We start from the raw sequence: 230686 nt of genomic DNA, 5'->3' as shown, positions 1-230686 counted from the left end.
CGGGCAATTAAGGCAATCACTTCGTCAAGACCGTTACCAAACACCAGCTGCTCACTCGCAACATGAAGTTGGTTAGCCACCGCCATGCGCAACTGGCTCGCGTTACCATCCGGATAATCACGACTTTGGGAAAAGTTCCAGTTAGCCACCGCCTGTTTCACTTCAGGACTGGTACCAAAAGGATTTTCGTTTGCCGACATTCGGACCAGGTTGGTTAAACCCAACTCTTTTTTCAAATCATCCAGCGGTTTTTCTGGGGTATAAGGTTTTAAATGCTTAACGGTATGTTTAAGCATGGTTCTTCCTCCTTGTAAAAAAACGAGCGTGAGCTAGTGTCGTTAGATGTATGACGCCCATTGGCTATTCAGCCGTCAATATTTATTGATGCTGCTGCGTTCCTTCAGACGACTCATTTTCCCTTCCCGACTTGCCAATTCCGCTTCGATCTGATCAAGCGTAATACCCCGTTCAACCATCAACACCAGAACGTGATAAGTCAAATCAGCGACTTCGAGGATGAAGGCGGCGTCATCAGGATTTTTGGCAGCGACAATGACCTCGGTGCTTTCTTCGCCGACTTTTTTTAGAATCTTGTCGAGTCCTTTGGTGAAGAGATAATCCGTATAGGAACCGGGAATTGGCTGGGTTTGGCGGTCTTTGATGAGTTCATATAGTTCGGTGATACTTTGTTTGGAAGCTGTCATGGCAGGTCATTCCTTTCTTGCATAAGTACGATAAAAACAACTTGTGTGCCCAGTGTGGCAGGCAGGGCCGGCGGGTAGAACCGATATCAGTAAAGTGTCCGCATCGCAGTCAACGGCAATCGATTGAACTTTTTGAATGTTGCCGCTAGTTTCACCTTTGTGCCACAACTTCTGGCGACTGCGCGACCAAAACCAGGTTTCACCTGTTGCCAGGGTTTTCTCAAAGCTTTCAGCATTCATGTACGCCACCATCAAAACCTGTTTGGTCTGAGCATCCTGAATAACCGTTGTGATCAAACCCGATGCCTTATTAAAATCGAGCGCTATCATCGAACCGCCACCTTTGCTTGTTTCAAAACCGTTTTGACTTCGGGGATGGTTAATTGACCAAAATGGAAAATCGATGCAGCGAGGCCGGCCGAAACGGCGGTCTCTTTGAACAAGTCAACGAAATCTTCGGCGGAACCTGCACCGCCGCTTGCGACAATGGGAACTGTTACCGCGGCACTTAATTGGCGATATAGGGCTAAGTCGAAGCCTTCCTGAGTGCCATCAGCATCCATTGATGTGACCAATAGCTCTCCTGCTCCGGCAGCGACTGCCTGTTTGGCCCACTGAATCGCATCGAGATCCATCGGCGTGCGGCCACCATTAATTGTGACCTGATAGCGTTGGCGCTCAGGTTGCCACCGGGTGTCAATGGCGACTACGACCGCCTGACTCCCGAATGTCTCGGCACCTGCCGTGATAAGTTTCGGCTGCTTCACCGCGGCCGAGTTTAAAGCAATCTTGTCCGCTCCGGCCCGTAACAAGTCATGCATATCGGCGACTGAGCGAATCCCACCACCAACCGTGAGCGGCATGAAAACCTGCGCTGCCACTGCTGCCACTGTCTGCGTCATTGTTTGACGGGCGTCAGTCGTGGCGGTGATGTCCAAGAAGACAAGTTCATCAGCTCCTTGAGCTTCATAAGCTTTGGCGATGGCAACCGGGTCGCCGACATCTTTGAGTTGAATGAAATGAACGCCTTTTTTAACCCGTCCCTGATCGACATCAAGGCATGGAATAATTCGTTTGGTCAGCATCGTCATCCTCCAATTCTTTGAGCTTGTTCAGTTCGATGGCGCCGGTTTGCCACGCTTTGCCGATAATGGCCGCGTGAATGCCGGCTGTGCGCAACGCGGTTAAGTCAGTCAGCGTCCGAACACCACCACTGGCCACAATGTTGATCTCAGGGATGGCGTGTTGAAGCGTCCTGAGTAAATTAACATTTGGCCCTTGCATCGTGCCATCCCGGCCAATATCGGTCACGATCACTGTCTGTACCCCGGCTGCCTGCATCGTTTTCATCACGTCCACGGCGTTTTGCCGAGTCGTGGTCAGCCAGCCGTTTGTGGCGACTTTGCCAGAGCGAACGTCAATGCCGACAACAATTCGCCGTGAACCAAATTGCGCAATCGCCTGCTCAACCATTTCAGGATCCGTAATGGCAACGGAACCGAGGACAAGGCGATCAATACCGGCTGTCAGATATTCATTCATCGTTGCCAGATTGCGAATACCGCCGCCAAGTTCGATAAACGCCGAGGTGTGTTGGCGAATGGTCTTGATGGCAGCTTGATTAATCGGTTGTTGGGCGCGGGCGCCGTCTAAATCAACCAAGTGTAGACGGGTTAAACCCGCAGCATTTAACCGTGCCACCTGGTCCAGCGGGTCCGCGCTTAAACTGACGCGTTGGTAATCGCCTTGCGTTAAGCGGACGCTTTTGCCGGCTAATAAATCAATGGCTGGATAAAGTTGCATGGTCGGTCATCTCCTTAAAACGCTGCAAACCGGCAAGGCCAATCGCACCGCTTTTTTCTGGGTGAAATTGCGTGCCGAGAATATTTTGGCGCCGAACGATACTGGTCAGCGGTTGGCCGTAATCGGTCGTGGCGAGTGTATACGCACTTTTTGTTTGGACGTAATAAGAATGGACGAAATAGGTCGCTTGATTGGCAAATCCTGCTGCAAACGGATCGTTTTGGGTCAGTGTGTTAGTGTTCCAGCCCATGTGCGGGATCGTGATACCCTCTTTTGTCGGAATCGCGACGACCTGTCCGGGGATAAGTCCCAAGCCTTGCGTTTTACCAAACTCCTCGCTGCGATCGAACAACAGCTGCATGCCTAAGCAGATGCCAAGTAATGGTTTACCGGTGGCGGCGAAGGCCTGAATCACCGAGATGAGATGTCTTTGCTGTAAGGCGTTCATGGCTGTTTTGAAGGCGCCCACGCCTGGCAAAATCAGACCGCTTGCTGCCATGATGACGGCGGGATCGGCGGAAAGCTGATTATCGATTGCCAAATAATCAAGCGCTTTTTTGACGTTAAGCGTGTTGCCGGTGTCATAGTCCACGATGACGATCATCAAATCACTCCCTTAGTTGAAGGAATCCCCTTGACAGCCGGATTCTCGGAAACGGCCGCCTGCATACTGCGACCGAGCGCTTTGAACAAGGCCTCAATTTTATGATGGGTATTGCGTCCGTATAAAACAGCAGCATGCAGGTTAAACTCGCCGGCAAAGGCAATTGCCTGGAAAAAGTCTTCGGTGACTTCCGTGTCAAAGCCCCCCAATCGTTGGTTGGTTAACTCGGCGTCAAACACTAGATAAGCGCGACCGGAAAGATCAACGACCACGCGCGCCAGTGTTTCATCCATGGGGACAAAGGCGCTGCCAAAACGTTCAATACCCGCTTTGTCGCCGAGCGCTTGCTTAAAACAGCTGCCTAAGACAATGCCGGTATCTTCAATCGTGTGATGCGGGTCAACATCTAGGTCGCCTTGGGCTTTGATTGTCAGGCCAAAGCGGCCATGCTTGGCAAACGCCTCTAGCATATGGTCAAAAAAGCCTATGCCCGTATCGATGGCAATACCGCTTTGCTGATCAAGGTTGAGACTAATCATAATTTGGGTTTCTTTGGTTGTTCGGGTAATCGTGGCTGTTCGCATGGGAATACCTCCTTGTCGCTCAATGATACGTTGGCAAACATTTATCGGGCCGTTCGTTTCAAAATCGCTTCGGCATGACCGTCTAGTCCCTCGGTTCGCGCCAACGTGACAATCGCATTGGCTTGCTGCGCTAGCGCTTCGGAACTGTATTGAATAAATTGGGTTCGTTTCACAAAATCATAAACGCCTAAGGGTGAGAAAAATCGCGCCGATCCGGCAGTCGGCAAGACATGGTTTGGGCCAGCTACGTAATCGCCTACCGGTTCTGCAGCATTTTCGCCAAGGAATACCGAGCCGGCGTGGTGGATTTGATTTAAGTAGGTTATCGGATCCGGCAATTGGATCTCCAAGTGTTCCGGCGCAATCGTGTTCATGAGGGTAAATGCGGCATCCGTGTCGTTAACAACAGCAATAAAGCCCTGATTCCTGATTGCAGTGCGTGCAATGGCCGCTCGCGGCAACGTTGCTAATTGAACATCGATTTGATCACTGACGGCCTGAGCCAACTTTTCACTAGTTGTAACGAGCATTGCCCGGGCGTTGGGGTCATGTTCTGCTTGCGATAATAGGTCGGCAGCTACTCGGACAGGATCGGCCGAATCGTCGGCGATAATTCCGATTTCCGATGGACCGGCAATCATATCAATGGCAACGGCTCCGAAGACCTGTTTCTTGGCCTCTGCAACGTATTGATTCCCCGGGCCCATGATTTTGTCAACGCGCGGGATGGTCTCGGTACCAAAAGCCAAGGCCCCGATCGCCTGGGCGCCGCCGACCTGGTATATTTCGTCAATGCCAGCTAATTTGGCAGCGGCCAAAACCACCGGATTAAGTCCCACTTTTTGCGGCGGTGTCACCATGACGATTTTTTTGACACCCGCAAGTTTGGCCGGGATCGCCGTCATAAGAATCGTTGACGGATAAGCAGCGGTACCTCCGGGAACATACAAACCAACCGCATCAAGCGGCGTCACTTTTTGGCCGCGAATGATGCCCGGGGATGGACTATCGATGAAACCGTGGCTGGTTTCTAACTGGTGGTAACTTGTGATGTTGGTCTTGGCCAAGTTAAGTGCTGCTAATAATTCAGGTGATAAGTTTGCTAAGGCAGCATCAATTGTGGCTTGTGGAACGCGCAGGTCGTCGATTGAGACGTGATCAAGCTGCTCGCTGTAGTTGCGTAAAGCAGTGTCTCCTTGTGCTTTCACCGTTGCCAGAATTTCCTGTACGGTTGTTTGAACCACCGTGTTTTGCGTTAGGTTTTGTTCACGGGCGGCGACTTGTTGTTGAAGCTGGGTTAAAGTGCCGGTAAGAATTTTCATGTTAAACCTCCTGGGGACGAACCCGTTTCAGTGCCTGGATAAGTTGATAAATGGCAGTTTTCTTTTGCTTGAGCGCCAGCCGATTCACCACAAGATGGGTGGATACTGGCGTCAGTGTGGCAAAGACTTTTAAATGATTTTCCCGTAAAGTCGTCCCGGTTTCCGTGATGTCGACAATTGCATCAGCCATGCCGGTCAGCGGTGCTAGTTCAACTGAGCCTTCGATTTTAATCATCTCAACATCTTCGCCTTGGTCCTGAAAATAGCGCTGCGCAATGTGCGGATATTTGGTGGCTATTCGTTTGCGACTTGTCTGATGTGGGTCAAAATCAGGGGTCGATGCGAGGATGAAGCGGCAACGGCCGGTTCTAAGATCCAACAGGTCAAATTGCTGGTGGCCTTGTTCCTCGAGAATATCTGAACCGACGATGCCAATATCAACGGTGCCGCGGTTTAGGTAAGTCAAGACATCAGGCGCTTTGACAAGGACAAAGTGAAAATCGGGGTCATCGGTAAAGAGTAAGCGCCGGCTTTTTTCCTGAAGTGCCGTACAGTCAATACCGGCAGCGCTGAGTAGCGGCAGCACCTGTGCAGTTGTCCTGCCTTTTGCCAATGCAATGGTTAGGGTCATAACGTGGCCTCCTTAGGGGAAAGATCAATTAAGCGGGCATGGCGGCTTTGTGCCAATGCTCGGGCTTCAGCAAGCGAATCAACGAGGCAAAGCCGGGCATTGGTCGTTGTGGCGACAACCGCTGCTGCTTCCTGCCACTGGGAAGGTAAGCTATAAACAAAGGTTTGCGATGATGCAGTCGGTTCCTGAACAGTGTCCGTTAAGGCATCAATATCAAATGCCAATCCGACTGCCGGCAGCAGATCGCGTTGAAAGCTGGCCATGAGCCGGTCGTAGCGCCCGCCGCTAAACAGATATTCGCGTCGGTTAGGGACGTAAGCGTGGAAGAAGATGCCGGTATAATACGATTGCGGTGGCTGACTGGTTAAATCCAGTGTGACGTTAAGGTTCGGAAACTGCTCCTTTAAGAAATCGACGGTCGCTTGAAGACGTGCTACCTGATCGCTTACAAATGCCGGTGGCAATAATTGCCTTAATTGTTCGAAAACATTGGCAGCCGGGCCGAATAACCAAGGCCACTGTTTTAAGAATGGGTATAGCGCATTGTCGGCAAGTGGTTCGATCAGTCGTTCGTAGGCACTAAGATTCTTCGTAAAAAAGGCTTTCTGCAGTGCCTGCTTGGTCTCGGGATCCAGCGCTAAAGCCTGCAGAATTTGCGGAACAAAGCGCGCATCGGAAAGCTCCAGCGTTAAATCGGCAACCTGCAAGTCATCACAAATGCGGATGGCTTCGCTTAAACACGCCCATTCGGCTTTCAAAGACGCGTAACCGATCAACTCAATGCCTGCTTGGGTAATTTGATTGTAAGTACCGCTCAGACTTTTTCTAACGCGGAAAATATCACCGACATACCACCAGTGAACCGGCGGCTGAATATTGGTAGTGCTCAATAAGCGCGCCAACGGCAATGTCAAATCCGGTCGCATCACAACTGTCTCCCCTGCGTCATCGAGCATCTGATAAGGTTGTTCACCCGTGACGGTCAGCGGCTGGAAAACATCGCGATATTCCAACAAGGGCGTTTTGACCCGATCGAATCCGGCATCGATAAAATGGCGGCTCATGATTTGAATTAAGTTTTCTTTACGGATAGCGCGCGGCCCGAATTCGTCGCGGGTACCAACAGGTAAATGGCGATTTGACATAACGGTGCTCCTTTCGGTGATGCGGGTTTTTTCTGGTGTGAAGTTGTTGGTGGTGGTCTGTTGGCTGGTGATTAGTCTGGCTGAATTTTTGCTTTCTATAGCGCGCCGGCTCACGCTCACACCATAACGCGTTCACCAGCCCAGAAACCTGCGTGTAAGGACCTTGGTCGCAATGGCCTAAACCCGGGCCATCACGCCCAAGGCCGCTTACACTCCGGTTTCTAACCGGGCTGGCTCACGCTCAGCTTTCTATAACGCGCTCCCCGGCGCAGGGGTCTGCGTGTAAGGACCTCAGTCGCAATGGCCTAAGTTCGGGCCATCACGCCTGAGGCCGCTTACACTCCGACCCCTAAGCGCGCCGGCTCGCGCTCAAAAAAAAGCCCCCGAAAACGTTTTTACGTTTTCGAGGGCGATTAGTGATCGCGGTACCACCTCAATTTTGTTTGGACCTCACGACCCAAACCTCACCTACCAGCCACAAGTCGGCTTGCGCGAACTGTGACTGGCAGCGGTGATAACGCAACGGGTGCGTGACAGCCTACTTGGTTCAGCCATCAAGTTCTTAGATGTGTGTTCGGCTGGTCGATCGCGCCTTCTCAGCAATGGGCGCTCTCTTGGGATCGGTGGTAGCTTACTTGGTCTAATCACAACTTCATGTTTGTTAATGTGACTCTAATCATAACGACCTTTAGAAAAATGTCAACCACTTTTTTAAAATAACTGCATTAGGTTCCGCCGATTGCCAACCGTTTGTTTTTTAATTTAGATGCAAGAACGAGATTGCGATATTCAAAATGATCATTTTGCCAGCGGAGATGTCGTCTTCAGAAAATCGAGCAACAACCCCTGCACTTCTGCATCCTGTTCTGGGGTTCCAAAGCTTTGACGAATCCATCCGGGAACCATACTATCGCGCACCAGATAGCCATGTTGCTTTAAGAAAGCGCCTAATGCTTGTGGTTGCGCCACTTGGTACAGCATAAAGTTGGTCTGGGTGGCGTAATGCCGGATGTGATGGTGATCGAAGAATGCTGTCCATTGCTGGCGCGCCGCAAAAAGTTGGCGTTTAACTTTTTGCGTGAAGGCAACATCTTTCCATGCTGCCAAAGCGGCCGTTTGGCTGAGACCGCTAATGTTATAAGGCAAGCGCACGTTTTGCATTTTTGGGATGAGCGTCTTAGGGACGATGCTAAAGCCGACGCGGAAATTGGCGAGGCCGTAAAGCTTGGAAAAGGTGCGCATTACCAATAAATTGGCGAACTTTGTGATCAGCGACAAGACTGAAGGATTGGGGACCTGATCAACAAAGTCAATATAGGCTTCATCCACCACAACCAGGATTTCCGCCGGTACTTGCGCCATGAATTCAGCAATTTCACTGACCTGCAAGTAGGTTCCGGTGGGATTGTTTGGATTGCATAACCAAATGACTTTGGTTTTTGCCGTGATGCCGGTTAGCAAGGCTTGAAGATCAATGCGTCCTGTGGCATCGTCGACCGGCGCATTGACCGTCACGGCACCGGCAATTGCTGCTTGCAACTGATATTCCGGATAAGTTGGCCATGGCTGAAGGCTCTCGTCGCCAACGTCAAGGAAGGTCCGGCAAATCAAGGCAATCATTTCGTCCAAGCCACTTGAAAAAAGCAGTTGATCTGCGGGCACTTGCAGCCGCCCAGCAACGGCAGTTCGCAACGGCATGGCATCCGGATCAGGGTAACTGCGGGCTTGCGAAAAAGTCCAGTTGGCAATGGCCTCCTGCACTTTAGGAGAAGTGCCGACTGGATTTTCATTAAAAGATAAACGCGTCAGTTTTGCCAAACCTGCCGCCTTGGCGATTCTTTCCGGGGTGCTGTCCGATACGTAATCCGGCAACCCGGCGATACTTTTGCGCAACATCACGCCACCTGCTTTCTTAATTGCTTTAGAGTTTACCCGCATTTGGGTGCGATGTAAATATAAAATGCATAAATATTCATAAATGTAACAGAGCCTAACCTGGCTTTTCTCGCTTGAAAGTTTCAAACGTTATTCAATTGTGTTAAATATAAAAGATGTTGGAGCCTTTTACATCATTTATGCCAGACGAAGTTCGTTGCCAACAGTCTTACGCCATCGACTTTTGCCCACACAAACAGGCACTAAAAGACGGAATTCAGTCCTTTAGTGCCTGTTTGATGTCATGGATCAGCGAACTTCAGCTGTTAGCAACAAAGGCTAAATAGTAAGTCACTGCCGCAACGGTTTGAGCCGAGTTGATTTTACCTGATTTGACGCCTTCAACCAGCTCAGGAAACGGCACTAAACGGCTGGTAACGAATTCATCCTTATCGAAATCCCGCGACGTTTTGGCAGCTAGGTCAATTTTGGCCAGCACAAGATTGACTGTTTCATCAGTCATCCCTTCGCTGGAACGGACCGCGGTCAGCCACTGCAAATCATGGGTCAGATAACCGGTTTCCTCGTGCAGTTCCCTGCTTGCTGCCGTTTGCCAATCCTCACCGGGATCGATTAATCCGGCAGGCAATCCGAAAACTTCGCTGTTCGTTGCTACCCGATATTCCCGATTGACCAACACTCGCCCATCGTTTGTCAGCGCCAACATAGCGACGGCATTGGCATGGCGAATCAAATCGCGTTCAACGGTCAGGCCATCAGGCGTTTTGATTTTTTGCGTGACGACATCGAAAATCGGACCGTGATAATGCGGCGTTTCACTTAAAATTTTCCCCTTCGCTAAGGGTTGGTCAAAAAACATACTGAATTCTCCTTTAATAACGCGCTCTTGCTTATGCTCAAATCAAAAAAAGCCGCGCTTGGACGCGACTTTACTTATGCTTTGGTGAAATCTTTCATCCATGCTAGGGCAATAGCCTTTTCGCCTAAGTGTGTTCCGACAACCGGGCCGAAATAGGAAAGCTCAAATGGTACAGTCGGGAACTTTTGCTGGAGATCCGTCAACCAACGCTGTGCCTCTTCAGGATCGTTCGCGTGAATCACCACAGCACGAATCGGATAATCGACTTGTTCAAGTTCTTGCTGGAACAACGTCTCAACTCGCGCGTAAGCTTTTTTGCTGGAGCGGATTTTTTCGATAGCGACAATTTTATGGGACTGATCGTCGAAAGTTAATAATGGCTTAATTTTCAGCATACCGCCGATGAAGGCCGAAGCGTTGCTTAGCCGACCGCCCCGGACGAGGTTCTGCAAGTCGTTGACAATGAAGTATTCGCCCATGGTGCTACGCAGATCATCCAGCCGGGCCAAAATGGCTTCCGGATCCTTACCGGCCTCAGCCATTTGCGCTGCGGCCAGAACCAACCAGCCCATTAGGATAACGGTAATTTGGGAATCGTAAACATAAACTTTAGCGCCATGAACTTCATCAACGGCACCTTTTAAGGTATTGACAAAGCCGGAAATCGTGCTGGCAAGATGAATACTAATAATGGTGTCGTAGCCTTCATTGGCAAGATTTTCGTAAAGCTTCAGCATCTCACCTAATGGCGGTTGCGTGGTGCTAGGAAACGTTTTTGCAGTTTTTAGTTTGGCGTAGAATTCTTCTGTGGTAATATCCTTACCTTCGTCATAGACTGCGCCGTCAAGAATGACCGGAATCGGCACCACGGTAATGTGATGTTTGTCGATTTCGGTTTGCGGCAGATAACAGGTACTATCCGTCACGATAGCAGTTTTCATAGAGGCACCTACTTTTTCAAAAATGATTGTCTACATCATACCATAAAATGCCAGGATCAAGCAGAAACACCCGAGAAGCGTGTTATCTAAATTTGACGGACCGTTCTCCAGATACTACCTTTCAACACTAACTATGCTATATTTTGAGCATAGACAATTCTAAGGAGGACCATGCAATGGTGACTTCAAAGCATACCACATTGGCTGTGGCCAAAATGACCAGTAAGCACCAGATCACCATTCCCAGGGCCGTTCGTGAAAAACTGGGATTGAGCAATCATGATAAGCTTGTTTTTCAGCTGACTGATCATGGACAAGTTATGATCGATAAAGAACAAAAGTCGGATCTATGGTCGATTATTCGCGAACAGGATGCGGCCCACGGTAGTATCGACACACCTGAGCCTGATTGGGGGAAAGATGTTGGGGCAGAGTTGATCGATGACTGAAAATAGAAGGTTTCACTAGAACGACGTCATTTTCCTCAATCTTGATCTTACTGAAGGACGCAAATCTCTCGCTCTTCCATAAACGCCTTAAAACCGGTAAAATGATTGGGACAATTGGAAAGCGAGCGGATTAACATGTCTTTTGATGGAATCTTTACTCATGCCATGGCTCAAGAGCTTAACGGAATCTTAAGCGGAGGCCGTGTTGCAAAAATTCAACAGCCTTATGAAAACGAAGTCGTGATTACCATTCGCGCTGGACGTAAAAATCATCCCCTGCTGCTGTCGGCCAATCCGCAGTACGCGCGGGTACAAATTACCCATATTCCTTTTACGAATCCCGATGTTCCCGCTACCTTTACCATGACACTGCGAAAGTATTTTAACGCCGCAACATTAACGGCAGTTCATCAGGTGCAAAACGATCGGGTGCTGCATTTTGAATTCTCGACGCGCGATGAACTTGGTGATGAACTGGGATTGCGGCTAATTATCGAGATGATGGGTCGACACAGTAATATTTTTTTGGTTAGCAAGCGAACCGGGAAAATCATTGATTTGATTCGTCATGTCTCGGCCGACCAGAATCGGTACCGCCCGTTGATGCCGGGTGCGCCGTATGTGGAGCCGCCAAAACAGGATAAGGTCAACCCGTTTGATGATCCTGATCGGCTTTATCACGAATTAGAGCGTCGAGTGACGCCAACGCAAAGTCGCGCTTCCTTACTTCAGCAACATTATCAAGGATTAGCCAAGGATTCTGCTGTGGAACTGGCTTTGCGTCTTAATCAAGGCGATAATGGATGGGATGGCTTTTTCAAGGAACTGGCGACGCCGGCGCCAACCATCACAACACAAGGCAAAAAAGCGGTTTTTACTGCCATCCCCTATCAGTCGCTGTCAGGTGATCAGCAGCACTACCCTACCTTGAGCACGATGCTTGATGCTTATTATGAACAAAAAGCCGAGCACGATCGCGTCTTGCAACAAGGCGGCAACTTGATTCATGTGATTAAAAATGTCATCGACAAAGACCGTAAAAAACAGCGTAAATTGAAACGAACGCTGGAGGAAACGGAGAAGGCCGATGATTACCGCATTCGTGGCGAAATTCTGACGACGTATCTGAGTCAGGTGCAACGGGGCATGACCAGCATTGAACTACCGAATTTTTATGCGGATAATCAACCGATTAAGATTACACTCTCGAATCAGCTCACGCCATCCCGTAATGCCCAGAAATATTTTGCCAAATACACGAAGTTACGCAATGCGGTCGCGCATGTGAATCAACAGATGCAGGAAAATCAGGAAGAACTCGATTATCTGGAAGGCATTATGGCCCAAATTAATGTGGCCAGCCCCAAAGATTTAGCCGATATTCGCCTTGAGCTGCAGCAGCAAGGTTATTTACGGAAACAGAAGCAGAAGAAAGGTAACAAACGCCAGAAAGTTTCCAAGCCGGATCAATTTTATGCCAGTGATGGGACTAAAATCTGGGTGGGCAAGAACAATTTACAGAATGATCAACTGACCTTGCATACCGCCAAGAAAACCGATATTTGGCTGCATGTCAAAGATATTCCCGGCTCGCACGTCATTATCGACAGTAGTAAGCCCAGTGAGAAAACACTGCTAGAAGCGGCTAAATTAGCGGCATATTTTTCTAAAGCTCGGGAAAGTGCCAATGTTCCCGTTGATTGGATTGAAGTGAAGAAAATTCGTAAACCCAATGGCGCCAAACCCGGCTTTGTTGTTTACGAAGGGCAAAGAACGGTGAGTGTTACGCCAGATGCTGAATTAGTCGACAAACTGCGCACCCCGCCGACGAAATAGAAAGGGATTTTAAATGACCAACACATCTGCGCAAATTAGTCGTCCGATTCAAAAGCACATTATTGCTAACAAAGTTAAACATGGCTGGAACACGACCGACACCAATTTTGAAATGTTGCTTGCCTACCATGAAATGGCTGAACTAACCACAGCACTGCTTAAGCGCGACCAAGACAACATCGCCGAAGAACTGGCTGACGTCACCATTTATCTGCTAGGCATTGCCGAAATTAAAGGGATTGATCTGGCTGAAGCGGTAAACGCCAAAGTTGCCATCAACGACCATCGCGTTTACGACGCTCAAGGCCATAAGCATCTTGAATGAAGCAGTGTCTAGGTAAGATTGAGACTGCGCGATCATGTTCCACGGCCAATAAAAAATGACCGAACATACCCGTTTTTCGATTGGGGATGTTTGGTCATTTTTTGGTTACTATTTTTGGATATTTTTTAGGGTGCGTTTTTACTAACCCAAAAATTTGAAAACGATTCGGCTGTCGAACAATTTTAGCATCTTTTCAAATAACACTTTGCTGAGCAATGCTGCCGCTACTGGAATGGCGATCCAGCAGAGTAAGACCAGCGGAATCGCCAACCCCGCATCCATAGCGGCAAGCGGGCCGACCATGCCAACAATCCCGAAGCCGGCCGACTGTGGCGTCCCGCTGATTGACAATAACGCGACCGGAATTGCGGAGATGATCGCCGTGAACAAACATGGTAATAGGATAATCGGATGCTTAAACAGATTGGGCATCATGATTTTCATCCCGCCTAGTGCGATGGCAATCGTGACGCCAGATTTGTTGACCTTCCAGGAATAAACCACCAGTGCCAAGGTTGTAGCGGCAACACCCATCGCCGACGCGCCTGCCGAAACGCCGTGAAGTTGAATCGCCAGCCCGATAGCAACGGTTGAAATTGGACTGACAATTAGAATCGCAAAAGAGCAACAGATCAGAACAGCCATCAGAATCGGTTGCAAAGTGGTGAAGCTATTGATGACATCGCCGATCGCGGTTGTGAAAGCAGCGATGAATGGCAGCAGCAGTACCCCAATATAAGCGACGCCACACCCGACTAGAATTGGCATAGCGATGACGGCCGTTGAACCAAACCGATCTTTAACCCACAGTAAGACCAAAACAGCGATCGATGCCGTAATCATGGTATTGATTAGATCGCCAGTCCCGGCACCAACATAGGCTTTCGTGGCCGGGTTGAATTTCACGACGCCTGAGCCAACAAACGCTGCCCCTGCCGTTACCATCATCTGCAAAGGCTTCAGTTCAAATTGCAGCGCGATTAAGCCGCCAATAATTAAGGGGGTGGCAATTTGAAAAATGGCTGCGACTTGCGTCAAGGTTACTGCGAATGTGTTCGTTCCAAAATACTTGAGAATACCGGACAAAACCGCATTTGGAATCAATCCAATAATGACCCCCAACGCTGTTCCTGATAAGACCTTATTGATAAAAGCCGCCACCGTCATACTGGCTGCCTGGGCAGTCGTCGCTTGAGGTGTAGATCTCTTCTCTCCTTGCATCGGTGCTTCAGCAAGGGTTTCGGCTGCAGCTGGCATTCCTTTTGTTGTTGAATCTCCGGCCATTGAATTTTCCCCCTTAATAAGAATGTAATGAGAATATTAACAGAAGATGTCCAGATAAGTCTAGCATTAGATTAAAATTAATTAATGGAATTTTTCTGTTATACATCAGCAGACATTGCAATGTTCATAATGGTAAATGCAATCGCGAAATCACCTTCTTTTGCCGTCAATATGTGAACTTTAAAACAAGAAAGTTCCACTTGTTGATGCAATTTTTGAGGGTGTATTCAACCTCTACTAAGTATCTTCAGCTTCAATTGTGATTCAATGATCGTTGTTGACGCTCATCACTCTTAACATGATACAGTCTTTATGCTCAATCATTTACAATCACGCTAAATAAAGACCCTGTCAGCAGTGTCAATTTTCAACATTGCTGACAGGGTCTTTCCGATTAATTTGATGATATGCTCAACGGCCTAGCCATTATTGGAACCGATCGCCCCACTTGGCTGGATTCTCGCGCCATTGATGTAAGGAACTTAGCTGCTGAGTCGTAATGGCGCCTTGGGCTTCAGCAGTTTGAATGAGCGCCGTATAATTCGTCAGCGTGAAGAATGGCAAATCCGCCTTGGCGAAGTTAGCGGTCACTGCTGCCAGCTGGTAACTGAAGATTGCTGCGACACCTAAAACGTTGACGCCGTCTTTTTGTGCTGCGGCCACGGCACTGAGCACTGAACCACCTGTTGATAGCAGGTCATCAATGACGACCAGTTTGGCGTCTTCAGGCAGGTGCCCTTCGATTTGTCTCCCCTGCCCGTGGTCTTTAGGCTTACTCCGAATGTAAACCAGTGGCAAGTTGAGCAGATTGGCGACTAAGGCTGCATGCGGAATGCCGGCGGTGGCCACCCCACCGATGGCCGTCACGTCCGGGTAATGAGCCACGATTTCCTGCGCCAGGCCAGCCGCAATTTTGTTGCGGACGTCAGGGTAGCCGATAGTGAGACGATTATCGGTATAAATCGGACTTTTTAACCCGCTTGCCCAGGTAAACGGTGCTTCGGGACGTAATGTAACGGCTTTGATGCGGAGTAAATCGCTGGCAATTTGATTTTCTAGTTTAGTCATGTGCTGTTTCCCACGCTTTCTTAATCGATTGATAGGCTTCAACTGGATCAGGCGCCTGTGTGATCGGGCGGCCGACAACAATGGCTGAACTGCCTAACCGTTTGGCCCGCCCTGGTGTGACCACCCTTTTTTGGTCGCCGATTGCCGCACCGTGTGGCCGGATGCCTGGTGTGACGACAAGAAACTCGGGTTTAGTCACACTGCGGATCAATGGCGTTTCCAAGGCACTGGCAACAACGCCGTCTGCATCACTGGCCTGCGCGATGGCTGCCAAATGTTGAACTGCCTGATTAAGTGGCACATCGATGGACAATTGGTTTTCCAACATGGTTTGATCGGTTGAAGTCAGGTGGGTAATGGCAAGCATTTTAGGCGCCGGATGATTTGCGGCTTTGGCACCTGCCAGCAAGCCGCGTTTGGCTGCCAGCATCATTTCCTTACCGCCGGCTGCGTGGACAGTTGTCAGCGCCACACCTAATTTGCCTAATTGCCAAGCGGCTTTTTCAACCGTGTTCGGAATATCATGCAATTTAAGGTCGAGGAAAATATCAACCGGGTGCGCTGCCTGAATGGCGGTGATAATCGCCGGTCCTTCGGCATAGAAAAGCTCCATCCCGATTTTGACGAAAAGTCGTTCATCTTTGGGAAAACGCGCTAAAAAATCAAGCGTGGTCGCCTGATCTTTAAAATCGAGTGCAATGATAGGTGTCATACCGCCTGTCCTTCCTGAATGCGTGCAAATGCTGCGGCAATTTTAGGAATTGCCTTTTCTTCGTAGTAATTGGCCGATCCGATTGCGACTGCCTGGGCACCCGCGGCTAACATCTCGGCAGCATCATGGCCTGAGCTGACCCCGCCCATGCCGATAATCGGAACATGAACAGTGTGGGCAACCTGATAAACCAGATGCAGTGCTATCGGCAGAATAGCCGGGCCAGACACGCCGCCGGTTACATTGTCCAAAACCGGTTGGCCAGTGTAAATGTCCAAGCGCATCCCCACCAGCGTGTTAATCAAGGAGATGCCATCTGCGCCAGCGGCTTCGACTGCTTTGGCAATCACGGTGATGTCGGTAACATTGGGCGTGAGTTTAACGAAAATCGGGACCGAACTGGCTTCTTTTACAGCGCGTGTGACCGCAGCAGCTACCGCCGGATCCGTACCAAACGCCATGCCGCCTTGTTTCACATTTGGGCAGGAAATGTTAACTTCCAGAGCTTTGACATTTGGGGCCGCGCTCAACTTTTTGGCAACCGCTGCATATTCGGCAACATCAGCACCGGCAATACTTGCGATGATTGGCAAATCAGGATAGTTCTTTGCCAACCAAGGTAACTTTTCGTGTGAAACTACCTCGGATCCCGGATTCTTTAACCCCACGGCATTGAGCGTACTGCTCGGACCATCCGCAAAAATCTTGCCTTGATTGCCAACCCGCGGCAATAAGGTGGTTGATTTGGTCACCAATGACCCTAGCTGATTTAAGTCATACTGTTTGGCGTATTGTTCGCCAAAACCAAATGTCCCGCTGGCGGGCATGAACGGATTCTTCATCGTAAAGCCGGGTAATTCAATCATGTGACGCTGCCTCCTTTGTTGTAACGGCTGCTGCTGCCGGCAGTTGTCGGCTTTAACTTCTAATCGGTGTCATTGAGAATGCCCGTGATTCCAAGACCTTCAAAATGGCATCTGCGGTATCAAGGCTGGTCATCAACGGTACGCCATGTTCGATAGCAGTTTCCCGAATGCGGAAGCCATCACTTGAGGTCTTCTTGTCGGCGGTCATGGTGTTGATCACCAGCTGAATCTTGCGGTCGGCAATGTCTTCCAAAATAGTTTCTTTGCCGCTATCGAGTTTCTCGATGGTTTCAACCGTAATCCCGGCGTTTTCAAATGCTTTGGCTGTGCCGCTGGTGGCGACCAGTTGGTAACCGACTTCGCGGAATCGTTTAGCCAATTCGGTTGCCTCGGTTTTATCAGCGTCTTTAACCGTGATTAAAGCGCGACCGAATTGCGGCAAATGCATGCCGGCTGCTTCGAATGCTTTATACAAAGCTTTGGCTAGGGTTGTATCACTACCCATGACTTCACCGGTTGACTTCATTTCCGGTCCTAACAAGCTATCAACGTGATTCAACTTGGAGAAGCTGAACACCGGTGCTTTGACATGGATCCCTGCCTGGTTTGGCAATAGGCCCGTTTCAAAGCCCTGCTCTTTCAGGCTCAATCCAAGAATCGCCAAGGTCGCAACTTGTGCCAGTTTGACATTGGTTACTTTACTCAAGAAAGGAACGGTGCGGCTGGCTCGCGGATTGACTTCGATGACATACGCTTTGCCTTGATGAATGATGAATTGGACGTTCATCAAGCCGATGCAGTTCAAAGCCCGTGAAAGTTTGATCGTTGCATCGGTGATCTGGTCAATAATGTCCTGACTGAAGGTTTGCGGCGGATAAACGGCCATCGAGTCGCCACTGTGAATGCCGGCGCGTTCGATATGTTCCATGATCCCCGGCAAAACAACCGTTTCACCATCGGAGATGCAATCAACTTCACATTCTTTGCCGACCAGATAGTGATCAATCAAAACCGGATGATCGTGGGAAACCGAGACTGCCCGATCAATGTAACTGGCTAATTCATCGGCATCATGCACGATTTCCATCGCCCGACCGCCTAACACGTAACTTGGCCGAACCAAAACCGGATAGCCGATCTTGTCTGCAACTGCCAGTGCGCCGGCTTTATCGGTTGCGGTACCGCCTTCTGGTTGCGGTAACTTCAATTGTTTGATGACTTGATCAAACAGATCCCGATCTTCCGCCCGGTTAAGATCGTCAACGGAGGTGCCCAGAATTTTAATCCCGCGTTTGGCCAGTGGTTCCGCCAGATTAATCGCTGTTTGGCCGCCAAACTGCACGATCACGCCTTCTGGTTGTTCCAGATCGATGACATTCAGAACGTCTTCAAGGGTTAACGGTTCAAAATACAGCTTATCCGCAATGGAAAAGTCGGTGGAAACCGTCTCTGGGTTGCTGTTCATGATGATCGCTTCATAGCCGGCTTTTTGAATGGCCTTAACACTGTGAACCGTGGCATAGTCGAATTCGACCCCCTGGCCAATCCGAATCGGGCCGGAACCGATGACTAAGACGCTTGGCTTATCACTTTTGAAGCTTTCCGTGCTGCTTTCATAGGTGCTGTAGTAATACGGGGTATCACTGGCAAATTCACCGGCACAGGTATCGACCATTTTGTAAACCGGTAAAATGTGCTGTTCTTTGCGCATCTGCCGAATCTGATCCGCATGTAAGCCCCAAAGCTGGGCAATTTCTTCATCGGCAAAACCATAACGCTTTGCTTCGGCGAGTAACGGTAAATCGGCTTTGTGCGCAGCTAATGCTCGTTCCAATTCGACGATGTGTTTAATTTTGTCGAGGAAAAACGGGTTCATTTTGGACAATTCAGCAACTTCATCGATGGTATAATCCCGCCGAAATGCTTCAGCCAGATAAAAGAGGCGTTCATCGTTGGCTTGGATGATATGCTTGCTTAATTCATCGTCACTAAGCTTGGCAAAAGCCGGGCGACGGGGATGAATGAGGCCGACTTCAAGTGAGCGTACCGCCTTTAGCAGACTTTCTTCAAGCGTTCGGCCGATTGCCATGACTTCACCAGTAGCCTTCATCTGCGTGCCGAGGGTGCGGTCGCCATTTTCAAATTTATCGAATGGGAAACGCGGTAATTTGGTAACCACATAATCCAAGGCCGGTTCGAATTCAGCCCAGGTTTTCTTGGTGACCGGATTCTTGATTTCGTCTAGATGTAAGCCGACTGCAATTTTAGCGGCCATCTTAGCGATCGGATAACCGGTGGCCTTGGAAGCTAACGCGCTGGAACGGGAAACCCGGGGATTGACTTCGATGACATAGTACTTGAAGCTGTTGCGGTCAAGAGCAAACTGAACGTTGCAGCCGCCTTCGATCTTCAATGCGCGAATGATCTTCAAAGCTGAGTCACGCAACATCTGGACTTCTTTATCTGTGAGCGTTTGCGTCGGTGCGAAGACCATTGAATCGCCGGTATGCACACCGACTGGATCGAAGTTTTCCATGTTGCAGACCACAATGGCGGAATCGGAAGCATCGCGCATGACTTCAAATTCGATTTCCTTATAGCCGGCAATGGAACGCTCAATCAACACTTGGGTGACCGGGCTCAGATTCAACCCGTTTTCGGCAATTTCGGCCAGTTCTTTTTCATTATCGGCAATACCGCCGCCTGTGCCGCCCATGGTGAAGGCCGGACGAATGATGACAGGAAAGCCGATTTTGTCGGCAAACTCCTGCGCTTCATCCACATTGTTGGCGATGGCGGACTCCGGAACCGGCTCGTGGAGTTTTTGCATCAGATTTTTGAACAATTCGCGGTCTTCGGCTTGATCGATCGCGCTGAGCTTGGTTCCCAGCAACTCGATGCCGAGCTCGTCCAGGATGCCCGTGTTGCTTAACTTCATGGCAAGGTTCAGACCGATTTGTCCGCCGATTGTCGGCAAAATGGCGTCTGGCAACTCTTTACGCAGAATCTGGCTGACGAATTCGACGGTCAATGGCTCGATATAAACCCGATCCGCGATTTCCGTGTCGGTCATGATGGTGGCCGGATTGGAGTTTACCAAAACAACTTCATAGCCTTCTTCACGTAAGGCAAGGCAAGCCTGAGTCCCTGAGTAATCAAATTCTGCGGCCTGACCGATGATAATCGGACCTGAGCCGATCACTAAGATTTTATGAATATCTTGACGTTTTGGCATGATTATCCTTTCTGCGTACGATCTGAAAATGCATCCATCATTTCCATAAATTCATCAAAAAGATGGTCGGCGTCATGTGGACCCGGAGCAGCATCCGGATGGAACTGAACTGTAAAGGCCGGGTACAACCGGTGGCGCAAGCCTTCTACCGTACCATCATTGATTTCAACGTGGGTCACTAACAAGGTGTCCGGATCAATGCTGTCCGGATCAACGGCATAACCGTGGTTTTGGCTGGTAAAATCGATGCGCCCAGTCGCAATCTCGCGGACCGGATGGTTAAAGCCGCGATGACCGTATTTCATCTTAAAAGTGTCGGCGCCATTGGCTAGGGCAAACAACTGGTGACCAAGGCAAATGCCGAATAACGGAATTTTACCTTCGATGCCGCGAATCATATCCAGCGCTTCCGGAACATCTTTTGGATCACCGGGGCCATTGGTCAGCATCACGCCATCCGGTGCCAATTCAAGAATGGTGGCAGCTGTTGTCGTCGCTGGCAACACGGTTACGTTGCATTGACGCTTGGCTAATTCCCGTAAAATGCTGTGTTTGAGGCCAAAATCAATGACCACGACGTTGCGGCCGGTGCCAGGTGCCGGATAGGCTTGCTGCGTTGAAACCTGTTGCACCTGATTCTTCGGAAGCACCAAGGCTTTGAGTTGATCGAAAGCATGTTCATCGGCTGCATCCACAATGCTGGCCTTCATGGCGCCAACTTCCCGGATTTTCTTGGTCAAAGCACGGGTGTCAACACCGCTGATGCCCGGAATATGTTTGCGTTTAAGAAATTCATCGAGTGTCATCTGACTGCGCCAGTTACCGGTGACCCGCGCTACCTCCCGCACCACTATGCCTTTGGCGGTGGGATCAATGCTTTCATAATCGTCGCGGTTGATCCCGACATTGCCGATTAACGGCTGCGTGAAGGTAATAATCTGACCGTTGTAACTTTGGTCGGTAATCGTTTCCTGATAACCGCTCATACCGGTATTAAACACAATTTCGCCGGTTGTAACGGTTTCCGCACCAAAGCCGACGCCAGGAAAAACGCTGCCGTCTTCAAGAATTAAATAGCGCTTCATGCTTGTCCTCCCTTTTGATAGGCAATCCGCCCGCGACTGATCGTATACAATGCCTGGCCCTGAACCTTTTCGCCGATAAACGGTGAGTTCTTGCCTTTGGAGAACCAGTCGGCAGGATCAATGGTGTAAGTGGTGTCCAGATCGAGAATCGTCAGATCGGCCGGACCACCTACCGAGATATGGCCGCCTGGCAGGCCAAACTTCTTTGCCGGGACCGTGCTCATTTTGGCAATCAGTTGCTTAAGCGTGAACATTTTTGATTTGACCAGTTTGGTGTAAAGCAGTGGAAAGGCGGTTTCGGAACCGACGATGCCGAATGCTGCGGTTTTAAAGGAACCGGATTTTTCTTCGGCTGTGTGCGGCGCGTGATCCGTGGCGATCATGTCCAGTGTGCCGTCTTGCAAGCCTTCAAGTAAGGCCAGATGATCGGCGCGGGAACGCAATGGTGGATTCATTTTGAACATCGGGTTATCGCCCGGAATGTTATTTTCGTCTAGTAGCAGATGGTGCGGTGAAACTTCGGCAGTGACGTGAACGCCGCGTTTTTTGGCTTCGCGAATCAAGGCCACACTTTGACGGGTTGAAACATGGCAGGCGTGGTAATGAACACCGGTGGCTTCTGCCAAGTCCAGATCGCGTGCCAGCTGACTGCTTTCAGTCTGATTGATGATACCAGGTAAGTTCAACTTCTCGGCAACTGGGCCGGCATTGATAACGCCGCCATGCATGAGACTGGCATCTTCGATATGGGCGACAATTGGTGCTTTCAGTTTAGCAGCCTGCTTCATAGCTTGATACATGGTATCGGCATCCTGAACGCCAACGCCGTCGTTGGAGAAGCCCAATGCCCCTGCTGCTAATAAAGCTGGCATGTCAACAATCTGATCGGAATGCAAATCATGTGTAATCGGAGCAAACTGCCGGACGGTAATTTTGGCATCGCTATGGTTTTTCGCCAATACCGGTGTCAAGGTGGCGACTGTGTCAGGAACAGGTTTTAGATTGCTCATCGCAACAACCGTCGTAAACCCGCCATGTGCGGCTGCTTGAGCCCCGGTTTTAATTGTTTCTTTAGCAGTAAAGCCGGGTTCGCGAAAATGAACATGGACGTCAATCAGTCCCGGAACGACTGTTGCACCGGTGGCATCAATGACGGTTTCTTCACTGCGGGCAGCAAGTTGCTGGCCGATCGCCGTAATTTTGTCGTCGGTGATCTGAATATCTGCCGTGTATTCGGTATCGCTGATGATATGGGCATTTTTGATGAGCATAAGTAAAGTTACTCCTCTCCGAAGTGACGGGCGTTGATGACCGCTTCAAGCATCGCCATCCGCATGAAGACGCCATTTTGCATTTGGGTGAAGATCCGTGAGCGCGGACCGTCAACTAAGTCGCTAGCTAACTCAACGTCGCGGTTGACTGGTGCCGGGTGCATGAAAATGGCATTGGGTTTCATCGTTTTGGCTAGAGCATCCGTGATGCCGTATTTCGCATGGTAGCTTTCTTTGGAAAATGCTTCGCGGTTGTCAGCATTAAACCGCTCAAGCTGAACCCGTAGCAACATCAGAACGTCGACTTGTTTGACCAGATCTGGCACGCTGATGAAGTCGCCGTATCGATCAAAGCTAGGATCATACCACTGTTGTGGGCCGGCAAAATGTAACGTCGCTCCAAGTTTGTGAAGCATCTGCATGTCACTGCGCGCAACCCGACTGTGGCTAAGATCACCGACAATCCCGATATTCAGTCCATCAAAATGCCCGAATTCCTCGTGAATGGTCATTAAATCCAGCATCATTTGGGATGGGTGCTGACCGGCACCATCGCCAGCATTAACAATAGCGGTTGTCGGCCAAGCGCCCGTGAGTTCTTTGTAATAGCCGTCTTTAGAATGACGCATGACAGCGATGTTGACGCCGATGGCTCCGATCGTTTTGATTGTATCTTCCAGAGTTTCACCTTTAGAAACCGAGCTATGGGCCGGATCAAAAGGAATAACGGTCAATCCCAGTTTGCGTTCGGCCATTTCAAAGCTGGTGTGCGTGCGGGTGCTATTTTCAAAAAATAAATTGGCGGCATAGATCGGTTCCGGAAAATGAACCGTTTGGCCGGCTTTGAAATCTTCTGCGCGGTTAATCAGTGCCAAAGCGCTTTTTTCGTCAACTTGTTCAGCGGAAACAAAATCTTTAAATGGTGTATCAGTGAGATTAGATAAGGTCATTTTTTTCTGCCCCTTCTTCGTTAGCGGCATGTTCTGGTAAAACAAAGTTCAGGAAGATTCCGATCACGGTTGCCAGTGCAAGGCCAGAGAATTGATACCCGGCGAATTGCAGGCTGGCATTGCCGATACCGATCACGAGAATGGTCGAGGCAATCATCAGGTTGCGTTTTTTGTCGAAGTCGACTTTGTTGTCAATTAAAACCCGTAAGCCATTGGAAGCGATGACGCCGAACAGCAGGAAGCTGATGCCGCCAATGACTGGACTTGGAATACTGCGAATCAAAGCACTTAACTTACCAATGAAGGCGAACAGGATGGCAAACATGCCAGCGCCGCCTAACACATAGACACTGTGAACTTTGGTCATAGCGAGCACCCCAATGTTTTCACCGTAACTGGTCACCGGTGGGCCGCCGACGAAACCGGCGATAATGGAAGCCGTGCCATCCCCTGCCAAAGTATGATTCAGGCCCGGATCCTTAAAGAAGTCGCGTTTTGTCAATTTGTTGAGAACCATGATGTGGCCCATGTGTTCGGTCATGGTGACAAAAGCGATGGGCGCCATTGAGAGAATTGCACCCCAGTAAAGTTGCGGCTTATAGCTGATAAACGGCAACTCGAACTTTGGCAGGTCAAACCAGGCTGCTTGCTGAACGGAAGTCAGGTCCACGATGCCAAACAACAGTGCTACCACATAGCCAGTGACAATCCCCAGAAGAATCGGTAACAAGCTAATGAATTTTTTGAGATACATGTTGTAAATGATGACCGAAGCCAAGGTGATCATGGCAACGGCGAAGTAGCGCAGGTCGTACACGCTTTTGGTAGCGGAAATCGTTCGCATCGTAGCGTCAGTCGCGGCAGTACCAGCCAATGACAACCCGATAACCATGACAATCGGCCCAACGACAATCGGCGGTAAGGCACGATCAATCCAAGCCGACCCGCTGCGGGCAACGATCAAGGCTACGATCAGGTAAACAACCCCGACAGCAACGGTACCTTGGGCGATCGCGGGATAACCGGCGCCTTTCATTAACGCTTGCATGATGGTAATAAAGGAAAAACTTGAGCCCATGTACGCCGGAATTTTGCCGCGGGTGATCAAAATGTAAACTAAAGTGCCGACGCCGCTTGAGAATAAGGCAATACTCGGATCCAAACCGACCAAAATCGGTACCAGCACGGTTGACCCAAACATGGCGAAAAGATGCTGGATGGATAAGCCCACCCATTGACCGAACTTCGGCTTGTCGCCGATGTCCAGCACCGCTTCATCGTTGTGAAAAGCCATTGACTAGTCCCCCATCTTCTCGATGCTGATACCGTCTTTGCCGTCAAGTTCCGCAACCTGTACCTGAATCTGTTCATCAAGGGAGGTTGGAATATTCTTGCCGACGAAATCAGGACGAATCGGTAACTCACGGTGGCCGCGATCAACCAAAACTGCCAGACTGATCTTCCGCGGTCGTCCTTCGTCCATCAAGGCATCCAGCGCCGCGCGGATGGTGCGGCCAGTGAAAATAACATCATCTACCAGGATAACGTGCTTGCCAGTGATATTAACCGGCAGCTGCGCACCTTCGACATCGGGTTGATGTTCGTGATCGATTTTATGAACATCATCGCGATAAAAGCGAATGTCCAGTTCGCCGACTGGTACCTGCAGGCCTTCGAGCTGTTCAAGTCGCTTGGCAATGCGGTGGGCTAGATAAATCCCCCGTGTTTTAATGCCGACAAGAACGAGATCGTTCAAGCCTTTGTTTTGTTCGATGATTTCATAACTGATTCGAGTCAATGCGCGTTTCATCGTTACCTCGTCGACTACCTGTTTGGACTGTGTCATGATGTGCCATCCTTTCTTGTATGTATGCTGGTTGGTGTGGGGTGAAGCTGCTTGCCTTGGGTTGTTCTATTGGAGGCAATTAGGTGCTTGGGCTTTCACGTTCTATAACGCGCTCACCGGCGCAGAAGCTTGCGCGTAAGGACCTTGAAACCTAAATGGCCAAAACCCAGCCATTTAGGTTTCAAGGCCACTTCCACTCCAGCTTCTAACCGCGTCGGTTCGCGCTCAAACAAAAAGCGCCTCCCATCCAATTTGGATAGAAGGCGACCGTAGCCTGAATAATCCGCCGCAACGGAAAGGGACCTTCTAAGCCTCACTGGACTTAGTTAAAGGTGCTTGTTTGATTGAGTTAAGATTACCGGACGTTGCGGGTCTTGTCAATGCCTGCGCGCAGATCGGCTAAGGTTTTTTCAAAAACTTCGGGGACCGGTGCCGTGAAAGTTAAGAGTTTGCCGGTGGTTGGATGGACAAAACCGAGCTTGGCAGCGTGAAGAAATTGGCCGTTGCCTGGAAGTGTGCGTTTAGGCCCATACAAAGGATCACCTGCTACCGGATGGTGAATGTAAGCCATGTGCACGCGGATCTGGTGGGTCCGGCCGGTTTCCAAAACACATTTGATCAAGGTATAGTGGGCAAATCGTTCCAGTACCTGAAAATGGGTAACCGCATGCCGACCGTCAGCAACCACTGCCTGTCGTTTGCGGTCACGCGGATCACGGCCAAGCGGCGCATCGATTGTGCCCTCATCTTCTTTAAACGTCCCATGAACTAACGCAAGGTATTCACGAATGGACGTTTTGGCTTTAAGTTGCGCCGACAAACTCAATTGGGCCTTTTCGGTTTTGGCGACCATCAACAAACCGCTAGTATCTTTATCGATGCGGTGCACAATCCCTGGCCGAATGACGCCATTGATGCCAGGCAAGTCAGTATGATAAAGCAACCCATTAACCAATGTGCCGTCAGGATGGCCTGGCGCGGGATGGACAACCATGCCTTGAGGTTTATTAACCACGATCACCTGGTCATCTTCATAGACAATATCAAGCGGAATCGGCTCTGCGACGGCTTCTAAGGGTCGGGCTTCCGGAATCGAAACGGCAATGACATCTCCTGACGAGACCTTGTAATTGGCTTTCACCGGCTGCCCATTAACGGTGACCAAGCCGTCCTGAAGCCATTTTTGTACCTGACTGCGAGTGTGGGTCGGTTCGTGGGCCGTGATCACCTTATCGATGCGCCCTTGTTCAGTCGTGATGGTAAAGGTCTCGGTCATGCGGACACCGCCTTGTCGCGATCAAACAAAATAAACACCAAAACCAGAATCACCCCGAACGTGATGCACATATCGGCAAAATTAAAAATAGCGTTGAACCGCCACTGATCCAAAAATTCAAGGTGAAACATATCCGTGACGTATTGGAACCGCAGCCGATCAATGAAGTTACCAATTGCCCCTGCCGTGATCAGCGTCAGTCCCAAGCGATAAACCGGTTTGTGCAGGCTGTCACGCCAAAGCAACGCTACGACCACAAACGCCAACACCGTCGTGACGTAGAAGAACCACTGCTTCCCTTCAAACATGGAAAAAGCCGCTCCGGTATTGCGGATGTGCGTGAGATCAATCACGCCCGGAATCAGTTGCTGGCTTTCGCCAAGTGGAATATGCGCGCTCACCCAGGTCTTAATGACAAAATCAATCAAAACCAAGACAGCTGCAACGATCACATAGATAAACACAGAAGTTCCCCCTGAATAAATGACATTTGCCTTTAAGTGTACCGCGCCAAAAGAAAAACCGCCATTCGAAAAATGACGGTTACATCTTGTGCCGAAAACATGAATGATTTAAAAGAGTCCGGAAATTTTACCATCGTCGGTGACGTCCATGTTTAAGGCAGCTGGTGCTTTTGGTAGTCCCGGCATGGTCAAAACGGTTCCGGTCATGACGACTAAGAACCCTGCCCCAAGCTTAGGGATAATGTCGCGTACGTGAATCGTAAATCCTTCAGGTGCTCCTAAAGTTTTGGGGTTATCGGTCAATGAATACTGGGTTTTGGCCATGCAAACCGGTAAATCCTGCCACCCATTTTTAGCGATCGTTCGCAGTGCAGCGTTGGCTTTTCCTTCATAAACAACGTCACCACCACCGTAGATCTTTTGCACAATGGTTTTGATCTTGGTTTTGACATCCTGATGCACATCATATAGTGGCGTGAAACTTGCCGGCTGCTTCAAGGCGTCCAAGACCGCGTCGGCTACTGCTAAGCCACCGCGGCCGCCGTCAGCCCAAACCGTTGCGATAACGGCTTTGACGTTTAATTTTGCGCAAGCATCGATAAGCCACTGAACCTCGGCATCTGTATCGCTGGTGAAGCGGTTAACGGCTACCACAACCCGCACGCCATAGCCCTGCATGCTGTGAATATGCCGTTTAAGGTTCGCAAAACCTTGAGCCAAGGCATCCAGGTTTTCCTGTTGCAAGTCGGCTAGCGCAACACCACCGTTGTATTTCAGGGCGCGAACCGTTGCGACGATAACCACGGCATCTGGGGTTTTGCCCAAAACCGGGGTCTTAATATCCATGAACTTTTCGCCGCCAAGGTCAGCGCCGAAACCGGCCTCCGTGATAGCAATGTTGCCCAGTTGCAGTGCGGTCCGGGTAGCTAAAACGGAATTGCAGCCGTGGGCAATGTTGGCAAACGGGCCGCCATGAATGAACGCCGGCGTATGTTCCAGTGTCTGGACCAGATTTGGCTTCAACGCATCCCGCAATAACATCGCAATGGCGCCAGTTACTTTCAAATCGGCCACAGTTACAGGCTTGCGATCATAAGTATAGCCAATCACGATGCGACTGATGCGAGCTTTGAGATCCGCGATGTTTTCCGCAAGACACAGGACTGCCATTAATTCGCTTGCGACGGTAATGTCAAAACCGTCCTCCCGCGGAACACCGCTGGTTGGGCCGCCCAAGCCGATCGTGACGTGGCGCAATGCCCGATCGTTAATATCCAAAGCGCGCTTCCAAAGAATTCGCCGTGGATCGATATTAAGTGTGTTGCCTTGTTGCAGATGGTTATCGATTAAAGCTGCCAGGGTGTCGACTGCGGTTGTCAGAGCGTGCATGTCACCAGTGAAATGCAGGTTGATGTCTTCCATCGGCACAACCTGCGCATAACCGCCGCCGGTAGCGCCGCCTTTCATCCCCATCACCGGGCCTAATGATGGCTCCCGCAATGCGATGACGGGATGCTGGCCGCGCTGCTGAAGCGCATCGCCTAAGCCAACCGTAATGGTCGATTTGCCTTCACCAGCTGGGGTCGGGTTAATCGAGGTCACCAAAACAAGCTTGCCAAAAGGCTTGTCTTTTAACGCATTGAGAGCCGCGAAGCTAAGTTTGGCTTTGGACTTGCCATACAGTTCCAGATCATCGTCGGTCAAGCCTAGATTTGCTGCAACTTTCGTAATTGGCCACATTGAGGTCGCTTCGTTGGCCTGGGCAATTTCAATATCAGACATACAACACACTCCTTATTTAGTTGATGTTTCCAATCCTTTTTCGATCAACGCCACGATCTTTTGCTTTCGTTTTTTACCGAACATCAGGAACGAAACCCGACCGTATTGTTTGGTTTTAAGCATAACTGTCAAATGGCCGGACGTAAACCCCTCAATTTCGCTCCATGACAGATTAATCGTATTACTTTTAAAAAGACTGGTTAACCGGATGCCTTTTTCAGTCGCAATCAGGCGAAGCAGCAAAATCTGGCCGATAGCCGTCAAAATCGTAATCGCCGCAATCGCAATCGCCAGCCATGAAGGTTTCGTACTTTCCAGCTGAACGATGATCGCCAAGCTGAGACCGATCACGATCGCGCTCCAAAACATGCTAAAATCGATCCATGCAGGTTGATAATGTGTTCGATAGTCAGCCAATTCGTCACTTCCTTAGGAGAAATCATGCTTAAACTATACACAGATGGCGCTACAAAAGGCAACCCGGGCCCGACTGGCATTGGCATCCTGGTCAGCGGTTTGCCTCAGCAGATTCAACGACATGCCGCTTTACCGCCGATGACCAATCATGAGGCGGAATTTGCTGCAGCGATTGCCGGTTTTAATTTATTAATCGAAGCTGAACTCACAACTGTACCCGTGGCGTTTTATAGTGACTCCAAGCTGGTCGTTCAGGCAATCGAAAAGCGCTATACCAAACATTATCCTGCTTTAACCGCAGAATTGCTGGCCTTGATTGACCGGTTTCCGCTTGTGCTGCCTAACTGGTTGCCCGATCGTCAAAACCGTGGTGCTCACACGTTGGCTCAGCAAGGGTTACGTGAAGCGGAGGCTAAAAATTAATTTTTCGCAAAGAGGCTAAATTATAACTTCACAGAAGCGTTTATAGTTTAGCGAGTTCCGAACGATCGAAAATGCTTAGGCAATAAGTTCTGAGCCGTGCCAAACTCCGCAATCTCCGGCCAGCTGGGGATGGAACGCTGTGGGCACGGCTGATCCCCATCTGGCCTACGATTGCTTCGCCTTGGCACTAATATCCTAACAACTCGAACGAATTATCCTTTTGGAAGCAAAAAAATGAACGCACCTGTATTATTTGGAGTGCGTTCATTTTTGTTTTGGGTCATAAACCATGACCCATCTTCTGTTTTGTCATGAACATAGATTCTAAAATAAAACGAGGCTTTAGCCGAAAGACTTCAGCACCCGTGATTACATGAATACCTTAAACTGGCTGGTACGATCCATATAATCCTTATCCTGTGCCGGTGCCTCGATGGAACCAAACGGCATCTGGGCACGCAATTGCCAATTTTGCGGGATATCAAAGGCGTCGCTGACAAGCTCATCAATGATGGGATTGTAGTGTTGCAGATTTGCACCAATGCCATTGTTAGCCAGGGCCACCCAGGTGTTGAGTTGAGCCGATCCCTGAGCCTGCTCTGCCCAGGTCGCAAAGTTATCAGCATACAGCGGGAACTCATGCTCCAGCTGCTTGACGATGTCGGTATCGGTAAAGTACATAATCGTTGCATAGGCAGCTTTGAAACCAGCAACTTTCTTTTTGGTTGCCTCATAGGCTTCCTCAGTCGGGACCTCACTCTTCAAGCGCTTAACCACGATATCCCAAAGCTTGTCGTGTTGTCCGCCAAATAGGAAAACTGCTCGGGTTGTTTGCGAATTGAAGGCCGTTGGTGTTGCCTGAATGACAGATTCAACTTGTTCGATGATGTCATCGTCTTTTTGCTTAACATCTTTGCCGAGTGCGTAGATGGAACGGCGTTGCTTGAGAAGGTTCAGAAGATCTTGATTCACAGGAAAACCACCTTTTTCTATTAATGGCCACGTTGTCACGCATGTACCCGATAACTTAGCTATTCACTAGCCATCAGGAAAGGCAATGCGCAAAAATGTAGCAGAACAAAAGTAAGTTTACCAACTCACTATTAGTAAGTAAACCCCTTGAGCGATATTTTTTCAGAAAGTGCGACATATGGCTCGATCATCAGGTCACTATCACACTTAAGCGTATTTACCAGAAGGGATTGGTCCCGTTAACGTGACAGAGATGGGGGGCTTGGGTACAATGAAACTATTCTTCTTGGAGGTGTGGTATGTCGCTGATCACCTGGCTAATTATTATTATTTTGGTTTTGAACACGACGGGTGCGATTTTTACGGTTCTTCGTGAAGTTCGCGACATTTCGACAACCTGGGCCTGGTTGCTGGTGCTGATTTTCCTGCCAATCATCGGGTTCGGTTTTTATCTGTTCGCGGGTCGCGGACTCTCGACCAAAAAACTGCGCCGGATTCAGCGTGAGTATGAGTCTGGGGTCAAAGCGTTTGTGTCGCTTCAAAAACACGAAAATGCCCGAAATAAACTTTTGCCTCCTACTGATTACACTCCGGCGGCAAAAGCTCTGACCGCCTTTTTCCTGAATACGGCCCAGGCACCGGTGCTGGCCCATAACCAGGTTCAGCTTTATACCGATGGCGAAAAGAAGTTTGCTGCGTTGTTTCGCGACATTGAAAGCGCCAAGCACTACATTTATGTCGAGTATTACACCATTTATAATGATGAATTAGGCAATCAGTTTCAGCAATTATTGATTAAAAAGGCCAAACAAGGCGTGACGGTTAAGGTTTTATATGACGCTTGGGGGTCGATGGGTGCCTCGGCAAAATGGTGGCGCCGACTAACCGATGTCGGTGGCCAGGTTGAAAGCTATTTTAGCTCCAAACATCCGATTACCGACTTTCGTTTGAATTACCGCGATCATCGCAAAATCGTTGTGATTGACGATCACGTCGGCTATATTGGCGGATTCAACGTCGGCGATCAATATGTCTCCCGTAAGCCAAAATTTGGCTATTGGCGTGATACTCACCTGCGTATCATAGGTAACACCATTTATGCGTTGAAAATTCGCTTCACAATGGATTGGAATGCGACGGTCGGTGAAAAGGACGAGATTGCTTACAACGTGGAGCAGGACAGTCCTGAAGGTCAATCAGGTGAAGGCATGACGGCCGGCAGTACACCGATTCAGATTGTCGCATCAGGTCCTGATCGCCCTACCCAGCAGATCAAGTTAGGGTATACCAAGCTGATTACCAGCGCTACCAAGTCGGTTTGGATTCAAAGCCCTTATCTGGTTCCGGATGACACGGTGATTGATGCGCTCGTTTCCGCCGCCATGTCGGGCATTGATGTCCGAATCATGATTCCGGATATGCCGGATCATCCGTTTATTTTCCGTGCGACCCAGTACTATGCCACCTATCTGGCTCGTGCCGGCGTTAAAATTTACCATTATCAACATGGCTTCATGCATGCAAAAACGGTGGTTGTCGATGATGCCATTGCCAGTGTCGGGTCAGCTAATTTCGATATTCGTAGTTTTAAACTGAATTTTGAGGTCAACGCCTTTATTTACGATCGTAAGGTTGCCGGAACGCTTGCCGAAATCTTTGAAGCCGATATGAAGCAAAGTTACCTACTGACCCCAGCGATCATTGCTAGTCAAAGCCGCTGGTTACGCTTCAAACAGGACTTTTCTCGGCTCCTGTCGCCGATTTTGTAAGCCAGCCTGTAAGTCATTAAAAATTGAACGATGTTGTCACAAAAACGCCGCGTCAGCATGGTGCACTGAGGCGGCGTTTTTGTGACCGAAATATAGCATTTTCAAAATAATCATATGTGTTTAGCTGATCGCCATAATGGCAGTGAAGAAGGCTTGATGAGTTGCTGATTACCGTTGCCAATCGTCTAGTGCTTTGGTGTGGCCGAGAAGATAGTGGATGGCAGCTTGGACAAGTGTGTCACGGGCAGTCGTTAACTCGTCGCCTTCCAGGTTATATTTGTCGCGCAGGTAACCTTCCGCAATTGCCTGATATTCTTTGCGGGCCTCGCCCCCATCTTTTAGGTAGACATCAATGGCATTCAGATCATCTTTAGCGCGGTTAGCTAATTCTTCAGCCAGATCTTCGACATGTGGCTGGCGTTTATGGGCATAGTCCATCAGCGTGTCATTCATATCAACGACAGCGGCCTCGTCTGCTTTCTTGTCTCGTTTCATGCTAGCAGTCATCTCCTCATATATTAGTATGCACCTACGCCGGCCTTTCATCAACGGCAGCGGGGAAAGTCGCTTTTGCAGTCAACAGAGTGACACTCAGCGGTTTTTCCTTATTGATGAAGTTGCTGACGGGAGCGGAGAAAGAGTTCCTGATAAAGCGCGGACCAACTTTCAAATCGTTCACTAGCCAGATAAAAGACCGGAATGCCAGGCACGATCGATTCCTCACCCGGGGCCAAGGCTTGGGCCGAAATCACAAAGTCAGGATGTTGGTGGATGGTTACCAACCGAATAAATGCCGGGTGAATGAGGTTGAGCCGCACAGTTTCGTATAACGGCTGCGGCATCAACGGGTCCAATGCAACTTTCAGTTTATCAGCAACAGCACTTTCTGTCATGAATGGCCAAAGCAGCTGATAAAAGCCGTCGATAATTTCCTCAAGGGCATGATTTGTTGGTGCCTCACGCGCAAAAAATGCTTTAATCGCCTTGTCCAGCCGCGGATAAAACGCCCGCATCGGATGCGCGGTTTTAGCCAAATCAATATAGGCGCCGTCAGGAAAGATCTGTTCGCTGATTAAAATTTTTAATAAATTGCCGGCTAATGCCAGATCTGTGGTGATTGCCGAGGAAATACCGATCAAGTGGCGGCTAAGATCGGCGCGGATTTTTGCGACGGTTTGCCAAGCCAGCGTGTTGTGTGCGGCGTGGTAACCGACAATCCCCGCAGCCTCAAATTGCTGCTCCGTGTGCAATCGCGGAATACGCCACTGGCCGAGATACAGATAGAGCATTTCGGCTTTGGCAACTTCTGGCGGCAAATGGGCAAAGACATCTGGCAACTTTTCCGGCAACGCGGGCAGCGGCTTCAATTCAGAAAAGTTTAAAGTATTGACAATGGCGTGATCGGCCTGTAACCGATAGAGATTGATGTTAGCTGAAAATCTTAGTTGCTTGACTGAAAAATCCCGCTCGACTAATCCGGCGTCCTGTAAGGCTTGAACCAGCTGACGCGACTGAGGCAATATGTCTGCAAACAAAGGATTGTCAGCGTCAACCAATTGCCACAATAACTGGCGATAAACTTGACGAATTCGCGGCTCTGCGCCGACAAGTGCCAACGGCGTGAGATTAATGGTGACCCCTTTTTGGCGCAAGTACCCACGTAATACGGAAATTCGCCGAAAAAAAGCTGCTCGGGAGAAACCGGTTTCTTCTAATAATATGGGCAACGTTAGATCAGGTTGCATCAGCGTTTTGACCAGAAGTTTTCCGGGAAGCGATCGCCGAAACAAAAAGATTCGGTAACGAACGCGGCTAATCGAAGGCGGTGCCGTCATGTTGCCATCCCCTCTACGTAATAAAGGCGGTGCACCAGGATCAATGGCATGTAAATCCTCGGCGACTTTCGCCATTTGCCGTCGCAGTTGCCGGTAGCTTTCACCGCGGGCCATCGCTGCCGTTGCAATATTCATTTGCCGATTAGGCGCGTCTCGCAAATCGCCATAAAGCGCCAACCGCTCGCGTTCTTCGCGGTCTAGGAACAATTCTTCAAACGCCATGGTGACGACTTCCTTTCCAAATTTTTGCTATAGTATAGCAAAGAAGATCGGCAACCGGATAAATGATGCTTGTGCACTTGTCTCAGACGCGTGTTTCCTTAGCGGGCAGGCTTTTGCCGCATTAAGTCAGCCTATGATTGATTAACACTGGCGTCTGGCATGCATTCTTGCTATACTAAAAGTAAGCAAAAATCAAGTCGACACCATATGCTTTGGGGTATCAAAAAAATTAACCCCAAGATATGGTGTTTTTCATTGACATGTACCCCAATATTGAGTATTCTAAACTACATAAGATAACAAGAAAGGATGATACCTATGCGTAACATCACACTGTTCACGCGCAATGGCTGTCCACAATGCCGGATGACAAAGCGCTACCTCGATACCCACAAGATTCCATTTACGGAACACAACATCAACGAGGAACCTGAATACATCGATTACTTAAAGAAAAAGGGATTCCAGCAGGTTCCTGTTCTTGAAGCAGATGGGCTTGATTCATTCTCCGGGTTTCGACCGGATGCCTTGAAGCAACTGGCTGTCTGAACAGCCAGTTTTTTTATCGCATCGAACTTAACCGAATGAAGATAAATTGCAGTGAAAGCAGGGATTAGCATGTCATTAAAAACAATCAGTCCGGAAGAGGTTACTTATTACGCCCTTAACAACGAGATCAATATTCCCGTTAACGACCAGATTCCGCTCAATAAAGATAAGGAAGCATTACAGGCCTTTTTGACCGAAAATGTGGCGCCAAATACGATGAAGTTTTCGTCGCTACAAGAGCGCTTGAAGTATTTGGTTGACCATCATTATTATGAATCGGGATTTTTAGAAAAGTATCAGCCGGCCTTCCTGGAAAAGCTGGACCAGTTCTTGACGGCTCAGCATTTTCAGTTTAAGTCCTTCATGGCGGCTTATAAGTATTACGCTCAGTATGCGTTAAAGACCGACGATGGCACTCAGTATCTTGAAGATTACAAAGATCGGGTATTTGCCAACGCCCTCTTCTTTGCGGATGGTAATGAGCAGCTGGCGGTGGATCTGGCTGACGAGATGATCCATCAGCGGTATCAGCCGGCTACCCCTTCGTTCCTAAACGCTGGTCGGCAACGCCGTGGCGAATTGGTCTCCTGTTTTCTACTGCAAATTACCGACGACATGAATTCGATTGGCCGCGCGATTAACTCTGCCCTTGAGTTGTCACGAATTGGTGGCGGGGTCGGCCTGACACTATCGAACCTTCGTGAAGCCGGTGCGCCAATCAAAGGCATTGACGGTGCTGCAAGTGGCGTACTTCCGGTTATGAAGTTGTTGGAAGATTCTTTCTCCTACAGCAATCAGTTGGGCCAACGTCAAGGTGCCGGCGTGGTTTATTTGAATGTCTTCCATCCTGATATCATCAGTTTCCTGGGCGCTAAAAAGGAAAACGCAGATGAAAAGTATCGGGTAAAGACCCTTAGCCTCGGCGTCATTGTGCCTGATAAGTATTACGAGCTTATTAAGGACAATGCCGATATGTACCTCTTCTCCCCTTATTCGGTTGAACGAGCTTACGGCAAGCCATTTTCGTATGTGGATATCACCAAGGAATACGACAACATGGTGGCCAATCCGGACATTAAGAAATACAAGATTAAGGCCCGCGATCTGGAAAATGAAATTTCCAAATTACAGCAGGAATCTGGCTATCCTTACATCATCAACATTGACACTGCCAACAATGCGAGCCCGATCGATGGCAAAATCATCATGAGCAACCTGTGCTCGGAAATCATGCAGGTACAGGTACCATCCAAGCTCAACAACAAGCAGGAATATGAAGTCTTAGGGACAGATGTTTCCTGCAACCTGGGTAGCACGAATATTCCTAATTTGATGCACAGTCGCGACTTTGGTCACAGCGTTGAAGCCATGGTTCGGGCATTGACCTATGTCACTGATCATAGCAATATTGACGTTGTGCCGTCTGTTCAGCATGGGAATCACCTGGCACACAGCATTGGCCTTGGCGCGATGGGCTTGCACACGTACTTTGCTAAGAATCATATGTATTATGGTTCACCGGAAAGCCTTGATTTCACCAACATCTATTTCTTGTTGCTGAATTATTACACGTTAAAGGCATCCAACAAGATTGCCAAAGAACGTGGCGAAACATTCCATAATTTTGAAAACAGCAAGTACGCTGATGGCAGTTATTTTGACAAGTATATCCAACAATCATGGGCACCTAAGTACGACAAGGTGCGTGATTTGTTCAAGGATGTTCACATTCCGACCCAGGCGGACTGGGAAGCGCTCAAAGAGAGTGTGATGAAGGACGGCTTGTATCATCAAAACCGGATGGCTGTGGCTCCTAATGGCTCGATCAGCTATATTAATGATACCAGTGCCTCCTTGCAGCCAATTGTTAACCGGATTGAGGATCGCCAGGAAAAGAAGATCGGCACCATTTACTACCCGGCGCCTGGTTTGTCGAATGACACCATGCCTTACTATCAAAGTGCCTACGACATCGACATGCGTAAAGTCATTGATGTTTATGCCGCTGCCCAACAGCACGTTGATCAAGGAATGGCCATGACCCTGTTCATGCGCAGTACCATTCCTGCTGGCCTTTATCCGTGGAAAGACGGCCGAACCGACAAGATGACGACGCGTGATTTGAACATTTTGCGGAACTACGCCCATCACAAAGGCCTCAAGTCGATTTACTACATCCGGACTTACACCGATGACCAAGAAGAAATCGGCAGCAACGCTTGTGAAAGTTGCTCAATTTGATTATCTTTTAACAGGGGGATCTCCCCTGTTTTTACATACAAGGAGCGGAGAATATGGCAAAACAATATATTGCGATTAACTGGAATGCGATTGAAGATGAAGTCGATAAGGCAACTTGGGAAAAGTTGACGGAACAATTTTGGCTGGATACCCGGATCCCTTTATCCAACGATTTAGACGATTGGCGTTCATTGAGTCCTGATGAACAGTGGGTTGTCGGGCATGTCTTTGGCGGGCTGACGTTGCTAGATACCCTGCAAAGTCAAGACGGCATGGCAAGTTTGCGGCAGAATATCCGTACGCAGCAGGAAACAGCGGTCCTGAACAACATCCAGTTCATGGAAAGTGTTCATGCCAAGAGTTATTCATCGATTTTCTCAACGTTGAACACTCCTGCCGAAATTGATGAAATCTTTGACTGGACGAATCATAATGAACATCTACAATACAAAGCTAACAAGATCAACGATATCTACCACAACGGTTCAGCGTTGCAAAAGAAAATTGCCAGTGTCTTTTTGGAAACCTTCCTGTTTTATTCAGGCTTCTTTACCCCACTCTATTATTTAGGCAACAACAAGCTGACCAATGTGGCGGAAATCATTAAGCTGATCATTCGGGATGAAAGTGTCCATGGCACGTATATCGGTTACAAGTTCCAGTTAGGTTTCAATGAACTGCCGGAAGATGAACAGCAAAAGTTGCAGGATTGGATGTACGACTTACTCTACGACTTGTACGAAAACGAAGAAAAGTACACGAATGATTTGTATGCTAAAACCAAGTGGACTGACGAGGTTTTGACTTTCCTGCGTTACAACGCCAACAAAGCGCTCATGAATCTGGGCCAGGAAACCGCCTTTCCAGATACGGCTGATGATGTGAACCCGATTGTTATGAACGGCATTTCGACGTCAACAGCCAACCACGACTTCTTCTCCCAAGTCGGTAATGGTTATCGACTGGGACAGGTTGAAGCCATGCAGGATGATGATTATTCATTTTCAACTGAAGACGAAGGCCACGATAAGTAAGGCTTTCGGAAATGAATGTGTCGAGGAATAAAAAAACCGGCTCCAGATGCGTCGCAAGTTATGCGATACGCATTTGGAGCCGGCTTTTTTTTATATTCACTTTTTAAATCAGAATGTCAGAAATGGCTCATTTTGGATGATCGCGCGATAATCTCTTTTCCTTTCGGTCTAACTTTCTGCTTTTTGCTGGCTGATCGTTTCATGAACGAGGCTTAAGAAGCGTTGGGCGATGCGGGAAAGTTCGCGGTCTCGTTTCCACACTAACGCGATCGAATCGGCTAATGCCGGAGCTAAAGGACGGAAGGTTAAGGAAGTGTTCGATGTTTGCGTTGCCAGATATTCGAGACATAGCGCGCGCCCTAGTCCGACTGCGGTCATGCCTAAAGCATCAGCGGTCAAATCGTAGGTGCCAACGATGTAAGCCGGGTCGAGTCCCTGTCCTAGCCAGTGTTCAAAGGCACTGCGAGTATGCGTAGCCCGCGGCAGAATCAGTTCGCTATCGTTAAGATCATTTGGCGTGATCAGAAGGTTATCGGTTAATGGATCATCGGTGGTCATCAAAACGCCCCAAGCATCGCGAATCGGGAGCGGCAGGCTTTCGTACTGAGTCTGTTCCTTACCTGGGCGCAAAATAAAATCGTACATACCGGCTTCAAGATTAGCAATCAGACTTTCATCAGAACCATAAGTCACATGGACATGCAGACTGGGATACTGCTGGCGGAGGGATTGGGCAACCTGCAACATCAGGCGCTTACCACTGGTTTCGCTGGCACCAATGTAAAGATCACCACCCAGAGTATGTTTGCCTTGCAAATTATTTTTGGTGCGTTCGGCGATGGCGGTTAACTCGCGGGCTCGGTTCAATAAGTAGGTGCCATCTTCCGTCAAGGTAACCCGTCGATTTCCCCGGATCAGCAGTTTAACGCCCAGTTCTTTTTCCAGATCTTTTAATTGGCGCGATAACCCCGGCTGGGAAATGCCCAATGTTCTGGCAGCAGCCGTAATACTGCCATGGTCGGCAATTTCAATAAAGTTACGCAACGTCTGCAGTTCCATAAACTCCCCTACTTCCTATCAGTTCTGATTATCGCAAATGCTTTCCTATAACTATTATAACCTATCAAGACCACTTTGTATTCCCTTTCACACGCCTTTGCTCAACTGTGGCTTAAATCCGCTGCTCGGAAGATGATGCTTCAATGCATTCACTTCTGGTTATCAGCATCGCGCAATCGCTTTGTTTAGCGCCATTCTTCTAAAAAAGCATCGACTCAATGAGTCGATGCTAATAGGATTACCAAATTTGAACGCGTTTTTCCGGCGGTAGATACATGCCGTCGCCTGGTTGAACATCAAACGTCGTGTACCAGTCATCCAGATTACGCGGCTGGATATTGGCACGCAGTTCATGCGGGGCATGGACATCGACGGCCAACAACATCTTTGCCCGTTCAAGCCGGGACTTGGAACGCCAGATGCGGGCCCAGTTAATGAAAAATGCTCGCAGATCGGCATCCGGCTCGCGTTTGGCAGTATCCAAAGCTGCCGGCAGTCCACCGGCGTCGGCGATATTTTCCGACACAACGAGTTTACCGTTAACTTTGCCTGCTTCGGTTTCGAGACCGTCAAATTCGTCAATCATGGCTTTGGTTAGCTCATTAAAGTGCGCATAGTCTGCTTTTTGCCACCAGTTGACCATATTACCAAATTCGTCAAACTGTGCCCCGTTATTATCGAACCCATGCGAAATTTCGTGAGCGATAACGGCACCGATGCCACCAAGGTTTTCTGAGGCGGTCTGCTTCAATGAATAAAATGGCGCCTGCAGGATCGCTGCTGGGAATGTGATGTCATTTTTTGACGGGTCGTAACTGGCATTGACCAAGTGACCTGGCATGTTCCAGACACTGCGATCAACCGGCTTGCTTAGTTTATCGTAGTTGTATTGTTGTTGAACGATTTGCATGGCTTTCAAATTCTCAAGTAATGACTTTTCTGGATCAACGTGCAGCAAATCGTAAATGGCTTCGGGTTTGTCCGGATAACCCATTTTAAGTACCATCTTATCCAGCTTAAGAATGGCTTTATCTTTGGTTGGTTGTGAGAGCCAATCAGAATTGGCCAGGCGCTGTTTGTAAGTGGCAATCATTTTTTCGACCAATTGGGTTACATCGGCCTTGGCCTTCTCGCCAAAATAAGTGCGGCCATAATAAATACCGATTGGCTCACTGAAGTAGGCATTGGTTACCCGATAGGCATGCTTAACCTGATCCGGTGATTTCGGCGCCCCGGATAATGCGCGATTATAGGTACCGCCTAATTGCCGCAGCGGTTCGCTCAAGAAGCCTGCAACACTATCGAGACTTAATACATAAAGCCAGTCGCGGTAGTTCGCAAAATTGGCTTCATTGAATAACTGACCGAATTCATCCAAAAAGCGCGGATCGGCGACGACGATGGTATCCGGAACCGTTTTGAAAATTGCCTTCAGGAAGTTTTCAAAATCGAATGGTTTGAGCTTTTCAACGACAGTGGTTGTCGGCATTGGATTGTAAGCTTTTGGATAATCCGCCCACTCTTCGGAACTTTTGACGTGTTTAGCAATTTCGGCATCAAAAGCAAGCGCGCCGGCCAAGGTTGTCTTTTGCGCTGCGTCATCAAGATCAGTGTATGCCAGCAGCTTGCTCATCATGTCCTTGAAGATCGCAAGTAGTTGGGCTCCGTTTTGATTGTCTTTGGCGTAATAGGAAGTATCCGGCAAAATTGTCTTGGGTCCCATGAGATTAATGACATTTTTGCTGGTGTCTTTCATGTCGGCATCGACGAAGACGTTGAATGGCGGATCAATGAGTTGCTGCTGCAGTAACTCGGCAGCACGGTGATTGTAGTCAGCCAAATCTTTGATGGCAGCAACTTGGTGCAACGTTGGTAAAGCCGGTGCAAAGCCGGCAGCGTCGCGCGTCTTAAAATCCTTGGCTTGCTGATAAAGCGTGACTGCCTGGGCAAAATATTTGTCCGGTGCTTCTTTTGAACCATCGGCAACAGCCGCAAAGTCGGCCATCATTTTTTCTTCTACTTCATCGGCTAAATCCTGGAAGCCGCCGGTACTGCTTTTGTCATCAGGAATGACTGCTTGATCCATCCAGGCCCCATTTACTGCTCGGTATAGATCGTCTTGGTAGCGCACTTTATTCGTCATTCAAAAGCTCCTTTCATAATAAAACGATATAGGACAATCTTAACGCATTTCTCATTTAGTTGCACGAGGAATCAGCTGAGCGGTGCCGGCTGTCATTGTCACTGTAAAGCCAAATAGAACGATTGCTAAAAGGTGTTCACTCTGAGCCATATAAAAATATGTTATGGAATCGATACCATTTGAACTAATGAATTGTTTGCAATCGAAATCGCTTTCTTTTTAATGATTAACTCGTTAAAATAGACCATGTACCAAATGGCGCTTAACAATCTTCGTTGAGTGCCACAAGATCGGATGGTGAACCGGCCGTTCGGTTTCTAACCACGCCGGTTCACGCTTTACCATAACGCGTTCACCGGCGCAGGAGTCTGCGTGTAAGGGTCTTGGTCGCAATGGCCAAAGAGCGGGCCATCACGCCCAAGTCCACTTACACTCCGACTCCTAACCGCGCCGGTTCACGCTAACAAGGAGGAAACCTATAAATGTACTATGTCATTATGAAGTCCCACGATATTCGCGAGAATTTGGCAACTGAGCAGTATTTGATGAATGCCAAACAGTTTGATGAGCCACTGTTGCTTTTTTATTATGAAAAGCCGAGTGTCATTGTCGGGCGCAACCAGAATACACTGGAAGAATTGAATCAGAAGTATGTTGAGGAGCACAATATTGTCGTAACGCGTCGGCTGTCAGGTGGCGGTGCGGTTTATCACGATTTGGGTAACCTATGCTTCTCGTTTGTGGTTGATAGTGATTCTGAAGAATTCGGCGACTTCAAGTCCTTCACTCAGCCGATTGTGGATGCGATTCATACGATGGGTGCCACGAGTGCTGAGGTTTCCGGCCGCAATGATATGCTGGTTGACGGCAAGAAGTTCTCAGGCAGCGCGATGTATACCCGCAACGGCAAGACGTTCTCTCATGGTACTTTAATGCTAGATGTGGACATGAGTGTCATTCCTAAAGTCCTCAACGTACCGGAAGACAAGATTAAGAGTAAAGGTATTAAGTCCGTTAAGAGCCGGGTCACCAACCTGCGCCCTTATCTGGACAAAAAGTACCAAGATATGACGCTTCCGGAATTTCGGGATATTTTGTTGACACGGTTGTTTGGCGTTGATGATGTTGCCGAAATTAAAGACAAGGAATATCATGTTACCGACGCTGACCAAGTCGAAATCAAGAAGATTTATGACGACGTTTACAACAACTGGGACTGGGTTTATGGCCACAGTCCGGAATTTACCACCAAGAAGCGTAAGCATTTTGATTATGGTACAATCGATGCCCGTTTTGATATTAAGGACGGCAAGATCGCAAACGTTAAATTCTACGGTGACTTCTTTGGACCCAAAGATGTTGCTGACGTCGCTGCTGCGTTGAAAGACAAGCCGTATACGTCTCAGGCAGTTAAGGAGACACTGGATGGCATTAACACCAATGATTACTTCACCAATATTCCTAAAGATGACGTGATCAACTTGCTGGTACCTTAAGCATTAATCAGTTCAATATTTCCAAAAAGGGGGGCAGCCATTTTACCGGCTGCCCCTTTATCTACGCCTCGTTGGAAGCGTTAATTATATTTAATTTGGCTAATGGCGTACGCCTGAATTCGTTTAGCTCCTCGCCCAGTTGCTACCGTAATGACGCCGCGTTCGTTGTACGGCTTAACTTTTGCCGCCTTAATATCGACGACGCGGCCTTTTAGGCAACGGCGATCGATCGTATCGATCGCAACCTCGTGCTGTGAGTGTAAAGCATCTTGAAGCAAGTTGGTAATTTCTTCCGGGCGTTGTGCCATAAGAATTCCTCCTTCATCTTCATGCCGTCTAAAATGCTGGCGGCAACTGTTTCAACGCGTATTGCCGGTTTACCGGGCAATGCAGTAACTGAAAACGTTTACGAGTTCAGTATAACGGTTGCCGGACTAAATTTCAGTAACCTTGGCTCAGATCGACTTGGTGACTTGCTAATTGACCGCTTGATACCAAGGCCTGAAGGTTTTCATTAAAAATTTTAAAAACTTGGTCGCGCAAATGAGGAACCGTGCCGGAAATGTGCGGCGTCAACAAAACCTGATCCATGTCCCAAAGCGGTGAGGTTTGTGGCAATGGCTCAGGATCGACCACGTCAAGGACAGCGGCACGCAACTGCTGGGATTGCAGCGCTTGAACGAGTGCCGCTGTTTCGACTGAAGCACCACGACCGATGTTAACGAAAATTGGTTGTCGATCGAGAGCAGCAAAGAACTCGGCATCATAAAAATGTCTGGTAGCAGGCGTCAACGGGAGTGCATTAATCACAATATCGGCGGCAGAAATCACGCGTTTCGTCTCCGCATCGGTTACCACATCGTCGAAGCCGGCTGCAGGTCGACCATGGGCACTGACGCCAATCGTATGCAATCCTAGCGCATGCAACTTGGAGGCAATTGTCGAGCCAATATGGCCGGTTCCAAAAATAACCACCGTCAATCCATTCAATAGCGTCATCGGCGGCCGCTCCTGACGCAATGACCACATCTGGTGCCCTGCGCGAATCGCCGGTAGGATGCCACGACTGATGGTGAACAAAGCGCCAAGCACATATTCGGCGATCGGTTCCGCGTGAATGCCGCTGGTATTGGCCAGCAAGACGTGATGCTTGGCAAAATCAGCGAGCGGTAAATAGTCAACCCCAGCGGACATTGCCTGGACAAACTGCAGATGGTCATAATTAACCGTTGCCGAGGCCGCATGCCAGCCGTAAATGACATCGATTTGCTGAGCAGTCGTTGCGTCCAGTTGATCTTCTTCGATCACGGTATGTCCAGCTTTTTCCAATACCTGCCGTTGCGCTGGTTCAAGACTGAAGCTATTTAGAATCTTCACGATTCATCCCTCTTTTCTGTCATGATGGTGCCAATTAGGTTTACCCCAATACTGGAAAAGATCGGTTCGGATTGTGCCATTGTATAGTTTGCGGCGTTTGGTCGCTTTACTGCCATAGGCTTTCTCAAAGCCCATGTCGCTCGTTAAAATGTATTTGCTCCAGGTGGTCAAAGGCGCAAAGGCCCGACCCATTTCCGCATACAGCTGGCGGACGGCCGCTTGATCACTTAGACGTTGGCCATAAGGCGGATTAGCCACTATGACGCCGTTTTCTTTAGTGGTCGTGAAATCTTTAACCGCCAACTGTTTAAATTGAATACTATGAAGTAAACCTGCTTGCTGGGCGTTTAATTTGGCCATGTCAATCATGTCACCGTTAATGTCACTTGCCTGAATATCAAGTTCTCGGTCAAAATCCGCCTGATCCATAGCCTGATCTTTGGTGGTCTGCAATACGTCTTGATCAAAAAAGCCGAAGTTTTCAAAGGCAAAATGCCGCTGCAGGCCCGGCGCCAAATGATGGCCAATCAAAGCCGCTTCAATCGCGATGGTTCCGGAACCGGTTGTAGGGTCGACAAACGGCATGTCCGGATGCCAGTTGGTGAGCAAAACCAGTGCTGCCGCAAAGTTCTCTTTAAGCGGTGCCTCCCCTTTGGCAATCCGGTAACCGCGTTTAAATAAGCTGGGACCGGTTGTATCCAGCGTCAGCGTTGCCACATCTTTTAAAATCGAAACTTCAAGCGGATACTTAGCTCCGGTTTCGGGTAAACGGGTGGTGCGGTGGTAAACGGCCGACATTTTCTCGACAATCGCTTTTTTGGTAATGGCTTGTGCATCAGGCTCAGAATGTAACTGTGAGCGAACCGCGCGGCCTTCAACCGGGAACGCCGCATCCAGTGGCAAATACTGATCCCACGGCAACGCTTTGACGCCTTCAAACAATTCATCAAAAGTGCGTGCCTTGAACTGACCGACCACGATTTTGATTCGATCGGCACTGCGCAACCAGACATTGGTTAAAGCAATGGTTTGGTCATCGCCTTGAAAATACACTTTGCCATTTTCGGTTCGGGTCTCGATACCCAGTGCTTTTAGTTCCTTGGTCGTAACAGCTTCAAGTCCTGCTGCCATCGTTGCGACGAGTTGATATGTCATGACATGATTTCCTTTCAAAATGCCGGTTTAAAGAATGGTGTTCAGATTTAGTTTAACTTTTTTTGATGGGGTTGGCGATGTTGGATTTTAAGGTGGGCGGAATTGTTGGTGGGGATAGGCGATTGAGTTTTTGCGTTCTGTAACGCGTTTACCGGTGCAGGAGCCTTCGTGTAAGGAGCTTGGGCGTGATGGTAAAGCTCGCGTTAACTGGGAGATTTCTATTGTGGGCAAGTATGTAGTCTGACTTTTGCGTTCTATAACGCGCTCGCCAGCGCAGAAGCTTGCGTGTAAGGGCCTCAGCCCCAAATGGCCAAAGCCCAGCCATTTGGGGCTGAGGCCACTTACACTCCAGCTTCTAACCGCGCCGGCTCGCGCTCACAAAAAAACAGCCCGAGTCTCCCCGAGCTGTGCCTGCATGTAGATCCCTATAAGCCATGTTTTGTTCCAGAGCCTGTTCAGGCGCAGGTTCCTTCAGTCATCATCTATCTCAGCGTTGCCGCTGTATTGCCGTCGCTTCAGTTTGCTTGGCAAAACGCCCCTACCAAAAGTTTGGGTTACTCGCTCGCGGGGTTTACCCGTTCCACCGTTTAGGTTTCCCTGAACGTTTCGTCACTGTGGCACTTTTCAGACCTACTGGCGCATAGCCGAAACCTTAGCGCGGTTGGTCGCCGTAACCGTTGACACGGTCCCTAAGCTTATTGGGCTTAGCACGAACACTACAAGCATCGCAGCTTGTGCGGGCATGGACTTTCCTCAGCCTGCAGATGCAGACCGCGATCACTCAGGATCTACATGTGATCATCAATATTGGTCAACGTCGGAATGGCTGTTGTCATCGTGGGTATCAGCGCTACCACTATCCGACAGCTTTGAACCGAAAACATGACGTTCCAGATTACTCAGACGTTTAAGAATGTCATAATTTGTCGCAGCAGCGTTGGTTTGCGGTGTCTGCGCACTGACATTCTTGGAAACACTCAGCTGTTTGGTTAGCTCATCGACCCGACTAAACAGCTTTGCATTTTCTTCTTTCAGTCGATCAATCTCGTTAGTAAAAGCTTCATAATCACGAATGATGCCGTCTAAAAATTCATCGACTTCATCCGGATCATAACCGCGAACCTTATTCTTGAACTTCTTGTCCAAAATATCTTTAGGTCCGTACTGGATACTAAATTTTGTTTCTTTGTTACTATCCATTCCGACACACCTCATTGTTTTCATGGAACCAGACTAACAATAAGCTTACCATATCTCAATCGTTTTGAAAATGCTCATTTTCCGCTTCTGCCATTTCTTGGGCAGTGTCTTCCAAATCGTCCATGGTAATCAACGTGACCGGATAATCACGCCGATTAGCCATATCCTCAGCAGCGCGGTAATCCCATTGCGGCTTACCGGGAAACTCCGGATCGTAAACAATCACCGCAGCATCCGTGTGTGCGGTCATGAACCGCGTATAACCCTGCAACTGTGCCGGTCGTTGATATGGCGCTTGCGAAACCGCATCGGAAAAATCGACTTGCTGGCGTAGTGCGGCCAATTGTCCCTGATTGGCTTCATTCCACTTTGAGCCAAAATCCGTAAACGGCAGCATCATCGCAATTTTAAAGTCGGGATACAATGGCTTCAGCGTTAAAGCGACCTCGATTGCCCACTGCTCAACGCCTAATTGACCGCCGGTAATCAGCCAGTTTAGACCTTCATCCAGATACTGAAGTAAGGTATTTTTTAATGAAGTTTTAAGGACTTTTAGCTTCGGGTCCTGATTGCCAAAGACGTTGAGTTCATAGGCACGGTATCCGGTTATCCATAATCGTTTTCCAGCCATGATTTTCCTCCAAATATTAGGCCAACGCGGTTGATATTGGTATAATAGCGCCAGGAGTGTGATCGCATGACCATTCGTTATCCCAATGGTAATCCATACAAAGACGGGACGCAATTGTCACCCAGTTCCGTTTCGCGCCCAACGATTTATGGCGGGCGTGGGATGACATTAGAAGAAGAACTTAATCTCAGTAATCAGTATTATCGCAGTGTTGACAAGGCGGTCGTGTATAAAAAGCCGACGCCTGTGCAAATTGTAAAAGTCGACTACCCCAAACGTAGCCAGGCGGTGATTCGCGAAGCGTACTTTAAGACACCTTCTACCACAGATTATAATGGGGTTTATCGTGGTTATTACCTTGACTTTGAGGCCAAGGAAACCAAGAATAAGGCAAGCTTCCCGCTAAAAAACTTCCATCAGCACCAGATTGATCATTTTCGGCGCTGTTTGAAGCAAAACGGGATCTGTTTTGTTGTGATTCGATTTGCGACCATTAAGCGACTTTTTGTTTTTCCGGCAAGCCGACTAATCGCATGCTGGGATCACCAGAGCACCGGTGGCCGTAAGTCGATTCCTTTAACAAAAATCATTCAACACGGATTTGAACTCCATCCGCAGTTGCAACCGGTCGTGCCGTTTCTTGACGGCGTTGACTGGTTGATCGAAACGAAAGTAGGTAATTTGCGTGGCTGATAATCAGAACATGTCGCGAATGGCGCGACGCCGCGAAGATAAACTCACTAATGGACCCAAGCCGCCCAAGAAATTGTGGCGGCGTATTCTCAAATGGACATTGCTTGGATTGCTTGTCCTCTTCATTGCAGGCGTGGGCCTGTTCTCTTGGTATGCCAAAGATGCCCCTGAAGTCACCCAGGCGAAGTTGGAATCAGGCGGTTCCAGCACCATTTATGATCGCAGCGGAAACGAGATCACGACGCTTGGACTCGAAAACCGTGATTATGTGAAAGCTTCCGAAATTCCGCAGCAGTTGAAAGATGCCGTTGTTTCAATTGAAGATCGCCGATTCTACGATGAAAAGTTAGGCGTTGATCCAGTCCGAATCATCGGCGCCGCCTTCAACAACCTGACCGGAACCAGCGATGGCCTTCAAGGTGGTTCGACTTTGACGCAGCAGCTCATTAAGCTGTCTGTATTTAGTACCAAGTCATCTGACCAAACGCTGCGCCGTAAAGCTCAGGAAGCTTGGTTGGCGATGCAGGTTCAACAAAAATATAGTAAAGATCAGATTCTGGAGTACTACATCAACAAAGTCTTCATGAATTATGGTCAGTACGGGATGAGCACCGGCGCCAAGTTTTATTTTAATAAATCGCTTAAAGATCTGACGTTAGCGCAGACGGCGTTCATTGCCGGCCTTCCACAAAGTCCTGCCGGTTACGATCCGTACAAATATCCGCAAAAGGCAACCCAGCGCCGCAATGCGGTTATTGATGCGATGCTGCGGGACAAGAAGATCACAGCCGCAGACGCTAAAAAGGCCAAGGCTACGCCGATTACGGATGGCCTGCAGCCGAAACAGCAGCAAACCAATACCACGACCAATGACAAGATTATCGATTCTTACCTCACCCAGGTGATAGCCGAAGTGAAGAAGAAAACCGGGTTAAATCCGTATACTGATAATCTGGATATCTATACCAATATTGACATGAGTGCCCAGCGTCGATTGTATGACATCGTTAATACTGACGACTATGTTAGTTTCCCTGACGATTCTTTCCAAACCGGGGTGACCATGACCGATCCGGATAATGGTGAAGTGCTGGCGCAGATCGGTGGCCGTAAAACCGGCGATGTCCGCCTTGCCTATAACCGCGCGGCGCAAAATACCCGAAGCAATGGGTCGACCATGAAACCGCTCATGGATTATGGGCCGGCAATTGAATATCTGAACTATTCCACTTATGAACAAATGCTGGATGAACCTTATCAATATCCGGGCACCAGTATTTCCCTGTATGACTGGGATAAAAAGTACCAAGGTCGTATTTCCATGCGGACGGCACTGGAACAATCGCGGAATATTCCGGCGGTCAAAACTTTGAGTGCCGTTGGTATGACCAACGCCGTGAAATTCTTGAAAGGCTTGGGCATTGATTTGCCAAGCTCGGAGCAGTATCTCTCAAGTGCGATTGGTGCTTCGGTTAACACCGTTCAAGAAGCGGGCGCTTATGGCGCATTTGCAAATGGTGGTACCTATTACAAACCGTATTACGTCAATAAGATTGTAACTGCTGACGGTAACACGCAGACCTTTAACAGTCAAGGAACGCGGGCGATGAAGTCAAGTACCGCGTATATGATTACCGACATGCTTAAAGGTGTGCTGACTAAGGGTACCGGGACAGCAGCCGCTATTTCCGGACTCCATCAAGCCGGCAAGACCGGAACCACCGATTACAGTGATGCCGAACTCAAACAAAATCCGGCGTTAAACGCAACGGGAATTGCTAAGGACGCTTGGTTTACGGGTTATACGCGTAATCGGGTCATTTCGGTCTGGACAGGTTATGACAAGCCGACATCGCATGGTATCACTTATGCTGAACAGGAAATTTCGCAGAAAATATACAAAGCGCTGATGAGCTATACCTCACAGAATTTGGACAATCGCGACTGGACTAAACCGGATACAGTTGAATCCTACAATATTTTAAAAGGCAGCAATCCGGGAACGGCGATTACTGGCGGCTCAGGTAATACCACGAAAGAACTGTACGTCCGTGGTCACGGGCCAAGCAGTCGCAAAGCGGTCGCCGAGTCTTCATCCTCAAGTGTCAGTTCCGAATCATCGTCTTCACGGGCTAGTGACGAAAGCTCCAGCAGTGAAGTTTCCGAAAGCGTTGAATCAAGCGTTTCAACCCCGAGTGTCACAACACCAAGTGCCTCGCAGGCTTCACAAGAAGAACCATCTTCAAATAGTACGCCTTCATCGGCAAGCGGTGGTGGCTCTAGCGGCAGTCAGTAAGACACTTAACGACTGAATACTAAAAAGCTCGATGCAACCGCCAGATGTTTTGGCGCTAACATCGAGTTTTTTTACGGTCAATTTTTTGATCGAAGGTTGAGACGACTGGTTCACCATTCATGTAAAGAGTCCCAAAGTTTGATGCAGGCACATCAAACTTTGGGACTCTTTTTGCGATATTATTCTTGTGGAGTCAAGTGCAAGACGTCTAAATGATGCTGTTTTAACAACGCCTCGCCATAAGGGTCATTGCGATAGTCGTGCGCGTAAACAATGCGCTTAATCCCTGCTTGAATCAAAGCCTTGGTGCAATTCAGACACGGGAAGAAGTTCACGTAAACGGTCGCGCCGTGGGTACTGACACCATTGGCTGCGCATTGGATAATCGCGTTCATCTCTGCATGAATCGTGCGAATGCAGTGGCCGTCACGCATTAAGTGCCCTGCCTCATCACAATGCGGATCGCCACTGATGGCGCCATTATAGCCCGTGGCAATGATGCGGTGCTCCTGCACTAAAACAGCGCCAACAGTGGCCCGCTCACAAGTTGACCGCTCCGAAACTTGTTGCGCGAGTTCGAGAAAATAATGATCCCAACTTTCACGGTGAACCTTTCGTTTAGATGGCACAATTTTATCTGTCAATGCTTAGCTGCCTCCTTCAGCGGCGCGTAATGCTCTGCTAAAAATGACCATTCGGAACCGGCCGGTGTTTTTGGATCGCGGGCGCGTAAATGCTCGCGACCAAAACGAATCAAACTGCGGTGCAACTTGATCCAGGTAGACTTCGGCATTAATGCCTCCAGTCGCTTTTGAATCTGAACCGGCGTAGCCTTAGGTGAAACCAGTCCCAACCCTTTCACAATCCGACTGACATGTGTATCGACAGCCACACCGGGAATGCCGAATGCATCGCTAAGCACCACGGTGGCCGTTTTCTTGCCGACCCCTGGCAACTTAACCAAATCAGCTGCGTCAGCTGGGACCTTGCCGCCATATGACTGAACCAAAATGGCACTTAATGCCTTTAAGTGAGCTGCTTTCGTACGGTACAACCCAAGTCGGCTGATTTTTTCGGCAATATCCGTCACCGGCGCAGCGGCCATTGCTTCCGGAGTTGGATAAGCCGCAAACAATGCCGGGGTGACAGCATTGACAGCAACATCGGTCGTTTGCGCCGACAGCATCACCGCAACCAGAATTTCAAAGGGATTTGTCGCGTGTAACGTCGGTTCGGGATCAGGATATAGTGCCATGATTTGGTTAAACAATTGCCTAGCCTCTGCGTCAGTCATGAATGCGCCTCCTAGTTGACTCTCACCGCTTTTACCCGATAAAAGTATGATCTTGATTTGATGGTGAATTTAAAGTTCCTGATGCCGCTTGATGTCAGCTTGGACTTGTTGCGCAGTTTTGAGATGGCGGCGTTCCCAGTTTAGCAAAATGCGATCCATATACTTTAATGAGTACGCCGAATTCAAAACTGCCTCACGTAATGCCAATAAAATGACCTCGGGTAGATAATGATCAGTATTCAACCAATCACGAATCATTTCCTGCTCAATCGGCGAAAGCGGCCGGCCAAATTCAATTTCAATTTGATTGAAAACATTTGTCTGAGCATCGGCATTGGGCGGGGTCATTGTGGCGCTATTGGTTTGGCCGTTATTCGGAATCTTGGCAAGTAGCGGACTGAGATCATAGTAATCACGCATCCGCCCTTGATTGTCAGGAACGCTTTCCAGTACGATCGCCTTTTTTTGAATCAAGGTTTCAATGGCTGTGTAAATCGCGTTAGGGGCGACATTCATCTGGTTGGCTAATGCTTTGAGATCCGGTGCCTGATGATGCTTGGATTGCCATTGGTCCAAAAAAAGATACGTCAGAAATTCGGTTTGTGTCAGGCCCAATGCTGGATAATGGTCAAACAGCAGGTTCGAGACACTGAACTGCCCTGCTTCAGTGTAAGTCCTTAAATCAGTCATTCTTGTGACCCTCCAAAAAAAGCCGGCGCGTTGGCGTCCGACTTTTGCGTGCCATTACGGCTTTAAACGATTGATCATGCGTGGGAACGGGATGGCTTCGCGTAAGTGATCCAGCTTGCAGATCCAGGTAATTGCCCGCTCCAGACCCAAACCAAAGCCGGAATGCGGCACGGATCCATACTTGCGCAAGTCTAGGTACCATTCGTATTCATCCAAATCAAGCCCGGCTTTTTCGATGGAAGCCTTTAATGTATCATAATCGGTTTCACGTTCGGAACCGCCAATGATTTCGCCATAGCCTTCAGGTGCCAGCATATCAGCACAGACATATTGCTGCGGGTCATCCGGATCCGTCAGCATATAAAACGGTTTGATGTTTTTCGGATAATTCAAAACAAACACCGGCTGATCGAATTGGTCAGACAGGTAGGTTTCTTCAGGCGAGCCAAAGTCATCTCCATACTTCACATCCATTCCGGCATCCTGCAGCATTTCGATCGCTTTTTTATAGCTGATGCGAGGGTATGGGAGTTTGGTGTATTGTTTGAGGACTTCAGGATCGCGACCGAGCAAATGCAACGGGTAACTGCAGTTGTCCAACACCGCCTGAACTAAGTAAGCAACGTAACGTTCCTGAACCTTGAGGCTTTCTTCCTGATGACAAAAGGCCATTTCCGGTTCGATCATCCAAAATTCGGTCAAATGACGGCGAGTCTTACTTTTTTCCGCCCGGAACACCGGACCGCAAGTGAAGACTTTACCGTAAGCCATGGCCCCCGCTTCAGCATACAGCTGGCCCGACTGACTGAGATAAGCTTTCTTATCAAAATAATCGGTCTCGAATAATTCGGTTGTTCCTTCGGGTGCCGAATCAGTCAGAATTGGCGGATCCATTTTGATAAAGCCTTCGTTGTTGAAGAATTCAAAGGTTGCCCGGATCATTTCGTTACGAATTTGTTGAATGGCAAATTGCCGTTTGGACCGTAACCAAAGATGGCGGTGATCCAGTAAAAACTCAATCCCGTGTTCCTTAGGAGTGATCGGATAATCTTCAGAGTCGCCGACAAGTTCAATATCGCGAACTTCAATTTCGTAGCCAAAATGACTGCGGCTGTCTTGATGAATAACACCCGTGATCCACATACTGGATTCTTGGCGCAGCTCCTTGGCGAGTTTAAACACTTCATCTGACACGTCAGCTTTAGAAACAACCCCTTGAAAATACGCCGAGCCATCGCGTAACTGAAGAAAGGCAATCTTGCCAGAGCTTCGTTTGTCAGTCAACCACGCGCCAATTTTTACTTCTTCGTTTACATGTTCCTTTGCATCAATGATGCGAATCTTTTCGGTCATGCCTTAACTCCCCACTTTAAAAATATAAAATTATTTCCGGACAAATTCCTGAATGCGCCGCGCTGCTTCGCGCAGGCTGTTAAGATCTTTACAATAACTGATGCGCGCATGATCCGGCATCCCAAAGGCGCGCCCCGGAACGATCGCAACCCCGGTTTCATTCAACAGTGCGCTGATAAAATCATCAACGGTGCCATAATGGCTCAACTGTGCTGCCCGCTTAATATTCGGGAAAAGGTAAAAGGCCCCTTGTGGCTTTTCGCCCATATCAAATCCCGGAATCTCGGCCAACAAATCATAGAAAAGGTTGAGTCGTTCTTCAAACGCCTGGCGCATCTTTTCGACAACGCTCTGATCACCGGTAAGCGCCGCTACTGCAGCATATTCGGAAACGGCTGCCGGATTAGAGGTGGTATGGCTGATGAAGGTCGCCATGGCTTGCATGAGCTTTTCCGGCCCAGCCGCATAGCCGATTCGCCAACCGGTCATGGCATAAGATTTGGAAACGCCTGAAATTAAAACCGTATTATCTGCAATGTCAGGGTCAATACTGATCATGGATGTATAGGATGTGCCATTGTAAATCAGATCCCGATAAATATCATCAGTGACCACCAGAATGTGATGTTTTAAGGCCCAGTTGCCGATTAAGGTCAGTTCGGTGCGGTTATAGACGACACCGCTTGGGTTTTGCGGCGAATTGATGATCAACGCGCGCGTTTTATCCGTTCGTGCTGCTTCAAGATCATCAACGCTGACTTTGTGGCCAACTGCTGGCATGACCAGGTGTGGTATGCCGCTGGCTAATTTAATCTGTTCCTCATAGGAAACCCAATACGGTACCGGAATCAACACCTCATCGCCTGGATTTAGATAAATCTGGAATAAGGCGTACAAAGCAAACTTTGCCCCAGTGGTCGCAACAATCTGACGCGCCGGATAGCGAACCCCATCCTGGGCAAAAATCCGATCGCTGATGGCTTGTTTTAATTCTGGAATACCGGTTGCTGCCGTGTAAAAACTGGCGTTGCCGGCTTGAATGGCAGCAATTGCCGCGTCATCGATGGCTTTGGGGGTCGGAAAATCCGGCTGACCGATCGATAAGTCAATCACATCGGCGCCTTTGGCCTTCAGTTCCTTAGTCTGATTACTTAATGCTAATGTCGCGGACGGTGCAACGTTGAGGATTCTTTTTGCTAAATGCACGAGGGCGCCTCCTACAGTGTCGACACCACTCAGGATGTCGAATCATGCTAATTTATAGATTTTTGATCGCGTTCAGCTGTTCGCCGCTGCGAAAACTGTACGTCACGTAATTCAGTTTACCAGACTTTGACAGATAGCCAATATCCCAAACGAATTCCGAGCCACGTTTACCTAAGGAAGCGTTTAAAATCTTCTTCGGGTTGTTATCACTTGTCGCTTGTTGGATCGCCTGTTGCCGTGTGATACCGGATTTTTGGTTTAAAATGTCGACTTTGCCGGTTTTTTTCTGAATAACAACGTAGACGGACTTATTTTTTTGCGTTCGTCCGGCAACGCTTAGGTAGCTTTTATCGCGGTTATACCACCAAAAGCCGTTAATCGTTTTCAGGTCGGCCCGATTGGTGGCAATTCGTTCGGCTTGGCTGCGTAATTGCTGATAAGGCGAGATACTTTTGGCATAAATACCGATAACCGCGATGATGAGAATGATGAGGCCGCTGATTAAGGAAAATTTGAGCCAATCAAAACGTCGGTGACGCCGCATGGGTTGTTCCCTCCTTTGTTGTATGTGGGTGAGTTGTAAGTATAAAGTTGACCGATGCTGCTGAAACGCGATCGTCGACTCCTAAGCGCGCCGGCTCACGCTCTCAGCCACATGCCAATATACGCTGGCATATCGTTTAGAGGCATGGTCATGGGTTTAATATTCGGTAAGGATTTTTGCATCTTTTTACCGTATTGCGTAGTGATGAAGCGCGGATCCAAGATGACGAAAGCACCGCGGTCGGTTTCGGTACGGATGAGGCGGCCGAAGCTTTGACGTAAGCGAAGCGTTGCCCGTGGCAGTGCATCGTCGGTGAATGGATCGCCGCCGCTAGCTTTGATTTGGGCATAACGGGCTTTGGTGATGGGTGCTTCCGGTGCGTCGAATGTCAACCGGGTTAAGATGACCATTTCGAGTAGCCGATCAGGATAGTCGATGCCTTCAAAAAAGCTGGCTGCACCTAGCAATAAACTCTGCTCGCCGACTGCAAAGCGCTTGGCAATCTTTTCCGCCGAGCCGGTCACGCCTTGTGCCAACAGTTCTTTGTGATCAGCAATGGGGCGATGAACCAGTCGCTGATAAACCTCTTCAATCACATTCAGAGAGTTGAACAGGACAATGGTTTGATGCTGATTGTCGGCTAACAGTTCAATTGCCTGAGCAAGATAGTCCGCATAGGCTGATGCGGATACCTCGCTGGCGTTTGGCGCATCTGTCGCAACCAACACCTTGGCTTGGTCACGATAATGAAACGGACTGCGGAGTTTTAGGAAGCTTGTTTCCGGGAGTTCGCCGTAGCCCAGTTGCCGGGTCAAAAAATCAAAGGATCGGGCAGCCGTCAACGTTGCGCCGACGAAAACCGGTGCCGTAAATTGCCGAAGTAACTGTTGCACCGCCGCGCCAACTTGAAAAACATCCCAACTTAAGCCTAAGCTTGCCACATCCTTCACCTGACTCAAAGTAATTGACGCAACAGCAGCCCGACCGTTGATTAGCTCCGGCAATCGCCGAAGCATTTCCCGCAATCGATTGCGCTGATCAGCCAAACTCATGCGCAACGCTGCCAGTGCCTGAAAACGTTGACCGTCACTTTTTAAAAAGAACCGTGGCCGTTGATTAAAATCCGCTGTTAGTTTATCTGCCGTCACTGTCAGCCGACCAATGACTTTGATTAATAGTTTAACCTTATCTGACTGGGTTTCACGTAGCCAGTCGACTGCGGCCGGATCCAGACTTAAACTGACAAAACCGGACGTCGCCGTCGTTTTGCCGTGGAAAAAGTGCCGGTAGATGTCTTGCTGCAAAGTGGTGACGGTTGTTTGCGCCGTTTCCGTTAACTGATGTAGTTGTCGCAGAATCATTTGCATCGCCGGCTCGCTTTGATAGACCGCAACTAAGGAGTGAGATTCGTCGGGATCGCTTAACTGCCATAGATGGCGCAACTGACGCCGCAAATGGCCTAACGCCATATGTTGGGCGAACGCTGCTGCGGTGTTATCCGCGAAATGCTGTGCTTCATCCACCACCAAAAATGGCTGTCCACCTGCAAGTTGCTCGACATGGCGCGCAAGAAAGGCATGATTCGTGACCACAATCACCGCTGCGTCCATGGCCGTTTGCAGACGCCGATAAAAATCCAACGCATAAAACGGATTGGTAAACGGCGTTCCGACATCGCCGGTATGCCGAATCTGCAAAAACAAGGGCGCACGATATGTCGTGAGATGTAACTCGTCCAAATCGCCTGTCGTCGTCTGGGTCAGCCAAACCAGCAATTTCATTTGCAGCAACTGGGTTTGTCGTGTCGGTGCTTCCTGATGCAGGCTGGCAGCAAATTTATTTAGATCAAGGTAATGCTGCGGGCTTTTGACTTCCACACTGGGCACCGTGCGTCCTAGCAAGTCGTTGAGGGCCGGAATGGCTTTCTGCATCAGCTGGGTTTGCAAAACCAATGTTGACGTTGCAATCACCAGTTTGTGCTCGGGGGTTGCGGCGTAAGCATAAGGTAATAAATAGCCTAATGTCTTCCCTAACCCCGTCCCGGCTTCTACAAATAACGGTTGCTCAGGTTGATGCGTATGGGCAAAGATGGCATCCATCATTTTGGCCTGTGCCTTGCGAAACCGATAACGCGGTTGCAACAGATGCTTTTTGGCTAAGTCGGTTGCCGGATAGGCGCCTGCAAGTGCAAAGTCAGTTGCCGGTGTCACGGGCCGCCGCAGCACCAACGAACCGACCTGAACGTAGGCTTTTTTAAGCGGTTTCGGCGGTGTCGCAATCAAGTTGAGGTAATCGCCGGTTTCGCGAATAAAACCGTCGCGATGCTGAACCAGTGCCTGCTGGGTCGGACTTGGCAGTTCCTGAAATCGTTTGGTTAATTGTAATAGCAACTTGCCGGTACTGATCGCATCACTGTCGGCTTGATGCGGATTATCGTGTTGAATGGACAGATACGCGGTTAAATCGCTCAGGCGAAAACTGCTGATTTCCGGTAGCAAAACCTGCGCCAGTTCAACAGTATCAATGGCTTCTAACTGCAATTTTGGCAGGCCCACCCGTTCAAATTCCGCATTCAAAAATGGATAATCGAAATTAACGTTGTGCGCAACAAAAACCGTGTTTGTCAGCAAGCGGTGTAAGACCGGTGCCACTTCGTCAAAATACGGTGCTGCGACTAACCGATCGAGATTAATCCCTGTCAGCCGTTGAATGGTCTGCGGCACCGAACGATCAGGATTAACCATTTGTGAAATTGTTTGAATGATTTTGCCATGGCGCAGTAAGGCACATCCGAACTGAATCATCCGGTCGCCATCTTTGACGCTGGTGCCGGTTGTTTCCAGATCGACCACGGCAAACGTGGTGTCAGCATTCATAAATTCTTATCCATTCCTGTCTAAACATACTGCGTCTATCATACTATTTCCCGATTGGGTTCGCCACCAAATCAACAATCGTACCGGTCCGCAACAAAACCAGATAACGATGATTAACCGGGTTGGGTTGCAGCCGGGTCAATGCCTGTGCATAAAGATTCAGCTGACCGCGATAACGTGCCACTAATACTTCAGGATTAGGTTCGTGATCCGTTTTATAATCAAAAAGTGTCACCCCATCGGTATCACTGACATAACCGTCAATGATCCCGTGAATCAGAACATCTTCGCCGGGGTCATCCTTCATGCCTTCGAATAACCGATCTGCCGGCAACAACATGGAAAATGGCACTTCTCGATGAACCTGCTGCGGTTTGGCTTGCAGCAGGCGACCCAAGTCAGTCGCAAAAAAGCGCACCAGTGCGGATAAATCAATGCGGGCGGCTACTTCCTTAGGGATAGCGCCCGTGGTTATCAGATGGCGCCGTAGTTCATCAAGACTTGTATGCGTCACCGGTTGTGTCAGGTCTATCAGTTGCAACAACAAATGGGTGGCCGTGCCGACAGCAGTTGCACTGACGCCACCTGCCGATTGGGTCAGAAATGCCGGTGCGGTTAGATCTCCAAGCGGTGCTTGTGGTCCCAAAAACCGATCGGCACTCACCAATTCCATCGTATCCGGGTCATCAAAGGCCCGTTTGATTTCAGAAACACTTTGGAAGCCGGCAGTGGTGGTCGCGGCCTGAAATGGATACTGCTGCTTGAACCAGTTGCTTAAGTCGAGTGACGGCGCTTCAGCCGGAGCCGATTTTGTAGTGGTGACCGCCGGTTTAACTTGCGGATTAACCTCGATTTCAATGGCAAATTCGGTTGAATCACCGATGAGCGCTGGCTTTACGGTAGTTTCGGCTAAACCTTTGACTTGGGGATGGCGAATCAATGCTGGGCCGATCCAATCCAGGTAATTCGTTGCCGCGCTGCGAACTTGGGGAGCCAGCACCAGTTCTTCGCCTTCTGCTTCTTTAGCCCACCTTGCGACTGTCTTGTCGGCAGATGTCAGTTGCTGGCCGCTCATCGTTGCGCCAACAACGTATAGACGTTGCTGCGCTCGGGTTAAGGCAACATACAGCAGGCGCATTTCTTCAGCAAGCGTCTGATTCTGGCGGGCGGCTTTTGCGGCCTGATACTGCGGTAATTCGTATTCAACCCGGGTTTCCGGATCCAGCCATTTAACGCCGATGCCATTTTTAGTCAAAATGGCCGCGCCACGTTGATCGCGCCGATTAAAATGTTTATTGGTTTGCATCACAAAAACGACCGGGAATTCGAGGCCCTTACTTTTATGAATCGTCATTAACCTAACCGTATCTTGATCCGGATCGACTTGGGCAGGTGTGGCGAGGTCCTGATCCTGTTTCTGCATGAGGGTGATGAAATGAATAAAGGCAAACAGGCCCTTAAATCCACCTGACTCATACGTCTGGGCCCGATCAATCAAGGCTTGCAGATTGGCCTGACGCTGACTGCCACCGGGGGTTCCACCGACATAATCGAGAAAACCGGTTTCTTGATAAATCGCCCATAGCAAGGTCACAAGATCATTTTCCCGCGCAAGGTCGCGAAAATGCTTTAATTGCTGGAAAAATTGTGTGAGTGTTGCGTGCGTTTGCTTGGCTAGCGGCGTGGACGGTGTCGCAGCCAAAAAGGCAGTGACCGCATCATAGTAAGGAACCTGTTTGGCTGCTAAGCGAATGAGCGCTAGTTGATCCGCTGACAGTCCGACAATCGGCGAACGCAACACGGCAACTAATGGAATATCCTGTTTAGGGTTGTCAATAATCTTAAGCAACGCAAGCATGACCATCAATTCAGTGGTTTTAAAGAAATTCTTCGTATCCGCCACGAATAAGGGCACACCGGCTGCAGCAAACTGTGTCTGGATCAGACTGTTTTGCGTGGTTTGGCGGGTTAACAAGGTGATGTCACGATAATGGATACGGCGGTAAGTTTGACTTGCCCGGTCCCATAACTTTGCCTCCGGATCCTCAACCAACCGCTGAATTTCGGCAATGACCATTTGGGTTTGACCGGTCGCGACATCTAAAGGCTCATCATCGTCTTCACTTTCAGGCAAATCAGGTGCATCAGTACTCTCGTCATCCTCATCTGAGGTGGCCTTGCTGTATAACAGCATTTTGACCGCCGGATGGCATTCGTCGTAATCCACGGCCCCATACTTCAAGGCGGCGCGATCATCATAGCTTAAGTCCCCTACCTCGGGATCCATGATCTGGCTGAAAATAAGATTGGTGAATGCTAACACATTCTTGGTTGAGCGGAAGTTCTCCGCCAGAATAATCCGTTCAGGAGCGGTAGGATCACTGGGCTGATCGGCGAAAGACTGATATTTGTGAATGAAGAGTTGCGGATCGGCTAATCGAAAGCCATAGATGCTTTGCTTGACGTCTCCCACCATAAATCTGTCGCCTGGGTTAGTCGTGCTGACAGCTGCTAGTAATGCCTCCTGCAGCGGGCTGATATCCTGATATTCGTCCACCATCACTTCATCGAAGCTAGCACGATAATTCTCGGCAATCGGCGCGCCGGTTTGGGGGTCTTGCTGCTGCAGAATTCGTAATGCGTTGTGAGCGATGTCGCTATAATCCTGGACATGACGATCTGCTTTTTCAGCGGTTAAGGCCGCCAAAAACTGTAGTGCCACTTTTGTCAGCATTTGCATCATTGGCTGAACCGTCTGCAGCAGATCCTTGATTTGTTCACCTGTCAGCGCAAATTCCGGGGCGACTTGTTTTTGCCACGTGGTTTTGGCCGCGTCACGTAATTGTTTCGCCGCTTTTTTGGTCGCCTGATCGTTGTCATCCAGCCCCTTCCTAACGCCCGACCATTTTGCAAATTGATGATCAACCAAAACATCGCGGACTGTGTCATAAGTCGGGGCGGCATTTTCCAATAAATGTTGCAGTGGCGCCAGATCAGCTTCGATTTGGCGATGCCAGATCGGATTGGGTAATTGATCGGCCAGCGCTGCTGCTTGGGTGAGATCCGTGGTCATTTGCAGTAATTTCTGTTTCATCCGCGGCCAGATTTGGGTGTTGAAGGTTTGCTCCCATGCCTCGGGTGCATAAGGTTCGGCTAACTGACGCAAATAGGCTTGAGGATCAGTCGTCGCCGCTGCTTGACGCATTAGCTCAAACATCAAATCCTGGAGGCCACTGTCATCCCGGTCACCGCTAAAATTAGCCGTTAACTGTTCAAAAGCCGCGGCATCGTCACCAGCATAGAACTGTTCGCGTAAGTCATTCCAGACGCGTTCCTGCAACATGTAACGTTCTGTTTCATCCGTGAGTAACCGAAAACCAGGATCGAGATCGATGACGTAATAATAAGTTTGGACAATCTGCAGGCTAAAAGCATCCAAAGTACTGATTTTGGCCGCATTCACCATCGCAATCTGATTGGCTAAATGGCGGCGGTCCTCTGCATTAAGTTCATGCCGTTTTTGCGTCAGGGTCTGCTTTAACGCCGATTGAATTTTGGTCCGCATTTCGGCGGTTGCTGCGCGGGTAAAAGTGACGATCAACATTCTGGTGATATCGGCATGCTGTTTGAGAATCTTTTGAATAATCCGTTCAACTAACACCGTTGTTTTGCCGCTGCCGGCAGAAGCAGAAACCAGCACATCATGGCCATGATGCTCAATCGCTGCTTGTTGAGACGAAGTAAATTTTGTCATGATTGCGGTGTCTCCTTTTTAGAATCTGGCGTCTGCTTAGGGTCCGTTGTGAGGCGGTTGATGACATCTTTCCGTTTTAATTTAGGAACATGGTGATAATGGTCAAAACCGGTTGCCGGATCAAAAAGCATGATGCTTTGGTAATCACTGCGGCTGACGACTTCTGAGGATTGACCGTATTGGAATGGCGTCAGGTCAATATTGCCGGAGAGAATTTGAGTGGCCGCATCGATGATCAGCGCTTGATTGTGTGCCAAGTAGGCGCGTAAATCATCCGGCGTTAAAATATTCGACTGGCTACGGTTGAAGCTGCCATCTTTTTTAAACCCTAACGGAGCAACCTCGCTGGCGCCGCCACTTTCCGGTGAAATCGTACGATCAACCGCGGCGAGTTCGTCACCATGATTGGCAACCAGAAAACCCAAATATTTGAATTTCTTGAGCCGCTCAATGACCGGTTCCAAAGTCGGCGTGTATTGAAGCGTTGGATCCTGAAGATGGAAATACAGTGCGCCGGCCGGTACAAACGGCGGGTCGACAGGAACGTTTGTCATGGCTTCAATGTACGTCAGCATTTGCAAGGCAATTCCGTAATAGGCATCACTGTCATTAAACCGATGCTGGGTACTCTTATAGTCAACAATGATAAAGCGGCGCGCATCCGGTTCGCGATAAACATCTAAGCGGTCGATTTTGCCGCGGACGTTGACGCGCCCACCATGCGGCAACGGCCAGGATAATCCCGGTAAGCCTTTGGTGTCCCCGATCCGGCCAAATTGCAATTCGGTGCGCATCGGACGAAAACCGCTGCGTTGTTGTTGCTGGCGCATGTTAACCAGTACTTGGATCAGTAGCTGGCTTAAACGTCTGGTCAGATAGAGCATGCGATGCGTACTGCCGAGAATTTCATAACCCGGCTGACTGGCAATGTCTTCAACAAGCGGCGGAACGGCGGCGCTGATAGCAGATGGGTCAACATCTGCCAATGTCATATGTTCTTCGCGTAGTTGGGTCAAATACCGATCCAGCACCGCATGGAACAGACTGCCGGTGTCGGCTGGTGAAAGTTCAAACTCCGGACGCGGTTGCAGGAGCAAGCCGTACTTGAGAAAATATTCAAAGTGGTTCAGATAGTAAGTTTCAAGCCGGGAAACCGAAACATTCATGTCCCGCCCATAAAGTTGGATGGCTAAATCCGGATCAAGGTGCCCCGGATCATTCTGATAAGTGAGACTCCCAGCGAGGCGGCGGGATAACGTTGCCAAATCGGTTTGTTTTAACGCCGCCAAAACGCTTTGCCACGCTTGGCCCAATGGCAGTTTTTGTTGTTGGGCATTACCGGCGGCCCGTACAAAGTCACTCAACATTGCCCGCGGACTGCCTAAAACGGTTTCGACCGGCGTTGTCAGCGAAACCGGTGCCCAAGCGGTTGGCGTTAGGTGCAGTGCATTCCCCATTTGCTGAAAATAAGGTGAGGCCTGATTTTCGCTGTTTTCCTGGGCATTTTGAACCGGATAGCTCAACGTCAATTCGTCTGACGCTGCCATAAAACCAAGATAGTTGATAAACGGATCGCCTAAAGTCGTTGCCGGGCCTTGTTCAGGTAAGAAGCGATCATCCGGGAGCTGGGCAGCCAGCAATTGGCGCTCCTCACTGTTCAACACGCCATCATCAGTGGGAACATCTGGCATGGCCGTGTTGGTTGCGCCAATGACAAAAACGTGTTTTGCCTTCGCTAACCGCACCAAACCGGTTTCGGAAATGACAACCGCGTCAAGCGTTGCCGGAATCTGGGTGTACGTGGCACTGGCAAATCCCGCGGCCAGCAATTCGTGAAACTGCTCCCGGTCAAATTTGGCATTGCCCAAAATAGTGACATAGTCGTCCAATAACGCGGTAAAAGTGGTCCACGCCTGCTCATGGGCGCGGCTGCGGGTCAGATCACCTTCGTCACTGGCAGTTTGCCGCCAAGCGCTTAGTTGATCAACAACGCCATTTGCGTCCAACCAGCGATACAGGTCGCTTGCCGCCTCCGCTCCGGTTTTGGCGGTCTGCCATTGTTTTAGTAACGTTGGCACGGTTTGGGCAATTAATGTTTTTATGGCATTGATCTGCGCGGTTTTGGCAGCTTCTGGGTCCATCTGCGGGTCATCGGCGTCGGGATTACGTTGAAAATAACGCCATGCCGCTGCCTGCGTCCACCGCTGCTTGCCGGCAATGCCGGTACGAACCAGGTGATTATCCGTCGTATCAACGGCATCCCGAAATTCGGCCAGTGACATTCCTTCCGGCAGCAATAGCTCTGTGTGCAGCAGACGCATGACATCCTGATACTGGTAATCGTGTTTTTGAATCGCAAACAGACTTTCCATCAAGACAACTAGCGGATGGTCCTTCATCGGCCGTTGCAAATCGGTAAACTGCGGGATCGAAAATTCGGCAAAAATTGCCGGAATCACAGTTGCATACGGCTCCAGTCGCCGTGCTAAAATCAGAAAATCACGATAACGCGCACCGTGCCGAACCGCGCGATAAATATGTTGCGCCACATGCCGCAGTTCCTGATACGGATTGGTCGCGATGGCCAGATGAATTTGCTCAGCGGTTTCAGAAGTCGGTGCTGTCGGTGGCTGCAGGTCAGTATTGGCCTCCCACCAATTTGCAACTTGTTGCATGCCACGACTGATTTGACGCGGTGCCGCAAAGCGATCCGGACGAATTGGAACATGCAGCGTTTTTGCCTTTTGGTAAAGCCGTTGGTAAAGTCGACCGGCGGGTAAAAATAAGTTCGGAGCAACTGGCGGATTAAGCGGATATGGCTTATTCAACACTAACCCGAGCGTTACCTCGGCGGCCGTTTCGAGCATGGTTTCGACTAACGCAGACTCAGAAGCAGAAAACACATTAAAATGATTGAGATAGATAAACGTATGGCTTAGATCCTGCGTGCGCATGGCTTGCTGCAAGCCACTCAGTAAGCTTGCAGTTGTGGCATAAGGGCCGATTTCTGCTTCATATTGGTCAAGGATGATCCCTAAGTCACGCAACTTCGCGCGATGCCGATCACCGGGAGCCAAGGCTGATACCGTATGCATCAAATCTTCGGCAGTAATTCGGCCGATCATCAACTCGCTTAATTGATCGGCAAGTTGCGTCACGAAACCGGTGTGTTGCGCTTCGCCGGCATAAATGGTCAGGTCGTCTTGCCGATCAGCCAGAATTTTGGCCACCAACATGGTATTGCTTGCCTGATCAAGCCGCGGTTGTTGATAAAGTGGCGTGTTTTTCAAATAAAACCAAGCCAGACGCGAAAATGACAGTACCTGCACCCGACTCTGAGCGTACGCATTCGCCTCACCTTGTTGCAATTGGCGCAAGCGTTTGAGAAGATCGATTTCTGCTTCGAATTTAATATGGTTCGGCACTAAAAAGAAAATCTGATTTTGCGGATCCGCAGCGAGTTGTTCCTGGATCATGGCTGCCATGGTTTGGGCATGATCCCGTGTTGCGTCACCTAAAATAAATTGCAGCCCCATGCTGTGCCTCCTCAAGTTTCAATCAATGGTGATGATGACTTATGCTTTAGTCTAGCATAACTAAGTAGTGTCCGATCGGGGTTTGCGCTATCATAAGTAAAGAATATTAATGAGGTGTTTATATGGAAATCGGGACGGGTAAAAGTTACGCAAAAATTATTCTTATCGGGGAGCACGCGGTCGTTTATGGGGAACCGGCTATTGCGCTTCCAGTCAAAAGTATCGGCTTGTCAGCGCGAGTGGCACCGCTGCCTGATGGTCGCCAAGAAGTTACGTCTGCTTTTTTTACCGGTGATTTGAATGCTGGCCAGCTGACCAACTTTGCCGGCATCGCCATGCTGATTCGCCGGTTGCTTGTGTTCTTCGATGATAGTGAGCAAGGCTTTCACCTCACCATTACTAGTGCCCTGCCATCTGAGCGAGGAATGGGATCGTCAGCTGCAACTGCGGTGGCGGTCGTGCGGGCCTTTTACGATGCGTTTCAGACGCCGTTAACGCGCACGGCGTTGTTGAACTGGGCCGATATTTCCGAAAAAGCGCTACATGGCAATCCCAGTGGTTTGGACGCAGCAACGGCCAGTGCCGAAAAGCCGCAGTGGTTTGTTCGTGGCAAATCATTGCGGTCAATCATGATGCCGCGGAATGGTGTTTTGCTCATTGCTGATACCGGCATTGCGGGTCAAACCAAAGTCGCGGTCGATCTTGTCGCGCAGAAGCTTAAACAGGCGCCTAAAGTTTATCGACCGCTTATTACGGACATCGGCACCGCGGTTCGCCAGGCAGCATTAGCTTTGGCGCAGGATGATATCATCACGTTAGGACAACTTTTGAACCGCGATCAGGCTGATTTGGCCGCGCTTGGCGTCAGCAGTCCGGAGCTGGATCGATTGATTAATGTCGCCATCAATCATGGTGCATATGGAGCCAAATTAACCGGCTCCGGCATGGGCGGCTGCATGATTGCCCTGGCCGCTGAAGACCAAGCGCCGACGATTATTCAGGCGCTTAAAGCAGCTAATGCGGTCAAAGTCTGGGAATATCACTTTGAAACGAAATGAGGCACCTATGACAATTTACGCACGTGCACATACGAATATTGCACTGATTAAATACTGGGGTAAAGCTGACAAGCAGCTCATGTTGCCGGCGACGAGCAGTATTTCCCTGACGTTGAACGATTTTTATACAGATACAGCGGTGACGTTTGATGCGACATTGTCTGAGGATCAGTTTATCCTCAACGATCAACCACAGTCACCTATTGCTGTTAGCCGATTTTTGGATCATGTTCGAAAGTTAGCCGATATTAAAGCCCGCGCTCGAGTGATCTCGCTGAACCACGTGCCAACTGCTGCCGGTTTGGCCAGTTCTGCCTCGGCATTTGCGGCATTGGCATTGGCTGCCAGTCGTGCTGCTGGCTTAAATTTATCCCCGATCGACTTATCTCGCTTGGCCCGGCGCGGATCCGGCTCAGCAACCCGGTCGATTTTTGGTGGTGCCGTCATCTGGCATCGTGGCTTTGACGATGCCTCTTCATTTGCTGAGCCCCTGGCGATTCAACCGACTTTGCCGTTACGCATGTTGGTTGTCACCGTTTCGGATCAGAAAAAAGCGGTCAGTTCCCGCACCGGGATGGCCAATACCGCTGCCACCAGTCCTTATTATCAAGCGTGGGTGCAGGCTAACGAAGCCTTGATAAGTCCCATGATCACGGCGTTGGCGGAAGACGATTTTGCTACCATCGGGGCGCTCACAGAATTGTCCAGTATGCGCATGCATGCTGCAATCATGGCTGAAGAGCCGCCATTTACCTATTTCCTGCCAGAAACCTTACGCGCCTGGCAACTGGTGCAGGAACAGCGCCGGCTTGGTATTCCGGCCTTCGTCACCATGGATGCGGGACCTAATGTCAAAATTCTCACAACGGCACCCTATGTGGATGTGCTCATGACCGCATTACGGCCGGCTTTCGGTGATCGCATCCTCAGCACCCAACTTGGCCCAGATGCCCAGGTGATCACAAAGGAGCAATTTGATGACACAGAGTCAGCAATCACATCGCAAGGATGAACATGTTTTCTTGGCGGAGAAATATTTCAAAGCCGATGCTAATGCCGGGTTCGATCAAATCCGGCTGCTTCATCGTGCACTCCCGGAAACGGCCTTAGCTGATGTTGATCTGACGCCCCCGTTACCTTTTGGGTGGCGCTGGCCGATTTATATTAACGCGATGACTGGCGGTTCGCCACAAACCGGCAAATTAAATGCCCAACTCGGTCAATTGGCTAATGCGTTGGGTGTCGCAATTGCCAGTGGTTCGCAGTCAGTCGCCTTGCATGATCCCGAGTTGAGCTCAACGTTCACGACACTGCGAAAGCACAACCCTGATGGCTTTCTTCTCGCTAACATCGGTGCCGGTCATGATGTACACGCGGCCAAAAAGGCAGTGACCATGTTGCACGCGAATGCGCTAGAGGTGCATTTGAATGCGGCGCAGGAAGTTGTTATGCCTGAAGGTGATCGCGACTTTTTATGGCAGGACAACATTCAGGCGATTGCAGCGGGAGTCTCCGTTCCGGTGGTGGCAAAAGAAGTCGGTAACGGGTTCATTCGCGAAGACTTGCAGACTTTGCAACAATTGGGTATCCGCTATGTCGACTTAGGCGGTCGCGGTGGCACCAATTTCGCGGTGATTGAAAATGCGCGCCGGCCGCAGCAGGACTTTGCGTATATGCGGGACTGGGGCCAAACAACGACTGAATCCTTACTTGAGGCCCGTGGCTTGCCGCTGACAATTCTGGCGACTGGTGGCATTCGTTCGCCGCTAGATGTGGTTAAAGCGCAGCGACTAGGTGCTCATGCGGTCGGGATTAGCGGGCTGGTGTTGCATCACTTGATCCAAACCGGCTATGCCGCAACGCTCGCTTATTTTCAGGAGTTTCTACACCAAATCCGGCAACTCTATGCGCTGCTTGGCGTCACAAACTGGCAAGCCTTGCAAACTGCTCCTGCCCTTCTCGGCACCAAACTGGAGCATTATCGTCGCGCTCGCAATTTGCCGGCGATTTGACCTTTAACAACAGTGGGACCGACAAAAAAGATGATCCAGGAGTCAAAAATCAAACTCTTGGATCATCTTTTTTAATACCGTTACTGGCTAAACACGCAGCCCTTTTGGATAAAAGTTCTTGATGGTGCCATTGACCAATTTGCCGATCGCAAACGGTTTGTGTTCAAACGTGAGTAACACAAATCGCTTACCAGTGGCGGTTGTCGATAAAGTTTCCCCATGACGATAGCGGGTATAACCATCTTGGTCAACCTCGATGACGGTTTGAAACGTATTTGGCGATAATGCAGTGGCCAAACTGTGGCTGGGTTCGAAACGTTTTTTGCGAAAACTGCCAAGTTCCAACCCTGCCCGCACCACTTTTACCCGGTTAAACGGCAGCATGGTTGCCGGCAGCAACGACAAAAAGTCACCGTGGCGATATAATTGACCGGTTAACGGCTGATTTAAGCTGGTTGCGAAAAAGTCATGAACTTCATCCACTGCCGGCTTCGCCAATGGTTTTACCGAAGCCTTTGCAGGGGTGTGCACTGTTTTTTCACCAGCTAGGCGCAATTTAGCCACAAAATGGCCTTCACCGCGCAGCCGATGGGGAAATAAGCGCACCGTTTTGGCTAACTCTGGGTTGCCATTGGCCCATTCCGGTCGCCCGGCTTCCATTCCCAGATAGGTTTTGATGGGCTCAACTGTCATGTCATAGTTTGCCAGTAACCATGCGATGATTTGCTCATCTTCTTCAGGGCTGAAGGTACATGTCGAATAAATCAGTTCGCCGCCGGGTTGCAGCATTTTAACGGCCGCTTGCAGAATCTGCTTCTGTCTGGCAGCACATTCGGCTGGATAATCGCGATGCCAATATTGGACCGCGTCCGGACCCTTGCGAAACATACCTTCGCCCGAACACGGTGCATCAACCAAAATCCGGTCAAACGTTTGCGGCCAGGCCTTCGCCAGCGTATCAGGATCATTATTGGTCACCAGAATGTTTTGGCTGCCCCAGCGCTCGAGATTGCCGGATAGCACCTTGGATCGGGCCGGGTTGATCTCATTGCTGACGAGCAAGCCGGTATCGCCCAGATAACTGGCCAATTGCGTCGACTTGCCGCCGGGAGCAGCGCAAAGATCAAGCACCCGTTCACCTGCTTGTGGCGCAGCGACCGTGCCCACAAACTGAGCGCTGGGTTCCTGGCTGTAAACCAGACCGGCAACGTGATCAATGTCATTGCCGGCAATTTTGCCATAATATCCCCAAGGACTCCAAGGAACAGGATCATCCGTTGCTTCATCCAGTGGCCAGGGTTTGGCAGGATCGCGCCGGAAGCCACTCACCGGTTCTGCATCAAAACTTGCCAAAAAAGCTGCCGCATCCGCACCTAATAGCCGCGTATATTTTTCTTTAAAAGCTTCAGGTAGTTGCACTTGTTCGATCCTTTCTGCGAATTAAGTAACGCAGGAAAATAATAGTGGCGATCGTTAAAATAACCAGAAAACTCCAGATATTGGTCCGGGTGGTAAAGTAGAACCACCAATTGGCAAACAAACCGCCGAGAAACAGACTAATGCCCACATGACTGGCACAGCTGGATAAAACACCGCGTAAATATCTGGCGCGCATGTTGATTTCCAAGCCGGATGTTTGTAATGGCCCGATCAGTGTAACCATCAATAAACTTAAGATTCCTGCTCCCATTAGCAGTAACACACAGAATAAAGCAGTTTGCCCATAAGCGCGCCACCAGGTAGCCGCATCACTGTCGCTAAAATGAACCCGATGGACACGGCTCGCCCGTAAAATAGTCTTCAAAGTCTTACTATGTTGATTGGCGCCATCGACATAAATTTTAACCTGCTTCAAAGTCAGACCTGCATTGGCCATACTCGGCGAGGCATTCAGGAAAACCGCCTTGTTAAGGGGACTACCCTTGCGCGTTCCGACTGTTCCCATAACCGGAATATACTGGCCGTTAACACTCAGATAACGTTGATTATTACTGCCGGTATAAAGCTTATCTGCTAAATCATGGCCGACCACCGCCACGGGCAGACTTGAGGCAAAGTCCCCCGTTGAAAACCATTGCCCGGTTTCAACGGGGAGGCTGGCCACCGACCCGCGCTGATACACGTAAACCAGCTGTTTCGTCACAAACTGTACCTGGTAACCGGAAAAATCGGTTTTCTCAAGCTCAGCCATCGCCTTCGTCACACTTCGCGAACTGCTCGTGACATATTCCTGCGCCATTTCAGACATACCAAGATGATCCAGCTGGCTGGCATATTCATTTTGATCATGTTGCGACCAAACCAACCCAGCCAAAATCGCCAAGCCGATCCATAGAAAATCAATCAAAAATAATTTTTTCACGAGATCCTCCTGTGAGGTGAGCTGAGCGTGAGCCGGCGCGTTTAGAAACCGGAGTGTAAGTGGCCTCAGTCGCAATGGCCCGGTCTTGGCCATTGCGACTGAGGTCCTTACACGCAGACCCCTGCGCCGGCGAACGCGTTATGGCGACAGCAAACTTGCTTTCAAGCTAACAATACACTAACAAAAGAGTCCCTAGCCCACCAGCAAGCATCACTGCAACCGATAAACCCGCTCATGAATCGCATCGAAATGACCCAAGGCCCGATTCAACGCAAACAAACGACGATCAGGCACCTGCTGAGCTTCCTGCCAAAATAACCGGCTGTTAGTAGCCCCTTTTCGTTCGCCGATCACGAACAATTGTTTATCAGGAAACGACCGCGCCATGATATGTAAAAAGCGCACATCGTTCGGATCCTTATCCGGGCTCCACGCCATGACCACCGCATCAACCTGATCGGCATATAGGAACAAGGAAGCATTAGCGGTGGCGGTTTTAACTGGGACTAAAGGTTGCTGGCCGGTCACGTTTTCTTTGACCCAAGTGTGCGCGTCCGTTGTAATCGTGGTATCGCCTTGTGCCCGCAACCCGGCGCTAACGTAACCATTACCGGCTGCGACTTCCAAATAACGCTGGAAACCGTATAAACGGTGCCAGACGTTAAAGAAATCGGTGTGGACAAATGACCACATCCCATAATGAAACGCAATGTAACGCCGAAAATTATGCAACAAATGATCCAGTTGTTGCAACTCCGCCAACCGCGCGTCAGGTAAAGCTAAAGCATGTTCGATTTGTGGCGTCGTCAATCCTAACCAAGGCAAGGCATGTTGCGGCAGGCGATGATTCGCTACTGCCGTCTGCCACGAATCCATTGCCGTAATTTGTTGTTTAAGTGGCAAAATGGGCGTGTACTTGCGCGCTAACTCATTCAAACGGGTCCAATAAGCCATGTCAACCTCGATATTTAACGAATGCTAGTAAAGAAACTTGCAGCAAAACACTCAAAAGCCGCCAGAAAAGGCGGCTTTTACGGTTAATTTTGACAACCAACCTGTTAATGGATACCCAGTGCCATTTTGGCATAGCGACTGAGCCGTTCCGGGCCCCATGCCGGGTACCAGACCAGATGGATTTCGACGCTCTCGATCCCATCAATCGCAGTCAAGGCCCGCTTAATATCAGCATCCAGCATATCCGTCAATGGGCAACCCATCGTGGTCAGCGTCATTTCAACGGTACACTTGCCATCTTCATCCAGATCAACCCCGTAAATGAGCCCAAGATTAATCAAATCGATTCCCAGTTCAGGATCGATCACTGTCTCAAGCGCATCAAGAATCTGTTGCTTCATTTTGTCAAAATATGCCTGATCCTGGGTGGCGGCTTGGTCATGATCTGCCATCAGCGGTCCCTTCTTTCTTAAAAGCTTGCAGAACCTTACGCCTTATCGGCCGCCAAAACTCCCGCAACGGCGTAATGTTCTTTGGCCATTTCATTTAACACAATATGCACATGTTCAGCCGGGGCGCCGGTATCCTTAACAATTGCAGCGGTAACATCTTTGACAAGCGCCTTCAATTGCTCCGGCGAGCGGCCTTCGATTAAATCAATATGGACTAATGGCATAGCATTTCGCTCCTTCAATCATCATTTGGTGAAAGTTAATTTGTTTCATTTTAGCATGCAAAGGCGTTTTGCGCACGTTTTCGCGAAACCTAACATATGCTGCTCTCTCGGCGTTAGTTGGCAATTTGACAAACACAGCGATTGATCTCTGAATTTTTGGATTATTTGACGGTGACTACATAAACGTAAACGGATCCGTGGATAACTTGGACGGAATGGCTTTGACGTCCCATCCTTCTACCGCTGCCCATTCGTTGATCAAGGCGGCTACTTTGCCTTTCATGATGGCTTCGATGTGATGGCCTGGGTCGATGACGGGCAGGTCTGCTGCCAACATGTCGTGGCCCGTGTGATAGTACACATCACCGGTAATGAAAACATCCGCGCCGGCTTCCTTGGCATCGTTGAACGCGTCGCCGCCATCGCCCCCAAGAATGGCAACCCGCTGAACCTGGCGATCCAAGTCGCGTGCGATTACCCGAAGTCCCTTAACGTTGTAAGCAGCTTTGACCTGTTCAACAAAGGCTTCAAGCCGAACCGGTTCCGGTAAAAGACCGATCCGCCCCATATTAGCGCCTTCACCTTCGTTAATAAACGGCACGACCTGGCTTAAACCGAGTGCTTCAGCCAGCCAGTCATTCATGCCTTCCTGAACCCGATCCAAATTCGTGTGAGCGCTATAAACCAGCAAATCGTCCTTCAGAATCTGGGCATACATAGCGTTTTGCGGTACCCGCAGGTCGAGGTTGTGAACTGGCCGAAACATGGCCGGATGGTGCGAAAAGATCATGTCGGCATGCACCGCTTCGGCTTCCTCAACCACTTCCGGACGAACATCAAGCGTCACCAAAACCGTTTTAACTGTTCGTTCCGGATTGCCTAATTGCAGTCCGCTGGGATCCCGTTCCCAGGAAAGGCTTAAAGGTGCATAATCTTCGAATCGATTGATAATCTGCTTACCGCTTGTCATGTGCGTTTAACTCCTCCTTAATGAGCGCCAGGATATGCTCCTGTTCGCGAATCTTAGCCAGTGGCACCATTCGCGCGTCTGCCAATCCCTCAAGAACGGCTTCGGTTTTTTCGGCCTCCCTGTGCATCTTTTTCATAAACACCGGATTTTTCTGACGGCGTAAAATGGGGCCGAAGCGCAAATCCGCTTCTGAATACGGAACATCTGGTTTGGTTTTACCAGCTGCCATCATCTCGTAAATATGGCCTTCATCTTCGACAATCTGTTCGCTGATAATACCGTATCCATGCTTGTCTAGCCAGCGGCGGACATCATATTGGTGGCGATTCGGTGCCAACACCAGTGTTTCGGTGCCGTCCATTCGCGTACTGCCCGCGTCTAGAATATTGGTAATTAATTGCCCGCCCATGCCAGCAATGACAATGGTTGAAATGGCATCAACCGGCTTGATTCCGGCTAACCCGTCTGCCTGGCGCACGTCGATTTGTTCGGTTAACCCCGCAGCAGACACATTTTGTTTGGCAATTGCTACCGGGCCAGCCCCAATATCACTGGCGACGGCGAATTGAATGACGCCGCGCTGGACAAGCTCAATTGGTAAAAAAGCATGATCGGTACCGATATCCGCAACTCGTTCACCAGGTTCGATAAACGTGCTGATCGTTTGCAGGCGCTTTGATAAATGTATATGATCCATTAACTTTACGATCCCCTCATCTAATTGACAGCTTTCATTATAACAAACTGATGCGAAGATGCTGGTATTCGGCCTAAAATCAATTGGTTTGAATGCAAAAAGCCGCTATCTCTCAACCGAGAGACGGCGGCTTTTCTGACTTGATTTAATTATTCAAGAAAATCTTTAAGTTGCTTGGAACGACTTGGATGGCGTAGTTTCCGTAGCGCCTTTGCTTCAATTTGCCGAATCCGTTCGCGGGTCACACCGAAGACTTTGCCGACTTCTTCCAGTGTCCGAGTACGGCCATCGTCAAGACCGAAGCGTAACCGTAAAACATTTTCTTCGCGGTCAGTTAAGGTGTCGAGAACACTTTCCAGCTGTTCCTTGAGCAGCTCATAGGAAGCGTGGTCTTCCGGACTGGTGGCGTCCTGATCTTCAATGAAATCACCTAGATGGGAATCGTCCTCTTCACCAATTGGCGTTTCAAGGGATACCGGTTCTTGGGCAATTTTAAGAATTTCGCGGACTTTTTCAGTTGGCATATCCATTTCGGCACCGATTTCTTCAGGCGTTGGTTCGCGACCAAGGTCCTGAAGCAATTGCCGCTGAATCCGGATCAGCTTGTTAATGGTTTCAACCATATGCACGGGAATCCGAATGGTGCGGGCTTGGTCGGCAATTGCACGGGTGATCGCCTGACGAATCCACCAGGTCGCGTACGTGGAGAACTTGAAGCCTTTGCGGTAATCAAATTTTTCTACAGCCTTCATCAGGCCCATGTTACCTTCCTGAATCAGATCCAGGAACTGCATGCCCCGGCCGACGTACCGCTTGGCAATTGAAACAACCAACCGTAAATTGGCTTCAGCCAAGCGCTGTTTAGCTTCCTGATCGCCTTGTTCGATTTTCAGTGCCAGCGCAACTTCTTCATCCGCCGTCAGCAAGGAAACCCGGCCGATTTCCTTCAGATACATCCGCACAGGGTCATTAATCTTAACCCCTGAAGGTGCGGACATGTCGCTCATTTCCTTCTTGGAAACCTTCTTTTGCTTCTTCAGACTGATGGTTGCCGGTTCGCCGTTTTCATCGACGATCGCAATGCCGTTGTCTTCGATTTTCTGCATCAAATCATCAATTGCATTGCTCTTAAGCTCGAACGGCTTGATCAATTTAGCGGTCAGGTCATCTTCGGTAATCTGCTTTTTCTTCTTGTAATCTTTGATCACAGCCTTGACTGCACTATCATATGCCTTCGTGGTTGTGTGGGTTTTGCTAGCGGTAGTCTTCTTGGCCGTTGTTTTCTTGGTTGCGGTCTTTTTGGCCGTCGCCTTCACATCGGTTGCCGTCTTCTTGGCAGTTGCAGCCGTTGTCTTCTTTGTGGTCTTGCTTACTTCAGTTGCTGTTTTTTTCTCAGCCATTAAAGTTCCTCCCCTAGCCTTGTTGTTGCTTCAAAAGTTTCATGAGATTCACATATTGCACCGTTAACTCGCCTTGTTTCTGCTTGTCTCCCAAACGTTGTGCTTCAACAATCGCCTGTTTGATTGCCTGCAGCCGAGTCACCGTCGAGGCAGACGTGATCGTCTGAATTAACTCATCAATGGTTGCCTCAGTGGCTTCAGGCAATGACTGCATGGCAACATCCGCCGCCACACCGCTGAGTTCGGGATCAACCCGATCCAGAAATCCCGCCAAATCACCGTCTGGCTGTTCATGCAAAAAGTTCAGCCATCCGGTAAAAAGTGTCTGGAAATAATCGGTTGGAAATACGAATGTTGCATTTTTCAACCGCTGCATCACCAAATCATCATGCCACACATAATATAATAACTGCCGTTGCGCCGCCGTGTACCGATCAAGCGGGCGCGCCGGTTGTTCCGTGACAGCGGGACGCGCAACGGGTGGTTGTGACTGCTGCGGTTTAGGCAAACTTTGATTCAACGCTGCGATCGGTACATCGGTCGTTTCGGCTAGCTGTTTAACATAGACTGCTCGCGCAACCGGATCACTGATTTTACCGATGATTTTAAGTGCAGCATTCAGGTAAGTCAGTTTGGCCTGATCATTATGCATATCCACGCCGCGGGCTAAGAATTGTAACATAAAGGCGGTTGGCGTCAAGACCGATTTGACTTGCGCCTGAAAAGCTTCAGCACCGCGGGCTCGAATATATTCATCAGGATCCATGCCATCCGGCAAAACCACCACATCGGTTTGCAGCCTAGGATGATCGGCTAACATCGTCACGGCGCGTTCAATGGCTCTTTGGCCTGGTTCATCACCATCGTAACAAACTGTCAACCGTTTGCTCAAATGGCTGATGATGTCGACTTGCTCGGTCGTCAGGCTAGTACCCATTGACGCAATGCCGTTTTTAACGCCGGCCTGATAAGCAGCGATGACATCCATATAGCCTTCAAAAAGAATCGGTCCTCCGTCGCGGCCGATTTCGGCTTTTGCGCGGTGCAGGTTAAAGAGGACATCGCGTTTATTAAACAACTTTGTCTCCGGACTATTCAGGTACTTGGCCTGCGACTTTTCATTTTGCAGGATCCGCCCGGAAAAACCGACCACTTTACCATTGCCGTCTGTCAACGGAAACATGACACGATCATTAAAGCGGTCAAACAGTTTGCCTGCCTGATCTTCGACAAATAAACCACTTGCGCGTTGATCCTGATAATCGATTTTACGGTTATTCAGGAAAGCCACCAACAGATTGCGTTCTTCCGGCGCATAGCCCAACTGGAATTCTTCAATCGTTTCATCGGTCAACCCACGCTTATGCAAATAGGCCAGTGCTGCTTCGCCTTTTTCGGTGTTCACGAGAATGTGGTGAAATAAATCGGCAGTGTCTTGCAGGATGTGTTGCTGCTTGGCAATCTCCGGATCAACCGGTGCTGCGTGACCGATTTGCACATTAAGCGGAATACCGGCAAAATCGGCCACTTTCTTAACGGCTTCGGGAAACGTAACATTGTCATAATCCATCACGAACTTAAAGACATTGCCACCCCGCCCGCACGAAAAGCAATGGAAAATTTGCTTTGACTCATTGACGGAAAATGATGGCGTATGCTCTTCATGAAAAGGACAGAGGCCAAAAAGGTTTTGACCGGTTTTACGCAACTGGACAAATTGTCCGATATAGTCAGCAATATTAACTGCCTTCAGGACTTGATCGACAGTGGCCTCTGGAATCATTCCGGCGATATCAGCTCACTCCCTTTCCATGACAGGCGTAACAGCGATGGCGCTTCCGCTTGACTGTTGCGCGACTTGAACCGATTGAAATAGCGGTAAAAAGTCGCACTTCTCATGTGAAATGCGACTTTTCAATAGTCTATCGGCATAATAATACAAGGTACATTATAGCGTCTCCTCGTCAAAAAGGCAAATCTACTTAACAATGACCTGACTGACATCCCCAAATTGGCGAATAAGCTGGGCGAGTTGCTGCAAGGTGGCCAAGCGATTGGCCCGTACCGCGTCGTCGTTGGCCATCACCATTGTGGCGTCAAAATAAGCATTAATCGGATCAACCAAGGCTTTTAGTGCTTGATAATCGGCTTCGGTCGGTTCAGCATCAAAAGTCTCAGCCGTCGTCGTTACTGCTTCGTGCAGCTGGCCTTCAGTTGCATTTTCGAATTTGGCGGGATCGACTGGAGTATCAACGGTCTTGTTACCGGTAATCCGTAAAACCCGTCCCAAGGCTTCCATGACCGCTTTAAAGTCATCATCCGCGGCATGGGCAGTCAACAGCTTGGCTGCATCCAAAATGCCGGCAATATCGGCGTCGCTGCGAACAGTGACCGCATCCACGATGTCGTGGCGGATTTTTTCAGCTTGCAGTAGTTGCTTGGCACGGTCAATGATGAAGTCGTTAAGTGCTTGTTGATGGGCGGCAAAGTCAAGCCCGTTCGTTTTCCCTGCAGCAGCTAATGCCTGAGCAATCGCTGGCTGCAGCTTGGCCAGCGCAAATGGCCAATCGTGCGCGGCGATCATGCGGACGATGCCGTATGCTTGGCGGCGTAAGGCGTATGGATCATTGGAACCGCTTGGAATCAGATCAACCGCAAAGAAGCTCATGAGTGAATCCAGTTTGTCCGCAATGGCTAATACGGTGCCGACCAGACTTTGCGGCAACGCCCCGTCTGCTGCAATCGGTTCGTAATGTTCGGCAATGGCTTGGGCAACAGCCGGTTTTTCGCCAGCTAGTCGAGCATAATGTTCACCCATGATGCCTTGCAATTCAGGAAATTCGCCGACCATTGATGTGACCAGATCGAACTTGTAAATCGATGCCGCGCGGTTCAGATCAGCCTCATCTGTATCAGAGAGGCCGAACTGGTCAGCAAGCAAATCGGCAATAACTTTTGTGCGCGCCATTTTGTCATACATCGAACTGATTTTATCGTGGAAACTGACCGCTTTCAGGCGCTCAACATCGTCGGCAATGCTGCGCTTTTGATCTTCATCATAAAAGAAGGCAGCATCCTCAAGGCGGGCAGTCAACACTTTTTCATTTCCGGCAATCACGTTAGCCAAGTGGTCGCGGTTACCATTGCGGACGCCGATGAAGGCATTGACCATTTTCCCGTTCGCATCGCGGGCATAAAAGTAACGCTGATTGTCCTTCATTGAGGTGATTAGAACGGCTTCAGGAATGGCCAGATATTTCTTGTCAAACGTGCCGGCAAAAGCAGTTGGCCATTCAACCAGATTATTGACTTCTTCCAATAAATCGGCATCAAGATCGATTCGCCACTGATGATCGGTGGCAATTTGTTTGATTTGGTCGCGAATAAGCTGCTTACGCGCCGCTGGTTCGACAATCACAAATTGATCTTTTAAAGCAGACACATAGGCATCAGGATTCGACAAGGAAACGGGTTTGCCGAGGAAGCGATGGCCCTGAGTCACACGACCGGCTTCAACATCCAGCAACTTCATTGGTACAACTTCATTATCCAGCAAACTGACCAGCCAGTGAATCGGGCGAATGTATTCAAAATCGTACGCGCCCCACTTCATTCGCGTCGGGAAGGTCAGACTCTTAATGACATCCAGCATCCCTGGCAGAATCTCGGCGGCACTTTTTCCCTTGATCGCTTTATGCAGGTAAACATAATCAACCCCTTTGACGGTTTTAAAAACAATGTCGTCTGGGGTCATGCCCTGACCACGTGAAAAACCGATTGCAGCCTTCGTCCAATTGCCATCTGCATCTTGGGCAATCTTCTTCGCCGGGCCTTTGACATCTTCTTCAACATCCGCTTGTTTAGCCGCCAGATCATGAACCAGTAACGCAAGCCGCCGCGGAGTTGCGTAACGGTCAATGCGGCCGTATTCAAGATGATTGGCTTTTAGGAAAGCAACTGTTTTCTCGTGGAATTGATTCAAACTCGGCGTGACAACATGTGCAGGCATGTCTTCAAGGCCAATTTCGATCAGATAGTCATGCGTCATGTTATTGCACCTCCGTTTTGTGCTGCAGCAATGGGAAGCCCAGCTTTTTGCGTTCAGCCACAAATGCTCGGGCGACCTTGTGTGCCATCTTGCGAATCCGACTCATATACCCGGCTCGTTCCGTCACGGAAACAGCCCCGCGTGCATCTAGCAGGTTAAAAGTGTGGCTGCATTTGAGAATGTAATCGTAAGCCGGATGAACCAAGCCAAGATCCATCAGCCGCCATGCTTCTTTTTCATAAGCATCGAAAAATTCCAATAACATTTTCTGGTCGCTGACTTCAAAGGCGTATTTGCTGTGTTCATATTCAGGCTCTTTGAAAATATCGCCATACAAAACCCCGTCGCCCCATTCAAGATCAAAGACACTGTTAACGTCTTGAATGTAAGAAGCCAGACGCTCAACGCCATAGGTAATTTCACTCGTCACTGGCGACACTTCAAGACCGCCGACCACTTGGAAATACGTAAACTGGCTAACTTCCATCCCATCAAGCCAGACTTCCCAGCCAACACCGGCGCAACCCATGGAAGGATTCTCCCAGTTATCTTCAACAAAGCGGATATCGTGTTCCAACGGATCGATGCCAAGCGCGGCCAGTGAATCCAGATAGTAATCCTGGATATTTTCCGGCGAAGGCTTCATCACTACCTGAAACTGGTGATGCTGGAACAGCCGATTTGGGTTTTCGCCGTAACGACCGTCTGCCGGGCGCCGTGAAGGTTCCACGTACGCGGCATTCCAAGGTTCCGGTCCGATTGCCCGTAAAAAGGTATACGGGCTCATGGTGCCGGCGCCTTTTTCTACATCATAGGCTTGCATCAGCATGCAGCCTTTGTCACCCCAAAATTTTTGCAGGGTCTGGATCATCGTTTGGATGTCCATTTTTGTTGTCATGACAACCTCTTTCCCGGTGAATCGAAGCGGATCATGGCTCAGGCAACTGTTTTAATAAACACGAAAACGTCCCTACGCCAAGATATGGCGTAGGGACGCTTCTGCGCGGTTCCACCCTACTTCAGACAGTTACAAAACCTGCCTGCAGCTTCATCATTTGGTTCGAAAACGCCAATCACATCGACCGCCACCAGGCTTACACTATCCCCGACTCGCTGAAGTTCAGTACCGATATGACCCTTTTTCTCATCACCGATTCAATTTTCTTAATAAGTATAGCATCGCGGTAGGTGCTGTCAAGCGACTTTCTGAAAGCAGAGCGTGAACTGGCGCGTTAAGAGGTCCTTACACGCAGACTTCTGCGCCAGTGAACGCGTTTCCATGCAGCATCGGCCGATAGTGTTTCACTCAACATGAGCAGTTGAACCCCTTGAGCCATCACCGCCCAAGGTCCTTACACGCAGACTTCTGCACCAGTGAACGTGTTTCAAAAAATGAACATGTCAACCAGCCGCTTCAAGAAATACTAATTAATCCCCGATAGCTGATCAATGCTTGACTTGCTGTTATGCCACAGTTCCTCAGGCGTATAGGTATCTTTTTCAAAAAGCGTCACCTTGCCATCGGATTCGATCCGGGCGTTGGCACCGAGCCATTCCCAAGTCGGTGCCACGAAAAAGTTAATCCGTTTGCCTTTACCCTTACTCGGTGACCATGAGGATACATAATTGTCGATAAAATGTGTCCGCATGAACCGCGTTTGTCCGTTATCAAACTCGATTTGCAGTATATTTGCACCCATCCAGACTTTGACCGCTCGTGGTAATGTCTCTGCCATGCTCGCCACCCCTTTGTAAACACTTGCTGAAATCATCTTCACCCAAAAATTATCAATAACGAAACCGCTTACTTATCTTCAATCTACCATAAAGCTACGGAAAAGCAATGACTATTCTCGATGTCTGTTGTCCGAATCGGTGTCGGTTGACTTATGCGCATCCGGCAGGCGATCCTGCCAGTGATTCATTTGGTCGATAAAGCGCTTGGCCTTTGGGGTTACGCCAACCATGTCGGTGTAAATGATATCCAGAATTCGTTTTAATTCGGCTTTGGTGGCAGGCTTGACATCAATGCGTTTAACTTGATCCAGATTCAATGTGCTGAAGCGGCGCAAGTAAAAAATCGCGCGTGCACTGGCATGAAGCCGATGGGGATCTTTATCCCAGTGACGCTGACAGAGTAAACCGCCATAGCTTTCAGAAAAATCCAGCGGCAAGTCAGTGCGGCCGTCGATCACACAACCGCGCCAATTTGGCTCCACGCCGTACGCCTTCAGCATCTGAACTTCGATCACGTTGGCAATAATTTGCGGATCAAGACCGGTATCAATCAAATGCAAAGCTTGCTTAATCTGATTAAACCAAAACCCGACTGGCTGTCCATCCGGATAAGCCAGATCGAGCAATCCAAAAATGTACGATGCATAGGCGTTTAGCGTGATATCGGTTGAAATCTGCCGGTATTGAGTGGCATTTTTAATTGCGGACAAATACGAGAGACCCGATTCACGAATCTCGCCGATATAGTCGGCATGCGTAAATGGCAAAATGCCAGCAGCTAAAGTAAAACCGGGCTTGCGTGCCCGGTTCAACAGAAACATTTTCTTACCGAACTGATCGGTTAAAATTTTAACCAACATATCGGATTCGCGATAATTTTGGCGGGACATCACGAGTCCCTCAAAGGTTTGCGCTTGTTTAACCATTACCGCAGATCCTTTGTGTTATAGCCGAGTGATTTGAGATAAGCATTGTTGTCGCGCCAGTTTTTCTGGACGCGAACCCACAGCTTCAAGTTCACCTTATCGCCCAGTAAATTCTCAATGTCTCGGCGTGCTCGAATACCGATTTGCTTCATCATTTGCCCGCCGCGGCCGATAATGATGCCCTTTTGACTGTCGCGTTCGACAATAATGTACGCTTCGATTTGCAACTTGCCGCCTTCGCGATCTTTCATGCGCTCGACCTGAACAGCGGTAGCATGCGGCACCTCATCGCGGGTAAGTTCGAGAACTTTCTCCCGAATCAATTCACCCACGACGAAATATTCCGGATGGTCGGTCAGCTGATCTTCCGGATAATACTGCGGCCCGACCGGCAAGGCTGCGGTCAGTGAGGTTAATAAGTCATCAACATTGTTACCCATGGTTGCGCTGATCGGGAAGACCTGGGCAAAGTCATAATCATGCTGATAGCTTTCGATAAGCGGCAAAAGATCGTCCGGTTTAACCAAATCGATTTTATTCAGAATTAAATAAACCGGCTTCTTCACCTCGGCCAGTTGCCGCATAATATAGGCATCACCGGCACCTTTTTGCTCATCCGCAGCGACCATGAACAAAATAGCATCAACCTGATTCAGAGTCGACAGCGCTGCTTTATCCATGTAGTCATCAAGTTCATTTTTAGGCTTATGAATCCCGGGCGTGTCGACAAATACAATCTGCGCATCAGGTGTGGTATAGATGCCGTTGATTTTATTCCGTGTTGTCTGGGCCTTAGGTGACATAATGGCAATCTTTTCACCCAAAATCCGATTCATGAAAGTTGATTTGCCGACATTTGGTCGACCGATAATGGCCACAAAGCCAGAATGATGTTCGCTCACGCGTTTAAGTCTCCTTTCGAAAATGCTCCCGGCAGTAATGCTTGCGGCGTTGTTTGGTGCGAATCGCCGCGAACGTTGGCCAGCGTGATAACTGCATCGGCTGGAAAGAACTCGCTGATGACTTGCCGGCATGCCCCACAAGGTGAAACCGGGCCTTCCGTGTCGGCAATTACCAGTAATTCATCCAATTTGGTATAACCAGCGCTCACAGCCGCAAAAATCGCACTCCGCTCAGCACAATTACTTAGGCCGTAACTGGCATTTTCAATGTTGGCGCCAGAAAAAATCCGGTCACCAACCCGGACAGCCGCACCGACCGCAAAATGGGAATAAGGGACATACGCATTTTCGCGTGCTGCCAAGGCAGCGGTACGTAAAACAGACAACATTACCAACTCCTCAAAAGGTCTAACAACGGTGGCCCAAAAACATAAACGCCGGCGACCACGGCGATTAGGGACACCAACAAAACGGCGCCAGCACTCATATCCTTGATTTTCTTTGCCCGTAAATCATAGTGTTCCCCAATAATGAAATCCACCAGATTTTCAACAATGGTATTCAATAATTCGCCTAAGAAAACCAGCAAAATGGCTAAAATCAGGACAAACCAAGAAAATGGCGGTACTTTTAGCCAGATGCCGGCAATAATCACCAACGTTGCACTGGTAAATTCCCGTTTGAAATTATTCTCGTCGACAAAAAAGACGCGCAGCCCATCGAGCGCGTGGCGGGCGCTTTGGATAAAATGTTTGTTTTTGCCGATTTGTTTATCGGGTAAGGCCATAAGCTGCCAGAATTTTCTTTTGAAGCGGAATCATCACGGCTTCATCTTCCGGCTTAATGTGATCATAACCGTTTAGATGTAAGAAACCGTGAACCACCGTGTACCCCAGCTCGCGCTCAAAGCTGTGGCCATATTCCTTGGCGTGGCGGCGAACCGTTAGTGGGTCAATAAACAGATCCCCAATATTCTTTGCCATGCCTGGAAGTAGCGGCAGATCGTCTTCGCCATCTTCAATTGCAAAACTAATGACATCCGTTGCACGATCGGTGTCGCGATAGTCACGATTAATCTTCTGAATGTCATCATCACCGACAATCGTGATGGACATTTCGGTATCAGTTGGCAATTTTAACTGTTGTCCACAAAAAGCAACCAATTTCTGAATCAGATCATGATGTTGTGCGTCTAATAAATGATCATCATCGTATAATTCTAAGTCCATCGCTTACTCCTTTGTCCGTTTCTGCAGCTGTAAGTCGTGTTTGCCGTAAGCTTCGATAATCTTGGCAACAACCGGATGCCGCACAACGTCTTGTGATGAAAATTGCGTAAAGGCAATATGGCTAATTCCTTTTAGCAGTTGTTCCGCCTGTAGCAGACCACTTTTGGCATTATTCGGCAAATCGATTTGCGTGATGTCGCCGTTGACGATCATTTTTGAACCAAAACCAAGACGCGTTAGGAACATTTTCATTTGGGCCTGCGTTGTGTTCTGCGCTTCATCAAGAATGGCAAAAGCGTTGTCGAGTGTGCGGCCGCGCATATAGGCCAATGGTGCGATTTCAATGACGCCGCGATCCATTAACCGATCAGTGTGTTCTTTGCCCAAAACGGCGTACAACGCATCATAAACCGGGCGCAGATAAGGATCGACCTTTTCTTTGAGGTCACCGGGAAGGAAGCCCAGACTTTCCCCTGCTTCGACGGCCGGTCGCGTCAAAATAATCCGTTCCACTTGTCCGGCCTTCATCGCGGCAACGGCCATGACCACAGCTAAGAAAGTTTTCCCTGTCCCGGCAGGACCGATCCCGAAAGTAATATCGTTATGCTTGATCGCATCGACATACTGGCGTTGGCCAAAATTTTTAACCCGAATCGGCTGGCCTTTAGCGTCCCGCAACAAGGTTTCGCTATACATATCGGCAAAATACTCTAACGTCCCGCGTTTCGCCATGGCAACCGCACTGGCAATATCCTGCGGGGACAACTTAATACCCTGCGACAACAACTTACTCGTTGCTTCCAGCAGCTGCAAAGTCAAACTAACCGTCTCCGGTTCGCCGCTAATACGTAATTCGTCCCCAAAAGGCGAAATACGAACGTTCAAGCCTTCTTCAATCAACGTCAAATTAGCATCATTAATACCGACAAGGTTAATCGCCATGTCGGGATTGCTGAGTCGGAAAATTTTCTCCGAGGTTTCCTGTGCCAAATATTGGCCCCCTAACAAATATTTTAAGCGGTAAAGATGGTATTAGTTTAGCATATTTTAAGAGCGCGAGCAGGAGCGCTTAGAAATCGGAGTGTAAGTGGCCTCAGAGCTAAATGGCTGGGCTTTGGCCATTTAGGTCTGAGGTCCTTACACGTAGATTTCTGCGACTGCGAGCGCGTTTCAGCGTCGGACAACTCCAGGCTGGGCTTTGGCCATTTGTGCTTGAGGTCCTTATGCGGAGATTTCTGGGCCTGCGAACGCGTTTCCGCAGCAGTATCGATCAAACTCATTTCTGCGGAACAGCACAGTTTTGGCATTTTAGCCATTTAGCTCTGAGGCCCTTACACGTAGATTTCTGCGACTGCGAGCGCGTTTTTGCGCCAGAAAGCCACATTCCTCGCACTTTACAACCTAAACAAGCCGACTTTTATGCCCATGCCCACACCCGCGCAATCACCACAATAAAAAGCCGGTGCTAACACCGGCTTTGTCGTTAACTAAGTTTTTCTTTTACCACGCTGCTGACGAGACCGCCATCAGCTTGGCCTTTAACCTTGGGCATCAACGTCTTCATCACCTTGCCAAAGTCTTGCTTACCTGTGGCTCCGACTTCTTTGATTGTTGCATCAACGATGTCGGCAACTTGGGCTTTGTTTAACTGGGCTGGCAGAAAACGTTCCACAACCTTGATTTCAGCTTCGGTTTCCTGAACCAGATCATCACGGCCACCTTTTTTGAATTCCGAAACACTTTCCTTGCGCTGTTTTAATTCAGTCGCAAGAACGCTCTTTTCTTCATCCTCGGAAAGCTCATGGCCGACTTTGATCTTTTCATTGACCAACGCTGTTTTCAACATCCGGACGACGCTCAACGTTACCTTGTCCTTGGCTAACATGCTTTGTTTCATCTGAGCATTAAGCTCATCCATTAAAGCCACTATTCACCAAGTCCTTTATTAATACTTCTTACGCTTACGCGCAGCTTCTGACTTCAGCTTGCGGCGTACGCTAGGCTTCTCGTAGAATTCACGCTTGCGGTATTCAGCGAGTGTACCAGACTTGGATACAGTACGCTTAAAGCGCCGAAGAGCGTCATCGAGAGATTCGTTTTTCTTAACAACTGTCTTAGCCATGTGATATCCCTCCCTCCGACACTTGTGTAACCACTGACGGATATCATAGCCAATAGTTCGTTTATTAGTATACAAAACTGATAACCACGCGTCAATAAGCGATTTCAGATTTTTATATAAACAACCGTTGTTATCCGCAATGATGCGTTCTTAATTAAATCTTAACGCCATTATCGGTTACAATCAAAGATTTGCTAGCGTTTAATGGCCGCGTTCCTCGACATTCACGTGCGCGCTTGAACTATGCTATGATAGCGTTATCTAAGTTGCGAGGTGGCATTATGACCCAAGAATTGAATTTGTATATCATGTCAGATTCCGTCGGCGAAACCGGACTGCGACTTGCGCAGGCGGTTGCCGCACAGTTTCCGGAATTTGAAGCCCATTATGTCCGGTTTCCGTTCATTCACACGAAAGAAAAAATTTACAGTGCCATTGATGAAGCGAAGAAAGAGAACGCATTGGCCATCATGACGTTCGTCACAGACGGCTTCGCCCAGTTGGCAACACATTACGCCAAAGACCAAGGTGTCATTGCGATCGACGTCATGTCACCGATTTTAAGCGGTATCAAATCGATCACACATGAAGAGCCCAATCACGTTCCGGGTGCCGTGCATGATCTCAACGAACGTTATTTTGATCGGATCTCGGCGATGGAATTTGCGGTTTTGTATGATGACGGCAAAGACCCGAAAGGTTTTCTGGAGGCCGATATTGTCTTGCTCGGCGTGTCGCGGACAAGCAAAACACCATTGTCCCTATTCCTCGCCAACCGTAATCTGAAAGTTGCCAATTTGCCTTTGGTGCCCAATGCCCATATTCCTGAAGAAATCTGGCAGGTTGATCCTAAAAAAATTGTCGGCTTGACCACCGATGCTTCTGTTCTAATGGAATTTCGGCGTCAACGCATGATTCAGTATGGCTTGAATCCTGATACTGCTTACTCGGCACGTGATCAAGTCAATCAAGAATTGAAGTTTGCTGAAGATCTCTACAAAAAAATCGGCTGCATGGTGATTAACACCGCACACCGATCGATTGAAGAAACTGCAACTTTGATTTTGGAGCACATGGGCTTAGATGAATTTGAAAATACCGAAACCCATTAACCCATCAACCGGCGCAAAGCTTCCGGTTGAAAATGGCCGCTTTTGAGCCACTTGATTTCCTCCCCGTATGGCGGGACCTGATGCTTTTTATCTGGCCCGACATACGGGGTTTCGAGTATCTTGGGTAACTTTTCCAATGCCGGATGATGGGCAATTCGGTTTAACGCGTCAAACCCGATTGTCCCAAAACCGATGTTGGCATGGCGATCCTTATGGCTGCCCCGTGGATTCTTGGAATCGTTTACGTGAATGACACTCAACCGATCCAAACCGATGACGTGATCAAATTCATTTAAAACACCATCAAAATCATCTTTAACATTGTAACCGGCGTCGTTGGTATGACAAGTATCAAAAGTCACGCGCAACTTTTCGTTATAAGTCACTCCATCAATGATTGCGGCGAGTTCTTCAAATGAACGGCCGATTTCCGTTCCTTTTCCTGCCATGGTTTCAAGCGCAATCGTGACGTTTTGCTTAGGGTCAATAATAAGATTCAAGCCTTTCACAATTTGCTTGATGGCGGCTTCAGGACCAGCGCCCACATGCGCACCGGGATGAAATGGCATGGTATAGGCATGTAACGCGTCTGCCCGGACAACTTCTTCCCGCATGAATTGCACCGCAAATTCGAAGTTTTCGGGTTTTTTCGTATTGCCAAGATTAACAATATAAGGTGCGTGAATAACGGTATGACTGATGCCGTCTTTGGTCATCGCCGCCAGCCCTTCAGGAATGCGCATTTCGCTCGTTGGTTTGCGCCGCGTATTTTGCGGCGCACCTGTATAAAACTGCAGCGTATTAGCATCATAACTAGCCGCTTCTTCAACGGCTCCTAACAACATTTTTGTGCCTTTCATACTGACATTGGCACCAATTAACATGTAAAAAGCCCCCTATGTACGATCACCAGCAATCGTTTCGATTGCTGATGATCAAAAAATTTTATAAAAAAACCCGGCTGCTTTCCGGGTTCATGTTAGCGCGGTTAATCCGTTTTGGGCTCGTAAAAGTGGCCGAGGATTTTGACCGAGTCCGTGATTGACACAAACGCATACGGATCGCTATGACGCATGGCCTGCTCTAAGTCGTACATTTCAGCCCGGGAAATGATCGTGAACAGGATGGTTTTTTCTTCGTGATGAAAGGCCCCTTCTGCATCGTGAACAATGGTGATGCCGCGGCGTAGTGAACCTTGAATCTCCCGGACAACCTGCTTAGGCCGAGCAGTCACAATCATGACCTGCAGCCGTTGCTGGCGCGTGTACAGCGAGTCCATGACCCGTCCATTGATGAAAATTGCCAATGCTGAATACAACGCATGCGGCCAATCATTAACAAAACCGGCAAGAAAGATAATCAGCACATTGAACATGATGTTGATCGTGCCAACGGTCCGCCCGGTGCGCTTGCGCAACACGATCCCCAGAATATCGATACCGCCAGTGGAAATATTATTGCGCAAAGCAAACCCGGTACCCAAGCCATTCACAACCGCCCCAAAAATACCACAAACGATGGGATCTTTGGTCAGCGGCGTTAATACCCCAAGCAACCGAATCATGATCGTCGAGAAGATAACCGCCAAAAAAGTGAACACTGTAAAGCGATGCCCGATTGCCTTCCATGCCAGAATAAACAGTGGCACGTTTAAGAAAAATAACAGGGTTCCAGTTGAAAATAAATCCGTTGTCGCCAGCGAAAAGAATGGCAACGCAATGTCGAAGTTAAACCATTTTCGCACCACAGTCGCCAAAAGCTGTGCCGCACCGGTAATGCCACTGGCAAAAACCCCGCCCGGTTCCCAAAACATATTCAATGCAACGGCGACACAAATACTATAGAAAAATGCCGCTGATAATCGTGACCAATTTTGATGTCGGCGAATTAGCCGATCAATCTCTTCCATATCAAAAACCGCTCCCTGTCACCCATAATCATGTCGTGATCAAGTATAACAAGGGCGGTCTTTGATTGCTACCAAATCAAAAAATCGGTCGGTTTATTTATTTTGACGGGTGTCATAATGCGTTCACCAGCGCAGGATCATAACTGCGCCAGCTCACGCTCACATTAACGCGTTCGCTGGCGCAGAAGTCTGCGTGTAAGGACCTTAGGCGCAATGGCCTAAACCCGGGCCATCACGCCCGAGGCCACTTACACTCCGACTTCTAACCGCGCCAGCTCACGCTTACATTAACGCGTTCGCTGGCGCAGAAGTCTGCGTGTAAGGACCTCGGTCGCAATGGCCTAAACCCGGGCCATCACGCCCGAGGCCACTTACACTCCGACTTCTAACCGCGCCAGCTCACGCTTACTTGAATAGTTGCCGGTACTGGCCGTAGCCTTCTTTTTCGAGATCGGCAACCGGGATGAAACGAAGCGCTGCGGAATTGATGCAATAGCGCAAACCGCCTTTTGCAATCGGGCCATCGTTAAAGACGTGACCAAGGTGCGAATCAGCCTCAGGACTGCGGACTTCGACACGCTCCATGCCAAAGCTTTGATCCCGATGTTCCGCGAGCTTCGTAATCGGTTTGGTAAAAGATGGCCAGCCGCAGCCAGCATCATATTTATCTTGGGAGGAAAATAGCGGTTCGCCGCTAACCACATCCACATAGATGCCGTCTTGATAAAAATCATCATACTGACCGGAAAACGGCCGTTCAGTCGCTGCTTTTTGCGTAACCGCATAAGCTTCAGGTGACAGTTGCTTCTTTAGATCGGCTTTTGACGGCCGTTTTGCTTTATCGAACATAAAAAACACCTCCGCTACAACTCATTATAGCGGTAGGTGTTTCGATTGTCAGCAATTAAATTGTATAACAACTTTAGGCGAAAGTGACGAGCCTCATTCAGTTAAATTCTCGTCGCCTTCATGCTCTTTTTCCGGATCGACATCTGGCCGAACTTCAATACCTAAGTCCTTAAGTTGTACGTCCGCAACCGGTGAAGGTGCACTGGTCATCGGTTCGCTGGCTTTGCTGTTCTTCGGAAAGGCAATCACATCGCGAATATTGGTGCGGCCTGTGAGCAGCATGACAAATCGATCTAACCCAATGGCCAAGCCACCATGCGGCGGGAACCCGTAATCAAGCGCCGTCAGCAGGAAGCCAAAACTCTTTTGAGCACGTTCCGGAGTGAAGCCAAGCGCTTTGAGCATCTTTTCTTGAATTTCCCGGTTGTGAATACGGATGGAGCCGCCGCCTAATTCATAGCCGTTCAACACAATATCGTAACTTTGGGCGTGCGCTGCATGCGGATCGGTATCAAGCAGATGAACGTCTTCCTCGTTTGGCATCGTGAATGGATGATGCGCCGGAACCCAACGTTGAATCCCTTCGTCATATTCGAACAGCGGCCAGTCAACCACCCAGCAGAAGCGGAACTGCTTGTCATCAATCAAACCAAGATCATGGCCAAAATGGGTGCGGAGATAACCTAGCGAATCAGCAACGACCTTTGCCTTATCTGCCACAAACAAGACCAGATCACCAGCATGGGCGCCAACCGCTTGTGTCAGCGTCTTGCCGTCACCGAAGAACTTGGCAATTGGGCCGCTAATGCCATCAGCTGTCACTTTCATCCACGCCAGACCCTTGGCACCAAAACGTTTGATGTAATCCTGTTGGGCATCAATCATCTTCCGTGAATATTTATCGGCTCCGCCAGGCAAAACGATTGCCCGCACTTGGCCGCCATTTTGTACGGCACCCGCAAAAACTTTGAAATCAGAATCTTTGACTAAATCGGAAACATCCTGAATCTGCATGCCAAAGCGAAGATCCGGCTTATCAGAGCCATATTTATCCATCGCATCCTGCCAGGTAATCCGCTCAAATGGCAACTTGACGTCAATGCCTTTTACATCGTGCATCACCTGAGCAATTAAGCCTTCAGTAATATCCTGAATTTCTTCTGCCGTCAAGAAACTGGTTTCAAGGTCAATCTGGGTAAATTCCGGTTGGCGGTCGCCGCGCAAGTCTTCATCGCGGAAGCACCGGGCGATTTGATAGTACCGATCAAATCCGGCCCCCATCAATAGCTGCTTAAATAATTGCGGTGATTGTGGCAAAGCATAGAAGCTACCAGGGTAAACCCGCGATGGCACCAGATAGTCCCGGGCCCCTTCAGGCGTACTAGCAGTTAACGTCGGCGTTTCGACATCAATAAAGCCATTGTCATCTAAGTAATGGTGCACACTGCGCATGATGTGAGCGCGGGTAAAGATGTTCTTTTGCATCTCAGGCCGGCGCAGGTCAAGGTAACGATACTTTAATTTTGTCTCTTCTGTTACGGCGACATTGTCTTCAATATAAAATGGCGGCGTTTTGGCTTTGTTCAAAATAGTGATGTCATGGACTTCAACTTCGACATCGCCGGTTTTCATTTCCGGGTTCACTGCTTGCGGCTTGCGTTTTTTGACCACCCCATGGACTTCGATCACATACTCGGAGCGCACCGAATTGGCCACTGTCAACGCGTCCTGATCAAATTCTTCAGAAAAAACAAGTTGAATGATGCCTTCCCGATCCCGCAAATCAATAAAAATCAAACTGCCGAGACTACGGCGTTTCTGCACCCATCCTTTTAAGGTTACTTCCTGATCGACATAAGCGGTGGTTACATCACCGGCATAACAGGTTCGTTTACTCATACTACTTTGCCTCCGTTACTTGCGTATAAATTTTACCAAAATCTGCCAACACATCTGCTTGAGGAAAAGCTTGTTGCTGACCGGTTGCCATATTTTTAATCTGGACGGTGCCGGCTGCGCGTTCGCTTTCGCCAATCGTCAAAACCAGCTTCGCATGCGCTTTGTTAGCCGCTTTAAACTGGCCTTTCGCTTTACGGCCCATGTAATCCATTTCACCGGTAAAGCCTTGTTGACGCAAGGCTGTCAGCATTTGCAAGGCTTCTTGGTCAGCACCTTGATCGATCGTGACGATATAGGCATCCGGTTGGGCGGCTTCTTGGTCTGATTGCATCAACAGCATCAAGCGTTCAACACCCATGGCAAAACCAATTCCGGGAGTCTCGGGACCGCCGAGTTCTTCAACCAGCCCGTTATAGCGGCCACCTGCAAGGATCGTCGTATAGCCGCCTCCAAAGACTTTATCATCGGACATGACTTCAAAAATCGTGTGGTTGTAATAATCAAGTCCGCGGACCATGGTTGCATCCACGTCAAAATCAATTCCCAGCCCTGTCAGCAACGTCTTCACGCGATCAAAATGCTGTTGGGCTTCCGGCGTCAGATAGTCCAGAATTGAAGGCGCATTGGCGACAATTTCCTGATCATGGCGATCTTTACTATCGAGAATGCGCAGCGGATTTTTTTCTAAACGAACTTTAGAATCTTCAGAAAGCTCATCTTTGAACGGCGTCAGGTAATCAACAAGCGCTGCATGAAAAGCTTTTCGGGTCGCTGGGTCGCCCAACGAATTGATGACAAACTTAAGGTGTTTGGCGCCTAAAGCTTCGAGCAACTGTTTAGCCAAGGCGATCGTTTCGGCATCCAGTACTGGAGAATCGCTGCCAAAAGCTTCGACCCCAATTTGATGGAACTGCCGCTGACGGCCACTTTGCGGGCGTTCATAGCGAAACATCGGCCCCATATAGTAAACTTTGTAAGGCTTCGCATATTCAGGACCGTATAACTTATTTTCGACATAAGCTCGCACGACACCGGCAGTGCCTTCAGGACGCAAGGCCATCATCCGGTCGCCTTTATCTTTAAAGGTATACATTTCTTTGGTCACGATGTCGCTGGTGTCACCAGCACTGCGCGAAAAAACATCGACATTTTCAAAAATCGGCGTGCGAATTTCACGGTATTGGTATTGAGCAAAAATTTTACGGGCAACAGCTTCTACCTGCTGCCAACGTTCACTTTGGCCAGGTAAAATATCGGCTGTGCCTTTTGGACGTTGATAATTCATGAGGGACCTCCTGTAGTCTGAGAGATGTGATGGGGTTGGGTGATCGGGTGGGTTTTGGTGGTTGGCTTCGTGAGGATGGTTGAGGGTGTTCGCCGGAGCCTGCGTGTAAGCAGCTCAAGCCTAAATGGCCAAACTACACGATCTGGGATTGAAACTATAGACATTGGGGGGCAATCCGGTTCCGAAACGCGCTCGCTGGCGCAGGAGCCTGCGTGTAAGGACCTTGGTCGCAATGGCCAAAGCCGTACGATTGAGGGACTGGACCGATAAGCATTGGGAGGCAATCCGGTTCCGAAACGCGCTCACTGGCGCAGGAGCCTGCGTGTAAGGACCTTGGTCGCAATGGCCAAAAACCGGCCATCACGCCCAAGGACGCTTACACTCCGGCTCCTAACCGCGCCAGTTCGCGCTCTAAAAAAATGCACCCCTCGATTGCTCGAAGGGTGCGGACACGGTACCACCTTGTGTTTTACTTTGCCATAACGGTGGCGTTCCGGAATTTGATCACCTCGGGAGTGTCTTTTCGATCGGTCCCGGCTTTCACCATCTCCGGGTCGCTTGAAGTTGATCTATCCTACTCCGTCACAGGTCTTAGTTATTGTTTAAAGCATACGGTTTGCAGAAAGCTTTGTCAACGGCGTTTCTATTCTTTTCTTATCGCTGACTTTTCACTCTAGCGTACGGCTCAAAGACAATAAAACCGTCTTTACCGCCTTTTTACCAGCCGATTTGCTATAATGAACTTAACGATTTTTAGAGAATGGTGAGGCTGGGTCATGAAACCTATCGGACAATTGAAAAAATGGCCATTGATCATTTTGCTGGCGCTATTGTTTGGCGTTGGTGCCGCGACGACCAGTGTCATGGCCAATACGCAATATATGACGGTCAAGGCCGACACGGTTAACGTGCGGCTGGGGCCCGGGCTTGCTTATGGCATTATGGGCCAGGTTAAGTCGGGCAATCAGCTGACGATTATCGGCGCCAAGAATTCCTGGTACCAAGTGCGGCTTGCTGGGAATCGAATTGGTTGGGTGGCATCATGGCTGGTGGATCAAAGCGAAGCTGCCACGACCAGGGCAAAAGTTGCTACGGTCAATCAACCGGTGAATGTGCGTGAATATGCGAGCCAGGATGCCAAACAATTAGGCTCTCTTAATGCTGGCGTGAGTGTTAAGGTTGTCTATCAGGAGGGCAACTGGACGCAAATCGCATACAACAATACTGCGGCGTGGATCACCAGCAGCAGTGTTCAGCTGACCGGTCAGACAACGAACCTCGCGCAACCTGCCCAGGCAAATCTGACGCAGACCCAAAGTAACCCCTCGCTCAAAGTCACGACCAACACAACGACTAATTTACGCAATGCGGCGGGTATCAATGCGCCGGTTGTCGAAAAACTGGACAAAGGCACGGAACTGACCGTTATCAAGCAACAGGATGATTGGTATCAGGTTACCGCGCCTGATGGTAAAACCGGCTTCGTGGCTAGCTGGACAGTCAGTGCGCCGAACGATGGTCAGACCCAGAAAGCCGCAACCAAGCTTTCCGAAGCGACGATTGTCCTCGATCCGGGGCACGGCGGTACCGATACCGGTGCCATTGCCAATGATGGCTCTGATTATGAAAAAACCTACACTCTGAAAACGGCTGATCTTGTTGCCAATGCCTTGCGCGCAGCCGGAGCAAACGTCATCATGACACGCACCACCGATACATTTGTTGATCTTGCCCCACGGCCGACCACTGCCAACAACGCCCACGCAGATGCGTTCATCTCATTCCACTTTGACTCCAGCCCATCCAAAAACTCTGCTTCAGGCTTCACCACCTACTACTACAGCAGTAAAAAGGATCTCGCGCTGGCCAAGTCGATTAATGGTGCGCTGACCGGCTTACCGCTGGAGAATCGTGGCGTGGCTTTTGGTAATTATGAAGTTTTGCGCGATAACAAGCAGCCGGCCATTTTGAACGAAATGGGCTACATCAACAATGATAAAGACTTCAAACACATCAAGGATCCGACGTATCAGTCCAAAATAGCGACGGATATTGTCAATGGATTGAATGCCTACTTCAAGGCTGGCAATCACCAATAATGGTTTCACTTGTTTTCGACCAATCAAATACCCGCTAAGGCAGCTGTGTTGCCTTAGCGGGTATTTTGGTTACAACTATTTACTTGCGGAACAAAGGCGGAATTTCTTCCAAAGTATCAACCTTAAAGTCCGCTTGCGGTGCGGCATTTAACCCATCGACATTGAAATAAATGGTTTTGACCCCTGCGTTGACGCCCGCATCAATGTCCAGAGAACGGTCACCGATCATTGCGGTAACTGCCGGATTCAGCTGAAAGCGGTCAAGCAGATATTGAATCGCATCCGGTGCCGGTTTGCGTGGCAGATTCAGATCGGAATCCACACCACCGAGAAACAAGGTATCGGCATGATCATTCGCGAGAATCTGCCATGCGCTGTGGTCGCGATGCGTTAACAACAGATTGTTCCCGCCTTGATCCTTGATTGCCTGCAATACTGGCAGCGCCGCCGGGTAAGGATGAATGTCATGAAGGTAAGCACGGGCACGGTGATGGTAGTCAGCTTCTAATTCATCCACTGAGCGCCCTACTTTGCTACCGAAATCGGTTAGGAACTTTTTGATTGAAGTCTTTTTGACTTGGCGGTACAAAGCATCCGTTTCAATCTGACCACCGTTATCCAATACGAGGCTTCTGAGGGCCTTCATCATGCCGGGATAGGAATCATACAGCGTGCCGTCAAAATCCCAGATAGCATTAACCAGCATTACTTCGCCTCCGTATCAAACAGAATGGTGACTGGACCGTCGTTAGTGAGACTCACCTGCATATCGCCGCCGAACTCACCGGTTGCCACCGTCATTCCCAGTTGGCGTAGTTTGGCATTGAAGGCTTGGTACAGTTGCTCACCTAAAGCCGGATCAGCCGCATTGGTAAAACTCGGCCGATTGCCACGGCGGGTATCGGCATATAACGTGAATTGGGAAATCGATAAAATCTGCCCATCGACATCTGCCAAGGCCAAATTCATTTTGCCGGCATCATCACTAAACACCCTTAATTTACTGATTTTTTCCGCCAGATAGTCACTGTCGGCCTGGGTATCGTTCGGACCGACGCCTAATAACACGACAAAACCGTGGTCGATGGCTCCGACTGTTTGCCCCTCAATGGTGACTTGGGCGGCAAGACTGCGTTGTACGACTGCGCGCATGAATTTCTCTCCTTTTCTCGTTTGCTTTTATTTGGATCCGGTGCCGGCTCGCTATGGCCGAAAAAGCAGCAGGAACAAACATCTCAGTCTAAGCTGGCGATGTTGCTCGACTGCTGCCTTCGATCAACCATTGGCCCGTTTAACTTCATAAATATCCGGGACATTTTTAACTGCGTCCATCAACTTATCCAAGTGAGCAAGGTTGCGGACCCCGACCGTGACATGGATGTCAGCCATTTTGTCATGGTCGACCCGGCCATTGATGTTGTTCAAAGCTTTGGTTTGAGCGTTGAGAACCTGCAGAACATCACTCAGCAATCCGCTGCGATTGTATCCGTAAATTTCGAGATCTGTGTTGAAGAGCTGCTTTTGATCCTCTTCATTCTCCCAGCGAACCTCAATCAGCCGGCCAGACATTTCCTTGGAATTTTGAACGTTGGGGCAATCAGCACGATGAACAGTCACACCGCGGCCTTTGGTGACATACCCGACAATCGCGTCGCCAGGCACAGGCATGCAGCACTTAGCCAAATGAACCAACAGATTATCGACGCCTTCAATAACCACGCCATCTTCAGAGTGGGTCTGTGGCTGGTGGCGTTCGCTGGAAACTGTCGTCACTTTTTGATTCTTCGACAAGATCGCGGCTTCTTTGGCTTTGCGATCTTTTTCGGCCTTTTCGTGGCGATACTTCTCGGTCAGCCGATTGGCAATGACTTTCGGCGTATATTCACCATAGCCGATCGAACTCATCAGTTCATCTTCGGTTTGAAAATTCAGCCGCTGCATGAGTCCGGACAGGTTTTCCTTAGTCAAGAACTCTTTCGGCGTATACCCTTCCTCTTGCAGCTCATGTTCCAGCATATCGCGGCCTTTTTCGGCATTTTCGCTTTTATCGGCTTGCTTAAAATAGCGCTTGATCTTGTTGCGGGCGCGGGAGGTATAAACAATCTTGATCCAGTCACGACTCGGAGCACTGCCGCTAGCCGTCAGCATCTCGACAATATCACCGTTTTTGAGCACATAATTCAGCGGCACGATTTTGCCATTGACCTTTGCCCCGACCGTATGATTGCCGACCTCAGTGTGAATGAGATAGCCAAAATCAAGCGGGTTACTCCCCTTAGGAAGCTCATAGACGTCACCTTTAGGCGTAAATACATAAACCCGATCGGTAAAAATGTCGCCTTTGACACTTTCCATGAAATCGGCGGCATCGCTACTTTCATCCTGCAGTTCGAGGATTTCGCGGAAAATATCCAGTTTCTTACCGGCCTTGTCATACTGAACTTTACTGGTCTGACCTTCTTTGTAAGCCCAGTGTGCCGCAACACCATATTCAGCCACGTGATGCATTTCTTCGGTTCGGATCTGCACTTCTAGTGGTTTGCCCATGGGCCCGATGACCGTTGTATGAATACTTTGATACAGGTTGGCTTTTGGCATCGCGATGTAATCTTTAAACCGCCCTGGCATTGGCTTCCATTTGGTATGGATGGCGCCTAAAACCGCATAACAGTCCTTAATCGTTTCGGTGATCACCCGAATGGCAAGCAGGTCATAGAGTTCGTCAAACTGCTTATGCTTGTCGCGCATTTTTTTGTAAATCGAATAAATATGCTTGGGACGACCATAGATTTCGTATTTGATATGCAAGTCAGCCAACGCTTTTTTGATTTCTTCAATGGCTTCTTGGATATAAGCTTCGCGTTCGGTTCGCTTGCTATTCATCAAGTGAGCAATCCGGTAGTACTGTTGCGGGTTTAGATAGCGCAGCGACAAATCTTCGAGTTCCCACTTGATGGTGCTGATCCCTAAACGATCAGCTAAAGGCGCATAAATCTCCAATGTTTCATTGGCGATCCGCCGCTGCTTGTCTGGGCGTAAGTGCTGGAGCGTCCGCATATTGTGCAGACGGTCAGCCAGTTTCACCATAATGACCCGTAAGTCTTTGGCCATCGCCAACAACATCTTCCGGTGGTTTTCAGCAAGTTCGTCTTTATGCGCAACGTACGTGACTTTGCTCAGTTTGGTGACGCCATCAACAATAACCGCGACATCATGCCCAAACACCTCTTCAATGTCGCCTAACGTGATGTTGGTATCTTCGACGACATCATGTAAATACCCGGAAGCCACTGTCTCCGGGTCCATTTTTAATTCGGCAAGAATTCCGGCTACCTGAATGGGATGGATAATGTAAGGTTCACCGGACTTGCGAACCTGGTCTTTATGGACGTATGCAGCAAATTTATAGGCCTTTTCGACGAATGCCAAATGTTCAGGATTCATATAAGCTTTGCACAACTTCATGACATCCGGTTGGGTAAGTTCAACTTCTTCGGCCATGCTATTCCCCTCCTGAGCGTGAGCCAGTCCAGTTTCTGGGCTGACGAACGCGTTAATATGCGCTGAGCGTGAGCCGGCGCGGTTAGAAGTCGGAGTGTAAGTGGCCTTGGACGTGATGGCCGGTCTTTGGCCACTGCGTTCAAGGTCCTTACACGCAGACTTCTGCGCCGGGGAGCGCGTTAATATGCACGCTGACATTATGAGAAGGGCGATAAACGGTCTGTTCCGACTTGGCCGGGACAACACGCTTATCGCCGCTTCGTTACGCTTGATTAATCGCGTCAGTTCGCGCATGATCGCTGCACGTTGTTGATGAAACATTTGGCGCACAGCTGGTTTCATCTGTTCTTAGACTACCCTTAAATTATAACGATTCTTGGGCAAAATGCTAGTCCTTTGCCATTGCCAGACAGCTCAAAACGATGTAGATCGGCGGGAAAAAATACCCATACCATTTGTACCGCCATAAAACCATCAACGTAAACAAGACAGGTAAAACCAGAAGCCACCACCAACCTAAATGATGGCGACGAATCATTTTGCCAATCCACCAGGCGCTCAGCATGTTGATCAAGATGAACAGCACACCGACGCGAATGGCAGTGCTGAGATGCAGTAATGGGAAGACCCAAGGGAGGAGCAAGGTCACGAAGACACTCCAACAAATAATAGTATTGCGCGGAACTTTAACCCAATTCATGACACGACTCATCGGCGGTAGTCTCCTTTATTAATCATTCAATTTTTAATTAAGTAAGCTCGGTGAGAACCGAAACGGCACTCAGTAAGTACAGCGGCGCCGTTTCTGCCCGTAGAATTCGCGGACCGAGACCGGCCGGAGTGAAGCCGCGTGCTTTTAACCCAGATAATTCAGCCGGCGAAATACCGCCTTCCGGACCAAAAACAACGCATAGCGACGCCGGCTTTTCTGCTAACGCTGCTACTAGTGCCGCATGTTCGCCTTGCTTGGCACTTTCTTCATAAGCAACCAGCTTGACTGCCGCGCTATTGCCTACATCATCCAGCTTAGCATACATCGCCACTTCAGGAACCAGATTGCGATGACTTTGCTCCGCGGCATTTTGCGCGATGGTCGCCAGCCGACTCATTTTCTTGGCAACCCGTTCAGCCGGCCAGCGGGCAGTGCCCCACTGAGCATTAAAAAAGCCGATCTTGGCAGCGCCTAATTCGGTTGCCTTTTGGACAATCCACTCGGCTTTATCGCCTTTGCTGACACCGCAGACAATTTCGACGGCAATTGGCAGTTCGACGGGTAGCGTGACATCCTGGCCAATCAAAACCGTCAGCGGATTTGTGGTCTGAATCGTAGCCTGATAAACATGGTGTTCGGGATCGGCTAGCTCAATCACATCGCCCACCTCATGCCGCAACACCTTAATGGCGTGCTTGGCAATCGCTGGTTCCAATGTTAACGTCTGCTTTTTATGCAACTTATGTCTGGTGAAGAACCGCTGCATCAGTCGTCCTCCTCTGGAATCACCGCATCGAGCGCCACCCAGCCGCCTGCTTCACGCCGTTGGGCAATCGTAAACCCATTGGCCTGCAAAGTCTGCGTGATTAAGGCTGCTTTGTCGACGATAATGCCGGAAAGCAAGAAATGTCCCTTAGACTTTAAACGCTCCCGAACCTGCGGAATTAAAGGCACTAAAACCTCAGCTAAAATGTTGGCAACAATCAAATCAGCAGACATCGTGATTCCTTGCAGCAAATCATTTGCCTTTACCGTGATGTGGCTGACAGGATTGAGTTCTATGTTAGACTGGGCATTTTTGACGGCAACATTATCGACATCGGTTGCTAAAATACGGCTGGCCCCCAAACGTTCGGCTGCAATCGCCAAAATTCCGGAGCCCGTTCCAACATCAATCATCGTCTCACCGCCGCGCACTATTGATTCCAGTAACCCTAACATCAGCTGGGTGGTCGGGTGCGTACCGGTACCAAACGCCATACCCGGATCCAGCGTCAGCACGATTTCATCATTTTGTTCCGGTGTGTAATGTTCCCACTTAGGCACAATGGTTAAAAACCGCGTAACCCGAAGCGGATGATAATACTGTTTCCAGACATTCGCCCAGTCAGCCTGCCGCACATCGGTTAACGTGACCGTCGCCGCTCCGGGATCTAATCCGAATTGCTTCAGTGCTTTGACTTGAGACGCAATGTGATCACGCTGTTCAATGAGTGAAGTGGCTGGATCAAAATAACCAATTACCTGGGCGCCTGAAGCTAAATGTGGAATAGTCGTTGGGTCAAACCAGGTTCCGTGGGCATCAATCGTCGCCTTTTTGAAGTCAGCAGCGTCCTTAATTTGAATCCCCTCAGCCCCGGCTTCCATCAAAATATTGCTAACCGCCTCTATCGCTTCAGTCGAGGTTGTTACCGTTAACGCTGTCCAATCGTTGTTCATCGATGTCTCCTTTTAGTGCCGCCTATCATCCAATTGCGGTTAACACTCGCTCATCAACTTATTAATACTTCGGATACGGCAAAAAGATCCGATTGTTGGCGTCAGGCTGTTGCGCCAGAATCTCTTCAAACGCCGCATCGTCGAAATTCAGTGCAAAAAGATCATTGTCAGACGTACCATCGACAAAATCCATCAGATCGCTTTCACCGTCATCCAGCAAATCCTGCAAGTATATGAACAACGCATCCACGGTTGCGACATCAATGCCTTTCTTGCCATTAAACCCGAAAATGGCGAGATAGTCATCGGCATAATCTTCACCATGCAGCCGGGTCTCGTCATAAAAAAGAATTGCATCTTGATAAGTGACCGGTCCGTCATCAATGGTCGCGCCGTTTTGGTCTTCAACCTCGATGCCTGCCTCACCCTGTGCCGTCATCGTGATTTCCAGTTCAATGACGTGGGCATCCTTATCCCAGTTCTAACTAAGATCGCCGTCAAAATCGAGCTGATCCATTTTCTCGCCGATTGCATCTAACATATTCATTTGGCTCATGCTTGCCATCCTTTCATTTTCCGATCCTGGTCTCGCCGCGGCAAGCCCGACACAAACGGATTGCCGGACACGTAAAATCGCAGTGGCGCACTTGTCCAGGGTTCCTTATTGGGGATGCCGATTCGCGGACCGATCACGATATTCCGTGGCCGATACGCTGTTGGCGTTAGTTTTAATTGACCGTCATTTAACACAGTCCCATCGAGCTGCCTATCAATCGCTAACGCCTGGCATAACTTTCCCGGCCCGTTTGTAAGTCCGACACCGGTTTGATGACGTCGGTGCGCCATGTCCGCCAGTCCAGCTACTGGTTCAAGCGCGCGAATCAAAATGCACTCAGGGATGTCAGCCGCCTGGGTCACAATATTCAGCAAACAGTATTGCCGCATCTGATACACGTAAACTGTGCCCGCTTCCAAGAACAGACTGTGATTGCGCTTAGTATGTCGATTGCCAAACGCATGTGCCGCTTGATCGCGAACACCGAGGTAAGCTTCGGTTTCGACAATTAAGCCGCTGCAGTTGGCTAAACTCAACTTCATCCCCAACAATTGTTGCGCGGATTGAAGGGTTGGTTGTGTTGCTAACCAAGGAATTATCATGCTTAATATATTAGCCTAGCTTCAGACGAATGCAAAGGGCTAAGTGGCTTTGCCTTCAAAACATCGCCAGGTATAATAGTAACCAACTGGAAAGGAAGCTGAACATGGCAGAAAACTTAGCATTGCGCGCGCTTATCAGTCAACAAGCCGATACACTGGTCTCCGAACTCTACACAGACGACAAGGTCAATGCCCGCCTCCAAAAATGGTTAGCCAAAGTACCGGATCCGGGTGTGGCCGACACCTATAGTTATTTGCTATCAGAGTCGCGGGATTTTTCCGAAGAACTACTTTATCGAATTTTAAGCAAATTGGTCGAAGACGGCGCGCTTACATTGCCTGACCAAAAATAATGGCTAGCAAAAAGAGGCAAACTAGCAGTCTTAATAGGCTGTTGTTTGCCTCTTTTTTGCGTGGCCCCGGGTACGGCTAGAAAGCAGGGCGTAATCGGACTCAGCATAGTTCCCTGCACCATTTTCATGCATGCTTGCATCATGCTCTCGATGTCACCGAGAAACTACTTAAGTTTATCCTTGATCGCCGCAGGAACCGAATCAGCCGAAACGGTTTGGGGACCAGCAATGACCCGTTTTTGCGAAATCTTGGCTTTGACATACGTCCCCGGCGTTAATGGCTTGGGATCAGCCGATTCTGGCGATGAGAACCCGAGTTTCCGTTCTTGACCATCTTTTGTGATCCAGACAAAATCGTATTCATACGTGTAGTATTGTTTGCCATTCACTTTGTAAGGCGAGCCATCATCATTCTTGGAAGCTTCCTTTTTGCCTTCAGTGACCACGGCATAGGCTTCAACCCCATTATAAGTACTGTTCCAATACTGATAGCCAAAAAAGCCCAAAACAAGAACCGCAAGTAACGCAACCACACCTATAACTCTTTTCATGGATAATCGCTCCTTTTTGTTACCAACATTATGTCAATCCGAATAAAAAGTTGCAACTATCTTTACCGCCTTTAGAGTTTTCTTAAATCGTGACAAAAATGTCATGAACGTAAGACTGGAAAGGAATACAGAAGTATCTGTGTTAGCTGTGTCGGTTTATAGACCGTCATTTTAAGGGACGAATAAGGACTTGATCGAACATTTTTGTAAGGATAAAATAACAAAATAATTACTCTTAATTTAGCTTTAATACTTTTGTAAGTATGGTCCGGCGCCAGGTAATCTCAAAATATCTGAGGATTGTTTGCGTGAAAGCAGCATGAACAATGTACAAGAACAAAATCAGCCTCGGAGACAAAGATCGTCCCGAGGCTGATATACCTTCTTGTCCAACTTCTAAATGACTTTAACGCGCATCTTTGGGTGAATGCTTCACTGGTGGATGATTGTTACTGTTTTTATGCGGATTGCGTTTTAGTCGACTAAAGACTGACTGAACCGCCTTGAAACGTTGCGGATCACGGCGGGCATTTTTGACAAACTGGCTAAAATCATGATCGCCAATGCCGACTTCCGGTTCATCATCTTTTTTATGCTTTAACCAAGGCATCATGACACCTCCGACTCCTCGCGCATTCGATGTGAGCGATTGGCGCCTCTCAAAATAAGCAGCATGGCAACGACCAACCCAATCAATGCGAAGACACTATAATTAGGAATCAAAATAAAGGCAATAAAGGCGCATAACCCAATGATGTTACCCACTGTAAGCAATCGTGAATGCTGACTCACAAAATACGACAGTAAATGAAAAATGATGCCGGGCACAGTCAACCACCACAGATGGTCCGCCCATGTCATCAACGTTGCGCCAACGCTTGTAAAAGAAAATCCGTTGGGCAGAGTTGTCACGATCGCAACAATCAGCATCACAAGGGCAAACGCCCCGTAAATCAAATCATAAAGTGCCGGTACTTTTTTAATGGAAATTTTCAAGTGTCGATCATCCCTTGTTTTAGCAGTAACTGTATTATACAAGTTTGCAGAAACCATTGCACGATCGTGAGCCGCGAGCGTTGTTAAATTTTGCGTTAATCTGCAAAGTTGGCTACCTAGCTTTGAGCATCCAAATCATCGGTATTAAATTCCATATATCCTTCATAATAGTAGGAGTAATCGATCCCTTTCATGTACAAGGCGCGATCGTTAATCTTGTCAGTTAATGCCGCTGACAATACATGCTTAATTTCCGTCGTTTTGATTGGGCTGCGTTGCATTGCCAGCAAATAATCGTCTTTGTCGACCTGTGACCAATTAATGACATAGCGGAGTTCGTGCTTTAATATGAGATCCAGCCAGATTCGGGTGGACCGGCCGTTGCCCTCGCGGAATGGATGGGCAATATTCATCTCAACATACTTGTCAACGATTTCATCAAAAGTTGATTGGGGTAATTGATCAATGTAAGCTAACGAGGCCTTAAGGAACATTCGCGGCGCAAACTGAAAGTCATTCTTGGCGAGGTTTACAGTGCGAATTTTACCAGCAAAGTCGTAAATGTCTTCGAACAGGTAACGATGGATCGCGGCCAAACCTTTAAACGTGCCAACTTCGATTTGATTGATTTCACCTGAATCAAATAGTTTCTTCGCTTTTAACTTGGTTATTTTTTCTTCTTGTCTTGCTAACTCAAGGCTATCAGTGATGCCCAACTTATTCTGTAGCATTGACTTCCCTCCTCGTATATTTAAATTACAACCAAGTTCTTGGATAGCTCCGTACTTGGATGTTGCGTGATATTCTCTAGTTGTTCATTGGATTTGGGTCCAACTGGTATAGGCTTTTCCCTCCTGTTGCTAGCTATTGCTAGACTTCACCCCGAGACTGCCGCCCAGATGAATCGAACAAGCACAAACCACAAGCTGCGGGGGCTGGAGATCAGTTCGGTGACTCGCGTTTCACCGAGCAGCTACTGATCCTCAGACAGACTGCTCATACTGCGAGGAAGTACTGTAGGTTCATAATTAGGGAATATCGCGCAGCGCCCAAGCCTATCCATAAATCAGAACAGAAAGGAGGTCCAATTCGATGAACTTGAATGTTGGTATTGATGTTTCAAAAGCAAAGCTTGATTACTGTGGCTTGGATTCTGCCAAGAAGGTTATTTTCCAGGACAAGACCACGAATACCCCTGACGGGGCCGGCCAAATTGAGAAATTAATCCTGGAATGGGCTAAACGCCAAGATGATTCACTAAAGATCGTGATTGGCATGGAAGCCACCTCGGTGTACAACATCCACCCCACACTTTACTTTGAACAAAGCTCAGCGCTCAGTGCGTTGGATGCCACTGTCGTCACGTTGAACCCCAAGATGACTCATCGTTACAGCCAATTGTTTGATGACGACAAGACTGATACCATTGATGCCTTCCACATCGCAGACTTTCTGCGCATTGGCCGGTATCAAGTGCCAGTGACCCGCGACGAGAAACACATTGCCTTACAGCGGCTCACCCGCGAACGGTATCACATCGTCAAACAAATTACAGATGGCAAAAACCACTTCCTCAACAATCTGTACTTCCGATTGAACACACTGGAAGCTGAGCTACCGACTTCTGTGTTCGGAAACACGATGATGACGGTGCTTAGCGGTGAAAAGTACACACTGGACGAAATCGCTCAGATGCCCTTACAGACGCTTACTCAAGATCTTAACCAATTGTCCCACGGTCGCTTTGGTGACCCAGAGGCGATCGCTAAGGCCTTACAAAAAGCCATCCGTAGCTCTTATCGCTTGAGCAAGACGGTTGCCGATTCTGTTGACCAGGTCATGGCGATTTACATCAACCAGATCCGGATGTTACAAAAGCAACTAAAAGCCCTAGACAAGAGCATCACCGACCTGTGTGCCGTCATTGATGGCTCACAGTCAACGCAAAGTATTCCAGGCGTTGGCCCAGTCTACTCGGCTGGACTACTGGCTGAAATTGGTCAGATTGAACGGTTTCCGAGTGAAGCTAGTTTGGCAAGCTATGCCGGACTGGTTTGGCGCAGAAGTCAATCCGGAAACGGTGAGCGGCAACTAACGCCGCGCACGCATAACGGCGATCAGTACTTACGCTATTACCTAATTGAAGCTGCCAACTCGGTAAGAGCGCATGATCCCACATTTGCCAGATTTTACGACAAGAAATACCGGGAGGTGCCAAAATATCAACACCGACGTGCTTGTGTCATGACTGCAAGAAAGCTGGTACGCGTGATCTATGCATTACTTAAAAACCACGAGTTGTATAAACCAGCCAAAGCGGTCTAGCGCGCCAAGCGTCAAGTTAGGGCTTTAGATTCACCTAGAGAAATTACTAAATCCCTGGGCTGGGGGAAGTATACCCTCTGAAAAATGAAACAAGTCTAGATAATTTGAATCACTCCCTTGACTTCAGACCACAAGTCTCGGCTCTGTCCAGCTACGAAAAAGTCTGTAAAATGTCTTCCGTGAATCCAAAATGCGCCAAACAAGACTATGTTTGAAGAACCTAAAATTTGAATCACAGGCTGCCTTGTTAGAAAAATTAGGTTTTGATCGCATACGATTTAACGGAAACAACAACGCAGTCCGGTTTCCTTATTCACCAGATAGTCCATAACATTTATGGATCTTTATTAATTACCTTTAGTATTTTAACCAACTATACAAGATTTTGCCGCTTTAGAACAGGACTAACCGGCGATTCTTCGAGAACCCGAGTGATAGAAGCAATGTTTATTTTTTGCAAAGATGAGCACCAGCGATCTTTAAGCAAATTGTTATCTGGTGTTACTTTGCGTGGACGCCTAGCTGGTTTGAAGTATGTCCGATCGTGCCCAAATTCAAATTAGTCTTGAAAGCAAACAAAAACCGCAACCTTTAAGGGCTGCGGAATGCAGTTATATCAACGTTTATCTAAGGAGAGTACAGGATTTGAACCTGCGCGCCCGCTATAAACGGGTTCGACGGATTTCGAGTCCGTTGCATTACCACTCTGCCAACTCTCCAAAACACAAGAACTAGTATAACAAAGTGCCTGCATTTTGGGAAGCGAATCTCTTGAAATTTGTTTGACTAACTTCAAAGAGACTGAATCTTGGTGCGGATCATTTAGATGGGTGGTGACACTGTGTCACCTTCTAATTATGTGACGTTTGCAGCTGTTTTGCCTGATTCGATTATGCATGCCTTTGCAAAATTACTAAATACAAGTTTAAATATCATCTATAAATAAATAATGTTATTAAATTATTTAAACTTGTGCACAATCCTTTTGTACCATCTACAAGTTTTATTTTGTTGACATAAATTGTTAAGCTGTATAATATGCTTCTAAAGGTGCAAACAGGCGCCTTCGACTTTCAGCTCTTCGGGAAGTTAATGCCCATTTTATCGTTGTTGTGAAGGTTCACAAGTGAAATGACAAGTAGGAATCGCGATCTGTCGGGGCAGATCGGATTATTTTTAAATAATTAAATAAACAATTTGGAGGAAAAGTTAAGTGAAGAAAAAGCCGATTTATAAGCGAATTTGGTTCTGGTTACTTGTTGTCGTTGTTATGATTATTGCTGGCGGAATGGCTGGGGGTAAAGGTAACAACAGCTCAAAACAAACATCCAGCTCTAGTCAGACTGAAAGTAAAACTGCTGATGCGTCAAAATCAACGCCATCCAAAGCTGAATCCAAAGAACCTGATGTGCCGGCCGATTATCGCTCGGCATTAGCCAAGGCAACATCCTATGCAACGATGATGAATATGTCGAAACAAGGCGTTTATGACCAACTTACCTCTGAGCATGGTGAAAAGTTCTCAGCTCAAGCAGCACAGTATGCGATTGATCATGTCAAGGCGGACTGGAATAAGAATGCAGTTAAGAAAGCTAAAAATTATGCTGACACAATGCACATGTCAAAGGCTGGCATACTGGATCAACTGACTTCTGAACACGGCGAAAAGTTTACCGCTGAAGAAGGCAATTATGCCATTCAAAATGTCAAAGCAGATTGGAACAAAAACGCTTTGGAGAAAGCTAAGTCATACCAAAAGGACATGGCTATGTCGCCTGATGCAATTCGTGACCAGTTAACTTCAGAGCATGGTGAAAAGTTCACCGCTGAAGAAGCAAATTATGCAGTTCAACATCTTAGTGACAAGTAGCCGCAACTCTTTTTAAACTTGAGTTACAATGAAACAATCTTCGCTCAATGATCGAACCTAAATCAAGCAAGCACTTGGTTTGGGAGACAGATAAAGTTCGCCTGTTTGCATCAACTATCAAAAGACACCCGTGAGAAAATAACTCACCGGTGTCTTTTTGTCTTTTTAGCATTTTATTCTGATTCGGATTTTGACAACGCAATCATTGAGATCAAGATGCCTGCTTTAATCCAGACGATTCAAAAAATCGGTCAAAAAAGCTAAACGCCTTTGCGCCTGCCTAAAAATATCCGGCTGATATTGCGTGAGCACCTCTTCACCAAAAGTCCTGTGCGCGATGTACTGGTCATAGCGCAGTTCAATTTGAATCGCTGTTATTCCCTGTTGGTGCCCATAATAGCGCGTGATGTCGCCACCACGAAACGGAAAATTATTTTCAACAGTCCAGCCCTGATCGATCAACCGGTTTGTTAGTGCTTGCCGAAATACTTTGCTGGAGGTCTTGTCATGATCGTTGCCTAAGACAATGGTTTTCGACTTAACGCCTGGGTAATACGGGTATTGGGCAAAGCTGTGCAGGTCAATTAAATAAGCATGACCAAATTTTGCTTTCTTTTGATCTAGCAACCTGCTTAGCTGATGACGATAAGGCCAGTAAAACATGCGGACGCGTTGCTGCATCTGCGCAGTTGTTAAGGGTGTTGCGTATAGCGGATGGTCAAATGTGTTGCGCTGATAAATGGTGGCTGAGCGATAATCATGGTGCGGATCGTAAGTCACAGCGCGGTTAGGATCGGCAACATAGCGATTGACGTGATTGATCAACGTCGTAAACCCAGTGGCTGGTAAAAAGCGATAGAGTTCCGGCAAAAACCAATCCGTGTTGGCTAACACAGCTGTCGGCAGCAACGCCTGCTTCATGGACTCAGGAAGCCAAGTGCCGCTGTGCGGTAAACTAATAACGACCGGTGAATCATGATCCTGATTCAACACCGTGTACGTCGCGTTTTGGTCATTCAAATATGAAGCACCCCCTTATTGCAAACGATGCACTTTAAAAAATCAGCACCGAACGATTTTCGCCCGGTGCTGACTAGCCTTTTTACTTAGTTAAGCGCGACATTACGACTCGCGGTGGCCTTCTTCAGGTAAAAGAATAGTTTGACTTTCACCATCATCGTAAGCCATCACGGTGTCCGGAAAGCTGGGATCGTATGGGAATGGCAGATCCACGGCCATTTCCGTATCGGCCCCTTCTTCACTAAAATGAACCGTCAGCTTGCCTTGATTATTCTGCAGATCAAAGCGCAGTAAGTTGTTCAGTGGCACCACGCCTTGTAAGTTGCGGTCGATGATCATCCAAATACTATCGATAATTTCGCCTGGCAAGTTTGAAATGACGCCAAATGTCGCGAATCGACTATGATTTGCTTCAAACATGACTTGGCTCCTTTCCTCAGTCCTGCGTGGCAATATCCGCAAACTTCGCATCAACAAAGTTTGCCAACACTTTGGGATCAATGCCAACAGAACGGCCGACTTTTCCAGCTGATACAATCATGCGTGGTTGATTTTCGGCCTCTTGACTGATAAAGATCGGGTACTTATGGCGCTCATGAATCCCAATCGGTGTATTCGCGCCGTGTTCATAGCCAGTTGTTTTCACAAGGTCTTTTAACGGCACCATACCCACTTTGCGATTGCCGGAGACCTTGCTTAGCTTCTTGTAGTCGACATGTCGGTCTAAGGGAACAACGCCAATCACTGGCCCGGTTTTGTTGCCCGTCAATACCAGCGTTTTATAAATTTGATGTTCCGGAACATCGAGATGATCGACTTCCAGTTGGGCAACGTCGCCCACTTCTTCGGTCGGAAATTCATAAGGCACGTAGGTAATGCCCGCTTTGTCTAACATTTTTTCGACCAAGGTTTTTTCTGTCTTATGATGTTTAGCCATTGCGACCCCTCTTCACGAAATTTCCATCTGACCTACTTGAAAACCTTCACTTAAAATACTAGGGCAATTGCAGTGAAAATACCACCATCAAGCGCCGGTGTATGCCATTAACGTGAACATATCGTAGTCTTTGATCTTATCACGGCCATGTAAGTCGCTTAATTCAATCAAAAAGGCTGTACCAACCACCACACCACCCAGTTGCTCTACTAGTCGAATCGTTGCGGCAATGGTTCCCCCCGTTGCCAATAAATCATCGCAAACCAGAACACGCTGACCCGGTTTGATGGCATCCTTGTGTAAATACAGCGTCGCTTCACCGTATTCCAGATCATAACTGGCCTTAACCGTTGGCCGTGGCAGCTTTCCCTTTTTCCGTGCCGGTGCGAAACCAATACCTAACTTGTAAGCGACCGGGCAACCAACAATAAAGCCGCGTGCTTCCGGACCGACAATCATCTCAACGCCTTTGTCCTGGGCGTAGGCGGCAATTTCTTCAGTCGCGGCGGCATAAGCCTTACCGTCTGCCATCAGCGGCGAAATATCGCGAAAAATAATCCCCGGTTCCGGAAAGTCCTTCACACTTGCGATGTAATCCTTAAAATTGATGGTCATGATCCTACCTCACTGTCTGTATGCTCCGTCAGCAGCATCGCTTCCAACTGGGCCCGCGGCATGGTTTGCAGCTGCTGCGCGAGCGTTAGAAATTCTTCTCGCGCTGCATAAGCCTTGGCCGTCTGCAGTGGCTTCTTGGCCGGTGCTGTGACTGGAGAAATAAAAGCACCATCTATTGTAACAAAGTCAAGTTCAAAAAACACCTGAATCGCCAAGATCACCTGATGGACCGTCAAGTGCACGGCTTTAGCGATTGCCGGAATGTGGTGCTTGTCAAAACCGGGATGGGCTTTGAGAAAATGCAAAACAGCACCGAACTCAACGCGCGTCGGTATGGCCACTAAATGACTGGGCGCGCCGTAAAACATGACGGCAACTGGTGCTTGGATTAATTGCATGACCGCGCGCAGTTGTGCACGATTCTGCGGTAAATCAACCAAAACGGCGTTGGCTAACGGCGATGTGACTTGCTCAGCTGTCAGCGTCGGGCCACCAAAGGAAAACTGCCGCTCGAATTGCTGCTTAACCTTCGCGTCAAAAAAGACATAGGTACGACTGCTTTTGAATTGGCTGCCATCAACGGAAGGCATTCGCCAATCAATGACTTGCGGTTGCTTGACTTCATAATCTTTTAGCATCAGCTGCAGGCTCGTATTGCCTTGCCAGGTGTTCTGATCAAGTCTGACAGCAAGCTTGACGGCTTGGGCATCAACCAGCGTTGCAGCGGCCTCACCAAAGCCAAAACCGATGACATTAATACCGTTATCCACCTGAAACCGGAGATGCGCGTTTTCCTTGCCAATTTGTTTCACATTTTGAATCACTTGTGGCCGAAGTGAAAAAGTCGGTTCGGGATTGTCCTGGCCAAAAGGCGCAAGTTGGCGAATCAATTCGTAATGAGCCAACGTCAAATCATCTTTTTCTAATCGCGCAGCAATCGGCAGCGTTGGCTTTGGCACGGTTTTGAGCATCGTTGCCGCAGCCTTCTCCATCTGGGCATGAATTGCCGGTAGCGCCTCGGTCTTGGCCGTTAATCCAACTGCCATATGATGTCCGCCAAACGCCACCATCTTGTCTCTAACCGGTTCTAAGGCATTAAAAAGATGATAGGCTTCGATAGAACGACCCGAGCCTTTAGCAGTCACCCCGTCATCAGCGATATTCATAATTAGTGTTGGCTTGCCGGTCGCCTCAACCACTTTGCTGGCTACGATCCCGACAACGCCTTCGTGCCAGCCTTTTTTCGCCAGCAGCAAAGTCTTGGCTGCCTGGTTTTCCGGGGTCTGTGCCATTGCCAGTGCTTCTGTCGCAATCTTGCTGACTAATCCTTGGCGTTCCTGATTTAATTTACCAACCTGTTGCGCCAGATCGGCCGCGACATCCTCTTCAAAAGTCGTCAGCAAGGTGACGCCGGGATTCGCATCTCCCATGCGTCCTAGTGCATTCAGTCGCGGACCAATAACAAAGCCAACTGTTGTTTCGTTCACGGTTTCAGGGGCAACGCCCGCCTCTTTTAAGATTGCGGCAATGCCAACGCGCGGCTGGGTCTGAATCATTTTCAAGCCTAACTGTGCGATCACGCGATTCTCATCGGTTAGACCAACCAAATCCGCAATCGTTCCTAAGGCAGCCAAATCGACACTTTCAAGCGGCGGCTCGCCAAGCAGCGCGGTGGCTACTTTAAACGCCACGCCGGCACCGGAAAGATCGCCAAACGGATAATGACCATCGGGATGCCGCGGATGCACGACCGCTACCGCATGCGGCAGGTTTGCGGGTAGTTCATGGTGATCTGTGACCACAACGTCCATCCCGGCTTCCTGAGCTGCGTCAATCACAGAAGCGCCAGCCACGCCGTTATCGACCGTAATCACCAGTTGCGTACCGGTTTTCTGCAAATACGCGTAGACTTCTGCGTTCGGGCCATAACCGTCAGCAAACCGATCCGGAATAAACACATCAGGTTCCGCGCCAAGGCTCTGCAATGTTTCAAGCATAATGGCGCTGCTTGTCAGGCCATCAACGTCATAGTCACCGTAAATCGTGATTTTTTCATTATGTTCGATTGCTTTTAGGATTCGCGCAACTGCCTTATCCATGTCATGTAACGCAAACGGATCGTGCAGCCGACTGATATCCGGGTGCACGAACGCCTCGTAGTCAGATTTATCCTTAATACCGCGCTGCCACAACAAAGTCGCCAAAAAGGCTGGCACGCCTAATGCCTGGCTCAATTGTTGAATGGCTGCTGGATCGGGTTGTGCGGCAAGTTGCCACTGATACTGCGTCATATTGTTTCGTTCCTTTCTAACCGATCCAGTATACCAGACAACCCGCCACGAATTAACCGGTTGCCACAAGTTTTCCATTACAGCAACGGCCTTTTTAACTTCCTCTATCGCTTCTTTACCAAACCCATCCGTTCGGGCAAGAAAAAGCGTGATATAATTGAGTTGTTAGAAAGCCCTACTCCAGTCAGCGACTTTAACCGGACAATCCGTAATTGACGGGTTGTCTTTATTAGACAAAGCGTAACGTGTCATTGAACGGCTCAAACCCTTTCGCAGACCGTTACGATTTTTAAGGAGGAAGCACCATGGCAAAATCTCAAGACCAGTTCAATGAAAAGGCCGGCAAGAAAATTACAGTTTCTGACGAAGCAGTCGATAAGGCAGCTAAGCAAATTGAGAAAGTCGGTTATGTAACGGAAAAGGATGTTCCGGAAATGATCGACCGCGATTACACCCGGGCGTTGTCAAAGAAGGTTTCCGCAAAACTTCATAACGACAACGACGATGATTACTTCTACGAGGAGCCTTTTGATTATGAAAATGGGCGAATCGCCAACATCATCTGGGATATGGATAAAATCAAGACGCGTGAGGAAGCCATGAAGACCTTGGCAAATGAGCTTGGTTTAACCGTACCGAAGATCGTTATGCGCAAAGTTGACGAACAGGTCTTCTAAAACTGAATGTTGACAAAATCGATGCCCGCGCAAGGCATCGATTTTTTCTTACTGTTAAATGATGCTTTTGTATCAAGAAGGACCTAATGGCCGGCATTGACTGATACTCATGTGTGTGGCCTTTTAATGAGCTAATCATGCACCATTTTGAGAATTGTGTGATAATAATGATAAAGAAAGGACGTGAAAGTCATGGCTGATCAGCAAGTATTGGACGACTTTTTTGCTAAAGCTAAAGCTGCGCTGGATCTGCCAGCCGCAACCTACGAAGACGCCTATCAGCTCGGCGGACCCGAGTTGGCTGACGAGTTAGCTGCGCTGGTTAAAACCGGCCAAAAAACCGCAACCACCAGCGGCTTTGAACTCTATACCATTGAGCAAGACCCGCTGCCGATTGCTGGCGTTTACAACATCATCTTGGATCGTCAGGATCGCCCCGTCGCCTTGACTTTCACGGATAATGTGTTTGTGACGCCATTTACCAAAATTGATGCCACGATTGCCAGACGTGAAGGTGAAGGCTCCCAATCGTTGGCAAGCTGGCGAACAGCTCATGAGGCATTTTTCCGCCGCGAATATCAGGCAAACGGTATCCAGTTTGATCCCGCCTCATCAATGGTTGTTGTCGAAGAGTTTCACACGGTTTATCCGATTGTTCAAGCGAGGTGACGAACATGAGTCTTAAAAATCGCACGGCATTAGCGGAAAAGAAAGTCACAGGGAAACTCGAGGACATCCCTCACCCTACTTTAGACGCGACCATCTACATCCTTGTTTTCGGCATTACGGCGCTCGGCGGATTGGTTTCCTATGGCGCATACCAGTTCTTCAAACCGGAACGCAAGCTGGCACATAAGGCAAAACATATTGTGGATGATCATCAGCGTAAGAATGAGGGCTATTAGACTGCACGAAAGTAGATTAAAACAACCAGACGCCACGGATCACCAGCGCCTGGTTGTTTCGCTACTATGAGTTATTGTCAGCTGTCAAAAATGCAGAGCTGCCGTTTAGAGGAACAGTCTCAGTAAACGTTACAGATTTAAATGACTACAAACCGCTATTTACCGCGGCTTTCTTCGTCATTCATCTTGAGAATGCTCATAAACGCTTCCTGAGGTACCTCCACAGAACCAACTGCTTTCATCCTCTTCTTACCGGCTTTTTGTTTCTCCAACAGTTTGCGTTTCCGGGTAATATCACCGCCGTAGCATTTAGCCAGAACGTTTTTACGATACGCTTTGACGGTGCTGCGGGCGATAATCTTATTGCCGATGGCTGCCTGAATCGGAATTTCAAACTGTTGCCGCGGAATGGTTGTTTTCAACCGGGCAACAATGGCCTTGCCGCGGTCATAAGCAAAGTCTTTGTGAACAATGGTGCTTAGGGCATCAACCGGATCGCCGTTGAGCAAGATGTCCATTTTGACCAGATCACTTTGACGGTAACCAATAATCTCGTAATCCAGACTCGCATAGCCTTTAGTGCTGCTTTTAAGGTCGTCAAAGAAGTCATAGATGATTTCGGATAACGGTAGTTCGTAGATCACATTAACCCGATACTTATCCAGATAATCCATCGTGACAAATTCGCCGCGCTTACGCTGGGATAGTTCCATGACCGGTCCGACATAATCGTTTGGCACCATAATCGAAGCCTTCACGTAGGGTTCGCGAATTTCTTTGATTTCACTGGCATCCGGCATGTCAGCTGGGTTATCGATTGTCTTTTCGGTTCCGTCTGTCAAAACCACTTGATAGTCAACGCTTGGCGCCGTCATGATTAAATCAAGGCCATAGTCGCGTTCTAGGCGCTCCTGGACGACATCCATGTGTAACAGCCCTAGGAACCCACAACGGAAGCCAAAGCCAAGCGCCTGGGACGTTTCTGGTTCGAACTCAAGCGCTGCATCATTGAGCTGCAGTTTTTCCAATGCTTCGCGCAAATCATTAAACTTCGCATTATCGACCGGGAAAAGTCCGGAATAAACCATTGGTGTGATTTTCCGGTAGCCTTTTAACGGCTCTTTCGCCGGTCGATCCGCTAGTGTGACAGTATCACCGACACGAGTATCCTGAATCGTCTTAATTGATGCAGTAATGTAGCCGACATCCCCTACCATCAAAAAGTCGCGCTTAACGGCTTTAGGCGACATAACCCCGACTTCTGTTACCTGAAACTGCTTGCCGTTGCTCATCAGCTGAATGGTGTCACCGACCTTGACCTGACCTTCCTTAACGCGGACATCAAGCACAACGCCACGATAATCATCGTAAACCGAATCAAAAATTAAAGCTTGCAAGGGTGCGTTTATATCCCCAGATGGTGCAGGAATGTCTTTTACAATCCGTTCAAGAATTTCCGGAACACCGAGCCCGGTTTTGCCACTTGCCAAAATCGCATAGGAAGCATCAAGGCCGATCATTTCCTCGATTTCTTCTTTGACCACATCCGGCTGGGCGCTGGGCAGGTCGACTTTATTGATGACAGGAATAATTTCCAGATCATCGTCAATCGCCAAATAAACATTAGCGAGCGTTTGGGCTTCAACCCCTTGAGTGGCATCGACGACTAGCAGTGCGCCTTCACACGCCGCCAGACTGCGACTGACTTCATAGCTAAAATCAACGTGTCCCGGCGTATCAATCAAGTGGAAAATGTAGGTTTCGCCATTTTTGGCTTTATAGTGCAATTCGACCGCGTTGAGTTTAATCGTAATCCCGCGCTCCCGCTCAAGCGCCATATCATCAAGCACTTGCGCCTGCATGTCACGCTTGGCAATGGTGTCGGTTAATTCCAAAATACGATCGGCAAGCGTCGATTTGCCATGATCAATATGGGCAATAATCGAAAAATTGCGGATATGCTTTTGTCGTTCCAGCATTTCTTCATGATTCATCTTTAATAGTGCCTACTTTCTAAGCGAACGTTTGATTCTTATTATAGCAGAGCGTGAGCTGGCGCGGTTAGAAGTCGGAGTATAAGTGGCCTTGGGCGTGATGGCCCGATTTTGGCCATTGCGATCAAGGTCCTTATACGCAGATTTCTGCGCCAGCGAACGCGTTTCAAGCAGAGCGTGAGCTGGCGCGGTTAGAAACCAGAGCGTGAACAGGAGCGCTTACACGTAGATTTCTGCGACTGTGAGCGCGTTTCTGCAACAAGACAAGGATATCAAAAAATCGGCTCCGGCGACATTTTGCCTCCAGAACCGATTCTATTGGTGCCAGTTGCTTCCCCTTAACGCATTATTTCCCGCCTTTAAACGCTTCTTTAACACGGTCAAACAACGTGCCATTATGCGGCGTGACATCTTCACCGCTGGCAGCAGCAAATTGCATCAATGCTGCTCTTTGTTTCTCATTCAGATGCTTTGGCGTTTGAATTTCGACGGTAACAATTTCATCGCCGGTTCCGTTGCCGCGCAGTCTTGGCGCACCCTTACCGCGTAGTCTGAACTTAGTCTGGCTTTGGGTACCTGCCGGGATCTTCAACTCAACCGGTCCATGAACCGTATCGACTTTGATTTCGTCGCCCAATGCAGCCTGCGCAAAGCTTAATGGAATGGTCAGATAGATTTCTGCGCCGTCCCGTTGATACTTTTTGCTTGGCGCAACTCGGAAAACAATGTACAGATCACCGTAAGGCCCGCCGTTGGTCCCCGCTTCACCAGCTTGTTGCAGCCGCATTTGCTGACCGTCTTCAACGCCGGCTGGAACCTTGACATCAATGGTGTGCCGTTCTTGTTCATGACCGCTGCCATGGCAAGTCGGGCACTTTTCTTTAATTTCTTTACCGGTACCACCGCAGACGTCGCAAACCTGGCGTGTCATCATCGTGCCAAAGGCCGTATTTCGTTGTACCTGGATATAACCGGTACCATGGCACTTATGGCACGTTACCGGGCTTGTACCCGGTTTAGCGCCACTACCATGACAGGTATGACAAACAGCTTCGCGATCGTAGGAGATCTTGGTATCTTTACCAAAAATCGCCTCTTCAAACGTCAAGTCCATCCGGTATTGTAAATCGGCGCCTTGACGCGGTGCTGACGGATTCGCTTGGGCACCACCGCCAGCTCCGCCAAAGAATTGGCTGAAGATGTCGTCAAAGCCACCGCCAAAACCACCTTGGCCACCGAAATCGCCAAAGCCGCCTGCCTGGCCTGCGCCTGCGCCGGCGTTGCCAAATCCCTGCGGACCATCAGCAGAACCATACTGATCATAGGCCGCACGTTTCTGGGGATCAGACAGGACCTGATAGGCTTCATTTATCTCTTTAAACTTTTGCTCTGCACCTGGTGCGTGATTGAGATCGGGATGATATTTTTTCGATAGCTTGCGAAAAGCCTTACGAATGGTGTCATCATCGGCATCCCGGCTCACACCGAGCGTCTCATAATAATCTTTCTGATCCGCCATGAGTTCCTCCTCGATTCAGATCGTGACTGAAAATGCCAATTCAGCATAGCATAATTCAAACAAAAAGCCAAAACCGCGCCGCGGCTTCGGCTTTTTGCTGATGATCTGCGACCTTACTTCTTATCGTCGTCAGAAACATCCTTGTAATCGCCATTGATGGTATCATCGTCAGACTTCTTGTCATCGGTACCGCCTTGCGTTGCACCGGTTGCAGCACCACTGGCAGCGCCGCCTTGTGCCTGCTGATTCTTTTGGGCGTTTTCGTAAAGCTTAACGGTCATATCCTGAACTAGCTTGTTCAAGTCGTCCCGCTTCTGCTTCATGTCATCAAGGTTGTTTTCTTGTTGCGCTTTCTTCAAAGCTTCCTGAGCATCCTTGACTTTCTTGATATCTTCTTCAGGAACCTTGCCGTCAACGTCCTTGAGTGTCTTATCAGTCTGGAAGAGTAACTGATCGACATCGTTCTTCAAGTCGACTTCTTCCTTACGCTTTTCGTCGGCTTCGGCGTTTTCTTCGGCTTCCTTCTTCATACGTTCGATTTCTTCATCGGACAAACCACTGGAACTCTTAATGGTGATGTTCTGTGACTTGCCGGTGCCGAGATCCTTGGCAGAAACTTGAACGATCCCGTTCTTATCGATATCAAACTTGACTTCGATTTGCGGAACCCCACGTGGTGCCGGCGGAATATCCGTCAATTCGAAGCGACCAAGCGTTTTGTCATCCGCTGCCATTGGCCGTTCACCTTGCAGAACGTGAATGTCAACAGCCGGCTGGTTATCAGCTGCAGTTGAGAAGACCTGGCTCTTGGAAGTCGGAATGGTCGTGTTACGATCGATTAATTTGGTGAAGACGCCACCCATGGTTTCAATACCCAAGGACAGCGGCGTAACATCCAACAGAACAACATCCTTAACATCACCGGAAATGACACCACCTTGGATAGCAGCACCCAAAGCAACAGCTTCATCAGGGTTGATGCTGTGATCTGGGTCTTTGCCGGTCCATTCTTTAACGGCTTCCTGAACCGCCGGAATTCGTGTAGAACCACCGTTCAAGATAACCTTGTCGATGTCAGCGTTAGTCAACTTAGCATCCTTCAACGCATTTTCAACCGGTTGCTTGGTCTTGGCAACCAAGTCAGCGGTCATTTCGTCAAACTGAGCACGCGTCAAAGTGCGTTCCAAGTGCAACGGTCCATTAGGGCCAGCAGAGATAAATGGTAGACTGATCTGGGTCTGGGTAACCCCAGATAGATCTTTCTTGGCCTTTTCAGCAGCATCCTTTAAACGTTGCATGGCCATCTTGTCCTTAGACAGGTCGATGTTGTTGTCCTTCTTGAATTCGGAAACCAACCAGTTGATGATCTTGTTATCAAAATCATCCCCGCCCAAATGGGTATCGCCATTGGTTGACAGAACTTCAAAGACGCCATCACCTAATTGCAGAATGGAAACATCAAACGTCCCACCGCCAAGGTCATAAACCAGAATCTTTTCATCTTTATCGCCTTTGTCCAAACCATAGGCCAGTGCGGAGGCCGTTGGTTCGTTGATGATCCGCTGTACATTTAAGCCGGCAATCTTTCCGGCATCCTTGGTAGCCTGACGCTGGCTATCGTTAAAGTAAGCTGGCACGGTAATAACCGCATCTTTAACCGGTTCGCCCAGATAGTCTTCAGAAAACTTCTTGATGTATTGCAGAATCATCGCAGAAATTTCCTGAGGTGTATATTCCTTGTCGCCAACCTTAACCTTATAGTTGGCTTCGCCCATGTGGCGTTTGATCGAAACAATCGTATCCGGATTGGTAATCGCCTGACGCTTAGCAACTTCGCCGACTTGAATTTCACCATCTTTAAACGCAACAACAGACGGTGTGGTCCGATTGCCTTCAGGATTTGTAATGATCTTTGGCTGATTGCCTTCCAAAACCGCAACAGCTGAGTTGGTGGTTCCTAAGTCAATACCAATAACTTTACTCATATTGTTATACCTTCTTTATTTTCAGTTTAATTATTTAGCAACAACGACCATAGCAGGGCGTAAAACCCGATCTTTGAGATAATACCCTTTTTGCAGGACCTGCGCGACAGTATCAGCTGCGTGTTTGTCATCAGCCGCGACTGTTTGTACGGCCTGTTGGGTATTCGGATCGAATTTTTCACCGGTACCATCAATAGCAGTGATGCCGTTTTCCTTCAAAGCACGCTCCAAATGGTCATAAACCATTTGGACACCCTTTTTCAGTGAAGCAGCACTATCACCTTTGGCCTCGGTTGCAAGCGCACGTTCAAGATTATCGACAACGGGCAAAATCGCCTTTGCCAACTTTTGGCCGTCGTACTTCAGCATCTTCTGTTGCTCTTTTTCGAACCGATGATTCATGTTTTGAATCTCCGCGGCTGCCCGCAGATATTTATCTTCAAATTCATCACGTTCTTTCTTCAACTGTTCACCGTCATGTTGGCTGGTTTTCAGTTGATCATTGAGATCAGCGATGCTTTCTTTCAGAATTTCTTCTTTAAGCGAAGATCCTGACGTTTCAGCAGGTTGCTTTGCCTGTTTGGCGGTATCTGCCGCGGTTTGCTTTGCTTTTTTCTCTGCCATGGTATCCTCCCTTTAAACCATATTTGCCAGTCGTCATGAAGCAACACTAACAAATATTTTTTAATATTCATTGATCAAAGTTGGCATAATAATCTGTCAACCGTTTTGCCAGCTCTTCACGGAAAACATCCAGCAGTCCGATCATTTTCGAATAAGGCATCTGCGTCGGTCCTAGCAAGGCGATCATTCCAGTGCCGTGGTCACCAACATCGTAGCTAGCGGTGATTAAACTGAGGTTGGCCAAATCAATTGGCTTAAGCTCTGGCCCCAAACGTACTTGAACTGGCGTTTGACGAATCGGTCCGCCAAGCAGTTCCGTCAGATCACCGTGATCAGCGTCAATCAATGACATAATCTTTTTCAGTTCATGGATATCGGAATCGCCTAGGTAATCCATCAAATTCAACCGCCCGCCAACGTAAAAGCGCTCGGACGCAGCTGATTTCAAAACGTTACCGAAAATATCCAAGAAGCCTTCAGGACTGGTTAGATACTGCATTAACATCGAAGGCACATCGGTTTTCAGCCGTTGTGCAACTTGAATTAATGGCAGTCCAACGAGTTGATCATTGACAATTCGAATCGCCTTTTCAAGCTCATCGGATGAGATGTTTTGCGATACGGTAAAGACCTGGTTTTCAATGTTACCGTTATTCGTGACCAAAATCGCCATGACCTGGTGATTGCCTAATGGAACAAGGCGAAAACCTGTCAGCTTGATATTGGTTACTTCAGGTCCCAAGCTAATGGCCGTGTAACTCGTCAGATTGGACAAAATTTGCGCACTTTGCGCGACAATCTCATCCATCTTATTGTATCGCTGGCTAAATGCCTGCTTGATAGTCGCCAGTTCTTGATGCGAAACACGCACCGGTTCAACAAGGTGATCGAGATAATAACGATAGCCTTGGGTTGACGGTACGCGCCCGGAACTGCTGTGGGTCTTGGTGATCAAACCGGCATCTTCTAGCGACGCCATATCATTACGGATTGTGGCGGAACTGACATGAATGGGCAGCTCGCGCATCAATCGCTTTGAACCAACCGGCTCTCCGCTTTCAGTAAACAGGCGGATGATTTCTTTTAAGACGAGCACTTGCCGTTTCGTCAACATTTTCTCACCTCACCTTTAGCACTCGTTTCACACGAGTGCTAATACACTGAATAATATACCAAGCACCGTTAGCAAAGTCAAGGCGACATTGCTAAAATCTTCAGTGTTTTCGGTGTTTCTAGCCAGTGGCGGCCATTTTTTCAAGAAAAAAGAGCCGTTTAAATAAGCGGCTCGTCAAGCAAAAACTGTTGAAAGACTTCGTTGCCTAAAAACTTGCCCTTGTTAGTCAGCCGGATGAAGCCATCATCGCGCTGTAACAAGCCTTGGCTTTCCAACTCAGGTACGGTCTCGCCATAAACGGCATCAACGGTCAGATGATAGCGCTGATAGAAGCGTTTTTCACTTACGCCACGCATGGTTCGCAAACCAAGAAACATTTCTTCTTCAATTTGTTCGGACACCGGAACCAAATGATGGGCCAAAACCGGTAAATGATCGGTGCGAAGCGGCGTTAGGTACTGTTTGATCGGGCCATAATTGTGATACCGATCGCGACCAAGATAACCAAACGCACCAGCTCCGAAGCCAAAATATTTGTCATTTTGCCAGTAAAGCAGGTTGTGTTGGCATTGGTAGCCATCCTTGGCAAAATTGCTGATTTCATATTGATGTCTGCCATGTGCTTCCATCAAATCAATCGCGTCCTGATACATGTCGGCTTCGACATCCTGCGTTGGCAAGCGCAATTTGCCTTGGCGCATCAGGTTATAAAAAATAGTTTTCCGCTCGAGAATCAGTGAATACGTCGAATAGTGCGGCAAGTCTAAATCGAGGGCTTTTTGTAGACTATTTAAAAAGTCGTCCCGGCTTTGATCAGGCAATCGGAAAATCAAATCAATCGACAAATTATCAAAGCCGACTTTTCTGGCATTGGCAATCGCGGCATACACATCCTTGGCGCGATGAATCCGCCCGATCCGTTTGAGAACATCATCATTAAAAGACTGGACCCCGATCGAAAGCCGATTAACGCCATAGTCATGTAAAACCTGCAACTTATCGGTCGTCAGCAAATCATTGGGATTCGCCTCAAACGTGAATTCACCAGAATCGAAGTGTAAAATGTCGTGAATACCCTGACAAAGTTTCGCCAACTGTTTAGGCGTCAGAGTTGTAGGTGTCCCGCCGCCGACATACACCGTTTCGATTTTCTCATCAGGGTGCTCGGACATGACCATCCGCATTTCCTTAAGCAGCATCGCAACATAGTCATCAACCGGCTGACCTTCAATGAAGACTTTATTGAAATCACAGTAGTAACAAATATGTTCGCAAAATGGAATATGAATATATGCGCCAGCCATTTTAACCCTTCCTCGCGAAATACTGACGGACCGCCGCTTCATCTTTCTTTAACTGGATAATCAAACCTTCTGCATTGGCAAATTTCACTTCGCCGCGTAGATAATGGTACCAACGAACCTGAACAGTTTTGCCATAAATCATACGGTTGAAATCAAGCAGATTAATTTCCAGCGTCACGTCACGATCGCTACCAAACGTGACATTACGGCCGATCGAAGCCATCCCCAGATACCAAGTGCCGTCGACGTTTACCGTCACGGCATAAATCCCGATGCCAGGAAGCCGCTGCTGACCTAATGTTGCCAGATTAATGGTTGGAAAGCCAAGTTCTCGACCACGGGCTTCGCCATGCACCACTTTGCCAGTCGTTAAATAAGCATACCCTAAAAGCTCGTTTGCCGTATCGATATCACCTTGATCCAACGCATCACGAATCCGGGTCGAGCTGATTTTTGCACCATCTTCGGCCAACTTAGGTACGCTAACAACTTCAAACCTGCCGTGCGCGTAGTCGGGCAGCAACGCCATATTGGCAATCGCGCGTTTACCGTAAGTATAGTCAAAACCAGCCACAACGGTATCGGCTTTCAGGCCCACCAAATACTGATCCACAAACGCTTGCGGCGATAAGGCAGCAAATTCCGGTGTGAAGTGAACAAAATACAACAGATCCACGCCTAATTGCCGCATCAAATCGATCTTTTCTTCACGTGTTGACAGATACTGAATCGTTGTTTTACTAACGCCACGATAAACAACAGCCGGATGAATATCAAATGTCATCACGGCTAACGGCAATTTTTTGGCTAAAGCTATATGCTTTCCTGCTTTAATTACGGCTTGATGGCCGCGATGTACGCCATCAAAGAAACCCAGCGTTAAAACGATGGGCTGTGGCGGCGCCGCTGATGCTTGCAACGGCGGGTGAATATCAATGACTTCCATTAAAATTATCTCTCATTCTTCTCATTCGCTAAAAACATAATATCCGGGCGATACTGCTGCTTTTCGAACCGATAAATCGCCTTCAAAACGCCAGCATAGTGTAGACGAACCCGCGGCGCATGCAGATGAAGGGTTAAAAATCGGCCATGCCGGACATCTTCATATTGATCTTCTGTCAAATCAACTTTCGGCAACTCAGCAAACGCAATATCAATCGGTTGGATCACTAAAGCTAAGGTACCCTCAGCAATATGTTGCTCCAAGGCTTCAAGGCTGACCGCTTGAGCTAATGTAAAGCCGCCACTTTTAATCCGCGTTAACTGGCTCATCACTGCAGCGACGCCTAATGATTGGCCAACCTCAACTGCCAAGGTTCGAATATAGGTTCCCTTAGACACCGCAGCCTCAAAACGAAAACGTTGCGTCCCTTTAGTTGCGTCGAAAACCGGGTCACTGGTTCGCTCAAACCGTTTTACCGTTACCTGACGTTTTGGCCGTTCAACTGTCTCGCCGGCCCGGGCATATTCATACAGTCGCCTGCCGTTGACTTTGACTGCGGAAAACATCGGCGGTACTTGGGTAATCTCGCCTGTCCATTGCGTGAGCACCTGATCCAGTTCATGCACCGCGACCGGCTCCACCAGCGGCGTTCGCTTCTCCACCTCACCATCAAGATCTTCAGTGGTCGTGGCAAAGCCAAGTGTGATTTCGCCGGTATAAATTTTCCCACTGGCCATTAATTGGGGCACGGCTTTGGTTGCCGCACCAATCGCCAGCGGCAAAACACCGTCAACGTTCGGGTCAAGCGTGCCGGAGTGACCGATTTTTTTAATGTGGAGAAGCTTGCGTGCATGATAAACGGCATCGGCACTGGTCATGCCGGTCGGTTTATACAGCGGAAGAATGCCGTTCATGAATTCGGCCCCTTTCAATTTTTAAAATTAAAAAACGCTGACTATTGTACGCCATCACGCTTTTGGCTTGGTATACATACTGCGATGATGCTTGACATGCACCGCATGTCGCCATCCTGCCCAAATGAAAATCAGTACTACCAAAATCGAAAAAAGCCAGTCCGGCGTTTTAACGTTAATCATAGGCAAACTTAATCCAAGCTTGATGGCAATAAGACCAACAAGTACATACGCCGCAGTTTCCAGTTCAGGTACCCGGTCAATGAAGGTCGTGATCACTTGAGCAACAATCCGCATCGCCAAAATACCTAAGCAACCACCGATTAAAACAATGACCGGATTACTGGAGACAGCCAAAGCGGCCAGGATTGAATCAACCGAGAAGACAATATCGAGGCTCTCAATTTGAAAAACCGTTCCCCATAAACCATGGACGCGTTTGGTTCGCTTGCCGGTTTTACTTTTTGGATGACGCACCGCATAAAAATAGCTGGCACTCATCCACACCAGATACAAAGCGCCAAGTGCCTTAATCGGCCAGAATTGCAGCAAATACGTTCCCAGTCCAATCGCAATGAAACGGAACAGATACGCCCCGCCCATGCCATACATCAAGGCCTTTTTACGGTCCGACTCAGCCTTAAGCTGTTCGGTTTGGGCAGCGAGAACGACCGCATTATCCACCGAGAGCATGCATTCTAAAAGAATTAAACTAAAAATCGTGATTAAACCGCTAACCGAAAAAGCTAGCTGCCAGTTGTGCACGGAAAAGAATGGTCCGTATAAGGCCCCTAAAAACTTGATCGCAATCCTTCCCTTCTCAATGTTTATTATTATACCGTTCAAGCCAGGAAAGCTAAAGCGGGGATCGCGAGAAAAGGAAGACTGCTCGTTGCATGATGAGGTTATTGAAAATTGGCGCACCAAAAAAGGATCCAGTCTTTGCGACTGAATCCTTTCTGGGTGAACAGCGCTATTCCAAATTCTTGCGCCGCACTTCATTGATTAACTGATCAATACGGGCACCATACTGAACGGATTTGTCTTGAGCAAATTCGATTTCCGGCACCTTGAACAGCCGAATCCGCTGCCCGACTTCACGTCGAATCAGTCCGCTGGCTTTATCCAAACCGGTTTGGGCTGCTTCGACTTTATCAGGTGCATCATCGAGAATACTGTAGAAAATAGTGGCATGTTGCAGATCACCGGTCAGTTTGACTCCGGTAATCGTCACGCCTTTGACCCGCGGATCGTTAACATCCTTCAACAAGATATCATCAACTTCACGTTGGATCTGAGTCTCAACTCGACCGATACGATGCTTCATCTGCGAATTACCTCCTGTTGAGCGTGAGCCGGCGCGCTTAGAAGCCGGCTCACGCGTTATGGTGGAGCGTTCGTCAACTTTTCACAGCAGCAAACGCCTATCCCTTAAATGATTTCCGTACGCAGTTTACTTAACCGGTACTTCTTCCATTGTAAAGGCTTCGATCTGATCACCGACTTTAATATCGTTATAATTCTCAATGGTCAGCCCGAGTTCAAAGCCTTGGCGAACCTGCTTGACATCATCTTTAAACCGACGAAGTGAACCTAGTTTGCCTTCATACTTGACAATGCCATCACGGATGAGGCGAACGCCGGCATCGCGGGTAATATATCCGGAGTCAACGTAACCACCGACAACCGTACCGACTTTGGAAACCGGAATTGTTTCACGAACGGTGACCGTACCGATAACCTTCTCTTCATAAGTTGGTTCCAGCATGCCTTTCATCGCAGACTCGACTTCTTCGATTGCCTTGTAGATGACACTGTGCAGGCGAATATCAACATCATCTTGTTCCGCCTGCGCCTTAGCCATTGCTGTCGGTCGAACATTGAAGCCAATGATGATGGCATTACTTGCTGCGGCCAGTGTCACATCACTTTCATTAATCGCACCAACTGCTTGGTGGATAATGTTGACCCGAACGTCTTTGACTTCAATCTTTTCAAGACTACCAGCCAAGGCTTCAACAGATCCTTGGACATCCGCCTTAATGATGACGTCAACTTCTTTGAGTTGACCCTCTTTCATTGTTTCAAACAGATTATCCAAAGTGACATGGGTTGTGTTCTTACGTTCTTCTTCTTGGGCCCGTTTTGCCCGTTCTTCACCGGCAGCCCGTGCAGTCCGTTCATCCGCAAAGACAACGAACTTATCAGCGGATTGCGGCACGTCGTTAAGCCCGGTAATTTCGACCGGCATGGATGGCAACGCGTCCTTGACTCGACGGCCATGATCGTTGGTCATGGCACGGACACGGCCAAAGGTATTTCCGACAACAATCGGATCGCCGGTATGCAAAGTTCCTTGTTGAACCAAAACCGTTGCAACCGGTCCCTTACCTTTATCCAAACGTGCTTCGATGACCGTACCGACAGCTCGCTGATCAGGGTTAGCCTTCAATTCGAGAACATCCGCTTCCAGTAAGATCATTTCCAATAATTCGTCGATGTTCTTACCGAATTTAGCTGAGATTTTGACGAAAATCGTGTCGCCACCCCAGTCTTCAGGAATCAGCCCATATTCGGTCAATTGTTCCATGACATGCTCCGGATTGGCACCTGGTTTATCGATTTTGTTGACCGCCACAATGATCGGCGCCTTGGCAGCCTGGGCGTGATGAATCGCTTCAATCGTTTGCGGCATCACACCATCGTCAGCAGCAACCACAAGGACAACAATATCGGTAATATCGGCACCGCGCGCCCGCATGTTGGTGAAGGCCGCATGCCCCGGAGTATCGAGGAACGTAATCAACCGATCACGTAATTTAACCTGATAAGCCCCGATATGCTGCGTAATGCCACCGGCTTCGCCTTCAGTCACGTGCGTATGCCGTAACTTATCCAGCAAGGTCGTTTTACCATGGTCAACGTGCCCCATGATCGTCACAACTGGCGGCCGTGGCTGCAAGTTGTCTTGGTTCTTGTTTTCTTCTTCGAACACCTTGTCCAAATCGGAAATATCTTCGTGAACCTTTTCCTTCGCGTCAATACCATAATCGGTAGCCAAAAGTTCGATGGTATCTTTGTCCAGGCTCTGGTTCTGGTTGACCATAACGCCCAGCATAAACAGTTTCTTGATTAATTCAGCTGGCTCACGGTGAAGGATCTTGCCCAGTTCCTGAGCATTCATCCCAACTTCATAATTCAAGACTTCTGGTAACGGCCGCTCTTTGCGCTGTGGCATTTCCTTCTTCGGCTGGCTCTGCTGACGGCGCTTGTTCTTCTTGTTGCGCCGGTTGCTGTTGCGGTTAAACCCGTTGCGATTCCCAAAGCTGTTGCCGCGACCAAAGTTGTTATTCCCACCACCGCGCCGACTATTGCGGTTGTCCTGACTGCCGACCGTTGCGGGTTTGGCAGCTGGCGTAACGGCAGCCGGTTTTGTAAAGCGTTGATTGGTTTTTGCGGCTGGCTGTTCAGTGCGAGGACGTTGTTCTGTCCGTTGCGGCCGCTGTTCCTTCTGTGGCCGCTGCTGTGTCCGAGTCGACTCAGAGCGTTCAGGACGTTTACTCGCTACGGCTGGTTTAGCCTCTTGTTGGCGCTTTGGCTGTTGCCGTTCGGATTCCGGCTTGACGAATTTCCCGCCATTGCCTGCAACGGGACGCGGATTGCCATTGGCTGCGGTCGGACGTCCGGCACGTGGCATTGGTCCGGTCACACGTTGGTTGTCAAACCGGCGATTACGATCACGCCGATTGCGATCATTCGGACGATTGTTATTCGCAGAACGGTTGTTATTGTTGCTGCGATTGGTATTGCGGTTCCCTGTTTTAGCAGCCGCTGCCGGTTGCTCGCCACCGCGGTTGTGATTCCCGGACTTATGTGCTGTCTGGGTGCCCCGTGGCCGCAAAATCGTTGACTTACTTAAAATGATTTTACCGTCAGCGGTTTTGTTAGACCGTGCCGGCTTATGCTCATGCCGGGTCGGTTTTTCTGCAGCTGCATGCTGATTATCTTTCGCACTTGTAGACGCTGCTGACTTGGTCGGTTTAGCAGCCGCTGATGTTGAAGGTGTTTTAGCTGCTGAAGACTTGCTCAACACCCCTTTGATTTTCGCTTCCTGATCTTGATCGATCGAGGACATGTGATTCTTGACTTCGATACCCAAGTTCTTGGCGATATCGATCACGTCTTTATTATCGACGTGCATTTCTTTGGCAAATTCATAAACGCGTTTTTTGCCCATTTCTTCACGCTCCCTGCAATTTAGGTGAGCAGCTCTTGCATCTTCTTGGCGAAGCCTGCATCTGCCACGGCAATGATTGAACGATCACTACCGATAGCCTGTGATAAGTCCATTTTGGAGAATACTGTCACCAAAGGAACTTTATAGTAGCTGCTTTTATCGGAAAACTTCTTGCGGGTATTGGCACTTGCATCACTGGCGACAAACACCAGCTTTGCATCACCGGAACGAATCGCTCCTAACACCAGTTGGTCACCGGTGGTTAAGCGACTGGCGCGGCGGGCCAATCCCAATAAATTCAAAACGGCTTGTTTTTGCATGGTTACTTGCCGAATAGTTCCTGACGCGCCTTTTGGTGATCGACATAAGCAAAAAGATCATCATAAAAGGTCGGGTCAATGGTGATACCGAAGGCTGCGTCAATCAGTTTCTTCCCTTTGGCCTGTTTCACGGCATCAGGATTCAACGCTACATATGCGCCCCGTCCTGCTGCTTTGCCAGTCGGATCGATTGCAACAACATTCTCCTTGTTCTTAACGATCCGAACAAGTTCTTTCTTGGGCATCATCGTGTTGCTTAGCAAGTCCTTGCGCATTGGAATCTTACGCTTTTTCATGGCTCGCCTCCTTATGCCTGTGACTGATCATCAGCGTTTGGCGTCACCGGCGTTGCATCAGATGCATCATCCGCCTGCTCCGTTTCAGCTGTGTCATCGCTCGGTGCTTCTGTGTCATCTGCCTGATCATCCGAAGCTTCAGCAGCCTCGGCTTCTGCTTCAGACAACTCATCGTCATCCACGAATTCAACTTCGGACTCTGGCTTAATATCGATCTTATAACCAGTCAACTTTGCGGCAAGCCGTGCATTTTGACCTTTTTTACCGATGGCCAATGATAGCTGATAATCAGGAACGATGACCGTGGCCGAACGATCATTATCTTCATCGTTGAACTGAACCGCGATGACTTGGGCAGGATTCAAGGCATTGGCGATGTAATCGGCAGGATCTTCTTCCCACTGAACAACATCCATGTTTTCACCTGACAACTCATTGACTACCGCCTGCACCCGAGCACCGCGCGGGCCAACCGTTGTGCCGACAGCATCGACAGCATCGTTAGTTGCCCGAACCGCAATCTTCGTCCGATCGCCGGGTTCACGCGCAATGTTGACAATTTCAACCGTGCCGTCGAAAATCTCCGGAACTTCTTGCTCAAACAAGCGTTTAACCAAGCCCGGATGCGTTCGACTAACGAAGACTTGGGGGCCTTTGCTGGTATTTTCGACTTTGGTCACATAAACCTTGATGCGATCGTGCGCCTCATACTTCTCGTTCGGCATCTGATCTTGGCGACCTAAAACCGCTTCGATCTTACCTAAATTGACGTAGATGAACCGATTATCGCGCCGCTCGACAACGCCTTGTAAAATTTCATCTTCATACTGGGAATATTCATCATAAACAATACTGCGTTCGGCTTCCCGCACACGCTGCATAATGACCTGCTTGGCTGTTTGTGCAGCGATCCGTCCGAAATCTTTAGGGGTAACTTCGAATTTGATTTTATCGCCGATTTCGTAAGCTTTATTAATCGCCAACGCATCCTTGAGACTTACTTCTAACCGCGAATCAAAAACTTCATCAGTCACTTCTTTGACAGCATAGACATGGATGTCGCCTTGTTTAGGATCAAATTCCACATCGACATTTTGTGCCTGATTGTAATTACGCTTATACGCGGAAACCAATGCGGCTTCCAAAGCTTCGATCACAACCTCTTTCTTAACACCTTTTTCTTGCTCTAAGGCGTCAAGTGCTTGGATCATTTCCTTTGACATGCTTTTCTTACCTCCACTAGAATTCGATCGCCAACCGTGCAGAAGCGATCAATTTTCGGTCGATGACCTGATCGAATTTGCGGCTTTTATCTTTGACCGTTAATGTCAGCTGGTCAGGCTTCAGATCTTTCAAAGTACCTTCGAAGATTTTCTTACCGTCCAGCTTTTTGAATAGCGAGACATGAATGTAGTCGCCGACTGCCTGCTCATAATCCATCTCACGTTTCAACGGTCGCTCGGCACCGGGACTGGAAACTTCGAGGAAGTATTGTTGCGGAATCGGATCCGGGTCCATACTGTCCAGTTTCTCGGACAAAGCTTCGCTGACCAAGACACATTCATCCAATGTGATGCCGCCTGGCTTGTCGATATACACCCGCAAGTACCAGCCGCCGCCTTCCTTCACAAATTCGATATCCGTGAGGTAAAAATGATGGTCGTCCAAAATCGGTTTGACCAAAGCGGTCACGGTTTCAACAACCGATTGCGTACTCAAGCCACCGCCTCCTTTATTGTTCACTCAAGACTTTTGATTCTAACGGTTGCCAGACAAACATCATGACGTTCGCCAATAAAAAGAGTGAGCATCGCTGCTCACTCACCGCCAGAACCTTACTTTACTATTGCTACAATACCATAGATAGCCGTCACTTGCAAACAGGCAGTCCGTTGTGGTAGTAAGCGTCACTACCAACTTCACATGATTTTGCTACTTTGGGGTTATGCCACCATCATATTGCCTGACATTTTAAAATAATCCGTCAAAAAGCGAGAGTTGGTTCTCATCTGGTAAATCGTCTAGCACATGGTTGGTTGTCATGTAATCAATCAGTGTCTTGGAGACTTTACCACGATTGGCAAGATCTTCTTTGGACAGGAACGGCTTTTCTTCGCGGGCGGCGACAATCTGCTTCGCAACGTTATCGCCTAATCCCGGAACCGCACGGAATGGTGCCAGAATCGTGTGATCATCTTGAATCAGGAAATCATGCGAATCAGACTTAGTGACATCAATCATTTTAATCTTGAAGCCGCGTTCCAGACATTCGTTGGCAATCTCAAGCACGGTCAGGAGTTGCTTCTCTTTCGTCGAAGCATCCATCCCTTTGTCAGTGATTTCTTTCATGGCGGCCTTAACTGCTTCTTTGCCGTGGCTCATCGCGGCCAGATCAAAGTCTTCCGCACGGACCGAGAAGTAAGCCGTGTAGTACACCAGCGGATAATGAACCTTGAACCAGGCAATTCGTAACGCCATCAAAATATACGCTGTAGCGTGGGCTTTCGGGAACATATATTTGATCTTCAGGCAGGAATCGATGTACCAGTCCGGCACATTTTCATTTTCCCGCATGGCTTTTTGCCAATCATCCGGAATCCCGCGCCCTTTACGCACGTGTTCCATAATGTTAAAGGCCATTGAGTCATCCATGCCCCAATGAATCAAGTCCATCATGATGTTATCACGACAGCCGATGACTTCTTTTAGCGTGACGATGCCTTGCTTGATCAATTCTTCGGCATTGCCTAACCACACGTCGGTCCCATGCGAAAGACCAGAAATTTGAAGCAACTCGCTGAAGGTTGTCGGTTTGGTTTCTTCGAGCATACCGCGGACAAACCGGGTACCAAATTCAGGAATGCCCAGTGTGCCCATTTTCGAATTGATCTGTTCAGGCGTAACTCCGAGACTTTCAGTGCCGGAGAAAAGCGCCATCACACCAGGGTCATCGGTTGGAATCGACTTTGGCTCGACGCCGGATAAATCCTGCAACATGCGGATCATCGTCGGATCATCATGGCCCAGCACATCCATTTTCAAAATATTGTCATGAATTGAATGGAAATCAAAGTGGGTCGTCATCCAAGCAGCGTTTTGGTCGTCAGCCGGATACTGGATCGGGGTAAAGTCGTAAATATCCATATCAGCCGGAACGATTAGAATGCCGGCAGGATGTTGCCCGGTTGTCCGTTTAACCCCAGTGTCGCCTTGCGCCAGCCGATCGATTTCCGCACCGCGCAGTTGCTGGCCAGTGTCACGTTCATAAGCTTTCACATAACCATACGCTGTCTTGTCAGCAACCGTACCGATTGTTCCGGCCCGAAAACTGTGATCCTCGCCAAACATGACCTTGATATAGTTATGGGCGATCGGTTGATAATCACCGGAAAAGTTTAAATCAATATCCGGCACCTTATCGCCGTGGAACCCAAGGAAGGTTTCGAAGGGAATGTCATGGCCGTCTTTGTGCAGCTCGGCGCCACACTTCGGGCAGACCTTGTCAGGCAAGTCAAAACCGGAACCGACTTCGCCATGCGTAAAGAATTCACTGTATTGACACTTAGGACAGCGATAATGCGGCGGCAACGGATTGACCTCAGTGATGCCCGCCATCGTCGCCGCCAGACTAGAACCAACGGATCCTCGCGAACCAACCAGGTATCCGTCCTTGTTCGACTTCAAAACCAGTCGTTGGGCAATGTTGTAGATGACCGAGAATCCGTTACCGATGATACTTTTTAGCTCTTTGTCCAGCCGTTGCTCGACGATTTCCGGCAAAGGATCACCGTATAATTCATGGGCAGTGGTCATGACATCATGCTTGAGTTTGTCTTCCACACCAGGCACATCAGGCGTATAGAGTTTGGTTTTGACTGGCGAAATGTCATCATCAATCCAGTCCGCAATCAAATTGGAATTGGTCACAACCAACTCTTTGGCTTTTTCAGCACCTAGCCAGTCAAAGTCATCCAGCATTTCTCGGGTTGAGCGAAAATGCACATCAGGCAGACTGTGGCGATTCAGCGGGTTGGCACCGCCTTGGCTATGAATCAGAATTTTGCGATAAATGGCATCGTGTTCATCAAGGTAGTGAGCATCACCAGTTACCACCACCGGTTTCTCCATGTCTTCGCCGATTTTGATGATTTTTTGCAAAATATCCTTTAGATGTGATTCGCCTTTGATCAAATCTGCTTCCAACAAGGGCTGATAAACCGGTAACGGCTGGATTTCAAGATAATCATAGAAAGCCGCCTTTTCCCGAGCCTCGGCTTCACCTTTTTGCATCATTGCCGTGAAAACTTCACCATTGGAGCAAGCCGATCCAACAAGCAAACCTTCACGCAATTTTTGCAACTGACTGCGTGGCACCCGTGGTACGCGGTAGAAATATTTGACATTAGAAAGTGAAACCAGTTTGAACAGATTCTTCAATCCCGCCTGCGTCTTAGCCAAAACCACGGCATGACTCGGTCGGGCAGCCTTGTAAGCATCACCAACGCCAACCCGGTCATTGAGTTGATTAAGCTTGGTCATGCCATAAAGTTTGGCCGCTTCCTTTTCCAATGCGTAAAGCAAATAACCGGTTGCTTCGGCATCGGCGTTGGCGCGATGGTGGTGTTCCAAGCTGACTTTGTACAGCTTAGCCAGTGTATCGAGCTTATGATTCTTGCGTTCCGGATGCAGCATTCGGGATAATTCCAACGTATCAATGACAGGATTGTCGATGTCTGGAAGTCCGTGGCGTTCATACCCGTTATCCAAAAAGCCTACGTCAAACGTCACATTGTGGCCAACCATGATGGCACCGTCACAAAATTGTTGGAAAAGTTTGAAGACTTCTTCTTCCGACTTTGAGCCGTGCACCATGTCATCGGTAATATGCGTCAGATTAATCGTCAACTCCGACAATGGAAAACCGGGATCAATCATTTCTTCAAATTGATCAATCACTTGGCCATCTTTCATCTTAACGGCGGCCAATTCAATGACCTTGTCATAGACCGCTGACAATCCGGTTGTTTCAACGTCAAAGACAACATATTCAGCGTCGGCAAGGTCACGAGGTTCATCAGCGCGGTAAGCAACGGGTGTGCCATCGTCAACTAGGTTAATTTCAACCCCGTATAGCATTTTTAATCCGGCTTTATCTGCCGCTGTGTGTGCTTCTGGGTAAGCCTGCAGGCCGGCATGATCCGTCACGGCAATGGCTTTATGACCCCATTCTTTTGCGCGGTTAACAAAATCGGTGATCGAATTCGTTGCATCCATTTGACTCATGTTGGTATGCAAATGGAGTTCCACCCGTTTTTCACCGTCCACGTCATCAGTCGGATCGGGGTGTGAAACAGTTTGAATATCCTGGGCATTAATCGTCAATTCACGGGAATAATTGTCTTCTTGAACACTGCCCCGTACGCGCAGCCACTGGCCCTTCTGAATTCGGGCAAACATCGCCTCATCATCGGCGCCGTTACTAAACTTCTTGGCGATGAAGCTTGAACTATAATCCGTGATCTTAAAGATTAATAATTGCCGTTTGGAGCGTAACTCGCGCACTTCCACATCAAAAACGTAGCCTTCAACGGTAACCGACCGCTCCTCTTGTGTGATGGTCACCATCTGCTGTGGCGGGTCACTCATTTTTAGCTGACGCCCCATTTGAACTGGACCATCAGTGCTTTCTTGTTTCTGCTTGGCGGCTTGACGTTTAACCACTTCGGCCGCGGCCTGCGCCATTTTGGCCGTTTGGGCGGCTTTTTGGGCTTCGAAGGCGGCCACTGACTGGGCGGCCTGCTCTTCATCAACTTCCGCCTGCATCCGCAATCCGGTGAATCCGACTTGCTGATAGGTTTCCTCAAGTTTGCCTAAGCCCTGATGAATCAGGTATTGGCGAACCTGTTCATTTTCCGCGGTGATCACCGCACGACCGTTGACTAGTGTCGGAACCTGTTTTTCACACAATTCCCGCACAATTCCGGTGCCGATTTCCGCATTTTGAACGACAAATCGCCAATATTGGGCCAGCAATTCATCGGTTAAAACCGGGTGAGCCACCGAAATGGTTAAACTGGTTTTAGCAATTTGCTTAAATGCAAGCGGCAGTTGCGTTGCCAGTGGATTAAAAATCTGAAACGGTAAAATTGCGGGAAATCCCAGCGTAAAGTCATACCGCTGCGATTGCTCGTGGATTGTCACGCCTTGGACCACACCTTCTGCCAGCGCCGGATCATTTTTGACATCCGCCGGCAAATCAAGTTGATCCAGTAATTTTTCAAACATCTCATGTTGGGATAAAGCCAAATTGTGCACCCCTCTTAGATGGCAGAAACTGGGACAACCCGCCGCGTGGTGATCAATGCCATGTCGAGAAATTGCTTTTGACATGGTGATCATCGGATTGGCGATTTTGCCCCAGCATCATCGTAATCAATTATGCTTTTGCCTGTTCTTGTTTATGCAGCTGGGCCATGAGGATTTTGATCGAACTGATCAGCTCTTCCTTCTTGACTTCAATGGTCTCGCCGGTTTTACGCAACTTCAGTTCAACAATCTCGTCGACCGCTTTTTTACCGACTGTCACGCGTAATGGCACCCCGATCAAGTCGGAATCGGCGAATTTAACCCCCGGTCGCTCATTACGGTCATCAACCAGAACACTGTAACCAGCCTCTTCAAGCATGGTTTCGATTGAGGCAGTTAACGTCTTTTGCTCCTCGCGCTTTAGATTAACCGGAATTAAGTGAATGTCAAATGGTGCGATCGTCGTTGGCCAAATCAAGCCATGATCGTCAGCTTGCTGTTCGGCAATCGCTGAAAGCAGGCGCGAAACACCGATCCCATATGAACCCATGATGATGGGTTGGCTGCGACCATTTTCATCAAGAAAATTGGCGCCCATGGTTTCTGAGTAACGAGTGCCCAACTTAAAGATATGGCCGATTTCGATCCCCCGGGTAAACTTAAGCACGCCCTGGCCATCCGGCGAGACTTCGCCTTCCTTGACAAAGCGGATATCAGCAAAGCTTTCCGGTGTGACATCACGATCAAAGTTAACATTTAGAAAATGGGTGTGCGCCTTGTTGGCACCTGCAACCAGGTTCGTCAAGCCGCTTAAACTGTTATCGGCAATAATCCGCACATCTTTGTCGACGTTAACCGGACCGATATTGCCAACTTCGGCATGCATGACTGTCTCAACCTGTTCAGGGGTTGCCATTTCAAGAAAGTCCGCACCTAAAATGTTCTTTAGCTTGGTGTCGTTCACTTCATAATCACCACGCACCAGGGCCAGGACTGGTGCGCCATCAGCCATAAACAAAACGGCCTTAATCAGTTTTTGCTCAGGCACCTTCAATAATGCTGCTACTTCAGCGATGGTTTTGGCATCTTTGGTATCAACCGATTTTAATTCCGCCTGGGCTTCCACGCCTTGCTTAGGTAGCGCCATGCTGGTAGCCATTTCCAGATTAGCAGCATAGTCAGAACTATCGGAATAAACGATGGTATCTTCACCGATTGGCGCAATGGCGGAGAACTCCTTAGAATCCTTACCACCCATGGCCCCGCCATCACCAATAATGGTGCGGTAGCGCAGCCCTAAGCGATCAAAGATATTGGTGTAAGCATGTTCCATCTGGCGATAAATCGTATCCAGATCCTGATCATTGCTGGTAAATGAATAAGCATCTTTCATAATAAATTCGCGACCCCGTAACACCCCATAACGCGGGCGATCTTCATCGCGGAACTTATCCTGAATTTGATAAAGAACCAAAGGCATGCGTTTATAAGACTTTAGTTCATTACGTACCAAGTCCGTGAAGGTTTCTTCATGGGTCGGTCCCAGAATCATTTTACGATCCTGGCGATTTTTCAGCTTAAACAGGTTCGGTCCATAAGTTTCATAACGTCCGGATTCTTCCCAGAGTTCGGCCGGCAACAAGACCGGCATCTTCATCTTAACCGCATCAATCTTCGTCATTTCATCGTCAATGATGGCTTCAATGCGAGTTAGGACGCGTTCAGCGAGCGGCAAATAAGCGTAAACACCAGCTTGAACTTGGCGAACAAAGCCAGAACGTAACATCATTTTATGCGATTTTGCTTCCGCCGAACTCGGTACTTCTTTTTCTGTGGGAATAAACATCCGTGATTGTTTCATGTCAGCCTCCAAAGCTAGTTTATTTAAAAGTAACGCATAATGTCATTAATCGTGACGGCGAGCATCAACAAGACCATCAAACCCAGACCGATCATCGTGACTACACCTTCAGTTTCCGGTTTGAGTGGCTTACGCCGAATGATTTCGATTAGGTTTAATAGAATTTTCCCGCCGTCCAAGACCGGAATCGGCAGTAGGTTTGAAATACCCAAGCCAAGACTTAGGTAACCCATGAAGAACAGCAAGCCGGCAAGCCCGCCCTTAGCACTTTGGCTGGTCATGGTATAAATGCCAACCGGCCCGGCGAGCTTATTGAGTGAAAATCCACCAGTGACCATTGACTTCAAGACATCCCAAGTACGAACAGCTAGATCCCATGTTTGGGTAAACCCATAAGTAAAGGCGCGCGCCGGTGACTTCTCAACGGGCACCATCACGCCAATCTTGCCTTTCTTATCCGGTTTAATCGCAATATTTTGCGTTTTGCCATCCTGCTTGACAGTAAACATGACTGATTTGCCGGCATGCTTGCTGACCTGAGTTGAAAGGTCCGTAAATGAATGGATCTTTTTGTCGTCAATCGACTCAACTCTAGCATTCGATTTAAGTCCTGCTTGGGCAGCCGGATAATCGGGAAGAACGTTTCCGACTTGATTGGTGTTTAAAATCTGCACACCAAAAATCAGGCCATAAATGATGAACGTCAAAATAGCGAGAATAAAGTTATTCATCGGTCCAGCAAAATTGACCAAGAGCCGCCGCCAAACCGGTGCATTTTGAAATTGCACGTCTTCCGGCGCAATCTGGACTTCCGTGCCATCTTCTTCGATGATGGTGGCGTCATGATCAACTTGCCAGCTCTGCAAGGTCGCTTCATCACCATTTGGATAACCTTCGATGACAAGATCCTTAACCAAATCGACGCGACTGACCTGAACCGGCATGCCACCTTCTAATGTGGTTTTGTCGCTGGCATTAATGCGGACAACTTTACCGGCATCGTTCAAAATCAGGCTCAGCATCGTGCCTGGTTTGATATCATCTTCATCATCCTGCCAGCCTGCCATACGCACATAACCGCCCAGTGGCAACAAGCGCAATGTATAGGTCGTATTATTTTTATGCGACGCCCACAGCTTAGGCCCCATGCCAATCGAAAATTCACGCACCAGAATACCGCTGCGTTTTGCAAAGTAGAAATGGCCAAACTCGTGAACCACCACAAGAATGCAGAAGATAACAATAAAGGCAATGATTGTGGTCATATGTGCTCCTTAAAGGTTAGACAATGCCAAAGAGATGCAACATTGGCAATACCAGCAGTAGACTGTCGAACCGATCCAAGATGCCGCCATGTCCCGGTAAAATTTTTCCGGAATCCTTAACACCGTAGAACCGTTTCAACGCGGATTCAATCAAATCCCCGATTTGCCCGATAACGGATAAACACAGCGCAATGCCCATCATCGGCCAGAATGTATAATATTGCGGTAAAAACATTAAGTAAATAGCAGCGGTAATCAACGCAAGGACGATGCCACCGATGCTGCCTTCAATCGTTTTGTTGGGGCTAATCGCCGGCCATAGTTTGTGACGGCCCAACTTACGGCCGATCATATAAGCACCGGTATCGGTAAGCCAGACGATTAACAGCGCAAACATCAACGTATCCAAACCTGCATCATTCCGCACGCTGATCAGATAATGAAAACCGGTTCCAATGTAAAAGAACGAAAGCACCGAGACGCCGATATCATCGAAGGTTGTTCTGTTCTTGGTTGTGACCGTTAAAAATAGCAACAGGGCAACCGCAACATAGATCAAATCAATACGGCCCAGAAAGGCAGGCAGCCAGCGGAAAAAGCTATTTGGCAAAACAACGACCAAGACACCAAGCGCCGCTATCAGGAAATCCGGCGAAAGAATAATCCGCTTCCGCATAATATAGACTTCTGACAAAGCGATCAATGCCAAAACTGCCCCGGCTGTATCGATCCAACCGCCGCCCAGGATTAAAATCGGAATAAAAATCGCTAAGGCAACGACCGCCGTTATGACCCGTTGTTTCATGATAAAAAATCCTCCATCACCATTTCATTAATTGATTATTTTTTTAAACCGCCAAATCGACGATCGCGCGCTTGGTAATCCGCAATTGCAGATTCGAGGGCAGCCGGTGAGAAGTCCGGCCAATAATCATCCACAAAAACCAGTTCACTGTAGGCAATCTGCCATAGTAAAAAGTTTGAAATCCGCAACTCCCCGCTGGTTCGAATCAACAGGTCCGGATCCGCCATCGGGCCCAAAAACCCTGTCATCAAAGCGGACGAAAAACGGGAATCGTCAATTTCCTCTGGCTTGAGCGTACCTTCCTGAACCTGTTTAGCCAACTTTTGGGCGGCGTGAACCAGTTCATCACGACCTCCATAGTTTAAAGCAAAGTTGAGGATCATCCCGGTATTATTAGCCGTATCAGCCATTGCTTTTTCACTCGCTTGGCGTGTCGGTTCAGGCAAGTCGGTCAATTCACCCATAACTTCAACTTTAACATTTTCCTTAATTAAATCTGGCATGAAGTCATTAAAGAAATCGACTGGCAAACGCATTAAGTAATTGACCTCAGAACCAGGCCGCTTCCAATTTTCGGTCGAAAAAGCATACAAAGTCAAAACCTTAACGCCAAGGCGACTCGCCGCTTTGGTAATGGTTTTAACATTTTGCATGCCCTGCTTATGCCCGGCAACCCGCGGCAAAAACCGCCGCTTCGCCCACCGGCCATTTCCGTCCATAATAATCGCAATATGCGCTGGAATACGTGAAAGATCAAGCTTTACTTTAGAACCTTTGGCTGTGGCCAAACTGGCGCCTCCTCACAACGTCCATGGTACCCTCAAGCACCAAATGTCTTAAACGATTGTAGCAGAAAAAAGACAAGAGCGCGAACTGGCGCGTTAAGAAGTCGGAGTGTAAGTGGCCTTTAGCCCAAATGGCTGGGTTTTGGCCATTTGGGCTAGAGGTCCTTACACGCAGACTTCTGCGCCAGTGAGCGCGTTTCCATGCAGCATCGACGAATCTGCCTCACACACCAGAGGTAGAAGCTTTGGCCATTGCGGTCAAGGTCCTTACACGCAAGCTTCTGCGCTGGGGAGCGCGTTTCCGTGCAGTATCGGCGAACAGTACTTCACTCAATACCGGCAGTTGAAAGTGAAAAGCCTTGAACCAGTGCAACCAAGGTCCTTACACGCAGACTTCTGCGCCAGTGAGCGCGTTTCCATGCAGGATCGGCCAATAGTTCACCACTCAACCCCGGCAGTCCAAAGCCTTGCGCCATTGCGATCAAGGTCCTTACAACACAAAAAAACAAAAACCCCAGATTTCCTCTGAGGTTTGCCCACAACCATTAAGCTTCAGTGATCTCAAACTTCGGTAATTTCCTTTTCCTTAGCTGCGGCAATATCATCAATGCGCTTGGTTGCTTCATCCGTGACTTTTTGCATGTCCTTTTCAAGCCGATGCAATTCATCTTCGGTGATATCCCCGTCTTTTTCCTGACGCTTCAACTTGTCAAGTCCTTCACGACGGATATTACGCACTGCAATTTTGGCATTTTCGGAAAATTTACCGACTTCTTTAGCAATTTCCTTCCGGCGCTCGCCTGTGAGTTGCGGAATCACCAGACGAATCACGTCGCCATCGTTAGCCGGATTAATGCCCAGATCACTGGCATTAATGGCCGTTTCAATGTTTTTCAGCGCAGATTTGTCATAAGGGCTGATTTGTAAAACCCGTGCTTCCGGAACAGTGATGGCTGCCATCTGGTTCAGCGGCGTCGGCGCACCATAATATTCCACCGTAATCTGATTAAGTAAACTGGCATTTGCGCGACCTGCGCGAATATTGCCCAGTTCGCGTTGCAGTGATTCTTCGGTTTTGCCCATATTGGTTTTTGCTTGTTCAATAATTTGATTTGCCATTAGCTTCTCCCTTCGATTGTGGTGCCGATCTTTTGGCCTTCCACAACCCGTTTGATATTACCGGGCTCGTTTAAGTTAAAGACAACTAAGTCGATGTCATTGTCCATTGACAACGTGCTGGCCGTTGAGTCCATGACCTTTAGATCCTTATTGATGATGTCCATGTGCGTGAGACTTTCATACTTCACGGCGTGGGTATCTTTATTAGGATCAGCGGAGTATACGCCATCGACGTTGTTCTTCGCCATTAAAATGACATCAGCTCCGATTTCTGCAGCACGTAACGCTGCCGTTGTGTCTGTGCTGAAGTACGGGTTTCCGGTACCGCCAGCGAAGATCACCACACGGCCCTTTTCCAAGTGGCGAATAGCCTTGCGTCGAATGTAAGGCTCCGCGATCTGGCGCATCTCGATAGACGTTTGTACCCGAGTCGGGACACCTTGGCTTTCCAGATTATCCTGCAAAGCCAGTGCATTCATGACGGTAGCTAACATGCCCATGTAATCGGCTTGCGCGCGTTCCATGCCCATTTCGGCACCGGTTTCACCACGCCAGATATTCCCGCCGCCACAAACAATGGCGATTTGCACACCCAGTTCATGCACCTGCTTGATTTGTTCAGCGATCGTTGCGATGACCGGTGGCTTAATCCCAAAACCAGCCTCTCCTGCCAGCGCTTCTCCGCTGATTTTTAAAACGATCCGATTATATTTGACCATGTATCTTATCCCTCCGTTGGTTGCTGGCACTATTTTACCATAGTCGCAGCATTTCTGCGGCAAGAAGCTGCAGACAACTGCCTTGTTTTACCAGCTCTTCAACTGGATGGCCGAAAATTCATGACGCCCGCTGACAATCAATTTTTCCTTGCCTAAAACGTGACGCTTTCATTTTGCCATAGAAAAGGGGCCCTGCCTCGTCGACAGTCCCCTTTTGTTGGGTCATTAACCCTTGATTTGGTCCATGACCTCATCAGCAAAGTTTTCTTGTTTCTTTTCAATACCTTCGCCGACTTCATAACGAACGTAACCCTTGACGGTGCCACCCTTAGCAGCAACGTACTTGGCAACGGTTTGGTCCGGATCCTTAACAAACTCCTGATCAACCAATGAAATCTCGCTCAACCACTTGTTAACCCGGCCTTCAACGATGCGCGGAACAATCTTTTCTGGCTTGCCTTCGTTCTTGGTCTCTTCAGTGAAAATATCTGTCTGATGCTTCAATTCATCAGCTGGCACCTTGCTGCGATCCAGATATTCAGGATTGATCGCAGCAACATGCATTGCGACATCTTTGGCAGTGTCGTCATCGGCACCATCCAGAACCGTCAAAGCAGCAATTTGGCCACCGTTATGCAAGTAGGCACCAAAATGTTCATTGTCTGTCTTGGTAACGACCTGGAAACGCCGCAAACTGATCTTTTCGCCAATAACCGCGGTCAAGGCAATAGCACCTTCATCGATTGTCTGACCATCACTCATCTTGGTCGCCTTGGCAGCGTCAAGATCAGCCGGCTTGTTAGCAGCAATCGCCGCTGCTACCTTGTTGACATAGTCCTTAAACTGATCATTCGAAGCCACAAAATCGGTTTCCGAGTTCACTTCAACAATCGCAGCGGTGTTACCGTTAATGGCAATTTCTGCCAAACCTTCAGCTGCAATGTTGCCGCTCTTCTTAGCCGCTTTTGCCAACCCTTTTTCACGCAAGACATCAATTGCCTTATCCATATCGCCGTCAGCTGCGACCAATGCCTTCTTGGCATCCATCATCCCAACCTGGGTGCGGTCACGTAATTCTTTAACTTGTGCAGCAGTAATTTGAGCCATGGATCTGATCCTCCTTGATTGTAAAAAAGCTGCCTGCAGATCTTGCAGTATGCGAAACCCTCAGACAGCTTAATGTTTAATTAATTAGTTAGCGCTTTTGTTGTCGCCTTCAACGGCTTCCACGATATCTTCCATGGAGTCAGCCTTCTTATCGGCAGCTGGTTGCTGATCCTGGTCGTCGCCTTGGTCTTCACCCTGGTTGCCTTCAATGATCGCATCAGCCATCTTGGAAGTAATCAGACGAACGGCACGAATCGCGTCATCGTTAGAAGGAATGATGACATCAATATCGTCAGGATCGGTGTTTGTATCAACCATCGCAACGATTGGAATGTTCAGCTTTTGTGCTTCCTGAACCGCAATCTTTTCCTTGCGTGGGTCAACAATGAACAAGACATCCGGAATCCGCGGCATGTCTTCGATACCGCCAAGGAATTTTTCAAGCTTTTCCTGTTGCTTCTTCAGAAGTGAAACTTCTTTCTTAGGAAGGACATCAAAAGTGCCATCCGTAGCCATCTTCTTGATGTCTTTAAGCCGCTTGATTCGGGTTTGAATCGTGTTCCAGTTGGTCAGCGTACCACCGAGCCAACGGTGATTGACGTAGTATTGACCAGCGCGGGTTGCTTCTTCAGCAATGGCATCTTGTGCCTGCTTCTTTGTTCCAACGAACAAGAAGACGCCGCCGTTTTGTGCTTCTTCCTTAACGAAATTATAAGCATCGTCAATCATTTTAACGGTCTTTTGCAGATCGATGATGTAGATACCGTTTCTTTCCGTAAAGATATACGGCTTCATCTTCGGATTCCAACGACGGGTTTGATGCCCGAAATGTACACCAGCTTCAAGAAGCTGTTTCATGCTTAATACTGCCATGTGTTTGTTCCTCCATTATGGTTTTATTCCTCTTGACAACGTCAGCTCGCAGGTGGACTTCAAAGGAAGCACCCCACTCACGATCAGTCAGTCAATGTGGTTTGTGCATACCGCACTCGATAAAGTATACAGACTTTTCACGACTTTGACAAGCCCTGCCACTTGACATGATGCGCGGTTAAAAATTGCTCTTTTTTGTGGCGACTTTGATGTTTAAAATGCCATTCTGCCGACAGTGCTTCGTGCTTTTCGGGAAATGCTTCCTGGTACAACAACCGAACCGGTCGCCGCGATGCCGTATACTTCGCACCCTTACCGGCATTGTGCGTGGCTAATCGCGCTTCAACATCATCAGTAAAGCCGCCATAGAAGGTTCCATCGGCGCATAAGAGTACATAAAAGTAATAATACTTACTCACCATGCAACAACCTCCTGACGACTGGCGTATAGCTACCATCTGCCTTATGCACAATCAGTGGCGGCATGATTCGCAAGCCATCCGGTCGTCCGGCTTTGATGGCGGCAATCAAAACCATGTTCGCCTCCCGATCCTCGCGCGGATGAATGAATTGCAACTGCTTAGGCGCCAAACCGGCCGCAGTCAAAGTTGCTAACAATTCTGCCAAGCGTTCAGGGCGGTGAACAAAGTAGGCTTTGCCTTGATACTTTAACAAATCAGCGCTGACTTTTGCCACGGTAGCAAAGTCAGTGGTCAATTCATGCCGCGCCAAAGCAAGGTGATCATTCGGGTTGGTGATACTTTGGTCATTCACTTTAAAATAGGGAGGATTGCATGTCACAACATCAACAGAATCCTTTGCGACCACCTGCGTTGTCTGTGCTAAATCACCCACGTGCACATCAACATTTTTTAAATGATTCAATTCGACACTGCGACGCGCCATATCTGCCAACCGCGGTTGCAATTCAACCATGGTCACCTGGCCATCGGTTTCGCGCGCCAAAAAAAGTCCGACCGCACCATTGCCAGCTGCTAAATCGACTACTCGGCTGTGCCGCTTGATTTGCGCAAAATCGGCCAGTAAAACCGCATCTAATGAAAACGAGAAAACTGCGGCACTTTGTATGATTTTAATGTTGCGACTGGCCAGCACGTCGACCCGTTCACCTGGTAATAATGACATCTCCAACACCTTTTTCCTCCGAAAGCTGGTTTACAATGGTATAATTTACCACAAAAGTTTAACCATGAAGGAAGAATAAGCCATGTTTTATAGTTTTCTGCGTTATGTCGTAGCCGGTTTACTCTGGCTCATTAATGGACACGTAAAGGCTCAGGATAAGCAACAATTGCCTGAAGGCCCATTTGTCCTGGTTGCGCCTCACCGCTCCTGGCTCGACCCGGTTTTCCTCGCACTTGCCGCTTGGCCGCACCATTTTTCATTTATGGCAAAAAGCGAATTGTTTAAAAATCCCCTGTTGCGCTGGTTACTTGTCAAAGTTGGGGCTTTCCCGGTTGATCGCGCGCATCCCGGTCCCAGTGCCATCAAGGTTCCGGTCCGCGCTTTAAAGCAGGAGAATAAGGCGTTAATGATTTTTCCTACCGGCTCCCGTTACTCCGCGGATATGAAAGGCGGTGCGATTCTGATCGCCAAGCTAGCAAAAGCGCCGATTGTACCGGCTGTTTATCAAGGCCCGGGAACTTTTTGGTCATTGTTTAAACGTAAACCTGCAATAATTCGTTTCGGATCACCGGTTGAGCCTCCAAAGGGTCGGCTGACTGACGAAGCGCTCGCAACCTTTAGCGATCAGTTGCAAGAAAAGTTTGCGGCGTTAGATCACGCGATCAATCCGGATTATAAGTACATTCCTGATAAGAAGAAATACTTGGAAGAAAAAGAACATGGTGACGTTTGAGGTTCGCTTGTCGAACCTTTTTCGTTGGGTGGGCTTGTGTTAAATGGCTTCTCCTTTTGTACTCTTGATGCAGAAGACGGTGAACGTTCATACACCATAACGCGATAACGCGCTCTCATGCGCAGAAAGTGAGCTTTTCATGAATCTTTGGAAAAGAATGACCCGCAAGCCGGATTTGGCGGCTGCACTTAAAGCTGATGATTTACTGACACGGAGTTTGACGACACGGGATTTGATTGCATTGGGCATTGGTGCCGTTATCGGTACTGGGATTTTTATTTTGCCTGGTACCGTTGCCGCGACAACTAGCGGCCCGGCAATCACGATTGCGTTCATTTTGGCGGCGGTTGTGTGTTCATTGGCTGCCATGTGTTATGCGGAATTTGCCTCGGCACTGCCGGTGGCGGGTTCGGCTTATGCGTATGGCAATATTGTTTTCGGTCAGGTTTTTGGTTGGATCATTGGTTGGGCTTTGATTCTTGAATACATGTTGGCGGTCGCTGCGGTTTCGACCAGCTTTTCTGCTTACTTTGCCAGTTTGCTGACCGGTTTCCATATTCACCTGCCTGCAGCGATTGCCGGACCATTCTCGCCTAGCCACGGCACTTATATTAACCTCATCGCCGTTCTTGTCGTTTTGTTAATCGGCATTATGCTTTCGCGTGGCATGCAGTCTTCGATGGCGATCAATCGACTCATGGTTTTAGTTAAATTGCTTATCATTCTTATTTTTGTGATCGTCGGTTTCTTTTACGTTCAGCCGGCGAATTGGCATCCTTACCTGCCATTTGGTGCCAAAGGCGTTCTCGCCGGGGCCGCCATGGTTTTCTTTGCCTACCTTGGCTTTGACGCAGTGTCGGCCTCAGCTCCTGAAGTAAAGCAGCCTCAACGCACCTTACCTCGGGGGATTATCGGTACCTTGATCATCGCCACGATCTTATATGTTTTAGTCGCCATTGTCTTGACAGGAATGGTGCCATTTACCAAACTGGATGTTGCTGATCCAGTTGCGTTTGCGCTCGGTGCGGTTCATTTACGCGGTCTCGGTGGTTTCATTTCGGTGGGTGCACTGGCAGGTATGTTCACCATGATGGTCACGATGATTTACAGCTCATCCCGATTGATTTATGCTATTGGCCGTGATGGCTTGCTTCCCCGTTGGTTCGGTCATATTAGCGGACATCTACCGGAAAATGCCCTCTGGACAGTGGTTGCGATTATCGCGATCATGGGCGGGCTGGTGCCGCTAAACCAGCTGGTCAACCTTGTTAACATCGGCACGCTGATTGCATTCGCGTTTGTGTCCATCGGCATCATCCCGTTACGGCGACATAAAGCCATCACTAACGACGGCTTTCACGTCCCTGGTTACCCAGTGACGCCAATCGTGTCGTTTCTCTTTTGCCTGTTGCTCATGACCCAATTAAGTGTTGAAACCTGGCTTATGAGTCTCGCGTGGTTTGCGTTTGGCTTGGTCATTTATTTCAGCTATGGCATCAGACACGGGCACGTTTCCGAAGCAAAAATTAGGTAACAATCAACATCATATTTACTTAAGAGAGGAAAATAATATTGGTCAATAAACAAACAGCAACCTGCCTTGTTGATGGTCAAGTATATGCCATCAGTGATGGGCTTTTCTTAAGTGATCTGGAAACCAAACTTGTCAATATCATCAAAAATGATTATCCCAAGGCCACTAAGAACAGTTTTATCTGCAATTCGCATTTATTAAATTATCGGCTTGAACGGATGCGACGCCAACAACGCCGAGATGAACGGGCACATGAAAAGATCAACCGCAAAATGTCGCAAGCGTTGGTCAAAGACGATTTCCAACTGACCGATGTTTACGACAAAATGGAGTCGACGATCACAGTCGGCGAACGAATTGCGGATGCCGTTGCCAAGTATGCCGGCTCATGGTCGTTTATCATCATCTTCTCCGGTTTCATGATCGTGTGGATGATTCTCAACACCGTGGGCATCTTTGGTCACAAGTTTGATCCGTTCCCGTTCATTTTATTAAACCTCTTTTTGAGTATGGTAGCAGCGTTGCAAGCGCCATTAATCATGATGAGCCAGAACCGCGCGGCTGAGTATGATCGACTTGAAGCCAAGAATGACTATCATGTTAACCTTAAGTCGGAAGAAGAGATTCGCTTACTTCATTCCAAATTGGATCACATCATTGCCGATGATAACCCGAACTTATTTGAAAGTCAGCGCCTGACAGTTGAGGTTATGGGCGAAATGGTCAACCAGTTGACGGAAACCCGCCAACAGCTTGAACTACTTAAAGCCAGTCAGGATGAAACCGACAAGGCTGTGCACGCGGAAAAATCGAAAAAATAAAACATCCCCTGTTTGGCGTGGCATGTGATGCCCACTCACCAAGCAGCGGATGTTCTTTTTTACACCAAATTTTCGGATAACCATCATTTATCAGTGGATTCAGCGCCACTGTCACCGACTTGCAGATGATACATTTCATAATAGCGACCATGTTTAGCCAATAAGGCTTCATGCGTCCCACGTTCGACAATTCGCCCGGCATTCAGCACCAAAATAAGGTTGGCATCCTGAATAGTCGAAAGGCGATGGGCAATGGCGATCGTTGTCCGTCCCTGCCGAATACGCCGCAAGCCCTCCTGAATCACTGACTCGGTCTCCGTGTCGATATTCGCAGTTGCCTCATCCAAAACGAGAATCTTGGGATTCGTCACAACCGTGCGGGCGAATGAAATGAGCTGCCGTTCGCCGCTGGAAAACTCGCTCCCGCCTTCAATAACCTTGGCATGATAACGATCCGGTAATTTGTTGATGAAGCGATCCGCCTGAACGAATTCTGCCGCTTGCTGAACCTGCTGATCCGTAATCTGATCATTGAACAAGCGAATATTGCTACTGATATCCCCATAAAACATGAAGGAATCCTGCAGCACCAAACCTAACTTCTTCCGCAATTCTTCCATCGGGTAATCACGAATGTCGACATCATCAATCAAAATCTGCCCTTTGCCAAACTCGTAAAAGCGCATCATGACATTGATAATCGAACTTTTACCCGATCCGGTATGCCCGACTAATGCCACCGTCTCACCGGGGTTGGCGACAAAACTGATATCATGCAGAATATCGTGCTTACCATCATAAGCAAAACTAACGTGACGGAATTCGATTTTCCCTTGCTGAATCACCGCATGGGCATTAGGGTGCTGTGCAGGCGCGTATTCTTTGCTGTCCAAAATCCGGAAAATTCGGCTGCCGGCAACCACCCCGTCTTGTAGAAACGAGAGATTATCCATCATGTTCACCATCGGATTGAAGAAATTGGCAGTATACGTGGTGAATGCGTATACCAAACCTGCTTCGACGTAACTATGCATGGAAATCAGCCCGAACGTCCACAAAACCGCAATCAATGCGAATGAATATAACAAGTTGATCACAGACGACAGCAGCAAGGAGTTCACTCGAATCATGGCCTTACGAGCATCCAGGTATTCCTGATTAGTTGCCTCAAACTCACGGCTGATCCGATTCTCCTGCCGAAATTGCTGAATAACGCTGATGCCTTCAATCGACTCATTTAGCTGGGTATTCAACTCGGAAAGCTTTTCGCGCATGTGCCGATAAACTTTGGAACTGTACGTGCTGTAATACCAGACAACCACTAGCAAAATAGGTAAGAACGCCGCCACCAACAAGGCAATTTTAGGATTAGCCGCAAACATGACAGCAAAGCTACTGATGACCGAGAACAAACCGACAATGACCGCCAAAATAACGTTCCAGAAATCAGAAAAGGTCATGGTATCATTCGTGACCCGCGAGACAATCGAGCCAGCCGGTGTCTGATCAAAATACCGCATGCCAAGTGTGTGCAGTTTGGCAAACAACTGCCGCCGTGCATCTTCAAGTCCGCGTTCAGCGCCCATGTTGAATAAAAAGGTCTGGAAGAACTGAAAGACGGCTTTGACCAAGGTGCCAAATGCATATAAAACCGCAAACAACAGCAAGATCTTGACGGTTGCACTTTGATTCGCCAAATACCGATCCATAAAAATCTGCAGAATCTTAGGCAGCAAGACGTTCATGCCTGCCAATAACGCCGCAGCAACAATCGCACCGATGAATTGGCGCTTATACGGTCGGGTAAAACCCATGAGCCGACGCATAATTTTAATCTGTTGCCGCACCGGGATACTTTTAGACCATGCACTTTCATAACCCTTACTTGCCACGTACGTCACCTTCTTCCGCAGCTTCCATTTCCTGCTTTGCCCACATTTCGGCATACCAACCATGCTTAGCCAATAATTGGGCATGGGTGCCACGCTCAATGACCTGACCGTTTTCGAGCACAATGATTTCGTCGGCGTGCATCACCGAACTCAAACGGTGAGCGGCAATGATCGTTGTTTTATGGGCGCGATCACGTTTCATGTTGGTCAGAATTTCTTCTTCGGTTTTCGCATCCACTGCTGACAAGGCATCATCCAGGATCAACAATTCAGGCGCATTGATAACCGCCCGAGCGATGGCCAAGCGTTGTTTCTGTCCGCCAGATAAGCTGACGCCTTTTTCGCCAACCAAGGTTTCATAGCCTGATGTGAATTTTTTGATATCATCATGCACCGCACTTTCCTTGGCGGCATTTTCCACGTCCTGCTGGCCCTTTTCAAAGGCGGAAAAGCGAATGTTGTCCGCGACCGTGGTTGAAAACAGAAAATTATCCTGAGGGACGTAGCCGATTGAATCAAGTAACGCATCGAGTGAATAATCCTTAATGTTATGGCCGCCGAACTCAATGAAACCATCGTAATTGTCGAATTCACGCAACAGAAGTTTGAAAATCGTACTCTTGCCGGCGCCGACCTTCCCGACAATCCCGAGCGTGTTGCCTTCCAACAAGGTAAAATGAACCCGACTCAAAGCCACTTGCTGGTCATTAGGGTAACTAAATTTGTTTATCTGATAGCGGATATTACCGTGTGCCGGCGTGGTAATCGCGTCTTTGGCTTCAAGAATCGTCGAGCGCTCCTGAAGCAGTTCATTGACCCGATCATAACTGGCATTCCCGCGTTCAAGAATGTTAAATAGGCGGCCAATTGCAAACATGGGCCAGACTAACGCCGAAACATAGGTCACAAATGAAACCAGTTGGCCGATCGAAATTTGGCCGTGCACGACTTGCCAGCCGCCATAAATGATCGTAATGACATAAGTAAGACCCATAATGAGACTAGTCGTCGGATCAAATAATGCATCAATAAAATTAACCCGGCGATTAATCTGCACGGTTCGATCGACAATCCGATTAAAGTCAGCGGTATCCTCCGCTTCCTGGCCAAATGTCTTGATCACTTTGATGCCGCTAACACTTTCCTGCGTTTTATCATTCAACCGCGAAAATGCCGCCTGCGACTCGGAAAACGCCGCATGCAGTCTGGTGCCTAACTTACGCGCCATCACGGCCAGCAGAGGCATCGGCAAAATCGCCACAATCGTCAGGCGCCAATCAACGACCAAAATCATCGCGATAATGGTCGTGCCTCCGGTAATGAACGAATCAAATAAGGTCAAAATTCCGGCGCCAGCCACGTTTTGCACCGCGTTTAAATCATTGGTAGCATGTGCCATCAAATCCCCGGTGCGATGTTTTTGATAAAAAGTCGCGTCCATTTTCATAAAATGCCAAAATAAACGGGTCCGCAACGTGCGCTCCAACTTGGCGGCACCACCCCAGATTGCATTACGCCACCCATAACGGAAGAGATATTGCGCAATCCCGGAGAACAGCAGCAGCCCCAGCATAAGGGCAAGATAATTGACTGTCAGCCGTGATTTACTCATCGCGTCAACCAGATCGCCGATGACCTTTGGCGGAATCAAATTAACCAAGGCGACTAATAGTAAAAAAGTCACGCCTAACAGGTAACGCCGCCACTCCTGTTTGAAATACCACCCTAATTTTCTAAAAATTCCCACAACCATGCTCCTTAAATTGCCAGCCTGATTCGCGCGTTCAGAAACAGGCTTTTTGCTTTATGAAATAAATGACTTATGTTTTCTCATAAGCGCCGTTAGTTATGAATATTCTCTCATGATAGCACAAACATCATTAGGACGCGAAAACGCGATGACAGAAAAGATCTCTGTCATCGCGTTTTCTTAGCAATTACTTAGCATTACGTTGGGCTTGTTTCATTTGCGCCATCATTTGGTTCAGTTTCTTAGCAGATGGCTTTTGCCCCATTTGCATCATCATGGTGCGCAGCATGTCTTCGTTCACAGGCGGATTGTCTTGAAAATATTTTTTCATATATGCCCGTGCGCCGAAGAACCCGCCTGCTAAGCCAACCAGTAACGCAATGATCCCCACAAGTATTGTGATTAGCAATGTGCGGCCTCCTTCAAGTTTCATTTCTCATTGTACTAAAGCGCTTTGTTGTTGAAAAGACTAATCTTTTCGCCAACCATGTTCGCGCTGAATTTTTTGGACTTTCTTGCTGGTTATTTCATGTCCTTTTTTATCAAAAACCTGCGTGTGCTCGATTTGATCGCGTAAACCGGCACGAAAATCTTTTAAATAAGCTTCACGTAGCTGTTGACGCTCGATTTTTTCCTCAGGTGTCAACCCTACGCTGCGATCTTTCTTGGCTAATTCATTGATCCGATCCAGTCGTTCTTGTGGTTGTTGTGCCATCATGTTGCCCCCTAAGTTTTAAATATCATCACTTAATTTAGTTGAACCGCGTGGTAGTGATAATTTGCGGCTTCATGATCAGGATACGGCGCATTTTGTAACATCGCAACATATTCTGCGGCACGGCGCCGAGAAGAAAAGGCTTTGAGCAACTCGATAGGTGCCAAGCGGTCCGCATAGTAGACAACATAAATCAACTGATCGTTCATGAGCCTTCACCTCGAGTCTGTCGTGGCGCGGTGGTGGCGTGAGCTGGAATCCCCGTTAACTTCCATAACGCGTTCACCGGCGCAGAAGTCTGCGTGTAAGGACTTTTGTGGTCCTTATACTAGTCCCTGGCTTTTGGACGAAGATCCCGTTAACTTCCATAACGCGCTCGCAGTCGCAGAAATCTACGTGTAAGGACCTCTAGCCCCAAATGGCCAAAGCCCAGCCATTTGGGGCTAGAGGCCACTTACACTCCGATTTCTAAGCGCTCCTGCTCGCGCTCAAACAAAAAAAGACCGTTTCCGGCCTTTTCCAAGATTAACGACGCTTTTCGCGGATACGTGCTGCTTTGCCGCGGAGTGCGCGTAGGTAGTAGAGTTTTGCCCGACGAACTTGGCCGTGACGGGTGACTTCAATCTTTTCGACCCGTGGGGAGTGTAATGGGAATGTCCGTTCCACACCGACACCGTTTGAGATTTTGCGAACAGTGTAGGTAGCGGAAATGCCAACACCGCGGCGTTTGATTACAACGCCTTCAAAGAGCTGAATACGTTCGCGTTCGCCTTCAACGATCTTGGCGTGGACGCGGACGTTATCACCTGCACGGAAGTCAGGAATATCGTCGCGTAACTGTTTCTTGGTAATTTCTTGAATCAATGGGTTCATTGGTCTTTCTCCTTTGCCGACATTCATAATCATCCCGAACAGCGGAATGCCGTTGGTATGTGACGTATCACAATCAATAAGTTTAGCATGTCCGGTGATGCGTGTAAAGATAAAATTCTTTACAAGATTGGCTAGCCGCTATGTTCCTAAACAGCCAGACTGCCTAAACCAAAAACCTCGCAGCATTTCAGGCCTAATTTTGCTCCGGATCTTCTGCGTTCCGGGTGCTTGCATTTAACCGTCTTTCTGCTGCTTTAGTAGCCTCTTCTGTTTTAACCTCGCGTAACAGTTTTTTTGCAGCATCATCAAGCTCGACCTGTTCAAGCAAATCCGGCCGCCGCAGATAGGTTCGGCGCAGACTTTCCTTTAACCGCCAACGGGCAATCAGCTGATGGTTGCCATTTTGAAGCACTTCTGGCACCTGCATACCGCGATATTCAGGCGGGCGAGTGTATTGCGGGTACTCGAGGAGGCCATTTTCAAAGCTGTCAGTGTGGGCACTTTCGTCATTACCCAAAACGCCAGGCAAAAGCCGGACAATCGCATCAATCATGACCATTGCCGGCAGTTCGCCACCGGTTAGGACATAGTCGCCAAGGGAATATTCATCGGTGACCAGTGTCCGAATCCGCTCGTCATAGCCTTCGTAATGCCCACAAATGAAGACCAGGTGGCTTTCTTGCGAGAGTTCCCGCGCGGCTTGTTGGTCGAACTTTTTGCCTGCCGGATCCATCAAAATAACCCGCTTAGGCCCCGGATGGCGTTGATTGACCCCATCCATGGCCTCAAACAGTGGTTCCGGCTTGAGCAACATGCCAGCACCGCCACCATAAGGCGTGTCATCAACGTGATGGTGTTTGTCATGGCTATAACTGCGATAATCAACCACATCAAAGTTAAGCAAGTGGCGTTCAAGCGCCTTCCCGATCATGCTTTCGCGCAATGGCTCAAACATATTTGGAAACAAGCTTAAAACATCAATCTGCATCGTCAATCAACCCTTCCGGCACGATGACGTGCGCTTCCTTGCGTTCCAGATCAATCGACTGTACCACAGACTTTAAAAACGGCAACAAAATCTCACTTTTACCGGCGCGGGGAATTACCCAGACATCATTAGGACCGGGGCTGAGAATCTCACTGACTTTGCCGAGTGTCTGACCATGCTCATCAATCACCGTCAAGCCGATAATATCTTTATAATAATAGCTACCGGCTTCAAGCGGCTGTAAGGCAGCATCCGTGACCTGCAGTTTTTTCCCTTTGAACGGTAAAACCTGGTTAATATCCGTATAGCCTTTAAACGTCAGCATTGTGAGGCCTTTATGTTCGCGAACCGATTGAATCGTCAGCGCCGTTTTGGGTGAAGTCGCAACATAGACCGTCTTCCCCACCTGAAACCGCTGTTCCGGAAAATCCGTCGTCACAAGTACGCGAACTTCACCGCGGATGCCATGGGTATTCACAATCGTGCCAATATCATAATACTCGGGCATACATTTCCTCCTTATGTCTCCACCAGTCATGTCAAAATAAAAAGACCGACGCGGTATGCGCCAGCCTTTTTATTTTGTATGCGGCGCATCCAAAATATTGAGCCGCACCCGCTTATCGTACGGGCTTTTAACACTGTATACAATGGTTCGGATTGCCTGGGCAACCCGGCCCTGTTTGCCGATCACGCGGCCGACATCTTCAGGCGCAACAGCCAGATCAAAGGCCATATACTCGCCTGTTTCATGCGCCGTCACCTTTACGGCTTCTGGCTTGGTAACCAGCGGGGTAACAATGGCTTTGATCAAACTACCGATATCCACCATTTAAGACCGCCTTTATTTCTTAGCAAAGCGCGCTTCGTGATACTTCTGCATGATGCCCTTGCTGCCAAGCAAGTTACGTACAGTATCTGAAGGTTGTGCGCCTTTTTGAAGCCAATTCAAAATATCTTCTTCATTTAACTTTAAATCGACTGGATTAGTCAACGGGTTGTAATAGCCCACGGCTTCGATGAAACGACCGTCACGCGGCGAGCGTGAGTCTGCTACAACGATCCGGTAGAAAGGCTTACGCTTTGAACCCATCCGCTTTAAACGAATTTTAACTGCCACTAAGTCCACCTCCTGCTCATTTATCAACCTTGATAGCATAGCAAAAAAAATTTAAGCTGTAAAGCCTTTTTTCTTTACACGGAAAATTGTTCGGCTTATGAATGGAATCGCTTGGCCTTTTTAAGCCGCTTCTTCTTATTGCGCTTTTGCTTACGAACCATGGAGTTCATCGCCATTTTTCCTAGCTTGCCGGAAACACCGCCACCCATGAGCCCGTCAAGGCCTTTCATATTGCCTTTGCTCATCTGGTTCATCATTTGTTTACTTTGGTTGAACTGTTTAATCATGCGATTGACTTCAACAACCGGCCGGCCGGAACCACCGGCGATCCGCCGCCGCCGACTCGGATTCAACAAATCCGGATTTTCCCGTTCTTGCGGGGTCATCGAATAAACAATGGCCTTCATGTGGGCAATGTCCTTAGGGTCCATTTTGACATTTGCCAACGCCTTATTATTCGCCATCCCGGGAATCATCTTCATGATGTCTTCAAGCGGCCCCATTTTGCTAATTTGGTCCATCTGATCGAGAAAATCGTTAAAATCAAACGAATTCTCACGGATCTTTTCAGCGACTTCCTGAGCTTGCTTTTCATCATAGTTCTTTTGGGCTTTGTCAATCAGCGTCAGCATGTCGCCCATGCCAAGAATCCGATTGGCCATCCGGTCCGGATAAAAGACATCCAAGGCGTCCATCTTTTCGCCTTGCCCGATGAACTTGATCGGCTTGCCAGTGACCGCCCGAATCGACAGTGCTGCCCCGCCACGGGTATCGCCATCCAGCTTCGTCAAAACAACCCCGGTAATATCCAGCTGTTCATTGAAGCCTTTGGCAACATCAACCGCCGCTTGACCGGTCATGGCATCCACAACCAGCAAAATGTCATTCGGATGCGCCAGTGCTTTGATGTTCTTAAGCTCGTTCATGAGCTTTTCATCAATCTGCAAGCGGCCAGCTGTATCGATGAGAACGTAATCGTTTTTGTTTTCTTTGGCGGTGGCTAAGCCTTGCCGCACAATTTCAACCGGATCGGTATCGGTGCCCATCTCAAATACCGGCACATTGAGCTGCTTGCCAATGGTTTGCAGCTGATCAATCGCTGCCGGTCGATAAACGTCGGCCGCGATAAGCAAAGGCCGCGCCTTCTCGTTGTCCATCAAATACTTGGCCAGCTTGCCGACCGTTGTGGTTTTCCCGGCCCCTTGCAACCCGGCCATCATAATGACGGTTGGAATATGCGGCGCCTTGTTCAGCGGCACCGCGGCCTCGCCCATGGTTTTGACTAACTCGTCGTTGACAATCTTAATGATTTGTTGGGCGGGGGTCAGACTTTCGAGTACTTCTGTACCAACTGCTTTAGTGCGGACGTTTTTGATAAAGGTCTTAACCACATCAAAATTGACATCGGCTTCCAGCAACGCCAGCCGAATTTCCCGCATGGCTTCGCGAACGTCGCTTTCACTGACCTTACCTTTACGCCGTAATCCGCTAAAGGCTTTTTGTAACCGTTCCGATAATCCTTCAAATGCCATAGTATCCCCCTGCTATTTCGCGGTTTGATCCGCGACTCGTTCTAATAATGTGCTCAAAGCCTTGTCGTCCGGGTAATGGGCGCGTACATAACCCACCAGCGCATCCACCGCCTCATTTTGCGCTTGATAATTGGCAAAAAGATGCAGCTTCTTTTCATATTCTTCCAGACTGGCTTCGGTTCGGCGAATATTGTCGTAAACCGCCTGGCGCGAAACGTTGAATTCAGTCGCAATTTCGCCCAGCGAATAATCATCGCCGTAATACAAAGCCAAATACGCATGTTGTTTATCCGTTAATAACGGGCCATAAAACTCAAACAATGAGTTCATGCGATAATTTTTTTCGATTTCCATCATGTCATTCCTTTAATCCCATGATTGCCGGTATATCGGTTCTCCGGCCGCTTGAACATGGTCCTTGTATAAGGATACCGGTATCGTTGGAAATGGTCAATTGTCACCGGAAAATAGTCAGCGGCCAATATCACGAAAACGGATTCACATTTCCGGTTTTGCCTCATTTCGTGGTACACTGAACATGTGAAAAATTGGAGGGAAGAATATGGTCGCAACCTTTATTTACTGGGCCGTGTTTGCTGTCCTTGCTGCTTGGGGATTGTGGAGTTTGGTTTTCTCATGTGTTTACCTGAGCAACCATGAAAACGGCAATTTATGGTTCTTTGCTATTATCAACACCATCTTCGGTCTTTTAGGCTGGCTATTTGCATGGATCATGAGCAATACGGCATGGCAACAATACTGGTTTGCAAGTAAAGTCCAACCATCCGCTTGGTTCACTTACCTGCTAATTGGCTACCTTGTCTTGGTTATCTTGCAAGTCATTTTTGGCCGGGAAAAGAAAGTCCAGACAGCCTAAATCATCAACGCGCCGGATTGACGCACCTTAACGCGTTCGCCGGAGCAGGAGTCTACGTGTAAGGACCTCGGTCGCAATGGCAAAGTTCGCCATCACGCCCAAGGCCACTTACACTCCGACTCCTAAGCGCGCCGGCTCACGCTCATATAAAAAAGCGTTGCACTTGAACGAACAGGTGCAGCGCTTTTTTTTGTTCTTTTGATTGCCTTGACTTAGACTTAGGCTTTGACTTCAATCAAGCCCTTAAACAGGCCGGTCACGAACTTTGTCGGATCAAATGCCTGCAAGTCATCCATTTTTTCGCCCAGCCCCACTAACTTGACCGGTACATGCAGCTCATTGCGGATTGCCAAGACAATGCCGCCTTTGCCAGAGCCGTCTAGCTTGGTTAGCACAATGCCGGTAATTTGGGTCGTCTGGTTAAACTCTTTCGCCTGATTCAGCGCATTCTGGCCGGTCGTGGCATCCAGCACTAACAAGACTTCTTGCGGCGCATCCGGCAATTCGCGGACGATCACGCGTTTAATCTTGTTCAACTCGTTCATCAGGTTGACTTTATTTTGCAAGCGGCCAGCGGTGTCGACCAACACTACATCGTAGCCTTCTTCTTTTGCCCGCTTAACGCCATCAAAAACAACGGCTGCAGGATCGCCGCCTTCTTTCGTGGTCACCACCGGCACATCAACGCGGCGGCCCCATTCTTGCAATTGCTGAATAGCGCCGGCACGGAAGGTATCAGCTGCCACTAGCAAGACGCGCTTGCCTTCTTCTTTGAGCTGATGCGCCAGCTTGCCGACTGTGGTCGTTTTACCGGCGCCGTTAACACCCACAAACAGAAAGACAGTTGGCCCTTCTTCGGCAAAGTGGAGCTGGTTATCTTCATCTTTGCCAGCCTCGCCGTACATATCCACCAGCTTCTCAACAATAACTCGCGAAACGGCCTTGGGATCCTTCGCGTTTTTGAGCTTAACCTCTTCGCGCAATTCATCGCTCAACCGAACCGCTGTTTCAAAACCAACATCGGATTCGATAAGCATCTCTTCAAGATCATCGAAAAAGTCTTCATCCACCGTCCGAAAATTGGCAAATAACGCATTAAGCTTTTCGCCAAAACTGCTGCGGCTTTTCGCCAGGCCTTCATCATATTTATTTTCTTCAGGCGTTTCGGGTTCTTCCCCAGTGAACGCCTTTTTAATCGCATCAAAAAGTCCCATTAACTTGTCGCCTCTTTCTGTGATTGATCCAGACTGACTGCCATAATCCGACTCACACCGGATTCCTGCATGGTCACTCCGTACAAGACATTGGCCGCAACCATCGTGCCGTGGCGGTGCGTGATCACGATAAATTGCGTCGCACTGGCATAATGGCGTAAGAACTCGCCAAACCGGTTAACGTTGACATCATCCAGTGACGCCTCAACTTCATCCAAAATCGAAAATGGCACCGGACGGACTTTTAGAATCGCGAAAAGCAACACAATCGCGGTTAAAGCCCGTTCACCACCTGACAGCAATGACAGTCGCGTCAGCTTCTTGCCAGGCGGTTGTGCGGAAATCTCGATCCCGGTTGCCAACAGATCATCTGGATCAGTCAAGCTGAGATGGGCATGCCCACCGCCAAACATTTGCGGGAAAATCGCCTCAAACGCACTATTCGTCTGGTCAAACATATTTTTGAATCGTGTTTTAACGGTTTCATCCAATTCGTGCATCGTCTCTTCAAGCTGTTGTTTAGCAGCCAAAAGATCGTCTTGCTGCTTGGTGAGAAACTCGTAGCGCTGATTGACCTCTTTGAACTGCTCGATCGCATTCAGATTAACCGGCCCTAGTTCATCAATGCCGCGTTTCAAGAGCTTTAACTTGCTCTTTAATTCAGGAATCGGCGCGTGATCCGGCGCCACGGCAGCTTTGGCCGCTTCGTAAGTGAGCTGATAATCCTCGGCTAACGTGTTCAGACGAGCATCCAGGCCCAACTTCACCCGGTTAAGGGCCACCGCCTGTTGTTCGGAGGTCGCCATCGCCTGATGCTGTTGTTCATAGGTCGTTGTAATTCTGGCAGAAATCTCGCTTAACTTGCCACGATTGGCGGCCTTGGTTTGAGTCACTTTGGTTTGCTCGGCCTTCAGCTGCTTCAGTTCCTCTTGTAACTTGGCAATCGTAGCTGTACGACTGGCTTTTTCAGCCGCCGTTTCCTTAGCCGTGGCCGTAATGTGCTCAATGCGTTGCTGGAGTTCAGTAATTTGTTCATTTGCATCCCTGGCCTGCGTCTGCCATTGCTGATGCTGATCATGCAGCGTCTGCAAGTCATTGGTCACCACGGCCAGCTTCGTCTTCAACGCATTTTCGGCTGCTGCTTGCTTCGACCGGGAATCGGCCGCAGCATTCGCAGCAGTTTTCAGCTGTTCAATTTCTGCCTGAGCCTCTTCGATGTCACGAGCAATTTTTTTGCCAGCTTGACGAAGCTCGGTCATTTTGGTACTTAAATCAGCCTGAGCCGTGTTGGCTTGTTGTGCGGCCGCCAACTGTCGCTGCGCCTGTCGTAACGTCTCTGCCTGCGCAGTGTGTTGACTGGTAATGGCCGTTAGATCAGCCGCTAACGCCTGAGACTGCGCCTGAGCGTCCTGCCAGGCGGCTTGAGCGGCGTTCTCCTGCTTAGTCAGTTCGGTCAAGGCGGTTTGCTTCTTTTTCAGATCTTCGACTAGTCCCTGCAGTTGGGTTTTGAGGTGGCGGGCTTCCTGGTTGCGGGCCAGTGGTGAGGCTTGCCGACCTTGTTTGACCTGGCCGCCTGTCAGTGAGCCACCTGGATTCAAAATATCCCCAGCCGTGGTCACAATGCGATATCGGTGATGGGTGGTGTTGGCAATGGTAATCGCGTGCGGTAGGGTATCAACAATCAAAACACTACCTAGGAGATTAGCCATCACGGACTTTAGATCAGCCGGATATTGGGCAAGTTGCAGCCCTGTGCCTAAGAAGCCATCTGCGCCTTTGACAAGTTGCAAAACCGCACTTGGCAGCTCACGTGGCCGCATCACAGCAGCCGGCAGAAAAGTCGCCCGACCGGCCCGCTGTTGCTTTAACAGGCTAATGGCGCGTTGGGCTGCTGCTTCATCGCGGGTGACAATGGCCTGTAGATTGCTACCTAACGCCAAATCAAACGCCTGCTGGTAAGCAGTGGGTACTTCCAACAATTCAGCCACCGCACCAATCACACCCGGCAAGGTTGCTTTATGCTTCAGCACAACCCGAACGCCGTTATAAAAGCCCGCATAGTCTTCATTCAATTCAGAAAGCGTCTCATACCGTGCGCGTGCGCGTTGATAAGTCGCCATTTCGTCTTGATAAGTTTGTTGCTGGGCAGTGCGGTTTTGTTGCAGCTGATTCAACTTGGTTTTAGCTTCTTCAACGGCAGTTTGTTGCGTTTCTGCTTTGGCCTGTAACTTTTGCTGCTGGCTCAGCAGTGTATTGACCTTGGCCTCCTGATCCTGCGCCTGCTTGCTCAGTTCATAGATGCGCCGATCATGAGCCGCGTTTTGACTCGCCGCGAGTTGCTGGTCTTTTTGTAAGGCTGCCTGGGCATTTTTATTGTCAGCTTGGGCTTTCAACAGATCAATGTAGTGATTCTGGACGGACTCCAACTGGCGATTCAAAGCAGCCGGATCTTGGCTGGCTTGTTTTTGTTGGGCCAACTGTTCCTTGAGGTCTTGCTGCTTTTTCTGGGAGGCATCAAGCTGCTTGGTTAAGTCGGCCAGTCGCTGGTTCGCCTCTGCTAACGCCTGCTGAGCGTGGGTCAACCGATCTTTTAAATCAGCCAGTGTTGTCGCCGCATTGGCCGAGCGTTCGCTAGAGAGGTTCGCTTCACCGCTAAGACTTTCCAGCTTCATCGAACGACTCAAGACTTGGTCATTGAGCTGATTCAATCGTTCCTCATGCTGATGATCAATTGCGCTCAATTGCTCGGACTGATTTTCCAGATCCTTAACCTTTGCCGTCAGCGCCGCAATGGTCGCCTTGGTCACTTTGGCTTCGCCTTGGGTCTTCTCCTGCTCCGCCGCCAGTTGTTCGATTTCCAGCGCCAAAAGTGTTTGGTGAATCTTTTGATAGTCCGCGGTTTGCTGCTGATAATCCTTGGCCAGTGAAGCTTGCTCCCGCAGTGGTTCAACCTGATGCTTTAATTCGACAATAATATCGTTAATCCGCGCCAGATTATCGTCATTGTTAGCCAACTCGCGCTCAGCTTTGGTTTTCTGTTGCTTATATTTATAAACGCCAGCGGCTTCTTCGATGATGCCCCGGCGTTCTTCTGGTTTGCTATTAAAAATCGCTTCAACCCGGCCTTGCGAGATAAACGAAAAGCTCTCACGTCCCAAGCCGGAATCCATGAACAGATCAACAATATCCTTTAACCGAACATCTTGATTATTGAGCAGAAACTCGGAGGTGCCATCGCGATACAATCGGCGCGTCACCGAAACTTCGGCTGGCTGATTTTTGAGATAGCCGTCGCTGTTATCGAAGGTCATGGTAACCGCCGCGCGATTCAAAGCAGGCCGGCTGTCCGTACCTGCAAAGATAACATCACCCATTCGCTCGCCGCGCAAGCTTTTGGCACTTTGCTCGCCCAATGCCCAGCGAATCGCCTCGGTGATGTTACTTTTCCCACTACCATTTGGTCCAACAATGCCAGTCAGACCAGACACAAAATCAATTTCGGTTTTATCTGCAAATGATTTGAAGCCATTAATGATCAAACGCTTTAATTCCATGATGACCCCATTCTAGTTCTTACTTTTTCAAGCGGGCTAATGCCGCCTTGGCTGCAGCTTGTTCAGCCGCTTTTTTATTCTTACCGAATCCGGTCCCTAATACTCGGCCTTCAACTTCAACATCAACGTGAAATTGGCGTTCATGAGCAGGACCCTTTTCATCCAAGAGGTGATACACAATCGCCACATCACCATTTTGCTGCAGGGTTTCCTGCAAGGCAGTCTTATGATCCTGGTTAGCCGAAAACTCACCGGCATCAATCTTAGGAAAAATGATCTGTTCGGCAAATTTGATATTGGCTTTACGGCCTTGATCCAAGTACAAGGCACCGTTAAATGCTTCAAACAAGTCTTCCAGCAACGTCAATCGCTTGCGGGCACCGGCTTTTTCTTCACCTTTTCCCAGTTTGATATAGCGATCAAAATGCGCCTCTTTTGAAAACGCCGAAAAAGCTGCAGTTTGAACCGCGGCAGCACGGATACGGGTCAGATCACCTTCCGGCTTATCCGGAAACTTACGATACAGATAGTCAGAAACTGTCAGTTCAAGCACCGCGTCACCAAGAAATTCAAGTCGCTCGTTATCTTTTAACCCTAATTCTTTGTGTTCATTAACATACGAGGAATGCGTGAAGGCTTCATCCAATAGACTGAGATCGTGAAATTCAATCCCATAACGCTGACGCAATTCACTCACAAACTCTGAGGCAACCATGAAGAGCCCTCCTTTTTATCACCTTCTAATTATACAAGAGCACACAAAAAAAGACACCTGCGATTGCAGATGCCTTTTAGGGGTAATTGAGTTTCGACTACTTCTTGGCGGTGCTGTTGCTTGTAACAGCTAGCTTGGACCAGTTCAAGTAGTTAGCTGAAGCATAGTCAACACTTGCGTTCTTCACCCGTTTGTTAACTGGGAAGATTTCTGCCCGGTACAACGTTGGAATAGCAAATGCTTCGTCATTAGCATATTTCTGCCATGCCTTCAATGCTTTAGCACGGTATGTCGGATTCATTGCTTTCTGACCATCAATGTCATTCAACAGCTTGGTATTCTCAGCAGAGACAAACCGTGTATAGTTAAACGGCGCTTTAGCCGAGAACAGATCCATTGGTGAAGGATCGGACGAAAGACTCCAAGCGGCCGCATAAACATCGACACTCTTATCATCCTTTTGAATCTTGTCGTAGAAGGAGTTGAATTCGATTGGACGACCGGTGGTTAACTTAACACGCAAACCGATCTTCTTCCACTGCTGAATGTAATCCTGTGCCAATGGTTGAGCCGTTGAGCCACCAGCCATAGTAGCAAAGTTAATCGTCAGCTTCTTGCCATTAGGATCGGTTCGATAGCCGTCTTTGCCCTTCTTATAACCGGCTTTATCAAGCAAGCTGTTCGCCTTCTTGATGTTCAAGTCATAGCCCTTGATATCGGCATGCACATCTTTACCAAAGACAGGCGGAATCAAAGTTGTTGCACGCGTCCGCGTACCATTGTAGAACTTAGACGCCACTTCATCATTGTTCAGTGCATAACCCATGGCCTGACGAAGGCTCTTATTCGCCATCTTCGCCTTAGGATTATAGACATTTTCACTCTTGCTATCGTCCCACTTACCTAACTTAAAGCCAAGGTAGTTATAAGCCAGTGATTGGTGACCAAGGTTCGTATACCCGGCGATACTCTTCCAATCATTGTAAGTATCTGAAGGCATACCATAAACCACATCATATTTATGATTCTTCAAAGCAGAAGTAATCGATGCAGTAGAAACATTTTCCATCGTAATCTTGTCTAACTTAGGCGTGCCCTTCCAATAATACTTGTTCGGGGTATATTGGACGCTTTGACCGGCAACGACTTTGCTAATCTTGTATGGCCCAAAGAACAGCGGCTGTTTACGGACCTTATCGCTAGATTCAAGCTTATCAAAAGCAACATCGTGCAGATAGTGGTACGGTGCCGCATTTTCTAGGAAGTAACCATTTCCTGAAGTGCCGAACGAAGGTTTCATTTGTTTAAAATGAATGACCATCGTATTACCATTGTCACCTTTAGGCATCGTCAATCCTGAAATTGAATCTGCTTTGCCATCATGATACTCGGTTAAACCTTCGATATTCTGAAGAGACTCAGTGTATCGTTGACTCTTTGTGGCTTTATTCGCCATAATTTCATAGGCATAAACCAAGTCACGGGCAACAACCGGCTGACCGTCAGACCATTTTACGTTTGGCTTAATGGTAACTGTAATGGTCTTAGCGTTATTATCCTGCTTCAAGGTAGCGGCACCCTTATTATTGAACTTGAATTTGCTGTTGTAGGCAAATAGAGATTCGGCAGTAGGGTTCATGTAATAATAGTCATACTGATCAGTGTAGAGCTCTTCGTTGAAGACCCCCTTAAATGGTGAATCATCAACCACCGCTACATTGACATTGCCGCCTTTAACTGCCTTTGCAGTATTGTTGTAAGAAATCGGGAACTTCACACTCTTATTGGAAGTACTTGAGCTGGAGTTCGAACTCTTACTGCCACAAGCTACCAAGGTGATGGATAAAGCGGTAGCGAGCGTGATCATTCCGAGCACAGAACGCTTTTTCATACTTTTTCCCCCTTCCGCGCCGTCATCGCAATATGTAAGCGAAGCAACGCTTCATGTGAGTTAAATGATAGCATAATTAGAGCGGAATGACCAATATTTCGCCACAAATTTTTCTTTTTTTCGTCAAAAATAAAGAGGCACCCAGATTAGTCTGAGTGTCTCTTTATGAATTTTCAGAAAAACCGTAACTTTAACCTCGACGTTGCCGTGAATCAGCCGCGCGCCGCAGAGCTTGACCAACAAAGTTAATTGAGAGTGACAGTGTCAACAAGACTAAAACAGCAGGAAACCATACCCACCAGCGATTAAAAATCAAGTCTGGGTTTGAGGCGTAGCCAATCAGCGTCCCTAAACTTGGTGTCTCCATCGGTAGCCCAAAACCCAAGAAGGAAAGGGCGGTTTCGATCCCGATAGAACTTGCAATCGTCAGCGTCAGATCCGTAATGATCAATGAGCTGATATTAGGCAAGACCCCGGTGAACATTATCTTAAAATTAGAGGTCCCTGAAGTCTTTGAAGCCATAACATACTCACTGCGCGCTTCCGACAGCACTAACGATCGCATCAGCCGCGTGGTGGTCATCCAGTAGAAAGCCGCCATGATAAGAATGATGGAGATCACATTATATTGCGGCACAATCGTAACTAGAACGATAATCACTAGCAAAGATGGGATGATCATCCAAAAATCAACGAGTCGCATAATCACGGAATCAATCCAGCCACCGAAGTATCCAGAAATTGTTCCAAGGACAACCCCGACAAACTCAATGATTAGCGCCACCGAAATCCCGATAGTAATCGAGTTACGGGCAGCAAAGAACAAATATTTGAACATATCCCGGCCGCCTTCATCAGTCCCAAGAATATACCCATTGACACCAGGTGCCGTATAACGATCCATGATACTAACCTGCGTTGCCCCGCCAACGTTAAACAACATTGAGCCAATAAACGCAGCAAGGATAATCGCAACCGCTAAGAATAGTGAGACCACAGCAACCTTGTCTTTGCGGAATTCGTTCAGAATCACCTTGAAGTTAGAAGGTGATTGTTCAATTTTTGTGGTGTTAGCCGCCACTTCATTTGCATTGTTTTGCATAAACTTTCCCCACCTTCTACTCGATCCGGATCCGCGGATCCACGATACTCATGATGATATCTGACAGTAAGTTACCAAGCAACGTCAGGAAGCCGAACAAAAGCACCAGCGAGATAACCACCGGATAATCACGGCTGGTCATCGACGAAACAAAGAGTTGACCCATTCCAGGATAACTGAAGACGGTTTCCAAGATGACGGAGCCGCCCAGCAGGCTGGTAATTTGATTACCCATGAACGCTGCAATCGGCAATAAGGAATTACGCAAAATATGTTTATCAAAAATAACGCGGGCCGGTACACCTTTAGAACGAGCGGTCCGAACAAAGTCCTGGTGAGTATTATCGATGACCCCGGTACGCAGATACTGAATCGTACTTGGCGTCGTGATAATCCCCGCCACTAACGCCGGTAGAATCATGTGATAGATCCGATCCCAGACATAGCCCAGTGTTCCCGGATTATACGTTGACGACACACTCCCGCCGGTTGGGAACCATTGTAAGAAGAAGCCGAAGAAAATGAGCCCTAACAGATAGAAAACAAATGGTGGTACGGCCATCAAAATGAAGGATGCAACCGAAATTGCAGAATCTCGTTTACTACCTTCATAGCGGCCAGCAATAACACCTGCTGGAATGGCGATAACATAGAGAATCACCGTTGACATCAATGCCAGCCAGAATGTGTTCACAGCCCGTTCACCGATCAGACCAGTTACTGACCGTTTATAAACGAAGCTCTGACCCAAATCACCATGGAACATGTTGCCAACCCATTTGACATATTGAATATACCACGGGTCATTCAAGCCATATTGTTGACGTAAGGCCGCCATCTGCGCTGCGCTTTGCCCTTGCTGAAAATTACCGGATAACGGATCCCCGGGCATCATTTTTGACAGGACGAAAACCAAGACGCTCAGCAAAATCAATTGCGGGATCATGATTAAGATCCGGCGTAGAATTGTTTTCCACATTAATCATGCACTCCCTTCATTGTTGAATCTGGCAGCGCAACGTAATGTGTATCGGAAATCTTCTGGAGATCCAAAACGCGGCCTTCCTTGGAATAATATTTAGATTCTTCTTCTTTAAAAACGCGTTCGACTTCGCGCCGATGTTCTTTGTTCTCCTTGCGATCATCGGGGTTAACATCAGGAATCGCGGATAAAAGCCGTTGCGTGTAAATATGTTGCGGATGATTATAAATATCTTCACGCGTTCCGATTTCAACGAAACGGCCACGATGCATGATCGCCATCTTTTTACACATGTGTTTCACAACGCCCAGATCATGTGAGATGAACAGATAAGAAATGTTGTATTCTTCCTGAATGCGTTTCATAAAGTTCAACACTTGCGCTTGAACGGACAAATCCAGTGCCGATACGGGTTCGTCGGCGATAATCAACTTAGGATTCGTCGCCATGGCTCGGGCAACCCCGATCCGCTGACGTTGGCCGCCGGAAAATTCGTGTGGATACTTGTACAAAGCATCACTTGGCATCCCCACGATATCCAGTAGTTCCTGAACGCGATGACGCTCTTCGTCTTTGGTCAGGTTCTGAAAATTACGAATTGGCTCTGCAATAATATCCTCAATGCGCTTACGGGGATTCAAGCTAGATAGCGAATCCTGGAAAATCATCTGCACATCCTTGTTGTACTGCATGTGCTTGCGAACGCTGCGTTTAGTGATGTCCTGGCCTTTGTACATGATCGAACCGGACGTCACCGGCTCCAGCCCAACGATCGCTTTACCGGTTGTCGATTTACCTGAACCGGACTCGCCAATCAGGCCATATGTTTCGCCTTGCTCAATATCAAAATCGATCCCATCGACTGCCAGCACATGATCCGTCACCCGATTAAAGAAGCCGGAACGAATGGGATAATGTATTTTTAGATTTCTAACTTCAATCATTGCCATAATTACTCACCTTTTTCAGCCGCTTGGTCGTCATCCGGGAAATAGAAGTCTTTGTAGCACGTGCACTGAACAAAATGATCAGGTGCGACTTCATGCATGGTCGGATGCTCTTCGTGAGCAGATGCCGGAATCCATGGAATTCGGGGAGCAAATCGGCAGCCTTCCATCTGCATATTCTTCAATGACGGCACTACGCCTTGGATAACGTGTAGCTCGTCATCATCGGAGTCGGCTTGCGGCATCGAGCGCAACAGACTGCGCGTATACGGGTGAGTCGGATGCTTGAAGACATCCATCACCGAGCCGCTTTCAACAATCTGTCCCGCATACATCACCGCCACGCGATCAGCGGTTTCGGCCACAACGCCAAGGTCATGGGTAATTAAAATAATGCCGGAATGCATTTCCCGCTGAATGTCTTCCAACAAATCCAGAATTTGTGCCTGAATCGTGACATCCAAAGCGGTAGTTGGTTCATCGGCAATGATAATCGGTGGTTTGCAGGCAATCGCAATCGCAATGACAATCCGCTGCCGCATCCCGCCAGATAGTTCATGTGGGTAAGAACGTGCCGTCCGTTCGGGATTGGGAATGCCGACTTGATTCAGCAGTTCCAGCACCCGTTTATCGCGTTCTTCCTTGTTCATCTTGGTATGGTAAACCAGCGTCTCTTCAATTTGCTCGCCAATCCGCATCAACGGATTCAACGCAGCTAACGGATCCTGGAAAATCATGCCAATATCCTTACCACGAATCCGATCAAACAGGGTTTCATTTAACCCGACCAGATTCAGGTTGTTATACAAGATATCACCGGTCACTTTTGTATTACGCGGATCATGAAGCCCGATAATACTGGTTGCCAAAGTACTCTTGCCGGAGCCTGATTCACCTACAATCGCCAGAATCTCATCTTTTCGTAACGTGATGCTGACATCATCGACAGCATCATAAAAAGCATCTCCAAGTCTGAATCCGGTGTGCAGATGTTGCACATCTAGCAGCAAATCTTCAGGTTTATCCAAACGAACTCCTCCTTTGCGTCCTTGACGCAAGATTAAAACAAGATGAGATTTTTGAAATAATTGTCTCTAAGTATAAAGAAATTATAGTGGTTATGCAAGCCAAAAATGCGTTCCAACGCCATTGAGGCGCGAAATTTACGGGTAAATCCATCAATGATTCGTGCACAAGGATGGCGAGCTTTAAAGAAAATCGAGCATCCTCAACATGATGCTGCAAGCTGATCATATCAGAAAACTCGGTTTGTTTGAAGAAAACGTCCTTTATCATCTGCGTGCGTCTCGTAAAAACGAAAGTGAGTCGCGCTCACCATAACGCGCTCACAAATAAAAAAGCCGCCATCACTGGCAGCTCACGCATTCACTATTTTTGATGTGCTTTGATGTAATCAACCGCATCTTGAACTGTTTGGATCTTTTCCGCATCGTCATCTGGAATTTCCGCGCCGAATGCATCTTCGAGTTCCAAAACAAATTCGACAATGTCAATCGAATCTGCATCAAGGTCTTGCTTGAAATTCAAGCTTGGACTGATTTTGTCAGGACTTAACTGAAAATGGTCCTGAATCAAGCCTGCGATCTTTTGATAAATTTCGTCTTCACTCATGCCGCTCCTCCATTCATCTGCCAATTTAGTTTACTTGTTTCCGCCGTCGTTGTCTACGGCTTTATCAGTGGCTTTCGCTTCGGCAATTTCCGGGTGAGCGTCAAAATAATCCACCACTTTGGCTACCGTGCCATTTTTAACCATTTTGGCTGTCTGCAACAAGGTGTAATAAACCGTGTCAGCATCAGCCGCGCCGTGAGCTTTGACCAACGGCGCTTTAAGCCCAAGCAAGACCGCGCCACCGTATGAAGAAATATCAAAGGTTTGTGCCATCGACTTGAGGTTGTTTTTCAAAAACAGACCACCTAATTTCCCGGAAACACCGCCATCGTAAATGGCACCCTTTAACATGTGCATAACAGTGCGGACAGTACCCTCAATTGCCTTTAACGTTGCGTTGCCGGTAAAGCCGTCAGTGACGACCACATCGGCAGGTCCATTGAGAATATCACTGGACTCGACGTTTCCCACGAAGTTAATCCCTGGAGCAGCAGCCAAAAGATCATGCGCTTCTTGATGCAACTTGTCGCCCTTGTTTGCTTCTGTGCCGTTGTTAAGCAAGCCCACGCGTGGATTGTTAACTCCGCGAACATCTTTGGCATAGTAACTGCCCATGATCGCGTATTGTAACAAATGATACGGACGGTTTTCCGCATTAGCGCCAACGTCCAACATCACAAAGCCTTTGCCATCAACAGTCGGCAACGTTGGCAACAAACCCGGCCGTTCAATGGCCTTAATCCGGCCGATAATGAATAAGCCAGCTGCCAATAACGCCCCGGTGGAGCCTAGTGAAACCATTGCGGCCGCCTCGCCTTGTTTAACTGCTTGCGCCGCCAACACCATCGAAGCTTGTTTCTTACGCCGAATCGCCCGAACCGGTTCATCGTCACTGTTAATCTTTTCGTCCGTGTGCACGATCGTCAGCCGATCCTGATTATGAATCAAAGGTTTGATTTTGGCTTCATCCCCATAGAGGATAAATTCTAAATCCGCGTCATGGTCGCGTGCCTTTTCCGTTCCGGCAATCACAACTTCCGGAGCGTGGTCACCGCCCATTGCATCAATTGCAATTTTCATAAAATCCTTCGTTCCTTTCGCATTTAATCCAAACTGCCATTCATCTGCCGACTAGCAGCCAGATAAGCGGCTAGCGGTTGATGCTCAGGTTCTAGCAAGTGCGGATCAGTTTTAAAAATCCGGGCCACAATCTGTTGGGCAGCTTCCAGAGTTGGAAAATCCCCGACAGGATCGGCCACTTTAAATTCCGGCAGTCCTGACTGCTTATCTCCAAAAATATCACCCGAACCGCGCATTTCCAAATCTTTTTGGGCTAACAAGAAGCCGTCATTGGTTTTGGTCATGATTTGCATGCGGGCGATGCCTTGCTCATTTTTAGGGTCAGCAATCAGCAAACACTGCGCTGCTTTGCTACCACGACCCACGCGGCCGCGGAGCTGGTGCAGTTGCGATAGGCCGAAGCGATCGGCATCGAAAATGGCCATCACCGTCGCATTGGGGACGTCCACCCCAACTTCAACGACCGTCGTCGACACCAGCACCGCAATGTCACCCTGACTAAACGCCCGCATGATTCGATCTTTTTCATCTGGCTTCATTTTGCCGTGCAGTAACGCAACCTGTCCGAGATTACCAACTGCTTTTTGCATATCTGCAAAAAGCTGCTCGGCGTTTTGCAAGTCGATCTTTTCCGATTCCGCAATCAGCGGGGTAATGGCAAACACCTGACTTCCTGCCTGCACCTGACTGCGAATCAGCCGATAAACCTGACCGACTTGGTTCTTACGCAGCCATGTAGTCGTGATCGGCTTGCGTCCTGCCGGTAATTCATCAATGGTGGAGACGTCCATTTCACCGTATGTCGTAATCGCTAGAGTTCTAGGAATCGGCGTCGCGGTCATAGACAGCAAATCGGGCTTCTGGCCTTTTTCCTGAAGCACTTTACGTTGGTTGACCCCAAAGCGATGCTGCTCATCGATAACCACCAACCCCAAGGCTTTAAAATCAACGCCTTTTTGAATCAGCGCGTGGGTACCGATAATCAAATTAAGTGTGCCCATTCGCAGGTCCGTCAGCAGTTCACGCCGCCTCTTTGCGGTTGTTGATCCCGTCAAGAGCCCCAGCTTAACCGGGAAATTAGCGAACAGTTTCTGCAACTTGGCAAAATGTTGCTCCGCTAGTACTTCAGTCGGCACCATCAAGGCAGCCTGATAGCCGGCTGTAACCGCCGCATACAAGACAATCGCTGCAACAATCGTTTTCCCGCTGCCCACGTCCCCTTGCAACAGGCGATTCATATGATTGGGCCGGCGCATGTCCGCACAGATCTCATTCACAACCCGTTTTTGCGCATTGGTCAATGAAAACGGCAGCGTCGCAATCAGTGCCCGCAACGCCTGGTTGTTATACGGAATGGCAAGACCGTTGCTACTGTTGGTATTAAGCTGTTTTAGGGCCTGTATTTGCAGTTGAAACAGGAAAAACTCCCGAAAAACCCCTGTGCGACGTGCTGCCTTAGCTTCTTGCGGCGTGTCGGGAAAATGCATCCCATGGACCAGCTGTTCATCCGTCATTAACCGATAATGCTCACGAATGCTAGCAGGAATCAGGTCATGGATATGTTGATGATCACGCGCCCACGCCGCCTTAATCAGATCAAGTAACGTACCCATCCGGATGTTTTTATTCACGGTATAAATCGCCGCCATGGACGGCTGATCCTGTGACTGGGTGGCCAGAATTTTCATCCCGGTCAGACTGCGGCGCTGGGCATCCCACTTGCCAAAAATTGCTGCTTCATCACCCATCTGAAAGCGATCTTTTAGCCAAGGCTGATTGAAGAAAGTGACCAGAATAACACTGCGTTCGACCTGCAGCTTGACATTCACCCGGCTGCGGTGCGGACCAAAACGGCTAATGACAGGATCAGCAACCACGACGCCTTTGATCGTCAGCTTTTCTTGATCGGCTGCTTCAGCAAGATCTTTAACTTTAAGGTCATCATAGCGATATGGAAAATAAAACAGGACATCGCCGACCGTATGAATCCCTAAACTTGCTAATCCCTCTTCACGCTTAGGACCAACTCCGGGTAAAACGCTAACCGGGTCCGTGAGCGCCATCATCATCCCTCCCTTCGCAATAAGCTGGTAAACAACAAACCGTGCTTAGCCTTTCATGTCGCAAAAAAGTGCCCCGCACGCGGGACACCTTGGCAGTAAAGCAACTTGTTTACTCGACCGAGACAAGATAAGGATAAACCGGCTGATCGCCTTGATGAATTTCAAATTCCAGATCCGGATGGGCTTTGCCGACCGCATCCTCAATTTTCTTAGCTTCGTCTTGATTAGCATCGGCGCCCACAATGATCGTGACAATTTCACTGTCGTCATTGATCATCTTGTTTACCATTGCAATCGCTGCTTGCTGCCGATCCTGATCAGTGACGCTAATCGTGCCGTCAATGATCCCCATCCAGTCGTGATTCTTGATGGCGAGCCCATTAATCGTGGTATCACGAATGGCTTGCGTAATAGAACCGCTAATCACATTCGGTAGTTGGGCGGTCATTTCGCTTTGATTGGTAGCCAAATCGGCGTCTGGATTATACCCAAGCATAGCCGTCATGCCTTGATTGATGGTCTTACTTTTCACGACAGCGACTTCTACATCCGTTGCAGCCTTGGCAGCAGCTTCTGCCGCCATAAAAATATTGCCGTTATTTGGTAAGACGATCACGTGCTTGGCGTGAGCGGCCTTCACCGCATCCAAAATATCATTGGTACTTGGATTCATGGTTTGCCCGCCGTTTAGCACATAAGTCACGCCCAGACTCTTGAATAACTCGCCGAGTCCCTCACCGGCAGCGATGGCAACAACCCCCATTTCCGCTAGTGGTTGGTCATTGGCATGAGCATCTAGAGAGCCTTCCCGTTCGATAATGCTTTCCTGTTGTAAGCGCATGTTATCGACTTTGATTTTCATAAGCTCACCGAACTGCTGGCCGTAACGAAAAACCGTACCAGGATGTTCCGTATGAACGTGAACTTTAACCACTTCTTCATCAGCAACCACCAATGTCGAGTCGCCGAGGGTATTCAAATAGTTACGAAACGGTTCATAATCAAAGTGCTTAAAATGATCGCCGGTCTCGAGCTCGACCATCATCTCGGTACAATAACCATAAACGATGTCGGCCGGATCCAGTTGGGTTTGGGCGCTTTGGTGGTGGACGGCATTAATCATTTCGGTCATTTCTTCATCCGTGACATCATGAACATCCGAACTGACTTCACCGGATAAGCCTTCACGAAATCCTTCATAAATAAAGACCAGTCCTTGACCACCGGAATCGACAACACCGACTTCTTTCAAAACAGCCAACAAATCCGGCGTCTTGGCCAATGCACGCTTGGCACCTTTAACAACGGCCGTCATAACGACCAAAGCGTCATCTGAACCATTAGCCGCTTTTAAGCCGGCTTTGGCTGCTTCACGGGCAACAGTCAGGATGGTGCCTTCAACCGGCTTCATTACCGCTTTATACGCCGTCTCGACGCCATGAGCAAACGCGTCAGCCAAATCCTGAGCGGTCAGACTCTTCTTACCTTCCACACTTTTGGCGAAACCACGAAAAAGCTGGGAACTGATGACCCCCGAATTACCCCGAGCACCCATCAGCAGGCCCTTGCCTAAGTGCTTGGCGAGATCGCCAACGCCTGCATCGTTAGATTCCAACACTGCCTTGGCACCGGTTTGAAACGTCAGATTCATATTGGTTCCGGTATCGCCATCAGGCACCGGAAAAACATTTAATGAATTCACAAAATCAGCATTTTTATTGATGCGATGTGCGGCTACCCGGATCATGTCCTGGAATTTAGTCGCCGTTATTTCGGTTACTGCCACGAAACATCCTCCTCGAAGAACTTAATATCGTTACACCGTCAGCTGACAGTGCCTTAATGTCAGTCGCCTAATACCTTGACGCCCTGGACGATGACGGTCACTTCGTCGGTTGTGACCCCCAACATCGTTTCGAGGTTGTATTTTACTTTGTCTTGGACATTTCGGCAAACTTCGGATATTTTGGTACCATAACTGACAATGATGTTGACTTCAATCTTGACGCCATTGTCAGTTTGGCGTACCACAACACCGCGCGCATAATTTTCACGCTTCAAAATGTCATTGAGATTATCCCGAATCTGGTTACGGCTTGCCATCCCGACAATCCCGTAAATCGATGTCGCGGCACCACCAACCACTGTTGCAATGACATTGTTGGAAATGTCGATAATCCCATACTTGGTTTTGATTTTGACCGCCATGCTGAATCCTCCTAGCCATTCACGATGCGCTTTCACACCGCGTACAATTCTACCAGTTAGTGTAGCATAGGCACGAAAGCATTAAAAGCGCCACCGCTTGTGGATTCCTGCCTAGGCCATCGTACTGACGGATGCTTCGACGCCCGCGCTGAAGAAGCAAAAAGATCCTGACAATGATGGATGCATCACATTCATTGTCAGGATCTTTTTGTATTTATGGGATCAAACCCGGGTCAGTTTACCTGATTTAAGGGCACGTGCAGAAACCCATACCCGCTTTGGTTTACCATCAACAAGGATACGAACCTTGTGCAGGTTGGCTTTCCATGTGCGCCGGCTTGAATTCAAAGCGTGTGAACGCTTGTTGCCAAACGTGGTATGACGACCTGTAATAACATCTTTAGCCACAATATGACCTCCTTTTTTTCAAGGTCACCCTCGAATTTTTCACTCAACTAACTTATCATAGGCCCGCGGCGAATGCAAGAAGTTTTGCAAAGTAAAATTACTTGACAGTCTCGATTGGGCGCGACAATGATCACGCGCTGACTGTCATTTGGTAGCTAGTTATCAACTTTTTGACCGATACGATCGCGGCTGTAAATGATCGCAACTTGGCCTGTTGTCCAACTGACCGTAAATGGTTCGTTTCCAATGAATTCGTTTGACGCCCACGCGTAAGGAAACGCACCGTCCCACGCTTTCAGAGGATACTTGGCACCAATGATCGTCAAAGCCGTCACGGGCGTTAAATTAATAACCGCCACGTAGCGATAACCCGGTAACGGCTGAATTTCGTGTGTTCCCGGACCGTAATAATCGACGTGATTTTGCTCGTCCAGAAGATGGATCCGTTCAATGTCATCAAGAAAACGCGGCTGAAGCGGCAAAAACAGGTTGGACAAAAAATGATCCAGTCGGCCGCCAGTTGCCCCGACCAGCGTCACTTTGTCCGCGGAAAAGTCCGTTAAGGCCGCCTTCACCGCCAGTTCGGTATCCGTATCGTCTTTTGCCGACGGAACCTGTTCAATCTTTTGAACGTGCTCACGAACTAATTGAAATTCACTCGCTGTTAATGAGTCAAAATCGCCGACTGCCAGTACTGGCTTAATACCTGCTTTGACCAATCGCAGGGTGCCTCGATCAACCCCGATCCATTCGCCGACCAACTGTTGCCAGTCCTCTGAGAGATTCTCATGCGGCCCGCCAGCCATGATATTGACGTCTGTCATTTGACCGCCTCACGTAATGCCGTGATCGCGTCACCGACGTTTGGTGCGCCGAACACATAGGAACCTGCCACAAAGATATCGGTGCCGGCTGCTGCGGCCGCCTTCACTGTCTGATCGTTAATCCCGCCATCAACTTCGATGTCAAAATGCAAATCGCGTTCCTGCCGAATTTTGTGCAGTCGCGCAACCTTATCAACCATTGGCGTCAGAAACTTCTGCCCACCGAATCCGGGATTGACTGTCATCACCAAAACCTGGTCGACAAGGGGCAACACTTCATCCAGACTGCTCAGTGACGTACCGGGATTCACCACCACTCCGGCACGAACCCCAGCAGCGCGAATATGCTGCAAGACACCATACAGATGGCTGGTTGCTTCTTCGTGCACCAAAATCGTATCGGCACCGGCTTCGGCAAATTGCGGCGCCCAGACACCCGGATCGCTCACCATAAGATGTACTTCCAACGGCAAATTCGTTACTGGACGCAACGCCTGAACAACCAGCGGGCCAAACGTCAAATTACCGACAAAATGGCCATCCATAACATCAACATGCAACAAATCCGCCCCTGCTTCCTCGACTTTTTCAACATCGCGAGCTAAATGAGCAAAATCAGCACTTAAAATTGATGGGGCAATTTTCATAGGAATCCCTCCGTGTGAGCGTGAGCTGGCACGGTTAGAAATCGGAGTGTAAGTGGCCTTGGTCGTGATGGCCCGGGCTTAGGCCATTGCGACCAAGGTCCTTACACGCAGATTTCTGTGCCAGTGAACGCGTTAATGTGAGCGTGAACCGCGCGCTTAAAAGCCGGTCCTCGCATGATCGATTACTTTTTCTTATAAACCGGGCGCTTACCGCTTAATTCTTCGCGAAATTGCAAATAATTTTCATAGCGACTCGCCATGATCTTGCCAGCGGCCAAAGCTGCCTTGACTGCACAATGGGGCTCGCTGACATGTTGACACCCGCGAAACTTACAGTTGGGTGCCAAGGCAACAAATTCAGGGAATCGGTCGCGTAAATCATCTAGGGTCACGTCTAGCAAGCCAAGCGATGAAAACCCCGGAGTGTCAGCCACTAGCCCGCCATGGATCGGATACAAATCTGTTGTCCGCGTCGTATGCCGCCCGCGGTTCAACGCACGACTGATAGACGCAGTCGCCAAATCCAGTCCCGGCACCAAGTGATTGATCAAAGTCGATTTTCCTGACCCCGTTTGGCCAGTGAAAATCGTCAATTTATCCGCAAAGCTAGCCTGAACCTGCTTTAAAACCGCCTGATCAAAAACATGCTCCGGCGCAAAAACAGCGTAGCCGATCGCTTGGTAGCCTGTCAATGATGTTCGAATCTTTTCCAGTAATTTGGCAGGTGCCAAATCGGTTTTGGTCAAATAAATCTCGGCATGAATCGCGTGACCTTCGAGATAAACCAGAAAGCGATCCAATAAATTCAAGGAAAAGTCCGGTTCAACGGCGGAGGTAATCAGTAAGGCCTGATCCACATTAGCGACTGGCGGACGGGCCAGCGCATTTTGGCGTGGCAGGATCCGTAAAAGATAACCTTCATCATCCCCATGACCGGGTTGGAAGGCCGCAAAGTCGCCAACCAGCGGTGTGATGTTATTATTGCGCAGACTTCCACGGCCACGGGTGCGATAAACTGTCTCACCGACCGCAATATCATAGTACCCACTAATTTGTTTAATGATTCTTCCGGTTAATTCATCACTCATTGGGTAATATTTGCCTCCTGCGCAATCACTGTGCCATCCCGCACAACGCGGTAGCTGCCGGGATACTTCTTGCTAACTTGCAACGTAATCGTGACTTGGTCATCTGCCGTGATATTGAATGTTTTATTGATGTCACTAATATTGTGTGTCTTATCACCAATAAAGACCTGAATGCCATTTGGTGTCACGCCACTGCTGCTTGCGCTGGCACTCGCGCTACCGGAAGCAGCAGATGGTGCCTGGTACGGAATCGAAATAGTTTTTGAAACGGTTTTGACTTCATCAGGGTCTGCACCTTGGGAAATGGTGACATTCACGGTGGCTCCGGATTGAACCTGTGTCCCTGCAGCCGGGTTCTGACTAATCACCATGCCAGTATCGACCGTATCGGAGTAACTTTGACTGATCACAATCTTTAAGCCGACTTCATTAGCGTAGTCGCGTAAACTCTTTTCCGTGTAACCGGTGAGATCACGTAAAGCAAACGTTGTGTTGTCTTTTTTGACTTTGATTGGTTCGGCAACGCCAAACGTGATGGTTGTCTTGCTGGCAATCACTTTTTTCCCGGCTTTGATACTTTGAGACAGAATCTTGCCTGCAGCCGCTTCGTTTGTTTTAATCAGCTTCTCTTTTACAGTCACGCCCCGTTTTTGCAGATCAGACTTGGCATCGCTGTAATCCTGCCCGACATAATTATCCAGCGTGATCCGCGGTTGTCCCCGACTTAAAATCAGGTTGACGCTCGACGACTCTTTCACGCTGACTTGCCGTTTCGGATCAGAATCGATGACTAAATCCTTATCCACCTTGGTTGAGTAAGCATAGCGATACTTTCCGACCTTCAACCGCGCACTTTTTAGCGCTGTCTTGGCCTGGGCAGTTGTCATGCCGCGCAAATCAGGTACAGCTACATCTGCTTTTTGATTGGCCGTCACAACCCCGATCCCGATCAGTAACAAAAGAACCACGGCTGCACTGATGGCAACAATAAGCCAGCGGCGGCGCTTCTTTTTAGGCCGGTTCTCAGGAGCAGCTTGACTAGCGGGCTGATCCGCCCCGCCATCAGAATTGTGCGGTGGAGTTGGGCCATTAGGAACGATCGGCACAACTCGCGTTTCATCCAAATCGTCCTTAGGAATCACGTACTTGGCTTCATGCGCTCGGGCAGGACTCAAGGCCGTGTTCAAATCACTTGCCATGGCCTCTGCACTGGTGTATCGATTGGCGGGATTCTTGGCAGTTGCCTTGAAGACAACATTTTCGAGGGCTTGCGGAATATGGGGATCAAACGCCCGAACGGAAGGAACCTCTTCTTGAAAATGTTTCAACGCAATCGAGACTGCCGAATCGCCTTCAAACGGAACCGAACCCGTCAACATTTCAAAAAGAATGATCCCGAGCGCATAAATGTCGCTTTGCCGCGTCGGCATACTCCCTCGAGCCTGCTCTGGAGAAAGATAATGAACCGATCCCAACAACGAATTGGTCATCGTCATGGAATTTTCCGATAGCGCGACCGCAATTCCGAAGTCAGTAATTTTGGCATGTCCGTTTGCATCAATCAAAATGTTCTGTGGTTTTAAATCGCGGTGAATAATATTGTGATCATGGGCCGTTTGAACGGCGGACAGAATTTCTTCCATCATATCGACAACGCGCTGATAAGGAATCGGAAAATGTTCAACGATATAATGTTTTAAATCAGAGCCTTTAACATACTCCATCACCAAAAACTGCTGGCCATGACTTTCCCCGACGTCGTAAATCGACACGATATTGGGATGTACTAGCTCGCTGGTCGCCATGGCTTCACGTTGGAATCGCCGAACCGTGTCGGGATCGTTTTGTAGATCAAGCCGCAAAACCTTGACTGCAACGTCACGATCGAGGATGAGATCGCGCGCTAAATAGACGTTGGCCATGCCGCCTTCGCCTAATGTTTTGATGAGCTTATAGCGTTCATTTAAAATCGTCCCCGGCTCGATCATGACGGTTCCCTCCGATCCTGATGAATGATCAAGGCGCTAATATTGTCAGGGCCACCAGCTGCGTTGGCTTGAAGAATCAATTCCTGGGCCTTGCTGCCAATTGGCATATCCTCGCGTAAAACCGCCGCAATGCTTTCGTTGTCAACCATGTTGGTCAAGCCATCTGAACAGAGCAGCAGATAGTCATCATATTCCATGTCGTAAATCGTCACGTCAGCGTCAACATCGCTGCTGACCCCTAAAGAACGGGTAATTACATTACGTTGAGGGAAACGTTTGGCCTCTTCAGGCGTCAGTTCGCCATGTTTCACCAACTCGTTGACCAAGCTATGATCCTCAGTAATCTGAATCAGGTGCCCGTTACGATAAAGGTACCCGCGCGAATCGCCGATATTGGCTACGACAAACCGTGAGCCGCTGATAATGACCGACACCACGGTTGTTCCCATGCCAGACAGATCAGTGTATTGCTTGGCTTTTTGTAAAATCATGTCATTTTCTTGTTGCAACTCAAAAATAAGCCAACGCACGATTGACTCGATTTCCGCCGTATCGGTCTTTTCAAACGCATAGCCAAGATGCGAGACCGCCATTTCACTGGCAACATCGCCGCCGCGGTGGCCACCCATCCCATCAGCCACTAAGGCAAACGTAGCGTCGGATTTATTCTTGAAAATGCCGACATAATCCTGATTATTTGGTCGCCGCCGACCGATGTCCGTGCGATAAGCAAACTCCATACATACCCCTCATTTACGGCGAATCATACTGGCAATGAAAAAGCCGTCGGTATCATAATCGTCTGGAAATAGTTGCAGTGCCGGTGCTCCATGCGCCTTGGTTAATGGCTTGAGCGACAAAACCGGCACCTGTTCAAATTCAGGATGATCAGCCAAAAAATGCGCGACAACATCCTGATTCTCCTCTTTCACCATTGTACATGTACTATACGTCAGGCGGCCACCGATTTTTAATGTGGGCGCCACGCTATTAAGAATGGCCAACTGAATCTGTTGTAAATGGCGCGGATCATCAGCCTGTTTGGTGTACTTGATTTCCGGTTTCCGGCGAATCAGTCCCAACCCGGAGCAAGGTGCATCGACTAAAATCTTGTCAAACGATTCAGGTGCAAAAGTGGCATCAACTTGACGGGCATCCAACATCCGCGCAGAAACCCGATCGGCTAATCCGAGGCGGTTGGCATTTTGCTGAATCAGTCGAATTTTATTGGCATGAAGGTCCAGGGCTGTAACGTGCCCGCCTTGGTCAGGATCAAGATACTGGGCAATGTGGGTTGTTTTGCCACCGGGAGCCGCACATGCATCCAACACCGCATCCCCTAGCTGAATATCCAAACTCGGCGCCACCAACATCGAACTTTCATCCTGCATCGTATAATCCCCTGCAGCAAATTCGGGTGTGCCTGCTAAATGTCCCCCAGGCGCAATCAAGCCGATCGGGGTCAGCGGACTTTCTCGTAGTTCAGGAAAGCTCGGCTGTAAGATTTTCAGTAAAGCATCTGGCGTTGTTTTGGTGGTATTGACGCGAATTGAAGCATGCGCAGGCTGGTTGATTGCTGCCAGGATACTGGCGGTTTTGGTGGCACCCAACTGTTCCTGCAGCTTCTTGACCAGCCAAAGCGGCGTGCTGCTGGTAATGGCAAGTCGTTCGAGCGGATCGGGAATGGCCGCAGGATCCGGGAAGCCGGTGCGCTGTGCTTGGCGCAACACCCCGGTCACAAACTTGGCAATGCCTTGATGGCCCAGTTGTTTGGCGATTTCGGTGCTGTCAAAAAAAACTGCCCGCGCCGGCACTTTGTCTAAATACTGTAGTTGATAGACAGCAGTTTGCAGCAAACACCGAACCCAGGGATCCAGCTGGCGATTTTTGACGAACGGCTTCAACAAGTAGTCTAAGGTTAATTGATGCTGAATCACCCCATAGACAATGTTGGTCAACAAACCAGCGTCCCGACTATCAAGCCGATACTTAGTGATGATGTGGTCAAGGGTCAGATTGGAGTAACCGCCTTTGCCCACAACGCGGGTCAACGTCTGGACTGCCAGCAATCGCGGATTATTTGGCTTCATCGGTAATCACCTGCTGTCCGACTGTCAAATCACGGCCAGGACCATTTAGATAATCGGCAATATGTTGTTTGCCTTTACCGGCCGGCTGCAATTCGTCAATTTGAAAAGTGGTCTGATCTCCAGCCGCCACCACCAATTGATGCTTGCTGCGTTCTACGACACTGCCAGCAGGCAAATCCGTTTTTTCGGCCAATGGCGTCACTGCCCACAGTTTCGTTCGCTGGCCATTCATGTAAACATAGCCGCCCACATCAGGCCGAAGCGCACGCACCCACTGATCCAAGGCCTGCGCCGGTAAGTGAATGTTGAGATGTTCCTGTTCTTTGGTAATCGTTGGCGCAAACGTCACTTTTTCCGGATCCTGCGGGGTGCGGGTTGCTGTGTTGTCAATAATCTTCGGCAGTGTTGCCAACAACAAATCGCGGCCCAACAACGACAGCTTAGCAAAAACGGTGCCGGTATCATCTTGGCGAGTTAACGGTAACTTAGCTTGGGCAAACATGTCGCCGGCATCCATTTTCTTCACCATTTCAATAATCGTCACGCCGGTTTCGGTATCACCGTTGATAATGCTGTATTGAATCGGCGCGCCGCCGCGATATTTTGGCAATAAGGAACCGTGAACATTGACTGCCGCAATTTGAGCCGCCTGCAAAAACTTGGTCGGCAAAAATTGTCCATAAGCTGCCGTCACGATTAAATCAGGCGCCAAAGCAATGGCCTTAGCTAATTCGGGACTGCCGCTAAGTTTTTCCGGTTGCAATACCGGGATGTCATGGGCGACGGCAGCCTGCTTAACCGGACTGGCGGCCACCTTCTGCTTACGGCCGACTTTTCGATCCGGCTGGGTCATGACCGCCACAACATTATAGTTTTGGTCAATCAGACCTTCTAGAATGGGTACCGCAAAATCGGGGGTGCCTAAGAAAATTACTGAAGTCATATTTTCCTCCAAACCTTAAGTTCGTTAACAAGATACTAACGAATCGGTTGTTGTTTTTTTACACAAATGAAAGTGGTTCGGGATCAATCGTCACCTGAAAGCCTTGACGACTGCTTTGTTGGGTTTCTTCAAGAATGTGTTGCAATGTTTCAGCCAACGTCGGCTCATGCTTGTATTTTAAAACGATCTGATAAATATAGCGATTTTTCAAACGGGCAATCGGTCCGGGCGTCGGACCCAGCATGATCACCGATTCGGATAACCGATCATGCAGCTCCTTTGCCAGCGAAAAAATGGCTTTAGCAGCTTGGGTTTCATCGACATGACTGACACCGATCTTAGTCGAAAAGAAGTACGGCGGATAATTGCCCTGATGACGAACCGCCATTTCCTGCCGAAAGAAGCCTTCGTAATCCTGACGCTTGGCATATTGAATGGCGTAATGATCCGGGTTAAAGGTCTGCACAAATACTTCACCGGGCTTATCAGCGCGCCCGGCACGGCCACTGACCTGCGTCAACAACTGAAAAGTCTTCTCACTTGCTCGAAAATCCGGCAAACCTAGCGCTGTGTCGGCATTAATCACGCCAACCAGTGTCACGTCGGGAAAATCCAATCCTTTGGCAATCATTTGGGTGCCTAACAAAATATCTGCCTGGTGGGCCCCAAAAGCATTCAAAATCCGCGCATGACCGCCTTTGCGCCGCGTGGTATCGACATCCATACGCAAAATCCGTGCATCTGGCAGCAATTTTTGCAATTGAGCTTCCACTTTTTGCGTACCGGTGCCGAAGTAACGGATTTTATCCGAACCACACTGCGGGCAGCGGCGCGGAATGGATTCTTCATGGCCGCAATAATGACACTTCAACGTGTGTGTGTCCATGTGTAACGTGAGGCTGATGTCGCAGTTAGGGCACTTTGCGACATAACCGCAATCCCGACACATCACAAAGCTTGAATAACCGCGGCGATTCAGCAACAAAACGCTTTGCTCATGGCGCTGAAGTCGTAAATTCAAAGCGTCCAACAGCGGCGCGGAAAAGTCTTCTTGCCCACCTTGCGCAAAGCTTTCGCGCATATCCACAATGTGAACCGGTGGTAATGGTTGATCATTGATTCGGTGTGGCAACCGCAAAAGCGTATAGACGCCTTTCTCTGCCCGGGCGCGGGATTCCAATGACGGCGTCGCTGAGCCTAAAACCACCGGTGCATGATGAATCTGCGCCCGCTTTAACAAAACATCACGCGCATGGTAACGCGGCGCTGAGTCTTGCTTATAACTGGTTTCATGCTCCTCATCCATGATGAAGACACCAATATGCTTCAACGGTGCAAAAGCAGCAGAGCGAGCGCCGACGACCACCTGAGCTTCGCCGCGGGCAATTCGCCGCCATTCATCGTACTTTTCACCATCTGACAAGCCTGAGTGCATCACCGCTACATGCATGCCAAACCGGCCTTTGACGCGATCCACCATCTGTGGCGTGAGGGCAATTTCGGGCACCAGCATCAAGGCTGTCTGCCCAGCCGCTAGCACTTGGGCAATCACCTGAAGATACACTTCGGTTTTGCCGGAGCCGGTGACGCCTTCCAACAAGAACGTCTTGGGTTCCTTAGCTTTAACGGCCGCGTTAATGGTTTTGACCACTGCCTCCTGCTCGTCTGTGAGCGGCAGTGGTTGCGTCAACGGTTGATGCTGAAGTTGCGGATAAGGATCACGGTAGGTTTCGTGCGCCTCTAGTTTCAGCCAGCCTTTTGCCACTGCCTGATTAATAACCGCTTTTGTCAGGTGATGGCGATGCTCCACTTCCGTTAACAAGGGGCGCTGATGTTCCGCAGACCAGGTTTTGATGAAGGAAAGCAGTTCCAGCTGTTTGACGGCGTTTTTGCGTACCTGATTTTTTTGCTCTTCAGCCTGCTCAGGTGACAATTGCGGCACAAGATAAAAGACCTTTTTGACGCGCGCACGATCTTTTTTGATGTAAGAAATCGCCACTTTGCCGGCTTGGGCCAACTTCATCAGCGCAATCTGTTGCTCGTCACTTAATGTATTCATGGCAACGCTATCTGCTTGACCGAAATACCGCGTGCGCTCATCAGCCGACAACCCAAGCGGCTCGGCTACCTTGACGGCATCGATTTTCAGCATCGTTGGCAGCATCGTTTGCATGCAGGCAATCCAAAATGAATAGGTGGTTACCGCTAGCCATTTGGACAATCCTAGCATTTCATGATTAAGCACCGGCGTCGGATCAAGTACGTCTAAGAGTGGCTTAAGCTCACCATCATATTGACTTTGATTGGCAATGGCCACAACCATGCCGCTGACTTTGCGATCGCCTTTGCCAAATTGCACCCAAACGCGCATGCCTGCTTGAAGTGCGCCATCCAAACGTGGTGGCACTAGGTAATCAAACGGCCGATCAGTTTGCATGGTCGGAACATCCACAATCACTTTGGCAATCGTTGCCAAGCGCTCACCCCTTTTGTTTCGGTAACATCGTTGCTAACTGTTTGATCAGTGCGACGGCCACTTGTTGCTTGGGCATCTCCGGTAATGTCACTGGCGGCTGGTTAGGCCGCAATAAAGTCACAGCATCCGTATCGGCATTGAACCCGTGCGTTGCATCAACCGCATTGGCAACGATCATATCTGCTTTTTTCTTAGTTAGTTTTACTTGAGCATTGGCCAATAAGTCATTGGTTTCGGCGGCAAATCCAATCACTAACTGATGGGTTTTCTTTTGGCCTAACGTCGCCAGAATATCCGGATTCTGAACCAAGGTCAATGTTAAGCCGCTATTGGCGTCAACTTTTTTCAATTTATGGTCACTAATGGTCGGTGCCCGGTAATCCGCCACCGCTGCCGCCATCACCACAGCATCGGCCTCTTCAAACTCAATCATAATGGCATCTGCCATCGACTGAGCGCTTGTCACCGGTTTAACCGTCACGCCAGGAACAACTGGCAATTGCTTCGTTGTGACCAGCGTGACCGTAGCCCCGGCACCAGCCGCTGCATTGGCAATAGCGGTACCCATTTTGCCAGATGAATCATTGGTTAAAAAACGTACCGGATCCAACCGTTCCTTGGTGCCCCCGGCTGACACGATAATATGCCGACCTTTTAGCAGCGGTTCATCAAGACTTTCGATGTAAAGGACAATCTGGTCTGGCTCTGGCATTCTGCCAACGCCGACATAGCCTTCTGCCAACTGACCGGTTGCCGGTGGCAGTAAAAGATACCCTTGCTGCTCGGTTAGCTTGGTTATATTGTGTTGTGTTTGCGGATTTTGCCACATTTGATCATTCATAGCCGGCACCATGAGCTTGGGAGCGGCCATCGCTAATAAGGTTGTCGTCACAACGTTATCGGCCATCCCTGCCGCCAGTTTTGCCAAGGTATTGGCCGTGGCTGGCACAATAACGCCTAAGTCAGCCCAATGAGCCAAAGCTACGTGGGCAACATGTTCGGGATGGTCAAATTCATGTCCATCCGTCAAAACGGCGTGCTTGCTAACAATCGCAAGCGTTTCCGGCGTGACAAACTTTTCAGCACTTGTTGTCATTGCAACGCGCACATCATGGCCTGCTTTTACTAACGCCCGAACCAGCAACGGCGTTTTGTAAGCAGCAATGCCGCCAGTGACAAACAGGGCTATCTGTTGCTTCTTCATGAGGCACCCCTTTTACTTCTGTATTCTTAGGTTCATTATAGCAAACAGTGAACAGAATGCCGGCATGGTTGCGAGAACCGAGCATCAGGGTCTGGATTACCGATTTCCACACACTCCTGCTCGCGCTCAATAAAAAGAGGCAGTGGACTTTTTTGCAGTGTCCCTGCCTCCTTTTCCTATTAGCGCAAACCCAAAATGGATGAACATCATGGGTGCTTATGCTTGTTCCTTGTGATCCAGCTTTTCAGCATCGCGTTCGAGTAACTTGGACTTTGGATCAATGACCACGTCACCTGCGGCAATTTCTTCAAGTGCTTTGCCGACACTTTTGTCAGATTTATAATCAGACAACATTTTCAGATCCCCGGATTCGAGTTCATGAGCGCGTTTTGCGGCCAACACCGCTAGCGAATAGCGTGAAGGTACTTTTTCCAGTAACTTGTCAATAGAAGGATAAATAATCATAATGAAGCTCCTTTTTGTCATAATAGCCGCTCTGCCATGGCGAGCAGTCAGCCTGTCATTATCTGGCTAAGTCGGCACTTGCCAACATGCCTTTGTAACGATCAATCACGCGTGGCACCCGTAAATGTTCGCTTTCAATGATGCGTTCAATCCGTGTTACAGCCAAATCGACCTTGTCATTGACCACTGCATAATCGTAGTTCTCCATCATCGTGATTTCCGAAGCCGCCTTGCGAATGCGTTTATCAATCGTTTCATCGTCATCGGTACCACGGCCTTTTAGCCGATGGCGCAACTCACCTAAGTCTGGTGGCGTCAAGAAAATAAAAACGCCATTGGGACATTTCTTGCGCACTTGCATCGCACCATTGACTTCGATTTCAAGTAACACATCACGCCCGGAATCAAGCGTCTCATTCACATATTTCAGCGGCGTACCATAGTAGTTATCCACGTACTTCGCATATTCCAGCATACCACCTGTCGCAATTTCGTGCTCAAACTGCGCCTTGGTTCTGAAATAATAATCAACCCCGTCAACCTCACCGGGCCGCATTTGACGTGTCGTCATTGAAATTGAATATTGAAAATCCCGATAGTTGCCATTCAGCATAGCCTGCCGAACTGTTCCTTTGCCAACCCCACTAGGGCCAGACAAAACAATCAGCATCCCCCGTTCGTGCATGTGTGAACCTCTTTCGTTAAGTATTACCAAACATTTTGCACTTTTTCGACGCTGATTTCAACTGCTTCATTGAGGTGGTAACAAAAACGTCATGCGGCGTAATGCATTTTCGGCATCCTGACGACCCATTTCCAACATGGCAGCGATTGCAGTTGGCCGAAAATCAAAGAGTTGCGGCAACCGGTGACTGGGTCTTAGATAGCAATCACCGTGATCATGACCGATGCGGCCAATCCCTTCACCACTAATTGCCACGACAAAATCGGCACCGATATCTCTGGCAAGATCAACCGGTAAATCATTGACCACGCCACCATCCACAAAATTAACGCCTTGTCGTTTGATCGGCGTGAACACGCCCGGCATCGCACTTGACGCTAATAACCATTCTCTGGCATCCACGGCATCAAGCACGTCTAACCGCGTTACATGAGCCTTAAAATCCGGCAGCGAAGTCGTCACAACCAACACCGCTCGGTCATCGCGTTTAGGCATCTTCAGCATTTGATCAAGCAACGGAACAAAATTACGCCGTGCAAACACCGGTCCGGTCATTTTGCGTGCCGTAAAATATTGCCACCAGCGGGTTAATTGAAATGGCGTCATGCGGGCTGTTGCTGCTGCGTTAATGGCTCCGATTGAAGAACCGATCACAAAAGTCGGTGCCAGTTGCGGACCCAAAACAGTCCACACACCTGCCTGATATGCGCCATGCGCCGCGCCACCACCGAAAACAACTGCAAGGGTCAAACTAACGCACCTCCGTTTGCACATCATCTTGTGACTGAAGCGATCGTAAGTTAAAAAAGTAGTTGCAAGTTTGAACACATGTTCGTATAATGAAGTTACAAACAAACGTTCGGAGGCTTGATCATGGAAAACAAATCATCAGCATTGCAAAGCGTCACCCAGCATCTTGTGGCTTCTTATCGCGAAATATTCGATCTGGCAACGCCAACTGCCCGCATGCCAATGCATCAGGTAGATCTTTTCATTGATCAGGCCATGCAGCGTCACTATAAGGTGGCACTCTTCTTTAATCACGAATCGTCACCCTTTGTTGGTCACATTATTCGGACGCTCGGCAAGAACCGCTTTCTAGTCAAAGCATACCACAGCAACGTTTTCCGCGTCATGACCAGCACAAGCGTCAACTTTATCAAGCGTTTTGACTAACAGACACGTCCCACTTTCAGTCACGTTGAACATTAAATGTGGGTATCAAGACGTTTCACAGTCGCATGGTTAGATTAGTATCGCGGGTTTATCGCCTAGAAATCAGTGATACACTTGCATTAAAATCGCTCGCAAAGACAAAGATTATGTCTCGCGAGCGATTTTTTTGCTATTCAATTTTGCAAATGTACATCACTTAATGGCTAGGCCTGGACGCCAAACGAGATCATGTCCGACCGTGCTTAAACTCATCGGCCATTTTCAACAACTCTTCGGCGTGTTCGACCGTTAGTTTGGTGATTTTTTCACCAGCCAGCATACGGGCAATTTCATCGACCCGTGCTTTAGCCGTTAATTTGTTAACTTGCGTGGTGGTACGCCCGTCATGGACGTTCTTGCTGATGACATACTCGTGGTCCGCCATGGCAGCGACTTGCGGCAGGTGCGTGATGCAAAGGACCTGCGAAGATTTGGCAATGAGGCTGATTTTATTTGCAATCGCCTGCGCGACCCGTCCTGATACGCCGGTGTCTACTTCATCAAAGATAATAGCTGTCACACCTTCGGATCGGGCAAAAATCGTTTTCATCGCCAGCATCAAGCGCGACAGTTCGCCACCTGAGGCAATTTTAGCCAGCGGTTTTGCTTCTTCACCGGGGTTGGTTTGAATATAGAAAACCGCTTCGTCCAACCCGTCAGGACGAAAATCTTTGGCCTTCGTGAAATGAACCGAGAAGACTGTCTTATCCATGTATAGCGATGCTAGCTGTTCATGAATCGCTTTGGTCAGTTGTTTGGCCGCCGCATGCCGCCGCTTGGACAAGGCGGACCCCAGTTTTTGCAACTGCGCGCGAGATTCCTTCAAAGTGCTGTCCAGATCTTCGACCGAAGTTTCGGCTTGCTCCATCTGACTTAATTCAGCGGCCGCGCGCTTACCATAGGCAATCACTTCGTCAAGCGTTTCACCATATTTACGTTTGAGCTGATTAAATAAATCTAGACGCTTTTCAACTTCATCAAGCCGACCCTCATCAAATTCCTGATCATCAAGCTCGTTAGATAAGTCATTTTGGACATCCTGCAAACTGTAATAGGCACTTTGCAGATTATCGGCGATGGCCGCAAAATCAGGATCCAAATCCGCAATGCTTTGCATACTCGACATGGCCTGGCCGATTTGGTCAAGCGCATTAACCTCTTCGTCGCTTAGCAATGCATAACTTTCCTGTAACGCTGAATTAATCTTTTGAAAATTTGCAAGGCGTTCCCGCTCGGTACTTAAATCCGTATCTTCATGCGGATGCAGATCTGCACTTTGAATTTCATTAACCTGGAATTTCAGCATATCCAGCCGTTGTGCCCATTCCTGTTCGTTTGCCTGTTTTTGCTTGACGGCCTGTAAGGTGTGTTGGTAATTGTGATAAACCTCGGCATACTGTTGCCGAATTTTCAGCAAATCATCACCAGCAAAGGCATCCAACAAACCTAAGTGCGTTTCGGAATGCATTAACTGCTGATGTTCGTTTTGACCATGAATGTCGACCAGCGTCTCGCCGATAGCTTTTAACGTTGCAGTATTCACCAAATGTCCATTGACGCGGCAAACATTACGTCCACTGCGGAATAGTTCCCGCTGTAATAAGACCGTGTCTTTTTGATCCGGATCCATGACCCCGTATGCCTGCAATTTGGCTTCAGTAGCCGGATTTGCTTGCGCGTCAAACAAACCTTCCAAGCTGGCTTTGGCGGTGCCGGTCCGAATGAAGTCCACTGATCCGCGCCCACCGGCAAGCAGACCAACTGCATCAATAATGATTGACTTCCCGGCACCGGTTTCTCCTGTAAGCGCCGTCATCCCCGGCTGAAAACTCAATGCCAGGTTGTCAATGATGGCAAAATCATGAATTGCTAACTCTTGTAACATTACTTCACCCCACCATTGCCTCAAGTTCAGACAACACTGCTGACGCATATTGCGCCGACCGACAAATAATCAGAATCGATGCATCACCACTAATCGTTGCAAAAATCCGTTGATCATCTAACTGCTCAATTAACGTTTCAACTGCTGCCGCCGTCCCCGGTAACAAGGCTAAATGGACAAAGTTATCCATGGCTTCGCCCCACTTCATCGCCGTTACAAGCGTCCGCTTCAATTTGTCAGTTGCCGGAAGCTGCTTTTCAACTGGCATACTGTAGCGATAGTGGCCTTCCCCTGCTGGCACTTTAATCAACTGCATTTCTTTGATGTCGCGTGAAATAGTTGCTTGGGTTACCGGAATGTTCAGGTCGTTAAGACGCGCCACCAAGTCTTCTTGCCGCTCAATGGGCTCATCCCGAATTAACCGCTGAATGGTTGCTTGTCGTTCACGCTTGCGCATATGCTCACCTCTGTTAAAAATGGCATTCTAGTGGCTCAGAATGCTTTAGCTCTAGCATAGCGCATGCATCGCAGGGTTGCCACGGTTTTGCATAAATATACATTAAGGGCGTTTTAATTCGGCATAAGCAGCCTTCAATGTTGCCTCAATATCCACAGTGGGCGCGACCTTGCCCGGCGTTTGCTCGGCATTTTGCAAATGAATTAAAAATTCAATGTTGCCTTCTCCGCCTTTAATCGGACTATAGTCTAATCCCAAAACGTTGTAACCAGTCGCACTGGCAAAATCGACAATCATCTTTAAAACATCGCGATGCACCTGAGGATCACGGACAATGCCATGCTTGCCGACATGAGCAGGTCCCGCTTCAAATTGCGGTTTAATTAACGCAACCGCGTAGCCATCGGGAATCAGAATCGCTTTTAATGGCGGTAAAATCAACTTTAATGAAATAAAGCTAACATCCGTCATTGCAAATTCAACCGGGCCATCGGTAAAATCTTCCGGTTTGCTGTAGCGAAAATTCACACGTTCCATCACTTTGACCCGCGGATCTTCGCGTAATTTCCACGCCAACTGATTATAGCCGACATCCAAGGCATAGCTCATCTTGGCACCGTTTTGTAACGCAACGTCAGTGAAACCGCCCGTTGATGCACCGATATCCAAAACCGTTTTGCCGGTTAAATCAAGGTGAAACGATTTCAAGGCTTTTGCCAGTTTAAGCCCGCCGCGGCTGACATACGGCATTTTTTTACCTTTCACGTGCAAAATCGCATCGCCTGGGATCTTAACGCCTGGCTTATCTATGCGTTGGTTGTTCTGATCATACACTTCACCGGCCATGACTGAACGTTTGGCCTGTTCACGCGATTCGAACAGCCCTTGCTCAACCAGCAGGACATCGACCCGTTCTTTTTTGACTTTTTCCATTATTTCAACACCGCCAAAATCGATTGTAGCGTCGCCGCATCGACGGTTAAGCTCTTTAACGCTGCATCAGCTTGCTGAATTTGAGTTGCCAACGCCTGCTCGGCACCTTTTAGTCCAAGTAGCTCGGGGAAGGTGTTTTTATGTTCGGCAACGTCCTTATCCGCTGTTTTGCCTAACTCAGCAGTTGTTTGGGTGACATCGTTAATATCATCCTTGATCTGAAAACCGAGACCAAAAGCAGCCGCAAAATCTGCCAAGGCCGCCTGATCAGCTTCGGGGATCGTTACGAATACAGTGCCCATCGCCACTGCGGCTTGAATCAAGGCGCCGGTTTTAGCCTGATGCATGTGCTTCAATGTCGCCAGATCATAGTGAACTCGCTCGCCATCCATATCAAGCACCTGGCCTTCAACCATCCCGGAACTGCCAGCTGCCTCGGCAAGTATCTGAATCAGCGCAGCGCGTTTATCCGGATAATGTTGACTCAATAAGGCAAAGGCATCGGTTAAAAGTGCGTCACCGGCTAAGATCGCCAACGCCTCACCAAACTGCTTGTGATTCGTCGGTTTGCCGCGGCGCAGATCATCATTATCCATGGCAGGCAAATCGTCATGAATCAATGAATAAGTATGCACAAATTCAAGCGAGGCGGCAGCAGGCAGTGCCTCAGCAACCACACCATCATACATAGCAACCACGCTCAATAACAGTAGCGGACGTAATCGCTTACCACCTGCGTCGACGGAATAAGCCATTGCGGCGCGTAAATGCGGGTTAGGGACCTTTGCCAATGTTTCATCTAATGTATGTTCAACGGCTGTCCGCCATTGATTTAAGATCGAATTCATTATTGGCCTTCTTTAGGTTGAAAAGGTTGGGTGCTGCCATCGTCGCTTACCATTTCTGTCACCGTTTTTTCAGCTGACTTCAATGTTTTTTCGAGTTCCTGACTCAATTTCACGCCAGCTTTAAATTGATCCAAAGCTTTTTCGAGCGGTACATCGCCTTGCTCCAATTGATTGACAATTGCTTCAAGTTGGGCAAGTTTTTCTTCAAACGTAGGTTCAGCCATGATTCTTCTCCTTTGTTGTCACATGAGCGCCAATTTGACCATCCGCAACATGAATGTGAATGTCGGCATCGACCGCATAGTCATCTGTCTTTTTAAGCATCTGCCCGGTGTCATCTGTCACGTAAGCAAATCCCCGGCCCAGTATCTTCAGCGGGCTCAAATGATCCAACCCCAGCGCCGCATTGGCCACCGCTTGACGCTTAGCCTTTACAACGCTGATGACTGCCCGATCTAGACGGTGTTGATTATCGAGCAGTTGCCGTTTGAGGTTCACGACTTTTATCAGTAATTGCCGTCCATCAAGTTGCTGCGTCGCCATGGCCAGACGATGGTCATTTTCGCGCAATTGATTGACCATGCTTTGATTAAGTCGCTGACGCAATTGATCAACGCGTTGCACGTACTGGTCGTACAAACGATCAGGCTGGGTTAAGACGACGCTTTCTGCAGAGCGCTGCAGTCGGCTGGCAACATTTTTCAGCCGGTTGTGCATCGCATTGACGAGGCGCACACGATCTTCCGAGATGCGATTAAGTGCGTCTACCAGCGTCACCGGCGTTACAATTTCCGCAGCAGCCGTTGGCGTCGCCGCCCGCCGATCGGCAATGAAATCCGTAATGGTTGTATCGGTTTCATGGCCGACCGAACTGACAATCGGAATCGGCATGTCGACTAAAGCCCGCGCCACTTTCTCTTCGTTAAACGGCCACAGGTCTTCAATCGAACCGCCGCCGCGGCCGATAATGACGGCATCGAAGTCTGACATCGCCTTAATGCGGTTCAACTGTTTGACAATCGAATCCGCTGCCTGATCGCCTTGGACAACCGCCGGGAAAAGGGTCAGTTGTAGAATCGGATAACGGCGCGCCACGGTGGTCATGATATCCTGAATCACCGCACCGCTGGGACTGGTCACAACCGCCACGCGCTTAGGAAACAACGGCAACGGACGTTTATTGCGATCAAATAGCCCCTCACCAGCAAGCTTTTTCTTTAACTGCTCAAAGGCTTGGTAGAGTGCGCCAACGCCGTCCGGTTCCAACCGTTCCACAATCAGCCGGTATTCACCACTTGGTTCATACAGACTAACGCGGCCAACTGCCAGAACCTTCATGCCTTCTTCAAGATTGAATTGCAACTTGCTAAAAGCATTACGGAACATCAACGCACCGATCTTAGCGTGATCATCCTTGAGGGAAAAATATTGATTGCCTACCCGTTTGCGATAATTAGAAATTTCACCGGTTAGATAAACCTTAGCCAGATAAGGATCCGCATCGAATTTACGTTTTAAATATTGGGTTAGTGCGGTGACACTTAAGTATTGATTGGTATCAACCATGCAATCGCCTCTTCGCCAGTTCAACTGTTTGGGCCATGAGTGAGGCAATTGTCATCGGACCAACGCCACCCGGTACCGGTGTTAAAGCACCGGCAACAGGCTCAACCGCATCAGCATCGACATCGCCGTGCAGTTTCCCATCAGCTCCGCGCGAAATACCGACATCAATAACCGTTGCCCCGGGTTTAACCGCATCGGCGCCAATAAAATGCGGCACGCCAATCGCAACAACCAAAATATCCGCCTCACGGGTCAACGCTTTAAGGTCGCGGGTTTTACTGTGGGCAATGGTCACCGTCGCATCATGGTTCACCATCAAACCAGCGAGCGGCCGACCCACAATGTTCGAGCGGCCAACAATGACCACCCGCTTACCGGTGACATCAATCTGATAGGCATCTAACAGCGCCATAATGCCGTAAGGGGTTGAAGCCACAACAGTCGGTTCATTGGTCCACAAGCGGCCCACACTCACCGGGCTAAAGCCATCCACGTCTTTATCGGGATCGATCGAATTAATCACGACCCGTTCATCCAGTTGCTTGGGCAATGGCAGCTGGACCAGAATGCCATCCACATCGGGATCTTGATTCAATTCAGCTACCTTTGCCAATAAGGTTTTCTGAGAGGTTTCTTCTGGCAACTTAAACATTAAGGAACGAACCCCGATTTCCTCCGCGCGCCGTTGTTTGTTACGCACATAAACCTGGCTGGCCGGATCCGATCCCACTAAAATGACTGCAAGTGTTGGCGTCACACCTTGTTGCGCCAAACCAGTCACTGTCTGTTGAAGTTCACTAAGAATGCGTTTTGAAACTACCTTGCCATCCAATCGCGTTGCCACAAAAACCACTCCCCATTTGATTAGCATTGTCTGATATAACAACCAATGTTCGGTTCCTCGATAGCGTCAAGTACCGGTATAAAGCAAAAACCGGCCAAAGTAATTGTCTTTGACCGGTTAACTTACGCTTTCGGCGATGCTTCAATAAAATTAGCCAAAATGCCATTGACAAACTTAGCAGATTGGTCATCGCTGTAACGTTTGGCCAAATTGATGGCTTCATTAATCGCCGCAGCTTCCGGCATCGCTTCTTCATAGCGAATTTCATACAAGCCCAAGCGCAGAATCATTAAATCCGGTTTGGTCAAACGACTCAGCGTCCACCCCTTTTTAAGCTGCGGGGTTAAGGCAGCATCCAACGCCTCCTGATGCGTCAAGACGCCTTCCACCAATTCACTTAAATAAGGCGGCACTTCAGTATCTTTAGGTAAAACTTCTGCGTATACGGCGCTTTTATCTGCTTCCGGATTCGTTGCCAACGCAAAAAGCGCTCGAAAGGCAGCTTCACGGATCGCGTGTCGTGATTCCATGTTAATCGTCATCCTTGCTGCTCGTTGTCGATGGTTCATCAGTGTCGTCATCTTTAAACAGATCATCCGGATTGACTTTTTCCGTCTTTTCAGGGATGACGCCAACGACATGCACATTCACTTCGCTTAACGTCAAATCCGTCATAAAGAGTAACTGTTCACGTAGCTGTTCTTGCATGGCCAAAGCCACTTTCGGAACGGAGACACCATAATCCAGATAAACGTAGACATCAGCCGTAATCTTATCATCGGCAACTGTCACACTAACACCTTTACCGTGGTTGGCACGGCCAAACCAGGCGTTAATTGAAGACCCTAATGTACCGCGCATTTGATAGACACCGTCTACCTGACTCGCAGCAATACCCAAAATGACTTCCAAAACTTCAGGAACAATTTCAATGGTCCCTTGGGCATCCGTCCGATTTGCTAATATGATATTGGTTTCTTCAGCCATCGCGAGAACCCTCCTAAGCCTTAATTATTGGCACGTGAAATGTAAGTACCATCATCCGTGTTAATCGTCAGTACATCGCCAGTGTTGATGAAAAACGGCACTTGAACGACTAGTCCGGTTTCCATGGTGGCTGGTTTTGAACCGCCGCTGCTGGTATTACCGCGAATGCCTGGCTCGGTTTCCTTAACCGTTAAGTCAACGGTTTTCGGCAACTCAATACCCAGGGTTTCATTGCCGTGCATGATAATTTTAACATTCATGTTTTCTTTTAAATAATTCAACTGGTCGCGAATCTCATCGCCAGGAAGTGTCAGTTGATCGTAAGTATCGGTGTCCATGAAGACGTAATTATCGCCATCGGCATAAAGGTACTGCATGTTTTTACTGTCGATCTGCGCTTTTTCAACCTTTTCAGTTGATCGGAACGTTTTTTCCTGTACCGCACCCGTGCGCAGGTTCTTCAAGGTTGAGCGAACAAATGCCGAACCCTTGCCTGGCTTAACGTGTTGAAATTCAACGATTCGCCATAGGTCACCGTCGACCTCAATCGTCAAACCATTCTTAAAATCATTAACAGATATCATGAACTTCCTCCATACATTCAGTTGTAAGCTAAATCTATTCTAGCAAGCGGTGAAGATGCTTGCAACAGCCATGCCACGTAGACAGCCTCACAGTACCAGTAATTCAGCTGGTGCCGGTTGACTAAGACTTTGATTGCCGTCTGCAGTCACGACCAAATCGTCTTCAATTCGGACACCGCCAAGATCCGGAACATAGATGCCGGGTTCATCGGTCACGACATTGCCTTTTGCGGCTGGCACATCGAGATAAGGACCCCAGGCGCCAGGGCCTTCATGAATCGACAGACCAATGCCATGTCCGGTTCCATGGCCAAAATATTGACCATAGCCGGCGTCATTGATTGTGTGATGCGCTAAGTCATTAATCGTTCGTCCCATCACACCAGGCTTCAAAGCTTGCTGGACTTTCTGATTCGTCGCATAAACAATTTGGTAAATCGTCTTAAGCCTGGCATCCGGTTCCCCGACTGCAAATGTCCGCGTCAAATCGGACATGTAGCCGTGATAGATGCATCCCCAATCGAGGGTCACAATATCCCCTTTGGCAATCTTCTTTTCCGTTGCGGAACCATGTGGCATTGCCGAACGCGTACCGGAAGCTACGATTGTTTCAAACGAGACATTGCTGGCACCAAGTTGCCGCATGAAAAAGTCCAAATCATTGGCGATATCAATTTCCCGCATGCCAGGTTTGATCGTATCAAGAACATGCTGATAACCTTTTTCGGCAATGGCAACCGCCTTTTTGATCAAGGCCAGTTCCTCATCGTCTTTGACTTCGCGCTGTGTTTCAACAAAGTCACGGGTTGGCACCAGTGTTCCTTGTGTTAAAAGATCAAAGGCTTCATAATCGGCATAATTCAGGTGAACGGCTTCAAAACCAATGCGGGTCAACTGCAATTGGTTGGCTAAATCACCAGCCGTTTTAAACAACCCATCCTGATGCAACACCAGCTTGGCATTATGTACCTGCTGCTTAAACTGCTCGGTAAACCGGGAATCCGTTATAAAATAAGCTTTCTCCGGCGTCACCAGCAAGGCGCTTTCTTCACCGGTAAAACCTGTCAAATAAGTAACGTTGGTGGCATCGGTAACAAAAAAGCCATCTAATTTCTTGTCCAGAATCCGCGCCTGCAATGCTGTCATTCGATCCATCCAAACCACTCCTTATTGACGTCATTTTAAAATTCTGAAAAAAAGACGCCCCGATTACCGGGACGTCATCAATATTTATTCAGCAGCTGCTGCCGGATAAACTGAAACCTTCTTCTTGTCACGGCCGAAGCGTTCAAACTTGACAACGCCGTCAGCAGTCGCAAACAAGGTATCGTCGCCGCCGCGGCCAACGTTTTCACCAGGATGGATCTTGGTACCGCGCTGGCGATACAAGATGTTGCCTGCCTTAACGAACTGACCATCGGCACGCTTGCTACCCAAACGCCGGCCTGCAGAATTACGGCCGTTAGATGTTGAACCGCCACCTTTATGGTGAGAGAAGAATTGCAGATTCATCTTTAACATAACGTACACCTCCGAGAATTAATTTTGTTTTAATTGTTTTGTCGTAATCAAAATGCGATCAGGATATTGATCTTGGATGCTTTGTAGTTCAAGCAATAAATTTTCCAACAAAATCTGACTAATGTGCAGTTGTTCGCCAGTGATTGCCGACTTGAGCGTCATTTGCAGATAGCCGCCATGGACCTCATCCGCATCGACGTCGGGCTTAAATCCCGCCAACGCTTCGACGCCATTGACAGCACCGATACTCACGGCTGAAACCGCAGCACAGACGATATCCTTGCCGGTTTTACCGGCATCGGCATGGCCACTCAGTTCAAAACTGACGATATCGCCATGCTCATCGCGATGAAAAATTGCCTTGATCATAAACTGACCTCTTATGCGTTAATCGCGTCGATAACGACTTTCGTGTATGGCTGACGATGGCCCTTCTTTTGATGAGAGTGCTTCTTAGGCTTGTACTTGTAAGTAACAACCTTTTTTTCGCGCCCTTGTTTTTCGACCTTGCCAGTCACGGTTGCGCCGGCTACAGTTGGCGTGCCAATCTTGGCATCACCTTCACCAGCAACCATGATTACTTCGTCAAAAGTAACTTGCTTGCCTTCTTCGGCATCAAGTTTTTCAACATAGATGGCTTCACCGACTTCAGCTTTATACTGCTTGCCGCCTGTTTTGATAATTGCGTACACTGTGTGCACCTCCTGTTTTGCCTTTCGGCTTTTCCCCTGAAGACTCGCCAAGTTAGGTGCTTACGCTTAAAACCCAACGATGTGCGGTTGCATAGGAGGGGTGCCAAATACAACGGACTAATATTACCAGACAGCAGGCCAAGTTGCAAGCACATCGCCGATAATAGCCGCTTTTTTGGATGGTGCAAGTTCGGCCAACCATTTTTCAACTTGGATTGGCTGCAATTAAATAGTCATATCAGCGTCAAATTTAAAGCTGCCACTTCCAAAAATCGACTTATTGTGGCAAGTGTTGCTGACGGTAAAGCCAAACGCCAATGATGACCGCGGGCATATAAAGCGCATAAATCAAGGTAAAGAAAGTCAACCAGCCACCAAACGCTGCATTAATGAGTAATAAGGCTATGTATAAAATGCCGTCAACGATCCAATTAATCGGTTTTCTGAGTTGGGTGGTTACCGTTATTAACAATGCGGCGGTAACCAGTAAAATGAAGATGTTCAGCAAAATGATGATAAGTGCCACCCCCTGGATGGAATTATAGCCAAGCCAAACAGTTTCAACAAGGAAACGTTTTAATCGGCGACTTCGAGCCAAAAAAAGGCCCAGAAAAAATCTGAGCCTGCCCCTGCCAAGGAACCTAATATAGCATAAAAAGTCTCCATGGCACTAGTCCCTTGGCAAAAAAGAAAGCCGCCGGTATGAAGTCATTCACCGGCAGCAAGACATTATTTCTTCAGTTGTTGCAACGCTTTTTCAATTGTCTCGCCCTTACCAATATGGTTAGCATTATGCGGATCAATCGCGATAAATTCTTGCGTCTTCATGTTCAACTGGATTCGATATCCCATCAGAATCCCTCCATTCTTAAAAAATGTGAATGGCCTTCGGTAGCGATTGGGTGTATGTTACTCACTTATTGTTAGGAAGTCAAGAGCGTGAGCAGGCCCGGTTAGAAACCGGAGTGTAAGTGGCCTCAGACCTAAATGGCTGGTCTTTGGCCATTTAGGTCTGAGGTCCTTACACGCAGGTTTCTGGGCCTGCGAACGCGTTTCAAAGCCGGATTGCCTCACACCCCTTATTCCCATGACCTAGCTTTAGCCATTGCGCCCAAGGCCCTTACACTCCGACTTCTGCGCCGGTGAACGCGTTTCCGCGCCGGATTGCCCTTCGCCTCTTATTCTCCCTTGCCCCGGGCTTTGGCCATTTAGGTCTGAGGTCCTTACACGCAGGTTTCTGGGCCTGCGAACGCGTTTCAAAGCCGGATTGCCTCACACCCCTTATTTCCCATGACCTAGTTTTAGCCATTGCGTCCAAGACCCTTACACGTAGCTTTCTGCGCCGGTGAACGCGTTTCCGCGCCGGATTGCCTAACTACAAGAGCTGTAGCGTCCCTTCCACATCCTTAAAACCTTTTACACACCCTCACAAAGTTCAAGTTCCTCAACATTCCGTTGACGCCTACCCGCGCTTCTCGTATACTTAATAACGATTTGTACCAGTAGCTCAGCTGGATAGAGCAACGGTCTTCTAAACCGTTTGTCCCGGGTTCAAATCCCGGCTGGTACACTTAAAGCAAACAGTTTGTCCTCAAAAAGCCCGATGTTTCGGGCTTTTTGTGTTACCGAGTTTACCTAAATCCTGTCCTTAAATAGCTTCTGTGCCAGTAGCAACTTCCCTGGAGGCCTCATTTTTTAATTGCAACCGGTGATCAACCATTTCGTAAATCTTTACGCCATATGCTTGCGCCAAGGCTTCCTGATAATGATGCGCGACTTCAATGACCGTTGCGGGTAACGTGTAGATGATGCGATGAATTTTATCAGCATTGACCTGATCAAGGCTTGAAGAAATCTCATCAAGCAAAAAGATAGGACTCTTGCGCAACAATCCACGCGCAATCGCAATGCGCTGCGCTTGTCCACCTGATAAGTTACTGCCGTTATCAACAATTTTGAAATCAAGCACATGCTCCCCTAATTCCTGATCAAGCCCTACCAGACGCAAAACCGCCAAAACCGCGACATCATCGTAGGCCTGATATAACGTGATATTATCCCGCAATGTACCATTAAACAACCAGACATTTTGCGACACCAAAACAAAATCACCAGCATGCAGCGGCTGACCGGCAAAACGAATCGCACCCTGAGATGCCACTTGACCGGTGATGGCTTTTAGAAGGGTTGTTTTACCTATTCCAGAAGGACCGGTCACAATGACTTTGCTACCCGGTTTAAGGCGGATATTGACGTCACTCAAAATTAAATGCTGATCGCGCACAACGGTTAGATCGCTGATGTCAAGCTCCCCTTTTAACGCTTCCGGCTTTGACTCGCTATCATCAACCTTAGGTAGTTCAAATTGACCAGCCACAGGTAGCACGCGCAGCTGACTTGTGCTAACAATTTGGCTTTGCGATTTGCTCAAACTGCGAGCGCCGCCGACAACAGAATCTGCCGTCATTGTCAGTGTCAAAATGACGCTGGTCGTCACACCAAACAATCCTTTGGCCATCAAGAGGAGGCCGATAAAAAGTGGCAGCAAAAACGCCGCAATGGCAAATAGCCAAGACACATATTGGAATAAATATTGGAAGTTATTCATTCGCTCATAGTCGCGTTCTTCTTGGCTCAGGTGCTGCTTAAATCGGGTGAAAAAGGCCGGCCAGGCTTTAAAGTTAAAAATTTCCATTCGGCCTTGAAAAATATCTTTCATACTCAAAACCAAACTGGCATTGGTATTAGCCCAAACGTCCGACTTTTTGGCCAGGATTTTTCTACCAAAGTGACTCGGAAGCAACGACAGTGCAGAAAATAACACGTAGACCAAACTTAACACGACATTGGTTTTCAGGATAAAAATCACTGAAATAATCAAGCCAATCACTTGTTGCAACATACCGATAAGCTCGACAAAATAGGCCTGTTCAATTTGTTTCGCCACGCCGGTCACGTCATTGATCGTGTCAGAAACCTCCGTGGCGTTAGTTCCTGCGTGCGCGACTGAGGCGGTGAAATACACTGATTTAAGTGCCTGATTCAACATCCGAACAGCGCGTTGCTGGGCGCGCAAAAACAGATAGAGTGATGTGTAGGTAACGAGGTAGGCAGCTGCCGCTAATGACACATAACGCCCCACAGCGTCAAGATTACTGAAGTCAATATTGACCAGTTGACCGAAAACCACGCCATTTAAAATTGGCTCCAAAGTGCTTGTCAGGCTCAGTAAAAATAGCACCACTATTAAAGTCAGCGGCAACCGTCGAATAACCCAACGTATATTAATCTGGCGTTCCTGATGATCCATCCACTTCACGTCCTTTTCCCGCAACGGCGCAAACTTATGACGATGTTGTCCTCAACCGTGGATGCTATTTTTAAAGTCGAAATGGCAATGTTAAGGTGCTCTTCGCCAAATCGACGTGATAATGCGTGGTTTTTGTCGGTCGGATCGTTTGCGCCATATCGGCACCATGGATGATCAAGGCAAGCTGCCGGCCGGTCGGTAAGTGATAGTGCGTCGGTTGCAGATCCAGACTCACGTGAAAAAACTGGCCCGGTGTGATTTGCTGCACTTCGTAGGCGTTTTTAGGATTTTGTAAATTAATATGACCTAACGTTATCAGTTTACTTGGGGTTGGCTTAGCGGCCGGCTTGAATTCGACAATATCGGTTGTTTTAAAATCAAAGCCTAACTGTAAATCATTGGCCGCAACGGTGGCTGCGGTTTCGCCAAAACGCTTGGCCTCGCCGAGATCCACGAGCCGAACACTAAGAATGCCGGTCGGTGCATCAACTGCCAACGTCAGCTCAAGATGTGGAATACCTTCCAGGATTTGATCACGCTCAAGCACTGGTTGGGTCAACCACAACCGGCTGTTAGCGTAAGCATTATTAGGGGTAATGATGGCCTTTTCGAAACTGGCGCTGGTGTCATGTTGCGCCGCAAACGTTGCCGTGGCATGATCGGTAAACTGATCGGTAGCTGCTTCAAAGTCATTCTTCAGGTTGACCTCAGTTGTCACATGTTCCGCTTCCGGATTAGCAAAATCGGTATAGGCTGACCAGGTCTGCGGAGTCACGTTATCTTGCACGATGACATTAGGCAAAGCACGTGCAGCATCATTGGCTACCCCCAACAGTTCATGTGTCAACCACAAGTTCATCATGTCCAAAAAGTCCAACGAGCGAACATTGTGAACATAAACATGTTGTCCTTGATGTAAAATCAGTTTCTTTTGAATCGGCAAATCTGAGATTGCCTGCCAGAAGCGAATCGCGTTTTTAGGTTTCACATTCCAGTCATTGAGCCCGTGAATCAACACCACGTCGGCTTTGACGTTGGCGGCATTTTTGCGGTAATTACGCGCATCCCACCACGCGGTATAGGCACCCGTCGTCCGATCCTGATCACGGGTAATCGCAGCAAGATGCCGCTCCCAAGCCGACTTGATGCGAATCATATCGCCGCCGGATTTCTGCCGGGAAAACGTATCAACTGCCAAAACATCAGCGTCTTCACCTTGAAAGCCGCCGGGCGCCACGACCAAACCATTTTCGCGGTAATAATCATACCAGCTAGAAATGCCGGCATCGGCAATGATGGTTTTCAACCCCTCAACGCCGGTCGTCGCCGCAGCAATGGCTAACGTAGCTAAGTAGGACTTACCGGTCATCGCAACTTTGCCGGTTGACCACCAAGCCTTAATGGTAACGCCAGCAGTACGGTTCGTGAACGCCCGGCGCTTACCGGTCAGCCATTCGACGACCGCCACCGCGCCAGCAGTCTCTTCCGGCCCGCCAATGGTCCGAAAGCCGTCTGAATACCGCGTTCCGACCCCTGCTGAGTAAACCACAGCAAACCCGCGCGCAAGAAAATAATCATTGAACGCATACATACTATTTTCTTCGGCATAGGCTTCTGCTTCCGTCGCCTCGCCAGTAACGACCCGCTTCGGTAAGTCGTCGGTTCGAACCGGGGTAGCCGTTACTTCCGCCTTCGAGGCCCCATGTGACTTGACTGCCAAAACCGTTTCCGGAACATGCGTCGCAGCCGTCACATCATTGGTCCCATGAAAATAAGGATTGGCAGTAAATAGAACCGGAACCTTCAATCCTTGCTCGGTGGCTTTCGGTCGATAAATGGTTGCTTCTAAAAGATCGCGCTGCCCATCGTGGTCCGAATCGACATCAGACTCGATCCATACTACCTCGCGAATGGCTTGGCGGGCATCGAAAACCTGTTGCACTTTACCATTAAACAATAAAGGTTTCGGTTGGGTTGACGACGACTGAAAATTCTTGAAAAAGCCACGATTGGCTAAATCATCGAGAAAGTTGACTAAATGTTTGGTTCGCGTCGTCAGCAATAAGTAGCTAGCCTTAAGCAGATCCCTAGTATCAAGCAGATCGTGATCAACACTTGGCAGCTCTGTAGCCGCCATAAAAGCCAACGGATCACTCAGGTCAAAGTCGGTAAAGGCTTCGAACCCCAGCAGTTGCAAAGCTACATTATAAAAGTCGCGCCGGGTCATCTGCGTGGGCCCCGATGCCAACCATTCAGCCAGATTCTGTCGCGAATTAACTGCAATCTGAGCAAATTTATCTTGTTTTGCAGCGAGCTGATATGCCTCTGGGAAAAAGGCCGCGTACAAGGCTGCCGCAGTATTGGCAAAATGGCCTTGGGGATCTGCCGGCAAGCCGATGCGAGCAAGTTCCGTTAATTGTTGGCTAAATTCAGGGGCTAATCGAGCGAATTGGTTTAATTTCATGAGCAGTGCCGTCCTTTATGAGAGAAATGTGATAAATTCAGTGTAGCCATCTCATTTAGCGTTTTCAACTATTAACCCGCATAAACGCACCTACGATGGCGGTGAGTTTTCCATAAGCACCATTAACGCAAAAAGACTTCAGACGCCATCACGCCTGAAGTCTTTTTAAATTACTGAATGCTTGACTGTTTTTACCAGTTAGTCAAGGAAAAGGTTAACAACAGCTTTTGGGTGGCTGGAATTAATACAATTCCAGGTATTGTTGCCGTTCCCATTCGGAAACCTGCTGGCGGTATGCGGACCATTCGAGGTTCTTCGAATCCATAAAGCTTTGATACAAATGTTCACCCAGGGCAGCCTTGACCACGTCATCAGCCGCCAATGCCTTCAACGCATTGTGCAAGGTTGATGGGAGGTCTTGAATATGATTTGCTTTGCGTTCGTCGTCTTGCATCCGATAAATGTTACGATCTACCGCTTCTTCCGGCTTCAACTGGTTCTTGACGCCATCAAGGCCGGCCTGAAGGATTGCGGCAATGGCTAAGTAAGGATTGGCAGTCGGATCAACCGAGCGTAACTCCAAGCGGGTTGATAATCCCCGTGACTGCGGTACCCGAATCAGTGGTGAGCGGTTTTTGCCGGACCAAGCCACATAAACCGGGGCTTCAAATCCTGGCACCAGTCGTTTGTAGGAGTTGACGGTTGGGTTGTTAACCGCGGTCAGCGCATAAGCATGGCGCAAAACGCCGGCAAGGAAATGCATCGCCGTTTCACTCAACTGATCGTCGGTATTTGGATCATAGAAGGCATTGCCTTTGTCGTGGAAAAGGCTCATGTTGATGTGCATGCCGCTACCGTTGATGCCGTGAAGTGGTTTTGGCATAAAGGTCGCATACAGGCCGTGTTTGCGGGCAATGGTTTTGACCACAAGTTTAAAGGTTTGAATGTTATCGGCAGCATCAAGTGCATCGGCATATTTGAAGTCAATTTCGTGCTGGCCCGGTGCCACTTCATGGTGGGAAGCTTCGACTTCAAAGCCCATCTTTTCCAACTCAAGGACAATATCACGCCGGCAATTTTCGCCCATATCAAGCGGTGCAAAATCGAAGTAAGAACCATGATCATTCAGCTTCGTTGTCGGATTGCCATTTTCGTCCAGTTTAAACAAGAAGAATTCCGGTTCAGGGCCGATATTGAAAGCTGTGAAGCCGGCTTCTTTCATTTCATTCACGACACGGATCAGATTGTTACGCGGATCGCCGCCAAAAGGTGTGCCGTCTGGACGATGAACCGAGCAGATCAGCCGGGCAATCTTACCGTGATCATTCTCCCACGGGAACAATAGCCAAGTGTTAAGATCCGGATAGAGCAGCATATCGCTTTCTTCGATTCGAACAAAACCGTCAATTGACGAACCATCGAAGGTAATCTTATTATTCAGCACCTTTTCCAACTGGGAAATCGGCACCTCGACGTTCTTAATGATCCCGTTAATGTCGGTAAACATCAGGCGCAAGAATAAGACGTTCTCATCCTTAACTGTCTGGCGAATCTCATCAGCGGTAATTGCTTTTCTTGCCATATACGTGAACTCCTATCTTTAGTGTGATTGTCGGAAGCCGATGGTGGGACCCGGATCCGGGCTTTGATTGAGTCGACTCTGATTCAACAGTTCATCGCGCAACACTTTGCGAACTTCGGCATCGCTATCCTCGCGATGACGTGGATGCTTCAACCGCTTAACGTCAGCCAGCGTGAAACCATCTGCCATCTGACTGCGGATTTCCAGCAGTTCATCAACGTCATTAAGCGAATAAGTTCGGTGATTGCCGGCATTGCGCTCGGGCTTGACCAATCCCTGGGCTTCATAGTAACGAATCTGGCGGGCAGTCAAGTCTGTTAACAACATAACTGTACCAATCGGCAAAACCGATCGCGTTCTCAGATCAGCGATCTCAGCCATAGGCATCCTCCTTTACAACGATGTCAGCTTATCAAACCAGATAAACGGTGTCAACGCAACATGTAAGCTTTTCTGACATTTAACGTAAAAAATGAAAAAATTTTATTTTTACGGTCAACTTGTTATAGACCAATATGTTGAGCCAATTATTCAAAAAGAAGCGCTTTCTACTAAGTCAACTTGCCACGCTTGTCAGTATTATCCAAGCAATCCGAAATCTTACCGCGCCAAATTCTTTCTAGGTATTTTTAAATATGAAACGTATGATAACAGTAACTAGGTTTCTGAAAGGACGTTGTCGTCATGACCTTACATTTACACGTTGGATACACCCCGACCATGAAATCTGTCAACTTACCCACCGATTGGCTGCCGTTTAATGATTACCCTTTGGCAGCTTTCAATGCAGTGGTGGTGCATGCGGCCGATCAAAATGTCTTTGACCAACTTGTTGCCAGTGAACTGCCTTTGCCGGTCTTTGTCATTGGCCACCGCCAAAATGATTCAACCGGCCAGCTGGACTTGACTGAAGCACCGCGACTTGATGCTAATTTGCTCACTCAAATCACCGCGGCAGCGACACATTACGAAAAGACGATGATTCCCGCCTTTCTAAATGATCTACTGAATTTTGCACAGGCAAACCCGACAAGTTTTGCCACTCCCGGTCACCACAGCGGCCAGTATGATAGGTTGGCCCCCGCCGGTTATCTACTTTATCAAGCTTATGGGGACACTTTTTTTGCCAGCGATACCAGCGATGTGGTCACTTCACTGGGAGACATGTTGACACATGGCGGCAGCCCGCTGGCAGCTGAACAAGCCACGGCGCGGTTATACCATGCTGATGAAACTTATTTTGTCACCAATGGCACGACTGGCTCCAACAACATTGTAGCCAGTGCGTTGCTGACGCCAGGTGATCTGGTTTTATTTGACCGTAATAATCACAAATCTTTTTATAATGCCGCGTTGGTACAAAATGGGGCCCGCCCGGTTTACCTTGACACCCTCCGTACCCAACGCGGATTAATCGGTCCACTTGACCTTACTGATATCAGCGCTAACCGGTTACGCCAACTGGTTGCGAGCATTGATCCGCAAAAAGCCCAAGAACGCCATCCGTTTAGACTGGCCATTCTTGAGCTGGAAACCTTCGACGGTATTGTTCCTAATGTCCGCCAGTTACTTGATCTTTTTGGCCCACTAACGGACTACATTGCCTTTGATGCCGCTTGGGGCGGATACGAGCCCTTCATTCCGGCCATGAAACCAACGGATCCTTTGCAAGTGCCATTGAGTCCGGATGATCCGGGCATCATCGTCACCCAAAGCGTTCACAAGCAACAATCCGGCTTCGGCCAAGCGTCTCAGATTCATAAAAAAGATGCGCACATCAAAGGACAGCCACGCTATGTCACCCATGAGCAATTCAACCATGCGTACCTAAAACACGTCACCACTAGCTATTCTTACCCACTTTACGCATCGTTGGTCGCTAATACCGCGATCAATCAAGGCCGCCGCGGTCAAAAAATCTGGGCAGACGCTCTTCAGGCAGCACTCGCTTTCCGTCGCTCGTTAAGTGATTCTCGCCTGTTTTCGGCCTATCAAAATCCGATGTTGACCGCAATTGCCCCGGAAAAGGCAACGACTTCTGCGGAAGCCTGGTCAATGACGCCTAACGCCAAGTGGCATCAGCTCCTGCACTTAAAGCCGAACCAAGCTTATCTTGATCCTGGCAAGGTCACGGTGCTGCTACCGGAAACGGCGACATTTGGCGTTAGCGGCTGGCTGGTCGATCGCTACTTGCTTGATCACGGGATTGTCCCGGAAAAAGCCGATTTGAACAGCTTGCTGTTTTTGATGACGCCAGGATCTGCCACAACCGACTGGCAGCACCTTCGCCAAGTTTTGCAACAATTCGAAAAAGATTACTTTGCCAACAAAATGGTTGCCGAGACATTACCAAAATTAGTGGCTGAAACCGGTGAAGCTTATCTGTATATGACCTTACGCGAACTGGGCCAGAACATGTCCGACTTTTTCCGCGAAGCTAAGTTAGTCCAGCAGCAACAATTACTTTTTACAAACACGAACAACATACCGACTGCCATGACGCCACAAGCAGCCGACCGCTGTTTTGTCCGTGGACAATTTGACACCGTGCCACTGCAGGCTGCGGAAGGCCGAATCGCCGTTGCCGGGGCATTGCCGTATCCTCCTGGTATTTTCGTCGTCGTGCCGGGCGAACGCTGGCGTGCGGTGGCCATTCACTATTTTGAAACGTTATTTGCCGGCATCCATCGTTTTCCTGGATTCACGCCGGAGATTCAGGGCATTGTGACCGGCTCGGACGGTGAACCTTACGTGCAGGTTGTGGCGGACCATTAACATAGATTTGAAAATTCCGCAGTGGCAATACTAAATCAAAAAAGCGCCAGTGCACTGCCCGTTTGCAGTGACGCTGACGCTTTTTTGCATGCGAATTGTCTACTTAGCTTGATCAAAAAAAGTCGATTGTGCCGCCCCCATGGTTGCCAGTTTGATATGTGCGTAAGTCAAACCGCCTTGCAAATAAAGTGTGTATGGCGGACGCAACGGACCATCCCCAGAAAATTCAACCGTTGATCCGGCCACAAATGTCCCGCCGGCCATGATGACCTCGTCTTCATAACCAGCCATTTTCTCCGGAATCGGCGTCACGAAGCTGTCAACCGGCGAATTGGCTTGAATGGCTTTGGCAAACTTAACCATATCAGCTTGGTTGCCGAAATTAACCGTTTGAATCAGGTCTGTCCGCGGCGCATCCCAGGTTGGTGATACATCTAAGCCTAACTTTGCAAATAAGGCCGCTTCAAAGATGGCGCCTTTAATCGCATTACCGGTTGTTTGCGGTGAAATGAAGAAACCTTGATACATATCAGCCAGCGCACCGACAGTCGCCCCCTCGGCACCGCCAAGACCAGGCACCGTGAAGCGATAACTGATGCGCTCAATTAAATCCTTCTTGCCGACAATATACCCACCGGTTTTGGCCATGCCGCCCCCAGCATTTTTAAACAGCGATCCAGCCATGACGTCGGCGCCGACTTCAAGTGGTTCGGTTGTTTCGGAAAATTCGCCATAAGCGTTATCGACAAAAATCCAGACATTCGGCAGGACGCTGCGAACAACTTTGATCATCGCGGCAATCTGATCAACCGTAAACGAATCGCGCGTTGCATACCCACGCGAACGCTGAATCGCAACCACTTTGGTTTTAGCGGTCAGCCGTGCCTTAACCGCATCGTTATCGAGTGCCCCATTTGGCAAAAGATCAACATAATCGACGCCAATACCATATTCTTTAGGACTACCAATACCGTTGCCAGCAAGTCCCAACACCTCTTGCAACGTATCATACGGCTTTCCGGTGATGTACAAAATCTCATCCCCCGGGCGGACAAGCCCAAGCAATGCAACCCCGATGGCGTGAGTGCCGGAGACAAATTGCGGCCGCACAAGCGCATCTTCACCGCCTAAAACGTCAGCATAGATGGCCTCAAGCACATCGCGGCCCTCATCGTTATGGCCATAACCGGTTGATCCGGTTAAATAGCTTTCGGCAACATGGTGTTTCTGAAAGCTCGTTAAAACTTTATCTTGGTTCTCCAAAATTCGTTCATCAATCGCAGCCAATTGTGGTGCGATTTGGGTATCGACTTCCCTGACCATTTTTAATAAGGCGGGATCAAATTTATCTGTCCAACTCATCTTTTTCTCCTTTAACCGGTTGCTTCAGCCATCGCCGCACTAACGCAACCACTGACTGCTTTTCTTCCGGATGAGCAACCAAATCAAACCAATGTGTCGGCATTTGGTTGCGAAAATAGGTCAGCTGCCGTTTGGCAAAGTGACGTGAATGCTGCTTGATGAGCGCCACACAATCAGCCAAATCAGCTTGACCTTTAAAATATGGAACCAGTTCTTTATAGCCAATGGCCTGCATTGCCTGAGCATCAGGCGGAACAGTTTTTAACAAATTGACGACTTCTGATTCCAGTCCCATCGCCATCATGGCGTCCACCCGCGCATTGATTCGCTCGTATAAAACCGCGCGGTCCGTGGTCAAGCCGATAACCAATGTTTCATAAAGCGGTTGGGGCTGGGGCTGTTCGGAAAACCGTTTGCCGGTCAATTCGATGACTTCCAGCGCGCGAATGACCCGCCGCGTATTAGCAGGTTCAATCTGCTTCGCAGCGATTGGGTCTTGCTGGGCTAATTGAGTCCATAACCATGGCGCACCATGCTCGGCTAATGCCTTTTGCCATCGCTGACGGACACTTTTTGGCGGCGCTTTACCACCCAGCGGCAGATTCAGGCGTAAACTATTCAAATAAAAACCGGTCCCGCCAACTAAAATCGGCAGATGATGCCGTTCACTGACCATCGTGATGGCATTTTCGGCGGCTTCTTTGAATTTAGCAACCGTGTAAGGCATCGTTGGCTCAACGATATCCAGTAAATGATGCGGGACGCCAGCCATCTCGTCAGGCATGACTTTAGCGGTACCGATATTCATATGACGATAAATTTGATACGCATCACCATTGATGACTTCGCCTTGAAGCTGCTGGGCCAAGTAAATGCCAAGATCACTTTTACCCACAGCTGTTGGTCCCACAATTATGACGATACGTTTTGCCGGTTTATCCATTTCATTAAGCTCCATCAATATAGTATAATAAATTCAGTATCACAGATCACCAATCAGGGGGGATTCTCATGAAACATAAATTTGCACGCGGCTTTTTCGTTGGCACGTTGATGACGCTTGGCGCCATTGCCGGCAGTGTTTTCGCCTTCAAGAAAAATTATGTCGAACCTGTTGAAACCAAGGCCGATGAAATCAATGAAAATCGGCGCAAAGCTAATCGCAAACGCTTCTCAGCCCATCAAGGCTAAGCAAATAAGCATCGCTTAACAAAAAAAGCAATCGACCAGTGCGATTGCTTTTTTTGCTGCCTATGTACGGCTCAATAATTAGTCGGGCTTTTTTTGATTTTGCCTGACCAGTTATCGTAACCGCCTTTTAACCAGCTGATCTTCTCAAAGCCATTCTTGCGCAAGCGCCGGGCAGCCCGCAACGAAAGGACGCCGGTTTTGTCATAGAGATAGACCGGCAAATCTTTACGCATCTCGCCTAACCGCTCACGCAGCTGCGTATACGGAAGGTCACGCGCACCAAGAATATGGCCTGCTTTGAATTCGTTGCGTTCCCGTAAGTCGATAATCTGGGCTTTGCGCATCGTGTGCTCAAATTCTTCAGGTGAAATTTCGCCACCGATGGCCTTGAATTTCGACTTTTGATAATAGCTCCACAACCAGCTGAAGCCCCAGTAAATTAAAAATAATCCAACAAAGATTAACAGATAAGTTAACACTTACACGACTCTCCTTTTTCCCTTACTTCAGTGCCAGGCTTGCGGCTCCAATGACGCCAGCTGTATTGCCCAGCGTTGCCAACCGCAATCGGGTGGTTTCACGAACATTCGGGAACGTATTTTCTTTGAAATACTTATCGACGCGTTTAAGCAAAAAGTCGCCTGCCGCCGACACACCGCCACCGATGACGATGAATTTCGGATTCAATAAATTACCAACGTTCGCTAAGGCCAAACCAAGATAGAAGCAAACCCGGTCCACAATCATCAAAGCCAGGCGATCGCCGTCTTTTGCCAAATCGAAAACGATTTTGCTAGAAATCTCGTCCCCATCGTCCAGCGTTTGCTTCAACTTTGAGTCGCCGGCAAATTCTTCTGCCATGTCACGAGCAACCCGCACCACGCCGGTCGCACTAGCTACTGTTTCGAGGCAGCCGCGCTTGCCACAGGTACATAGATACCCGTTAACCGGATCGACGGTGACATGTCCTAACTCACCGGCAGAACCGGCAACGCCATGTAACAGCTCGCCATCTGCAATAATACCGCCACCAACGCCCGTACCAAGCGTCACGAAGGTCACATCCGGGTCATTTTCACCGGCGCCTTTCCAGCGTTCGCCCAATGCCGCAACATTGGCGTCATTATCAATGTTGAAAGGAATCTTGGTGCCGGATTCGATCACTTTTTTGGCTTGCTGCAATGTTTTCCAGTTCAAATTGTATGCGCCAATAACGGTGCCAGCTTTGATATCAACAGAACCCGGAGACCCCATGCCGATCCCGGCAAAATCGGCTGGCGACATGTTGTAAAGTTTTAGGTGTTCGTTAATGGACGTCACAATATCCGGCAAAATATGGCTGCCTTCATCCAGAATGTTGGTGTCGATACTCCAACGCTGCTGAATATCGCCTGCTTGGGTTAAAATAGCAAATTTAATGGTTGTCCCGCCTAAGTCAACCCCGATTAATTTTTGATTATTCATTTTGATCATTCCTCCGTTGATCTGAATGCAAAGGTAAATCGTGATTCAAGGGATCTTGCTCTTCTTGTTCATGGGCATGCCGCAAAACAACTTTCGCATTCAGATAAACCTTATCGTCAATCAATTTTGCCTGATGCAAACGGTCTAATTCTAGTGCTGCCAGCTCAATATCCCACACCCGTTTACCGACATGGATAAAGGTGCCAAAGCTCTTTAATAATTGCAAAACATCATAATAAGTTTTCATACGATTCCGCGCTGAATTCCAAATAAAATCAAAGCAACCAGTCCAAAGATCAAGGTGACTGCCGAAGCGACGCGCCGGACAGTCCCCATACGACCAAGTGCCGGGGCTCCCAACATGCCGGCCGCTAAGAAACCGCCTAGCACACCGCCAATGTGTCCATAAATATCAACGCCGCTAGAGAAAAGGTTAAATGCCAAGTTCAAGACAACCAACAGCAAAAATTGACGTGATAATTGACGAATGACAGGATTCTCGCGGTAGGTATCCCCTAACATCAAGCAAGCTCCCAGTAACCCGAAAATAGCAGTGCTGGCTCCAGCCGCCAACGTGTTGGGACTGAATGCAAAACTCGCGACGTTACCGGCGAAACCGGAAATGAAATATAGCAGGAAGAACCGCCAATGACCAAATAAACGTTCCGTCATTTCGCCTAAAAAGTATAACGAAAAGCCATTCATCAAGATGTGCGTTAAGCCAATATGAACAAATACCGGGGTGATCAGGCGCCACCATTGTCCGTATAAAATAAGCGGATTAGCTCGGGCACCATAAGCAATCAGCACTTCAGTATTGGTGCTGCCACCGGAAAGCGTCTCTAGAATGAACACCAAAATCGTGACGGCCAGAATGCCGTTGGTCACATAAGCTGAATTTTGAAAACGTGAGCGCCAATTTGCGTAGTTCATTGAAATCCTTTCTAACCTGACTGCCCAAGCAGCAAGTGCGTGTATAACCGTCGCCAAGCGGCAATTTCGCTAAAAAAACAACAGGTGACCCTGTTGTTTTCCCATTGCCACCAGTGCCAATCAATCACTTGACGGCCATGTTCTTGTAGTAGTTTAGCATTTTTTGCACACGCTGCCAACAAAACAACGTTAACCATTGACCGTCTTTTGATGAATTGAATAGCCCTTGTCTTCTTTGATGTCATTCATCTTGTAGAAGTCGCTAAACATTTCTTTGGCAATTTGCAGCTGATAAGGCGTCGTCGTTTCAGCTTTCAGGTTGGGAATAATAACCGCGATCGCAATTTTGGGATTTTTCGCGGGTGCATAGCCAACAAAACTTTCCGTAATGGTTTCAGTCAACGCCGACCCTTTTGATTGACGAGTAAAGCCTTGCGCAGTCCCGGTTTTCCCAGCGACCCCAGGGTTCAGACTATTCAGAGAAGTTGCCGTCGTCCACCCGTTCGTACCATGGACAACCTGCCACATTCCTTGCTTCACCAGATCGATTTGTGCTTGGGTATTCTCGATTTTAGACGTTACAGATGGCTGAGTTGTACTTAAAATCGGTCCCTTACTGCCATCGCTCAAGGTCTGACTGATACTGTTGACCAGGTAAGGACGCATGCGGTACCCATTATTGGCAATCGCACTGATGTACTGCAGCATTTGGATCAAGGTGTAGTTATCGTAGTTCCCGTATGCCAAGTCCAACGCCGACCCAACTAGTAAGTTGCCAGAACTGTCATGGGTACTACCTTCCAACCCGGCAATTTCACCAGGCAAATCGATGCCGGTCTTGATTCCTAAGCCGAACTGGTTGAAGTAGCCGCGCATCTTGCTGAAAATGTTGTTGTCTAGTTTTAGATAATTATTCGGCGAGTAAGCGTAATGGCCTTCCTTCATCGCCAGCCACATCATGTAAATGTTACTGGACACTTCCAGCGCTGAAGCAGCATCCAGCGAGCTGAACGTACCGACAGGGTAAACGGATTTTTTAACTGGTGTACCCGGCAAATAAATCGGCGTGTCTGCCTGGGTATTGTGGTCAACCGTAATAACTCCGTCTTGAAGTGCACCGAGAACCGTCGCCCCTTTGACCGCAGACCCGACAACAAAAGCACGATTGATAACCCCAAGCGCATCGTCTTCGACTTTATGGGTCTGCGTATCCTGATGTTGCCCGGCCATGGCCAGAATCCGCCCGGTATTTGGATCCATTGCCACGGCATATGCACCATCCGATAAACTGCCGGCACCGGCCGAGCGAACCGAACTAAAGGTGTCATCCAACGCCTTTTCGACTTTCTTTTGGTATTCCGAATCAATGGTCAGATTCAGATTGGCACCTTGCTGTCCTTTGAATTTGGAAACCGACTGGACAATTTGGTTATTATTGCCAATTTCAACCTGGGTCTGGCTCTTTGATCCCTTTAAAACATTCTCGTACGCTTTTTCCAAGTAACTGGTGCCGACACGGTCATTGCGCGCATACCCATTCGCTAAGTAGGCGTTCAATTCATCCGCAGGCAGCCCGCTTTTTTCGTTGGAAACGCGGCCGATAATCGAGGTCATCGACTCGCCATTAGGGTATGAGCGTTCCCAATCAGTACCAAGGTTAACGCCTGGCATCTGTGTCAGCCGCTCGCCGACAACCGCGACTTCGTGGGCAGTGACGTTTTGATTTTTCAAATAAACCGTGGATAACTGCGTAGCGCCGTTCATGATTTTATAAAGTCCGGCTGCCTCTTTTTGAATAGGCGTCAATGTCGGCATATGTTGGCGAACATAGGCAACTTGATATTTGTACAATTTATCCGAATCCGCTGACGGCAAATCCTGAATCTTCTTAGGCAGTTTTTTGGTGATTCTTTTTGACACCTTGGTCTGGGCCAGGTAATAGTCAATATAATCACGTTTGGTCAGATTCTCAGCCGGCTTATCAATCAATCTTGCCAGCTGATTGGCAATGTCATACATCTGTTGGGATTTGGTTCCGACACTCTTGGTATAGGTAATCGCATTGTTGGCCTTGTTAGTGACAAGCGCGCGTCCCTTACTGTCATAAATCAATCCACGCGGTACATTGCCGGTGACCGTTGTTTTGTTCGTCCGATCGACTTCGGCAGCCAATCGGGGACCATTTAGAATCTGCAAATAAGCCAGCTGGGCAACCAGTGCCGCTAGCAAAAGAAACGCAATGAAAAACAATAAATTTAAGCGAAACGGAATGTGACTTTTATTTCGTTTCGGCTGCGGTGTACGAATGTACTTCACCCTAAATGCTCCTTTGAAATCTCTATCTTTTAAAGTGTAGCAAAGAACCCGGCAAAACGCTATGTATCTTATGATATGCTAGAAATAACGATGCCGGACGAAAATAAGCCGGAATTAATTTTAATTTAGAAGTTGGTGGGTACCTGTGCGACGACGATGGTTAAAAAACAATCCGCTGATCCTTAGCTTTTTACTGCCGGGACTGTTAGTCGGTTTTTACTTTGCCATTCGCGGCGTTTTCCCGTTTGGTTCCAGCAGCGTGCTCACGGTTGATCTGGGCCAACAGTATATTGACTTTTTTGCCTATCTTCGCCAAACTCTGCTCGGCCACCCGGGGCAGCTTTTTTATGCCTTTAATAAAGGATTAGGCGGCGACATGTTTGGCGTCTTTGCATACTATTTATTAAGTCCGTTTAATTTGTTGGTGATTCTTTTCCCCGCTGACATGCTGGATGTTGCTGCTTTTTTGATCATGATTCTAAAAATCAGCACGGCCGGATTAACCATGGGATGGTATGCCAAACACCACGGAATTAACGGGATGATGATTCCCGCTTTTGGATTGGCATATGCGCTTAGCGGTTGGCTGTTGGCAAACAGTTTCAACTTGATGTGGCTAGATGCAGCGATTTTGCTGCCGTTGATCGTTCAAAGTGCGGAGGCGTTGTTCACCAAAGGCCGGAGCATTGCCTATATCGGCTGGCTGGCGGCTGCCCTTATCATCAACTTTTACACAGGCTATATGATTGCGTTGTTTCTGGTATTATACGCTGCTTATTGGCTCGGTGCCCATGCCAAGTCTTGGCGGCACGCCTGGCGTATCGGATTGCGTTTTACGGGTGCCAGCTTACTGGCCGGCATGTGCAGCGCCGTGGTCCTTCTTCCGACATGGTTTCAACTTGCCCAATCCAAAGCAACTTATACGGTCAAAACGTTCCAGTGGCGCTTTGAGTATGCCCCGGATCGCTTGTTAAGCAAGCTGATCCCGGGCAGTTTCAACTTTGATCAAATGCCTTCAGGGTTCCCGAATATTTATGTCGGCGCCTTAGGATTTGTTCTAGCAGTCCTTTTCTTCTTATCCAGACAGCAGTCATGGCGGCAGAAAATTGCGGCTGCCTTGGTGACCGGTTTCTTGCTACTTTCCTGCATGTTCGAACCGCTGGATTTATTGTGGCATGGTTTTCAATTTCCGGTTTGGTATCCGTATCGTTTTACATTTGTCTTGTGCTTCTGGTTCCTGAGTTTAGGTATTAGCAGTCTGGCAAAGATAGAAACAGGATTATCGCTTCAAAAGCTCGTCATTTTACTCATCGTATTCGGGCTGATTTATGGTGATGTCGCACTTAATCTGAAACACTTCAGCTTTTTGACTTTCGGTAATCTCGTGTTTGGTATCGGTTCGCTGTTACTGGTGCTTGTGTGGCTCAGTCTCGATCAGCACCGGCCGTTATGGTTTGGCTTTGCCATCGTCTTGGTCGACATGAGCGGCAGCATGATTCTGACGCTGAATCAGCTGGCTTACCTCGACCACCGTGATTACCACGATTATACCGCAGCGCTCGTCCAAGGTGCCAACGCCGTTAAGAAAGAAGATCACGGATTCTTTCGCATTGGCAAAACTACAATTCGGACGCGTAACGATCCGATGACTGGCAACTATCGCGGGGCCGACCAATTCAACTCGCTGCTCGAGCCGGCTTTGCCGAAGTTCTTTGGGCAAATTGGCCAACCTGAAGACGATGGCTCGGTGGCATACACCAATGGCACGTTAATCACGGATAGTCTGTTGGGGATGAAATACTTTTTAACGCCGACTCATGCGCAGAACTCCCTACCCGATGCCGGACAACGGCCTGATTTAAAATGGTATCGGCAAGTAAACCAAGTTGGTCCCTGGAAAATCCTGCAGTCACCATTTGCTCAACAAATCGGCTTCGCGGCCAGCACCGATTTACTGAAACAGCAGCTTTATAGTGACACGCCTGTTGCCAATCAATCGTTTATTCTCCAGGCCGCCCTGGGAAAAGACACCGATCCTTATTTTAGCGCCTTGCCACTCCCCGAACCGACGCTTTCGGGCGTTCGCCGCACGACATCAAATGGCACGTTGACATTTACTAAGGTTGGCAAAGGCCGCCATACTGTGACCTATCGTTTTAAACCGCAAGCGGGAAAATGCTACGTTCTGACGCTTGGCAGCCATTTTGCCAATCATCTGGTGAACCTCAAACAAAATGGAAACGCTGTGACGCTCCCTGATAGCTTTAACGACACGATCACTGTAAATGTCACGCCTAAAAAGGGTCTCCAGGAGCAAACATTAACTTTTCAGCTCAATAAAAAAGAGGCGTGGTTTGACAATGTCAGCCTGTATCAAGCTGACGTCGGCACTATTCTACGCGATCTCAAACAATTACAAGCAAGCGGTTGGCGGGTTAAACGCGCTACTGACACCACCATTGCAGCTGATGTCACCATTCGTAAACCAAACCAAATGATGCAAACAACGATCCCAACGGCACCAGGCTGGCACGTCAGCGTTAACGGGAACCCAGTTTCGGTCAAAACCAGTCTTGGCATTTTCATGGCCATTCCGCTTAAGCCCGGGCGTTATCGCATCACCATGCGCTACACGCCGCCATTATTGGGCTGGGGCAGCCTGATAACGGTTATCGGCTTGCTTCTGACGACAGGGTGGTGGTTTGTAACAACTCAGCTCCAGCCCTACCGGAAATCATGATCTGAAAAACAAAAAATCCTTGGGCAGCAGCAACTGCGCCCGAGGATTTTTTACGTGCAGATTAATCATACATGAAGTATGCCTACAATCTGCCTTATTCTTCTTTAAATTCGTACTTAGGTTCATCCAGATGGGCGTCATAATCAACCGTCATCGCAAGGTTTTCAAAGAACCATGCATCGGTCGGATTGACGAAATAGGTCACGCCGTCTTTTTCGACTGACATAATTGGATGCTCTGGATGATCATCCCTTGTCATCCCCACGCTAAAACCATCATGAACCTGGGTCTTCCCATAAGCTTTGCCGAAGAAACGAATGCCGGCACCTTGATCCGGTAAATTTAATTCACGGTGAAACCATTGACTTGCTTTATCAGTGATCGCGAGTTGCAACCCCATCATCTCCTTGATCATTTTTGACCAGACCATGCTTGAGCGCATAAATCGCCGCCTGGGTCCGATCCTCGACATCCAACTTGGCTAATATGTTTGAGACGTGCGTTTTAACCGTTTTCAATGTAATAAATAGCGCTGTGGCAATTTCCTGATTCGACTTGCCTTGCGCAATCAACTGCAAAACTTCGCGTTCGCGGTTGGTCAGTTCGTCATACTGCGGTTGCGGATGATTCATGCGATTCATCATCTTAGTGGTCACTTGCGGCTCAAGTACCCGTTCCCCCTTGGCAGTCTGACGAATGGCTTTGGCAATTTCTTCCGCTGTGGCGGTTTTCAGAATATAGCTCGCCGCCCCTGCCTCCATGGCTGGATACACTTTGGCATCATCGATGAAACTGGTCAAAATAATAATCCGCGCTTGCGGCCAAGCTTTCAGAATCTCCTTAGTCGCCGTAATGCCGTCTTTTACCGGCATCACCAGATCCATCAAGATAATATCAGGCCGATCTTTCAACGCCATATCGACGCCTTCCTGGCCGTTTTCGGCTTGATCGACCACCTCTAAGTCAGGCTGAACGCCAATATACGTCGCCAATCCCAGTCGAACCATTTCGTGATCATCAACGATCAATACTTTAATCATGCGCAACATCCTTTGATAACGGTACTCTGACTTCAACACTGGTTCCTTGACCGACTACGCTCACGACCTTGGCTGTTCCACCCATGGCCGCCGCGCGTTCCTTGATATTGGCAAGACCATAGTTACCGTTGCCACTAGTTTCTTTTGGATCAAACCCAACACCATCATCCACCATACGCAAAATAACCATATCTTGCAACCGCTTCAGATAAACTTCAAGGCTATCGGCTTTCGCATGGCGTAATGTATTACTAAGCAGCTCTTGAACAATCCGGAAAAGATTATCCTCAGTCGCCGCATTTAACTTAATGTCATCCAATTGCCATGTGATTTTGATTGTAATCTTGGTTTGCAATTCTTTCAACAACTGGATAATCCCCTGCTTTAGCGATTTGCCTTCAAGATTAGTCGGACGTAGATGCAATAGCAACGCCCGCATTTCCGCCTGGGCTTCATTGATCACTTTTTGAATCGTATCCAACTGCTTCTGCAAAGCTTCCTGCTTAGGGTCGCGTTCCGCGACACTCCGCAGTGCCGACAACATCATCATCGCCGCAAACAACTGCTGAGAAACCGAATCATGCAGTTCTCGGGCTAACCGGTGCCGTTCACCGGTTAGAATGGCCTCACGGGTTTCGCCGGAGAAGCGCACAGGCGTATTACTATAACGTTCAATCTCACGTTGTAAGCGTATCATTTTTTGCCGTAATGCTTCAAGCAAGTCAGCTGGCTGTTTGCCTAATGCGGCGACTGCTTGTTGGGAACGATTAAAGATCGGTGCTTGATATTGCCCGGCATTCAACTGCGCCAGACGACTATCCAACTGATTACGCATCACCCGTTGCCGCCATAATACAATCACGGTGGCGCCAGAGCTGATCAGTAAGGCGCCAATAAAAAGGTAAACAAATAACGGCGCTGAAAGTACGTTCGCCAACAACAGTTGCAGGAAATCATGACGGGTCACTTTTGCCAGCATAAACACCAAACAGGCCTCGACCAAAATCGTCCAGACCAGCAGGATCATAAAAAAACCGACTAACATCCGTCTTCTCATACTGCCAGCACCTCCAAGTCGCCCACCACCACATTCGTGATAATGTGGATTCGGCGCGGTGCATCGTCGTAATCCTGCGAATAAGCGGTCACACTTTGGCTATGCAGCATCGAATCGGAATCTTCAAAATGCAACCGCCCATAAAACGTCGCATGTTCTACAGCAACGCCAACACCCACGGGAACCAGAATTCTGGTTTTCCCAAAGCCTTTGCGAATCATAATCACGCTGTCGCCTTTGGGTAAAAAAGTGTCACCCAGGTCAATGATGGTATCACCGGCTGGCACCACCATGTTGATGTCATCCCAATCGTAACTGGGTGCAATCGTTTGCCGCCCCGCCCAGGAACGAATGGTTCGCCGTCCGGCTTTTTTACCTGGAGCCTCCGTTACCGGCGCAACGTACTGTTTATGATTCCAAACCGAAAAGCCTGCTTTTGGTTTGGTCAGAACCATCATCAAAAAGATCCCGGCCACCATCAATATGAGCCAAATCGCGGGATTAATAAAGATACCCAGCACCATTAATACACCGCCAAACGTGACACTAAAAGTCCGCAACCGGTGCCAGTGCATGCCTAAGAAAAGAAACAGAAAGCCAATCAGGATCGTTGCCAACGCCATGGGATTCGTAATGATCTGGAATCCTAGCCAGAGTAAGAGCGCAAATTCAATCCCCAAAAACAGTTGCCAGCGGCGCATTTGCGATCCCTCCTTTTAATCAAACTCGTGAATTTATCTGGCAGTGAGGCATCACCAAATTCGTAGCCGACTACCATATCCTTGATTTATTATAACGAATCAAATGCTCGCTAGCTTAGGGCGTAAGGCTGATATTCACCGGCAACTGACATTCGCTCATAATAAAAGCCGGCAACCACGTCCTCTTAATCAGGATGTGACTGCCGACTAGCTTTTTATGAATCAGGATTAACCTTCAACTTTTGTAATCGTAACGGTCATTTCGCCGCCTGGTGTGTTGATGGTAACTTTGTCGCCAACTTTACGACCAATAAGTCCTTGAGCAATTGGGCTTTCATTACTGATCTTGCCATTGAAAGCATCGGCTTCTGCTGCCCCGACAATTTCGTATGTTTCCTCGTCGCCGTCTTCTTCAAAGGTCACTTTTTTACCAATGGAGACTTCGTTTTTGGCAACTGCCTTAGCGTCAATGATCTCAGCGTACCGCAACATTGTCTGAATCGTCACGATCCGATTTTCAAGTGTAGATTGTTCATCTTTAGCTGCTTCATATTCGGAGTTTTCGGACAAATCGCCGAACCCCCGGGCTACCTTGATGCGCTCAATGACTTCTGGGCGCTTCTTGGTTTTAAGCTCTTCAAGCTCGTTTTCAAGTTTCTTTTTACCTTCTGCTGTCATCGGATAGCTTTTGTCTGCCATAAAATACTTACCTCACTTCTTATTTTCCTTAGTCACTTTATTAATCCAGAAGCCATTTGTCAATGGCTACTCTTGTAAACCGCGTTCCGCTAGAATGGCTTTGATCTTGGTCACCAGTAAATCAATGGCGACCTGATTCTGACCGCCTTCCGGAACAATCAGATCCGCGTAACGTTTCGTCGGTTCAACAAATTGATGATACATCGGTTTTACGGTTTTTAAATATTGATTAATAATTGAATCTAGTGTCCGCCCGCGCGAAACCATGTCGCGTCGAATTCGGCGAATGACGCGAATATCGTCATCGGTATCAACGAACACCTTGATGTCCATCATGTTACGTAACGACTCATCATCAAGAATCAGAATCCCTTCAAGAATGATCACATCTTTAGGTTCAAGATGCACCGTTTTATCCGAGCGATTATGAATCGTGTAATCATAAACTGGCTGATCAACCGCGTGGCGATGAATCAACTCATCCAAGTGATGCTTCAGTAGCGGGGTGTCAAACGCCAGCGGATGATCATAATTGATTTTCTTCCGCTCCGAGAACGGTTTGTCACTTTTCTTATAATACGCATCCTGTGCCAGCAAGAGCAAGGAATGCCCGGAAAAGTGATCGAAAATCGCGCGACTGACACTGGTCTTGCCACTGGCAGAGCCACCGGTCACACCGATCACAATAGGTTTCTTTTGCTGCATCTGCTGGCCTTCTTTCATTGAGATCGTTGACAATAAAAACTGCGCACAACAGCCTTGGAAGTGATGTTCGCCATTCAAGCATCACTTCCAAGGCCGCTTATTTTAATTGCATCGCTCAGCTTCTGCCACTCATTTTAGCACGATGAAAATATCCTGACTTACTTGTTAAAATTATATACGGCAAAATGACATCTCAACAGTCACTCATGAAATGCACACCTGACAAGCACATCATTTATTGACTGATGAGTTATCGCTGGCAAACTTAGCCGTGTTCTCGTCGTGTTGTTCACGCGTGGTGGCATACAGCACTTCGCCGGTCTTCAGGTTGGCAACAAAGTACAGATAATGCTTGCTGCGATCATTTGGACTTAACACCGCGGTGATACTTTGCTCACTTGGCGAATCAAATGGACCCGGACCGTAACCGGTATGCACATACAGGTTATACGGCGAATCAACGCTGGTATCCTTATTGGTCAAGTGGGTTTTATGCGTATTTAAAGCATACATAACCGAAATATCCGATTGCAATGGCATATCCGCATCAATTCGGTTCAAGAAAACACCGGCAATGGTCCGGCGATCTTCCTGGGTCACCCCTTCACGCTCAACCAGCGAGGCTAAGGTCATGACTTCCTGGACCGTATAGCCTTGCTTTTTGATACTTTTGTAGTAACTTTGCATGACACTGTCAGTTTTGGCTAACATGGCTTCAACCAGATCTTCGACCGTCTCGCCCGCACTCACACTATAAGTGGCTGGGAAAAGGTACCCTTCCAAGCGGTAGCGAACGCCTTGGGCCGAAGCGGCAGAACTCAAAAGCTGCGGGTATTTCTTGGCCATTTTAGCAAAGAACGCCTGATTTTTCATGAGCGCCATGAATTTCTTGCTCGTCAGATTGCGATTTGATTTGCCTAGCTTATTCACGGAGGTTGCGATTTGCTCGATTGTCGCGCCTTCTTTAACTAGCAACTGTCCCGCCGCGGTGGCTGCTGTGCCGCCAGCCCGCAACTTTTGGATCACCTGATTCATCGAATCACGTTGTGTCAGCTGATAACTGCCAGCCTGAAAGTCAGCAATGTTGTGAAACTTGACATAATAATTGAACACCATGGCACTTTTGATCACGTGCTTGGCTTCCAATTTGGCGGCAATTTGTTTGGTGGATGAACCTGCAGGCACCGTTACATTGACAGAAGTCTGACCATTCGGATTCACCGGCTGAAGTGCCGAGTGGACGTACCGATACCCCATCAGGCCAACAATCACCAGCACCGCAAACAAGATACCCAGAACCCACGCGACAATCTTGTGCGACGCCTTTTTTTCATCGGCGCGCAACCGCCGTTTGTCCTCTACATGTCGGGATCGCCTATCCAAAAAAGATGCCTCCTTTTTACGTACTATTGTTTATCGCGGATTAAACTAAATGTGCCTGTCATCCAAACTGGCAGCATACAGCCGCTTATGTAACAGAACCACCGCCGAACTATCTTCGGCAGCAGCTTAATAACCAGTGACCATCATACCTAATTGCGCGGTAAATTGCGACTGATGATTAGCGAATCTCAGCAGCCAAATCTGATGCTAACGCAGACTTAACACGATCGAACGCTTGCGTCACTTCGTCTTCAGTCAGCGTCTGGTCATCCCGCCGATAAGTCAGCGTGTATGCCAAGCTCTTTTGGCCTTCAGCAATGTGTTCACCTGCGTAAACATCGAAAAGTTTAACCTGCTTGAGATAAGCACCGCCATGTTGACGGAAGACAGCCATCACTTGCGCATTTGTGACGGTCTCAGCCACCTGAAGCGCAATATCGCGCGTGACGGCCGGGAACTTCGGCGCCGGTTGGGCAATCTTTTCCTGTTTTGGTGCAACGAACAACGCATCGAGATCTAGCTGAAAGACAAACGTTTCTGGTAAATGGTTGTCGTGTTCAAATGCGGGATGCAGGCGTCCTAAGAAGCCAATGCGGGTGTCGCCAACAAAAATATCGGCAGCTTGGCCCGGATGCAGTTCGGCCACTGCCTGCGTTGCCGCAAACCGTACCGGCTCTGTCAATGAATAATCTTCAAGCAAGTGGGTGACAATCCCTTTGACATAAAAGAAATCAACGGGACGGGCATCCTGGTTCCAGGTCTTAGTCGTCACTTGACCAGTCAATGCACCACCTAGGTACTCGATTTCAGTCGGGCGAACCTGATCGCCGGTTTTGGTGAAAATGCGGCCCTGCTCATAAATCGCCACATTGGTTTCCTTACGAGCCTGATTGTATTTAATGACATCCAGTAACCCAGTGACCATGTTCATACGCAACACGGCATGATCGGTTGTCATCGGCGAATCAACCTGAGTTGGCTTGCCCGGTTGCAGTTTGAATTGCTCAGCCGCTTTGGCAGTGGTTAAGCCATAAGTGATCGCTTGGGTTAAGCCCAGTCCTTCAAGAAGATGTCGCGTCCGCCGAATCCGTTTCTGTTTCGGGGTATATTCCCCAATCGTCATGGTTGTCGTCGGCAAGGTACTTGGTAAATTGTCAAAGCCATAAATACGCGCAACTTCTTCAACCAGATCCGCTTTAATGTGGATATCCCAGCGGCGTGGCGGAACCGCAACCGCAAAAAGACCGTCTGCAACCGTCACGCCAAAACCTAACTGGCGAAAAATGCCGGTTACCTGGTCTTCTTGCAGATCAGTGCCTAAGACATGATTGATGTGGTCTAGTGAGATATCTACCACCACATCCTTGGCTTCAACAGCAGTCGGACTCAGCGTGCCTTTCGCTGATTGACCGCCACCCAGTTCAACCATCCAAGCGACCGCAGCATCCAACGCATGATTAATATCAGCCAGATTGATGCCTTTTTCGAAGCGGGAAGACGCCTCTGAGCGCAGATTATATTTCAACGCGGTTTTCCGCACATTGACCGGATTAAAGCTAGCCGCTTCAACGACAACGGTTGTGGTGGTTTCGGAAATTTCCGAATTCAAGCCGCCCATGACCCCGGCCAAAGCAACCGGCACCTGACCGTTCGTAATGACGATATCGCGATCATCCAGTTCATGTTCCCGACCATCCAAGGTAGTTAATGGCTCACCGTTTTTGGCCCGGCGGACTTCGATATGCTTGCTGCCAAGTTTGGCATAATCAAATGCGTGCAACGGCTGGCCATACGTCAACATAATCAGATTCGTGATATCCACAATATTATTAATTGGTCGAACTCCGGCATTCCAGAGACGCCGTTGCAACCAGAGTGGACTCTCCTTGACCTTAACATGGTCGATGACCCGTAGCTGATAGCTCGGCGCATCCTGGGCATCTTTGACTTCTGCACTTAGATAATCGGCAATCGGCTTCGTGCCCTCGGTTAACGGTTTTTCGACAAAATGCGGCTTTTCGGCATAGGTGGCACCGACCTCCCACGCAACACCGCGCATTCCTAAAGCATCCGCGCGGTTTGGCGTGATTTCAAAATCCAAAATGGCATCATGCATACCTAACGCGGCTAACGCATCACTGCCTGGCTTCAATGGTTCGTTGAAAACATAGATGCCGTTTAAATAGGACTTCGGTACCACATTTTCGTTAAAGCCGATTTCTTGAAGCGCACAAATCATCCCGAGGCTTTCTTCGCCGCGCATTTTGCCTTTTTTAATTTTGACATTGTCCGCAATCCGCGCACCTGGCAGTGCCACAATGACCGTTTGTCCTGCAGCGACATTGGGAGCACCGCAAACAATCTGCCGCGGATCCGCTTCGCCGACATCCACTTCACAAAGTTTGAGATGATCGGAATTCGGATGCGGCTTGCTTGTCAGCACTTTCCCGACTACAATTTTTTTCAATCCGGCGTCAGGGTGCTTAACCCCATCAATTTCTATTCCGGTTCGGGAAACCTTGTCGGCCAGTTCTTCTGGTGAAACTGGGACATTGACGAGTTCTTTTAACCAATCATATGAAACGTTCATCTTAACCCTCCTGGCTGAACTGCGTTAGGAAGCGCAAGTCGTCTGTGTAAAAGCTGCGAATATCGTCAATGCCGTATTTCAGCATGGCAAACCGATCCGGACCGAGGCCAAATGCAAAGCCACCATAGACATCGGCATCAATCTTGGCTGCCCGCAGAACATTCGGATGCACCATGCCGGCACCGAGGACTTCAATCCACCCGGTATACTTGCAAACCGGGCAGCCCTTGCCGCCGCAACGGAAGCAGGAAACATCGACTTCAACAGACGGTTCCGTGAATGGAAAATAACTCGGACGCAACCGAATCGTGCGATCAGCGCCAAACACGTGCTGACACATGGCCAGTAAGGTACCTTTGAGATCAGCCATGGTAATGTGCTTATCAATGACTAACCCCTCCATTTGATGAAACTGATGGCTGTGCGTGGCATCGTCATCATCGCGACGATAAACCACACCCGGACTGATCATCTTCAACGGTCCCTTACTGAAATCATGCTTTTCCATGGTCCGCGCCTGCATCGGGCTCGTCTGTGACCGCATCAGCAATTCATTGTTGATATAAAAAGTTTCCTGCATATCCCGTGCCGGATGGTCCTTTGGGATATTCATCATTTCAAAATTATAATGATCTTCCTCGACTTCCGGACCACTCAGCACTTGATACCCCATGCCCATAAAGAAGCTTTCAAGATCGTCCATGATTTGGATAATGATGTGCGGCGTACCAGCAACAACCGGGTCACCCGGCAATGTCACATCAATAGTTTCCGACGCCAATTTGGCATCAATAACTGCCTGCTCCAATTGCGCTTTGCGGGCTTCAATCGCGGCACTTAACTCATCACGAATTTTGTTGGCAAATGCACCGACTTTTGGCCGTTCATCAGCCGCAAGATCCTTCATTCCGCGCAGCACGCTGGTGATCGGACCTTTTTTCCCTAATAATTGCACGCGAATCTGATTCAAGTCATCCAACGAA

At 48.6% G+C, this 230686-nt stretch carries 217 protein-coding genes, 2 tRNA genes, 1 other RNA gene, 1 pseudogene and 2 other annotated features (2 of these 223 cut by a window edge); of the genes and pseudogenes, 31 read left to right on the top strand and 190 right to left on the bottom strand.

What is annotated here, in order from left to right:
* The 13 genes from hisC (LACZS1_RS08240) to LACZS1_RS08180 all read right to left on the bottom strand — a co-directional run.
* Positions 1 to 296, bottom strand: the 5' portion of a protein-coding gene (hisC, locus tag LACZS1_RS08240) for a histidinol-phosphate transaminase (protein WP_070651866.1). Its footprint begins 802 nt before the window's first position; the window shows 296 of its 1098 coding nt (coding positions 1-296); it begins with the start codon at positions 294 to 296; the stop codon falls past the left edge of the window.
* 75 nt (positions 297 to 371) lie between these two features.
* Positions 372 to 704 carry a phosphoribosyl-ATP diphosphatase gene (gene hisE, locus LACZS1_RS08235; protein ID WP_070651867.1) on the bottom strand — a complete coding sequence of 111 codons (333 nt, stop codon included), beginning with the start codon at positions 702 to 704 and terminating at the stop codon, positions 372 to 374.
* A 6-nt stretch (positions 705 to 710) separates the two neighbouring features.
* Positions 711 to 1034, bottom strand: coding sequence for a phosphoribosyl-AMP cyclohydrolase (gene hisI / locus LACZS1_RS08230; RefSeq protein ID WP_070651868.1), 324 nt, complete (start codon positions 1032 to 1034; stop codon positions 711 to 713).
* Positions 1031 to 1789, bottom strand: a complete 759-nt coding sequence (gene hisF, locus LACZS1_RS08225) for an imidazole glycerol phosphate synthase subunit HisF (protein ID WP_070651869.1) — start codon at positions 1787 to 1789, stop codon at positions 1031 to 1033. The genes hisI and hisF overlap by 4 nt, the downstream gene beginning before the upstream one ends.
* Positions 1758 to 2507: a 1-(5-phosphoribosyl)-5-[(5-phosphoribosylamino)methylideneamino]imidazole-4-carboxamide isomerase gene (gene hisA / locus LACZS1_RS08220; protein ID WP_010488323.1), complete on the bottom strand. Its 750-nt coding sequence runs from the start codon at positions 2505 to 2507 to the stop codon at positions 1758 to 1760. Before hisA ends, hisF begins: the two co-directional genes overlap by 32 nt.
* Positions 2485 to 3111: an imidazole glycerol phosphate synthase subunit HisH gene (hisH, locus tag LACZS1_RS08215; RefSeq protein WP_070651870.1), complete on the bottom strand. Its 627-nt coding sequence runs from the start codon at positions 3109 to 3111 to the stop codon at positions 2485 to 2487. The genes hisA and hisH overlap by 23 nt, the downstream gene beginning before the upstream one ends.
* The gene (gene hisB / locus LACZS1_RS08210) at positions 3111 to 3695 is read right to left on the bottom strand and encodes an imidazoleglycerol-phosphate dehydratase HisB (RefSeq protein WP_070651871.1); all 585 of its coding nucleotides are present in this window, start codon (positions 3693 to 3695) and stop codon (positions 3111 to 3113) included. Before hisB ends, hisH begins: the two co-directional genes overlap by 1 nt.
* Positions 3696 to 3736: 41 nt before the next feature.
* Positions 3737 to 5017 (bottom strand): histidinol dehydrogenase, encoded by a 1281-nt coding sequence (gene hisD, locus LACZS1_RS08205; protein WP_070651872.1) that lies wholly within the window; start codon positions 5015 to 5017, stop codon positions 3737 to 3739.
* A gap of 1 nt (position 5018) precedes the next feature.
* Positions 5019 to 5648 carry an ATP phosphoribosyltransferase gene (hisG, locus tag LACZS1_RS08200; RefSeq protein ID WP_047106145.1) on the bottom strand — a complete coding sequence of 210 codons (630 nt, stop codon included), beginning with the start codon at positions 5646 to 5648 and terminating at the stop codon, positions 5019 to 5021.
* Positions 5645 to 6793 carry an ATP phosphoribosyltransferase regulatory subunit gene (locus tag LACZS1_RS08195; RefSeq protein WP_070651873.1) on the bottom strand — a complete coding sequence of 383 codons (1149 nt, stop codon included), beginning with the start codon at positions 6791 to 6793 and terminating at the stop codon, positions 5645 to 5647. The genes hisG and LACZS1_RS08195 overlap by 4 nt, the downstream gene beginning before the upstream one ends.
* A 402-nt stretch (positions 6794 to 7195) precedes the next feature.
* Positions 7196 to 7450, bottom strand: a binding site (T-box leader).
* A 141-nt stretch (positions 7451 to 7591) separates the two neighbouring features.
* A complete protein-coding gene (hisC, locus tag LACZS1_RS08190) occupies positions 7592 to 8689 on the bottom strand; it encodes a histidinol-phosphate transaminase (RefSeq protein ID WP_070651874.1) in 1098 nt (365 codons plus the stop codon).
* Between the two features lie 298 nt (positions 8690 to 8987).
* The gene (locus LACZS1_RS08185; RefSeq protein ID WP_070651875.1) at positions 8988 to 9548 is read right to left on the bottom strand and encodes an NUDIX hydrolase; all 561 of its coding nucleotides are present in this window, start codon (positions 9546 to 9548) and stop codon (positions 8988 to 8990) included.
* Between the two features lie 74 nt (positions 9549 to 9622).
* Positions 9623 to 10489, bottom strand: coding sequence for a DegV family protein (locus tag LACZS1_RS08180; protein ID WP_306402834.1), 867 nt, complete (start codon positions 10487 to 10489; stop codon positions 9623 to 9625).
* Positions 10490 to 10665: 176 nt separating this feature from the next.
* On the opposite strand from LACZS1_RS08180, the gene LACZS1_RS08175 reads away from it, so the two are divergent.
* From LACZS1_RS08175 to LACZS1_RS08165, 3 genes are all read left to right on the top strand, one after another.
* Positions 10666 to 10938, top strand: a complete 273-nt coding sequence (locus LACZS1_RS08175; RefSeq protein WP_083311619.1) for an AbrB/MazE/SpoVT family DNA-binding domain-containing protein — start codon at positions 10666 to 10668, stop codon at positions 10936 to 10938.
* 135 nt (positions 10939 to 11073) lie between these two features.
* Positions 11074 to 12774: an NFACT RNA binding domain-containing protein gene (locus LACZS1_RS08170; protein WP_070651877.1), complete on the top strand. Its 1701-nt coding sequence runs from the start codon at positions 11074 to 11076 to the stop codon at positions 12772 to 12774.
* Between the two features lie 13 nt (positions 12775 to 12787).
* Complete coding sequence (locus LACZS1_RS08165; protein WP_010488301.1) at positions 12788 to 13099, top strand: MazG-like family protein; 312 nt, start codon at positions 12788 to 12790, stop codon at positions 13097 to 13099.
* A gap of 141 nt (positions 13100 to 13240) precedes the next feature.
* On the opposite strand, the gene LACZS1_RS08160 is transcribed toward LACZS1_RS08165, so the two are convergent.
* The 14 genes from LACZS1_RS08160 to LACZS1_RS08095 form a co-directional block, all read right to left on the bottom strand.
* Entirely contained in the window at positions 13241 to 14320 is a 1080-nt protein-coding gene (locus LACZS1_RS08160) for a PTS sugar transporter subunit IIC (protein WP_070651935.1), read from the bottom strand.
* Between the two features lie 489 nt (positions 14321 to 14809).
* Positions 14810 to 15451 (bottom strand): orotate phosphoribosyltransferase, encoded by a 642-nt coding sequence (gene pyrE, locus LACZS1_RS08155; protein ID WP_070651878.1) that lies wholly within the window; start codon positions 15449 to 15451, stop codon positions 14810 to 14812.
* Positions 15444 to 16163, bottom strand: coding sequence for an orotidine-5'-phosphate decarboxylase (pyrF, locus tag LACZS1_RS08150; RefSeq protein WP_010488296.1), 720 nt, complete (start codon positions 16161 to 16163; stop codon positions 15444 to 15446). The genes pyrE and pyrF overlap by 8 nt, the downstream gene beginning before the upstream one ends.
* Positions 16160 to 17029 (bottom strand): dihydroorotate dehydrogenase, encoded by an 870-nt coding sequence (locus LACZS1_RS08145; RefSeq protein WP_070651879.1) that lies wholly within the window; start codon positions 17027 to 17029, stop codon positions 16160 to 16162. Before LACZS1_RS08145 ends, pyrF begins: the two co-directional genes overlap by 4 nt.
* Before the next feature lie 52 nt (positions 17030 to 17081).
* Positions 17082 to 20264: a carbamoyl-phosphate synthase large subunit gene (carB, locus tag LACZS1_RS08140; protein WP_070651880.1), complete on the bottom strand. Its 3183-nt coding sequence runs from the start codon at positions 20262 to 20264 to the stop codon at positions 17082 to 17084.
* Between the two features lie 2 nt (positions 20265 to 20266).
* The gene (locus tag LACZS1_RS08135; protein ID WP_010488293.1) at positions 20267 to 21349 is read right to left on the bottom strand and encodes a carbamoyl phosphate synthase small subunit; all 1083 of its coding nucleotides are present in this window, start codon (positions 21347 to 21349) and stop codon (positions 20267 to 20269) included.
* Positions 21346 to 22620: a dihydroorotase gene (gene pyrC / locus LACZS1_RS08130; protein WP_070651881.1), complete on the bottom strand. Its 1275-nt coding sequence runs from the start codon at positions 22618 to 22620 to the stop codon at positions 21346 to 21348. Before pyrC ends, LACZS1_RS08135 begins: the two co-directional genes overlap by 4 nt.
* Before the next feature lie 8 nt (positions 22621 to 22628).
* Complete coding sequence (locus tag LACZS1_RS08125; protein ID WP_070651882.1) at positions 22629 to 23570, bottom strand: aspartate carbamoyltransferase catalytic subunit; 942 nt, start codon at positions 23568 to 23570, stop codon at positions 22629 to 22631.
* Positions 23557 to 24864 (bottom strand): uracil-xanthine permease family protein, encoded by a 1308-nt coding sequence (locus LACZS1_RS08120; protein ID WP_010488287.1) that lies wholly within the window; start codon positions 24862 to 24864, stop codon positions 23557 to 23559. Before LACZS1_RS08120 ends, LACZS1_RS08125 begins: the two co-directional genes overlap by 14 nt.
* Before the next feature lie 3 nt (positions 24865 to 24867).
* Positions 24868 to 25416, bottom strand: a complete 549-nt coding sequence (gene pyrR / locus LACZS1_RS08115; protein WP_010488286.1) for a bifunctional pyr operon transcriptional regulator/uracil phosphoribosyltransferase PyrR — start codon at positions 25414 to 25416, stop codon at positions 24868 to 24870.
* A gap of 355 nt (positions 25417 to 25771) precedes the next feature.
* Positions 25772 to 26692, bottom strand: a complete 921-nt coding sequence (locus tag LACZS1_RS08110; RefSeq protein WP_070651883.1) for an RluA family pseudouridine synthase — start codon at positions 26690 to 26692, stop codon at positions 25772 to 25774.
* Complete coding sequence (gene lspA, locus LACZS1_RS08105) at positions 26689 to 27156, bottom strand: signal peptidase II (protein ID WP_025012380.1); 468 nt, start codon at positions 27154 to 27156, stop codon at positions 26689 to 26691. The genes LACZS1_RS08110 and lspA overlap by 4 nt, the downstream gene beginning before the upstream one ends.
* Before the next feature lie 108 nt (positions 27157 to 27264).
* Positions 27265 to 28938: a formate--tetrahydrofolate ligase gene (locus tag LACZS1_RS08100; protein ID WP_070651884.1), complete on the bottom strand. Its 1674-nt coding sequence runs from the start codon at positions 28936 to 28938 to the stop codon at positions 27265 to 27267.
* A gap of 12 nt (positions 28939 to 28950) precedes the next feature.
* Positions 28951 to 29355: an EbsA family protein gene (locus LACZS1_RS08095; RefSeq protein WP_010488282.1), complete on the bottom strand. Its 405-nt coding sequence runs from the start codon at positions 29353 to 29355 to the stop codon at positions 28951 to 28953.
* Between the two features lie 24 nt (positions 29356 to 29379).
* Between LACZS1_RS08095 and LACZS1_RS08090 the strand changes: the two genes are divergently transcribed.
* Complete coding sequence (locus tag LACZS1_RS08090; RefSeq protein WP_070651885.1) at positions 29380 to 29778, top strand: ribonuclease HI family protein; 399 nt, start codon at positions 29380 to 29382, stop codon at positions 29776 to 29778.
* 369 nt (positions 29779 to 30147) lie between these two features.
* Here LACZS1_RS08090 and LACZS1_RS08085 read toward each other — a convergent pair whose 3' ends face one another.
* Complete coding sequence (locus LACZS1_RS08085) at positions 30148 to 30750, bottom strand: nitroreductase family protein (protein ID WP_070651886.1); 603 nt, start codon at positions 30748 to 30750, stop codon at positions 30148 to 30150.
* 299 nt (positions 30751 to 31049) lie between these two features.
* Between LACZS1_RS08085 and cls the strand changes: the two genes are divergently transcribed.
* Entirely contained in the window at positions 31050 to 32519 is a 1470-nt protein-coding gene (cls, locus tag LACZS1_RS08080; protein WP_010488280.1) for a cardiolipin synthase, read from the top strand.
* 168 nt (positions 32520 to 32687) lie between these two features.
* On the opposite strand, the gene LACZS1_RS08075 is transcribed toward cls, so the two are convergent.
* Both LACZS1_RS08075 and LACZS1_RS08070 read right to left on the bottom strand, forming a co-directional pair.
* Positions 32688 to 33014, bottom strand: a complete 327-nt coding sequence (locus LACZS1_RS08075) for a hypothetical protein (protein ID WP_070651887.1) — start codon at positions 33012 to 33014, stop codon at positions 32688 to 32690.
* Positions 33015 to 33124: 110 nt separating this feature from the next.
* A complete protein-coding gene (locus LACZS1_RS08070) occupies positions 33125 to 34576 on the bottom strand; it encodes a helix-turn-helix domain-containing protein (RefSeq protein ID WP_070651888.1) in 1452 nt (483 codons plus the stop codon).
* A 318-nt stretch (positions 34577 to 34894) separates the two neighbouring features.
* Here LACZS1_RS08070 and nrdH point away from each other — a divergent pair, with 318 nt between their 5' ends.
* The 3 genes from nrdH to nrdF all read left to right on the top strand — a co-directional run bounded on the left by nrdH (position 34895) and on the right by nrdF (position 38400).
* Complete coding sequence (gene nrdH, locus LACZS1_RS08065) at positions 34895 to 35125, top strand: glutaredoxin-like protein NrdH (protein ID WP_010488276.1); 231 nt, start codon at positions 34895 to 34897, stop codon at positions 35123 to 35125.
* 69 nt (positions 35126 to 35194) lie between these two features.
* Entirely contained in the window at positions 35195 to 37366 is a 2172-nt protein-coding gene (gene nrdE / locus LACZS1_RS08060; RefSeq protein ID WP_070651889.1) for a class 1b ribonucleoside-diphosphate reductase subunit alpha, read from the top strand.
* 53 nt (positions 37367 to 37419) lie between these two features.
* The gene (gene nrdF / locus LACZS1_RS08055; RefSeq protein ID WP_047106162.1) at positions 37420 to 38400 is read left to right on the top strand and encodes a class 1b ribonucleoside-diphosphate reductase subunit beta; all 981 of its coding nucleotides are present in this window, start codon (positions 37420 to 37422) and stop codon (positions 38398 to 38400) included.
* A gap of 168 nt (positions 38401 to 38568) precedes the next feature.
* Here the strand turns inward: nrdF and LACZS1_RS08050 are convergent, their stop codons facing one another.
* Positions 38569 to 39459, bottom strand: coding sequence for a LysR family transcriptional regulator (locus tag LACZS1_RS08050; protein WP_070651890.1), 891 nt, complete (start codon positions 39457 to 39459; stop codon positions 38569 to 38571).
* 238 nt (positions 39460 to 39697) lie between these two features.
* Positions 39698 to 41602, bottom strand: a complete 1905-nt coding sequence (locus LACZS1_RS08045) for a M13 family metallopeptidase (protein WP_306402833.1) — start codon at positions 41600 to 41602, stop codon at positions 39698 to 39700.
* 482 nt (positions 41603 to 42084) lie between these two features.
* Between LACZS1_RS08045 and lplA the strand changes: the two genes are divergently transcribed.
* Positions 42085 to 43098 (top strand): lipoate--protein ligase, encoded by a 1014-nt coding sequence (gene lplA, locus LACZS1_RS08040; protein ID WP_010488266.1) that lies wholly within the window; start codon positions 42085 to 42087, stop codon positions 43096 to 43098.
* 80 nt (positions 43099 to 43178) lie between these two features.
* Here the strand turns inward: lplA and LACZS1_RS08035 are convergent, their stop codons facing one another.
* The 6 genes from LACZS1_RS08035 to LACZS1_RS08010 form a co-directional block, all read right to left on the bottom strand.
* Positions 43179 to 43406, bottom strand: a complete 228-nt coding sequence (locus LACZS1_RS08035) for a hypothetical protein (protein ID WP_025012388.1) — start codon at positions 43404 to 43406, stop codon at positions 43179 to 43181.
* 133 nt (positions 43407 to 43539) lie between these two features.
* Entirely contained in the window at positions 43540 to 44475 is a 936-nt protein-coding gene (locus LACZS1_RS08030) for an NAD(P)-dependent oxidoreductase (protein WP_070651892.1), read from the bottom strand.
* Positions 44476 to 44478: 3 nt separating this feature from the next.
* Positions 44479 to 45630 (bottom strand): THUMP domain-containing class I SAM-dependent RNA methyltransferase, encoded by a 1152-nt coding sequence (locus LACZS1_RS08025; RefSeq protein ID WP_025012390.1) that lies wholly within the window; start codon positions 45628 to 45630, stop codon positions 44479 to 44481.
* Between the two features lie 423 nt (positions 45631 to 46053).
* An RNA gene (gene rnpB / locus LACZS1_RS08020) (RNase P RNA component class B) lies at positions 46054 to 46419 on the bottom strand.
* Positions 46420 to 46431: 12 nt separating this feature from the next.
* Positions 46432 to 46830 (bottom strand): cell division regulator GpsB, encoded by a 399-nt coding sequence (gpsB, locus tag LACZS1_RS08015; RefSeq protein ID WP_010488257.1) that lies wholly within the window; start codon positions 46828 to 46830, stop codon positions 46432 to 46434.
* A gap of 55 nt (positions 46831 to 46885) precedes the next feature.
* Positions 46886 to 47461, bottom strand: coding sequence for an SLOG family protein (locus tag LACZS1_RS08010; protein WP_010488255.1), 576 nt, complete (start codon positions 47459 to 47461; stop codon positions 46886 to 46888).
* A gap of 66 nt (positions 47462 to 47527) precedes the next feature.
* Here LACZS1_RS08010 and recU point away from each other — a divergent pair, with 66 nt between their 5' ends.
* Complete coding sequence (recU, locus tag LACZS1_RS08005; RefSeq protein ID WP_010488253.1) at positions 47528 to 48154, top strand: Holliday junction resolvase RecU; 627 nt, start codon at positions 47528 to 47530, stop codon at positions 48152 to 48154.
* Positions 48147 to 50450: a PBP1A family penicillin-binding protein gene (locus tag LACZS1_RS08000; protein ID WP_070651893.1), complete on the top strand. Its 2304-nt coding sequence runs from the start codon at positions 48147 to 48149 to the stop codon at positions 50448 to 50450. The genes recU and LACZS1_RS08000 overlap by 8 nt, the downstream gene beginning before the upstream one ends.
* A 179-nt stretch (positions 50451 to 50629) precedes the next feature.
* On the opposite strand, the gene LACZS1_RS07995 is transcribed toward LACZS1_RS08000, so the two are convergent.
* The 9 genes from LACZS1_RS07995 to LACZS1_RS07955 form a co-directional block, all read right to left on the bottom strand.
* Positions 50630 to 51094: a deoxycytidylate deaminase gene (locus LACZS1_RS07995; protein ID WP_070651894.1), complete on the bottom strand. Its 465-nt coding sequence runs from the start codon at positions 51092 to 51094 to the stop codon at positions 50630 to 50632.
* On the bottom strand, positions 51091 to 51744 hold the full coding sequence (gene nth / locus LACZS1_RS07990) for an endonuclease III (protein WP_070651895.1): 654 nt from the start codon (positions 51742 to 51744) through the stop codon (positions 51091 to 51093). Before nth ends, LACZS1_RS07995 begins: the two co-directional genes overlap by 4 nt.
* Before the next feature lie 69 nt (positions 51745 to 51813).
* Positions 51814 to 52434, bottom strand: coding sequence for a DnaD domain-containing protein (locus LACZS1_RS07985; RefSeq protein WP_010488249.1), 621 nt, complete (start codon positions 52432 to 52434; stop codon positions 51814 to 51816).
* Positions 52435 to 52488: 54 nt separating this feature from the next.
* A complete protein-coding gene (gene asnS / locus LACZS1_RS07980) occupies positions 52489 to 53787 on the bottom strand; it encodes an asparagine--tRNA ligase (RefSeq protein ID WP_070651896.1) in 1299 nt (432 codons plus the stop codon).
* 30 nt (positions 53788 to 53817) lie between these two features.
* Entirely contained in the window at positions 53818 to 54993 is a 1176-nt protein-coding gene (locus LACZS1_RS07975) for a pyridoxal phosphate-dependent aminotransferase (RefSeq protein ID WP_070651897.1), read from the bottom strand.
* Positions 54994 to 55045: 52 nt separating this feature from the next.
* Positions 55046 to 55537: a cell wall elongation regulator TseB-like domain-containing protein gene (locus LACZS1_RS07970; RefSeq protein WP_025012400.1), complete on the bottom strand. Its 492-nt coding sequence runs from the start codon at positions 55535 to 55537 to the stop codon at positions 55046 to 55048.
* Positions 55538 to 55632: 95 nt separating this feature from the next.
* Positions 55633 to 58413, bottom strand: a complete 2781-nt coding sequence (locus LACZS1_RS07965) for a helicase C-terminal domain-containing protein (protein ID WP_070651898.1) — start codon at positions 58411 to 58413, stop codon at positions 55633 to 55635.
* Between the two features lie 43 nt (positions 58414 to 58456).
* Positions 58457 to 62167: a helicase-exonuclease AddAB subunit AddA gene (gene addA, locus LACZS1_RS07960; protein WP_274804328.1), complete on the bottom strand. Its 3711-nt coding sequence runs from the start codon at positions 62165 to 62167 to the stop codon at positions 58457 to 58459.
* Complete coding sequence (locus LACZS1_RS07955) at positions 62164 to 65703, bottom strand: PD-(D/E)XK nuclease family protein (RefSeq protein WP_274804329.1); 3540 nt, start codon at positions 65701 to 65703, stop codon at positions 62164 to 62166. Before LACZS1_RS07955 ends, addA begins: the two co-directional genes overlap by 4 nt.
* 122 nt (positions 65704 to 65825) lie before the next feature.
* On the opposite strand from LACZS1_RS07955, the gene mvk reads away from it, so the two are divergent.
* The 3 genes from mvk to fni are packed head-to-tail and all read left to right on the top strand — an operon-like array spanning position 65826 to position 68773.
* Entirely contained in the window at positions 65826 to 66761 is a 936-nt protein-coding gene (mvk, locus tag LACZS1_RS07950; RefSeq protein ID WP_070651901.1) for a mevalonate kinase, read from the top strand.
* Positions 66762 to 66768: 7 nt separating this feature from the next.
* Entirely contained in the window at positions 66769 to 67773 is a 1005-nt protein-coding gene (mvaD, locus tag LACZS1_RS07945; RefSeq protein WP_070651902.1) for a diphosphomevalonate decarboxylase, read from the top strand.
* Positions 67739 to 68773, top strand: coding sequence for a type 2 isopentenyl-diphosphate Delta-isomerase (gene fni / locus LACZS1_RS07940; RefSeq protein ID WP_274804330.1), 1035 nt, complete (start codon positions 67739 to 67741; stop codon positions 68771 to 68773). The genes mvaD and fni overlap by 35 nt, the downstream gene beginning before the upstream one ends.
* An 87-nt stretch (positions 68774 to 68860) precedes the next feature.
* On the opposite strand, the gene LACZS1_RS07935 is transcribed toward fni, so the two are convergent.
* The 20 genes from LACZS1_RS07935 to rpsU form a co-directional block, all read right to left on the bottom strand.
* Entirely contained in the window at positions 68861 to 70192 is a 1332-nt protein-coding gene (locus LACZS1_RS07935; protein ID WP_070651904.1) for an RsmF rRNA methyltransferase first C-terminal domain-containing protein, read from the bottom strand.
* Positions 70179 to 71135 carry an ABC transporter permease gene (locus LACZS1_RS07930; protein ID WP_070651905.1) on the bottom strand — a complete coding sequence of 319 codons (957 nt, stop codon included), beginning with the start codon at positions 71133 to 71135 and terminating at the stop codon, positions 70179 to 70181. The genes LACZS1_RS07935 and LACZS1_RS07930 overlap by 14 nt, the downstream gene beginning before the upstream one ends.
* A 210-nt stretch (positions 71136 to 71345) precedes the next feature.
* Positions 71346 to 72089 carry an SAM-dependent methyltransferase gene (locus LACZS1_RS07925; RefSeq protein WP_070651906.1) on the bottom strand — a complete coding sequence of 248 codons (744 nt, stop codon included), beginning with the start codon at positions 72087 to 72089 and terminating at the stop codon, positions 71346 to 71348.
* 104 nt (positions 72090 to 72193) lie between these two features.
* Positions 72194 to 72541 (bottom strand): metal-sulfur cluster assembly factor, encoded by a 348-nt coding sequence (locus LACZS1_RS07920; protein ID WP_010488225.1) that lies wholly within the window; start codon positions 72539 to 72541, stop codon positions 72194 to 72196.
* 35 nt (positions 72542 to 72576) lie between these two features.
* On the bottom strand, positions 72577 to 72765 hold the full coding sequence (gene thmT, locus LACZS1_RS07915; protein WP_025012407.1) for a 2-hydroxymuconate tautomerase: 189 nt from the start codon (positions 72763 to 72765) through the stop codon (positions 72577 to 72579).
* Positions 72766 to 72940: 175 nt separating this feature from the next.
* Entirely contained in the window at positions 72941 to 73735 is a 795-nt protein-coding gene (locus tag LACZS1_RS07910) for a Nif3-like dinuclear metal center hexameric protein (RefSeq protein ID WP_070651907.1), read from the bottom strand.
* Positions 73722 to 74432, bottom strand: coding sequence for a tRNA (adenine(22)-N(1))-methyltransferase (locus tag LACZS1_RS07905; protein WP_070651908.1), 711 nt, complete (start codon positions 74430 to 74432; stop codon positions 73722 to 73724). The genes LACZS1_RS07910 and LACZS1_RS07905 overlap by 14 nt, the downstream gene beginning before the upstream one ends.
* Positions 74433 to 74581: 149 nt before the next feature.
* On the bottom strand, positions 74582 to 75832 hold the full coding sequence (rpoD, locus tag LACZS1_RS07900) for an RNA polymerase sigma factor RpoD (RefSeq protein WP_083311621.1): 1251 nt from the start codon (positions 75830 to 75832) through the stop codon (positions 74582 to 74584).
* Between the two features lie 13 nt (positions 75833 to 75845).
* Positions 75846 to 77615: a DNA primase gene (gene dnaG / locus LACZS1_RS07895; protein ID WP_070651909.1), complete on the bottom strand. Its 1770-nt coding sequence runs from the start codon at positions 77613 to 77615 to the stop codon at positions 75846 to 75848.
* 195 nt (positions 77616 to 77810) lie between these two features.
* Entirely contained in the window at positions 77811 to 79880 is a 2070-nt protein-coding gene (glyS, locus tag LACZS1_RS07890; protein WP_070651910.1) for a glycine--tRNA ligase subunit beta, read from the bottom strand.
* A gap of 1 nt (position 79881) precedes the next feature.
* Positions 79882 to 80778, bottom strand: coding sequence for a glycine--tRNA ligase subunit alpha (gene glyQ, locus LACZS1_RS07885; protein WP_029345495.1), 897 nt, complete (start codon positions 80776 to 80778; stop codon positions 79882 to 79884).
* 526 nt (positions 80779 to 81304) lie between these two features.
* Positions 81305 to 81616: a hypothetical protein gene (locus LACZS1_RS07880; protein ID WP_070651911.1), complete on the bottom strand. Its 312-nt coding sequence runs from the start codon at positions 81614 to 81616 to the stop codon at positions 81305 to 81307.
* Positions 81617 to 81727: 111 nt separating this feature from the next.
* Complete coding sequence (recO, locus tag LACZS1_RS07875) at positions 81728 to 82543, bottom strand: DNA repair protein RecO (protein ID WP_070651912.1); 816 nt, start codon at positions 82541 to 82543, stop codon at positions 81728 to 81730.
* Entirely contained in the window at positions 82543 to 83445 is a 903-nt protein-coding gene (gene era, locus LACZS1_RS07870; protein WP_070651913.1) for a GTPase Era, read from the bottom strand. Before era ends, recO begins: the two co-directional genes overlap by 1 nt.
* On the bottom strand, positions 83442 to 83831 hold the full coding sequence (locus LACZS1_RS07865; protein WP_083311626.1) for a cytidine deaminase: 390 nt from the start codon (positions 83829 to 83831) through the stop codon (positions 83442 to 83444). The genes era and LACZS1_RS07865 overlap by 4 nt, the downstream gene beginning before the upstream one ends.
* Before the next feature lie 2 nt (positions 83832 to 83833).
* Positions 83834 to 84232, bottom strand: coding sequence for a diacylglycerol kinase family protein (locus tag LACZS1_RS07860; protein ID WP_070651915.1), 399 nt, complete (start codon positions 84230 to 84232; stop codon positions 83834 to 83836).
* On the bottom strand, positions 84216 to 84674 hold the full coding sequence (gene ybeY / locus LACZS1_RS07855) for an rRNA maturation RNase YbeY (RefSeq protein ID WP_049171404.1): 459 nt from the start codon (positions 84672 to 84674) through the stop codon (positions 84216 to 84218). Before ybeY ends, LACZS1_RS07860 begins: the two co-directional genes overlap by 17 nt.
* Before the next feature lie 3 nt (positions 84675 to 84677).
* On the bottom strand, positions 84678 to 85664 hold the full coding sequence (locus LACZS1_RS07850; protein ID WP_010488201.1) for a PhoH family protein: 987 nt from the start codon (positions 85662 to 85664) through the stop codon (positions 84678 to 84680).
* 493 nt (positions 85665 to 86157) lie between these two features.
* Positions 86158 to 86592, bottom strand: coding sequence for a GatB/YqeY domain-containing protein (locus LACZS1_RS07845; protein ID WP_171024637.1), 435 nt, complete (start codon positions 86590 to 86592; stop codon positions 86158 to 86160).
* A gap of 27 nt (positions 86593 to 86619) precedes the next feature.
* Positions 86620 to 86796, bottom strand: coding sequence for a 30S ribosomal protein S21 (gene rpsU, locus LACZS1_RS07840; RefSeq protein WP_005687665.1), 177 nt, complete (start codon positions 86794 to 86796; stop codon positions 86620 to 86622).
* A 281-nt stretch (positions 86797 to 87077) separates the two neighbouring features.
* Here rpsU and LACZS1_RS07835 point away from each other — a divergent pair, with 281 nt between their 5' ends.
* Positions 87078 to 87908, top strand: coding sequence for a pyruvate, water dikinase regulatory protein (locus LACZS1_RS07835; RefSeq protein WP_010488183.1), 831 nt, complete (start codon positions 87078 to 87080; stop codon positions 87906 to 87908).
* Here LACZS1_RS07835 and LACZS1_RS07830 read toward each other — a convergent pair.
* The 5 genes from LACZS1_RS07830 to hisS form a co-directional block, all read right to left on the bottom strand.
* Entirely contained in the window at positions 87905 to 88792 is an 888-nt protein-coding gene (locus tag LACZS1_RS07830; protein ID WP_070651917.1) for a deoxyribonuclease IV, read from the bottom strand. The genes LACZS1_RS07835 and LACZS1_RS07830 overlap by 4 nt on opposite strands.
* Positions 88793 to 88896: 104 nt before the next feature.
* Positions 88897 to 89817, bottom strand: coding sequence for a YitT family protein (locus LACZS1_RS07825; protein WP_010488175.1), 921 nt, complete (start codon positions 89815 to 89817; stop codon positions 88897 to 88899).
* A 405-nt stretch (positions 89818 to 90222) separates the two neighbouring features.
* On the bottom strand, positions 90223 to 90666 hold the full coding sequence (gene msrB / locus LACZS1_RS07820) for a peptide-methionine (R)-S-oxide reductase MsrB (RefSeq protein ID WP_047106212.1): 444 nt from the start codon (positions 90664 to 90666) through the stop codon (positions 90223 to 90225).
* Positions 90667 to 90759: 93 nt separating this feature from the next.
* Complete coding sequence (gene aspS, locus LACZS1_RS07815) at positions 90760 to 92565, bottom strand: aspartate--tRNA ligase (RefSeq protein ID WP_306402832.1); 1806 nt, start codon at positions 92563 to 92565, stop codon at positions 90760 to 90762.
* A gap of 1 nt (position 92566) precedes the next feature.
* The gene (gene hisS, locus LACZS1_RS07810) at positions 92567 to 93850 is read right to left on the bottom strand and encodes a histidine--tRNA ligase (protein WP_010488170.1); all 1284 of its coding nucleotides are present in this window, start codon (positions 93848 to 93850) and stop codon (positions 92567 to 92569) included.
* Positions 93851 to 94626: 776 nt separating this feature from the next.
* Here hisS and LACZS1_RS07805 point away from each other — a divergent pair.
* The gene (locus LACZS1_RS07805; protein WP_070651919.1) at positions 94627 to 95949 is read left to right on the top strand and encodes an N-acetylmuramoyl-L-alanine amidase family protein; all 1323 of its coding nucleotides are present in this window, start codon (positions 94627 to 94629) and stop codon (positions 95947 to 95949) included.
* Between the two features lie 79 nt (positions 95950 to 96028).
* Here LACZS1_RS07805 and LACZS1_RS07800 read toward each other — a convergent pair whose 3' ends face one another.
* The 8 genes and pseudogenes from LACZS1_RS07800 to LACZS1_RS07765 form a co-directional block, all read right to left on the bottom strand.
* A complete protein-coding gene (locus tag LACZS1_RS07800; protein WP_010488167.1) occupies positions 96029 to 96655 on the bottom strand; it encodes an HAD hydrolase-like protein in 627 nt (208 codons plus the stop codon).
* Complete coding sequence (gene dtd / locus LACZS1_RS07795; protein WP_070651920.1) at positions 96655 to 97101, bottom strand: D-aminoacyl-tRNA deacylase; 447 nt, start codon at positions 97099 to 97101, stop codon at positions 96655 to 96657. Before dtd ends, LACZS1_RS07800 begins: the two co-directional genes overlap by 1 nt.
* Positions 97102 to 97224: 123 nt before the next feature.
* Complete coding sequence (locus tag LACZS1_RS07790) at positions 97225 to 99450, bottom strand: RelA/SpoT family protein (RefSeq protein WP_047106218.1); 2226 nt, start codon at positions 99448 to 99450, stop codon at positions 97225 to 97227.
* 388 nt (positions 99451 to 99838) lie between these two features.
* The gene (locus LACZS1_RS07785; protein WP_010488162.1) at positions 99839 to 100162 is read right to left on the bottom strand and encodes a membrane protein; all 324 of its coding nucleotides are present in this window, start codon (positions 100160 to 100162) and stop codon (positions 99839 to 99841) included.
* Between the two features lie 37 nt (positions 100163 to 100199).
* Entirely contained in the window at positions 100200 to 100928 is a 729-nt protein-coding gene (locus LACZS1_RS07780) for an RsmE family RNA methyltransferase (RefSeq protein WP_070651921.1), read from the bottom strand.
* Positions 100928 to 101881: a 50S ribosomal protein L11 methyltransferase gene (gene prmA / locus LACZS1_RS07775; protein ID WP_070651922.1), complete on the bottom strand. Its 954-nt coding sequence runs from the start codon at positions 101879 to 101881 to the stop codon at positions 100928 to 100930. The genes LACZS1_RS07780 and prmA overlap by 1 nt, the downstream gene beginning before the upstream one ends.
* Before the next feature lie 61 nt (positions 101882 to 101942).
* A pseudogene (locus LACZS1_RS07770) lies at positions 101943 to 102437 on the bottom strand (DUF3013 family protein).
* On the bottom strand, positions 102434 to 103039 hold the full coding sequence (locus LACZS1_RS07765) for a DNA-3-methyladenine glycosylase (protein ID WP_070651923.1): 606 nt from the start codon (positions 103037 to 103039) through the stop codon (positions 102434 to 102436). The pseudogene LACZS1_RS07770 and the gene LACZS1_RS07765 overlap by 4 nt, the downstream one beginning before the upstream one ends.
* Positions 103040 to 103143: 104 nt before the next feature.
* Between LACZS1_RS07765 and LACZS1_RS07760 the strand changes: the two genes are divergently transcribed.
* Entirely contained in the window at positions 103144 to 103392 is a 249-nt protein-coding gene (locus LACZS1_RS07760; protein ID WP_010488157.1) for a hypothetical protein, read from the top strand.
* Between the two features lie 164 nt (positions 103393 to 103556).
* Here LACZS1_RS07760 and LACZS1_RS07755 read toward each other — a convergent pair whose 3' ends face one another.
* The 4 genes from LACZS1_RS07755 to fic all read right to left on the bottom strand — a co-directional run bounded on the left by LACZS1_RS07755 (position 103557) and on the right by fic (position 105670).
* Complete coding sequence (locus LACZS1_RS07755; protein WP_010488156.1) at positions 103557 to 103943, bottom strand: DUF1093 domain-containing protein; 387 nt, start codon at positions 103941 to 103943, stop codon at positions 103557 to 103559.
* A 406-nt stretch (positions 103944 to 104349) separates the two neighbouring features.
* A complete protein-coding gene (locus LACZS1_RS07750; RefSeq protein ID WP_070651924.1) occupies positions 104350 to 104553 on the bottom strand; it encodes a hypothetical protein in 204 nt (67 codons plus the stop codon).
* The gene (locus tag LACZS1_RS07745) at positions 104553 to 104939 is read right to left on the bottom strand and encodes a hypothetical protein (protein ID WP_010488153.1); all 387 of its coding nucleotides are present in this window, start codon (positions 104937 to 104939) and stop codon (positions 104553 to 104555) included. The genes LACZS1_RS07750 and LACZS1_RS07745 overlap by 1 nt, the downstream gene beginning before the upstream one ends.
* A 116-nt stretch (positions 104940 to 105055) precedes the next feature.
* Positions 105056 to 105670 (bottom strand): protein adenylyltransferase Fic, encoded by a 615-nt coding sequence (fic, locus tag LACZS1_RS07740; protein WP_070651925.1) that lies wholly within the window; start codon positions 105668 to 105670, stop codon positions 105056 to 105058.
* 361 nt (positions 105671 to 106031) lie between these two features.
* Between fic and LACZS1_RS07735 the strand changes: the two genes are divergently transcribed.
* Entirely contained in the window at positions 106032 to 107264 is a 1233-nt protein-coding gene (locus LACZS1_RS07735) for an IS110 family RNA-guided transposase (RefSeq protein ID WP_070650064.1), read from the top strand.
* A gap of 630 nt (positions 107265 to 107894) precedes the next feature.
* Here the strand turns inward: LACZS1_RS07735 and LACZS1_RS07730 are convergent.
* Positions 107895 to 107983 (bottom strand) — tRNA-Ser (locus LACZS1_RS07730).
* 551 nt (positions 107984 to 108534) lie between these two features.
* On the opposite strand from LACZS1_RS07730, the gene LACZS1_RS07725 reads away from it, so the two are divergent.
* Positions 108535 to 109134 (top strand): Ltp family lipoprotein, encoded by a 600-nt coding sequence (locus LACZS1_RS07725; protein WP_044112435.1) that lies wholly within the window; start codon positions 108535 to 108537, stop codon positions 109132 to 109134.
* Between the two features lie 225 nt (positions 109135 to 109359).
* Here the strand turns inward: LACZS1_RS07725 and LACZS1_RS07720 are convergent, their stop codons facing one another.
* The 5 genes from LACZS1_RS07720 to recJ form a co-directional block, all read right to left on the bottom strand.
* The gene (locus LACZS1_RS07720) at positions 109360 to 110154 is read right to left on the bottom strand and encodes an N-formylglutamate amidohydrolase (RefSeq protein ID WP_070650411.1); all 795 of its coding nucleotides are present in this window, start codon (positions 110152 to 110154) and stop codon (positions 109360 to 109362) included.
* 102 nt (positions 110155 to 110256) lie between these two features.
* Positions 110257 to 110574, bottom strand: a complete 318-nt coding sequence (locus tag LACZS1_RS07715) for a DUF960 domain-containing protein (protein ID WP_010488150.1) — start codon at positions 110572 to 110574, stop codon at positions 110257 to 110259.
* A gap of 16 nt (positions 110575 to 110590) precedes the next feature.
* Positions 110591 to 111091 carry an aminoacyl-tRNA deacylase gene (locus tag LACZS1_RS07710; protein ID WP_070650412.1) on the bottom strand — a complete coding sequence of 167 codons (501 nt, stop codon included), beginning with the start codon at positions 111089 to 111091 and terminating at the stop codon, positions 110591 to 110593.
* Between the two features lie 87 nt (positions 111092 to 111178).
* The gene (locus tag LACZS1_RS07705) at positions 111179 to 111706 is read right to left on the bottom strand and encodes an adenine phosphoribosyltransferase (RefSeq protein WP_070650413.1); all 528 of its coding nucleotides are present in this window, start codon (positions 111704 to 111706) and stop codon (positions 111179 to 111181) included.
* Complete coding sequence (gene recJ / locus LACZS1_RS07700; RefSeq protein WP_070650414.1) at positions 111703 to 113997, bottom strand: single-stranded-DNA-specific exonuclease RecJ; 2295 nt, start codon at positions 113995 to 113997, stop codon at positions 111703 to 111705. Before recJ ends, LACZS1_RS07705 begins: the two co-directional genes overlap by 4 nt.
* Positions 113998 to 114302: 305 nt before the next feature.
* On the opposite strand from recJ, the gene LACZS1_RS07695 reads away from it, so the two are divergent.
* From LACZS1_RS07695 to LACZS1_RS07685, 3 genes are all read left to right on the top strand, one after another.
* Entirely contained in the window at positions 114303 to 114674 is a 372-nt protein-coding gene (locus tag LACZS1_RS07695) for a hypothetical protein (RefSeq protein WP_070650415.1), read from the top strand.
* A 192-nt stretch (positions 114675 to 114866) separates the two neighbouring features.
* Complete coding sequence (locus LACZS1_RS07690; protein WP_070650416.1) at positions 114867 to 115343, top strand: ASCH domain-containing protein; 477 nt, start codon at positions 114867 to 114869, stop codon at positions 115341 to 115343.
* Between the two features lie 5 nt (positions 115344 to 115348).
* Complete coding sequence (locus LACZS1_RS07685) at positions 115349 to 115579, top strand: hypothetical protein (RefSeq protein ID WP_025012476.1); 231 nt, start codon at positions 115349 to 115351, stop codon at positions 115577 to 115579.
* 155 nt (positions 115580 to 115734) lie between these two features.
* On the opposite strand, the gene lepA is transcribed toward LACZS1_RS07685, so the two are convergent.
* The 26 genes from lepA to LACZS1_RS07555 all read right to left on the bottom strand — a co-directional run bounded on the left by lepA (position 115735) and on the right by LACZS1_RS07555 (position 146818).
* Positions 115735 to 117573: a translation elongation factor 4 gene (gene lepA / locus LACZS1_RS07680; protein ID WP_070650417.1), complete on the bottom strand. Its 1839-nt coding sequence runs from the start codon at positions 117571 to 117573 to the stop codon at positions 115735 to 115737.
* A 346-nt stretch (positions 117574 to 117919) separates the two neighbouring features.
* On the bottom strand, positions 117920 to 119092 hold the full coding sequence (gene dnaJ / locus LACZS1_RS07675) for a molecular chaperone DnaJ (RefSeq protein ID WP_039639069.1): 1173 nt from the start codon (positions 119090 to 119092) through the stop codon (positions 117920 to 117922).
* Positions 119093 to 119205: 113 nt separating this feature from the next.
* Positions 119206 to 121077 carry a molecular chaperone DnaK gene (dnaK, locus tag LACZS1_RS07670; protein WP_047106237.1) on the bottom strand — a complete coding sequence of 624 codons (1872 nt, stop codon included), beginning with the start codon at positions 121075 to 121077 and terminating at the stop codon, positions 119206 to 119208.
* 30 nt (positions 121078 to 121107) lie between these two features.
* Positions 121108 to 121701, bottom strand: a complete 594-nt coding sequence (gene grpE / locus LACZS1_RS07665; RefSeq protein WP_070650419.1) for a nucleotide exchange factor GrpE — start codon at positions 121699 to 121701, stop codon at positions 121108 to 121110.
* Positions 121702 to 121768: 67 nt separating this feature from the next.
* Entirely contained in the window at positions 121769 to 122815 is a 1047-nt protein-coding gene (gene hrcA / locus LACZS1_RS07660; protein WP_049169452.1) for a heat-inducible transcriptional repressor HrcA, read from the bottom strand.
* A gap of 158 nt (positions 122816 to 122973) precedes the next feature.
* Entirely contained in the window at positions 122974 to 124119 is a 1146-nt protein-coding gene (gene hemW / locus LACZS1_RS07655) for a radical SAM family heme chaperone HemW (protein ID WP_070650420.1), read from the bottom strand.
* A 1-nt stretch (position 124120) separates the two neighbouring features.
* Complete coding sequence (gene ribF, locus LACZS1_RS07650) at positions 124121 to 125065, bottom strand: riboflavin biosynthesis protein RibF (RefSeq protein WP_070650421.1); 945 nt, start codon at positions 125063 to 125065, stop codon at positions 124121 to 124123.
* A 5-nt stretch (positions 125066 to 125070) separates the two neighbouring features.
* Positions 125071 to 125979, bottom strand: coding sequence for a tRNA pseudouridine(55) synthase TruB (gene truB, locus LACZS1_RS07645; RefSeq protein WP_070650422.1), 909 nt, complete (start codon positions 125977 to 125979; stop codon positions 125071 to 125073).
* A gap of 54 nt (positions 125980 to 126033) precedes the next feature.
* The gene (locus tag LACZS1_RS07640) at positions 126034 to 126825 is read right to left on the bottom strand and encodes a TerC family protein (RefSeq protein ID WP_172493458.1); all 792 of its coding nucleotides are present in this window, start codon (positions 126823 to 126825) and stop codon (positions 126034 to 126036) included.
* A 127-nt stretch (positions 126826 to 126952) separates the two neighbouring features.
* Positions 126953 to 127306, bottom strand: coding sequence for a 30S ribosome-binding factor RbfA (rbfA, locus tag LACZS1_RS07635; RefSeq protein ID WP_003565780.1), 354 nt, complete (start codon positions 127304 to 127306; stop codon positions 126953 to 126955).
* 126 nt (positions 127307 to 127432) lie between these two features.
* On the bottom strand, positions 127433 to 130216 hold the full coding sequence (gene infB, locus LACZS1_RS07630) for a translation initiation factor IF-2 (RefSeq protein WP_070650423.1): 2784 nt from the start codon (positions 130214 to 130216) through the stop codon (positions 127433 to 127435).
* A 20-nt stretch (positions 130217 to 130236) separates the two neighbouring features.
* On the bottom strand, positions 130237 to 130536 hold the full coding sequence (locus LACZS1_RS07625; protein WP_049169456.1) for a YlxQ-related RNA-binding protein: 300 nt from the start codon (positions 130534 to 130536) through the stop codon (positions 130237 to 130239).
* A gap of 2 nt (positions 130537 to 130538) precedes the next feature.
* Positions 130539 to 130832: an RNase P modulator RnpM gene (gene rnpM / locus LACZS1_RS07620; protein WP_010488102.1), complete on the bottom strand. Its 294-nt coding sequence runs from the start codon at positions 130830 to 130832 to the stop codon at positions 130539 to 130541.
* 11 nt (positions 130833 to 130843) lie between these two features.
* Complete coding sequence (nusA, locus tag LACZS1_RS07615; protein WP_010488100.1) at positions 130844 to 132055, bottom strand: transcription termination factor NusA; 1212 nt, start codon at positions 132053 to 132055, stop codon at positions 130844 to 130846.
* 16 nt (positions 132056 to 132071) lie between these two features.
* Positions 132072 to 132551 (bottom strand): ribosome maturation factor RimP, encoded by a 480-nt coding sequence (gene rimP, locus LACZS1_RS07610; protein ID WP_010488098.1) that lies wholly within the window; start codon positions 132549 to 132551, stop codon positions 132072 to 132074.
* 252 nt (positions 132552 to 132803) lie between these two features.
* Entirely contained in the window at positions 132804 to 137138 is a 4335-nt protein-coding gene (locus tag LACZS1_RS07605) for a PolC-type DNA polymerase III (protein WP_070650424.1), read from the bottom strand.
* Positions 137139 to 137268: 130 nt separating this feature from the next.
* Positions 137269 to 138999, bottom strand: coding sequence for a proline--tRNA ligase (locus LACZS1_RS07600; RefSeq protein ID WP_070650425.1), 1731 nt, complete (start codon positions 138997 to 138999; stop codon positions 137269 to 137271).
* A 23-nt stretch (positions 139000 to 139022) separates the two neighbouring features.
* Positions 139023 to 140264 (bottom strand): RIP metalloprotease RseP, encoded by a 1242-nt coding sequence (gene rseP, locus LACZS1_RS07595; protein ID WP_070650426.1) that lies wholly within the window; start codon positions 140262 to 140264, stop codon positions 139023 to 139025.
* Positions 140265 to 140280: 16 nt separating this feature from the next.
* Positions 140281 to 141069, bottom strand: a complete 789-nt coding sequence (locus LACZS1_RS07590) for a phosphatidate cytidylyltransferase (protein WP_010488089.1) — start codon at positions 141067 to 141069, stop codon at positions 140281 to 140283.
* 35 nt (positions 141070 to 141104) lie between these two features.
* Complete coding sequence (gene uppS / locus LACZS1_RS07585; protein WP_070650427.1) at positions 141105 to 141857, bottom strand: undecaprenyl pyrophosphate synthase; 753 nt, start codon at positions 141855 to 141857, stop codon at positions 141105 to 141107.
* A gap of 558 nt (positions 141858 to 142415) precedes the next feature.
* On the bottom strand, positions 142416 to 142973 hold the full coding sequence (gene frr / locus LACZS1_RS07580) for a ribosome recycling factor (protein ID WP_010488081.1): 558 nt from the start codon (positions 142971 to 142973) through the stop codon (positions 142416 to 142418).
* Positions 142973 to 143692, bottom strand: a complete 720-nt coding sequence (pyrH, locus tag LACZS1_RS07575) for a UMP kinase (protein ID WP_010488080.1) — start codon at positions 143690 to 143692, stop codon at positions 142973 to 142975. Before pyrH ends, frr begins: the two co-directional genes overlap by 1 nt.
* Before the next feature lie 225 nt (positions 143693 to 143917).
* On the bottom strand, positions 143918 to 144799 hold the full coding sequence (tsf, locus tag LACZS1_RS07570; RefSeq protein ID WP_047106254.1) for a translation elongation factor Ts: 882 nt from the start codon (positions 144797 to 144799) through the stop codon (positions 143918 to 143920).
* Positions 144800 to 144883: 84 nt separating this feature from the next.
* Positions 144884 to 145672, bottom strand: a complete 789-nt coding sequence (gene rpsB / locus LACZS1_RS07565; RefSeq protein ID WP_010488078.1) for a 30S ribosomal protein S2 — start codon at positions 145670 to 145672, stop codon at positions 144884 to 144886.
* A gap of 137 nt (positions 145673 to 145809) precedes the next feature.
* Positions 145810 to 146094 carry a GIY-YIG nuclease family protein gene (locus LACZS1_RS07560; protein WP_047106255.1) on the bottom strand — a complete coding sequence of 95 codons (285 nt, stop codon included), beginning with the start codon at positions 146092 to 146094 and terminating at the stop codon, positions 145810 to 145812.
* The gene (locus LACZS1_RS07555) at positions 146084 to 146818 is read right to left on the bottom strand and encodes a tRNA1(Val) (adenine(37)-N6)-methyltransferase (RefSeq protein WP_070650428.1); all 735 of its coding nucleotides are present in this window, start codon (positions 146816 to 146818) and stop codon (positions 146084 to 146086) included. The genes LACZS1_RS07560 and LACZS1_RS07555 overlap by 11 nt, the downstream gene beginning before the upstream one ends.
* 82 nt (positions 146819 to 146900) lie before the next feature.
* Between LACZS1_RS07555 and LACZS1_RS07550 the strand changes: the two genes are divergently transcribed.
* The 3 genes from LACZS1_RS07550 (at position 146901) to LACZS1_RS07540 (ending at position 149906) form a co-directional block, all read left to right on the top strand.
* Complete coding sequence (locus LACZS1_RS07550) at positions 146901 to 147551, top strand: lysophospholipid acyltransferase family protein (RefSeq protein WP_070650429.1); 651 nt, start codon at positions 146901 to 146903, stop codon at positions 147549 to 147551.
* A 139-nt stretch (positions 147552 to 147690) separates the two neighbouring features.
* Positions 147691 to 149085 (top strand): amino acid permease, encoded by a 1395-nt coding sequence (locus tag LACZS1_RS07545; protein ID WP_070650430.1) that lies wholly within the window; start codon positions 147691 to 147693, stop codon positions 149083 to 149085.
* A 38-nt stretch (positions 149086 to 149123) separates the two neighbouring features.
* Positions 149124 to 149906 carry a DUF1003 domain-containing protein gene (locus LACZS1_RS07540; RefSeq protein ID WP_070650431.1) on the top strand — a complete coding sequence of 261 codons (783 nt, stop codon included), beginning with the start codon at positions 149124 to 149126 and terminating at the stop codon, positions 149904 to 149906.
* Positions 149907 to 149989: 83 nt separating this feature from the next.
* Here LACZS1_RS07540 and LACZS1_RS07535 read toward each other — a convergent pair whose 3' ends face one another.
* From LACZS1_RS07535 to LACZS1_RS07480, 12 genes are all read right to left on the bottom strand, one after another.
* Positions 149990 to 151798 (bottom strand): ABC transporter ATP-binding protein, encoded by a 1809-nt coding sequence (locus LACZS1_RS07535; RefSeq protein WP_070650432.1) that lies wholly within the window; start codon positions 151796 to 151798, stop codon positions 149990 to 149992.
* Complete coding sequence (locus LACZS1_RS07530) at positions 151788 to 153545, bottom strand: ABC transporter ATP-binding protein (protein ID WP_070650433.1); 1758 nt, start codon at positions 153543 to 153545, stop codon at positions 151788 to 151790. Before LACZS1_RS07530 ends, LACZS1_RS07535 begins: the two co-directional genes overlap by 11 nt.
* Before the next feature lie 190 nt (positions 153546 to 153735).
* Positions 153736 to 153957: a YneF family protein gene (locus LACZS1_RS07525; RefSeq protein ID WP_010488061.1), complete on the bottom strand. Its 222-nt coding sequence runs from the start codon at positions 153955 to 153957 to the stop codon at positions 153736 to 153738.
* Between the two features lie 60 nt (positions 153958 to 154017).
* Complete coding sequence (locus tag LACZS1_RS07520) at positions 154018 to 154263, bottom strand: DUF896 domain-containing protein (RefSeq protein WP_010488059.1); 246 nt, start codon at positions 154261 to 154263, stop codon at positions 154018 to 154020.
* 32 nt (positions 154264 to 154295) lie between these two features.
* Positions 154296 to 154472, bottom strand: coding sequence for a hypothetical protein (locus LACZS1_RS07515; RefSeq protein WP_010488057.1), 177 nt, complete (start codon positions 154470 to 154472; stop codon positions 154296 to 154298).
* Between the two features lie 316 nt (positions 154473 to 154788).
* Positions 154789 to 155136 (bottom strand): 50S ribosomal protein L19, encoded by a 348-nt coding sequence (gene rplS / locus LACZS1_RS07510; RefSeq protein WP_010488055.1) that lies wholly within the window; start codon positions 155134 to 155136, stop codon positions 154789 to 154791.
* 193 nt (positions 155137 to 155329) lie between these two features.
* Positions 155330 to 156124 (bottom strand): tRNA (guanosine(37)-N1)-methyltransferase TrmD, encoded by a 795-nt coding sequence (trmD, locus tag LACZS1_RS07505; RefSeq protein WP_070650434.1) that lies wholly within the window; start codon positions 156122 to 156124, stop codon positions 155330 to 155332.
* A complete protein-coding gene (gene rimM, locus LACZS1_RS07500) occupies positions 156114 to 156632 on the bottom strand; it encodes a ribosome maturation factor RimM (RefSeq protein ID WP_010488049.1) in 519 nt (172 codons plus the stop codon). The genes trmD and rimM overlap by 11 nt, the downstream gene beginning before the upstream one ends.
* Before the next feature lie 69 nt (positions 156633 to 156701).
* The gene (locus LACZS1_RS07495; RefSeq protein WP_025012452.1) at positions 156702 to 156956 is read right to left on the bottom strand and encodes a KH domain-containing protein; all 255 of its coding nucleotides are present in this window, start codon (positions 156954 to 156956) and stop codon (positions 156702 to 156704) included.
* Positions 156957 to 156968: 12 nt separating this feature from the next.
* Positions 156969 to 157244 (bottom strand): 30S ribosomal protein S16, encoded by a 276-nt coding sequence (gene rpsP, locus LACZS1_RS07490; protein ID WP_003564756.1) that lies wholly within the window; start codon positions 157242 to 157244, stop codon positions 156969 to 156971.
* A gap of 95 nt (positions 157245 to 157339) precedes the next feature.
* Positions 157340 to 158776 (bottom strand): signal recognition particle protein, encoded by a 1437-nt coding sequence (gene ffh / locus LACZS1_RS07485; protein WP_010488046.1) that lies wholly within the window; start codon positions 158774 to 158776, stop codon positions 157340 to 157342.
* A gap of 12 nt (positions 158777 to 158788) precedes the next feature.
* Complete coding sequence (locus tag LACZS1_RS07480; protein WP_025012451.1) at positions 158789 to 159130, bottom strand: putative DNA-binding protein; 342 nt, start codon at positions 159128 to 159130, stop codon at positions 158789 to 158791.
* 208 nt (positions 159131 to 159338) lie between these two features.
* On the opposite strand from LACZS1_RS07480, the gene LACZS1_RS07475 reads away from it, so the two are divergent.
* Positions 159339 to 159653, top strand: a complete 315-nt coding sequence (locus tag LACZS1_RS07475; RefSeq protein ID WP_010488042.1) for a hypothetical protein — start codon at positions 159339 to 159341, stop codon at positions 159651 to 159653.
* 218 nt (positions 159654 to 159871) lie between these two features.
* On the opposite strand, the gene ftsY is transcribed toward LACZS1_RS07475, so the two are convergent.
* The 26 genes from ftsY to LACZS1_RS07345 form a co-directional block, all read right to left on the bottom strand.
* A complete protein-coding gene (gene ftsY, locus LACZS1_RS07470; protein WP_070650435.1) occupies positions 159872 to 160867 on the bottom strand; it encodes a signal recognition particle-docking protein FtsY in 996 nt (331 codons plus the stop codon).
* The gene (gene smc / locus LACZS1_RS07465; RefSeq protein WP_070650436.1) at positions 160867 to 164421 is read right to left on the bottom strand and encodes a chromosome segregation protein SMC; all 3555 of its coding nucleotides are present in this window, start codon (positions 164419 to 164421) and stop codon (positions 160867 to 160869) included. The genes ftsY and smc overlap by 1 nt, the downstream gene beginning before the upstream one ends.
* Positions 164422 to 164440: 19 nt before the next feature.
* The gene (rnc, locus tag LACZS1_RS07460) at positions 164441 to 165136 is read right to left on the bottom strand and encodes a ribonuclease III (protein ID WP_010488038.1); all 696 of its coding nucleotides are present in this window, start codon (positions 165134 to 165136) and stop codon (positions 164441 to 164443) included.
* Between the two features lie 97 nt (positions 165137 to 165233).
* Positions 165234 to 167027, bottom strand: coding sequence for an oligopeptide ABC transporter substrate-binding protein (locus LACZS1_RS07455; RefSeq protein ID WP_047106270.1), 1794 nt, complete (start codon positions 167025 to 167027; stop codon positions 165234 to 165236).
* Between the two features lie 190 nt (positions 167028 to 167217).
* The gene (locus LACZS1_RS07450) at positions 167218 to 168129 is read right to left on the bottom strand and encodes an ABC transporter permease (RefSeq protein WP_070650437.1); all 912 of its coding nucleotides are present in this window, start codon (positions 168127 to 168129) and stop codon (positions 167218 to 167220) included.
* Between the two features lie 16 nt (positions 168130 to 168145).
* Positions 168146 to 169108 (bottom strand): oligopeptide ABC transporter permease, encoded by a 963-nt coding sequence (gene opp4B / locus LACZS1_RS07445; RefSeq protein ID WP_025012446.1) that lies wholly within the window; start codon positions 169106 to 169108, stop codon positions 168146 to 168148.
* Entirely contained in the window at positions 169108 to 170061 is a 954-nt protein-coding gene (locus tag LACZS1_RS07440; RefSeq protein ID WP_070650438.1) for an ABC transporter ATP-binding protein, read from the bottom strand. Before LACZS1_RS07440 ends, opp4B begins: the two co-directional genes overlap by 1 nt.
* 2 nt (positions 170062 to 170063) lie before the next feature.
* Entirely contained in the window at positions 170064 to 171086 is a 1023-nt protein-coding gene (locus LACZS1_RS07435) for an ABC transporter ATP-binding protein (RefSeq protein WP_010488029.1), read from the bottom strand.
* A gap of 361 nt (positions 171087 to 171447) precedes the next feature.
* Positions 171448 to 171690 (bottom strand): acyl carrier protein, encoded by a 243-nt coding sequence (gene acpP, locus LACZS1_RS07430; RefSeq protein WP_047106272.1) that lies wholly within the window; start codon positions 171688 to 171690, stop codon positions 171448 to 171450.
* A 30-nt stretch (positions 171691 to 171720) separates the two neighbouring features.
* The gene (gene plsX / locus LACZS1_RS07425; RefSeq protein ID WP_070650439.1) at positions 171721 to 172770 is read right to left on the bottom strand and encodes a phosphate acyltransferase PlsX; all 1050 of its coding nucleotides are present in this window, start codon (positions 172768 to 172770) and stop codon (positions 171721 to 171723) included.
* 23 nt (positions 172771 to 172793) lie between these two features.
* Positions 172794 to 174833: an ATP-dependent DNA helicase RecG gene (recG, locus tag LACZS1_RS07420; RefSeq protein WP_070650440.1), complete on the bottom strand. Its 2040-nt coding sequence runs from the start codon at positions 174831 to 174833 to the stop codon at positions 172794 to 172796.
* 109 nt (positions 174834 to 174942) lie between these two features.
* The gene (locus LACZS1_RS07415; protein ID WP_010488020.1) at positions 174943 to 176619 is read right to left on the bottom strand and encodes a DAK2 domain-containing protein; all 1677 of its coding nucleotides are present in this window, start codon (positions 176617 to 176619) and stop codon (positions 174943 to 174945) included.
* 59 nt (positions 176620 to 176678) lie between these two features.
* Positions 176679 to 177041, bottom strand: coding sequence for an Asp23/Gls24 family envelope stress response protein (locus tag LACZS1_RS07410; protein WP_010488017.1), 363 nt, complete (start codon positions 177039 to 177041; stop codon positions 176679 to 176681).
* Positions 177042 to 177263: 222 nt separating this feature from the next.
* Entirely contained in the window at positions 177264 to 177449 is a 186-nt protein-coding gene (gene rpmB / locus LACZS1_RS07405) for a 50S ribosomal protein L28 (protein WP_010488015.1), read from the bottom strand.
* A 155-nt stretch (positions 177450 to 177604) separates the two neighbouring features.
* The gene (locus LACZS1_RS07400; protein WP_070650441.1) at positions 177605 to 178273 is read right to left on the bottom strand and encodes a thiamine diphosphokinase; all 669 of its coding nucleotides are present in this window, start codon (positions 178271 to 178273) and stop codon (positions 177605 to 177607) included.
* Positions 178270 to 178920, bottom strand: a complete 651-nt coding sequence (gene rpe / locus LACZS1_RS07395) for a ribulose-phosphate 3-epimerase (RefSeq protein ID WP_070650442.1) — start codon at positions 178918 to 178920, stop codon at positions 178270 to 178272. The genes LACZS1_RS07400 and rpe overlap by 4 nt, the downstream gene beginning before the upstream one ends.
* Before the next feature lie 182 nt (positions 178921 to 179102).
* A complete protein-coding gene (gene rsgA, locus LACZS1_RS07390; protein ID WP_070650443.1) occupies positions 179103 to 180008 on the bottom strand; it encodes a ribosome small subunit-dependent GTPase A in 906 nt (301 codons plus the stop codon).
* A complete protein-coding gene (gene pknB / locus LACZS1_RS07385) occupies positions 180005 to 181996 on the bottom strand; it encodes a Stk1 family PASTA domain-containing Ser/Thr kinase (protein WP_070650444.1) in 1992 nt (663 codons plus the stop codon). Before pknB ends, rsgA begins: the two co-directional genes overlap by 4 nt.
* Positions 181993 to 182736 (bottom strand): Stp1/IreP family PP2C-type Ser/Thr phosphatase, encoded by a 744-nt coding sequence (locus tag LACZS1_RS07380; RefSeq protein ID WP_047106281.1) that lies wholly within the window; start codon positions 182734 to 182736, stop codon positions 181993 to 181995. The genes pknB and LACZS1_RS07380 overlap by 4 nt, the downstream gene beginning before the upstream one ends.
* A gap of 9 nt (positions 182737 to 182745) precedes the next feature.
* Positions 182746 to 184086: a 16S rRNA (cytosine(967)-C(5))-methyltransferase RsmB gene (rsmB, locus tag LACZS1_RS07375; RefSeq protein WP_070650445.1), complete on the bottom strand. Its 1341-nt coding sequence runs from the start codon at positions 184084 to 184086 to the stop codon at positions 182746 to 182748.
* The gene (gene fmt, locus LACZS1_RS07370) at positions 184073 to 185029 is read right to left on the bottom strand and encodes a methionyl-tRNA formyltransferase (protein ID WP_070650446.1); all 957 of its coding nucleotides are present in this window, start codon (positions 185027 to 185029) and stop codon (positions 184073 to 184075) included. Before fmt ends, rsmB begins: the two co-directional genes overlap by 14 nt.
* Positions 185030 to 185087: 58 nt before the next feature.
* A complete protein-coding gene (priA, locus tag LACZS1_RS07365) occupies positions 185088 to 187505 on the bottom strand; it encodes a primosomal protein N' (protein ID WP_070650447.1) in 2418 nt (805 codons plus the stop codon).
* Between the two features lie 4 nt (positions 187506 to 187509).
* Positions 187510 to 188709: a bifunctional phosphopantothenoylcysteine decarboxylase/phosphopantothenate--cysteine ligase CoaBC gene (coaBC, locus tag LACZS1_RS07360; RefSeq protein ID WP_070650448.1), complete on the bottom strand. Its 1200-nt coding sequence runs from the start codon at positions 188707 to 188709 to the stop codon at positions 187510 to 187512.
* 216 nt (positions 188710 to 188925) lie between these two features.
* Positions 188926 to 189174 carry a DNA-directed RNA polymerase subunit omega gene (gene rpoZ / locus LACZS1_RS07355; protein WP_010488005.1) on the bottom strand — a complete coding sequence of 83 codons (249 nt, stop codon included), beginning with the start codon at positions 189172 to 189174 and terminating at the stop codon, positions 188926 to 188928.
* Positions 189175 to 189232: 58 nt separating this feature from the next.
* Complete coding sequence (gene gmk / locus LACZS1_RS07350; RefSeq protein ID WP_010488004.1) at positions 189233 to 189859, bottom strand: guanylate kinase; 627 nt, start codon at positions 189857 to 189859, stop codon at positions 189233 to 189235.
* Positions 189860 to 189925: 66 nt separating this feature from the next.
* On the bottom strand, positions 189926 to 190633 hold the full coding sequence (locus LACZS1_RS07345) for a patatin-like phospholipase family protein (RefSeq protein ID WP_070650560.1): 708 nt from the start codon (positions 190631 to 190633) through the stop codon (positions 189926 to 189928).
* 99 nt (positions 190634 to 190732) lie between these two features.
* Between LACZS1_RS07345 and LACZS1_RS07340 the strand changes: the two genes are divergently transcribed.
* On the top strand, positions 190733 to 191035 hold the full coding sequence (locus LACZS1_RS07340; RefSeq protein ID WP_070650449.1) for a hypothetical protein: 303 nt from the start codon (positions 190733 to 190735) through the stop codon (positions 191033 to 191035).
* Between the two features lie 226 nt (positions 191036 to 191261).
* Here LACZS1_RS07340 and recN read toward each other — a convergent pair whose 3' ends face one another.
* The 16 genes from recN to LACZS1_RS07260 form a co-directional block, all read right to left on the bottom strand.
* Positions 191262 to 192959, bottom strand: coding sequence for a DNA repair protein RecN (gene recN / locus LACZS1_RS07335; RefSeq protein WP_047106288.1), 1698 nt, complete (start codon positions 192957 to 192959; stop codon positions 191262 to 191264).
* A 4-nt stretch (positions 192960 to 192963) separates the two neighbouring features.
* Positions 192964 to 193416, bottom strand: coding sequence for an arginine repressor (locus LACZS1_RS07330; protein ID WP_010487998.1), 453 nt, complete (start codon positions 193414 to 193416; stop codon positions 192964 to 192966).
* 102 nt (positions 193417 to 193518) lie between these two features.
* Positions 193519 to 194349, bottom strand: coding sequence for a TlyA family RNA methyltransferase (locus tag LACZS1_RS07325; RefSeq protein ID WP_070650450.1), 831 nt, complete (start codon positions 194347 to 194349; stop codon positions 193519 to 193521).
* Positions 194349 to 195197 (bottom strand): polyprenyl synthetase family protein, encoded by an 849-nt coding sequence (locus LACZS1_RS07320; protein ID WP_070650451.1) that lies wholly within the window; start codon positions 195195 to 195197, stop codon positions 194349 to 194351. The genes LACZS1_RS07325 and LACZS1_RS07320 overlap by 1 nt, the downstream gene beginning before the upstream one ends.
* A complete protein-coding gene (locus LACZS1_RS07315; protein ID WP_070650452.1) occupies positions 195197 to 195421 on the bottom strand; it encodes an exodeoxyribonuclease VII small subunit in 225 nt (74 codons plus the stop codon). The genes LACZS1_RS07320 and LACZS1_RS07315 overlap by 1 nt, the downstream gene beginning before the upstream one ends.
* Positions 195414 to 196763: an exodeoxyribonuclease VII large subunit gene (gene xseA, locus LACZS1_RS07310; protein WP_070650453.1), complete on the bottom strand. Its 1350-nt coding sequence runs from the start codon at positions 196761 to 196763 to the stop codon at positions 195414 to 195416. Before xseA ends, LACZS1_RS07315 begins: the two co-directional genes overlap by 8 nt.
* Positions 196756 to 197607, bottom strand: coding sequence for a bifunctional methylenetetrahydrofolate dehydrogenase/methenyltetrahydrofolate cyclohydrolase FolD (gene folD, locus LACZS1_RS07305; RefSeq protein WP_070650454.1), 852 nt, complete (start codon positions 197605 to 197607; stop codon positions 196756 to 196758). The genes xseA and folD overlap by 8 nt, the downstream gene beginning before the upstream one ends.
* 122 nt (positions 197608 to 197729) lie before the next feature.
* Positions 197730 to 198137, bottom strand: coding sequence for a transcription antitermination factor NusB (nusB, locus tag LACZS1_RS07300; RefSeq protein ID WP_010487981.1), 408 nt, complete (start codon positions 198135 to 198137; stop codon positions 197730 to 197732).
* A 1-nt stretch (position 198138) separates the two neighbouring features.
* Positions 198139 to 198594, bottom strand: coding sequence for an Asp23/Gls24 family envelope stress response protein (locus LACZS1_RS07295; protein ID WP_010487980.1), 456 nt, complete (start codon positions 198592 to 198594; stop codon positions 198139 to 198141).
* Between the two features lie 20 nt (positions 198595 to 198614).
* Positions 198615 to 199178: an elongation factor P gene (gene efp / locus LACZS1_RS07290; RefSeq protein ID WP_010487979.1), complete on the bottom strand. Its 564-nt coding sequence runs from the start codon at positions 199176 to 199178 to the stop codon at positions 198615 to 198617.
* A gap of 87 nt (positions 199179 to 199265) precedes the next feature.
* A complete protein-coding gene (locus LACZS1_RS07285) occupies positions 199266 to 200333 on the bottom strand; it encodes a M24 family metallopeptidase (protein ID WP_093997799.1) in 1068 nt (355 codons plus the stop codon).
* Positions 200334 to 200408: 75 nt separating this feature from the next.
* Positions 200409 to 200699, bottom strand: a complete 291-nt coding sequence (rpmA, locus tag LACZS1_RS07280; protein WP_003564659.1) for a 50S ribosomal protein L27 — start codon at positions 200697 to 200699, stop codon at positions 200409 to 200411.
* Between the two features lie 18 nt (positions 200700 to 200717).
* Positions 200718 to 201068, bottom strand: a complete 351-nt coding sequence (locus tag LACZS1_RS07275) for a ribosomal-processing cysteine protease Prp (RefSeq protein ID WP_070650456.1) — start codon at positions 201066 to 201068, stop codon at positions 200718 to 200720.
* Positions 201069 to 201079: 11 nt separating this feature from the next.
* A complete protein-coding gene (rplU, locus tag LACZS1_RS07270) occupies positions 201080 to 201391 on the bottom strand; it encodes a 50S ribosomal protein L21 (RefSeq protein ID WP_005684402.1) in 312 nt (103 codons plus the stop codon).
* 30 nt (positions 201392 to 201421) lie between these two features.
* Positions 201422 to 201490: a sequence feature (ribosomal protein L21 leader region), on the bottom strand.
* Positions 201491 to 201668: 178 nt separating this feature from the next.
* Positions 201669 to 201863, bottom strand: coding sequence for a hypothetical protein (locus LACZS1_RS07265; protein WP_029345490.1), 195 nt, complete (start codon positions 201861 to 201863; stop codon positions 201669 to 201671).
* A gap of 257 nt (positions 201864 to 202120) precedes the next feature.
* On the bottom strand, positions 202121 to 202243 hold the full coding sequence (locus tag LACZS1_RS07260; protein WP_093997798.1) for a hypothetical protein: 123 nt from the start codon (positions 202241 to 202243) through the stop codon (positions 202121 to 202123).
* Positions 202244 to 202887: 644 nt separating this feature from the next.
* On the opposite strand from LACZS1_RS07260, the gene LACZS1_RS07255 reads away from it, so the two are divergent.
* A tRNA-Arg gene (locus tag LACZS1_RS07255) sits at positions 202888 to 202961 on the top strand.
* Positions 202962 to 203039: 78 nt separating this feature from the next.
* Here LACZS1_RS07255 and LACZS1_RS07250 read toward each other — a convergent pair.
* The 4 genes from LACZS1_RS07250 to LACZS1_RS07235 form a co-directional block, all read right to left on the bottom strand.
* Positions 203040 to 204701: an ATP-binding cassette domain-containing protein gene (locus tag LACZS1_RS07250; protein WP_070650457.1), complete on the bottom strand. Its 1662-nt coding sequence runs from the start codon at positions 204699 to 204701 to the stop codon at positions 203040 to 203042.
* A gap of 70 nt (positions 204702 to 204771) precedes the next feature.
* Positions 204772 to 207165 carry a Xaa-Pro dipeptidyl-peptidase gene (locus LACZS1_RS07245; RefSeq protein WP_070650458.1) on the bottom strand — a complete coding sequence of 798 codons (2394 nt, stop codon included), beginning with the start codon at positions 207163 to 207165 and terminating at the stop codon, positions 204772 to 204774.
* 241 nt (positions 207166 to 207406) lie between these two features.
* Positions 207407 to 208747, bottom strand: coding sequence for a type I glutamate--ammonia ligase (glnA, locus tag LACZS1_RS07240; RefSeq protein ID WP_010487966.1), 1341 nt, complete (start codon positions 208745 to 208747; stop codon positions 207407 to 207409).
* An 18-nt stretch (positions 208748 to 208765) separates the two neighbouring features.
* Positions 208766 to 209128, bottom strand: coding sequence for a MerR family transcriptional regulator (locus tag LACZS1_RS07235; RefSeq protein WP_010487965.1), 363 nt, complete (start codon positions 209126 to 209128; stop codon positions 208766 to 208768).
* A gap of 303 nt (positions 209129 to 209431) precedes the next feature.
* Between LACZS1_RS07235 and LACZS1_RS07230 the strand changes: the two genes are divergently transcribed.
* Positions 209432 to 211522 carry an Orn/Lys/Arg family decarboxylase gene (locus tag LACZS1_RS07230; protein WP_070650459.1) on the top strand — a complete coding sequence of 697 codons (2091 nt, stop codon included), beginning with the start codon at positions 209432 to 209434 and terminating at the stop codon, positions 211520 to 211522.
* A 99-nt stretch (positions 211523 to 211621) separates the two neighbouring features.
* Here LACZS1_RS07230 and LACZS1_RS07225 read toward each other — a convergent pair whose 3' ends face one another.
* Both LACZS1_RS07225 and miaA read right to left on the bottom strand, forming a co-directional pair.
* Positions 211622 to 212884 (bottom strand): methionine gamma-lyase family protein, encoded by a 1263-nt coding sequence (locus LACZS1_RS07225; protein ID WP_070650460.1) that lies wholly within the window; start codon positions 212882 to 212884, stop codon positions 211622 to 211624.
* Positions 212868 to 213827, bottom strand: coding sequence for a tRNA (adenosine(37)-N6)-dimethylallyltransferase MiaA (gene miaA / locus LACZS1_RS07220; RefSeq protein ID WP_070650461.1), 960 nt, complete (start codon positions 213825 to 213827; stop codon positions 212868 to 212870). The genes LACZS1_RS07225 and miaA overlap by 17 nt, the downstream gene beginning before the upstream one ends.
* Before the next feature lie 68 nt (positions 213828 to 213895).
* On the opposite strand from miaA, the gene LACZS1_RS07215 reads away from it, so the two are divergent.
* Positions 213896 to 214075: a DUF3042 family protein gene (locus LACZS1_RS07215; protein WP_010487958.1), complete on the top strand. Its 180-nt coding sequence runs from the start codon at positions 213896 to 213898 to the stop codon at positions 214073 to 214075.
* A gap of 71 nt (positions 214076 to 214146) precedes the next feature.
* Here the strand turns inward: LACZS1_RS07215 and LACZS1_RS07210 are convergent, their stop codons facing one another.
* From LACZS1_RS07210 to LACZS1_RS07190, 5 genes are all read right to left on the bottom strand, one after another.
* Positions 214147 to 214554 (bottom strand): rhodanese-like domain-containing protein, encoded by a 408-nt coding sequence (locus LACZS1_RS07210; protein ID WP_010487956.1) that lies wholly within the window; start codon positions 214552 to 214554, stop codon positions 214147 to 214149.
* A gap of 22 nt (positions 214555 to 214576) precedes the next feature.
* On the bottom strand, positions 214577 to 215539 hold the full coding sequence (locus LACZS1_RS07205) for an ROK family glucokinase (protein WP_010487954.1): 963 nt from the start codon (positions 215537 to 215539) through the stop codon (positions 214577 to 214579).
* Complete coding sequence (locus tag LACZS1_RS07200; RefSeq protein WP_010487952.1) at positions 215532 to 215786, bottom strand: YqgQ family protein; 255 nt, start codon at positions 215784 to 215786, stop codon at positions 215532 to 215534. The genes LACZS1_RS07205 and LACZS1_RS07200 overlap by 8 nt, the downstream gene beginning before the upstream one ends.
* Positions 215783 to 216472, bottom strand: coding sequence for a rhomboid family intramembrane serine protease (locus LACZS1_RS07195; RefSeq protein WP_070650462.1), 690 nt, complete (start codon positions 216470 to 216472; stop codon positions 215783 to 215785). The genes LACZS1_RS07200 and LACZS1_RS07195 overlap by 4 nt, the downstream gene beginning before the upstream one ends.
* A gap of 189 nt (positions 216473 to 216661) precedes the next feature.
* Positions 216662 to 218788, bottom strand: a complete 2127-nt coding sequence (locus LACZS1_RS07190; protein WP_070650463.1) for a peptidoglycan D,D-transpeptidase FtsI family protein — start codon at positions 218786 to 218788, stop codon at positions 216662 to 216664.
* A gap of 145 nt (positions 218789 to 218933) precedes the next feature.
* On the opposite strand from LACZS1_RS07190, the gene LACZS1_RS07185 reads away from it, so the two are divergent.
* Positions 218934 to 221528 carry a YfhO family protein gene (locus tag LACZS1_RS07185; protein ID WP_070650464.1) on the top strand — a complete coding sequence of 865 codons (2595 nt, stop codon included), beginning with the start codon at positions 218934 to 218936 and terminating at the stop codon, positions 221526 to 221528.
* 94 nt (positions 221529 to 221622) lie between these two features.
* Here the strand turns inward: LACZS1_RS07185 and LACZS1_RS07180 are convergent, their stop codons facing one another.
* The 9 genes from LACZS1_RS07180 to pheS form a co-directional block, all read right to left on the bottom strand.
* The gene (locus LACZS1_RS07180) at positions 221623 to 221922 is read right to left on the bottom strand and encodes a HesB/YadR/YfhF family protein (RefSeq protein WP_010487945.1); all 300 of its coding nucleotides are present in this window, start codon (positions 221920 to 221922) and stop codon (positions 221623 to 221625) included.
* On the bottom strand, positions 221903 to 222568 hold the full coding sequence (locus LACZS1_RS07175; RefSeq protein WP_039639112.1) for a response regulator: 666 nt from the start codon (positions 222566 to 222568) through the stop codon (positions 221903 to 221905). Before LACZS1_RS07175 ends, LACZS1_RS07180 begins: the two co-directional genes overlap by 20 nt.
* Positions 222561 to 223625, bottom strand: a complete 1065-nt coding sequence (locus tag LACZS1_RS07170) for a sensor histidine kinase (RefSeq protein ID WP_047106307.1) — start codon at positions 223623 to 223625, stop codon at positions 222561 to 222563. Before LACZS1_RS07170 ends, LACZS1_RS07175 begins: the two co-directional genes overlap by 8 nt.
* A complete protein-coding gene (gene liaF, locus LACZS1_RS07165; protein WP_010487940.1) occupies positions 223622 to 224326 on the bottom strand; it encodes a cell wall-active antibiotics response protein LiaF in 705 nt (234 codons plus the stop codon). The genes LACZS1_RS07170 and liaF overlap by 4 nt, the downstream gene beginning before the upstream one ends.
* A gap of 228 nt (positions 224327 to 224554) precedes the next feature.
* A complete protein-coding gene (gene greA / locus LACZS1_RS07160) occupies positions 224555 to 225025 on the bottom strand; it encodes a transcription elongation factor GreA (protein ID WP_010487938.1) in 471 nt (156 codons plus the stop codon).
* Between the two features lie 66 nt (positions 225026 to 225091).
* Positions 225092 to 225730, bottom strand: coding sequence for a uridine kinase (gene udk, locus LACZS1_RS07155; protein ID WP_010487936.1), 639 nt, complete (start codon positions 225728 to 225730; stop codon positions 225092 to 225094).
* Positions 225731 to 225961: 231 nt separating this feature from the next.
* Positions 225962 to 227113, bottom strand: a complete 1152-nt coding sequence (gene mltG / locus LACZS1_RS07150; RefSeq protein WP_049169504.1) for an endolytic transglycosylase MltG — start codon at positions 227111 to 227113, stop codon at positions 225962 to 225964.
* 178 nt (positions 227114 to 227291) lie between these two features.
* Positions 227292 to 229703: a phenylalanine--tRNA ligase subunit beta gene (gene pheT / locus LACZS1_RS07145; RefSeq protein ID WP_070650465.1), complete on the bottom strand. Its 2412-nt coding sequence runs from the start codon at positions 229701 to 229703 to the stop codon at positions 227292 to 227294.
* A gap of 1 nt (position 229704) precedes the next feature.
* A protein-coding gene (gene pheS, locus LACZS1_RS07140) for a phenylalanine--tRNA ligase subunit alpha (RefSeq protein WP_070650466.1) crosses the window boundary here: on the bottom strand, positions 229705 to 230686 show its 3' portion. 65 nt of this gene lie beyond the right edge of the window; 982 of the gene's 1047 nt are visible here — the last part of the coding sequence; its start codon lies off the right edge, out of view; its stop codon occupies positions 229705 to 229707.

This window comes from Lacticaseibacillus zeae subsp. silagei, from assembly GCF_030770335.1.
GTDB classification, from domain to species: Bacteria; Bacillota; Bacilli; order Lactobacillales; family Lactobacillaceae; genus Lacticaseibacillus; species Lacticaseibacillus zeae.
This window is presented reverse-complemented; position numbering and strand designations above follow the sequence as displayed.

What these genes read in the sequence shown, in the direction of transcription:
- hisE (WP_070651867.1), bottom strand. Translation starts at nt 704, where the DNA reads ATGACAGCTTCCAAACAAAGTATCACCGAACTATATGAACTCATCAAA.
- hisI (WP_070651868.1), bottom strand. Translation starts at nt 1,034, where the DNA reads ATGATAGCGCTCGATTTTAATAAGGCATCGGGTTTGATCACAACGGTT.
- hisF (WP_070651869.1), bottom strand. Translation starts at nt 1,789, where the DNA reads ATGCTGACCAAACGAATTATTCCATGCCTTGATGTCGATCAGGGACGG.
- hisA (WP_010488323.1), bottom strand. Translation starts at nt 2,507, where the DNA reads ATGCAACTTTATCCAGCCATTGATTTATTAGCCGGCAAAAGCGTCCGC.
- hisH (WP_070651870.1), bottom strand. Translation starts at nt 3,111, where the DNA reads ATGATCGTCATCGTGGACTATGACACCGGCAACACGCTTAACGTCAAA.
- hisB (WP_070651871.1), bottom strand. Translation starts at nt 3,695, where the DNA reads ATGCGAACAGCCACGATTACCCGAACAACCAAAGAAACCCAAATTATG.
- hisD (WP_070651872.1), bottom strand. Translation starts at nt 5,017, where the DNA reads ATGAAAATTCTTACCGGCACTTTAACCCAGCTTCAACAACAAGTCGCC.
- hisG (WP_047106145.1), bottom strand. Translation starts at nt 5,648, where the DNA reads ATGACCCTAACCATTGCATTGGCAAAAGGCAGGACAACTGCACAGGTG.
- LACZS1_RS08195 (WP_070651873.1), bottom strand. Translation starts at nt 6,793, where the DNA reads ATGTCAAATCGCCATTTACCTGTTGGTACCCGCGACGAATTCGGGCCG.
- hisC (WP_070651874.1), bottom strand. Translation starts at nt 8,689, where the DNA reads ATGTTGCGCAAAAGTATCGCCGGGTTGCCGGATTACGTATCGGACAGC.
- LACZS1_RS08185 (WP_070651875.1), bottom strand. Translation starts at nt 9,548, where the DNA reads ATGTTTTTTGACCAACCCTTAGCGAAGGGGAAAATTTTAAGTGAAACG.
- LACZS1_RS08180 (WP_306402834.1), bottom strand. Translation starts at nt 10,489, where the DNA reads ATGAAAACTGCTATCGTGACGGATAGTACCTGTTATCTGCCGCAAACC.
- LACZS1_RS08175 (WP_083311619.1), top strand. Translation starts at nt 10,666, where the DNA reads ATGGTGACTTCAAAGCATACCACATTGGCTGTGGCCAAAATGACCAGT.
- LACZS1_RS08170 (WP_070651877.1), top strand. Translation starts at nt 11,074, where the DNA reads ATGTCTTTTGATGGAATCTTTACTCATGCCATGGCTCAAGAGCTTAAC.
- LACZS1_RS08165 (WP_010488301.1), top strand. Translation starts at nt 12,788, where the DNA reads ATGACCAACACATCTGCGCAAATTAGTCGTCCGATTCAAAAGCACATT.
- LACZS1_RS08160 (WP_070651935.1), bottom strand. Translation starts at nt 14,320, where the DNA reads ATGCAAGGAGAGAAGAGATCTACACCTCAAGCGACGACTGCCCAGGCA.
- pyrE (WP_070651878.1), bottom strand. Translation starts at nt 15,451, where the DNA reads ATGACTAAACTAGAAAATCAAATTGCCAGCGATTTACTCCGCATCAAA.
- pyrF (WP_010488296.1), bottom strand. Translation starts at nt 16,163, where the DNA reads ATGACACCTATCATTGCACTCGATTTTAAAGATCAGGCGACCACGCTT.
- LACZS1_RS08145 (WP_070651879.1), bottom strand. Translation starts at nt 17,029, where the DNA reads ATGATTGAATTACCCGGCTTTACGATGAAGAATCCGTTCATGCCCGCC.
- carB (WP_070651880.1), bottom strand. Translation starts at nt 20,264, where the DNA reads ATGCCAAAACGTCAAGATATTCATAAAATCTTAGTGATCGGCTCAGGT.
- LACZS1_RS08135 (WP_010488293.1), bottom strand. Translation starts at nt 21,349, where the DNA reads ATGAAGCGCTATTTAATTCTTGAAGACGGCAGCGTTTTTCCTGGCGTC.
- pyrC (WP_070651881.1), bottom strand. Translation starts at nt 22,620, where the DNA reads ATGCTCATCAAAAATGCCCATATCATCAGCGATACCGAATACACGGCA.
- LACZS1_RS08125 (WP_070651882.1), bottom strand. Translation starts at nt 23,570, where the DNA reads ATGACCTTATCTAATCTCACTGATACACCATTTAAAGATTTTGTTTCC.
- LACZS1_RS08120 (WP_010488287.1), bottom strand. Translation starts at nt 24,864, where the DNA reads ATGGCTTTTCACAACGATGAAGCGGTGCTGGACATCGGCGACAAGCCG.
- pyrR (WP_010488286.1), bottom strand. Translation starts at nt 25,416, where the DNA reads ATGACACAGTCCAAACAGGTAGTCGACGAGGTAACGATGAAACGCGCA.
- LACZS1_RS08110 (WP_070651883.1), bottom strand. Translation starts at nt 26,692, where the DNA reads ATGACCGAGACCTTTACCATCACGACTGAACAAGGGCGCATCGATAAG.
- LACZS1_RS08100 (WP_070651884.1), bottom strand. Translation starts at nt 28,938, where the DNA reads ATGTCTGATATTGAAATTGCCCAGGCCAACGAAGCGACCTCAATGTGG.
- LACZS1_RS08090 (WP_070651885.1), top strand. Translation starts at nt 29,380, where the DNA reads ATGCTTAAACTATACACAGATGGCGCTACAAAAGGCAACCCGGGCCCG.
- cls (WP_010488280.1), top strand. Translation starts at nt 31,050, where the DNA reads ATGTCGCTGATCACCTGGCTAATTATTATTATTTTGGTTTTGAACACG.
- LACZS1_RS08075 (WP_070651887.1), bottom strand. Translation starts at nt 33,014, where the DNA reads ATGAAACGAGACAAGAAAGCAGACGAGGCCGCTGTCGTTGATATGAAT.
- LACZS1_RS08070 (WP_070651888.1), bottom strand. Translation starts at nt 34,576, where the DNA reads ATGGCGTTTGAAGAATTGTTCCTAGACCGCGAAGAACGCGAGCGGTTG.
- nrdH (WP_010488276.1), top strand. Translation starts at nt 34,895, where the DNA reads ATGCGTAACATCACACTGTTCACGCGCAATGGCTGTCCACAATGCCGG.
- nrdE (WP_070651889.1), top strand. Translation starts at nt 35,195, where the DNA reads ATGTCATTAAAAACAATCAGTCCGGAAGAGGTTACTTATTACGCCCTT.
- nrdF (WP_047106162.1), top strand. Translation starts at nt 37,420, where the DNA reads ATGGCAAAACAATATATTGCGATTAACTGGAATGCGATTGAAGATGAA.
- LACZS1_RS08050 (WP_070651890.1), bottom strand. Translation starts at nt 39,459, where the DNA reads ATGGAACTGCAGACGTTGCGTAACTTTATTGAAATTGCCGACCATGGC.
- LACZS1_RS08045 (WP_306402833.1), bottom strand. Translation starts at nt 41,602, where the DNA reads ATGACGAATAAAGTGCGCTACCAAGACGATCTATACCGAGCAGTAAAT.
- lplA (WP_010488266.1), top strand. Translation starts at nt 42,085, where the DNA reads ATGTACTATGTCATTATGAAGTCCCACGATATTCGCGAGAATTTGGCA.
- LACZS1_RS08035 (WP_025012388.1), bottom strand. Translation starts at nt 43,406, where the DNA reads ATGGCACAACGCCCGGAAGAAATTACCAACTTGCTTCAAGATGCTTTA.
- LACZS1_RS08025 (WP_025012390.1), bottom strand. Translation starts at nt 45,630, where the DNA reads ATGACATATCAACTCGTCGCAACGATGGCAGCAGGACTTGAAGCTGTT.
- gpsB (WP_010488257.1), bottom strand. Translation starts at nt 46,830, where the DNA reads ATGGATAGTAACAAAGAAACAAAATTTAGTATCCAGTACGGACCTAAA.
- LACZS1_RS08010 (WP_010488255.1), bottom strand. Translation starts at nt 47,461, where the DNA reads ATGGCTGGAAAACGATTATGGATAACCGGATACCGTGCCTATGAACTC.
- recU (WP_010488253.1), top strand. Translation starts at nt 47,528, where the DNA reads ATGACCATTCGTTATCCCAATGGTAATCCATACAAAGACGGGACGCAA.
- nth (WP_070651895.1), bottom strand. Translation starts at nt 51,744, where the DNA reads ATGACTGACGCAGAGGCTAGGCAATTGTTTAACCAAATCATGGCACTA.
- LACZS1_RS07985 (WP_010488249.1), bottom strand. Translation starts at nt 52,434, where the DNA reads ATGACTGATTTAAGGACTTACACTGAAGCAGGGCAGTTCAGTGTCTCG.
- asnS (WP_070651896.1), bottom strand. Translation starts at nt 53,787, where the DNA reads ATGACCGAAAAGATTCGCATCATTGATGCAAAGGAACATGTAAACGAA.
- LACZS1_RS07970 (WP_025012400.1), bottom strand. Translation starts at nt 55,537, where the DNA reads ATGCGGCGTCACCGACGTTTTGATTGGCTCAAATTTTCCTTAATCAGC.
- LACZS1_RS07965 (WP_070651898.1), bottom strand. Translation starts at nt 58,413, where the DNA reads ATGAATGCTGACACCACGTTTGCCGTGGTCGATCTGGAAACAACCGGC.
- addA (WP_274804328.1), bottom strand. Translation starts at nt 62,167, where the DNA reads ATGACAAAATTTACTTCGTCTCAACAAGCAGCGATTGAGCATCATGGC.
- LACZS1_RS07955 (WP_274804329.1), bottom strand. Translation starts at nt 65,703, where the DNA reads ATGGGGCTGCAATTTATTTTAGGTGACGCAACACGGGATCATGCCCAA.
- mvk (WP_070651901.1), top strand. Translation starts at nt 65,826, where the DNA reads ATGGAAATCGGGACGGGTAAAAGTTACGCAAAAATTATTCTTATCGGG.
- mvaD (WP_070651902.1), top strand. Translation starts at nt 66,769, where the DNA reads ATGACAATTTACGCACGTGCACATACGAATATTGCACTGATTAAATAC.
- fni (WP_274804330.1), top strand. Translation starts at nt 67,739, where the DNA reads ATGACACAGAGTCAGCAATCACATCGCAAGGATGAACATGTTTTCTTG.
- LACZS1_RS07925 (WP_070651906.1), bottom strand. Translation starts at nt 72,089, where the DNA reads ATGGCTTATTGGACCCGTTTGAATGAGTTAGCGCGCAAGTACACGCCC.
- LACZS1_RS07920 (WP_010488225.1), bottom strand. Translation starts at nt 72,541, where the DNA reads ATGGCAGATCATGACCAAGCCGCCACCCAGGATCAGGCATATTTTGAC.
- thmT (WP_025012407.1), bottom strand. Translation starts at nt 72,765, where the DNA reads ATGCCATTAGTCCATATTGATTTAATCGAAGGCCGCTCGCCGGAGCAA.
- LACZS1_RS07910 (WP_070651907.1), bottom strand. Translation starts at nt 73,735, where the DNA reads ATGACAAGCGGTAAGCAGATTATCAATCGATTCGAAGATTATGCACCT.
- LACZS1_RS07905 (WP_070651908.1), bottom strand. Translation starts at nt 74,432, where the DNA reads ATGGATCATATACATTTATCAAAGCGCCTGCAAACGATCAGCACGTTT.
- rpoD (WP_083311621.1), bottom strand. Translation starts at nt 75,832, where the DNA reads ATGGCTGAGAAAAAAACAGCAACTGAAGTAAGCAAGACCACAAAGAAG.
- dnaG (WP_070651909.1), bottom strand. Translation starts at nt 77,615, where the DNA reads ATGATTCCAGAGGCCACTGTCGATCAAGTCCTGAAGGCAGTTAATATT.
- glyS (WP_070651910.1), bottom strand. Translation starts at nt 79,880, where the DNA reads ATGACGCATGACTATCTGATCGAAATTGGCCTTGAAGACATGCCTGCA.
- glyQ (WP_029345495.1), bottom strand. Translation starts at nt 80,778, where the DNA reads ATGACAACAAAAATGGACATCCAAACGATGATCCAGACCCTGCAAAAA.
- LACZS1_RS07880 (WP_070651911.1), bottom strand. Translation starts at nt 81,616, where the DNA reads ATGGCAGAGACATTACCACGAGCGGTCAAAGTCTGGATGGGTGCAAAT.
- recO (WP_070651912.1), bottom strand. Translation starts at nt 82,543, where the DNA reads ATGGTTAAACAAGCGCAAACCTTTGAGGGACTCGTGATGTCCCGCCAA.
- LACZS1_RS07860 (WP_070651915.1), bottom strand. Translation starts at nt 84,232, where the DNA reads ATGGCCTTACCCGATAAACAAATCGGCAAAAACAAACATTTTATCCAA.
- ybeY (WP_049171404.1), bottom strand. Translation starts at nt 84,674, where the DNA reads ATGGACTTAGAATTATACGATGATGATCATTTATTAGACGCACAACAT.
- LACZS1_RS07845 (WP_171024637.1), bottom strand. Translation starts at nt 86,592, where the DNA reads ATGGATGAGCTTAATGCTCAGATGAAACAAAGCATGTTAGCCAAGGAC.
- rpsU (WP_005687665.1), bottom strand. Translation starts at nt 86,796, where the DNA reads ATGGCTAAGACAGTTGTTAAGAAAAACGAATCTCTCGATGACGCTCTT.
- LACZS1_RS07835 (WP_010488183.1), top strand. Translation starts at nt 87,078, where the DNA reads ATGACCCAAGAATTGAATTTGTATATCATGTCAGATTCCGTCGGCGAA.
- LACZS1_RS07830 (WP_070651917.1), bottom strand. Translation starts at nt 88,792, where the DNA reads ATGTTAATTGGTGCCAATGTCAGTATGAAAGGCACAAAAATGTTGTTA.
- LACZS1_RS07825 (WP_010488175.1), bottom strand. Translation starts at nt 89,817, where the DNA reads ATGGAAGAGATTGATCGGCTAATTCGCCGACATCAAAATTGGTCACGA.
- msrB (WP_047106212.1), bottom strand. Translation starts at nt 90,666, where the DNA reads ATGTTCGATAAAGCAAAACGGCCGTCAAAAGCCGATCTAAAGAAGCAA.
- aspS (WP_306402832.1), bottom strand. Translation starts at nt 92,565, where the DNA reads ATGAGTAAACGAACCTGTTATGCCGGTGATGTAACCACCGCTTATGTC.
- hisS (WP_010488170.1), bottom strand. Translation starts at nt 93,850, where the DNA reads ATGAATTATCAACGTCCAAAAGGCACAGCCGATATTTTACCTGGCCAA.
- LACZS1_RS07805 (WP_070651919.1), top strand. Translation starts at nt 94,627, where the DNA reads ATGAAACCTATCGGACAATTGAAAAAATGGCCATTGATCATTTTGCTG.
- LACZS1_RS07800 (WP_010488167.1), bottom strand. Translation starts at nt 96,655, where the DNA reads ATGCTGGTTAATGCTATCTGGGATTTTGACGGCACGCTGTATGATTCC.
- dtd (WP_070651920.1), bottom strand. Translation starts at nt 97,101, where the DNA reads ATGCGCGCAGTCGTACAACGCAGTCTTGCCGCCCAAGTCACCATTGAG.
- LACZS1_RS07790 (WP_047106218.1), bottom strand. Translation starts at nt 99,450, where the DNA reads ATGGCCGAAGAAGTTGAACTTACCCAACCGGATGTCATGAAGTTGTGC.
- LACZS1_RS07785 (WP_010488162.1), bottom strand. Translation starts at nt 100,162, where the DNA reads ATGAGTCGTGTCATGAATTGGGTTAAAGTTCCGCGCAATACTATTATT.
- LACZS1_RS07780 (WP_070651921.1), bottom strand. Translation starts at nt 100,928, where the DNA reads ATGCAGCGGTTCTTCACCAGACATAAGTTGCATAAAAAGCAGACGTTA.
- prmA (WP_070651922.1), bottom strand. Translation starts at nt 101,881, where the DNA reads ATGAACAACGATTGGACAGCGTTAACGGTAACAACCTCGACTGAAGCG.
- LACZS1_RS07765 (WP_070651923.1), bottom strand. Translation starts at nt 103,039, where the DNA reads ATGATAATTCCTTGGTTAGCAACACAACCAACCCTTCAATCCGCGCAA.
- LACZS1_RS07760 (WP_010488157.1), top strand. Translation starts at nt 103,144, where the DNA reads ATGGCAGAAAACTTAGCATTGCGCGCGCTTATCAGTCAACAAGCCGAT.
- LACZS1_RS07755 (WP_010488156.1), bottom strand. Translation starts at nt 103,943, where the DNA reads ATGAAAAGAGTTATAGGTGTGGTTGCGTTACTTGCGGTTCTTGTTTTG.
- LACZS1_RS07750 (WP_070651924.1), bottom strand. Translation starts at nt 104,553, where the DNA reads ATGCCTTGGTTAAAGCATAAAAAAGATGATGAACCGGAAGTCGGCATT.
- fic (WP_070651925.1), bottom strand. Translation starts at nt 105,670, where the DNA reads ATGCTACAGAATAAGTTGGGCATCACTGATAGCCTTGAGTTAGCAAGA.
- LACZS1_RS07735 (WP_070650064.1), top strand. Translation starts at nt 106,032, where the DNA reads ATGAACTTGAATGTTGGTATTGATGTTTCAAAAGCAAAGCTTGATTAC.
- LACZS1_RS07725 (WP_044112435.1), top strand. Translation starts at nt 108,535, where the DNA reads ATGATTATTGCTGGCGGAATGGCTGGGGGTAAAGGTAACAACAGCTCA.
- LACZS1_RS07715 (WP_010488150.1), bottom strand. Translation starts at nt 110,574, where the DNA reads ATGTTTGAAGCAAATCATAGTCGATTCGCGACATTTGGCGTCATTTCA.
- LACZS1_RS07710 (WP_070650412.1), bottom strand. Translation starts at nt 111,091, where the DNA reads ATGGCTAAACATCATAAGACAGAAAAAACCTTGGTCGAAAAAATGTTA.
- LACZS1_RS07705 (WP_070650413.1), bottom strand. Translation starts at nt 111,706, where the DNA reads ATGACCATCAATTTTAAGGATTACATCGCAAGTGTGAAGGACTTTCCG.
- recJ (WP_070650414.1), bottom strand. Translation starts at nt 113,997, where the DNA reads ATGACGCAGTATCAGTGGCAACTTGCCGCACAACCCGATCCAGCAGCC.
- LACZS1_RS07695 (WP_070650415.1), top strand. Translation starts at nt 114,303, where the DNA reads ATGGCAAAATCTCAAGACCAGTTCAATGAAAAGGCCGGCAAGAAAATT.
- LACZS1_RS07690 (WP_070650416.1), top strand. Translation starts at nt 114,867, where the DNA reads ATGGCTGATCAGCAAGTATTGGACGACTTTTTTGCTAAAGCTAAAGCT.
- LACZS1_RS07685 (WP_025012476.1), top strand. Translation starts at nt 115,349, where the DNA reads ATGAGTCTTAAAAATCGCACGGCATTAGCGGAAAAGAAAGTCACAGGG.
- lepA (WP_070650417.1), bottom strand. Translation starts at nt 117,573, where the DNA reads ATGAATCATGAAGAAATGCTGGAACGACAAAAGCATATCCGCAATTTT.
- dnaJ (WP_039639069.1), bottom strand. Translation starts at nt 119,092, where the DNA reads ATGGCGGATCAGAAAGATTATTATGAGACGCTCGGTGTGAGCCGGGAT.
- dnaK (WP_047106237.1), bottom strand. Translation starts at nt 121,077, where the DNA reads ATGAGTAAAGTTATTGGTATTGACTTAGGAACCACCAACTCAGCTGTT.
- grpE (WP_070650419.1), bottom strand. Translation starts at nt 121,701, where the DNA reads ATGGCAGAGAAAAAAGCAAAGCAAACCGCGGCAGATACCGCCAAACAG.
- hrcA (WP_049169452.1), bottom strand. Translation starts at nt 122,815, where the DNA reads ATGTTGACGAAACGGCAAGTGCTCGTCTTAAAAGAAATCATCCGCCTG.
- hemW (WP_070650420.1), bottom strand. Translation starts at nt 124,119, where the DNA reads ATGGCTGGCGCATATATTCATATTCCATTTTGCGAACATATTTGTTAC.
- ribF (WP_070650421.1), bottom strand. Translation starts at nt 125,065, where the DNA reads ATGGAAGTCATTGATATTCACCCGCCGTTGCAAGCATCAGCGGCGCCG.
- truB (WP_070650422.1), bottom strand. Translation starts at nt 125,979, where the DNA reads ATGAACGGCATTCTTCCGCTGTATAAACCGACCGGCATGACCAGTGCC.
- rbfA (WP_003565780.1), bottom strand. Translation starts at nt 127,306, where the DNA reads ATGAAGCATCGTATCGGTCGAGTTGAGACTCAGATCCAACGTGAAGTT.
- infB (WP_070650423.1), bottom strand. Translation starts at nt 130,216, where the DNA reads ATGGGCAAAAAACGCGTTTATGAATTTGCCAAAGAAATGCACGTCGAT.
- LACZS1_RS07625 (WP_049169456.1), bottom strand. Translation starts at nt 130,536, where the DNA reads ATGCAAAAACAAGCCGTTTTGAATTTATTGGGATTGGCCCGCCGCGCC.
- rnpM (WP_010488102.1), bottom strand. Translation starts at nt 130,832, where the DNA reads ATGAAAAAGCGTAAGATTCCAATGCGCAAGGACTTGCTAAGCAACACG.
- nusA (WP_010488100.1), bottom strand. Translation starts at nt 132,055, where the DNA reads ATGTCAAAGGAAATGATCCAAGCACTTGACGCCTTAGAGCAAGAAAAA.
- LACZS1_RS07600 (WP_070650425.1), bottom strand. Translation starts at nt 138,999, where the DNA reads ATGAAACAATCACGGATGTTTATTCCCACAGAAAAAGAAGTACCGAGT.
- rseP (WP_070650426.1), bottom strand. Translation starts at nt 140,264, where the DNA reads ATGACCACAATCATTGCCTTTATTGTTATCTTCTGCATTCTTGTGGTG.
- LACZS1_RS07590 (WP_010488089.1), bottom strand. Translation starts at nt 141,069, where the DNA reads ATGAAACAACGGGTCATAACGGCGGTCGTTGCCTTAGCGATTTTTATT.
- frr (WP_010488081.1), bottom strand. Translation starts at nt 142,973, where the DNA reads ATGGCAAATCAAATTATTGAACAAGCAAAAACCAATATGGGCAAAACC.
- pyrH (WP_010488080.1), bottom strand. Translation starts at nt 143,692, where the DNA reads ATGGTCAAATATAATCGGATCGTTTTAAAAATCAGCGGAGAAGCGCTG.
- tsf (WP_047106254.1), bottom strand. Translation starts at nt 144,799, where the DNA reads ATGGCTCAAATTACTGCTGCACAAGTTAAAGAATTACGTGACCGCACC.
- rpsB (WP_010488078.1), bottom strand. Translation starts at nt 145,672, where the DNA reads ATGGCAGTATTAAGCATGAAACAGCTTCTTGAAGCTGGTGTACATTTC.
- LACZS1_RS07560 (WP_047106255.1), bottom strand. Translation starts at nt 146,094, where the DNA reads ATGGTGAGTAAGTATTATTACTTTTATGTACTCTTATGCGCCGATGGA.
- LACZS1_RS07555 (WP_070650428.1), bottom strand. Translation starts at nt 146,818, where the DNA reads ATGTCATTATTACCAGGTGAACGGGTCGACGTGCTGGCCAGTCGCAAC.
- LACZS1_RS07550 (WP_070650429.1), top strand. Translation starts at nt 146,901, where the DNA reads ATGTTTTATAGTTTTCTGCGTTATGTCGTAGCCGGTTTACTCTGGCTC.
- LACZS1_RS07545 (WP_070650430.1), top strand. Translation starts at nt 147,691, where the DNA reads ATGAATCTTTGGAAAAGAATGACCCGCAAGCCGGATTTGGCGGCTGCA.
- LACZS1_RS07520 (WP_010488059.1), bottom strand. Translation starts at nt 154,263, where the DNA reads ATGGCACAACAACCACAAGAACGACTGGATCGGATCAATGAATTAGCC.
- LACZS1_RS07515 (WP_010488057.1), bottom strand. Translation starts at nt 154,472, where the DNA reads ATGAACGATCAGTTGATTTATGTTGTCTACTATGCGGACCGCTTGGCA.
- rplS (WP_010488055.1), bottom strand. Translation starts at nt 155,136, where the DNA reads ATGAACCCATTGATTCAAGAAATTACCAAGAAACAGTTACGCGACGAT.
- trmD (WP_070650434.1), bottom strand. Translation starts at nt 156,124, where the DNA reads ATGCAGATTGATGTTTTAAGCTTGTTTCCAAATATGTTTGAGCCATTG.
- rimM (WP_010488049.1), bottom strand. Translation starts at nt 156,632, where the DNA reads ATGCCCGAGTATTATGATATTGGCACGATTGTGAATACCCATGGCATC.
- LACZS1_RS07495 (WP_025012452.1), bottom strand. Translation starts at nt 156,956, where the DNA reads ATGGTGGATATCGGTAGTTTGATCAAAGCCATTGTTACCCCGCTGGTT.
- ffh (WP_010488046.1), bottom strand. Translation starts at nt 158,776, where the DNA reads ATGGCATTTGAAGGATTATCGGAACGGTTACAAAAAGCCTTTAGCGGA.
- LACZS1_RS07480 (WP_025012451.1), bottom strand. Translation starts at nt 159,130, where the DNA reads ATGGAAATCGAAAAAAATTATCGCATGAACTCATTGTTTGAGTTTTAT.
- LACZS1_RS07475 (WP_010488042.1), top strand. Translation starts at nt 159,339, where the DNA reads ATGGTCGCAACCTTTATTTACTGGGCCGTGTTTGCTGTCCTTGCTGCT.
- ftsY (WP_070650435.1), bottom strand. Translation starts at nt 160,867, where the DNA reads ATGGGACTTTTTGATGCGATTAAAAAGGCGTTCACTGGGGAAGAACCC.
- smc (WP_070650436.1), bottom strand. Translation starts at nt 164,421, where the DNA reads ATGGAATTAAAGCGTTTGATCATTAATGGCTTCAAATCATTTGCAGAT.
- rnc (WP_010488038.1), bottom strand. Translation starts at nt 165,136, where the DNA reads ATGGTTGCCTCAGAGTTTGTGAGTGAATTGCGTCAGCGTTATGGGATT.
- LACZS1_RS07455 (WP_047106270.1), bottom strand. Translation starts at nt 167,027, where the DNA reads ATGAAAAAGCGTTCTGTGCTCGGAATGATCACGCTCGCTACCGCTTTA.
- LACZS1_RS07450 (WP_070650437.1), bottom strand. Translation starts at nt 168,129, where the DNA reads ATGCAAAACAATGCAAATGAAGTGGCGGCTAACACCACAAAAATTGAA.
- opp4B (WP_025012446.1), bottom strand. Translation starts at nt 169,108, where the DNA reads ATGTGGAAAACAATTCTACGCCGGATCTTAATCATGATCCCGCAATTG.
- LACZS1_RS07440 (WP_070650438.1), bottom strand. Translation starts at nt 170,061, where the DNA reads ATGGCAATGATTGAAGTTAGAAATCTAAAAATACATTATCCCATTCGT.
- acpP (WP_047106272.1), bottom strand. Translation starts at nt 171,690, where the DNA reads ATGAGTGAAGACGAAATTTATCAAAAGATCGCAGGCTTGATTCAGGAC.
- plsX (WP_070650439.1), bottom strand. Translation starts at nt 172,770, where the DNA reads ATGAAAATTGCAATTGATGCAATGGGCGGTGACCACGCTCCGGAAGTT.
- recG (WP_070650440.1), bottom strand. Translation starts at nt 174,833, where the DNA reads ATGGCGCTCACGGACCCGGTTAGCGTTTTACCCGGAGTTGGTCCTAAG.
- LACZS1_RS07410 (WP_010488017.1), bottom strand. Translation starts at nt 177,041, where the DNA reads ATGGCGGTCAAAATCAAAACCAAGTATGGGATTATCGACATTTCCAAC.
- LACZS1_RS07400 (WP_070650441.1), bottom strand. Translation starts at nt 178,273, where the DNA reads ATGACAGACGTCAATATCATGGCTGGCGGGCCGCATGAGAATCTCTCA.
- rpe (WP_070650442.1), bottom strand. Translation starts at nt 178,920, where the DNA reads ATGAAAATTGCCCCATCAATTTTAAGTGCTGATTTTGCTCATTTAGCT.
- rsgA (WP_070650443.1), bottom strand. Translation starts at nt 180,008, where the DNA reads ATGAGTGATGAATTAACCGGAAGAATCATTAAACAAATTAGTGGGTAC.
- pknB (WP_070650444.1), bottom strand. Translation starts at nt 181,996, where the DNA reads ATGATCGAGCCGGGGACGATTTTAAATGAACGCTATAAGCTCATCAAA.
- LACZS1_RS07380 (WP_047106281.1), bottom strand. Translation starts at nt 182,736, where the DNA reads ATGGAGTTTGCTTATCGCACGGACATCGGTCGGCGGCGACCAAATAAT.
- rsmB (WP_070650445.1), bottom strand. Translation starts at nt 184,086, where the DNA reads ATGAAGCCAAATAATCCGCGATTGCTGGCAGTCCAGACGTTGACCCGC.
- fmt (WP_070650446.1), bottom strand. Translation starts at nt 185,029, where the DNA reads ATGACTTCAGTAATTTTCTTAGGCACCCCCGATTTTGCGGTACCCATT.
- coaBC (WP_070650448.1), bottom strand. Translation starts at nt 188,709, where the DNA reads ATGAAGAAGCAACAGATAGCCCTGTTTGTCACTGGCGGCATTGCTGCT.
- rpoZ (WP_010488005.1), bottom strand. Translation starts at nt 189,174, where the DNA reads ATGATTATTTATCCTTCTATTGACAAGTTACTGGAAAAAGTACCTTCA.
- gmk (WP_010488004.1), bottom strand. Translation starts at nt 189,859, where the DNA reads ATGCACGAACGGGGGATGCTGATTGTTTTGTCTGGCCCTAGTGGGGTT.
- LACZS1_RS07345 (WP_070650560.1), bottom strand. Translation starts at nt 190,633, where the DNA reads ATGTGCAAACGGAGGTGCGTTAGTTTGACCCTTGCAGTTGTTTTCGGT.
- LACZS1_RS07340 (WP_070650449.1), top strand. Translation starts at nt 190,733, where the DNA reads ATGGAAAACAAATCATCAGCATTGCAAAGCGTCACCCAGCATCTTGTG.
- recN (WP_047106288.1), bottom strand. Translation starts at nt 192,959, where the DNA reads ATGTTACAAGAGTTAGCAATTCATGATTTTGCCATCATTGACAACCTG.
- LACZS1_RS07330 (WP_010487998.1), bottom strand. Translation starts at nt 193,416, where the DNA reads ATGCGCAAGCGTGAACGACAAGCAACCATTCAGCGGTTAATTCGGGAT.
- LACZS1_RS07325 (WP_070650450.1), bottom strand. Translation starts at nt 194,349, where the DNA reads ATGGAAAAAGTCAAAAAAGAACGGGTCGATGTCCTGCTGGTTGAGCAA.
- LACZS1_RS07320 (WP_070650451.1), bottom strand. Translation starts at nt 195,197, where the DNA reads ATGAATTCGATCTTAAATCAATGGCGGACAGCCGTTGAACATACATTA.
- LACZS1_RS07315 (WP_070650452.1), bottom strand. Translation starts at nt 195,421, where the DNA reads ATGGCTGAACCTACGTTTGAAGAAAAACTTGCCCAACTTGAAGCAATT.
- xseA (WP_070650453.1), bottom strand. Translation starts at nt 196,763, where the DNA reads ATGGTTGATACCAATCAATACTTAAGTGTCACCGCACTAACCCAATAT.
- nusB (WP_010487981.1), bottom strand. Translation starts at nt 198,137, where the DNA reads ATGGAATCACGACACGCGATCCGTGAAGCTGCCTTTCGAGCGCTTTTT.
- LACZS1_RS07295 (WP_010487980.1), bottom strand. Translation starts at nt 198,594, where the DNA reads ATGGCTGAAGAAACCAATATCATATTAGCAAATCGGACGGATGCCCAA.
- efp (WP_010487979.1), bottom strand. Translation starts at nt 199,178, where the DNA reads ATGATATCTGTTAATGATTTTAAGAATGGTTTGACGATTGAGGTCGAC.
- LACZS1_RS07285 (WP_093997799.1), bottom strand. Translation starts at nt 200,333, where the DNA reads ATGGATCGAATGACAGCATTGCAGGCGCGGATTCTGGACAAGAAATTA.
- rpmA (WP_003564659.1), bottom strand. Translation starts at nt 200,699, where the DNA reads ATGTTAAAGATGAATCTGCAATTCTTCTCTCACCATAAAGGTGGCGGT.
- LACZS1_RS07275 (WP_070650456.1), bottom strand. Translation starts at nt 201,068, where the DNA reads ATGATCAAGGCAATTTTTCATCGCGATGAGCATGGCGATATCGTCAGT.
- LACZS1_RS07260 (WP_093997798.1), bottom strand. Translation starts at nt 202,243, where the DNA reads ATGGGATATCGAATCCAGTTGAACATGAAGACGCAAGAATTTATCGCG.
- LACZS1_RS07250 (WP_070650457.1), bottom strand. Translation starts at nt 204,701, where the DNA reads ATGGATCATCAGGAACGCCAGATTAATATACGTTGGGTTATTCGACGG.
- LACZS1_RS07245 (WP_070650458.1), bottom strand. Translation starts at nt 207,165, where the DNA reads ATGAAATTAAACCAATTCGCTCGATTAGCCCCTGAATTTAGCCAACAA.
- glnA (WP_010487966.1), bottom strand. Translation starts at nt 208,747, where the DNA reads ATGGCAAGAAAAGCAATTACCGCTGATGAGATTCGCCAGACAGTTAAG.
- LACZS1_RS07235 (WP_010487965.1), bottom strand. Translation starts at nt 209,128, where the DNA reads ATGGCTGAGATCGCTGATCTGAGAACGCGATCGGTTTTGCCGATTGGT.
- LACZS1_RS07230 (WP_070650459.1), top strand. Translation starts at nt 209,432, where the DNA reads ATGACCTTACATTTACACGTTGGATACACCCCGACCATGAAATCTGTC.
- LACZS1_RS07225 (WP_070650460.1), bottom strand. Translation starts at nt 212,884, where the DNA reads ATGAGTTGGACAGATAAATTTGATCCCGCCTTATTAAAAATGGTCAGG.
- miaA (WP_070650461.1), bottom strand. Translation starts at nt 213,827, where the DNA reads ATGGATAAACCGGCAAAACGTATCGTCATAATTGTGGGACCAACAGCT.
- LACZS1_RS07215 (WP_010487958.1), top strand. Translation starts at nt 213,896, where the DNA reads ATGAAACATAAATTTGCACGCGGCTTTTTCGTTGGCACGTTGATGACG.
- LACZS1_RS07205 (WP_010487954.1), bottom strand. Translation starts at nt 215,539, where the DNA reads ATGAATAATCAAAAATTAATCGGGGTTGACTTAGGCGGGACAACCATT.
- LACZS1_RS07200 (WP_010487952.1), bottom strand. Translation starts at nt 215,786, where the DNA reads ATGAAAACTTATTATGATGTTTTGCAATTATTAAAGAGCTTTGGCACC.
- LACZS1_RS07195 (WP_070650462.1), bottom strand. Translation starts at nt 216,472, where the DNA reads ATGAACTACGCAAATTGGCGCTCACGTTTTCAAAATTCAGCTTATGTG.
- LACZS1_RS07175 (WP_039639112.1), bottom strand. Translation starts at nt 222,568, where the DNA reads ATGATTAAAGTATTGATCGTTGATGATCACGAAATGGTTCGACTGGGA.
- LACZS1_RS07170 (WP_047106307.1), bottom strand. Translation starts at nt 223,625, where the DNA reads ATGAGAAGACGGATGTTAGTCGGTTTTTTTATGATCCTGCTGGTCTGG.
- liaF (WP_010487940.1), bottom strand. Translation starts at nt 224,326, where the DNA reads ATGCGCCGCTGGCAACTGTTTTTGGGGATTGAATTTGCGCTCTTACTC.
- greA (WP_010487938.1), bottom strand. Translation starts at nt 225,025, where the DNA reads ATGGCAGACAAAAGCTATCCGATGACAGCAGAAGGTAAAAAGAAACTT.
- udk (WP_010487936.1), bottom strand. Translation starts at nt 225,730, where the DNA reads ATGCAGCAAAAGAAACCTATTGTGATCGGTGTGACCGGTGGCTCTGCC.
- pheT (WP_070650465.1), bottom strand. Translation starts at nt 229,703, where the DNA reads ATGAACGTTTCATATGATTGGTTAAAAGAACTCGTCAATGTCCCAGTT.